Below are 230,686 nucleotides of genomic sequence, written 5' to 3'. Positions count from 1 at the left end.
CGTGGGCCTGGAACATGCTCTGGCTGGTCAGGGTCAGCAGCACCTGATTGCGGCGCAGGGCCAGGGCACGGAACAGCGGCTGGCTGGGGGTGCTGTTGCGAATCCAGGTGCCACCCTCTTCCGGCGCCCGGCTGGAGCCCACGAACACCGGGATCTGACAGCGAACCGCCGGCTGCAGGGTGGCCGGGTGCAGTACCTTGGCGCCAAAGGTGGCCATTTCCGAGGCTTCGCTGAAGCTGATTTCGGGAATGGCGCGGGCCTCGCTCACCAGCCGCGGATCCGTGGTGTAAATGCCGGGCACGTCGGTCCAGATTTCCACGGCGGCGGCGTTCAGTGCTTCCCCCAGCAGGGCGGCGGAATAGTCACTGCCACCCCGGCCCAGGGTGGTGGTGCGGCCGTCGGGAGCTGCACCGATAAACCCTTGAGTCACCACCAGCTGTCTGTCGCACAGGGGCTTGAGTTCCTTTTCCACTTCCGCCTTCAGGCTGGCCAGATCCGGCGTGGCGCGGCCAAAGCGATCGTCGGTGCGCATCACCTTGCGCACGTCAAACCACACCGCGTCGGTGCCGCGGCGGCGCAGCAGCTCCACAAACAGCCGGGTCGACATCAGCTCGCCCTGGGCCACAATTTCATCGGCAAGGGCCCGGGTCGGGCTGATGGCAGCGCTGTCGGCCAGCTCCTTGATGTGGGTGAGAATGTCTTCGATGTGCCGGGTGAGCATCTCCGGGCGTTCCAGCCGGTCGAGAATGGCGTGCTGAATCGCGGCGAGCTGCCGCAGCAGTTGTTCCCGCTCTGCCGGCCCCTGAGCGCCCGAGGCCAGCGCCACCAGCAGGTTGGTCACGCCGGAACTTGCGCTCAGCACCGCCAGCCGGGTGCCGGCATTTTGTTCAAGAATGGCGGCGCAACGGCCCATGGCATCGGCGTCGGCAACACTGGTTCCACCGAATTTGGCTACAACGGGTTGGTTCAAGGCAAGCTCCTTGCTTTACTGGGTAAGTTCAAACTACGGGGGGAACGACTGCGAAGACATGGAAAGGTCATCAGGAAGCACTCCACCCAACAGGTGACAGCCCGAAGGATTCAGCCTTCGCAGCCGACAACGACCGTTATGCCACCGTTCGCCGTCTCGGCATTGCTCCCCTGACCGGCGATCTTCGGAGTGGCTGCTCCTTCTGCCGGCTGCCTGAACAACGCGCCTCTTCTTGTTGCTTCGGCATTCTTTGCCGAAGCGGCCCTATAACTACTGACTTAAGCCGCGGCTGTCAATGGCCAGCCGGGTAAATCGTTCAGTTGAGCTCTTTAATCATGATTTTGGAGCGGCGCTGAAAATTGTACAGCTTCTGCTTGCCCATGGGCAGGGCGCTGACATCCACGGTTTTAAATCCCCGCTCCTGAAACCAGTGAATGGAGCGGGTGGTGAGAATGAACAGCCGGCTCATGCCGCGCTTGCGCGCCTGCTCTTCAATTTTGTGCAGCAGCATGTCGCCGCGGCTGCCCTTGCGGTAGTCGGGGTGAATGGCGACACAGGCCATTTCCGCCATGCCTTCTTCCGGAAACGGATAGAGGGCGGCGCAGCCGATGATGGCGCCGTCCTTTTCGATAATGGTGAACTGGTCGATTTCCATCTCCAGCTGTTCCCGGGAGCGGCGCACCAGTATGCCTTCCTCTTCCAGCGGCCGGATCAGGTCGAGAATGCCGCCAATGTCGTCGATGCGGGCCTGGCGGGCCTGCTCGGCGCTCAGGCTGACAATCTGGGTGCCCAGGCCGTCGCGGGTGAACAGCTCCTGAATAAGGGCGCCGTCTTCCTTGTAGCTCACCAGGTGGCTGCGGGGCACGCCGCCCCGGCAGCTGGAAATGGCCGCGCGCAGGTAGCGGGCGGTGCCCGACAGGCTTTCCCCTTCCTCCAGCAGTTTTTGCAGGTGCTCTTCCGCCTGTTCGGGAAACAGCTCGGCAATGGCCACGCCGTCTTCGTTGAGTACGCCGCGCTGGGAACAAAAGCCGATCAGCTTGTCGGCCTTGAGCTCAATGGCCAGCCGGCGGGCCAGCTCTTCCGACGACAGGTTGAAGCTTTCACCGGTTACGGAAAAGCCGATGGGGGAGATCAGCACGGTGGCGCCGTTGGCGAGCTGGTGATGAATGGTATCGGTATGAATGCGGCGCACCCGGCCCGAATGCATGTAGTCGACGCCGTCGTCCACCCCCAGCGGCTGGGCAATGACAAAGTTGCCGGTGACCACGTTGATGCGGGCGTTCTGCATGGGGGTATTGATAAGCCCCATCGACAGCCGGGCGGTAATGTCCATCTGCAGGCCGCCGCACACGTCCTTGATCACGCGAAAGCTGGGCTCGTCGGTGACCCGGGTGTGCTTGTGGAACACGCCGGTCAGGCCGGCCTCGGCCAGGCCCCGGTCGATCTGGGGGCGGGCGCCGAACACGATCACCAGCCGAATGCCGAGGCTGGTGAGCAGCGCGATGTCGCTGATGATGTTGGGAAAGTTTTCCTGATCGATGGCTTCGCCACCCAGCATGATGACAAAGGTGGAGCCACGATGCAGGTTCACATAGGGGCTGGATTGACGAAACGCCTTGACCAGGGCGGCATCATTTTCGCGCACGGACTTGTCCTTGGTAGCCTGGGAAACACGAGGGTATCATCGTGAAAATTAATGCAAAAAACAAGATTAAATATTTACTTTCTTGTGTCGGCATGGCGGGAAGTCCGGGCCGGGCATTTGTCAAAACTGAGAGCCCCGTCGGGAAACCGGCCTGCGTCCGCCCCCGGCTTTATGATAGCCTTTTTCAGGGCTTTGCCCGTGCGCGGGCAAAGCCGGTAACTATAGCCAAAACAAAAAAGCGAGAATAACAATGACAAGGAAATTGTGCCTGTTCCTGGGAGGGGTGGCGGCGCTGTCGAGCACGCCGGCCCTGGCTGCCGCCACCGGACAACTGGATCTCACCAGCACCGGGGTCGGGGTGTTTGCGGTGGCCATTTTTGTGGTGGCCTACCTGCTGGTGATGGGTGAGGAATACCTGCACCTGCGCAAGTCCAAACCCGTGCTGATCGCCGCCGGTATTATCTGGACCGCCATCGGCTGGACCTATATGAATAACGGCATTCCCGGCGTCACCGAAGAGGCATTCCGCCATAATTTGCTTGAATATGCAGAATTGCTGCTGTTCCTGCTGGTGGCCATGACCTACATCAACGCCATGGAAGAGCGGCGGCTGTTTGACGCCCTGCGCGCCTGGATGATTCGCCGAGGATTCAGCTACAAGTCGCTGTTCTGGCTCACCGGCTTTCTCGCCTTTTTCATTTCGCCCATTGCCGACAACCTGACCACCGCCCTGCTGATGTGCGCCGTGGTCACCAAGGTGGCGGAAGGCGACAAGCGTTTTATCAACCTCTGTTGCGTGAATATCGTGATTGCCGCCAACGCCGGCGGTGCCTTCAGCCCCTTTGGCGATATTACCACCCTGATGGTGTGGCAGGCGGGCATCGTCAAGTTCAACGAATTCTTTATTCTGTTTATTCCGGCCATGGTCAATTACCTGGTGCCGGCGCTGGCGATGAACTTCTTTATCGAGAACCGCAAGCCGGAAGCTCAGTACGAAGAGGTGGAGCTCAAACGCGGCGCCATTCGCATTGTGCTGCTGTTTTTGCTGACCATCGCCTCGGCGGTGGCCTGCCACAGCCTGCTGCACCTGCCGCCGGTGCTGGGCATGATGACCGGGCTGGGTTACCTGCAGTTTTTTGGCTACTACCTGCGCCAGACCTTGCCCGGATCGCTGGCCCGCAAGCGGGCGCTGGCGCGCAAGCGCGGTGACGATGAGGCCCTCAAGCGGCTGGGCAGCGTGGTGCCCTTTGACGTGTTCAGCCGGGTGGCGCGGGCCGAGTGGGATACCCTGCTGTTCTTCTACGGGGTGGTGATGTGCGTGGGCGGCCTGGGCTACATGGGCTATCTGGCGCTGGTGTCGGATCTGCTCTACAGCAGCTGGGATGCGGTTTACGCCAACATTACCCTGGGGGTGCTGTCGGCCATTGTGGACAACATTCCGGTGATGTTTGCGGTGCTGACCATGCAGCCGGAAATGTCGCACGGCAACTGGTTGCTGATCACCCTGACCGCCGGCGTGGGCGGCAGCCTGCTGTCCATCGGCTCCGCCGCCGGGGTGGCGCTGATGGGGCAGGCGCGGGGCATGTATACCTTTGCCGGCCACCTGAAATGGGCACCGGTGATTGCCCTTGGCTATGTGGCCAGCATACTGGTGCACCTGTGGCTGAATGCCGAGAGCTTTAACCTGTACGGCTGACGGCACAGGGCCCCGCGCTGCGGGGCCCTTTTGATTAAGCGGCTCTGCCTGCCGGTTACCACGGCCACCACAGGGTGGTGATGCCCAATGCCACAAAGATGGCGGCGCTGACGCCGTGTACCCAGTGCATGGGAATGCGGCCGGCACCCTTGTGCCCCACCAGCACCGCCGGCAGGTTGGCCACCATCATGCCCAGGGTGGTGCCGGCCACCACCAGCCAGAACTGATCCACAAAGCGCGCCGCCAGCAGGGTGGTGGCAATCTGGGTCTTGTCGCCGATCTCCGCCAGGAAAAACAGCACAAAGGTCGCCAGCAACGGGCCAAACCGGTAGAAGCGGCTGTCTTCGTCATCGGGCTTGTCGGGGATCATCATCCAGGCCGCCATGGCAAAGAAGGACGCCGCCAGCAGCCAGCGCAGCCAGAGCGGATCCAGCCAGCCCTGGATCCAGACCCCCACCGAGCCGGCCAGGGCATGATTGAGCAGGGTGGCAAGAAAAATACCGATCACGATGGGCACCGGCTTTCTGAACCGGCAGGCCAGTACCAGGGCCAACAGCTGGGTCTTGTCGCCGATCTCGGCGATGGAGACGGCCAGGGTGGAGGTGGTGAGTGCTTCCAAGAGTCATACCAAAGGGGACGGGGTTATTGTTACCAATGAGCAGACGCCATGCCGCCCGTCCCCGGTATCGGCATTCGTCTGTCAAAGGTCTCGTCAAACCCGCTAAGGTCACGGCCACCATGGTGATTTTGCACCAACTATGTTGACGACCGTCTTCGGGATGGCTCCCGACAGCGACTACTCCCCCTTGATCAGGGAACAGGTATTTTAGTCATTTGGCCTGCCGGTTCAAGGCCCTTGTGCTTAACCGCCCACCTGCTTCACGGTAAAACCGGCCTTTTCCAGCCACTGCCTGATCTGCGCCAGGCGATCGCCCTGAATTTCGATTACGCCTTTTTTCACCGCGCCGCCGGTGCCCAGCTGTTTCTTGAGCTTTTTGGCCACTTCGCCCACCTGACCGGGGCCGATGCCATACACGCAAATTACGCCGGCGCCCTTGCGGCCCTTGGTTTCCCGGCGCAGACGTATGATGCCGTCGTCGGGAAACGGGCCCTGATCCGGCTTGCCGCCGTTCTGCTCCGGTTGCCAGCCGGGATCGGTACTGAAAACGATGTTGCTCATGGTTTGGGCTCCATAATGCGTTGCAGCAGCTCGCCTTCCAGCAGGGCGCGCTTGACCAGGGCCAGGCCGCCGATGGTCTGATCGTCCTGAAAGCGGGCGCGAATGATGGGCAGCCCCTGATGAAAGCCGGGCAGGGACTGATGGATAATGGCCTGATTGATAATGGGAAAGACGATGTCTTCGGCCTCGCACAGGGCACCGCTCAGCAGCACCCGCTGGGGGTTGAACAGGTTGACCACGATGGCCAGGGCCTGGCCCAGGCGCTCGGCAGCCCGGCGCACGATGGTGAGGGCCAGCCGGTCTTCGGCCAGCGCTGCCCGGCACAGGGCCTGCATCGACAATGTTTGCCCGGCCAGGCAACTGCGATAGCCCTGGGCCAGCATATGGCTGGCCTGGCGCAGCAGGGCGGCGTCGGCCACCATGGTTTCCAGACAGCCGACGTTGCCGCAATCGCAGCGATCGCCGAGCGGGTCCATGTGGATATGGCCGATCTCGGCCACGTCCCGGCCCTGGCTCTTGAAGATGCGGCCCTCGGTGATGATGCCGGCGCCCACGCCGTGATGCACGCTCACCAGCACCGAGTCCAGGCTGTCTTTTGAGGCGCCGTAATAATGCTCGGCCAGGGCCTGGGCGCGAATGTCGTTGCCAATGAACACCGGCAGGCTCAGGGCCTGGCCCAGGGCGTGGGCCAGGGGCACCCCGGCCAGGGGGTAGCTGGGGTGATGGATCACCCGGCCGGCCTGGGCATCGGTCAGACCGGGCATGATCACGGCCACCGCCACCAGCCGGCGTCCGCTGCCATGGCGCTGAATAAAGTCGGCAAGGTGCCGGTGCAGGGCGGCCAGCAGAATGTCCTGTTCCCGGCGGGGAAAGGGCAGCCGCTGCCGGCCGTGGGCTTTCCCCGACAGATCATAGAGGGTGAGCAGCAGCTCCTCCCGGCCCAGCTTGGCCGATACCAGGTAAAAGTCCTGCGTGACCGTGGTCAGGGAGATGGCGCGCCGGCCGCCGGTGGAGGCCTGGTGCTCCAGCTCGCGAATCAGCCCCTGCTCCAGCAGGGTGCGGGTGATCTTGGTCACGCTGGCCGGCGCCAGGTGGCTGAGTTCGGCAATGCGCACTCGGGAAATGGGGCCCCGGCTGTCGATAAGCCGGTATACGGCCGAGCAGTTGACCTGCTTGACCAGGTCGACGTTGGCGATTTGTCCGCGGGTCATGATGAAAGCTGTCCGTTGACGACGGTGGTAACCAGGTTGAAGTGTGCGTCAAATGCTACCAGATTGGCGACCCGGCCGGGAGTGGCGGTGCCGATGTGCTGCTCCAGGCCCAGTATTCGTGCCGGGTTGCGGCTGGCCATGGCCAGTGCCGCCTCAAGGGGCAGGCCTGCCTGCTGCACCAGGTTTTTCACTCCCTCGAGCATGGTCAGGGCCGATCCGCCAAGGGTGCCGTGCTCGTCCACGCATTTGCCGTTTTGCAGATACACGGTGGCACCGCAAAAGTCGAACTGTTCAAAGCCCGGCGGCGCGCCGGCGGCGGCGGTGGCGTCGGTCACCAGGCACAGACGATCCCCCAGTACCCGGTGGGCCAGCCGGATATTGGCGTAATGCACATGATGGCCGTCGGCGATGATGCCGGCGCCCACATTTGACGCGTCATACACCGCGCCCACGGCACCGGGCTGGCGGCCGTTGGCCGTGGGGGTCATGGCGTTGTAGAGGTGGGTGGCAAAGCCGATGCCGGCGTCAAAGCCGGCCATGGCCTGATCGTAGTCGGCGCCGGTGTGGCCCATGGCCAGGCGAATGCCGGCGGCCCGAAGCCGTTGCAGGTGGGCCGGCTGGTTCACCTCGGGGGCCAGGGTCAGCATGGCGATGCTGGCGGCGTTGTCACACAAAAATGTCAGCATGGCGTCGTTCAGGGCCCTGATCTGGTGTGCCGGATGAATACCCCGGCGCACCACATTGGTGTAGGGGCCTTCCAGATGCAGGCCGGGCACCCGCCAGGGGTGGCGGGCCATGTAGTCGCGCACCACGGTCACCGCCCGGTGCATGTGCTCGTCGGGGCAGGTGATGAGGGTGGGCAAAAAGCTGGTGGTGCCCGCCTTCAGGTTGGTGGCGTGCATGGTGTCCAGGGTGTCGGCACTGATGGCATGATTAAACATGACACCGCCGCAGCCGTTGAGCTGCAAATCGATAAAGCCGGCGCTGAGCACGGCGCCATGCAATGAAATGCGCGGGAGCCCGGCGTCGAGGGCCGGCTCGGGCAGCAGGGCGGCAATGCGCGCGCCGTCGATCACCAGGGCGGTGTCGGTGTGCAGGCGTTCGCCGTCGAACAGGGTGCAATGGGTGAAGGCGTACATGGGCTTACTCCGGACAGCCAGGCGGGTTGAGCTGGTGTTGCCGACAAGGGTGCAGGGTGCTGGGGGCCAGCGCCCTGGTGGCGGCGTGATCACAGAAAATCAGGGTGTTGGGGTGTCGTTGCAGTGCCGACACCGGCCACTGCGGGCTGACCGGGCCTTCTACCGCCGCCTGCAGCGCCCGGGCCTTGTGGGCACCGGTGACCAGCAGCACGATTTCCTCGGCTTCCAGCAGGGTGGCCAGGCCCACGGTCAGGGCGCGTTCCGGCACCCGTTCCGGGGTGTCGTGAAAAAAGCGGGCGTTGGCCCGGCGGGTGGCCTCGCTCAGGGACACCACCCGGGTACGGGAGTCGAGGGGAGCTCCCGGTTCGTTAAAGGCCAGATGACCATTGCGGCCCACCCCGGCCAGAAACAGCTGCACCGGGCCGTGTTGCGCCAGCAGCGCTTCGTAGCGGCGGCATTCGGCGTGCAGATCCCCGGCCATGCCATCGGGCAGGTGATGCCGGTGCCGGGGGAGGTCGAGATGGCGGAACAGCTGCGCCTGCATTACCGCATGGTAGCTTTGCGGGTGGGCCTGGGGCAGGCCCACATATTCATCCATATTAAAGGTCAGCACATGGCGAAAGCTCACCGCGCCCGCCCGGTGCAGGCGGATCAGTGCCCGGTAGGTGGGTAACGGCGTGCTGCCGGTAGGCAGGCCGAGCACGAAGGGGCGCTGCTCGTCGGGCGCAAACTCGCGAATGCGGGTGGCAATGTGGCGGGCGGCCCGGTGGCCGACCTGTTCGGCGTCGGCCAGGGGAAGCAGGCGCATGTCTGAAACCTTAATCTGCAATGTGGTTTTTATAATAAAAAAGCGTCGTTTTCTTACCATGGGCCAGCGGGCTGGCCTGTTTGCACCGGGAGGGCACCGTGAACCTGTTGGGATATCTGCAAACACTGGGCAAGGCCCTGATGCTGCCCATTGCCACCCTGCCGGTGGCGGCCTTGCTGCTGCGTCTGGGGCAGCCGGATCTGCTCAGTATACCCTTTATGGCGGCGGCGGGGAGCGCCATTTTCGACCAGTTGCCGCTGCTGTTCGCCCTGGGCATTGCCGTGGGGCTGGCCAGGGACGGCGGGGGAGCGGCGGCCCTGGCCGGCGCCGTGGGCTATTTTGTGCTGACCGGGGCCGTTGTGGCCCTGAATGCTGACATCAAGCTGTCGTTTTTCGGCGGCATTATCGCCGGCATCATTGCCGGCCACTGCTATAACCGCTTTCACGGGGTACGCCTGCCCGACTCTCTGGGCTTTTTTGGCGGCAAACGGCTGGTGCCTATTGTGACCGGCCTGGTTTGCCTGCTGGCGGCCCTGATGGTGGGACTGATCTGGCCGCCCGTTCAACAGGCCATCGACGCCTTTGCCCGGGCGGTGGCCGGCTCCGGCGCGCCGGGGCAATTTGTCTATGGCGCGCTCAACCGGGCGTTGATCCCGCTGGGTCTGCATCATGTGCTCAATTCCCTGTTCTGGTTTGGCCTGGGCGAGTGCATCAAGGTGAGCTACGAGGCGGCGGGGCAGTTGCAGAACATCTGCCTGCCGCCGGCACTGGCAGGCACCCTCAGCCTGGGCGGAGCCGTGCCGGGCGTGGACGGCGCCAGCATTACTCACCTTGCCGAGCAGGCTACCCGGGGCGATCTCAACCGTTTTTTTGCCGGCGATCCCACCGCCGGGGTGTTTATGGCCGGGTTTTATCCGGTGATGATGTTCGGCCTGCCGGCAGCGGCCCTGGCCATGGTGCTGGCGGCGCCAAAGGGCCGGCGCGCCAGGGCCGGCGGTTTGCTGCTGTCGGTGGCGCTGACCTCGCTGCTCACCGGCATTACCGAACCGCTGGAATTCACCTTTATGTTTTCGGCGCCGCTGCTCTATGTGCTGCATGCCCTGCTCACCGGGCTGGCGCTGGTGGCGGCCAATGGCCTGGGAGTGCTGCACGGTTTTGGCTTTTCCGCCGGCCTGTTTGATCTGGTGCTGAACTGGGGGCTGGCTACCCACCCCTGGCGGCTGGTAGGGCTGGGGCTGGTGGTGGGACTGGTGTATTTTATCCTGTTCTACGGGGTGATCCGCGTGTTTCACCTGGCCACGCCCGGCCGAGATACCGGGGCCGCGGGGGACAGCGCAACCGGTGGCGAAAGGGAAGAGGCCGATGAATGGATGGTCGCCCTGGGGGGCGCCGGCAATCTGGAGCAGATTGACGCTTGTATTACCCGGTTGCGGCTGAGCCTGAAAAATACCGCCCTGGTCGATGATGCCCGGCTCAGGGCGCTGGGGGCCAGGGGAGTGGTGCGCCTGGGCGAGCGGCATCTGCAGGTGGTGCTCGGTGCCCGTGCCGAGGCGGTGGCCGAGGCCATGCGGGCGCGTCGGGCACCATCATAATGACACTTTCTTTCCTTTGGCGCGGCATTCGGTACCAAAGGGAATAAAAACCACATCAGACCTTCGTTCCCGGGCCTGTTGCCGCTGTCCTGTCTGTAAAAATACCATCGGTTTTGAGCCGGTGCAGATGCCGGCTCGCGGAACAATTTTTTGTGTTTCGTTCGGCACTGAAATAACGACGGGTTATGCACAGCCGCCGAAAGCCTTGTGCCGGCGGGGGTGGCGCAGGTTATCCACCATTTCTGTGGATAAGGGTGTGGATTGCGTGAGCGGAACCGGTGAGAAGCCAGGCAGGGCGCGGCTTTCGTTTAAGGAGGCAAAAAAACAGGCAAAAAATAAAGCCAGTAAAATCAATAATTTAAAAAATGCAACGAAAAAAATCCCGCTCGGTTTATGAACACCGGCAAGGACTGGAGCAAAGGCACTGTGATGTGGGTTTTTGTTGGAGAAGGTTGTTGACGAAGTGGATAAGTCAAGTGCCGAAAGGCAAAAAAGTGGCTCCCCCTGCTGGACTTGAACCAGCGACATACGGATTAACAGTCCGCCGTTCTACCGACTGAACTAAGGGGGAATCTCGTGAAGAGGCCGCGAATAATACGTGTCATCAGAGCGCGGGTCAAGCCCCTGACGGCTTTTTGTGCCTGGCCGCCGCCGGCGTGGTTTTTGCCTAAAAACACCGGTCGGGGGTACACTGGCTCCGTACAGCGAGGAGACAGGGTTCATGAGCAAAACGTTTCAACTGGTCAGTGACTATCAGCCCGGGGGCGATCAGCCCGCCGCCATCGCACAACTGCTGGACGGCATTGAGTCGGGGCTGGCGCACCAGACCCTGCTGGGGGTCACCGGCTCCGGCAAGACCTTTACCATGGCCAACGTCATTGCCACCCTCAACCGGCCCACCATGGTGCTGGCTCCCAACAAGACCCTGGCGGCCCAGTTGTATGGCGAAATGAAGGAGTTCTTTCCCCACAACGCGGTGGAGTACTTCGTTTCCTACTACGACTACTACCAGCCCGAGGCCTATGTGCCCACCACCGACACCTTTATTGAAAAGGATGCCTCCATCAACGATCACATCGAGCAGATGCGGCTGTCGGCTACCAAAGCGCTGATGGAGCGGCGGGATGTGATTATTGTGGCGTCGGTGTCGGCCATTTACGGCCTGGGGGATCCCCAGTCCTACCTCAGCATGATGCTGCACCTGCGTACCGGCGACACCCTCAACCAGAGGGACATGCTGCGCCGGCTGGCGGAACTGCAATACAGTCGCAACGACGCCGCCTTTCAGCGCGGCACCTTTCGCGTACGCGGCGAGGTGGTGGACATTTTTCCCGCCGAGTCGGACGATCAGGCGGTGCGGGTGGAGCTGTTCGACGATGAAATCGAGCGCATCAGCCTGTTCGATCCGCTCACCGGCGCCGTGCTGCAAACCCTGGCCCGTTTTACCATCTATCCCAAAACCCACTATGTGACGCCGCGGGAAACCCTGCTGGAAGCCATTGAGCACATCAAGGCGGAGCTGAAGGAGCGCAAGGCCCAGTTGCTGGCCGCCAACAAGCTGCTGGAAGAGCAGCGTATCAGCCAGCGCACCCAGTTTGACATCGAGATGATTCAGGAGCTGGGCTACTGCTCCGGCATTGAAAACTACTCCCGTTACCTCTCGGGCCGGGCCGAGGGCGAGCCGCCCCCCACCCTGTTTGACTACCTGCCCGGTGACGGCCTGCTGATCATCGACGAGTCCCACGTCACCGTGCCGCAGATCGGCGGCATGTACAAGGGCGACCGTTCGCGCAAGGAAACCCTGGTGGAATACGGCTTTCGCCTGCCCTCGGCGCTGGACAACAGACCCCTGCGCTTTGAGGAGTTTGAGGCGCTGATGCCGCAGACGGTGTTCGTGTCGGCTACTCCCGGCCCCTATGAGCTCGACAAGTCCGGCGACGACATTGCCGAGCAGGTGGTGCGCCCCACCGGCCTGCTCGACCCCGAGCTGGAGGTGCGGCCGGTGGCCACTCAGGTGGACGATCTGCTCTCCGAAGCGAAACTGCGAGTAGCGAAAGGCGAACGGGTGCTGGTGACCACCCTCACCAAGCGTATGGCGGAAGATCTCACCGAATACCTGAACGAGCACGGGGTCAAGGTGCGCTACCTGCACTCCGACATCGACACGGTGGAGCGCATGGAGATCATTCGCGATCTGCGTCTGGGCGAGTTTGATGTGCTGGTGGGCATCAACCTGCTGCGGGAAGGTCTGGACATGCCGGAAGTGTCTTTGGTGGCCATTCTCGATGCGGACAAGGAAGGCTTTTTACGCTCCGAGCGCTCGCTTATTCAGACCATAGGCCGGGCCGCCCGCAACCTCAACGGCAAGGCCATTCTCTATGCCGACACCATTACCCGCTCCATGGCCGCTGCCATCGGGGAAACCGAACGGCGCCGGGCCAAACAGCAGGCCTTTAACGAGGAGCACGGCATAGTGCCGCGCGGCCTCAACAAGCGCATCACCGATGTGATGGATCTGGACGGCACCAGGCGGGTGGGCTCAAAAAGGGCGAAAGAGAAAACCCCGCTGCCCGAGCACCTGCCCAGCGCCAGGGAGCTCAGCCATCAAATCGACGAGCTGGAAAAACAGATGCTGGCCCATGCCCAGAATCTGGAGTTTGAGCAGGCCGCGGCGGTGCGCGACCGTATTCATGCCCTGCGCGAACAGTTAATCCGCAGCTGAGGCTGCCGGCCTTAACTCAGGGCGCGGCCGGCGCCCGATAGGCCGCCGTTCCCCACAGCGGCACCGTCGACATGGAGTGCTTGTAGCTGCCGCTGGTTTCCTTGGTGCTGTAGGCGATATAGAGCAGGCTCTGGCTGGTTTCGTCGTAGATGCGACGGATCTTCAGGCTCTTGAGAAAGATGCTCTTGGATTTCTTGAACACGATCTCGCCGCTTTTGGAGCGGTCGATGCCGGCGATCATGGCCGGGGTGATCTCACCGGTCTGCCGGCAGCTGATGGACATGTCGGACGGATCGGCCAGATCCAGATCTGCCACTATGTTGGACATGTGGCAGGTGACGCCGGGCACCTCCGGATCGGTCAGCACCTCGATTTTGATGTCCTTGGTGGTAAACAGCCCCAGAGACACATCACCCACTTCATTGTTATCACAGCCGGCCAGCCCCAGGGCCGCCAGCAGTACTGCCATGCACTTGTTTTTCATGCTGTTCCTCATTGTCAGGCACTTCGCCTGTGATAACACAAAGCGGGCACCGAGGCCAATGGCGGCGGCCGATGCGCAGAGCTGATCCAGATCAGTGAAAGCGCGGATCCTTAAAACCGCGAGTTACAATATATTGTGTTTCGATCTAGCGTATTTGCACAACATATAGTGATTCTTGGTCTTTTTATGCTGAATGCCTTTGAGCCGCGGGTGGTGCTGCAGGAAGTGCCGGGCGAAGTGAGCCTGGCCTGGCTGGTGACCGGCTGTCCGCTGGCCTGCCCGGGTTGCCACAGCCAGGACAGCTGGGATCCGCATGCGGGCACGCCACTGACCGAGGCGCGCTTGAACCGGTGGCTGGACCGCTATGACGGACTGGTGAGCTGTGTGTTGTTTTTTGGCGGAGAATGGGATCGCCACAGCCTGCTGGCACTGTTGCGCCATTGCCGCAGGCTCGGTCTGAAAACCTGTCTTTATACCGGCCGCGAACGGATATCCGGCCTGCTGATGGCGGAGCTGGATTACCTCAAGACCGGGCCCTGGCGCGCGGAGCTGGGCGGACTCGATTCTCCTTATACCAATCAGCAACTGCGGTGTCTGACCACCGGCGAGTTGCTTAACCATCATTTTCGGAGAGCACCATGATCCGTCTGCACCCGGAGCAGCTGACTGCCAAGCTGGACAGTTTTTATCGCTACATGAGGGCGGCCAATGCCGCCGATGGCTCCAGCATGGACCCCAATGCCAACGTCACCCACAAGAACATCGCCACCGCCGAAGCCGAGCTGATGAAGGACTTTTTTGTGCAGGTGAACCGGGGCCTGGTAAAAAACAAGATTGCCGAGCAGTTCGGTGATGAGCTGGCGGCGGAATATGCACGCCAGATTGAGGCCCACGAAATCTATGTGCACGACGAAACCAGCCTCAAGCCCTACTGCGTGTCCATGACCATGTATCCCTTTCTGCTGGACGGTCTGACCAGACTCGGGGGCGAAAGCCGGGCGCCCCGGCATCTGGAGTCGTTCTGCGGGGCTTTTGTGAATCTGGTGTTTGCGGTCAGCTCCCAGTTTGCCGGGGCCGTGGCCACGGTGGAGTTTCTGACCTACTTCGATTATTTCGCCCGCAAGGACTATGGTGACGATTATCTCGGTACCCATGCTCATGCCATCGACAATCACCTGCAGCATGTGGTGTATGCCATCAACCAGCCGGCGGCGGCCCGGGGCTACCAGAGCGTGTTCTGGAACATTTCCCTGTTTGACCGGGACTATTTCGCCAGCCTGTTTGAGCACTTTGTGTTTCCCGATGGCAGCGTACCGGCGGCCGGGTCGGTACGCCGGCTGCAGGCGTATTTTCTGAACTGGTTCAACGAGGAGCGGCGCAAGGCGGTACTCACCTTTCCGGTGGTGACCGCCGCCATGCTCACTCGAAACGGGGCTCCTGCCGATGACGACTTTGCCGCCCTGTGCGCCGGTGAGATGAGCCGGGGCAACAGCTTTTTTGTGTATATGTCGGACAGCGCCGACTCGCTGGCATCCTGCTGCCGGTTGCGCAACGAGATGACCGACAACACCTTTTCATACACCCTCGGGGCCGGGGGCGTGGCCACCGGCTCCATCAACGTGATCACCCTCAACATGAACCGGCTGGAGCAGGATGGCCGGGATCTGCGCACCGAGGTGCAGAAAATTCAGCGCTATCAGGTGGCCTATCGCCGGCTGATGGAGGTGTTTCAGCAGCAGGGCCTGCTCACCGTGTATGACGCCGGCTTTATCAGCCTCGACAAGCAGTTTCTGACCATAGGGGTGAACGGCATGGTGGAAGCGGCGGAGTCCCGGGGCATTCGGGTGGGCAACAATGCCGGCTACCGGCGCTTTGTGCGGGAGCGGCTGAAAGTGATTTATGACGCCAACCGGGCAGCGCGGCGGGAATACGGCTATCTGTTCAATACCGAGTTTGTGCCCGCCGAAAACCTGGGGGTGAAAAACGCCAAGTGGGACCGGGCCGACGGCTATGCCGTGCCCCGGGACTGCTACAACTCCTACTTCTATGCGGTGGAAGACGAGGAGACGCAGGTGCTGGACAAGTTTGTGCTCCACGGCCACGAGCTGGTGCAATATCTGGACGGCGGCTCGGCTTTGCACCTGAACCTGGACGAGCACCTGTCGGCGGAGGGCTACTTACAGCTTTACCGCATTGCCGCGCAGACCGGCTGCCATTACTTTACCGTGAACGTGCGCAGCACCCTGTGCAACGACTGTGGCCATATCAGCAAGCATACCGACTGGCAGTGCGGTGAGTGCGGCAGCGAGCACATTGACCATGCCACCCGGGTGATTGGCTATCTCAAGCGGGTGTCGGCCTTCAGCGCCGGCCGCCGGGCCGAGCACGGCCGGCGTTTCTACCACGTTTAACAACAGGGAGTTGGGAATGGGGAATATGGATTCGAGGAGCCGTTTTAAGCTCTTTCCCTAATCCCTAATCCCTAATCCCTAATCCCTAATCCCTAATCCCTAATCCCTCAAGCTTACAGCCAGCCCTTGCGCTTGAAGAAGTAATAGGTGCCGCAGGCGGACATCAGCATCAGCACCAGCGACAGCGGATAACCGTATTTCAGCGCCAGCTCGGGCATGAACGCAAAGTTCATGCCGTAGATGCTGGCAATCAGCGTCGGCGGCAGGAACACCACGGCGGCCACCGAGAAGATCTTGATCACCTTGCTCTGCTCCAGGCTGGTAAAGCCCATGGCCGCCTCCAGCTGAAAGTTGATCTTGTCGAACAGAAACTGGGTGTGGGGCAGCAGCGATTCGATGTCATACAGCAGCTCGTCAATCCATTTGCGCTGCTCGTCGCTGGCCTGTTTACGCAGGGTCCGGCGCATAAAGCGCAGGGCGCGGCGCGTGTCGTACAGCGCCAGCCGCACATGGCCGTTGCCGTCTTCCTGCAGCATCAGGTTTGACATGGTTTCGCGCAGGTCTTCCACATGCAGCACTTCCTTGGCGGTGTCTTCCAGGGTCTTGTAGCCGTCCTCAATCAGATCCGAGATGTACTCGATTTTGAGCTGAAAGATTTCCAGCAGCAGATCGGTGGCGTCTTCCACTTCCAGCCGGTCCTGGCGCATATAGTGGCGCAGCAGCCGCATCAGGCCGAGATCGTCCTCCCGAAAACTGATGAGCATGTTGTTGCGCAGGGTAAACAGCACGTTGATGCCGTCAATCTCCTTGCCCAGGCGCTGGGGAAACAGCGAATGAATGTGCAGGCCGTCCTTGTCCCGGTAAAAGCGGGCCGACGCCTCGATGTCGTCCAGCTCGTCCAGCTCCGGCACTTCCTCCACGAACAGTTGCTTCATCCAGCGCTGCTCCTGCTCGTCGGGTTTGTGAATATCCAGCCACAGGGTGTTGGCGGGCGGCTTGTCGCTCAGGCTCAGGGGCTGAATTTCGAGGGATTTTCCGTTGAGGATATAGGCGGTGATCATGCAGCGCTCCAACCAGTCATGCTTGACTGCACTATATAGAGCGGAGCCTGGCTTGTCAGGCCGGGGATGGGCTGGCGGCCACCAACTGCGGGCTTTTCGACCATAGACTCAAATGACTTGAGACAACGGCGGGTTTATACTCAGCGAATAGCGCCAGGCGCCGTTACCGGGAGATGAGTTGTGAAAGTGGTTTCTTGTGCGTTGCTGACATTGCTGGCCATGCCGGCCTTTGGCGCCATGGAGCTGAAGGCCCGGCAAACGGTGGAGGTGTACGGCTCTTCGTCACTGCAGCCCAGCCTGGCGGATGTGGATTACCGGCTGTCGTGGCAACTCAGCGGCGAGCGCCATGAAGAAGGCTGTGTGCCAGCTCAGGTGCTGGTGTCGCTCACCGCCACCGTGACTGAGCCGCTGACCTGGCCGCAAACCCCCGAGTGGCAGAATTACCGGCTGGCACTCACCGCCTACGAGCGGCTGGTGCGCGAACGTGCCTTGCTGGCCGCCGAATGGCTGGAGCGTTCGCTGTTTGACATTGCCCCCCAGCCGGACTGCCTGCAACTGCACCGGGTGGCCGACAACGTGGGTTACCATCAGCTCGGCATCGCCCGGACCCTGCTGGAAGACTTTCAGCGCCGGCACGATTTTGGCCGGCAGCTTGGTCTTATTCGTCCCGCAGAATAAGCCCCCTGCGGGGCGCCGGAAGCTATCGGCTTCTGGCGTCCAGCTTACAGCTTTAAGTTACCGGTTTGCCTTTCAGCAGCTTGCGCAGCCAGTGCCGGTTGGGGTTGAGCGCATCCAGCAGCTCCCGGCCGAGGGGCAGGGGCTCATTCAGTATCTGGGATGCCAGCAGCTCCGCCAGCAAGGGCGCCGAGCACATGCCCCGGGAGCCCAGCCCCGAGAGCACATACAGGCCGGCATGATCGGCGGCCAGAGGCAGGGCCTGACCGGCCCGCCTGGGCATGTCAGCGTAATCGGCCAGCTGGGCGGGTCTGTCGGGGGCGGCCCCGGCCAGGGGTAGGTGATCCCGGCAGGCGGCGCGAATGCCCACCCGGCCCTCACCGGGGCTGGCCTTCAGCTCTCCCAGCGCGGGCAGGGTGGTCTGCAGTTTGATCAGATTATCGGCTTCATCGGTATTCCGGTAATCGAGCCCGGCATCGCGCCGGTCGTAGCTGGCGCCCACGCAGTGCAGCCCCTGCCAGGCGGGGGTGAGGTAACCCTCGTAACAGACCACGGTGCTGAGCTTGGTCAGCGCCGGTGTGCTGGGCTGGTGGTTGACCTGGCCACGCACCGGGTACAGCGCCAGGTCTTCGGTTTGTGCCAGGGCGGTCAGGGCATGGCCATTGGCCAGCACCACATTATCGGCGCTGAAGCTCTGCCCGCTCTCCGTCTGCACTTGCCAGCCTTCATGGTTGCGTGCAAGGCTGATCACGCGGGTATTGAAATGGCAGTCAATCTCACCGGCGTCCGCCAGCAGGGCGGCGGTCAGTTCATAAGGGCACACCCAGCCCCCCAGCGGATAGGCTACGCCGGGCAGGTTGGCCTCAATGCCGGTGGTGTTGTTCACTTCCTCCGCAGACAAGGGCTGCACCAGCTCGAACGGAAAGGCACCGGCCATCAGCTTGTCGATCTTGTTGCCACTTTTGTCATCGTGGGCCAGTTGCACCACACCGCACCAGTCGTGAGTAAACGGCTGGCGCCGGGCCAGCCGCTCCAGCGCGCGCCGGCCATAGAGAAAGGCCGGCAGATAAAACTGACTGAGGGTATCGTGATCGCCGTTCAGCAGCGGATAGATGGCACCCTGGCGGTTGCCGGACGCGCCCTGAGCCGGCGCACCGGCCTGCTCCAGCAGGGTCACGCGCTGACCCCGGCGGCCAAGGCTGCGGGCCAGCGCCGCGCCGGCCACGCCGGCGCCCACGATCAGGGTGTGTTCACCCAGGCCCGGACGGCGCCAGTACCAGGGCGCCGGGCAGGGCGCCCGGACATCGCTGCGGCGGTGCCCGGCCAGCATTTCCCGCTTGCGGCCAAAACCCTTGACCCGCTTCACATCAAAACCGGCTTCAATCAGCCCGCGGCGTACAAAGCCGGCGGCGGTAAAGGTGGCCAGGGTGGCGCCGCTGCGGGCCAGCCGGGCCAGTTGCGCAAACAGCTCAGGGGTCCACATCTCCGGGTTTTTGCCCGGGGCAAAGCCGTCCAGGTACCAGGCGTCCACCCGGCCGGCCAGGCCGGCATCCATCTGCGGCAGCACCTCGGCCACGTCGCCCAGCCACAGATCCAGGCACACATCCTCCGCAAGCTGCAATCTGTGACAGCCATCAACCAGCACCGGATATTCAGCTAACAAATGTTCGCTTAAAATGGTAAGCTCTGGCCATTGGCGCAGGGCCAGTTGCAGGTCATCGCGGGAGAGGGGAAACTTCTCTACGCTGATAAAGTGCAGCCGGCGCGTGTTGCCCTGGGGGTGCTGCCGCTTGTAGTCGGCAAAAGCCTGCCAGGTCGCCAGAAAATTCAGGCCGGTCCCGAAGCCGGTTTCGGCCACCACGAACAGCTCGCGATCGTGGTCGGCAAAGCGTTGGGGCAAGCCGTTGTTACCAAGAAACACGTAACGGGTTTCGGCCAGGCCGTTGTCGTTGGAAAAATACACATCGTCAAAGGCGGTGGCGACCGGGGTTCCCTGGTCATTCCAGTCGAGACGGGCGGTGGTAATAAAACGGTGTGACACTGACGCTCCGGGGCCGCAAAAAACGGTCATTTTATGTGAAAGCTGACCAGTTTGACCATGCTTTGTGGTTAGAATTGGCACCAAATCGAAACAGTAGGAACGATAGATGAGAAGAGCAGTCATTACCGGTATCGGTGTGGTCTCCAGCATAGGCAACAACAAGGAAGAGGTGCTTGATTCCCTCAAGGCCGGCCGCTCCGGCATTTCCTTTTCCCAACAGTTTGCCGACTACAAGCTGCGCAGCCAGGTATGGGGCAACCTCAAGCTGAACCCGGCCGAACACATCGATCGTAAAGTGATGCGCTTTATGGGCGACGCGGCCGCGTATGCCTATCTGTCCATGGAGCAGGCCATTGCCGACGCCGGCCTGGACGAAACCCAGGTGTCCAACGAGCGTACCGGTCTGGTGGTGGGCTCCGGCGGCGCGTCTTCCAAGAACCAGATTGAAGCCTGCGACACCCTGCGTGAAAAGGGTGTGCGCCGTGTGGGTCCTTACATGGTGCCCCGTACCATGTCCTCCACCACCTCCGCCTGTCTGGCCACGCCCTTCAAGATCAAGGGCATCAACTACTCCATCAGCTCCGCCTGTGCTACCTCGGCGCACTGCATCGGCCACGCCCTGGAGCAAATCCAGATGGGCAAGCAGGACATCGTCTTTGCCGGCGGCGGTGAAGAAGTGGACTGGACCCTGGCACTGCAGTTTGACGCCATGGGCGCCCTGTCCAGCAAGTACAACGACACCCCCGAGCTGGCCTCCCGCACCTACGACGCCGGCCGTGACGGCTTCGTGATTTCCGGTGGCGGCGGCATCGTGGTGGTGGAAGAACTGGAGCACGCCCTGGCCCGCGGTGCCAAAATCTACGCCGAAATCACCGGCTATGGTGCCACTTCCGACGGCTACGACATGGTGGCCCCGTCCGGCGAGGGCGCGGTGCGCTGCATGCAGCAGGCCATGGCCACGGCGCCCAATCCGGTGCAGTACGTCAACACCCACGGCACCTCCACCCCGGTGGGCGATGTCAAGGAGCTGGAAGCCATTCACAGCCTGTTTGGCGACAAGGCTCCCTACATTTCCGCCACCAAGGCCATGACCGGCCACGCCCTGGGCGCCGCCGGTGTGCACGAGGCGGTGTACTCCCTGCTGATGCTGGAGCACGGCTTTATCGCGCCGAGCATCAACATCACCGAGCTGGACGAAAAGGCTCAGGGCCTGCCTATCGTCACCGAATACCAGGAGGCCGAGCTGGACACCGTCATGTCCAACAGCTTTGGTTTCGGCGGCACCAACGCCAGCCTGGTGTTCAGCAAATACAAGGCCTGAACCGCCCGGTAATCAAAAAAAAGCGCCTGAGGGCGCTTTTTTATATCTGCTGCTGTTTGAGAGGGCGAAGCAGCAGCGCGGTTACGCTCCGCCGATACGCTTCAAGCCCATATATGGGACGCACGGCAATTTCCATTCCTGGAATTTGACGGTCGGCTCCGGCAATCCCCACTGCTGCTTCGGGTGACATCGGCGTTGCCTGCGTGAACGGTAGGTCGGGACGGGTCCAACATGCCGGCGATCAGATGTACTTTTTTGTTTTACTTACAGCTTAAAGCTGACAGCTCAGCTAGCTGCTTTCAGGCGCTGCCAGCCGTTTGTCCAGCACCACAAATCCCCAGGCGCCGGCGCCGCCAAACAGCAGCCCGAGCACGCTGCTGGCAAGAATGTCCGCCGGCCAGTGCAGACCGAGCAGCAGGCGCGAGTAACACACTGCCACCGCCCAGCTACCCAGGGCCATCATGCGCCATACCGGCTGGCGGCGGTAGCCCAGCAGCAGGCAGAAAAAGCCGGCAATGGTCATGGCCGCAATGGCATGACCGGAGGGAAAGGAATAGTTCACCTCTTCCTGCCAGTGGTGTTTGAGCCAGCCGGGGATCTGGGTTTCGCTCACCTGCACCAGGCTTCGCGCCAGCCGGGTTTCGCGCTCGGTCTCGGAACCGGCGTAAAAGCTGCGGCTGTCCGCCAGCTGGCCTTGTTGCACCAGCCACAGCACATAGGGCCTGGGCTCCTTGAAATGGTTCTTGGCCACGGTTTTGGTGACAAAGGCACCGCCCAGGGCGGCGAACAGGCAGAAAAAGAACACCAGCAGCTGGCCCGGGCGCCGGCGCCAGCGGTGCAGGGTCAGCGCACTGAGCGCCAGCAGGGTCAGGCCAATGCCCGGCTTGCCCACGGTCAGGGTCAGGCCGTAGGCCAGCAGGGCCGGCGGCTCATCCAGATCCAGCAACGGAAACCAGTGCCAGTGCCAGGCCAGGCCCGCCAGGGCCACGGGCAGGATCAGCAGCAAGGATACAAACAACAGCAAACGCAGGGTCATGATGGCTCTCGATAACGGCAAGGGCGGCAGTCTAGCAGAAAGCCGGTCAGCGCGGCAGTGAACCTCGGTTCAAGTCGGAGTACAATAGTGGCCGTTATAACAAGGAGATAGCGATGAAAGTGCTGGCCGATGAAAACATGCCCTTTGTGCGCGAGCTGTTTGCCGGCCGGGCCGAGGTGATCACCCGCCCGGGACGGGCGCTGCAGCCCGAACATCTGCGCGACATCGACGCCCTGCTGGTGCGCTCCATCACCCGGGTGGACGAGGCACTGCTGAGCGAGGCCGGCCGGCTGCGCTTTGTGGGCACCGCCACCATTGGCTGTGACCATGTCGACACCGGCCTGCTGGCCCGGCGCGGCATTGCCTTTGCCAGCGCCCCGGGCTGCAACAAGGTGGCGGTGGGGGACTATGTGCTGGCGGCGCTGTTGCGGGTGGCGGCTCACAAGAACTGGACCCTGGCGGACAAAACCCTGGCGGTGATCGGCGCCGGCAATACCGGCAGCGAGGTGGCCAGACGGGCCGAAGGCCTGGGCATGCGGGTGCTGCGCTGCGATCCGCCCCTGGCCAACGCCGGAATGCCGGGGCTGGTCGGCTATGACCAGGCGCTCGCCGCCGATATTGTCAGTTTTCATGTGCCCATTACTCATCAGGGCCCTTATGCCACCCATCATCTGCTGAATGAGGAACGCATTGACCGGCTCGGTGGCCATCAGGTACTGATCAATGCCTGCCGCGGGGATGTCTGGAATAACCGGGCCCTGCTGGCGCGTCAGCAGGGGGGGCGCCCGCTGACCCTGGTCATGGATGTATGGGAGCATGAGCCCGCGGTGCTGGCCGAGCTGGTGCCCCATGTGCTGATCGCCACGCCCCACATTGCCGGCTACAGCCTGGAAGGCAAGGCCCGGGGCACCTTTGCCCTGTACCGGGCACTGTGCAACCATGGCGGGCAGCCGGAGCGGCATAGCCTGGCGGCGCTGTTGCCCGCCCCGGCGGTGAGGTCGGTCCATCTGAACAGGGCGCCGGATCAGGCCCAGCTGGAACGATTGGTGCGGCTGGTTTACGACATTGAGCGGGACGACCGGAATTTCCGTCGCGGCCTGGCCTCGGGCGAGCCGGGCTTTTTTGACCGGCTGCGCAAGGAATACCCCGAGCGCCGTGAGCTGGGCTCGTTGCAGTGGTGCGGCGCCAGCGCCGGCGCGCAAGCGCTGGGCTTTAAAGCCTGAGTGCCCGCGGCCGATAACCATTGACTCGATGTGCCAATAGATAAGTTCCTATTGGGACTGTTTTTTTCTACACTTGTGCCATGGTCAGCCGGGCGGCCGTGCAGGCCGCCCCGGGTCAGAACAAGGGATACCAACGACATAATGAGAACACGCCGACCACCGCTTTATTCCGTGCTGGCCCTGTGGCTGTCCTGTACCCTGTCGGCCACGGCACAGGAGTTCTATATCGAGCTGAGAGGCCCGGAGACTGCCGCCGCGCAAGACCGGCCGGCGCCGGCCCCCGAAACGCCCCCGGCGCCGGCCCGGGCCAGCCGTTATGGCCCCATTACGCCCACCGACACCCTCTGGTCCATTGCCGCCCGCCATACCCGGGCGCCGGCAACGGTGCAGCAGACCATGGTGGCGCTCTATTACCTCAATCTCGGGGCCTTTGTACGGGGCAATATCAACTATTTGCAGCGGGGCGCCGTGCTGCGGCTGCCAACGCTGAGCCAGGCTCAGCAACGCTCCCCCCGGGAAGCCGAAAACGAGTTTCGCCGTCTGAGCCGTCAGGGCAACCGGCGGGTGACGCAGGCGCCGGCCACCCCCGCGCCGGCCCGTGCTGTTGCCAGGGTAGAGACGCCCCGGCCGGCGGAAACCGCGGCGCCGGCGGTGGCCACTCCTCCCGTGGTGGAGGCCGCTCCCAGGCAGACTCAGAGCACGGCCCCGGCCGCATCACCTCAACCGGCTCCGGCCACCGGCCTGAGTGAACCGCGGGCCGCCGCGCCGGCAGCGGTGACACCGCCGGCACCCGCCGAACCTCGCGCGGCGCCGGTAGCACCGACCACCCCCGAGCAGGCCGAGCAGGCAGCCCTGGAGCGGTTGCAGGCCCGGCTGCTGGACGAGCTGCGTGAGCAGGTGGCCATGTCCAATGAACAACTGGCGCAGCTGGCCGACAACAATCAGGCCCTGCGTCATCGCCTCAGCCAGCTTACCGCCGAAGTCAACGAGCTGAAAATGGTGCGGGCGCAACAGGCCACGCCCGAGGCCAATGCCGCCGTGGAGCAGGGCGGCTGGTTCAGCGAGCTGCTCAGGCAGCCGCTGAACCTGGCCCTGTTGCTGACCTTGCCGGCCCTGCTGCTGCTGGCGCTGTTCACCCTGTGGTGGCGCAAGCGGGTAAGGGAAGACATGGCCGAGCAGGAGGCGGACTCGTCCCAGCTGATGATGGAAGACGAAGACAACGAGTTTGATGATCTCTTTGCCACCGAGCTGAGTGCGGTGGAAGAGGAGCCACCGGCCACCGGCACCGGCGAGCAGGTGGAAATTGACGAAGACGCCTTTGCCCGGTTTCTGGAGGAACAGGAGCGGCAGGAGCAGGAAGAGGCCGAAACCAGGGGGCGCGAGAACCCTGATGAGGCACTGCTGGACGATGACGCCGCCCGGCCCGGGACTTCCGAGGACATGCTGTTTGAGGATGACATGGCCGATCCTGCGAGCGATGCCGAGCGCGCCGTGGACCCCGACGATATTCTGTTTGAGGATGAGATGGCCGGTCCTGCGCTGAAGGCCGGGCCCGACGTGGACCCCGACGACATTTTGTTTGAGGATGAAATGGCCGAGGACAAGCGCCGGGAAGGCAGTGCCGAAGATTCCCGGCTTGACAGGGCCGCGGATCATTCCGGGCCGGATGCCATGGTTGAGGATGCGCGTGAACCGTCGCTGTTTGGCAATAACGCCGACGACGAGGGGGCGTTTGACGAGCACCTGTTTGATCTGGACGAGCCGGAGCAAAAAACCGTGGCGCAGCAGGCCAGTGCGGGCGGGCCTGAATCCCGCCCGGGCTCACTGGCGGAGCAGGGCGCCTTTGAGGAGGAGGCCGGCAGCCGGTTTGATGACCTGCTGGCCGAGTCCATGGCGAACCAGGCCGGCGGCGCGGCCGACGATGGCAAGCCGGCCGGCCCGGACCAGGTTGCATCACCGTTTGAAGACCGTGAACCCCTGCTTCGCCACGAGCTGGACGATTACGCCGGGCTGCTGGGCAACGGCCAGGATGTGGACATCGATCTGGACGAAGGCGGCATGGGGGCCAAGCTGGATCTGGCCCGGGCCTACATCGAAATTGACGATCTTGACAGCGCCCGCGAGCTGCTTAACGAGGCCATGGAAAAGGGCAACGAGCAGCAGCGCAATGATGCCCGCAAGCTGCTGCAACGGCTTGACCGGCGCTGACCGGCACGCCGTCGCGGTAACGGGTTCGTACACCGGCCGCTCGCGGCCGGTTCTTCATTTTGCCGTGGCAACGGGTATAATTGCCCTCCTTTTTTTTCTTGGAACTGAATATGCGCATCGCCCTTGGCATAGAGTATGACGGCAGCCGCTATTACGGCTGGCAACGGCAGCGGGAAGTCCCCAGTGTCCAGGAAGAGGTAGAAAAAGCCCTTTCAAAAATTGCCGATCACCCGGTGGAGGTGCAGTGCGCCGGCCGTACCGACGCCGGCGTGCACGGCACCGGCCAGGTGGTGCATTTCGACACTCACTCCAGCCGCCCGGACGGCGCCTGGACCCTGGGCATGAACGCCAACCTGCCGCCGGACATCGCGGTGCGCTGGGTGAAGGCGGTACCCGACGACTTTCATGCCCGCTTCAGCGCCACCGCCCGTCGCTATCGCTACATTATCTTCAATCACAATATGCGCCCGGCCATTCACGGTGCCGGGGTCAGTCATTATGCCGGTCATATCGACGCCGAGCGCATGCACGAGGCCGGCCAGTGCCTGCTGGGTGAGCGCGACTTCAGCGCCTTTCGTGCCGTGCAGTGCCAGTCCAAAAGTCCGTTTCGCAATGTGATGCACCTTAACGTGCAGCGTTTTGGCCACTATATTGTGCTCGACATCAAGGCCAACGCCTTTCTGCACCACATGGTGCGCAACATCACCGGCACCCTGCTGCGTGTTGGCATGGGCGAGGCTGACGGCGCCTGGGTGAAGGAAGTGCTGGAAGGCCGGGATCGCAATCTGGCCGGAGTCACTGCCAAGGCTGGCGGCCTCTATCTGGTGGGGGTGGATTACCCCGAAGAGTTTGCGCTGCCGGTTACCATTCCCGGCCCGCTGTGGCTGCCGGACCCACTGTAATTTTTATCAACCCGCGGCCGAATATATGATTTAATGACCGCCGCGTGACAACCACGAAAATGATTAAGGATTTCCATGAGCTGGCTTGAGAAAATTCTCCCCAAGAACAAGAACATCGGCGTTCGTCGTCACAATATTCCGGAAGGAGTCTGGACCAAGTGCACCAACTGCGAGCAGGTGCTGTACCGTGCCGAGCTTGAGCGCAACCTGGAAGTCTGCCCCAAGTGCGACCACCACATGCGCATCAGCGCCCGCAACCGCCTCGACAAGTTCCTGGATCAGGACGGTCGCGAGGAGCTGGGCGCCGAGCTGGAGCCCCAGGACATTCTCAAGTTCAAGGACTCCAAGCGCTACAAGGACCGTATCAGCGCGGCCCAGAAAAGCAGCAACGAAAAAGACGCCATGGTGGTGATGAAGGGCACCCTGCGCGGCCTGCCGGTGGTGGCCTGCTCCTTTGAATTTTCCTTTATGGGCGGCTCCATGGCCTCGGTGGTGGGTGCCCGCTTCGTCAAGGCGGTGGAAGCCTGCCTGGCCGAAAACCGTGCCCTGGTGTGTTTCTCCGCCTCCGGTGGCGCCCGCATGCAGGAAGCCCTGTTCTCCCTGATGCAGATGGCCAAGACCAGTGCGGCGCTGAATCGCCTGTCCGAGGCCGGCCTGCCCTATATCTCCGTACTCACCGATCCCACCATGGGTGGTGTGTCTGCCAGCCTGGCCATGCTGGGCGACGTGAACGTGGGCGAGCCCAAGGCGCTGATCGGCTTTGCCGGTCCGCGGGTGATCGAGCAGACCGTGCGCGAAAAGCTGCCCGAGGGCTTTCAGCGCAGCGAGTTCCTGCTGGAGCACGGCGCCATCGACATGATCATCGACCGCCGCGAAATGCGTGATCGCCTGGCCGGCCTGATCGGCAAGCTGATGAACCAGGAGCCGCTGGACATCTGATGCACACCCCCGCAGCCCCCGCACCGGGCCGCTCCCTGGCCGACTGGCTGGCGGTGCTTGAAGGCCTGAACATGGCCCACATCGAGCTGGGCCTGGAGCGCATGCAGCGAGTGGCCGGCCGGCTTGGCCTGCTGACCCTGCCGTCCCATGTCATTACCGTGGGCGGCACCAACGGCAAGGGCACCACCTGTGCCCTGCTTGAAAGCATGCTGCGCGCCGGCGGCCACAGCGTGGGCGTGTATTCCTCGCCCCATCTGCTCGACTACCGGGAGCGGGTGCGCATCAACGGCGACTTTCCCGCCGAGCCGGCCTTTTGTGATGCCTTCGCCGCGGTGGAAGCCGCCCGGGGCGACACGGCCCTTACCTATTTCGAGTTCGGTACCCTGGCGGCCCTGTGGCTGTTCCGGGCTGCGCGGCCTGATGTGGTGCTGCTGGAGGTGGGCCTGGGCGGCCGGCTTGATGCTACCAATGTGGTGGACTCGGATCAGGCAGTGATCACCACCATCGCGCTGGATCATACCGACTGGCTGGGTGATAACCGCGAGGTCATCGGCGTTGAAAAGGCGGGCATACTGCGCCCGGGCAAGCCGGCGGTATGCGGTGATCTCGACCCGCCCGCCAGCATTGCCGAGCAGGCAAACAAGCTGGGCACGCCGGTGGCCTTCAGTGGCCGGGATTTTCACTGGCAGCAACAGGGCGACAGCTGGTGTTTTGCCGGGCTGGGGCTGGATCTTTCCGGCTTGCCGGTGCCCGGCCTGCCGCTGATGAACGCGGCCACGGCCCTGGCCACCCTGGCGGCTTCGCCCTTTAGGCTTTCTTTCGAGGCCATCGCCACCGGGTTGCGCGAGGCCCGCCTGGCCGGCCGGCTGCAACGGCTGGCACCCAACCTGTGGGTGGATGTGGCTCACAATCCCGAGTCGGCGGCCTATCTGGCATCCCGCCTGCAGGCGGATGAAGGGGGGGCCATTCACGCCGTGGTGGGCATGCTCAAGGACAAGGACATTGTCGCCACCCTGGCGCCCATGCAGCCGCTGGTCCGCCACTGGTATCCGGCAACCCTGAGTGGCCCCCGGGGTGCGGAGGCCGGTGCACTGGCCCGGGTGCTGGGGTGTGAGCAGGGCTATGGCTCGGTCACTGAGGCGCTGCTGGCGGCACAGGCCGCCTGCGCCGAGCATGAGCGGGTGATCGTGTTTGGCTCCTTCTTTACTGTGGCCGAGGCGCTGGCCTGGCACGGCGCGCAACAAGAGGAACACTGAGATGGCAACCCAGTTTCAGCACCGGCTGGTGGGCACCGTATTGCTGGTGGCGCTGGGCGTGATTTTTCTGCCCGATCTGCTGGACGGCAAGCAGGCGCCTGCCCCGGAGGAAGCGGTAAGCATTCCGTTGCGGCCCGAGCTGGAGCCACCCAGGCCGGCCCGGGTTGTGTCCGAGGCGACGCCGGCGCCTGCCGCCACGGCAGACAACTGGACTCTGGAAGAAGTGAAGGAAGCACCGCCCGAGCCACCGAAACCCCAGTCACAGGTGGCTGCTGCGCCCGCGCCGAAACCTGAGCCTGCCGCCGAGCCGGTGCGTCCGGCTCCCGAGGCTAAGCCGGTCGTGGCCAGGCCGCAACCGGCACCGGTGGTCAAGCCCGTAGCACCGCCGGCGCCGCAGGCGGGGGTCATTAAGCCGGTGGCGCCCGCTCCGCAGGCTTCCCGGACCACTTCGGCGACTCCCGCCGGCGGTGAGTTTGTGGTGCAGCTGGGCGCATTCCGCAGTGCCGATAACGTCAATGCACTGGTGAGAAAGCTGCAGGCGGCGGGTTATCGTGTGCAGACCACTCCCTCGGTGCCGCGACAGGGTGAATTGAACCGGGTGTGGGTCGGGCCGGATGCCCGGGCCCGGCTGGAGCAGCAATTGCCGGCGCTGGAGCGCCTGACCGGGCTGAAGGGCCGGGTGATGGCCAAATAAAAAATTCCGGCCTCGCGCCGGAATTTTTTTAAATGCACTTCACCGGTTTGGGCAGGCCCGCCAGTTTGGTGGCCTGCTTGGCCGGCCCCTTGGGAAACAGCCGGTACAGGTAGCGGCTGTTGCCCTTGTCTTCCCCCAGCTCCCTGGCCATGGCCTTCACCAGTGCCCGAATGGCCGGCGAGGTGTTGTATTTGAGATAAAAGTTGCGCACAAAGTGGATCACTTCCCAGTGCTCGGCGGTCAGCGCAATGCCTTCTTCCTTTGCCAGCAGCTCGGCCATGGCCGGCTGCCAGTCCTGGTGATGTTTCAAATAGCCCTGGGCATCGGTCTCGATGGGGCGGCCTTCAAATTCAAACATGGGGTCTCCTCGGTTGGCCGGCTATCTTACCCAAGCGCGGCGGCTTGTGCATCCTGGCGCACGCCGCCGGCGAGCTGATGCAGATCGTTGACCAGCAGCGCCATGTTGTTGAGCAGCTGACGTACCAGAATATGCCAGTCATCTTCGTGTGCACCGGTCATGGCCGGCAACGGCGGCTGGTCGGGCAGGGGGCTGCCCCGGCGCAGGGCATCGGCGGCGAGGCGCAGCCGCTCATTCAGGCCGTCAACAAACGGTTGCGGCAGCGCCTGATCCGCCCGGCAGTGTGCGCCCAGGGCCGACAGGTAAGAGAGCAGGGTATGGTTGCGATAGGCAATTTCAAAACACAGGTTAAGCCAGTGTTTTGACACCGGCTCAACCCGAATATTTTGCCAGGCCTGGGCCAGCTGGTTGTCGGCCAGGTGGGCCTGCTTGCGGGCAATGCGGTAGGGCAGGTTTTCATGCTCCAGTCCGGCGCTTTGCCGGCCGATGGCGGTGAGATAGGCAGCGTTGGCTTCCATGGCCTCGGCCAGCAGCCGGGGCAGGTGGCGGCGCTGCCAGTCGGGCCAGATCACCCTTACCGCCACAAAGGCCAGCACGCAACCGGCCAGGGTGTCGAACAGGCGGGGCAGCAGGATGGGGCCTTGGGCTGTGCCGTGCAGGTTAAAGGCCAGCAGCACAAACAGGGTGATAAAGCATACCGCCCAGCTGTAATGTACCCGCACCTGGGTAAAGAACACAAAGGCACAGATCAGCAGGATCACCAGCTGGCTTTCCACCGACGGAAACAGCCACAGCAGTGGCCCGCCGGCGGCGATGCCGGCCAGGGTACCGATGGTTCGTTCGGTCAGGCGCTGGCGGGTGGCGCTGAAACTGGGCTGGCACACAAACAGTATGGTCAGCAGGATCCAGTAGCCCCGCTCCAGCTCCAGCGCCGTGATCAGCCCGTAGCCCAGGGCAAAGCAGGCGCTCAGCCGCACCCCGTGGCGAAACAGAATGGCGTTGGGGGTGAACAGGGCGCGCAACCGCTCGCCAAAGGTCTGGGGCGCCGGGCGGGCCAGCTCGGCCCGGGATGCCGGCCGCTCCTGGCCCCGGTGTGCGGTGAGTTGTTCGGCCTGCAGCAGCGCCTGGTGCACATGCTCCATATTGCGGGTAAGGAATTTCAGCGGGCTCATCAGTTCGGGCGAATAATGGCGGCGCAGGTGGCTGTAGTCGAGCTGATCCTTGAGCGCCGACAGTTCCCAGGCAATGCGCTTGCCGGGCTGAAAGGGGCGGTGTGTCAGAATGGCCAGCCCCAGCCGGTAACAGGCCTCACCCAGCTCCGCCAGCAGTACCTGATAGCCGGCCAGCACCTCGGCCTGATCCAGTGCCCGGTTGAGTTGCTGATAGGAATAGTGGCTGGAGGCGGCCCGTTCATGCATGTGCTGTATCAGCAAATGCAGCTCCAGCAACCGGGCCAGCTCGCCATCCCGGGAGTGGCCCCGCAGGCGGCGGTTGAGCATCTGCTTGCTCAGCTCCAGGCTGTTGACCAGCTGAATATTGAGCTGAGCCAACTGGTGGCGCAAGCCCCGGTGCAGTTCGCCGGGGCTGTCGAAAAAGCGCGACTTGGCCAGCAGGTAGCGGGACAGGGCGAAATAACACTGGGCCAGTTGTTCGTGCACCGGCTTGTAGGGCCAGGCCAGCAATATCAGCCACGACAACAGGCCGTACCAGGCAGCGCCGGCGGTGAGCAGCAGCGGCTGATACCAGAACCCCGGGCTGTCCACATGGCCCTGCATGGCGTAGATGGACACCAGCAGGGTGCCAAAGCCGAGCTTGCCCGCGGCCTGACCCCAGGCCCCGGCCAGGATCAGCCCAAAGGTGACCAGCACCAGCAGGGGGCCGAACAGCCAGGGGATGTCGATCAGCGCGGTGACACCGGTGATGGCCACAAAAAAGCACACCAGCCCCAGCAGCAGCTGGCCCAGCCGGCGGGCCGGCGGCTGATCGGTCTCGCTCAGGGCGCCGGCCATGGCGCCGAGGGACAGGGTCACCGCCGCCGGCACCTGATCCAGCCACCAGCCGGCCAGCAGCAGGCTGGCCATGGCCAGCAACACCTTGAGGGCGAAGAAGAAATGACTGTCGGTAAAAATGCGTCTCAGCCACTGGCTGGCAGGGGGCATGGGGTATCTCGTAACAGGGGGCGTGTTGTCATCATACCGAAACCCGGGGGGGAACGCAGCGGGCATAAAAAAGGGCGGCATCATGGCCGCCCTGGTTGTTTATTTGCCGGCTTAGTCGCGGCTCATGCCCAGCAGTTGCAGCAGGCTCAGGAAGATGTTGAAGATGGACACGTACAGGGTCACGGTGGCGGAGATGTAATTCTGCTCGCCGCCGTGAATGATGGCGCTGGTCTGCATCAGAATGGCGCCGGACGAGAACAGAATGAACAGGGCGCTCAGGGCCAGGCTCAGGGCCGGCAGGGCCAGGAAGATGTTGGCCACAAAGCCCACCAGGATCACCACAAAGCCGGCCATCATCATGCCGCCGAGGAACGACATGTCCTTTTTGGTGGTCAGCACATAGGCCGACAGCGCCAAAAAGGTGAGGGCGGTTCCCCCCAGGGCCAGCATCACGGTTTCGGTGCCGGAGCTGGTGCTCAGGTAGTAGTTGAGAATGGGGCCTATGGTGTAGCCGGTAAAGGCGGTAAAGGCGAAGATGAACAGCAGGCCCAGGCCGCTATTGCGGTTGCGCTCGGTCAGGAACATCAGACCGTAAAAGCCCACCAGGGTGATGATCAGGCCCGGATGGGGCAGGTTCAGCATGGCGCTCACCCCGGCGGACAGGGCGGCCACCACCAGGGTCATGCCCAGCAGCATATAGGTATTGCGCAGGACCTTGTTGGTTTCCAGCGCACCGCCGTGAGTGCGTGAAAGGGTATTGTTGTAACGCATGATCCAGACTCCTTGGGTATCTGACTCAAAATGACTCGAATGAATTTACTCTATTCTGGACATAATATGACCCGGTTGTCGAGCATTGTGTTGCGCGGCCGTGAACCGGGCTGGCGCTTTCTTGTTCATTTGAATCATAAACGCCATTTAACGGTTTACAAGGTGCGGCGGGCTCAGTAGTATTGGCGCCCGTCAGGAGGGGTGGCAGAGTGGTTGAATGCACCGGTCTTGAAAACCGGCGTAGGTTAATAGCCTACCGTGGGTTCAAATCCCACCTCCTCCGCCAGACAAAAAAGCCCGCTGCGTTTGCAGCGGGCTTTTTGCATTGGGCGCTGTGCCCAGGCTCACGCCGGAGTTAGTCATGAACATAGTGCTCGACCACCCCGACTTTTTAATCATCAACAAGCCCGCCGGCATCGGCATGCACCAGCAGGGGCAGGAGCCCGGTCTGGTGCGCCTGCTCAGTGAGCAACTGGAGCAGCCGCTTTATCCGGTGCACCGGCTCGACAAAATGACCACGGGCGCCCTGCTGCTGGCACGCCATTCCGAGGCCAACCGGATCCTCAGCGGCCAGTTTGCCGAGCGCACCACCACCAAGTGCTATCTGGCGCTCAGCGATCGCAAACCGGCCAAAAAGCAGGGCTGGGTCAAGGGTGGCATGGAAAAGGCTCGCAATGGCAGTTGGAAGCTGACCCGCAATGACAATAATCTGGCCATAACCCGGTTTTTCAGCACCTCGCTGGCGCCGGCAGTGCGGGGCTTTGTGCTGCAGCCCTACACCGGGCGCACCCACCAGCTGCGGGTGGCGCTGAAAAGCATCGGTTGCCCCATTCTCGGCGATACCCGTTATGGTGGCACGCCGGCCGACCGGGGCTACCTGCATGCCTGGCAGCTGGCCTTTGACTGGCGGGGCGAGCGCATCGAGGTCACGGCTCCCGCCATCGAGGGCGAGCGGTTTACTCAGTGGTATGCGGTTTTGGCCGAGTGGGCGGCCGCCCGGGCGAACTGACTGCAAGCAAACGCAATCCCGTTCGGTCTCCATGGCGACAGTTATTAACCGGAGACTTTCTGATGCGTTACTGGATCATGGGCGGCGGTGGCATCGGCCGGGCGCTGGCGGCGGCCTGTGCCGAACGAGGCGACGAGATCAGGCTGTTCAGCCGAACTTCTCCCGAGCTGGCGGGCGTGCACTGGCATGCGCTCGACGTCACCGACGAAGCCGCCATGAACACCGTTTGCGCCCAACTGCCGTTGCCGGAGCGGGTGATCAATACCGTGGGCATGCTGCACAGCGAGCGGTGGCAGCCGGAAAAGCGCATCGAGCAGCTGACCGACGCCGCCCTGCTCGATCATCTGCGGGTCAACACCTGGCCCACCCTGGCACTGGCAAAATTGTTGTCGGCGCGCATGGAGCGGCGTCAGCCCCTGCGACTGGCGGCGCTTTCAGCCCGGGTGGGCAGTATCAGCGACAACCGTGGCGGCGGCTGGTACAGCTACCGTATCAGCAAGGCGGCGCTGAACATGGCCATTAAAAACCTGGGGGTGGAATGGGCCCGGCGCTTTCCCGCCGCTTGTGTGGTGGGCCTGCATCCGGGCACGGTGGCCACCAATCTCTCGGCGCCCTTTTGTGCCGGCCTGCCTGCGGGGCAGTTGCAGACGCCGCAGCAAGCGGCCCGGCACCTGCTGGCGGTACTCGACGGCCTTACACCCGCGCAGTCGGGCCGGCTGTTCGCCTGGAACGGTCAGGAAATCCATCCCTGAGGCGGCCCCCTCGTCATGCCTTGCTCCTGTGTGGCCGGGGATACAGGTCATTCTGCCGCGCCGCCATTCTTGCTCCCGTGATGAAAAGGAGACAGCATACCGGGCAGGCAAATTCCGTTGTTTCCCCTAGGCTGACAGTATTCCGGCTTTCAAACAGGAGATGTGATGCTTTCTCTTACCCCCCAGGATGTGCGGATGGGCCAGGTCCTGGCCAGCAAGGAGGCGGTGATCTCGGCCCTGGCCGACTGGCTGGAGCAGGACGGCAATGTGGCCCCCGGTTATGGCGCCGGCATGCTGGCGCGGGAAGCCCAGACCTCCACCTACCTGGGCCAGGGCATCGCCATTCCCCACGGCATTCAGGCCTGCCGTCATCTGGTGAAAAAGACCGGCATCAAGGCATTGCACCTGCCCGAGGGGGTGGACTGGGGCGAGGGGGAAAAGGCCTATCTGGTGCTGGGCATTGCCGCCGGCTCCGACGAGCATTTGGAGCTACTGCGCCGGCTGGCCAGGGCCCTGGGCCGGGACGATCTGGCCGAACGGGTGCGCCAAGCCCGGCACAGCGACGACATTCTGCGCCTGTTACGCGTCGATGAAGGGGAAGAGGCGCCGTTGCTGGAATGGCGCGCCGAGACCATACGCACTGGGCTGAAGGCCACCGCCCTGGACGAGCTGCAACGCGCCGCCGCCGATCTGCTGCGCACTAATGAGCAGGAGCTGGCGGCCTTGCAGTCCCCCTTGCATCTGGGGCAGGGCTGGTGGCTGAGCCAGACGGTCACCGAGGGTAAGCCTCGCATGGCACTGGTGACCACCATGGCGGAAGGTGAGCACCACGGCCAGCCGGTGCGCGCCCTGCTGGCGCTGGCGGTGAGCGGCAACGGCCATAAACGCCTGCTGGTGCAACTGGCCGACTGGCTGGTGGCCGGCAAGGGAGCAGAGCTGGCTGCGCTGGCCGGCGAAGCGCTGCAGCGGGCGCTGACTCGGGGGCCGGTTGCGCCGGGCGAACAGGCCCTGACCGCCAACCAGCGGGTGGTGACGGTGCGCAACCACCAGGGCCTGCACGCCCGGCCCGGCGCCATGCTGGTGCAGCTTGCTCGGCAGTTCGAGGCCGAGATTCGTGTACGCAACCTGGACGGCGATGGCCATGAGGTGAACGCCAAGAGCCTGATGAAACTCATTGGCCTGGGGGTACGGCCCGGCCACCAGTTGCTGTTTACCGCCAATGGTGCCGATGCCGATGAGGCCCTCACTCAATTACAGGCCGCCATTCACGAGGGCCTGGGGGAAGAGCTGGTGCCGGTGACCGCCGAAACCGGCACAGTGCATCGCGTGCAGGACATTGCCGCCAACACGCAAGTGCATGGCGTGGGCGCTTCCCCGGGCATCGCCATCGGCCCGGTGTATGTGGAAACACCGGTGACGTTTGACTATGCCGACATGGCCTGCAACGCCGAGGCCGAGCGTGAACGGCTGAACAGCGCGCTGGAGCAGGCAGACAGAGAGCTGGCCGAGGCCGCAGCAGAGGCAGCCGCGCCCCAGGCGCGGGACATTCTTGCCATGCACCGGGAGCTGCTGAGTGATCCGGCATTGCTGGAAGGGGCCGGAGCACGGCTGCGCCGGGGCGCCTCGGCGCCCGCCGCCTGGTGGGCAGAAATCGACGCCGCCGCCACCGAGCAGGCGGCCAGCGCCAATGCCCTGCTGGCGGAGCGGGCGGCCGACATTCGCGATATCGGCCGCCGGGTCATGGCCATTCTGTGCAATACACCGCTGCCGAGCCCTCCCGATACCCCTTATGTGTGGGTGGCGGAAGACACGGGGCCGTCGGAGGTGGTGAACATGAATGCCGAGCGGGTACTGGGGCTGGTGACCGCCGGCGGCGGACCTTCGTCTCACAGCGCCATTCTGGCCCGCACCCTGGGTATTCCCGCCCTGGTGGCCATGGGCGGCGCCGTGATGGGGCTTAAAACCGGCACCCCGGTGATCCTCGACGGCGAGGCCGGCACCCTGCATGTGGCCCCCGCGCCCGAGGTGCTGGCGCGGGCTCGGGCGCAACAGGCGCGGGAGCGGCAACTGGCCGAACAGGCCTGGGCGCAGCGCCACCAGCCTGCCGTCACCCGCGACGGCCACCGGCTGGAAGTGGGGGCCAACCTGGGCGATACCGCCGCCACTGCCGCCGCCGTGGAAGCGGGAGCGGAAGGCGTGGGGCTGCTGCGCACCGAGTGTGTGTTCATGGGCCGCAGCCGGGCGCCCGATGTGTCACAGCAGCTGGCCGAGTACCAGGCGGCGTTTGCGGCCCTTAAGGGCCGGCCCCTGGTGGCCCGTACCCTGGACGTGGGCGGCGACAAACCGTTGTCTTGGTGGCCGGCGCCCAGGGAAGACAACCCCTTTCTCGGGGTGCGCGGCATTCGCCTGTGCCGGCAACAACCCGAACTGCTGGAAACCCAATTGCGGGCCCTGCTCACCGCCGCCGGCGACCAGCCTGTGCGCATCATGTTTCCCATGGTGGCGGACTGGGCCGAGTGGCGCTTTGCCCGGGAGTTGTTTGAACGGGTGCAGGCCGACATCCATGCTCCCAATGTGCAGGTGGGCATGATGGTGGAAGTGCCTTCCGCCGCCCTGCATGCCCCCCAGTTTGCCAAAGAGGCGGACTTTTTCAGCATCGGTACCAATGATCTGACCCAGTACACCCTGGCCGCCGACCGGGGCAACGGCGCGCTGGCGGCGCTCTCGGACGGACTGCATCCGGCGGTGCTGAAGCTGATTGCCATGACGGTTGATGCCGCTCACGCCGAGGGCAAGTGGGTGGGGATCTGTGGCGAGCTGGGCTCGGACCTTCAGGCCCTGCCGCTGTTGCTGGGGCTGGGGGTGGACGAAGTGTCGGTCAGCCCCGGGCGAATCCCCATGGTCAAGGCGCGGGTGCGGGAATGCAACCTGGCCCGGTGCCGGGCGCTGGCCGGGCGCGCCCTGGCCGCGCGGGACGCCAGGGCCGTGCGGGCCCTGGTAGAGACATCGTCATGAATGTGCTGACCCTGACCCTGAATCCGGCGCTGGATCTGACGGTGTCGCTGGCCACCCTCAGCCCCGGCCGGGTCAACCTGGCCAGCGCCGGTCACCTGGGTGCCGCCGGCAAGGGCATCAACGTGGCCCGGGTACTGGCGGAGCTGGGTCATCACCCCCGCGCCTGCGGCTTTCTTGGCGCCAACAACGCGGCGCCGTACCGCACCCTGTTTGAGCGCCACGGCATCCATGATGATTTTCTGTACCTGCCCGGTGATACCCGGGTCAATGTCAAGGTGGCTGAGGCCGATGGCCGGGTGACCGACATCAACCTGCCCGGCCTGCGGGTGAGTGAGGACGACTGGCGCCGGCTGCTGGTCCGGCTGGACGCCCTGGCCGATGATTTCGGCTGCCTGGTAGTGGCGGGCAGCCTGCCTCCCGGAGTCAGCCCGACCCGGCTGAAAGGGCTGATAGAGTACTGGCGCAGGCGGGGCAAGACGGTGTGGCTGGATGCCAGCGGGGCGGCGCTCAAGGCTGGCATTCGCGGCTTGCCCCAGCTTATCAAGCCCAACCTGCAGGAGCTGGAAGATCTGGCGGGCCGGCCCGTTCACGACGATCACGCCCTGGCCGAGTGCGCCCGCCGGCTGATGGCCGGCGGGGTGGGGCAGGTGGTGGTGTCGGCCGGTGCCGATGGCGTGGTCTGGTTTGGGGCAAAGGGGCACTGGCGGGCCCGTGTGCCCCGGGTGCAGTTGGTGAGCACGGTGGGCGCCGGCGACTCCCTGGTGGCGGGCCTGTGCGCCGGCCTGCTGGACGGGCTGAACGAGCCCGATACCCTGCGCCGGGCAGTGGCCCTGTCATTGATGGCGGTCACGCAGATCGGCGTGGGCATTTACGATCAGGCCACCTTTGCCGCCTTTCAGCGCGAGATACAGGTGGAACCCTTTGACGAGCGGGGAGTGAACCCATGAATATACTGATCATCACCGCCTGCCCCAGCGGCATGGCCGGCAGTTTCCTGGCCGCCCGCCTGCTGGAGCGGGCCGCGCAACAACGGGGCTGGCAGGTGGCGGTGGAATGTCACAGCCGGCTTGAGCCGGTCATTCCCTTCACTCCGGCACAGATCGCCGGTGCCGGACTGGTGCTGGTGGCGGCCAGCGGGCCGGCCCTGGAGCTGTCCCGTTTTGCCGGCAAGCCGGCGTTTGTGGACGACATTCAGCCGGCGCTGAACGACCCCGCCGGCTGGCTGCAACGGGCGGCGGAGCAGGCCAGGCCGCTGCCGGCGGTCCAAACGGCACCGAAAACACCGCGGCTGGTGGCGGTCACCGCCTGTCCCACCGGAGTGGCCCACACCTTTATGTCGGCCGAGGCCCTGACCGATACCGCCAAATCGCTGGGCTACGAGATCAAGGTGGAAACCCAGGGCTCGGTGGGCGCCCAGAATGCCCTGAGCGCCGACGACATTCGTGAGGCCGACTGCGTGATCGTGGCCGCCGACATTGAGGTTAACCTGAGCCGTTTCAATGGCAAGCGGCTGTTCCGCACCGGCACCGGCCCGGCGCTGAAACAACCGCGGCAAACCATTGAAACGGCCCTGCGCGAGGCTAAAATTTGGCATCCGCAAAACGGCGCGGGTGCCAAGGGTGCCGACGCCGGTAACGACGCCGGCAAAAAGGCGCCCGGCTCTTACCAGCATCTGCTCACCGGAGTGTCCTTCATGCTGCCCATGGTGGTGGCCGGGGGGCTTATTATCGCGTTGTCGTTTGTCTTTGGCATTGAGGCGTTCAAGCAGGAGGGCACCCTGGCGGCGGCGCTGATGCAGATTGGCGGCGGCTCCGCCTTTGCCCTGATGATCCCGGTGCTGTCGGGGTATATCGCCTATTCCATTGCCGACCGGCCGGGCATTGCCCCGGGCATGATTGGCGGTATGCTGGCAAGCTCCCTGGGCGCCGGTTTTATCGGCGGTATCATCTCTGGCTTTCTCGCCGGTTACAGCGCCCGCCTGCTGGCCCGGCGGGTACCCATGCCCAGGAGCCTGGAGTCGCTCAAGCCGATATTGATCATTCCGTTGTGTGCCAGCCTGTTCACCGGGCTGGTAATGATCTACGTGGTGGGCGCTCCGGTGGCCGCCGTGATGGCGGTGATGACCGACTTTCTCAACAACATGGGCTCGGCCAACGCCGTGCTGCTGGGCATCATTATCGGGGCCATGATGTGCTTTGACATGGGCGGGCCGGTCAACAAGGCCGCCTATGCCTTTTCCGTCGGGCTGCTGGCTTCGCAAACCTACGGCCCCATGGCGGCGGCCATGGCGGCAGGCATGGTACCGGCGCTGGGCATGGGCATTGCCACCTTTCTGGCGCGGCGCAAGTTCAACCCCAATGAGCAGGAAGCGGGCAAGGCGTCTTTTGTGCTGGGGCTGTGCTTTATTTCCGAGGGGGCCATTCCCTTTGCGGCGCGGGATCCGCTCAGGGTGATCCCCTGTTGCATGGCCGGCGGCGCGCTGACCGGTGTCCTGTCGATGTTGTTTGGCGCCAAGTTGCTGGCGCCTCACGGCGGCGTGTTTGTGCTGTTTATTCCCAATGCCATTGAGCAACTGGGCTGGTACGTGCTGGCGATTGCCGCCGGCGCCTTACTCACCGGCGTGGTTTACTCGGTACTCAAACGCAGCGATGCCCAAATGCTGGCGGCCGGCACGGACATGGCGGCTCGATGAATTAAAATGTGATAAAAATCACTAAAATTAGTTTTAATGTTCAATTTTAGTCTATTTGGTAGTCAGATATTTTGTTTTTTTAAGGTTTTCATGAGGCGTTTTTCGCCCCGGGCTGTTACTCTTGCGCCCCTTCATTGCAACCCCGCAAGGGATTTCGAATAAGGAGTATTCAGCCATGAATGCGAGCGAGAAAAAGTGGTCACTCACCACCCGTGTTCTGCTGGGCATGGGCTTGGGTGTGCTGGCCGGTTTTGTTATCCGCACTCTGTTTGCCGATGTGGCCGCGGTGCAGGAGTATCTGGTCAACGGCCTGTTTCTGGTTGGTGGCAAAATCTTTATCGCCAGCCTCAACATGCTGGTGGTGCCGCTGATTTTTGTGTCGCTGGTGTGCGGCACCAGCTCCCTGAAAGACATTTCCACCCTGGGGCGGCTGGGGGGCAAGACCCTGGCCCTGTACCTGTGCACCACTGCCGTGGCCATCAGCCTGGCACTGCTGATGGGCGAGCTGTTCCGCCCCGGCGAAGGGGCCGATCTGGTCTCGTCGAGCACCTTTGCCGCCCGCGAGGCGCCGTCGCTGGCCGAGGTGATCATCAACATGTTCCCCACCAACCCCATTAACGCCATGGCCCAGGGCAACACCCTGCAGATCATCGTGTTTGCGGTGCTGTTCGGCATTGCCATCAGCCTGGCGGGCAAGCCCGGAGAGCGGATTGCGGCGCTGTTTGTGGATCTGAACGAAGTGATCATGAAGCTGGTGGCGCTGCTGATGAACCTGGCCCCCTACGGCGTGTTCTGCCTGATGGCCCAGCTGTTCACCAGTCTGGGGCTGGACGCCATCGTCAACCTGATTGAGTACTTCCTGGTGCTGGCGGGTACCCTGCTGCTGCATGCCCTGGTGACTTACGCCAGCCTGTTCCGGGTACTGACCGGGCTCAATCCGCTGGTGTTTTTCAAAAAGATGGAAGATGCGGTGATGTTTGCCTTTTCCACCGCTTCTTCCAATGCCACCATTCCGGTGACCCTGGAGACCACCACCCGCCGCATGGGGGTGGAAAACCGGGTGGCTTCCTTTACCGTACCCTTGGGCGCCACCATCAATATGGACGGCACCGCCATCATGCAGGGGGTGGCCACCGCCTTTATCGCCCAGGCGTTCAATATCGATCTGTCGTTCAGCGACTACCTGATGGTGATCCTGACCGCGACCCTGGCCTCCATTGGTACCGCCGGCGTGCCCGGGGTGGGCATGGTGATGCTGGCCATGGTGCTGAACCAGGTGGGGCTGCCGGTGGAAGGCATTGCGCTGATCATCGGTGTGGATCGCCTGCTCGACATGATCCGTACCGCCGTCAACATTACCGGCGACGCCGTGGTCACCTGCGTTGTGGGCAAGAGCGAAGGCGCCATGAACCTGAGCCGCTTTCACGACCCCCATGCCGGCGAAAAGGAAGAAGACGTGCACTTTGGCAAGGCCTGACGCCTGCTGCACCGGCACAAAAATACCGGCTCCTGGCCGGTATTTTTTTATTGTTTATTGAGGGCGGGAAGTCAGTCCTGCTCTTTCAGCATATGGCCCAGCTTGCCGGCCTTGGTGTCGAGGTAATGCTCGTTGAAGGGGTTGCGCCCTTCCTGCAGCGGCAGGCGTTCGCTCACCCTGATGCCAAAGTTTTCCATCGCCTTGACCTTGCGCGGATTGTTGGTCATCAGCCTGAGCGCGCTTACGCCCAGGCTGTGCAGCATGTCGGCACAGATGGTGTAGTCGCGCATGTCGGCGGCAAAGCCCAGCTCGACGTTGGCTTCTACCGTGTCCTTGCCCTGATCCTGCAGGTGATAGGCGTGGATCTTGTTCAGCAGACCGATGCCGCGGCCTTCCTGACGCACATACAGCAGCACGCCCCGGCCTTCCCTGGCGATGCGCTCCAGCGCCGCCTGTAACTGAAAGCCACAATCGCAGCGCAGGCTGAACAGGGCATCACCGGTCAGGCACTCGGAATGAATGCGCGCCAGCACCGGTTCGCCGCTGTCGACATTCCCCATCACCAGGGCGGCATGATCCTTGCCGGTGCCCTTTTCTTCAAACCCGACCAGGGTAAAGGTGCCCCAGGGAGTGGGCAGTTTGGAGTTTGCCATTCGGGTAACACTGCTCATGGCGTTCCTCTTAGAGTCAATTCATCGATAAAAAATGGCGGTTATTGTAAAGCGGATGGGCCGGCAGGTATAGGCTCAATCGCCCTGTGGCGATTGTTAATTGTTTGTAATGCCTGTCTTTGTCAAGCAACTTGGTTATAATGCCGCCCGCGCGGCACCCGCTCTCGGGCGGTGCCCGAACTCATGACCAACTGGAGGATGTATGTCTGAACAAGCTCCCGTCATTACCGTGGATGGCCCGGGCGGTGCCGGCAAGGGCACCCTCTGCCAGCTGCTGGCAGAGCAACTGGAGTGGCACCTGCTCGACTCCGGCGCCATCTACCGGGTGCTGGCGCTGGCCGCCCTGCACCACAACGTGGATCTCAATGACGAAGCGGGGCTGATGCCTCTGGCAGCGCACCTGGACGTGCAGTTTCCGACAGCAAGCGGAGAAATCCGTGTGATCCTGGAAGGCGAAGACGTCTCCCGCGACATTCGTACTCAGCAAGTGGCCGATGCCGCCAGCAAGGTTGCGGCGTTTCCCCGTGTGCGTGAGGCACTGCTGCGCCGCCAGCGCGCCTTTCGGGCCAGGCCGGGGCTGATTGCCGACGGCCGCGACATGGGCACAGTGGTATTCCCCGACGCCGAGGTCAAAATCTTTCTCGACGCCAGTGCCGAGGAGCGGGCCCGCCGGCGCCTCAAGCAGTTGCAAGACAAGGGCTTTGATGTTAGCTTTGACCGCCTTTTAAGCGAAATACAGGAACGCGACGACCGCGACCGTAACCGGGCCGTGGCGCCGCTCAAGGCAGCCGACGACGCTCTGGTGATCGACTCCACCGAACTGACCATCACCCAGGTGCTGGACAGGGTGCTGAGTCATACTAAGGTTAAACTTGGCCGTTAAGCCATTTGGCAATGCCGCCCTCAGGGAAGAAGGGCGGAATGTGTTAGTCACCCCACGCGCGCCGGAATGCCCCGTGGATGTTCAACTTTAACAGTGTATTCATTAAACATGACTGAATCTTTTGCTCAACTCTTTGAAGAGTCTCTGAAAGAACTCGAAACCCGTCCGGGCTCCATCGTCAAGGGCACCGTTGTTGCCATTGAAAACGGCATCGTGCTGGTTGACGCCGGCCTGAAGTCCGAGTCTGCCATTCCCGCCGAGCAGTTCAAGAACGCCCAGGGCGAGCTGGAAATCAGCGTTGGCGACGAAGTAGACGTAGCGCTGGATGCCGTGGAAGACGGTTTCGGCGAGACTCAGCTGTCCCGTGAGAAAGCCAAGCGCCACGAAGCCTGGCTGCAGCTGGAAAAAGCCTACGAAGATCAAGAAACCGTGACCGGCGTGATCAACGGCAAGGTCAAGGGTGGCTTCACCGTGGAAGTGAACAGCATCCGCGCCTTCCTGCCGGGCTCCCTGGTAGACGTGCGTCCGGTTCGCGACACCACTCACCTGGAAGGCAAAGAGCTTGAGTTCAAGGTCATCAAGCTGGACCAGAAGCGCAACAACGTTGTGGTTTCCCGTCGTGCCGTGATCGAAACCGAAAACAGCGCCGAGCGCGAGCAGCTGCTGGAAAACCTGCAGGAAGGCCAGGAAGTCAAGGGTATCGTCAAGAACCTGACCGACTACGGTGCCTTCGTGGATCTGGGTGGCGTAGACGGCCTGCTGCACATCACCGACATGGCCTGGAAGCGCGTCAAGCATCCGTCCGAGATCGTGAACGTTGGCGACGAAATCAACGTGAAAGTGCTGAAGTTCGACCGCGAGCGCACCCGTGTGTCTCTGGGTCTGAAGCAGCTGGGCGAAGATCCGTGGGTAGATATCGCCAACCGTTACCCGGAAGGCACCCGTCTGGCCGGCCGTGTAACCAACCTGACCGACTACGGCTGCTTCGTTGAAATCGAAGAAGGCGTTGAAGGCCTGGTACACGTGTCCGAAATGGACTGGACCAACAAGAACATTCACCCGTCCAAGGTTGTTTCCGTGGGCGACAACGTGGATGTGATGGTGCTGGACATCGACGAAGAGCGTCGTCGTATCTCCCTGGGTCTGAAGCAGTGCAAATCCAACCCGTGGCAGCTGTTCGCCGAAACCCACAACAAGGGTGACCGCGTATCCGGCAAGATCAAGTCCATCACCGACTTCGGTATCTTCATCGGTCTGGAAGGCGGCATCGACGGTCTGGTACACCTGTCCGACATCTCCTGGAACGCCAACGGTGACGAAGCCGTTCGTGATTTCAAGAAGGGCGACGAAATCGAAGCCGTGGTGCTGCAGGTCGATCCGGAGCGCGAGCGCATCAGCCTGGGCGTGAAGCAGATCGATGAAGATCCTTTCAATAAGTACCTGTCTGACAACAAGAAAGGTGCTATCGTTAAGGGTACCATCACCGCTGTTGACGCCAAGGGTGCCGTGGTTGAGCTGGAAGAAGGCGTGGAAGGTTACATCCGCGTTGCCGACATCTCCCGCGACCGCATCGAAGACGCCTCCACCGTGCTGAGCGCCGGTGAAGAAGTGGAAGCTCGCTTCATGGGCATCGATCGCAAGAACCGCACCGTCAGCCTGTCCATCCGTGCGAAGGACGAAGCTGAAGAGAAGGCCGCCATCGACACCCTGAACCAGCAGCAAGATGAAGTTGGTCTGAGTGCCATGGCAGAAGCATTCAAGGCGGCGAAAGGCGAATAAGCCTGACCGTATTGAAACAAGGGGCCTTCATGGCCCCTTTTTGTTTTGTGTTCCGGAGACTGAATCATGACAAAATCCGACCTGATTGAACGACTGGCCGAGCAGTATGCTCACCTTTCCGCCAAGGAAGTGGAAAACGCCATCAAGGAAATTCTGGAGCAAATGGCATCCACCCTGCAATCGGGGGATCGCATTGAAATTCGCGGTTTTGGCAGTTTCTCGCTGCATTACCGCGCTCCCCGCCTGGGTCGCAATCCCAAGACCGGCGAAAAGGTGGAGCTTAACGGCAAATACGTGCCCCACTTCAAACCGGGCAAGGAATTGCGCGAGCGGGTAAACCCGGCTTGAGCTCACTTTTCCCGGTGGCTGCGCTGGCGCCGCCCGGGCTTTTTCGGGATAATGCCAATCACTCTAAAATCAGGATGTTGAGAGGGTAAGGTGAAAATAATTTTTGGCCTGATAATTCTGGCGATCCTTTTTGCGGTGGGCCTGACGCTGGGCTCCCAGAACGACCAGCTGGTGCACGTTAACTATTTGCTGGCCCAGGGCGACTATCGCCTTTCTTCCCTGCTGGCGGTGGTATTTGTGGCCGGTTTTCTGATTGGCTGGCTGGTGTTCGGCCTGGTGATGCTGCGCCTTAAAATGACCAACAAGGGACTGAATAAAAAGGTGGAGCGTCAGCAAAAAGAACTGGAAGAGCTCAGGGCGCTGCCGGTTAAGGACTGACGAACTTCATGCTGGAATTGCTGTTTCTGCTGCTTCCGGTGGCGGCGGCCTATGGCTGGTATATGGGTCGCAGGGGAGTTCGTCAGGACGCGCAGAAACAATCCAGTCAATTCTCCCGGCAATATGTTGCCGGGTTGAATTTTTTGCTTTCCGATGAGCCCGACAAGGCGGTCGACCTGTTTATTGAGTTATTGCAGGTCGACAGCGAAACCATAGAAACCCACCTGGCCCTGGGCAACCTGTTCCGCACCCGTGGCGAGGTAGACAGGGCCATTCGCATTCACCAGAACCTCATCGCCCGGCCCAGCCTCTCGCTGGAGCAACGTCATCTGGCCATGCTGGAGCTGGCCCGGGACTTTTTTGCCGCCGGCCTGTTGGATCGGGCCGAGCAGATCCTGAATGAGCTGAAAGACGATCCCGATTACGAGCAGGATGCCCTGGAACTGCTGATGACCCTTTATCAGCAACTGCGTGACTGGGAGCAGGCCATTGCCGTGGCCGCGCGGCTGAAGAAGCGCCTGGGCAGCAAGGCGCTGGTGCCCATGGGCCACTTCTACTGTGAGCTGGCCGAGCAGAAATGGCAGCGTCAGGACAGCAGGGGCGCCATCAGTGATCTGAAAAAGGCACTCAGGGCCGATCCCGGCTGCGTGCGCGCCAATATGCGGCTGGGAGCCATTTACATGGCGGCGGGGCAGTGGAGCCAGGCCGCAGCCTGCCTGCAGCAGGTCATGGAGCAGGACGCGGGCTTTGCCAGTGAGGTGCTGGCCAGTCTGCAGCACTGTTATCATCAGTTGGGTCAGGACGAGGCTTTTACCGTCCTGCTGGAGCAGTGGGTAGCGGCAGACTGCGGCGCCAGCGCCGTGCTGATGCTGGCAGACCGGGTGGCCGAGCGGGAAGGTCAGGTCAGTGCCGAGCAACTGGTGCTGGCGCAGTTGCAGCGCTACCCCACCATGAAGGGCTTTTACCGGCTGATGTCCTACCATGCCGCCAATGCCGAGCAGGGCAGGGCCCGGGCCAGCCTGGAGATGCTGAAAGCCCTGGTGGCCGAGCAGATCAAGGCCAAGCCCAGTCATCGCTGTGGTCAGTGCGGGTTTTCGGCCCGCAGCCTGTTCTGGCAGTGTCCGTCCTGCAAGCAGTGGGGCACCATCAAGCCGGTGCGCGGCCTCGACGGCGAATAAATTACGACAGGGGTGAAGCGTGAGGAGTGAGGGGAGAGAAACACCGGTTTTTTCTCCTCACCACTGACTCCTCACCCCTCACAAAAAAGAAAAGGTAACTCATGCAAACATCACACCACAGCGATCCCAAGGTACTGATCGCCCTTGACTTTGCCGATGAGCAGCAGGCCAAGGCCCTGGTAGCCCGGCTGGATCCGGCCCAGTGCCGGCTCAAGGTAGGCAAGGAAATGTTTACCCTGTTTGGCCCCGACTTTGTACGGGACTTGGTAGCTCGCGGCTTTGATGTCTTTCTGGATCTCAAGTTTCACGACATTCCCAACACGGTTGCCAAGGCCGTGGCCGCCGCCGCCGAGCTGGGGGTATGGATGGTGAACGTGCATGCCTCCGGTGGCAGCCGCATGATGGAAGCGGCCAAAGCCGCGCTGGCGCCCTATGGCGACAAGGCGCCGCTGCTGATTGCGGTGACCGTGCTGACCAGCATGACCGCCGACGAACTGAACCAGACCGGCGTGCTGCGCTCCCCGGCCGAGCAGGTGCTGGCGCTGGCCCGGCTCACTCAAGCTGCCGGCCTCGACGGCGTGGTATGTTCCGCCCAGGAAGCCAGCCTGCTGAAAAGCGAGCTGGGCCCGGACTTTAAACTGGTCACCCCGGGCATTCGGCCGGCGGGCAGCGATGCCGGTGATCAGCGTCGTATCATGACGCCCGAGCTGGCTCTCAAGGCCGGCAGCGACTACCTGGTTATTGGCCGTCCCATCACTCAGGCCGCCGATCCCGCCGCCGCGCTGGCGGCCATCAATGCCGGCCTGCATGGCTGAGCCTCTGCCGCCCGGCCTGGACAGGGCCGGGCTGCTGCGCATTATTCGCAGACCCATGCCTTACGGCAAATACCGGGGCCAGCCGCTGTTGCGGCTGCCCCTGGCCTATCTGTGCTGGATGGAGCGCCGGGGCTGGCCCGAGGGCGCGCTGGGCGCCGAGCTGGCGCTGGTGTATGAGCTGAAGCACAATGGCCTGGATCTGGCGCTTTACGGGCTGTTGACCTCCTGAGAAGCGCAGGGACCGATGGGCACGGAAACCAGGGTTGACCGGCATGGTATGGTAAATGCCTGTACGTCATCTATTGCCGCAATAGAAGTACAAGGCGTTAAAAGCAATAAAAAAACGGGGCCTCAGGGGCCCCGTTTTGATAACCGCTGACGGTTACTTGTTGATCAGGAATTGCTCGAGTGAGCCGCCATTTTCAATGGCTTTTTTGATCACTGCAGGCTGACGGCCCTGGCCGGTCCAGGTTTTATATTCGCCGTTTTCGTCGGTGTAGGCGTATTTGGGCGGGCGCTTGCTGCGCGGTGCCGAGGCTTTCTTGCTGGGCTCAACCACTTCGGCCAGTTCGCTGATATCAATGCCATCGGCGGCCAGCATATTGGCGTATTCTTTCAGCTTGCGTTCTTTTTCTTCCGCCTTGGCGCGCTCTTCGGCTTCGGATTCGCGGCGTTCTTCTACCACCATGGTCAGTTTGCTCAGGGCTTCTTCCAGTTGTTCCATGGTCAGTTCGCGGGCAGCGGCGCGCAGGCTGCGAATATTGAGCAGGGTTTTCAGAAAATCGGTCATCTTGTTCACCTTGGTATCTTTGTAATCGTTTTAATGGTTTAAATTTACAGTCAGAGTTGCATGGTTGCAAGTAAATTGATTTCTTCATTCCCCTTTAAACCAAAGTGGACTTTGATTATGTCAAAATGAGTTTTATATTCATTGCAAAATGCAAGGATATTCCCTGGCTGAGAATCATATTAAATATATTACCGTTGATGACTGGCGTAAGCCCTGTCAGCAGATAATGTTGGCGCCATGTCGGACTGAAACGCTGGTTTCTCACAAAATGAGAAATTTTCGCCATCTGTGCTAACAATATGCTAACAAAGTAGTTTGTTATGTTGATCTTTCCTGCTAAGGCAGTAAAATCCGCCAACTTACCTGCGTAGAGGTGCAGCGCTTATCAGTAGGCCGGAACAGGGTGATGCCGTTTACCCCGGTTGAAAGGATGCGTTGCCGAAGTGGTGGCTTTTATCAACAAGCCCCTGCTGGGATCAGTGCCGAAAGGGCTGATACTGTCATGACGAGTGGTCGTGATGCGCTACTGCTGGGAAAGATAGGACGAGACGGCTCGGTTTCCTGCTCCTGGTGGTTTTTTTGTAACTCAACATTCAGGTGCCGCTGTGGAAGCTCATCCGTTTATTCAAAGTGTCTGGTCCTTGTTACCTCCCTTGCTGGCGATTCTGCTGGCCATTGTTACCCGCCGGGTGCTCTTCTCCCTGGGGCTGGGTATTGTGCTGGCGGCGTTGCTGTTGCAGCAATTCAATCCGCTGGCCGCCTTTTCCCATGTGGCGAGCAAGGTCTTCTCGTTGTTCTGGAATGATGGCGCACTCAATGAGTGGAACGTCAATATATTGCTGTTTTTGTTGTTGCTGGGCTGCATTATCAGCATGCTGAGCCGGGCCGGTGCCACCCATGCCTTTGCTGAATGGGCCCAGGCACACATCAAGAGCCGGCGCCAGGCCAAGGCCATGACCGGATTGCTGGTGTTTGTATTTTTTATCGATGATTATTTTCACAGTCTGTCGGTAGGCACCATTTGTCGCCCGGTTACCGATCGTTTTGGCATTTCCCGCGCCAAGCTGGCCTATTTGCTGGACTCCACCGCCGCGCCCATCTGCGTATTAATGCCGGTGTCTTCCTGGGGAGCCTATATTATAGCGCTTATCGGCGGCATTCTGGCCGGTTATGGCCTGACCGGTCAGAGTCCGCTGGCGGCCTTTATGACCATGGGCGCCATGAACTTTTACGCCATTTTCACCCTGCTGATGGTGATCCTGGTGATTCGCGGAAAGTGGGATCTGGGGCCCATGCAAATCCATGAAAGCCGGGCGTTGAACGGCGAGCTGTTTGATCAAGCCAAGGGCACACCGCCCGGTGTGCACGATCATCAGGTATCCGGCGGACGGGTATCGGATCTGCTGCTGGCCATTGGCGGCCTGACGCTGGTGACCGTGGCCGGTCTGCTGTGGACCGGTGCGCTGGTGCTGCGCGAGGCGGGGCAGGCGTTCAGCCTGCTGGGGGCGCTGGAAAATACCAATGTGGGCCGTTCCCTGGTGGCCGGTGGCCTGGCCGGTCTGGTGATCTGCGCCATGGCCCTGGTGCGCGAGCGGACCACGGGACGTGACTGGTGGCACACCCTGATGGTGGGGCTCAAGGGCATGCTGCCGGCCATTTACATTCTGCTGTTTGCCTGGGCTATTGCCGGGCTTATCGGGGAGCTGGAAACCGGTAAATACCTGGCGTCACTGGTGCAGCAAAATCTGCCGCTCTATGTGCTGCCGGCCATTCTGTTCGTGCTGGCGGGCATCATGGCCTTTGCCACCGGCACCAGCTGGGGCACTTTTGGCGTGATGTTGCCCATTGCCGCCGACATGACCATGGCCATCGACGCCCAGATGTTGCTGCCCGGCATGGCGGCGGTCATGGCCGGTGCCGTGTTTGGCGATCATTGCTCGCCCATTTCCGATACCACCATTCTCTCGTCCACCGGCGCTTCCTGCCATCACATTGACCATGTGATGACCCAGCTGCCCTATGCCCTGTCGATGGCGCTGGTCAGCATTGCCGGTTTTCTTGCCCTGGGCGCGACCGGCAGCCTGCTGGCGGGCTTTGCGGCTTCGGCCCTGGTCTTTGCACTGGTATTGGGGTTCTGGGGCCTGCGACGGCGCTGAGGGCCTCGGTGCCGGCCCACGGTCACCGCGGAGTGGCCGTGGGCCATCGGGAGCCGCCAGCCTGAAAACAGACAGAAAGGGGGGAGGCTACTCCTGGTGAGCGGCAATGCGGTTGCTCCAGCGCACGGCCTCTTCGTAGCACTGGGCGTTGATGTCGGGTTTCATGCCCATGAAATCGAGCCGCTGCTGCAGCCTGGTCCAGTCCGCACGCTCATGCTCGCGTATGGTGGCGAGCAAAAAGCCCAGCTGTCCCTTGCCGCTTTCAAGGGCCTGGCGCACGGCATCGGACACCGGCAACTGGGGCAGAATGTCCGCCAGCGGGCGTTCCAGCAGCACATCCAGCAGTGAAAACAGGCCGCACATAAAGGCATCGTCGGCCATGTCCCTGTTCAGGTGCCCGGCCAGCAGCTCGCACCAGCGCGCGCGGACAATGGACAGGCGATACAGCTCGCGGTTTTTCTTCTTGCTGATGTAGGCAGTCATCACCATGGCGGTAAAGCGCTTGAGTTGCTCTTGACCCAGGTAGACGATGGCATTGCGCAGATTTTCAATGCTGCGGCGTTTGTAGCCCAGGTGCAGGCTGTTGACATAACGCAGCAGGTTGTAGGTGAGGGGCAGATCCCGGCTGAACAGCGCGGTCAGGCGATCGTAGTCGATGTGCTGCTCGCTGACCGCGGCCAGCAGTTCAAAGGCGGTGGCTTCATCCGTGGTCAGCAGGCGGCGTTTAATGACCTGGGGTTGCTGAAAGTAATACCCCTGAAAATAATGAAATCCCGCTTGCCGTGCCGCATCGAATTCTTCCCGGGTTTCCACCTTTTCCGCGATAAAGCGCAACGAGCCGAAACAGGAATATTGTTCAATAAGGTGACGGCACTGCTCCAGTGACAACTGGCGCAGATCCAGTTTGATAAAGTCGAGGTAGGGCAGAAATTCGTGCCAGCCTTCGCCCGGCACGTGGTCGTCCAGCGCCACCTTCATGCCCATGGCGCTCAGCTGTTTTACCCGCTTCAGCAGGCGGGCGGTGGGTTTGGCGCTTTCAAGGATTTCAACCACCATGTTGTGCTGTTTCAGTCCGTCCACCAGCCCTTCTTCCAGCAAGGTTTCGGGAAAGTTGACAAAGCACATGGCGGAGCCGACCAGATCGTCGATTTTTTCACTGAGAAATTGCTCGGCAATCAGTCGGCGGGTGGCCTGCTCGGCACAAATGTCGGGAAAACGATTTTCAAGGCCAAGCCGAAACAGCAGTTCATAACCCAGCGGGTTGCCATTCACATCGAGGATGGCCTGGCGCGCGACGAAACTGTAATTGTCCATGAAAACACCACAATAAAACCGAACGCCGTAATATACAGGAAGCAATTGGGTCAGACCAAGTTGGCTAGAGAAAAAATAAAAACGCCGGTTGGCGTTTTTATGGACAAGGGCGTTTGCGAGGGGGCTCAGAACCGATAATTCAGCTGCAGGCCCATCAGCCAGGCATCACCACCGGAGGTAAACCGGTAAGGCATTTCATTTACCTCTACCTGGCCGCCTTTCAGAAAAGCCAGGGCGGCATCCAGACTCAGGCGTGCATTGAGTGCATAGCCGGCGCCCAGGGTATACCAGGTGCGGTCCACATCCGGAATGGAAATGCTGCGGGTGGCTGCCGGCACCGGCGATTGATCGTAGGCCAGGCCGCCGCGCAGGGTCCATTGATCGTTCATGAAATGGGTGACCCCGGCGCTGACGCGCCAGCTGTTTCTGAATTTTTCATCCTTCTGAAACAAGGTATTGCCGTCGCTGCCCAGTGCGCGCAGCTCTTCAAAACTGCTCCATTCGGTCCACATCAGGCCGTAATGCAGGGCCCATTGGGAATTAACCTGATGGAAACCCGATAATTCCGCAATGGCGGGCAGGGTTAAATCCAGCTTGCCGGGAATGGCATTCCCCCCGGTACCGGCCGGATTATTTGGGCCCCAGGGTACCCCGTTGGGCAGAGCACTGCTGTATTGGCCTTCCAGCGTTAAGTCAATTTCCGAGCGGTAGCTCAGTGCCCAGCGGTTATCGCTATCCGCTTCCAGCAGCAAACCGATATTCCAGCCATAGCCCCAGTCGTCGCCGGCAAGTCGAACCAGCTCATCGGTGGCATTACCACCAAAGCCAGCGGGCAGTGGTTGCAGGCTGGCAATCCCTTTATGTCTTATCAGCTCCGCATCCGCATAAACCGCATTAAAACCGGCGCCCAGCGACAGATGATCATTCACCCGATAAGCCAGGCTGGGATTCAGGTTAAGGGTGGTCAGGGCGGTTTTGCCCGCCACCGGGCCGGCATAGTGATTGTCCTGATAGCTGGTGGACAGGCCGTAGTTGGTAAAGGCACCAATGCCGGCGGCCCATTGCCCATTAATGGGCTGCACATAATAGAAAAAGGGCACGAGCGCATCGTCGGCAATATCGCTGGACTGGGTAGGCAGGCCTGCCTGACTGGCACCCGCGGCCTGTTGCTGTGTGGGTTTGCCTTCCACATCAATTTCCGGATTCACATACACGGCGCCTGCCGACAGCGCCGGACGGTCAAACAGGGTCATGGCGGCCGGGTTGCGGCCCAGCACGGCGGCGTTGTCGGCGGCGGCCCCCTCGCCGGCATAGGCCCGGCCCAGGCCGCTGGTGCTCTGCTCCGCCAGCTGAAATGCCGCCGACTGAACCTGGCCGGTGGCCAGGGCGATCGAGGCGGTCAGCACCGACAGTGTCAACGTCTTTTTGCTCATAATGCACTCTCGCTGTGTGGGGGGGGAACAAAGGGCGCGACAGCTTAAACGCGGCCGGCAGAAGCAAACAGTTCCTGCCAGAGGCCAGATTAGAAAGAAGTTACAGGAAAGTAAAACAGGTGTTTATAAAAAAGAGGCCTGGAGGCCTCTTTTGTGAGAAAAATCAACCCTTAAAGGTCGGATTCCATGCGCCGGAAACTCAGCACAACGGCTTTGGAGGGCTCCTTGTCGGCGCGGCTGACCAGAATGCAGGCCAGGGCACAGACCACAAAGCCGGGCACGATTTCGTAGAGGTCGAACAGGCCGCCTTCCAGCTGCTTCCAGCCGATCACCGTCAGCGCTCCCAGAATAATGCCGGCCAGGGCGCCGTTGCGGGTGAGGCGCGGCCAGAATACCGACAGAATGATCACCGGGCCAAAGGCGGCGCCGAAACCGGCCCAGGCATAACTGACCAGGCCCAGTACTGTGGTTTGCGGATCCATGGCGATCACCAGCGCCAGAATGGCCACTGCCAGCACCGCCAGGCGGCCGACCCATACCAGCTCGTAATCACTCGCCTGGGGGCGCAGCCAGCGTTTGTAAAAGTCTTCGGTCAGGGCGGAAGAGCACACCAGCAGCTGGGAGTCGATGGTACTCATGATGGCCGACATGATGGCGGCAATCAGGAAGCCGGCCACCCAGGGGTTGAACACGGCGTTGGCCAGGGCCAGGAACACGGTTTCCGGGTTCTCCAGCGGCGCACCGCTGAAATACACGGCACCGGCCAGGCCCACACCCAGGGCACCAAGCAGCGACAGAATCATCCAGCTCATGGCAATGCGGCGCGACAGCGGTACCGAGCGGGGCGAGTCAATGGCCATGAAGCGCGCCAGAATATGAGGCTGGCCAAAATAACCCAGGCCCCAGGCCATCAGGCTGAGGCCGCTCAGCAGCGAAAATTCATGGAACAGGTCAAGCTTGTGCTCACCCATGCCATCCAGGGTGGCCATGGTCTGTTCCATGCCGCCCAGCTCGTTCATGACCGCCCAGGGCATGATCACCAGCGCCAGCAGCATCAGAATGCCCTGGAAAAAGTCGGTCCAGGACACCGCCAGAAAACCGCCCATAAAGGTGTAACTCACGATCACCGCGCCGCCCACAAACAGGGCGGTGAGGTAAGACAGGCCAAACACCTTTTCAAACAGAATGGCGCCGCCCACCAGACCGGAGGAGGTGTAAAACACGAAAAACACCAGTATGGTCAGGGCCGAGATCACGCGGATCAGGCCGCTTTTATCGTCCAGCCGGTTTTCCAGAAAGTCGGGCAGGGTCAGGGAGTCGTTGGCCTGCTCGGTATACACCCGCAGCCGCTTGGCCACGAAGAGCCAGTTGAGCCAGGCCCCGATCACCAGGCCAATGCCAATCCAGGCCTGATTGATGCCGTGCAGATACACGGCACCGGGCAGGCCCAGCAGCAGCCAGCCGCTCATGTCCGAGGCGCCCACGCTGAGGGCGGCCACGCCCGGCCCCAGGCGGCGACCGCCCAGAATATAATCGCTCAGCGAGCTGGTGGCCTTGTAGGCGACCACGCCAATCAGCATGGTCAGCACCAGGTAGCCGACAAAGGTAATGAGAATAGGGAGTTCAATGGTCATAGCGCGTTCCTGTTGTTGCAAACAGCATTAATGGCGTCCGTGTGAGCGAGGGCCCGAATGTTACACCAAAAGCGGGTGCAACTCTTATAGTAGTATGGCGCCGAACGGAACGAGCATGGAAAAGTGTGAAGGGGAGCGACAGCTCCCCGGGAGCCGGGATTAAATGGCCTTTTCCAGCGATGCCTTGACCTTCTGGGCCATGCGGTGAACATCCTCGCGGCGATCGCTCACCACCACCAGCCGGTTGTAACTCATGGGCATCACTTCGCCGTGCAGGTTGTTTTCGCTGAAGCGCGGCTCAAGTTGCATCACGCGCTCCATGGGGACCAGAAACACATGCACCCTGTCGTGCTCGCCCTGAATCACCAGGTGAGCCGCCGGGCCGCCGGCAAACATGCAATGGTTGGCATAATACACCTTGCCGATTTCCGCCATGTCGTGCAGCTGAGTGCCATAGGGGCGCAGCTTGGCGTTGACCGTGGTGAGGGTCACTTCCTCGTCGATGTAATGGGTGAAGGGCATTTCCCGCAATACGTGCTGCATGGCCACCTGCGACACCGAGGGCGGCTCGGCCGCCGCCTGGGGGGAAAAGGTCACAAAGCGGGTGGTAAAGCCAAGGGCAAAGGCCACCGAGGCGGCCACGGCCAGGTGGCGCCAGCCGGGAACATGACGATCGGGCTGGCGCAGCAGGTGCGACAACATGAGCTTGTCGGGCAGGGCCGCCGGCACCGGCTCTGCCAGCGCGTGGGACAGCTTGCGGTTGAACGCCTTCATCTCGTCCAGAAACTGGCGGTTGCCGGCATTGGCGGCACAGGCGGATAAAAATTCGGGGCTTTTGTCATCGGGATCCGCATAGGCCCGGCGGCGGAATTCCAGATCATCCATTGCTGAGACCTCTTGCTTGTTTGTCTTGCTCCAGGGCCTCTCTCAACTGGTTGCGGGCGCGAAAGAGGCGGGTCATTACGGTGTTCTTGTTCAAATCCAGTATTCCGGCAATTTCTTCTCCACTAAAACCGCCGATCACCTGCAGCAACAGCGGTTCACGATATTCGGGGGCCAGCCCGGCAATATGCCGGCGCAGCCATTCGTTTTCCATGTCCTGCTCCAGCCCCGGCGATTTGCGATCGGGCACCGCCGTGGTCTCGATGTCGACCAGATCGAACTGTTTGCGCTCAAAGCGGCGGGCATTTTCCCGGCGCAATATGGTGATCAGCCAGGCCTTGGCGGCTTTTTCTTCCTTCAGGCTGTCGAGCGCCTTCCAGGCCCGCAAAAAGGTCTCCTGCACCAGGTCTTCAGCCACCTGCCGGTCGTGGCACAGCCAGAAGGCATAGCGGAACAGATCGCCATGCAGGGCATACACCAGAGCCTCGTAACGCTTTTGTTTTATCATCATGCTTTTGGAGACCGCGTTTTGCCCCTGTTGCTTTCGTTTGAATATGGAAATCATCACTTACCCCGTGTGGGAGCCTGATGTTCAGTCTAACCACTGTTCCCGCCTGGTGCGACCGCCGTGTGCCGGTCTGCCGGAATGGCCGGGTGTCAGACACCTGTTTGAAACCGCTTTTACCGTTGCTACTATGCAGTGAGGTCGAACTTCCAGCTACCCCAAGGACAAGGAGCGCCCATGTCGTCGACTTTTCCCCTTACCACCCGCCACGGGGATCGCATTGCCATCGTCACCGGACTGCGCACGCCCTTTGCCCGTCAGGCCACCGTGTTCAACGGCATGGCGGCGCTCGATCTGGGCTGCATGCTGGTGGCCGAGCTGCTGGCCCGGGCCCCGGTGCCGGCCAGCGAGATTGAGCAACTGGTGTTCGGCCAGGTTATTCAGATGCCCAGTGCCCCCAACATCGCCCGGGAAATTGTGCTCGGTACCGAGCTGCCGGTGAGCACCGACGCCTACAGCGTTACCCGCGCCTGCGCCACCAGCTTTCAGGCGATGTCCAGCCTGGCCGAGTCGATGCTGGCGGGACGGGTGGAGGTGGGCATTGCCGGGGGCGCCGACTCGTCGTCGGTGCTGCCCATTGGCGTGTCGCGCCGGCTTGCCGATGCGCTGCTGGCGCTCAGCAAGGCCAGGACCCTGAAGCAGAAGTGGGCCATAGTGCGCCGGCTGAGACTCAAGGATCTGGCGCCGGTGCCGCCGGCCATTGCCGAGTATTCCACCGGCCTGACCATGGGGCAGACCGCCGAGCAGATGGCCAAGAGCCACGGCATTTCCCGCCAGGCGCAGGATGAGTTCGCTCGTCGCTCCCACCGGCTTGCCGCCGAAGCCTGGCAGCAGGGCTGGCTGCATGACGAGGTGATGGTCGCCCATGTGCCGCCCTTTGAAGCGGCGGTGGAGCAGGACAACACCCTGCGCCCCGACGCCGGCCCGGACGACTACGCCCGGCTCAGGCCCGCCTTTGACAAACGCCACGGCACCGTCACCGCCGGCAACAGCACGGCCCTGACCGACGGTGCCGCCGCCATGCTGATGATGACCGAAAGCCGGGCCAGGGCCCTGGGGCTCAGGCCGCTGGGCTATTTGCGCAGCCACGCCTACGCCGCCATTGGCGTGCGCCACAACATGCTGCTGGGGCCGAGTTATGCCACCCCCGCCGCCCTGGCCCGGGCCGGTTGCTCGCTGTCCGACCTGGATCTCATTGACATGCACGAGGCCTTTGCCGCCCAGACCCTGGCCAACCTGCAGTGCTTTGACAGCCGCCACTTTGCCGAACACGAGCTGGGCCTAAGCGCGCCCATTGGCAGCGTGGACATGAGCAAATTCAACGTGCTGGGCGGCTCGCTGGCCTATGGGCACCCCTTTGCCGCCACCGGCGCGCGCATGATCACCCAAGCCCTGAACGAGCTGAACCGCCGGGGCGGCGGTCTGGCCCTGGTCACCGCCTGCGCCGCCGGCGGCCTGGGCGTGGCCATGGTACTGGAGGCAGCCGAATGAGCGAACACATCTTTAGCCTGCGCCTGGACGACGGCATTGGCATTATCACCCTGGACGTGCCCGGCGAGCGCATGAATACCCTGCGTGAATCCTTTGCCGGTGAGTTGCGCGCATTGCTGGCCGAGATCCGCCAGGATCCCGCCATCACCGGGCTGGTGCTGCGCTCCGGCAAGCCCGGCTCCTTTATTGCCGGCGCCGACGTGCGCATGCTGGATGACTGCCAAACCATCGAGCAGGCCATGGCGCTGTCCCGGGCCGGGCAGGCATTGTGCAACGAACTGGAAGCGCTGGACATTCCCCTGATCGCCGCCATTCACGGCCCCTGCCTGGGCGGCGGGCTGGAGCTGGCGCTGGCCTGCCATGGCCGGGTATGCAGCGACGACGACATTACCCGCCTGGGCCTGCCCGAGGTGCAACTGGGGCTGATTCCCGGCTCCGGCGGCACTCAGCGTCTGCCTCATCAGGTGGGGCTGGTGCGGGCGCTGGACATGATGCTCACCGGCAAACAACTGCGCCCCAAACAGGCGCTGAAGGCCGGGCTGGTGAATGACTGTGTGCCCGAGAGCATTCTGCTGAACACCGCCATGACCATGGCGAAGCAGGGCAAACCGGCCCGCTCCGGCGCGAGGAATTTTAAATCCCTTATGCTGGAGGGCAACCCGCTGGGGCGCAAGCTGGTGTTTGACCGGGCGCTCAGTACCCTTCGCCGCAAGAGCCGGGGCAATTACCCGGCACCGGAAAAACTGCTGGAGGTGGTGCGCACCGGTTGCGAGCAGGGGAAACAGGCCGGGCTGGAAGCCGAGGCCGCCGCCTTTGGCGAGCTGGTGATGACCCCCGAGTCGGCGGCCCTGCGCCATCTGTTTTTTGCCACCACCGCCCTGAAAAAGGAAACCCGCTATCAGGGCGCCGAACCTGACCCGTTAAACCGGGTGGGTGTGCTGGGCGGCGGCCTGATGGGTGGTGGCATAGCCTGTGTGACCGCCACCAGGGCCGGGCTGCCGGTGCGCATCAAGGACATTAACCACAAGGGCATTAACCAGGCCATGGCCACGGCCCACCGCCTGCTCAGCGACAAGGTGAAGAAAGGGCAGCTGAGCCGGGCCGAGATGCACCAGCAGCTGGCCCGGCTTACCGGCACCCTGGACTATCGCGGCTTTGAGCGGGCCGATGTGGTGGTGGAGGCGGTGTTTGAGGATCTGGAAGTAAAGCGCCGAATGGTAAAAGAGGTGCAAACCCATTGCCCCGCGCACACGGTGTTTGCCAGCAATACCTCGTCGCTGCCCATTCATCACATTGCCGAAGGCGCCAAGCGTCCGGAGCGGGTGCTGGGGCTGCACTATTTCAGCCCGGTGGAGAAAATGCCCCTGGCCGAGATCATTCCCCACGCCGGTACCAGCCCGGAAGCCGTGGCCACGGCGCTGAAGCTGGCCCGGGCCCAGGGGAAAACGCCGATAGTGGTCAAGGACAGCGCCGGCTTTTATGTGAACCGCATTTTGGCGCCCTATATCAACGAGGCGGTCCGGCTGCTGCTGGAAGGCGAACCCATTGAGGCCATCGACCGGGCGCTGGTGGACTACGGCTTTCCGGTGGGGCCCATTACCCTGCTGGATGAAGTGGGCATCGACGTGGCCGCTAAAATCGCGCCCGTGCTTGAACGCGAGCTGGGCGATCGCTTCAGGGCGCCGGCGGCGTTCGGCAGGCTGCTGGACGACAACCGCCTGGGCAAGAAAAACGGCCGGGGCTTTTACGCCTTCAACAAAAAGGGCAAGCCCGCCGATCCCGACCTGTACCGGCTGCTGGGCGTGGTGCCCAGGGCCCGGTTGCCGGCGCAGGACATGGCCGAACGCTGCGTGCTGTTGATGCTGAACGAGGCGGCGCTGGCGCTGGAGGAGGGCGTGGTGGCATCCAGCCGGGACGGCGACATCGGCGCCGTGTTCGGCATTGGCTTTCCGCCCTTTGCCGGCGGCCCGTTTCATTACATGCACCAGCAGGGACTCGAAACCGTTATCGCCAAAATGGAGGAATACAGCCGTAAATACGGCGAACGCTTTACGCCCTGTGAGTCGCTGCGGCAAATGGCCGAACGGGGGGAGAGTTATTACTGAACCCCATTGCCGCTTTGCGTCAAACTGCGGGCGAGCCGCCCGCGCTCCAAACTTCCGGCGTATTGTTCTTATGGTGCGCAGGCGGCCTGCCTGCATTAGCGCTCGCAAGAGCGCTTAAAACCTGCCGCACGGACTCCGTCGGCTGAATCCTCTTCCTTCTCCCGTGCTAACGTTTTTCTCTTTTCCACCCTTGAAAACCGTCGCACCACCCCCATCTTTTCGACTGTAGGTTAAACCAAGCAAGGAACATCAAGATGACCGAAGCCGTGCATACCGAAACCCATGGTTTTCAAACCGAAGTCAAACAGCTGCTCAGCCTGATGGCGCACAGCCTCTATTCCAATAAAGAGGTCTTTTTGCGTGAGCTGGTGTCGAACGCTGCCGATGCTGCCGACAAGCTGCGCTTCAAGGCCCTGTCCAACAGCGACCTGTTCGAGAACGATGGCAACCTGCGGGTGCGCCTGGTCATCGACAAGGACAACAAGACCCTGACCATTTCCGACAACGGCATCGGCATGACCCGGGACGAGGTGATCGAACACCTGGGCACCATCGCCAAGTCGGGCACCAAGGCCTTCTTCAGCCAGTTGTCCGGCGATCAGGCCAAGGACTCCCAGCTCATCGGCCAGTTCGGCGTGGGCTTCTACTCCGCCTTTATCGTGGCTGACAAGGTTACCGTGCTGAGCCGGGCCGCCGGTGAAAGTGCCGATCGGGGCGTGCGTTGGGAGTCGGACGGTGACGGCAGCTTCACCGTGGCCGACATTGAAAAAACCGGCCGCGGCACCGACGTGATCCTGCACCTGCGTGACAGTGAGCTGGAGTTCCTCGACGACTGGCGCCTGCGCAGCATCATCGGCAAGTACTCCGATCACATCAGCATTGCCGTGGAAATGTGGAAGGACGGCAGCCCCGAGCAGACCGACGAAGACGGCAAGGTCACCTCACCGGCCACCGAGGGCGAGTGGGAGCAGGTAAACAAGGCCACCGCGCTGTGGACCCGCGCCAAGGGCGAGGTAACCGACGAGGAATACCAGGAGTTCTACAAGCACATCTCTCACGACTGGCAGGACGCTCTGGCCTGGAGCCACAACAAGGTGGAAGGCAACCAGGAATACACCAGCCTGTTGTATGTGCCTGCCAAGGCGCCCTTTGACCTGTACAACCGTGAGCAGAAGCACGGCCTCAAGCTGTACGTGCAGCGGGTGTTCATCATGGACGACGCCGAGCAGTTCATGCCCACTTACCTGCGCTTTGTAAAGGGAGTGCTCGACTCCAACGATCTGCCGCTGAACGTGTCCCGCGAGATCCTGCAGGACAACAAGATCACCGCTCAGCTGCGCAAGGCCTGCACCAAGCGGGTACTGTCCATGCTGGAGCAGATGGCCAAAAACGAGTCTGAAAAATATCAGGGCTTCTGGAAAGAATTCGGCAACGTGCTGAAGGAAGGCCCGGCGGAAGACTACGCCAACCGCGAACAGATTGCCGGCCTGCTGCGCTTTGCCAGCACCCACACCGACTCCGATGCCCAGACCGTGTCGCTGGATGACTACATCGAGCGCATGAAGGAAGGTCAGGACAAGATCTACTACATCACCGCCGACAGCTACGCCGCCGCCAGCCACAGCCCGCACCTGGAAATCTTCCGCAAGAAGGGTATTGAAGTGCTGCTGATGTGGGAGCGCGTGGACGAGTGGCTGATGAGTCACCTGAGCGACTATAAAGACAAGCAGTTTGTGTCGGTGACCAAGGGCGAGCTGGATCTGGGCGAGCTGGACGACGAGGAAACCAAAAAGGCCCAGGAAGAAGCCAGGGAAGCCCTGGCCCCGCTGCTGGAGCGGGTGAAAACCGCCCTGGGTGACGAGGTGAAGGAAGTGCGCCTGACCCACCGCCTGACCAGCACCCCATCCTGTGTGGTGGCCGGTGAGCACGACATGAGCACCCAGATGATCAAGCTGATGCGCGCCGCCGGCCAGCCGGTGCCGGAGCAGAAATACATTCTCGAGCTGAACCCTGAGCACAGTCTGGTGAAAAAGCTGGAAAGCCTGGAAGAAGGCGAGCAGTTCAACGAATGGTCCCACCTGCTGCTGGAGCAGGCCCAGCTGGCCGAGCAGGGCGGCCTGAAAGATCCCGCCGCCTTCGTGGCCCGGGTCAACCGTCTGCTGCTGGGCTGATAACCCTTTAGCAAATAAACAAAAAACCCGGCCATGCGCCGGGTTTTTTGTTTCGAGGTGTTTGTAGCCGGCGCTTCAGCCGCCGGAGCAGACAACGCCGATGCTGCAGATATGACGACGCTTGTAAAAAATGACTCCGACCTCTTTTTTCTTTCAGCTTAGCGCCTTGATCCCCAAACGAGCAAAGTCGATAAGCGCTTGATGATAACAAAATCACGTCATGCACAATGGTCGGGTCAACTTCGAGATAGTCATGCACCAGTGCATTTCGAAGCCCGATAACCTTGCGCCAGGGCGTGCTTTTGTCGATCACCCCCTTTTCAGCCAGCCGGTTGAACGCAGTAAGCGCCTCGTTACTGGCCATACCGGTTTCTTTTTTTGCCCAGTGTTTGGCCAGACCAATACAGGACGCTATAAGCACCTGAAGCGTTCGCTCCACAGCTCTTTGCTCAAAGCGGCTCCAGGGCTCTTTTTGTAGCCGCAGCTTCAGCTCAGCCAGATCCAATTCGCACTAGTCGACATGTTCTTTTTGCGCATTCAGGTAGGAATTTTGACCGGTGTTAATCATGTTGTTCTCCGGCGTTGTGGGCATGAACGTAATCCAGCTCCCACATGGAATAAATGCGCTGCTCTGCCTGCATGCGGTGAGAAGGGGACAGATCCAGTAACAGCTTGCCCTGGCTCAGCACACTCCAGCCAAGGGGAACGGGAGCTATGGCCAAGTCCACCACACTGATGGTGCCTTCCGGCATGGCAAGCTTGTGTTGCCAGTCCAGTGCTATTTCTTTCGGCCTGAGCCGGCGAGATAAAGCATCCGGCTCCCAGTGGGTAAATACCACTGCCAGATCGTAGTCGCTACCGGCGTGATGGTCTCCTCTGGCCCGGGAGCCATACAGCCAAAGCGCAGCAATATCAGAGCGCTGGCGCGCCAGCTTCACAGTGTTTGCCAGTTGCTCCATGTTCACTTCTGTGCTTCTTAAAAAGGGGTCGGAGTCAATTTTTAAAAATGACTCCGACCCCTTTTTCTTAGCTGACAGTTTACCGCTTAAAGCTCCCCAAAGGGGCCAATGCTTCCCACAAAAACCGCGCCTTGCGCAGCCGGCGGTGCACCAGCCGCAGCACCCGGTTGTCCGGCTCTTTGAACTGCTCCCGCTCCCGGGCCAGCTGGCGCGCGAAGCGTTGCGGCGTGCTGCACAGGCCGGTTTGATAATCCACATAGGTGGGATACCAGGCATAGGTGGCATACACCAGCGCCGGCAGGGGCAGGGCGCGGCCCCGGCGCGCTACAGGGTGCACATCGGTAGTCAGTCCCCAGCCGGCATAAAACGGCTGGCTCCACACCGTGACCGGCTTGCCCCGGATCAGCGCCTCCAGCCCGGTAAGGGAGGTAAGCACATGCACCGTATCGCAGGCGTCCAGACAGTCCACAATGCCGGCGTCCGTTTCCACCAGATCCACACAAGTCTTCAGTACCTTTTCCGGCACCTGCCCCTTGCGGTTGCCGCTCACCACATCCGGGTGCGGTTTGAATATGATAAAGGCATTCGGATGAGCGGCCCGCACCGCCTGCAGCAGGGCGGCATTGCCGGCCACGAACGGGCTGCCCAGCTGCACCGAGGCATCGTCGTCCACCTGGCCGGGCACCAGCAGCACCGGTCGGCCATTGGCCTGTTTCCGCCAGTCAAGCCGGCTGCGCGTGCCCACATTGTATTTGGTGAGCGCCTGCTCGCGAAAATGGGTTAACAACTGCTCGCCCAGGCTCAGCTCAAGGGAAGAGAAGTCGTGGTGACCCAGATAATGTTCAATGGCGCTGGGTGTGCGCGGATCGTAATAGATGCCAACAGGGTCTATTACCAGTGAGCCCGGCCGACGCAGATCCGAGCCCAGCCCCACCGAGCGCAAAAAGCCGTCTTCCATGCGCCATACCGGCAGCGGGCAATTCGCCAGCTGCGATTCAAACCGGCGGCCCCATACCAGCACGGCTTTATTGTCATTCCCGCGAAAGCGGGAATCCATGGCGTCGGGAATACGGTTAACAAAGGTCACTTTCCTGGCGTAACGGCTTAAAAAACGGGGCGCGAAGCGCCGTCGCCACAGCGAAAACCCTACTGCATACAACTCATCCACCGGCGGCACCGGTGAACGCTGCGCCAAAATCAAATCCAGCACATCTTCCAGCTCACAACGCTCACCGGTGATCGGATCCAGATAACGGCAATAACGCAGATAGGCCGCCGCCAGCAGCTGCGGCACGGTGCGCGGCTCGCCCCGGCGCGGCACTGCAATGCGGTCGTCGGTCACGCCCCAGCCGGCATAAAAGGGGGCGCCAAAGCACACCACCGGCTTGCCGGCCAGCAGCGCTTCAAAGCCCAGCTGAGAGGTAACGGTATACACCTTGTCTACCTGCGCCATCAGTGCAAAGGGATTCACACTGTCGGCCAGCAACAGCACATCGTCACCCACATCGTTTAAATAGCCCAGCTTTTTGCCCAGCAGCACATCCGGGTGGGTACGCACAATAATCTGGGCACCCGGATTTTCGGCCTTGGCGGCGGTCAGCATATTGGCAAATGACTGCTCGCTGGCCAGCCCCAGCCGCACCGACTGATCCCCTCTGGTCTGGTCAATCACCAGCACCCTGGGGCGAGCATTATCCAGCCTGGTCGCCACTGCCGCCGGCAATGTGTTGCCGGCATAGCAGTTGTATTTGGTAATGCCATGCTCAACCAGAGCCTGGCGCAGCGCCCCGGCCCGCTGTTGCCAGTCGTCATTCCACCAGTCGAGGCTCTGCAGCATGTGCTCAAGGGCGCTTGGGCGGGTGGCGTCGTAATACACGCCAACCTTATCAACAATCAGCGACAGCCGGTGGCCGCCACCGGCCGGGTGGCCGATATAGCCGATAAAGCCGTCTTCCAGCTGCCAGAAGGGCAGGGCGCGCCGCTCTGCCAGCCGGCGGGCGCGTTCGGTGTTGGGCTTCATGCCCCAGCCCACCACCGCGGCGGGGCTGTTGTCAGGCATCAGCCCAAGGGAGTGGGGCGCCAGCAGAACGTTAAGCACCCGGCGCTGGCGCCAGATGCCGAAAGAGGTGGTTAGAAGCATAAAAGGCTCAATCATTAAAAAAGGGGTCGGAGTCATTTTTAAAATGACTCCGACCCCTTTTTCTTGTTTAGGCAAACAGTGCCGGCCAGTTCACGTCATTCTCGCCCAGCACCAGAAAGTAGGGGTTGAGCACTTCCCTGGTGTTTGCGTAGCTCAGGGGTTCGCCGTTTAGTTGCAGTACCTGGCCGCCGGCCTGCTCAACCACACACTGGGCAGCGCCGGTGTCCCACAGCGAGGTAGGGCCAAGACGCGGATACACATCGGCGGCGCCTTCGGCCACCAGGCACAGCTTGAGCGAGCTGCCCATGGCCACCAGCTCGTGCTCACCCAGTTTTTCCAGCAACTGCAGCAAGGAGTCTCCGGCGTGAGAGCGGCTGCCCACCACGCGCCAGGGCTGATCAGCTTTATGTTCAGTCACACGAATTGCCACCGGCGCGGCATTGCCCTCGGCTTTAAAGGCCCCCAGGCCTTCGGCGGCGGTATAACCCACATTCAGCGCCGGTGCATAGACCACACCCAGCACGGGCCTGCCGTTTTCCACCAGAGCAATATTGACGGTAAATTCGCCGTTGCGCTTGATGAACTCCTTGGTGCCATCCAGTGGATCCACCAGCCAGTAGCGGCCATGTTCATCGGCCCCGGCAAAGCCGGCGGTGTCTTCTTCCGACAGCACCGGTGCCTTCAGAGAAAGCTCGGCCAGACCGTTCACAATAATGTTGTGGGCGGCGGCGTCTGCTTCGGTAAGCGGTGACTTGTCTTCCTTTTGCTCAACGGTAAAGTCGCGGCCATAAATTTCCATAATGGCGGCACCGGCCTTGCGGGCCAATGCATCCACCTGATTAAGCAATTCCTGAGTAATTGACATTCTATTTCCTTTTAACGTCACTCCGGCGAAGGCCGGAGTCCATTCGGCTGGCGACATAAATGTTGGGATTCACTTCGTTCATCGCCAACCTACGCTTTAACTGACTGCTGTTTTTTATCCTGTAATAATTCCCCGTTCTTTCAGCACGGCAATCACCGCATCCGCCGCTTCGTCGGCACTCATGGCCGTGGTGTCGAGACGGATTTCCGGGTTCTCCGGCTGCTCGTAGGCGGAGTCGATGCCGGTGAAGTTCTTCAGCTCACCGCGGCGGGCCTTCTTGTACAGTCCCTTCACGTCGCGCTCTTCCGCCACGTTGAGCGGGGTGTCCACGTGCACTTCGATGAATTCACCGTCTTCCAGCAGCTCCCGGGCCAGGCGGCGCTCGGCGCGGAACGGCGAGATAAAGGCGGTGAGCACGATCAGGCCCGCATCCACCATCAGCTTCGACACTTCCGCCACCCGGCGAATGTTCTCCACCCGGTCGGCGTCGGTAAAGCCCAGATCCTTGTTCAGGCCGTGGCGCACGTTGTCACCGTCCAGCAGGTAGGTGTGGTTGCCCTGCGCGTGCAGCTTTTTCTCCACCAGGTTGGCGATGGTGGACTTGCCGGCACCGGACAGGCCGGTAAACCACAGCACCGCCGGTTTCTGGCCCTTGGAGAGCGCCCGCGCTTCCTTGTTCACGTCCACGTGCTGCATGTGAATGTTCTGGCTGCGGCGCAGGGAGAAGTGCAGCATGCCGGCGGCCACCGTGTTGTTGGACAGCCGGTCGATCAGAATAAAGCCGCCGGTGTCCTTGTTGCTCTGGTAGTCGTCAAAGGCAATGGCCCGGTCCAGGCTGAGGTTACACACCGCAATGCCGTTCAGATCCAGCTTCTTGGCGGCCACGTGCTCCAGGGTGTTGACGTTCACCTGATACTTGATGTCGGTCACCGAGGCGGTCACCGTCTTGGTGCCGATCTTCAGCAGGTAGGGGCGGCCCGGCAGCAGTGGATCTTCGTGCATCCACACCAGGGTGGACTCGAACTGATCGGCGGTTTCCACCGGCGCCTCGGCGGTGGAGATCACATCCCCCCGGGAGATGTCGATTTCATCTTTCAGGGTCAGGGTCACCGACTGACCGGCTACCGCCTCGGGCAGATCGCCGCCGTGCACCACAATGCGATCCACGGTGCTTTCCTTGCCCGACGGCAGCACGCGAATGCGATCGCCGGGTTTGACCACGCCGCTGGCGATGGTGCCGGCAAAGCCGCGGAAGTCCAGGTTGGGGCGGTTGACCCACTGCACCGGCAGGCGGAAGGGCGCGCGCTGCATGCGGGTGTCGTCCACTTCCACGGTTTCCAGGTAGCCCATCAGGGTGGTGCCGTGATACCAGGGCATGTTGGCGCTGGGCTCAACGATGTTGTCGCCCTTGAACGCCGACATGGGAATATAGGTGATGTTGTCGAGGTTGAGTTGCTCGGCAAATTGCGCGTAGTCTTCCTTGATCTTGCGGAAGGTGTCTTCCGAGTAGTTCACCAGATCCATCTTGTTGATGGCCACCACCACCTGGCGAATGCCCAGCAGCGACATCAGGTAGCTGTGGCGGCGGGTCTGGGTGAGAATGCCCTTGCGCGCATCCACCATCAGAATGGCGGCGTCGGCGGTGGAGGCGCCGGTCACCATGTTGCGGGTGTACTGCTCGTGTCCGGGAGTGTCGGCCACAATGAACTTGCGCTTGTCGGTGGAGAAGAAGCGGTAGGCCACGTCGATGGTAATGCCCTGCTCGCGCTCGGCGGCCAGGCCGTCCGCCAGCAGCGCAAAGTCGATGTCCTCACCCTGAGTGCCGTACTTTTTCGAGTCGGCCTCCATGGCGGCGAGCTGATCTTCAAACAGCATCTTGGACTCGAACAACAAGCGCCCGATCAGGGTACTCTTGCCGTCGTCCACGCTGCCGCAGGTGATAAAGCGCAGCAGACTCTTGCTTTCGTGCTGCTTGAGGTATTCGTTGATATTGCTTTCTATCAGAGATGACTGGTGCATCTTGCGTATCCTTCAGAGCTATATGCCGTAAGCTGTATGCTGTATGTCAAAGCGTCAGCTTGCGGCGTTTTGTTCGTCATTCAGGGTGGTAATAAGCCCGTGCAGCATGGCTGAAATATCACGGGTTTCCTGCAACCAATGCCGACCCTGTTGCTCGTTGATATAGCCAATTTCGATGCCGATATAGACCTGAGTGCGCAGCTCGGCACATGAGCCCCTGGCGATCACCAAAAAGTGGCGTTTGTCCTTGTTGGAGAAGCGTGACATGCCTTCGGCAATATTGCTGGGTATGGACAGGCCCGAACGGGTAATTTGATCGCGAAAACCAAAATCCCGTAGTTCTCTCAGCGCCTTATACAAGTCAGCCGATAACCTCGCCGACTTCTTCCACACCTGCAATTTCTCAAAATTCATCACGCCCTCTCTGGAAGCCATAAACCATCAGCTGCGCTGTGACTTTATTTGTCTTACAGCATAAAGCTTATAGCTTACAGCTGGTTATTTCCGAGGCGCTGCGCGCCTCAGAAATAACCTTCCTGTTTTTTCTTTTCCATGGATGCAGCGGAGTCGTGGTCGATCATGCGGCCCTGGCGCTCCGAGGTCTTGGTCAGCAGCATTTCCTGAATAATGGCGGGCAGGGTGTCGGCCTCGGACTCCACCGCGCCGGTGAGCGGGTAGCAGCCGAGGGTACGGAAACGCACGCTCTTCATCATCGGCACTTCGCCCTCTTTCAGCGGCATGCGCTCGTCGTCCACCATGATCAGGGTGCCGTCGCGCTCCACCACCGGGCGCTGGGCGGCGTAATACAGCGGCACGATGGGAATATTCTCCAGGTGAATGTACTGCCAGATGTCGAGCTCGGTCCAGTTGGACAGCGGGAACACGCGAATGGACTCGCCCTTGTGCTTGCGGGCGTTGTACAGCTTCCACAGCTCGGGGCGCTGGTTTTTCGGATCCCAGCGGTGCTGGGCGGTACGGAAGGAGAAAATGCGCTCCTTGGCCCGGGACTTTTCCTCATCGCGGCGGGCGCCCCCAAAGGCGGCGTCGAAACCGTACTTGTCCAGTGCCTGCTTGAGCCCTTCGGTCTTGGTGATGTCGGTATGAATGGCGGAGCCGTGAGTGAAGGGGTTGATGTCCTTCTCGATGGCTTCCGGGTTGATGTGCACCAGCAGCTCCATGCCCAGCTCCTTGGCCATACGATCGCGGAACTCGTACATTTCGCGGAACTTCCAGCGGGTGTCCACGTGCAGCAACGGAAAGGGCGGCACCGAGGGGTAGAATGCCTTCATGGCCAGGTGCAGCATCACGGCGCTGTCCTTGCCGATGGAGTAGAGCATGACGGGGTTGTCGGCCTCGGCCACCACTTCCCGCATGATGTGGATACTTTCGGCTTCCAGCCGTTGCAGGTGGGTCAGATTCATGGAGTTCCTCTTGGTTACTAAGGTTGCCTGGGCTGAAATGGCAGAAGGTAGCGGGTGCCGATCAGGCTCCCGTGGCACTGTGGTAACAGCCGGCGAAGATGAATATGGGGCAGGGTGAAAAACACCGATGTTTGTGTGTTCGTTCAGCCAGCGCTGAATGTTGGTTACGCGCGATATATCGCAGCCGGCAAGCACCAGGCAAAGCGGCTGCTCTTCAAAAAGAAGGCGCTCAGAAAACGCAATAAAATGCTCTGCCGTGGCCGGGTAGGGCACCGCAAGCCAAAGCTGTCGCCCTCTGGGCGTGTGTGCATAGAGCAGTGAATGCGTGCCTGTTGTTTTAAGGCCGCCCCACAGCACCCGGCCACCGCTGTATCTGGCCCGCTGTTCAATAAGGGGAAGGGCATGCTTGAGCCATTGCTGAGCGGCAGGGTGAGCCGAGCGTGAAAAGACATGCTGCTCAGGCTCGGCCTGCAGCTGCCAGCGCTCCATAAAACGATGCAGCGAGCGTTCGGTTAACGGCACGCCCAGTTCACTGGCAACCCATTGCAGTATGGGCTGGGCATGCCACAGGCCATTGCCCGGCGGGGGGGATTGCAGGCGCTGCAGCAACACCTGCTCCTGCTCGGCAGAAAGGGCTCGCCCTTCTCCCTTTTTTCTGCCTCTGGGCTTTACCTTGACGGCCTCCCAGCCGCCGGCGGCAAAGGCCTTGCAGGCCGCAATGATAGTGGGGTTGCTGAGCCCGGTGGCGGCAGATACCTGAGCCAGGGTGGCGCCGGCAAGGCGCAGCTCCACCGCCTTTCTGCGACGGTGGCTAATGTTATCCGGCGATAAATCTTTAATAGCCTTTGCTTTGCTCAAGTTAAGCCACCACAAGGTTTTTTTAATTATTGTCAGTTGCCCGACCGTGTTTTGCATGACAGTGTATTAAACATCAACGTAGAATAAAAGCATGCTTGAAAAGGAACAAAAACAATGACCGCCTGGTGGGTGTTAACGTCGGTGGGCGTGTTGCTGGGGCTGCTGGTGCAGGGGCGTTTTTCTCCGGCCGTGCTGTTTGGTGGCTGGGCCACCGGTTATCTGGTGCTGGGGGTGGTCAGCGAGCAGCAATGGCTGAGCAGTTTTACCAATCCGGCGCTGATCACCCTGCTGGTATTAATGCTGGTGTCGCTGGCACTGGAGCGCTCCCCCTTGCTGGAGCGGTTTTCCGGCGCTCTGCTAAAGGGCAATGAAAGCCTGGCCAGCCTGCGGCTGATGGGAGTAACGGCCGGTCTTTCCGCCTTTCTTAACAACACCGCCGTGGTGGGATCACTGCTGGGGGTGATTTCGCGTCAGCGCCATATTCCGGCGTCGCGCCTGCTCATTCCGCTTTCTTTCGCCTCCGTGCTGGGGGGCGTGACTACCCTGATAGGCACTTCTACCAACCTGGTGGTCAACTCCTTTGTGGTGAACGCTGGCCTGCCGGCGCTGGGCATGTTTGAGTTTGCCGCCGTGGGTGTGCCGGTTGCCTTGTTGTGCCTGATGGTGCTGATGTTCAGTGCCCGGCTGTTGCCGCAAAATGGCATGAAAGACGAGGAAAGTGCCCAGCCCTATTTTCTGGAAGCCAGGGTGCAGCCCGGGGCGGCGCTGGTTGGCCGCAGCATAGAGCAAAACCGGCTGCGCAGCCTGGATGGGTTGTTCTTGCTGGAAATTGTGCGCAACGACCGGCTCATCAGCCCGGTGGCTCCCGATGAAATACTGGAAGCCAACGACGTACTGGTGTTTACCGGAGAGGTGAAAAAGGTGCAGGCATTGCAGCCCTTCAGCGGGCTGGAGCTGTTTGGCAATGGCGTGGATCGGTTGCTGGCCTCCAACCTGGTGGAAGTGGTGGTGTCCAACGAGTCGGAGCTGGCCAAGCGCACCCTGCAGGAAGTGGACTTTCGCACCATGTTCAACGCCGGTGTGGTGGGCATCAGGCGGGGCAACAAACGACTGACCGGCCAGCTGGGTAAAATTCCGCTCAGGGTGGGCGACAGCCTGCTGCTGGCGGTAGGCGCCGACTTTACCCAGCACCGCAACCTGGATCGCAACTTTCATCTGCTGGGCAAAATGCAGCGGCCCAAACTCAGCAATCGCCAGAGCGTGCTGGCCTTTGCCGGCTTTGGCGCTGTTATTGCCATGGCGGCCCTGAACCTGCTGCCGCTGCTTAATGGCCTGCTGCTGTTGCTGGCCGGCCTGTTGCTAAGCCGCATGTTAACGCTTTCCGAACTGCGCCGGCGCTTTCCCTTTGAGCTGGTGGTGATTATCGGCTCGGCGCTGACCGTGGCCAAGGCCATGGACAGCTCGGGAGCGGCACAACTGGTAGCCGACGGCATGCGGGCGCTATTTAACGGGCACGGCGTGTTCGGCGCCTTTGCAGGAGTGTATTTAATGACCCTGCTGCTGACCGAAACCGTGACCAATAACGCCGCCGCCGCCCTGGCGTTCCCCATCGGGCTGAGCACAGCGCAGGCCTTTGGCGTTGACCCCATGCCCTTTATCATGGCGGTGGCCTTTGGCGCCAGCGCCTGTTTCATGGTGCCTTTCGGCTACCAGACCCACCTGATGGTGTATTCCCCCGGGCGTTACCGCATGGTGGATTACATCAAAACCGGCCTGCCCGTCAGCCTGGCTTACTCCGCCGGGGTCATTGCACTGGTGCCGGTGGTGTTTCCGTTTTGAGGCAGTTCCGCATCAGCAAACAGCGGCGCATGTTTGTCTTTTTCCGAAAGCAGGGGCGGGCAGGGCAAGGGCCAGTCTATGGCCAGGGTGGGATCGTCCCAGCGAATGGCACGCTCATGCTTGGGGGCGTAATAATCGGTGGTCTTGTACAAAAATTCAGCCACTTCTGATAACACCACAAAGCCATGGGCAAAGCCTTCCGGAATCCACACCTGCCGTTTGTTTTCCGCCGAGAGCACTATGCCCTCCCATTGTCCGAAGGTATTCGAGCCCGGGCGCAGGTCAACCGCCACATCAAATACCTCTCCCAGGGTGCAGCGCACCAGTTTGCCCTGTTGCTGGGCCACCTGATAATGCAGGCCACGCAGTACGCCCCGGGCAGAACGGGAGTGGTTATCCTGCACAAACGGCACACTGCGGCCAATGGCTTGCTCAAACCGCTGTTGGTTAAAGCTTTCAAAAAAAAAGCCTCGCTCGTCGCCAAACACGGTGGGCTCAATAATATAAAGGTCGGGAATTGAGGTATTAATCATATGCATCAGGCTTTAAATCCGGGTTGGATCAGGCGCAGCAAATACTGGCCATAGGCGGTTTTGGCCAGTGGCTCGGCCAAGCGGGCAACCTGCTTGGCATCAATAAAGCCCTTGCGGTAGGCAATTTCTTCCGGGCAGGCCACTTTCAGGCCCTGGCGGTGCTCAATGGTCTGAATAAAACTACCGGCTTCCATCAGGCTGTCGTGGGTGCCTGTGTCCAGCCAAGCATAACCTCTGCCCATTACAGATACCGACAATGCGCCCAGCGCCAGGTACTGCCGGTTTACATCGGTAATCTCCAGTTCTCCCCGTGCAGAGGGCTGCAAACTACGGGCAATATCAATGACCTGGTTATCGTAAAAATACAGGCCAGTAACTGCATAGTTACTTTTGGGATGAGCGGGCTTTTCTTCCAATGAGAGAGCATGGCCGTGCTCATTAAACTCCACCACGCCATAGCGCTCCGGATCTTGCACATGATAGGCGAACACGGTGGCACCCTGAGCCTGGTTGTTGGTTTGCACCAGCTCCTGCTGCAGGTTATGGCCAAAAAAGATATTGTCGCCCAACACAAGGGCACAGGGGTCTTCGCCAATAAAATCTGCACCAATAAGAAAGGCCTGAGCCAGCCCGTCGGGGCTGTGCTGCACCGCATAACTCAAGTTAATCCCCCATTGGCTGCCATCGCCCAGCAACTGCTCAAAACGAGGGGTATCCTGCGGCGTGCTGATCACCAGAATGTCTTTAATGCCCGCCAGCATCAGGGTGCACAGCGGATAATAGATCATCGGCTTGTCATAGACCGGCAGCAGCTGTTTGCTCACCGCCATGGTGACCGGATAAAGCCGGGTGCCTGAGCCCCCGGCCAGAATAATGCCTTTACGCCTGTTCAATGAGAGACTCCAGAATTTCGCTCAGCGTGTGTGTCAGCCCCTGTTGCCAGGGGGGAAGCATGATATCAAAGCTGGCCTCCAGTTTGCGGCAATCCAGCCGGGAGTTAAGTGGCCGAATGGCGGGCGTGAGCCAGGCTTGAGTGGCAATAGGGTGCAACGCTTGCAGCGCCAGAGGCAGGCCGGCATTGCGCGCCAGCTCAAACACAAAGGCGGCATAATCATGCCAGCTGGTTTCTCCCGCTGCTGCCAGATGATACAAACCGGCCAGTGCCGGCTGCACCATAGCCAGGCGCAGTGCATGGGCGGTGACATCTGCGATCAGGGCAGCGCTGGTAGGCGCACCAATCTGGTCACTCACCACGTTCAGCGTTTGTCGCTCCTGGCCCAATCGCAACATGGTGCGGGCAAAGTTGTTGCCGCGCGTGGCATACACCCAGCTGGTACGAAAAACCAAATGCCGTGAGCAATTGCGAATAATGGCCAGCTCTCCGGCCCGTTTGCTGGCGCCATAGGTATTGATAGGGGCGGTGGCGTCGGCTTCGCTCCAGGGGGAGAAGCCCTCACCACTGAACACATAATCGGTGGAATAATGCACCAGCCAGGCCCCCAGAGCTTCCGCCTCCCGGGCCAGTGTCTCCACCGCAGTGGCGTTAACCAACATGGCTTGCTCCTGCTCGGTTTCGGCCCGGTCCACTGCTGTGTAGGCGGCGGCATTCACAATCACATTCGGCCTGAGTGTCCGTACCGTTTGCACCAACTGCTCTGGTCTTGCCAGATCGCCGCAATAATCGGAACTGTGGCGATCCAGCGCGGTAAGCCGCCCAAGCGGAGCCAGAGCCCGTTGCAACTCCCAGCCCAGCTGGCCGTTTCTACCCAACAGCAAAATATGCATCAGCCCTGCCCACCATAGTGTTGCGCAAGCCACTGCCGGTACTCGCCGCTTTTTACATGGCTCACCCACCTTGGGTTGGCCAGATACCATTGCACTGTTTTGCGCAGGCCGCTTTCAAACGTTTCCTGCGGTGTCCAGCCCAGCTCTCGTTCTATTTTGCCGGCATCTATGGCGTAGCGCCTGTCATGGCCCGGACGATCTATTACATGAGTGATCAGTGAACGGTAAGGGGCAAGGGGTGAGGGGACGAGTTCATCCAGAATGCTGCAAATGCTGTTAACCACTTCCAGATTGGTTTTTTCGTTATGGCCGCCAATGTTCCAGGTGTCACCAATCTGGCCTTGAGTGAGCACGGTATACAGGGCCTTGGCATGATCTTCCACATAGAGCCAGTCGCGAACTTGATCACCCTTGCCATACACGGGCAGTGGCTTGCCTTCCAGCGCGTTTAATATCACCAGTGGAATGAGCTTTTCCGGAAACTGGCAGGGGCCGTAGTTGTTGGAGCAATTGGTGATCAGCACCGGCAGGCCATAAGTACGGTGCCAGGCCCGCACCAGGTGATCCGAACCGGCCTTGCTGGCGGAATAGGGGCTACTGGGAGCATAGGGCGTGGTTTCGGTAAAGAGATCGTCCGTGCCGTGCAGGTCGCCATAGACCTCGTCGGTAGACACATGATGAAAGCGAAAGGCCGTTTTGCGCTCGTCATCCAGCCCGCTCCAGTAGTGGCGGGCCGCTTCCAGCAGGGTGCAGGTGCCGACCACATTGGTAGTAATGAACTCGGCCGGGCCGGAAATGGATCTGTCCACATGGCTCTCTGCTGCCAGGTGCAGCACCGCATCGGGCTGATGCTCGGCAAACAGCGTTTCCAGTCCGGCGCCATCACAAATGTCGAGATGAGCAAAGTGATAGCGGGGCGAGTCGGCTACCCCGACCAACGACTCAAGATTGCCCGCATAGGTGAGCTTGTCTACGTTTATCACCGCATCGGGCGTGTGCTGAATAATATGGCGGATCACCGCCGAGCCAATAAAGCCGGCTCCGCCGGTAACCAGAATTTTGCGCATGGAATTAATGTCTCATTTTTTTGTAATGGCCGCTTTGGCCTTTTCCATCATTATCTGTCTTGCCTTATCATCCGCGCTTAACCGCAAAATGGCATTTACCCAGGCTTGCTGAACCATGGGCAGCAGCAGGCCATTATGCTCATGGCGCACCAGAGCGCGGTATACCGGGTGGTCCGCATAAAGGCCCACGGCGCCGGCCTGGGTAATGTCAAAAAATTTAGTGGGAGCCCGGGCGGCGTTAAAGCGGCTGTTCAGCAGCGGCGCTAGGCCAATAGTGCGGCCCGGGCGGGCCAGCAAGGCCTGGTAAGCCGGCCAGCTCATGGGGTGCAACACATGCACTTTGGGGAGTCCGGCAAACTGTTTGCGAACCGCCTGGCTGCCAATTAACTCCACACTCAGGCTGGCATCCTGCGCCAGCACTTGCTCAAACACAGGGTAAAGCCACTCAAACTCGGGCCCGTGAGACGCCGAGCCATGATAAAACAGCGTTTTTTGTGGCCTTGAGTGCGTATAGGGTGACTGCGGTTGCAGCACCTGTGGCGACCAGCGGGCATATTTTTCCGCCAGCCAAGGGGTGGATACCCACAGTTCCACCCCCATGCGTTGCAGCCAGTTTTTATGCCGACAGGCCAGCAGCCAGAGCTTGTAGCGATAGCGCAACGGCAAACCGGCATGGGCACCAAGGTCGAACAGATCGTCGTCCATAAAAAACGCCAGCCGGCCAAGTTGGGCCCGGTTATTTTCAACCCACTTTCGCCAGGCAGGGGTAAGGTAGCGAACAAATATCACGCTGCTGTTAGTTTGTGCCATAACTGGCGGTGGAGCGTTCAGCCTACATACGCTAACCTCATGGCCGCTCGCCTGTAACCAGGGCCATAGAAAAAAGCCGGAACTGGGGTTGGTTTGCTCTTCCACCAAATAGCAATGGCGTGGCATGGCGTTAGTTCCAGGGCCAGAAACGACTGGCCGGGGTAAAATCGGCCAGGCGCTTGTTCATGTGTGGGTGATAAAAGGGGTCTTGTTTAAGCTGGTGTTGCCAGCGCTGGTGCATGTAGTTCAGCTCCTGCTTCATTCGTTGCTTTTTTTCCGGTGTTTTAGCTCCACCACGCGATACCGACTCGTAATGATAAAGCCTGGCATGGGGCACCATCATTACCTTGTATTGCGCTTCACGTACCCGCAGGCAATAGTCCACGTCGTTAAAGGCCACCGCCAGATGCTTGGCATTCAGCCCGCCCAGTTGCCGATAAAGTGCCGTATGCGTTAGCAGGCAAGCGCCGGTAACGGCCGACACATCCTGAGTGAGAATGGCCCGGCCCATATAGCCTGGTGCATCCGCCTCCAGTCCTACATGCATGTGGGCGGCACAACCGGCCACACCAACTGCGTCACCTGCGTGCTGCACGGTATGGTTGGCGTAGAGTAGTTTGGCACCCACTACACCCACTCCGGGTTGCAGCAACTGGGCCACCAGCCGTTCCAGCCAGTCCGTTGTAATAACGGCCGTATCGTTGTTAAGCAGGCACAATATTTTGCCTGTGGCATGTTCAGCAGCAAAATTGTTAATGGCGGAATAATTGAAAGGGTGGGGGTAGCGAAGCACTTTCACATAGCTGTTGCAGGCAATTTTATCCAGATAACGCAGGGTGGCCGGATCATCACTTTGATTGTCTACCACTATTATCTCAACGTCCGGATAAGTGGCGTTGGCTAAAATGCTGTCAATGCAGGGCTCAAGGTAATGCAGCATGTTACGGGTAGGAATAATAATACTTACCCGAGGCGGGCTTGCCGGCAGTGTTGGGTGAACGTGCAGATAATGGTGGTCATCACAGCTTAGCTGCGCCTCAACCCTCATGTGGCGCAAATGCTGCTCAAGAATGTGCGGATTCAGCTCCCGCTGCCTAAACTCCCGGCACGAAGTGCTGGTGTGCCACAGCACTTGGGGAATGTGCACAAATTGTTCATTCCGGTAACGGGTGGCCAAATACAGCATCAGTTCGTAAATGCCGGACGCAGGCTGGCCATGTAAAGCATGGGCAAGGGCGTCGGCACGAATGGCCAGTACTTCGCCGGGATAGCCACTGGCACGCACCAAATCCAGGCTCCAGGCGGGCTTTAGCAGGGTATGGCTGTGCCCGGGCACACTGACCTTATGGTCTGAATAGAGCAGCACTGCATTGGCATGCCGGCGAATATAGCGGTTAAAGGTAGCCATACCCAATGGGGTTAACCGGGTGCGCTTGCCTTGTAGCAACACCCAGTCGTTGCTGCTATGGCGCAGGTGCACGGCAGTTAAATCAGAGCCGAGTACCTGACGAATGCCAGGCGAGAATGGCCATAAACGGCTGAATGAAAAAGGCCGCATGGTTATGAAGGCTTTGCTGCACTGGCAAGCTTGTCATCCCACTTGCTGATAAATGCAGCCCAGGATGGTGCCGTTAGGGCCTCGTTGACCAGCGCTTTTATCTGCTCAGGTAAATCAAGAGTACTGAAATCGGGATAAACCGCCGCAGCGGCGCGCTCCTTGCCTTGGGGAACCGGCCTTAAGCTGGCAATGCACTGTGGGCGGTTGGGTACCCGCCCGCCCCAAATATCGAACAGCGTCCATAGCAGCATGCCGTAAGGATCGTTTTGCGGTAGCTCGTGAGCCTGTTCAAAATCGAACACAAACAGTGCATTGTGCTGGTCAATAAACAGGTTGTGTGGCTGAAGATCGTTATGAAAACCAATGCATTCCTGTAACTGTCGATTGATTGCCACATATTGTGCGCTAATGTGAAAGCGTTCGGTTTGGGTGAGCTGATTCTTGCCATAAACCCGGCCGGTAAGTGGCTGGCCCGGCAGGCGGCTCATCATGATCGCACCATAGCCATGCCCCATGGCCCAGTTATGCAGCCGCGGAGTGGCGGCAAGGTGCTGAGTGGCCAGCAACGCCTTCAGCTCCCGCTCGTAGCATTCGCTGCTCTGGCCATAAGTAAACCGGAACAGTTTAAGAAACTGATGCTGGCCACCATAATACTTGCGGCTGATCAGCGGGTTTTTTGAGCGGCTGAAGTCCAGCTTGTTGTATTGAATGTGCAGCTTGCCCAAGGTGCACTGGTTGCGTTTAATCAGATAAAAGGGTCTGGGGGTGTCGGCCAGTTTTTTTATGGTAAAGCCAAGTTCTTCCAGTCCATCCAGCAAATATTCCGGGCGACTGGGCAGCAAATGAGCCTTACCATGCCGAATGTAGTCTTTCTGGTGGGCCAGCTCCACGAACACGTAATCCACTTGGGCGAGAATTTTAAACAGCATCGCTTTGGCCTGATCCAGGCCATAGTGAAAAATAATCTGGTGCATTACGTTAAGCAGCAGTAACACATCGATGTTTTCAAAATCACACCTGTCTTCAAGCAACAAAGCGAAAATATCAACATCGTAAAAGCGGGCACCGGAGTTGGCACACACCGCCAGCCGGTTTGCCAGCTCGGTTAGATCCTGCTGAATTTCCAGCCCCACTACATTAGGAAAGATTTCCGCCAGTTTCATGGCGGTATAGCCACAGTTGCAGCCCACATCCAGAATTCTGATTTGCTGCTCAGCGCCTTTTAACTGCACCTCCTGAGTGATCAGCTCACAGTTTCTTTCCAGCAGCTCCTGCCGCGTAGATGGATATTCTTCCAGCAGGCCATAGGCAGGTTGATAGTCGTTTTGCAGGGCCTGCACCTTTTGCAGGAGTTGTTTGATGCTGGCAAGATTTTCCTGCTTATTGAGTGAACCCAGCGGGTTGGCCGACGACATAAACAAACGGCCAAACAGAGGAAAATCCTCAGTTTGTGGCAGGGTATGGTTACGTTTAAGGTGAATAACGCTTTTTAACTTGTTCAGCATGAGGTGTGCTCATCTTCTGCACCGAGGCGGAAGACGCCATTAATGGTGAATAATAACCCGGGTAATCAGCCGGGCAGGCCAGCCAGCCGGGCAAGACTGTGGGCAACCAGATTGTCTGCCAGTGCTGTGCTGCTTGCCTCAACATAACAGCGCAGCTCGGGGGCGTTGCCGGAAGGGCGCAGGTGCACAATGCTGCCGTTTTCCAGAGTGGCGCGCAGGCCGTCTGTGGTATTGATGTTAGCAATAGGGGCGGGCAAGTTCAGTGCGGCTTCAAGCTCGGCGGTGTTTTGCTGCCAGGTGGCAAGCAAAGCCCGACTTTGCTCGGTAGGAAAGTTTTTAATGCGATCACTGGCAGTAAAGCGCGACGGCAAATTGGCCAGCAAGGCCGAAATGGGCTGGTTCACTTCCCGGGCGGCGGCAAACAGCGCCAGGGCCGGCAACAGGGCATCTCGCGTGGGCAGATCGTGCATTAAAAAGCCACCATTGGCCTCGAAACCGGCTACCTGCCGATGCTGACCGGCCAGTTGCTGCATGCCTTCAATCACATAGGGTGAGCCAATGCGGGTACGCAGCACGTTGGCAAAGTGGCCACAGGCCTCAATGGCGGTGTTGCAGCTTACCGGCACGGCCAGTGCCTCAATGCCGAGAAAGCGTGCGCACAGCAAGCCGAGTATATCGCCGCGCAGCCATTCGCCGTTTTCATCCGCCACCAGCGGGCGATCACCGTCGCCATCGGTTGAGAAAATGGCATTCAGCTTGTGCTCGCGCGACCAGGCTCTGCCACGGGCCTTGTCTTCTTCCGTTACGGCTTCCGTGTCGATGGGCACAAAAGTGTCGGTGCGGCCCAAAGACACCACCTCGGCACCCAGGTGAGAGAGCACCTCAATATTAATATCGCGGCCAGCGGCAGAGTGCTCATATACCCCAATGCGCCAGCCTGAAAGCAAGCCGGCCGAAAACAGCGACAGATTGCGGGCAATATAGCTTTCGCGGGCACGGGAGGTTTCGGGCGGCAACGCCGGTTCAAAGGCGGGCAGCTTCGCCGCCGATTGCACTATGGCCTGCTCGTCGGCCTTGGTAATTTCGCCGTCCGGCCGGTAGAACTTGATGCCATTGCGATCAAAGGGAATATGGCTGCCGGTGATCATAATGGCCGGCACACCATCCTTCATGGCCTGCCAGGCCAGGGCCGGGGTGGGCAGAATGCCGTAATAGTCTACCTGCAGCCCCATGGCCCTGGCGGCACCGGCGCAGGCAGCGGCCATGGCCGGGCTGGACGGGCGCCGGTCCAGGCCAATGGCCACCCGTTTAACAGTGGCAGAATGCTGCAACTGCGATAAAAACGCCACCGCAAAGGCGGCGCAGACTTCATCGGTAAATTGCTCAACCAGGCCACGGGCACCACTGGTGCCGAAGGCGATATTACTTTGTGCAATTATTGTACGAGCTCTTACTGCTGTAATCATAAAAGTACCTGAGGAGTTCGCCTAATATGAAAGTTTTTATTGAGTACCTATATTTCTTGCTTTGGCAGACTTAAAGGTATCAAGTAAAGTTTGCTCCAAAGTATAATTGGGCTGCCAGCCGGTGAGATTTTTTAGGCGGTCATTAACACCACAGAGTCGGGGTATTTCGTTAGCACGAACAAAGGCTGGGTTCACCTTTACTTCAATGTTATAACCAGCAAGGTGGTTCATCCGCTCGATAATTGTTCTGAGTGCGGTATCTTTACCCGAGCATACATTCACTGTGGTACCACTCACATCTGACTCAAGCAAGGAAAGATAGGCAGAGATTAGATCCCGTACATCAGAAAAGTCGCGGCTGACATCAATATTACCGAGTTCAATAGTGCGATCGCCGCGGGCAAAATGCTCCACAATCTTGGGAATAAGAAAGCGGCTATCTTGGCCCGGACCGGTGTAGTTAAAGGGGCGAGTTATCACAATAGGCAGACATTCAAAAAAGTTGGCTACCATGTGCTCCATGGCCAGTTTGCTGCAGGCATAATGATTGACGGGTGTCGGGCATTCCTTTTCTGTAATGCGACTAATGTCAGGTATGCCATATACATTGGCGCTGCTGGCTATAAGTACTCGAGATGGTGGCTTTTCCAGCTCGGAGAGGGCCTGTAACAGGTTAAGAGTACCGAATACGTTAACCTGATAAAATGCCTGCTGGTCGGCATGCTCGACAAAAGACAAAGCGGCAAGGTGGATAACCCAGTCGGGGGCAGCTTGTGAAACGGCCGCCTTTACGGCGGCCGGATCCGTCAAATCACACGGAATCATCACATCTGCTGGAGAGGGTTTACTACCTAAGCCGATCACTTTGAAGCTGCGTTGTTGCAGTGCGGCTACCATATAGCGCCCGGTAAAACCGGAAGCCCCTGTAACCAAGGCTGTTGGCATGTTTTACTCCACAGTATTGTTGATGAGTGTATTAATATAACGGATTAAAAAGAAAAGCCTTGCTCGTTGCGGCGTAAGTCAGCCTCAACCATCATCCGGCACAGCTCTTCCAGACTGGTTTTGGGCTCCCAGTCCAGCTCATCCTTGGCTTTTTTCGGGTTACCGATCAGCAGCTCCACCTCGGCAGGACGATAGAACTTGGGGTTAACCCGTACAACTACCTTACCGGTAACCGCATTTATGGCATGCTCTTGCTCGCCTTCACCTTGCCAGCGCAGTTCGATGTCTACTGCTTTAAAGGCCAGGGTTACAAAATCGCGCACAGTTTCTGTACGATTGGTGGCCAACACATACGTATCGGGTTTATCGGCTTGTAGCATGCGCCACATACCTTCTACGTACTCCTTGGCAAAACCCCAATCCCGCTTGGCATCCATGTTGCCTAGTTCCAGTACATCCAGTTTACCCAGTTTGATTTTGGCTACGGAGTCAGTAATTTTTCGAGTGACAAATTCACGGCCACGCAGTGGTGATTCATGGTTGAACAGAATACCGCTGGTGGCAAAAATGTTGTAAGACTCGCGGTAGTTAATGGTCATCCAGTGAGCATAGAGTTTGGCTACACCATAGGGGCTGCGCGGATAGAATGGCGTTGCTTCAGTTTGTGGGATCTGTTGAACCTGACCAAACATCTCGGAGGTGGAAGCCTGATAGTAACGCACCTTGGGGTTAACAATGCGGATGGCTTCAAGCAGGTTTACGGCACCTGCGCCGGTAATATCCAACGTAGTTAATGGTTGATCAAACGACACACCGACAAAGCTTTGTGCCGCTAGGTTGTATACCTCGGTAGCACCGGTAGTTTGTAGCAGTCGAATACTGGAAGACAGATCGGTCAGATCGTACTCTACCAAGTGCAGGTTGGGATGTTTTTCTATGCCCAGCTCTTCAATTCTCCAGAAGTTAACTGAGCTGGTTCTTCGATAAGTACCGTAAACTGTGTAGCCTTTTTTTAGCAGTAGTTCGGCCAGATAAGCGCCGTCTTGTCCAGTAATGCCAGTTATAATTGCTTTCATTTTTTAGCCTGCTCTAAGTTAAGTTGGTAAATTAATATTCAACTTCAAGTGTTGAGTGTTTTTTTTGCGTAATTATATATTACCTGATCGAACTGAGTAAGTTTTTCTAACTCTTCACTGATATCATCGGTGATTTTTTCCTTTTCTATGGGTTCTAGGTTTGGATCTTTTCGCTCACTGCTGTTTCGTGAGTGAGGTATGATTTCAGGGGCTTTAAACCCAAGATCTTCAATTACTTTTCGGTAAGATTTGTTATAGTTATCCATTACTCCAAAAGTCGCTAAACTATTAATAGTGGCTTTTGCTCTATCTATTAGCTCATCCTCGGGGTATAAAAATTCACCGTTAGGGCCGTAGTGCATCTTCCCTATCAGGACTCGTGTTGTGTAGTTATTGATGTTTGCGGGTATTCCTTCTTTGTTATACCGTAAGAACTCTAAAAGACTTAACTTTTTCGCTATGCGAGGTCCATTGAGATTATGCTTTTCAATAAAACTAATTTTATGAGAGCGCCAAAAATAGTAAAGTGATAGTATAGTTTCCTTTGGCTCCCGAAAAAATGTGAAAACTTTCTTGTTACCAGGGATTCTGTTAATGCCATCTATATCATAATGACCTGAAAAGTAACGAAACTGGTTTAAGTGTTCAGGGCTATGATTTCTGAGTGTGTTAAATCTATCAGGGATAATTTCATTGCCTGAGAATTTTGTAATTAAATAGTCATGTACAGATGTTCCACCAGTTTTTGGTATATGTAAAAAAACTATCTTTTCCACTTTGAATCACCGTAGTTAAGTTTTATTTAAGGTTGTAGTTGCGAAGTAATTCATTTGCACTTTGCTTCCATGTTAGCCAAGGCATGTTTTCTGGCTTCGGATGTGTATCTTTTTTAAACTTTTCTAACCATGTTTTTATCGTGCTGGTAAGAGCTGTTGATTTTTCTTGACTGTTAAAATAGTAGGCGTGATTGCCTGCCACTTCGCGGAATACAGGTATATCTCGAGCAATAATGGGGAGGTGATGTTGTGCAGCTTCAATCAAGGGTAGCCCAAATCCCTCTCCATAAGAAGCTGCAATTAGACAGGTAGAAACATTATAAATTTTTTCCAGGTGCTCATCACTAACGCCTTCAAGCCAAAAGAGCTTTTTGTTTAGCTGAGGGTGGTTTTTTAATTTTGTTACTAGATCATCAACCAGCCAGCCTTTTTTACCTACGAACACCAGATTTATTTTTTCATTTTGATGCCATAGTGTCTCAAATGCTGCCAGTACTTCCTGGTGACCTTTACGTGGCTCTAAAGTACCAACCATCAAAAAGCTGTGCTGTGTTTGTAGTTGATGTAATGCTTTTTCGGCATCATGTGGTATTCCTTTGGTTGGGTTTGAGTTTTCTACATCCGCTCCTAAGTGGAACCAGCCAATATGTAATGGTTGTTTACGAGGTTCGCCATATTTTTTAAGCCAGTCGTGTAATTCATCAGCAACTGCTTTTGAAATGCAAATAGCACTATCATAACTTGTGACAGTTTTAAGCCAGTTGTTATGAAGCATTTTAATGTTATGCTGCTCTTCCCAAAATTCTGGAAACTGTATAGGTAATAGGTCATAAATCACATAACTAACATGAACGCCTGTTCGTTGCATATCAGATATGTAATCTTTCTGTGCCTCTGCAACAAAGAAGTTCAAGTCTAAACCCACAAATATATCACCATTGCGGTAGCGGACTGGCTCATCATCGAGGATATGTTCCGGACAGCCCAAAAAGCCTAATGTGAATCTTCTGGCGTAATAGTAACCAAGGCGATCCGGTGTTGCATAAACTGCTTCTACACGATAGCCGTCAGGAGGATTGATTAACCATTCTTTTAATATACTTTTTACTACTCGTTGAATGCCACTCCGTGAGTCACGCTGAATTAATTCGGAGATGTCAACCAGTAATTGCGGCTTTTCTATTGAAAGGGGAATAGCATAATCGATAGAGCTAGCCAAAGATTTTAAAGCGCTATTAACGTCAAGTTGATCTTCTGGAGGTGTTATCGACTTTATAATATCTACATGATTGACAGGTCCATTTTTATAAAAATCCTCAATGGCTTCAGCATACATATTTCCACAGTGGCTGGGGGAATGATAACGTTTAATTATATTTAAGGCGGTGTCACCTAACCTCTCTCGTGTTAGGTGATTTTCCCATAGGTGTTCTAAGGCTTCTGTTAACTCTACATCATCGAATACATCCTGCAGCTTAAGTACAGCATTATCGGGTAAGTCTGCCATGCTGCCATTTGCGTTAACAATAGTAGGAAGGCCATAGTTCATACAATCGAGTACAGCCGCAGATGTTTCACCACGAGTCAGCCCACGTAATTGAACGCCAATGTCGGCTACCGATAAATATTGTTTGAATAGCTTTTCACTTGCCCACCCCGTTATTTTTATTCTATTTCCTAATCCACAGTCTTCTATTTCACTTAAAAGATTTTTACCATATTCACCTGGATCATTTTCCCCAACGAAGACTAAATAGCTTCTTTTATTTTTAGATAAACTTGATGCTAGCCAGGCTTTCAATAAACGGTGGTTAAATTTGGATTTTCCAATCATGCCGAAACTACAAACCAAAAATGCTTCTTCGTCTATACCTAAAGCCTTTCTAATCATCCGCCTTTCTGTAACATTAATGTTGGCTGGAGTTCGCAACAGAGGGATTACTTTAATTCTTTCAGAGGGTGTTTTACCATGCCAGTCATTATTTAGTTTTTTAGAAAATGGTGAGTGGACGATTAAACCTTTTGAAGTCGATAGAGGTTTTATATTACAAGGGTAAATCCACGCAGTGTCATCATTGTTGAAGTAGCGGTGCACTGCCTGATAACCATGGCTATTGTACAGGCTATGGATGTAATATAAAGGTTCTTCTGCATAACCACTATAGTAACCCATTAAACCGGAAAGAAAAAAATCGTGCAGAACGATAACGCCAGGTGCATGTTCTATTAGTTTCAGCATGTAAGCGTGAAATTCAGAATTACCGAAGTGGTATATGATTCTGTCATAATTGTGGTGATTTTCAAGGAACTCACTTGGTGTGAGTGCATTTAGATTGTTCGCCACCCATTTGTCGGAAATATCTTTCTGCTCAACTACTACGTCAATGTTATAGTATTTCTTTAGTTCAGGGAGAAGCTCTGCACTGTAGTCGCTAATACCACTTCGCTCCGGTGGTAAAGGTGATATATAGGCCATTCTGGGTTTTTTTTCTATGGATAACAAGCGGCTGCAATATGAACTTCCCTTATCTACCATGAAGTGCTTTTCCAAAGCCATCAGTGTAATTTTTGCTGTGCGCTCCCATGAAAAACTCTTTGCCTGTTTAACGGCATGCTGCTTTAAATGATTTCTCAGTTCATTGTCGCTTAGAACCTGGTTAAGTTTGCTAGTAATGCTATCAATATTGTGTGGATCAAAAAGTGCTTCCTGCGAACCAATTACTTCTGGCAAACTGGATGTATTAGCACCTATTACTGCTGCGCCACAACGCATAGCTTCTAAAACCGGTAAGCCAAAGCCTTCATGCCACGAGGGGAAGACAAAAACTTTGCATAAGTTGTATAGAGAAATTAAGTCATCTTCGGGAACAAAACCGGTCAGGAGTAACTCATTTGAATCCAGTCCTTGTTTTTTTGCCAAATTTTCTAATCGTACTTTTTCTGCTTCACTGATTGAGCAAACAATAGCTAGCTGATGTTTCGACCGTATGTTTTTTGAGAGGAGGCTATAAGCAGAAATTAACCCTTCAATATTTTTTCTATGGTCGATACCGCCAGTATAAAGAACCAAGTCCTTTTTGATGCCGTAGGTGTCTTTTATTTTTTTTCTTTCTTCAGTGTTAAGTTTTTTGATGGAGAACTGTGGGTCAGCATCAGTTGAAATGTTGATTACTTTGTCGCTTGAGAAGTTGAGATATGATAGTGCTTCATTGCGAGAGGAGTCTGAAATAGATAGTAACAGGTTCGCCTTACGAATAAAGCCTATCTTTTCTTCATACCACTTCTTAACGGCTGGGTTATCTAAATAAGGTGTTTTATTTATCAGAGGAATGAGATCATATAATACTACTGCAATAGGTAGATCAGAGTATTGACCAATACTGGTTACAGCATTTGTTGTCAGTCCTTCAAATAGACTGGTAATGATAATTGCATCAGGCTGTAAAGATTTTAGAAAGGCTTCATATAGTTTTTCAGAGGTCTTGCGATGCCAGTTATTTTTGGGTTCTATATGCGTGGCAGGTGTAACCGGACGCCATACCCGAATTGCTGTTTGTGGTAATTCTTGCTGAAAGGTAGCGCGAATAGGAATAATACTATCTTCAAAGTCACCATTAAGTGCTAGTATAACTTCATGTTTATTGGCATGGCGAATGATTCCTTTGACCAATGCCAAGCTATAACGTCCAATTCCACGGTTTTTGTTTTCTGCCTGAGCACCCTGCATATCGATTACAATGCGCATGTAGTTACCTCGCGATTGTTTTGAGTTGTGAGGTGAACTTTAAGTTTGTTGTAAATTTGTTGCGCTTGTTTTGTCATGCCAGGACCATTTACTTCGGTTACATCAATCATATATGTTTGTACATCGAGGCCGCAGTTTTCCAGCCATGCTTGGCCCTCTAGTACCAAGGTGGGCATTAAAGAAAATCTACCGGGTTCTGTCGGTGCTGTTACATCGATAGCTAATTTATGCTCAGAGCCTGGGCTAATAACCTGTGGTAGTGCTGTGCGAATACCATCGTACTCATATACTTCACCATTAATATCATACCAATGGTAAGCAGCATACAGTGGGTTTTCTGTTGTTGTTTGGAAAGGTTCCGCGGAGTGGTTAACTATATTAATTGTTAACTTTCGTTTTAAGCCGCTATGAAAATCAAGGTCTGTATCTTGTATATGTATACTTCCTATAGTGCCTTTGGATATTATTGTTATAGGTGTGTCTATTTTGTCTGTTACTTGTTGACCCGATTTTAACTTGTGGAGAAAGTCTTCCACATCGTGTCCCTCGAGAAGACGTTGGAGCCACTGCTCCTTGTTTTTTTTTACTTGTGGTAAATCATCTGAGATATGAAAAACCGAAAAGGCATATTCTACTAAGCGCTGTCTGTTTTTGACTTTTAATTCCTGAAGGTTCACTTTAATTTTCTCTTGGTTATTCATAGCTTAAGTATTATATCTTGTATGTCAAAGCCGTACTCTCTGCCCCAGTGTTGTTCCTCTAAGGTGTCCTTTGATAATGGAATTTTTTTTTGCGCTAAAACAGTATAGTCAGGGCTGATGCCGCCAAGATAGTCTTTTATTTCGTAGTTTTGCTTGTTATGCAGTGCGGGCTCTTCCTGTAGCCTGAGTATTTTGCTTCGCTCGAAACCGTAATACTCGGTAACAAAGGCCAATAATGGTGGTGGCAGCGGATTACGGTGCGTAGGATCCATATAAAAATTGCAGCTGCCCACCAGTATATTTTCCGGGTTTGGCGTTTCCATAATCAAGATGCCTTCCGGCACCAGCACCCGTTTGGCTTCCTTGACCACCATTCTCAGGGTGTCGAAGGGCAGGTGCTCTACTACATGGATCAGACTGATGCACACGCGGCTTTGGTCGGGCAGTTGCTGTAAAAAGGTGACCAGGTCACCTTGCTGAACACTTAACCCAAGCTCCTTGCAGGCCTGCAGCATGCCACTGTTTTGGTCTACTCCCTCTGCCGTGATTCCTGCCTGTTGCAATACCTCCAGCCATTCGCCCCGTCCGCAACCCAGATCCAGCGCAGACAAATGCGGATAACGTTCGGCCACGGGCTGCACAAAGGGCACATAGACCGCCACCCGCTCTTTGATCGACTCCCGGGAGCCACGGAACTTGTCTTCAAAGGCACGGTAAAAACCGTCCTCTTCATTAAGAGATGAGGGTTGGCTTGGCGGTTTTCCCTGCAGGGTGCGGGTTTCGTGGGCAATGCGGGCCTTTACCAGAGTCCGGGTGTGAGTGTCCTGCATTTGCATCACTTGCACCGCTTCGCCAAAGTGGCGTGTGGTTTCTTCACCGTTATTTTGCAACAGCGCAACCCGGCCCAGGGCACTATGCACGCCCGACACCAGCACCCGGGTCACGGCCTCACGGCTGGCCCCCCAGGCCAGAGCCTGGCAGGCCCAGGTTTTCGCTTCGGCTAGCTTGTGTTGTTGCTGGTAAGCACTGGCAATCAGCAGCGCCAGCTGGTCTCGTTGTGGCTGGTGTTCCACATCCTTCAGCTGCATTTGGGTAAGTTGTGCCCATTCGTTAAACAACCAGTGGGTACGAGCCTGGGTTAACCGGGTGGCTTCTTTTTGAGAGGACGAAAGCGTTTGTACCGGCCGGGTAATGGCTGTGTTCGGCTCGCACTTTTTTGCTCTTTTTTTCTTGCGCCTGGGTGATGGGGGGGAACTTTTATTCTGTGACTGTGCCATCTCAGAATTCCTGATTTCGGATCAGCACATCCTTGATTAATTCAAGCTGTGCCTCTGCCTTGAGCATTTCATGCTCAATCAGTTGCTGACGTGAGTATTGTTCCTGTACCAGCGGCAGGCTGGTATTATGCGTCTGCGGTTGGGCTTGCTCCAGTTGTTTTTGAGTATCCTCCAGTTTTTTCTGCAGTTCGGCATTCTTGGTGCTGGCCGAGTTCAAGTTCTGTTGCAAAGATTTTATTTGTTTTTGTAGCTGCTGAGTGTTCTTTTTGTTGTTTTTTAATGCTTTTTCTGTCTGGGCCTTTTCTGAACTTTGTTTTTTCAGCTGTTGTTGTAACTGGATGATTTGACTCTGTTGAGCATGTAGCTGTTGCTGCCAGGGGTGCACAATATATACATCGGGCTGGTTCAGTGCCTGGGTGAGCCTGGCGTCAAGCTGATCTGCTGCAGGATGAAGCTGCAGCGGCAGCTTTGCCAGTCTGATGGCTTGCCGGTGATAAGGCAGAACAATGGCAGCAAAACAGGAAAGCAATTCAGTCTGTGCCAGTTGCTGCAACATGGCTTCGGCTTCTTCCTGCAAGTCCAGGATCAGCAGGTGACTGGCATTGTCCTCAAGATCCAGCGTTTCCAGCAGCTCTGGCAGGCTGATGGCGGTATCCTCTTTTTGGCATAACAGCGTAAGCCCCGGATAAAGCCGTTTCAGCTGCTCTGAGGCAGGAGTAAACCCATTTGCCCAGGAAACGTTATATTCATGGAAGCAAACGGGCCTTGTTGATGCGGCGACACTCTTCTGCAGCACGGTCACTGTTTTGGATGTCTTCTTTTCCAGTTTTTTAAGTACGCTTGCTACTGAGCCGGCTGCATCCACCAGGATGATGCTTTCCGCCAGTTGTGTGTAAAGCTCTATATCAGGCTGCGAACCACAGCCTATGTGAATGAGAGTATGATATTGCACCGCCATGACTTATTTTCCCTTTTGGGTTTTAAGGGTATAAATTCGATTTATATCTTGCGCCAGGTTATGCCAGTCTTGCCATTTACGGGTGAGGGCAGGGCGACGCTGCTGTGCCTGTTGCAATATGGCTGGAAGCTGAAGAATCAGTGCCTGGATCAGCCGCTGATCTTCTTTACCCAGCTTTTTCCACAGCCCCTTGTCCATGGCATCCGGCAGAGCGAAACGCAGCTCCAGTTTTTCACCAAAGTCATCCTGGCTTTCTGCAAACCAGTTGCCTAGCAGCTGTTGTGACTGTTTGGGAAACTCGAGCTTGGGCTGGCTGCCAAACTGCCCGGGCCGAATGGCAGCACATGACAAACGGAATTGCCAGTGCGGCAACTGGCGCTTGCCAAACTGGGGGTTCTTCAGGCTGAACCAGAGATGTTCATAATCCGGATTTACCTGAACATGGCGCAGCTCCAGCTCGCTGAAACCCAGCTTGGGTAAGGTGGTTTTTTTACCATTCCACAGTTTGGGCAAGCCGGTACGAGGGGTAAGCTGTTCGACTTGAGGCTGAGGTTGCAGCTGTTTTTCCAGCTCAATTTGCCGTCCCAGTGCCTGCTCCAGCTCTTGCTGGGTGTTATACAGCTCTACCAGCAGCTTTTCGGCTTCGCTTTCTACATGGCTGACACGGTCGTGAAGTTGTGTTTCGGACCGAGCCAGCTGGTGACAATGAATTTCAAGCTGAGACACTTTATCTTGCAAGGCTTGCTGTTGCTGAGCCTGCTGCTGGTTGCGCTGTTCAAGCCTGGCAATTTGCTGTTCGGCAGAAGCGTTAAGAGATAGTGCCTGCTCCAGCTCTTGCTGGGTGTTATGCAGCGCTACCAGCAGCTTTTCGGCTTCGCTTTCTACATGCCTGACACGGTCGTGAAGCTCTGCTTCAGACCGCGCCAGCTGGTTACGATGAGCTTCCAGCTCAGACATCTGGTTTTGCAATGTCTGCTGTTGTTGCGCCTGTTGCTGGCTGTGCTGTTTAAATCTGGAAACTTGCTGTTCGGCTTCTGTTCTCTGCTGCTGAACAGAGGCGTAGTCAGTTAATGCCTGTTCAAGCTCAACCTGGGTGTTATGCAATTCCAGTAGCAATGCTTCCGCTTCATTCTCAACATGGGCCAAGCGGGCATTTGCCTGTTCAGTGGCCTGTTGTTGGGCGTTATTGCGGCCGTTGAGCTGAACTATTTCAGTCTGCAATTCATCAATATGTTTGGCAAGCAGCTCCTGCTGTTCCTTGCTATTCTCCAGCATTGAGAGATTTTGCTGATATAACGCTTTATTTTCTTCAATGAGTTTCTGTTGCTGCTCGCGCTGATATTGGTAGCCAGAAATCACGTCTTCAATGGCTATTGTCTTGTCTGAACTGGTTTTGCCAGATTTGATCAATAGCGGGTGTTGTGCTGCATTCAGTTCCGCGGCGAAATCTGGCTGTGGGAAATATTCCTGTTGCAGTTGGTGGACGATATAGCCGGCAATGGCATCCTGGCTGTCATTATGTTCGCATAGATCTGGTAGAACAGTATCACCAAGCTGCCACTGCCAGCGTTCACCCATCACATTCAAAAGTTCGGCCGGATGCAGCAAAGCATTGCTGGCATCCACAAGCAGGCAGCGCTCAGGGTGCTTCAGGTAGAATGCCAGCAATGCCTGATGGTAGTTACACCAGTTTTCATAACAGGTTGCGAGTTCCTGCCTTTGGGCTCCTTTATTCACTTCTTCAAGCAGGCAATCCTGAAGTGAGTTGCATATCAGCAAAAAGTGAATGTCATGATCCAGCTCTGCCCAAAAATCCAGCAGCACGGTGCTAGTATTGTTGCTTACCCATGCCCAGATGCTGCTGTCTATATTGTTGAGCAACAGATCCGAGGCAAGCTGTCGCCACAGGCTGGAGACTTTAAGAGCAGAGGGTGAAGACTGTTTGGCGAGTATGGTGCTTTCCCAGTCCTGAATAGTGACGGAGGTACCACGCTTAACTGGCTTTGCTTCAGCTATATCACCCTGAATAACAAAAGAGCCAATCTGCTCCAGATTGGCTGAGTTCATGCCGGTAATACAAAGTGCCTTCATTATTGTGTGCGTCCGTATCCGTCTTCCAGTCTTACAATGTCGTCTTCACCCAAATAGCCGCCAGACTGTACTTCAATCAGCTCCAGTTCTACCTTGCCGGGGTTTTTCAGACGGTGTACTTCACCCATGGGAATATAGGTAGACTCATTTTCTCGCACCAGAAACTCTTTCTCACCGCAGGTAACCAGAGCGGTGCCTTTGACCACAATCCAGTGCTCAGCTCTGTGGTAGTGCTTTTGCAGCGAGAGTTGTTCGCCAGGTTTTACGCTGATGCGCTTTACCTGATAACGCTCACCCAGATCTATACCACGGTAGTTGCCCCAGGGGCGGTGCACAGTGGTGTGCAGGGTGTGCTCGTAACGGCCCTGCTCTTTGAGTGTGTCGACTATTTTTTTCACGTCCTGGGCGTTATCACGGTTGGCTACCAGCACGGCGTCGTCGGTCGCCACCACTATTACATCGTCCAGTCCGGTTACCGCCACCAGGGCGTGATCGGCATGTACATAGCTGTTGCGGGTGTTGTGCAGCAGCACATCACCATGGCTGGCGTTGCCATCGCTGTCTTTTTCAGTAATGTCCCACAGTGCTGACCAGGCACCCAGATCGCTCCAGTTCATGTCTACCGGTACCACGGCGGCATGAGTGGTTTTTTCCATTACCGCATAGTCAATGGAGTCGGAAGGTGAGTTGGCAAAAGCTTCCTTGTTCAGACGGCAAAAAGTGAGGTCATTTTCAGCCAGCTCAAGAGCTGCCTGACAGGCTTTGACCATTTTGGGGTGATGGGCTTTCAGCTCATCAAGGTATTGCTTGGCACTGAACAGGAAGATGCCACTGTTCCACAGAAACTCGCCACTGGCCACATAGGTGGCGGCGGTATCAAAATCCGGTTTTTCTACAAAACGGGCGACCTTGTGCACACCACTTACGCTTAATTCCTCAGCTTGCTGAATATAGCCATAGCCGGTTTCAGGCTTGTTGGGAGTAATGCCAAAAGTGACCAAATGGCCCTGGCGTGCTGCTTTTTCCGCCTGGGCAATGGCGGCGTGAAAGGCCGGCTCATTCTGAATGACATGATCCGAGGGCAACACCAGCATCAATGCGTCTTCCTGCTGTTCTAAAAGGGTCAATGCCGCCACGGCCACGGCTGGTGCGGTGTTGCGGCCAATGGGCTCCAGAATAATACGGTTGGCGGTAATTCCAGCAGTGCGTAGCTGCTCGGCCACCACATAACGGTGCTCATCATTGCAAATCATCAGCGGAGCAGCAAACTGGGAGCCTGCCACTCGCTGCATGGTGCCCTGCAACATGCTGTTTTCGCCAGCCAGAGGCAAAAACTGTTTGGGGTAGCCTGCGCGGGAGAGGGGCCAAAGACGACTGCCGGAGCCACCAGAAAGTACCACTGGGTGAATGCGCTCGGTGCTCATGTTGTATTTCCCTTTATTGTTAATGGTTAAAGCGGGTGAGTATTTCTTTAAATACCTGGCCGCAGTGGGCCGGGGTAAAACGAGTATGGTCGTATTTTAACTTTTTTATATTTCGTTCATGTTTCACACATTGCTGCATGAGTTTTGCGGCATGGAATATGTCAGGCTCGGCCCAGTGTTGGCCGTCTCCGTAAAAATATTCACCCGGTTGTAAGGGGGTGAGTCGGCTATCTACCAGCAGGGTTGGGGGAGTGCAATAATCCATATTTCCGGAGTAACCGGTGGCAATGAGTTGCAACCCTAACAGTTGTGCCTCGGCCAGCCCTCGGCCAAAGCCCTCTGCACGGTGCAGGCTAACGTAGCAGTTACAACAGCCATACAGGGCCAACACATCGGGCCGACGCAACTCTTCATAAACAAGGTGGATCCGGGCGTCTTGCTTAATGAGTGCTGCCAGTTTTTGCCACTCAGGATCCTCTTGCTTAAGGTGGCTTATTTTGAGCACCAGCCCTACTTCGCTGGCCGTTTTATCAGGGAAGGCCTGTAAAAACGCATTAATTAAGCCAGCCGGATTTTTTCGGGCAAGGGTAGAGTTCATGTCAAAGGAAAACATAAACAAATAAGCCTGCTCGGGCAGTTGCCAGTGCTGGCGTTGTTTGTTGCTTACTTCACCCAGCGTCACTGGCAACGGCATGGTGTGCACCGGAACCGGCGCTTGGTGGTAGGCATTGGAGGTGTATTGGCTGATTCCCCAGATTTCATCCACCAGATGAAAGCTGTGCTCCCAGGGTTCGGGCCACTGGGGCAGCTCCCAGGGCCACAGGCCTATGTTGTAGTGGTTTTGCAGAAGCGCCAAGCCCTGCTCGCACACCAGCCGGCAATGTTCTATGCCGGTCATGCAAAATATGTTGATGTGGTATTTGGGCTCTTGGCTAATCCAGTGTTCAGCGGAGCTGTCTTGCTGGCTTACATCGTTGCCCGGCTCAATATTGATAATGCAAAAGGGAATGTCGGCGGCTTTCAGCGACAGTGCCATCATGCGTACGTCTTCACCTATACCAAGCTCACCACGAGCATAGCCATAGAGATTTACACCAAATGGCAAGGTTGAGTAGGAGGCTGTTCGTTCCCACTTTAAGTGATTCACCGCTTCCATTGTTGTCGCCAGGGTTTGCACACTTGCTCTGGGGTGCTTTTTATATTTTGTGCTCAGCAAACGGGTGGTAATGGGCCAGCACAGGCTGGCCAGCCAGGCTTCCGGTTGGCTAATGGCATTTGCGCAACTCGGCTCTGGCATAGCATCAACATTCGGCGTAACGGTGAGAGAGAGAATGTCTTTGTTCATCTCTTTCAGGCGCGCTATGCCGTGCTCACTTTGGTGATCTTTGGGCAGGGTTATGGCATGAAGAAAGTGTTCAGTGCTGCCAAAGTTTGTGAGAACCTGCTGTTGTTGCCATTGGGGGAGTTTGCTGAAGCCAAGCAGCTCCCGGCCATCCCGGAAAAACCAGCGTGTGGCACGGTGGCGTATTTTCTTGTTATGCAGATAAAAGGCAGGCCAGAAACCCGCGCGATAAATTCCTGCCAGATATACTGCTTTGGTGTAGCACCCCTGCCACTGGTCACCGCGCAGGGAGGGCAGTGTTATGGGTTGATCCAGTTCACGGTTCCAGGCCTGGTTTTCTCTTAACAGGGCGTATTGCCTTCTGCCTATGCCCACGCACCAGGCCAGAAATTTGAGGTAGTCTTTCCGGCGCCGTTTGTGTAACGGAAAGCGCTGCTGCAACGCTGGGCGTAGCAGCCAGATGACATACATGCCTGCATAAAACCGGGTTGGCAGATCAAAGGGCAAAGGTACCGGCTGGTTATATGGATGATTTGCCAGATCGGAGGAGGCTGCCAGTGATACCGGGCACTGTGGTTTGGCTCTGTTCATACGGTTTAATCGCGATGGTCGCGAATGATCAGCAGCATCATGTTGGCAATAAAGGCCAGAAACAGGGTGATGATGGCAAATACGGTGGTGTTGTAGAGCCGTTCGGGCTGAGTGGCATATTCAGGCTGCAATGGGCTTTGCAGCACGCTTACCTGCTTGAGTTTGCGGGCGGCTTCTATGCGGGTGTTTTCCAGCGCGGCCAGAGCGCTGGAGTAGGTTTGCTGGGCAAACTGGGCTTTCAGCTCCAGTGCCTGATAGCCGGCGGAGATTTGGTTAAGGGCGGTGCCGGTTTCCTTGGCGAGACGATTTTGCTCTTTGCCAATTTGCTGTTGCAGGGCGTTGATTTCGGCTTTTATTTGCACCAGCTCGGCAGAGCGGGTGCTCTGGTAGCTTTGTGCGGCGGTATAGCGGGCCTGCAGCCGGGCCAGCTCGCCCTCTAGTGTACCCACCACCTGGTTGAGGCTTTCTACGGTATGAATGGGAGAAATCAGCCCGTGCTCGTTCTGGAATGCCAGCAGGTTGGCACGGGCTTCGTCCAGCCTGCTTCCCAGGCGGTCCACCTGCTTTTCCAGAAACTTCACCTGTTCTTCCGCCAGGCGCTGGCCCATGGCGTTCATATGAGCTTCGCCGGCGTTGAGCAGCAGCTGGGCCAGCTCATGGGCAAATTCGGGGGTAAAGGCCTGTACTTCTATGTTCAGTACGCCGGCGTAGTCATCCAGCTCTACGCTGACACGCTTTTTATAGTATTTATGCAGCTCTTCAATGGGAGCATTCGCATTCCACAGGCTGGCAAACAGATCACCATTCTGGCTGTAGTGCTCACGAAAGGGCAGTTCGGCCTCTACTTTTTTGAGCATGTCGGTAGAGAGCAGGTGTTCGCGTAGCAGCAGTAAATCGCTGTGGCCACCGGCCCCCTTGATAAGGCTGGAAAAGCTGAATTCAGGCGCGGCAATTTGCGGACTTTCCAGCACCACGGTGGCGCGGGATACATATCTGTCTGCCGCCCAGGCGAACCAGTAAAAACTGACGGCTAGAATGGCCACCAGGGCGAGCGCCCAATGGGGCTGTTTTTTAATAAAGTGCTGCATGAGAACTCTGTGTTGGTTTTGAGCTTTGTGAAAGTCTTCGGGCGCAGCTGTAAGCTATAAGCTGTCAGCTTTAAGCCGCTCGGCGTTGTTTGTTGCTTCTGTGTTGTACTTGTGGGTTTTTTCTCTGCTTCGCAGAGACTGCCGGCTAAAGCGGCAGCTACAATGGTGCAATTATTCTGCAGACGCGATTGTTTAACTTACAGCTGATGGCTTACCGCTTACAGCTCCCCGAAGGGGTGACTTACAGCTGACAGCTTAAAGCTTATGGCTGCCCGGAGGGCTTGGTTTCTTGGTGGTAAGCCGCTATGGCGTCGTTGATATCGTCATACCAGGTGGCCTGGCCTTCTTTAAGATAAATGCCGGCCTGGCACAGTTCTTTGAGTATGCCCTCGGCATGGGAAACGATGATCAAGCTGGACTGACCTACCCTGTCTTTAAAGGCCTTGGAGGCTTTCTCTTTGAAGGCGCGGTCGCCCACGGCGGTGGCTTCGTCAGAAAGGTACACATCAAAGTCAAAGGCGAGTGACAAACCAAAGTTAAGCCGGGCGCGCATGCCGGACGAGTAGGTTTTTATCGGCCTGTCAAAGGCGCTGCCCAGCTCGGCGAAGTCTTCCACATAGTCGATAATGCGTTGTACATTCATGCCTCCACCATGCACCCGGGCCACAAATTTTACGTTTTGCCGACCGGTCATGGAGCCCTGAAAGCCACCGGAAAGGCCAATGGGCCAGGACACCCGGCAATGGCGTTCTACGCTGCCGCGTTCGGGGTTGTCCATGCCTGCAATCAGACGCAGCAGGGTGCTTTTTCCGGCGCCGTTGCGGCCCAGCAGGCCCACGCTCACATTTTGGGGAATGGCGAGGTTAATATCTTGCAGCACCCAGGGAGCTTCGCGACCGTCGCGGCTGTTGTAGCGTTTGTAGAGGTTGCTGATTTTAATCATTGGGCTTTCAGCCTCTCTTTATAACGAATGTGCAGCAAGAGCCCGAGGGCGTTCAGTGCCAGCACCCATAGCCATAAATAGGTCTCGCTGGTGCCATGCACTACCCGGTAGTTATGAAAGAAACCGGCACGGATAAACTCCAGCCCGTGCACTATGGGGTTGAGCATTAAGTATTCCAGCAGGTAATGGGGCAACACGTTCAGGGGAAGAATAACGCCGGAAATGATCAGCAGGGGTAATGAAACCATGTTTATGATTTTGGTGGTTTCCGGGATCAGGGTGCCGGTTACCGACACCACCAACCCCAGCCCCAATCCCAGTGCCCAGAGGGAAATCCAGCCAAACAGGGCCTTAATGGCGTTGTCGGGGAACAACTCCAGCCCCAGCAAGAGCCCGCCCAGTACAAACAGCAGAAAAATAAAGGTTCTCAGTAACCCTTCCAGATACACCCTGATCAGCACCGGATCCACTGGCTGAACCTGGCGGTAGGCAAACAGCGCCTTGTTGGCGTTGACTGCGCCCTGGCTGCGGGTCATGCCTTCTCGCACCAGAAAAAAGCCCATCATGCCCACTATCATCCAGGGAATGAACTCAGCTCCGGTAATGAACTGATGGCCTCCGCTTACAAAGCTGCGGATAAACGTCATGATGGCAATGATGGCCACCGGCTCGGCAATCATCCAGAACCAGCCCATGCGGTCGGCCATGGTGCGGCTTACCGCCTCACGCATAAACATGGCAAACCATACGCTGCGGGTTACCTGCCAGGGCGTGCGGCCTTGCAGGGTGCTCATTACAGATCCACCGCCACTTTGGCGGCAATGGCAATCTGGTAAAGAATTTGGGTAATGGTGCCGGCCAGTTGCAGGTTTTTGGTGGGGGCCTTGGGCAGCACCAGAATTTCATCGCCGGGGCGCAGGGTTACGTCCGCAGCTTCGCGCACTTCGCCGTTCTGGCGCACCACCAGAATGCGGCTTTCATCGGCGTGCTCGGTAAAGCCGCCGGCGCCGGCGATATAGTCCTTGGCGCTGCGCCCGGCGTTAAACACCACGGACTGGGGCACCAGCACTTCGCCGCTGATCAGCACGGAATCGGAAATTTCGGGAATGGTGATGACGTCGCCGTCCTGCAGGCGAATGTCACTGATTCGGCCGTTGTTGGCCAGCACCAGCCGGCCGTTGGGCTCTACCTGGCGGGCGCGTTCAATAAACTGGCTGATAAGCTCCGCCTCGCGCACCCGAATTTGCGCTTCTTCGGCGGTGGAGGAGGTGGCGCCCAGATAGGTGGTTTCCAGCCGGGCCAGGCTTTCATCCAGGGCCTGTTTCTGCCGTTCCGCCACGCTCACGCGCTTGAGTGAAATGCTGCCGGTGTCGGTCATGGTCTGCGGCACGGCAATGGCGTTCAGCAGCTCGTGCAGGCGGGCATCCCGGGGCAGGGCAAAGTGGGAAGGGCCGTAATAGCTGCCCTCCAGCTGCACCACTATGGTGTTGTCGCGCATGTCGCGGCTGAACACCAGCTGATCGCCGCTGTTAAGGGGCTGCTGGCCGAATTCGTTCAGCTTTATATAGCTGGATACCGGCCCCTGGGCGCGGGCGCCGCGCAGCAGCACATGGGTCACGTTCGACTTGAGCCGGGCCAGCCGGAGCAGCTCGTTGCCGGTCATGCCGGTGTTGAGCAGCTCGTAGCGGTAGGGGCGGGCCACGTCGCCTTCCACGGTCACGGTGGGGCCGCGCTCTTCCACTACTATGGTGTCGCCGTCCTTGAACTGCAGGCGGGGCAGGGTGCCGTTCAGCAGAAAGTCATAAAGATCGGCGCTGGCAATGGTTTTGCCGTAGCGCTGCACCCGCACCTTGCGGTAGCTGCCGGTGGCGTCGTCTATGCCGCCGGCCTGATCGAGAAAATACAGCAGCGAGTCGCTGGGGGTGCCGGCAAAGCGGCCGGGGTTTTGCACATAGCCGGTAACAAACACGGACACCGGCTGCACGCCCTGCAGGTTGGTGTATACCTGCACGTTGTTGGAATAAATGGAGTTCACGGCGGCGCGCACCCGGGCGTCCAGCTGGCTGTGTTTAACACCCTGAACTCGAATGGGGCCCACACCGGGAATAAAGATGTTGCCCTGCGCATCCACCGGCAGCACCTTGTCGATGTCTACTGCGCCCCATACCCGCAGGGTGATCTGGTCGCCGGGGGTGATCATGTAGTCGGGGTTAAGGCCGTCGGCGCGCACGCCGCTGAAGCCGCCGCTGAACAAATGGCTGCCAAAGCTGGGGTAGTCGGCCTCGGGGCGGCTGGCACTGGGGGTGCCGTAACGGGGGTTTTGCCATTGGGTGTTGCTGTTCTGGGCCGCGCGGTCGGCCTCTGAGGTGGCGGCAAAGCGGCTGTTTTGCTCGGCGGGCAGTTCGCCGGCTGTGGCGCCAATGAGCTGGGCGTGGGCGGGGCCCTGGCCCGCTAACATTGCGAGTAAGCCCAAAGGCAGGGCGAGTTTCTTTAAGGACATGACTTGTTCTCGGAATCTGCGAAATATGTCGCGGGCAGCTGTAAGCGGAAAACATAGCTGTAAGCTATAAGCTGTCAGCTTTAAGCTCAAAAAACAGCTGTAAGCTATAAGCTGTCAGCTTTAAGTTGCTCGGCGTTGTGTGCGGCTGCGGTGTTGTGTTTGTTGCTTCGGTTTTGTTTTTTGTTTGCCGTGTTGCACATAGCCTGCCGGCTAAAGCGGCAGCTACGGCCACGTTGTTTTACTTACAGCTGACAGCTTAAAGCTTACGGCTCCCCGAAGGGGCGACTTACAGCTGACAGCTTATAGCTTACAGCTCCCGAAGGGATCGGGTGAGTTGCCATTCGCCGTTTTGGGTTTGGCAGGCAATGTGTTGTTCACTGGTGCCGGTGGCCTGGGTTACCTGCAATGGCCGGCAGGTTTTGCCGCTGGCGGCAAAATAGGGGGCGCCGGCGGTCACCTGGGCATTGGCGCCCCAGGGGCTGGTGGGCAGAGTGGTGGTGGCGTTGGCGACGGCGGATGTCAGAAACTGGTTAAGCGGTGTGCTGGCAGAGTTAGTGTTGTTTTCCTGCTGGCTGGCGCAGCCGGCCAGAGTGAGGCACAGGGCAACCAGGGTGCCGGCCAGGGGCTTGCGAACAAAATGCATGGTTTAACTCGTTTTAATTGAAGAGATATTCGTTAGCGGCAGCTACAAATAAAAAAGGCACGCTACCGCCCTTGGGGTGCGGCTCCCAATGTGCCGATGCCACTTCCTTGTGCGCCGTCTCGCAAATTGCAAGGCGGCGTTTGTCTGGCGAGAGATATTATCACCGGATTTGTGTTATTTCGATGACGGCTCGCTCAAGTGTTTGATTTATGGCCAGTTCGATTAAAGTCCGGCTCAGGCCACTTCTTTTTTACCTTTTTTACCATTTGCCGCGGTGGGCAGATTAATGACGCGCGGGTGTTTTATGGGCGGCTCGGCCTGTTGTTGCAGCCGCTGCCAGATTTGCCGGCAGGTGTTGTCCGGCTCGGCATAAAAGCTGCCGTTCAGCTGGGTGCGCTCCAGCAAAAAGGCTCTAAGGCGTTTGAACAAGTCCACGTTTACCGGTTGTGGCGTACGCCAGAAAGTTGCCAGAGGCCCCTGGCTGGTGAGGTCGGGAATGTCGTACAGTGCCTTGCCCAGGGTAATGGTGGGCACATGGTGAAACAGCGCCGACAGGCCTACTGTGCTGTTTACCGTTACCACGCCCTTGCAGTGGTGGTAGAGGTCCGGCAGGTGCAGTTCAAAGCCGTAAAACACTCTGTCTTTAATGCCCAGTTCGGCGGCCAGTGAATGAATAAGTTGGGTGTAATTGGTGTAGCCCCGATCCATGGGATGGTGCTTGAACAGCAGCACATCCTGCCGGGGAGCACAGGCAGCGAACGAGGCTATAATGTGCCGAATGGATTCGGCCACGTCGTTAAAAGGGGAGTGGGCTCTTATCTGAAAGTCGTCGGCTACCTGCAGCGGCACCAGAAAAATATGCTTCGAGTGCCGGTCAATCAGCTGCTGTTGCAGGCCCTGGTCGTGGGCGCTGTGGGTATATTTGGTGTACCAGCCCTTGAGCCAGGCAATGCCTTCTTTCCAGTAGGGGCGGTGGCGGTGGTGCACATAGTGCCGGAAGCGCCAGCGGCAGCAGTGCATGCTGAAGTAATAGCGCATGGCATAGTAAATGCGGCGTTTGAAACTGGCGCGAATGTCGAACTGGTGCTTAACGTGGGTGGGATCTTGTTTGGGCAGCTCGTCGGCTAGTTTGCCAAACCAGGGGCTGTGGGCGTTTACGCCATTTTGCTCCAGGGTAATGTAATGCGGGCGCAGGTACCCTTCTTCAAATACAAAAAAGCGAATGTTATGGCTCAGGCAGTAATGACGGGCTACGGCGTGGTATTCACGGCAGTCGCTGTAGCAGAACAGGGTGTCAATTTCATTTTCGCTAATGTAGTTGTGCAGAAAATGGCGCCATTCGGGCAGGGTGCCGGTGTAGTGCACATTGGTGCCCCTGCAGGGCCAGCAGCCGTCGCCGCCGTTGAAGTGAATTTTATGAACACAAATGCCCTGCCCGGTTAAAAAGCGGGAAAAGTGCTGAAAAAAAGGCCCCAGCGGCCCCTGCAGTAGCAAGGCTGATTTCATCAAGAGTCCCGTATGAGTTTTTATTGTTATGTCCGTGCTTTTGCGCGGGCGTATCCTACCACAGGGCGGTGCCGGGATTAATATCAAATATTTATTACGGCCTCCTTTGGGGGCTGTCAGCTTTAAGTCGAACCCTACCCTATACCTCCCCTTACCAAGGGGGAGGCCGGGAGGGGGTTTCTTGTAACTCACGGCTGTTATTTGATGGTTTGTTTGTGCAGCCCTTTTTGCAGCATCAAATCCACCAGGGGCTGTTCGCGCTTGTTGGCCCGCTGGCAGTGATCCTGCTGAAAATGGTTGGTCAGCCAGATCACGAAGCGGGCCCAGCGCTTGTTGTTGCGCTCCCGCCAGGCGTGGGACGACACCGACTCCCAGGCGTAGCCGTTGAACACGGAGGCGTTTACAAAGTGGTCCAGCGCGCGTACTCCGGCGCGGCCGCGCTCCACCCGGCCCATAAAACCCACATAGCAGATGATGAGGTAGCCCACTATGGCCAGGGGCACCACGGCGCACATTAATATAAAGCCGGCAATGCGTTCTTTCATGCTTGGTTCTTGCTCCTTGGAGTGAGGTTGAGCTGCAGGCCATTCTCGGAGCGAATGGTGAGCCTGCCCACAGGCTGAGGCACAAATCCTTCGGGCAGCGAAATGTGATAGTGCTGCAGAATGCTGGCCAGTATAAGGCTGGATTCCTGCTGGGCAAAGGCGGCACCTATGCACACCCGCGGCCCGGCGCCAAAGGGCAGGTAAGACTTGCTGAGCGGAGTTTTCAGCTGCTTGGAAGTGAAGCGATAGGGATCAAACTGGTGCGGCTTGTGCCAGTAGTCCTTGTGGCGGTGAATAAGCCAGGGGGACACCATGACCGAGCTGCCGGCTTTCATTTTTTTGTCGCGCATTTCGCCGGCATGGGCGCATTCACGGGCCAAAAAGCCCACTGGCGGGTAAAGACGCAGGGCTTCGCGAAACACATCTCGTACCAGCACCATTTTGCGCAGAGCTTCCACGCTCATGGCTTGTTCGGCCAGCACCCGGGTGACTTCTGCATGGGCGTCTTGTTGTATGTGCGGATGGGTAGCCAGCAAATAGAGCGACCAGGTCAGCGAGCTGGCGGTGGTTTCGTGCCCGGCCAGAAACAGCATGGAGATTTGATCCACGACTTCATCAAAGCCAAAGGGCTGGCCGGTGGCGGTGTCTGTGGTCAGCAGCAGGGAAGACAAAATGTCCTGCTGTTGCTCCAGCTTGGCTCTGGCCTGCGGACAACCGGCGCGGGCGGCTTCGGCCTGCTGGTAGCGGGGGCGAATAATGTCTTCTATGGTGCCGCGAATTTCTTTCGCCGCTGCCATGCGCCGGCGTTCGCTGCTGCCCCGCTGCAAGAAAGCGGGCAGACGGAACATTTTCATCAGTGCCAGTTTGGGCGACTCGGCCTGAAAGCGTGCAAAGGCATCGAGAATGCGGTTGGCCTGTTCGGCATCGAGCCTGGCCGACATGATGGTGCGAAAAATGATGTCGGCGGTCACAAAGGTCATTTCCGGGTCTATGTCCTGCCCGGGCCGGTGGCTTTTCAGGCGTTCAAGCATGTCGTTGGCGGCCTGTTGCATCAGCCCAAACACCTGTTGCACCCGGGCGTGCTTAAAGGCGGGATCGAGCATGTTGCGCTGTTTTTGCCATTGTTCGCCGTTGGTGGTGAATATGCTCTCTCCCAGCAGTGGCTCGAGAATGTCGCCCAGCATGGCGTGTTTGGGGAAGTCGGCCATGTTCTGCACCATGACCTTTCGCACCAGCTCGGGCTGGTTCACCATATACAGGGTCAGGCCGGGCAGTTTGTATTCGCCCATTTTCATGCCGTAGCTGCGTTCATACAGGGCATCCAGCCAGGAGTGGCGTTTGGTGAAAAACACTTTCCACAGCGAGGCCTTGCTTTTGGCGGGCCTGGGAAACACCGGGCAGGTCATAACTGTTCCTTTAGTTGGCTGCTAATGGCTTCGGGCCCGGCGGTAAAGGCAAAAAAGTCGTAAGGGCCGGGCTTGTCGGTGGCCATCAAATATAAAAAGTGCATGGTATACCAGGCCCGGCGCAGTTTTTTATAGCGCGCTGGCCGGTAGAGGGTGAAAAAACGGGGCGAGAGCAGGTGTGGCCCGGCATTGGGCGCGCAGCGTTGGCCGCAGGAGGTAACCGGGTTAAGCAGCGGAAAGCAGGCTCCGTCGGTGGGGGCGGTGTAGTCCAGCCACAGTAGCTGCTCATTTTGCCCCAAGCATTGCAGGCTGGCGCGAAAGTCAGCGGCGGCAGCGTGAAAGCTGAGCAGTGGAATGCAGTGCCCTAGGGTGATCAGCACTACCCGCTGGTTGGCCAGTTTTTCCGGGCTGTGTATTTTCTGCAGAGCCTGGGCCAGGGCTGGAACCACCACCATGGTGCCCACGCTATGGGCAATGACCACTACTTCGTCGTTGGTGTCGTCGTTAATGGCATTGGCCATTTGCTCGGCAAAACGGTCAATGCGGGGGCCCAGTTCGGATATTTGCCCTTTGGCCCAGCGTGCCGAGAAAGCGTAGATGCGCAGCAGCCAGAATACTGCCAGTTTGTTGCCCAGGTGTTTGCTGGCGTGCATCAGCAGCAAAAACAACACCAGGCCTGCCGGCAGTTGTGCGTAGGCCCAGGGCAACTGGCCGGCGGAATGAGTCGCCAGCCAGCCGGAAAGAAGCAGACACAGCAGTAAATAAACGGCCGGGTAAAGTCCGGCCATCAGTTGTTTGGGCGATGCCTTGGCAAAGCGCACGACCTTGCCCGAAAAAACATAGGCCTGCAGAAAACAAACCAGATCGCCCAGAATTGCCAGCCAGCCCCTGGCCCAGTGGCGGCGCACTATGTCGTCCCAGCCCAGGTAGCTGTAGCGGCTTTGGGTGTGTTCTGTATTCAGTTGCCAGTAATGGGTGTGTGCGCTATCGCGGCTGCGATTTGACACATGAATGTGCAGGCCGTTTACGTTTGCCTGCAATGCCGATTGTTCGCGGTAAAGGCGGTGATAATGTCTGGCTCCGCGAGGATCGAAGCCGTGAAGATAAAATACCTGCCGTTGTTTAATGCGGGCCAATTCGTTGTTCCTGGCTGATTAAAACGGCGAACAGAGTACCTGAATTTGGCTGGTGCGCACACCCCTCCCAGCCTTCACCCTTGGCAAGGGGGAGGAGCGAACCCCCTCCCGGTCTTTCCCTTGAATAAGGGGAAAATGCAGAATGTCTTCCTCCCTTGCCAAGGGGAGGGGTTGCAAACCTGCCGCTTATATCATCAATAGGTCTAACGGACCGGGCTGTTACTTGTTCCCATGGCGGTGTCGTGACACAATCAGGCCCAATTTGTGAATGACTAATCAAAAAGAGGACGCTGTTATGCGCATCGTTTTGCTGGGTGCTCCGGGCGCGGGTAAGGGAACGCAGGCTCAGTTCATCATGGAGAAGTTCGGTATTCCGCAAATTTCGACTGGCGACATGCTGCGTGCCGCTATCAAGGCCGGCACTCCGCTGGGCCTGAAGGCCAAGGAAGTGATGGACAACGGCCAGCTGGTGTCCGACGACATCATCATCGGTCTGGTTAAGGAACGTATCAGCCAGGACGACTGCGCCAAGGGCTTTCTGCTCGACGGCTTCCCCCGCACCATTCCCCAGGCCGATGCCATGAAGGAAGCCGGTGTGAATGTGGACTTCGTGCTCGAATTCGCCGTGCCCGACGAAGAAATCGTCAAGCGCATGAGTGGCCGCCGGGTGCACCCGGGCTCCGGCCGGGTATATCACCTGGTGTATAACCCGCCCAAAGTGGAAGGCAAGGACGACGTGACCGGTGAAGAGCTGGTGATCCGCGCCGACGATGAAGAAAGCACCGTGCGCAAGCGTCTGGCCGTGTATCACGAGCAGACCGCTCCGCTTATCGACTACTACAAGCAGGAAGCCGACGCCGGTCGCACCAAGCACTACAAGGTGGATGGCACTCAGTCGGTTGAAGCTGTCAGCCGTGAGCTGACCGACATTCTGGCTTAAGCCGGCATGGTTCAAGCCGGGCCCACAAGGGTCCGGCTTTTTGTTGTTTGTATCAAGGCAGGTAACAAGGTGAAAACAGGCGTTTTACTGGTCAACCTGGGTACGCCTTCCGCTCCCACCTCGGCGGCGGTAAAGGCCTTTCTCAGTCAGTTTCTGCACGACCACCGGGTGGTGGACTTACCCCGCTCGCTGTGGTGCCCGCTGCTGCACGGCATTATTTTACCATTTCGTTCTCCCAAGGTCGCCAGGCTCTACCAGTCCATCTGGTGGCCGGAAGGCTCGCCGCTGATGGTGATCAGCCGTCGCCAGCAGGCGGCATTGCAACAGGCGTTGCAGGACGAAGGCATAGACGTGCCGGTGGCCCTGGGCATGAGCTATGGCGAGCCGTCCATCGGCTCGGCCTGGCAGCAGCTTAAGGATCAGGGCGTGGATCGGGTGATTGTGTTGCCGCTGTATCCGCAGTATTCGGTGAGCACCACCGCCTCGGTGTTTGATGCCTGGGCCAAACTGATGAAACAGGAGCGGCTGGTGCCGGCGCTGCGCTTTGTGCACGATTATCACGACTTCAGCGGTTACATCGGCGCTCTGGCGGATTCGGTGCGGACTCATTGGCAGGAGCACGGCCGGGGCGACATGCTGTTGCTGTCCTACCATGGTATTCCCAAGCGCTTTGAAAACGAGGGCGACCCTTACGGCCGGCAGTGCCATCGCACTTCCGAGCTGCTGGCACAAGAGCTGGGGCTGGAGCCGCACCAGTGGCGCACCACCTTTCAGTCGCGCTTTGGCCGGGAAGAATGGCTTCAGCCTTATACCGACGAAACCATGGCAAGGCTTCCCAAAGAAGGCATCGGGAAGCTGGATGTGATCTGCCCCGCCTTTGCCGCCGACTGCCTGGAAACCCTGGAAGAGATAGCCGAGCAGAATAAGGACATCTTTCTCAAGGCCGGGGGGGAGCAGTATCATTACATTCCCGCCCTGAACGACAACTCCGCCCACATTCGCATGCTGGTGGATCTGGTGTGCCGCGAGCTGGTGTGATTTAACTCCAACCCTCCCCTTCACAAGGGGAGGGCGTATACATCAGTACGGCAGTTCTTCACACACCGCCAGCATGGCGGCGGTCAGCCGGCTCAGCTCCTCGGGCTGCATAATGTAGGGCGGCATGATGTAGAACAGCCTGCCAAAGGGCCGAATCCATACCCCCAGCTCTACCAGCCGTTTTTGCACCTCGGCCACGTTCAGCGGCTGATGCAATTCAATTACGCCAATGCCGCCCAGCACCCGCACATCGGCCACCGAATCAAGCTCAAGCGCCGGGGCCAGCTCCCGCTTCATTTGCGCTTCAAGGGACGCAATGCGCTGCTGCCAGGGCGTGCTCAGCAGCAGCCTGAGGCTGGCCAGCGCCACGGCGCAGGCCAGCGGGTTGGCCATAAAGGTGGGGCCGTGCATCAGCACCCCGGCGGGGCCGTTGCAGATGGTCTCGGCCACCTGCTGGGTGGTAATGGTGGCGGCCATGGTCATGTAGCCACCGGTAAGCGCCTTGCCGATGCACATAATGTCCGGCGCAATGCCGGCCCATTCGCAGGCAAACAGTTTGCCGGTGCGGCCAAACCCGGTGGCGATTTCGTCGGCAATCAGCAGCACTTCGTAGCGATCACAGAGCTCGCGGGCACCTTTGAGGTAGTCCGGGTGATAAAAGCGCATGCCGCCGGCCCCCTGTACCACCGGCTCCAGGATCAGCGCCGCCAGCTCGTGATGATGCCGTTCAAACACCGCCTCAAGGGCCTGCAAGTCACGTGCATCAAAGTCGCCGTCAAACCGGCTTTGGGGTGTGGGCACAAAGATGTGTTCGGGCAAAAAGCCCTTGTACAGACTGTGCATGCCGCCGTTGGGATCGCACACGCTCATGGCGCCAAAGGTATCGCCGTGGTAGCCCCGGCTTAAGGAGGCAAAACGGGTTTTGGGCGTGCCCTTGCCGTGCCAGTACTGAATGGCCATTTTCAGCGCCACTTCCACCGACACCGAGCCAGAATCCGCCAGAAAGAAGCGATCCAGCCCCGGTGGCAGCACGTCTGTCAGTGTCCGGCACAGCGCAATGGCCGGATCGTGGGTCAGGCCGCCAAACATCACATGGGCCATTTTGCCCAGCTGGGCGGTGGCGGCGGCGTTCAGCTCGGGCACATTGTAACCGTGCAGGCAGGCCCACCAGGACGACATGCCATCCACCAGCCGGCGGCCGTCCTTCAGCTGCAGGTGCACGCCGCTGGCGCTGTCTACTTCGTAGCAGGGCAGGGGGCGGGTGAGGGAGGTGTAGGGGTGCCACAGATGGTGCAGATCGAATTCCGGATTGGTCATAAATAAATCAAACGTAAACTTGCTTGTTGGTTTGTGATTGACAGGCTAACACCGGCCCTTACACTAGCCAAGCGAAACACCTTTATAACCAATCAAGCAAAAGGCCTCAGCATGAGCCGTACACTCTGGACCCGCGAGCAAGTGCTCGAACTGTTTGACCGCCCGTTTTTCGATCTGCTGTTTGAAGCCCAGCAGGTGCACAGGGCCAACTTCGACCCCAACGAAGTGCAGGTAAGCACCCTGCTTTCCATCAAGACCGGCGCCTGTCCGGAAGACTGCAAATACTGCCCCCAGAGCGCCCGCTACAACACCGGGCTGGAAACCGAACGGCTGATGGAAGTGGAAAAGGTGCTGGAGCGGGCCCGCGAAGCCAAGAGCAACGGCTCCAGCCGGTTCTGCATGGGCGCGGCCTGGCGCAATCCCAAGGAGCGCGACATGCCCTATCTGGTGAAGATGGTGCAGGAAGTGAAGGCCATGGGGCTGGAAACCTGCATGACCCTGGGCATGCTCAACGCCGACCAGGCCGGCCGGCTGGCAGAAGCCGGACTGGATTATTACAACCACAACCTCGACACCAGCCCCGAGTTCTACGGCGACATCATTACCACCCGCACCTATGCCGACCGGCTTAACACCCTGGAAAACGTGCGCGAGGCCGGCATGAAGGTGTGCTCCGGCGGCATTGTGGGCCTGGGAGAAACCCCGGAAGACCGCGCCGGCCTGCTGCTGGCCCTGGCCAACCTGCCGCGCCAGCCCGAAAGCGTGCCCATCAACATGCTGGTAAAGGTAAAAGGGACTCCGCTGGAAAATCAGGACGATCTCGACGACTTCGACTTTATCCGCACCATTGCCGTGGCCCGCATTCTGATGCCCAAGAGCCACGTGCGCCTCTCGGCCGGCCGCGAGAAGATGAACGACCAGATGCAGGCCCTGTGCTTTATGGCCGGTGCCAACTCCATCTTTTATGGCTGCAAGCTGCTCACCACCCCCAACCCGGACGAAAACAGCGACATGCAGCTGTTCAAGCGGCTGGGCCTGCGCCCCAGCGGCGTGAGTCAGAAGCCCGACGAAATGGCGGAGATTGAACTGCACGAGCAGATTGCCGAGCAAAACGCGCCCAAACCACTGTATTACGAAGCCTGAATCATGCCCTTTAACCTGAGCCTGGCCGGGCGCGCCGCCGCCGGGCTGAAACGCAGTGTGCCAGCCATTGACCGGGTAAACGGCCGCTGGCTGCACGCCGGTGGCGAGCAATATCTCAACTTTGCCGGCAACGACTACCTGGGCCTGAGCCGGGCTCCCGAGCTGCAGGCGGCCAGTGAACAGGCGGCGCGGGACTACGGCGTGGGTGCCGTGGCTTCGCCGCTGGTGGTGGGCCATCAGGCCATCCACCGGGAGCTGGAAGCCGAGCTGTGTGACTGGCTGGGGCTGGAGGCGGTGATGCTGTTCAGCTCCGGGTTTTCCGCCAATCAGGCGGTTGTCAAGGCGCTGCTTGGCAAGGAGCACACCCTGTGGCAGGACAGGCTCAACCACGCCTCGCTGCAGGAGGCCGGCCTGCTCAGCCCGGCGCGCCTGGTGCGCTTTGCCCATAACGACATGGCCGCGCTGGAGGGCAGGCTCAGGCCATCGGCGGGGCTGATTGTGTCGGAAGGGGTGTTCAGCATGGACGGCGACACCGCGCCCTGGCCCGAGCTGGTGAAGCTGGCCCGGCAAAGCGGCAACTGGCTGATGATCGACGACGCCCACGGCCTGGGTGTGCTGGGCAACGAAGGCAGGGGCACGCTGGATGAACAGGGGCTCGCCCCGACCAGCGTGAACATCTTTATGGGCACCTTCGGCAAGGCGCTGGGGGTAAGCGGCGCCTTTGTCGGCGGCAGCCGGGCGCTGGTGGAGTATCTGCACAATTTCGGCCGCAGCTACATCTACAGTACGCACTTGCCTCCGCCCCAGGCCGCCGCCGTGCTGGCCGCGGTGCGGCTGGTGCGCCGGGCCGACGACAAGCGGGCGCACCTGCGCAATCTGGTTTCGCAGTTTCGCGCCGGGGTGGCCGCATTACCGCTGCAACTGCTGCCTTCCGCCACAGCCATACAGCCCCTGGTGGTGGGCGAAGAAGCCGCTACCCTGGCGCTTGCCGCCGCGCTCAAACAACAGGGGCTGTGGACCGGCGCCATTCGTCCGCCCACCGTGCCCAAGGGCTCGGCCCGGTTGCGCATTACCCTGAGCGCCGCTCACACCGAGGCCGATGTGCAACGGCTGATTGATGCCCTGCACAGTGCTTTGTAGGCTCGGCTTTAGCTGGGCAATCCGGCCAACAGGCGATGCCGTTGTCCCAATAAATTGGGGCCTACAAAACAACGTCACTCACGCGAAGGCGGGAGTCCAGGGCATGGTGCACCATATGAGCTTGAGTACACAGCCGCCTGCAGAATAGATCCCGGCTCGAAGGCCGGAATGACCTTACTTAAAGCTGACAGCTTATGGCTTACAGCTGATTTCCGGAGAACTCCATGCAACAGGTGGATAAACACCGGGTGGCCGCCGCCTTCAGCCGGGCGGCCACCAGCTATGACCGCCACAACGCCCTGCAGCGGCGCAGCGGAGAGGCGCTGCTGGCGCATCTGCCGGCGCGGGCGCACACCGGGCTGGATCTGGGCTGTGGCAGCGGCTGGTTTGCCCCCATGCTGAAACAGCGGGCACAGCGCCTGCTGGCGCTGGACTTGTCCCCCGCCATGCTGCAACAGGCGGCCACCCGGGCCGAGATTACTCCCCTGTGTGCCGACATGGATGCCCCGCCTGTGGCCGAGGCCAGCCTCGATTTCATCTTCGCCAACCTGTGCATGCAGTGGAGCAGCGACACCGCCGCCTGGCTTGACAACTGGAGTAAACGGCTCAAGCCCGGTGGTGTGATGGTGTTTTCCACCCTGCTGGAGGGCAGCCTGGCGGAGCTGGCCGCAAGCTGGCAAGCTCTGGATGATCACGCCCATATCAACCGTTTTATTGCCGAGCCGCTGTTGCGTGCGCAACTCGCTGCCACCGGCCGCGACTGGCAGTTGCATACCGCCACCGAGCAGTTGTTTTATCCCGAGCTCAAGGGCCTGTTGCTCGATCTCAAGGGCATTGGCGCCAACCAGGTGAACGGCCAGCGCCGGCGCGGCCTGCTGGGCAAGGCCGCCTGGCAGCGGCTCAATCTCATCTATCCTAAAAACCAACAGGGCCACTGCGTGGCCACCTACCGGCTGGCATATGGAGTGATTTATGGTTAAGACTTTTTTTGTGACCGGCACCGACACCGAAGTGGGCAAAACCTTTGTTACCCGCGCCCTGATGCGCGCCGCCAAAGAGGCGGGCAAACAGGTGCTGGGCTACAAGCCGGTGGCCTCGGGCTGTGAGCTGACAGACGGCAGCCTCAGGAATGAAGACGCGCTCACCTTGCAGGCCGAGTCCAGCATTCGGCTGCCCTATGCCATGCATAATCCTTACGCCTTCGCCCCGGCCATTGCCCCGCACATTGCCGCCGAGCAGGCGGGGGAAGTGATTGCACTGCCCCGCATTGCCGAGGGGCTGGCCCGGCTCAGGGAGACCGCCGCCGACTGGATTTTTGCCGAAGGCGCCGGCGGCTGGCGACTGCCCCTGGGGCAGGGCCATTTTCTTTCCGACTGGGTAAAGAAGGAGCACCTGCCGGTGATCCTGGTGGTGGGGGCGCGCCTTGGCTGCATTAACCACGCCCTGCTCAGCCTTGAAGCCATTCGTCACGACGGTCTGGTAGTGGCCGGCTGGGTGCTGAACCGGGTGGATGCTCACATGAGTCACTATGAGGAAAACGCGGCCACCCTCAAGCAGCTGATTTCCGCTCCCTTTCTGGGCGAAGTGCCGAGGCTCACCGAGCAGGAGGCCGAGACCGCCCAAAGCTTTATTGATCTTGCACCGCTGCTGAAATAATTCATCATGGCCATCTTGAAATTCCCATAAGCGGACATATTATGTCTGCAGTTACCTGAATGTAAGGAAGGGTTATGAAACGCATACTGTTGTTTATTGCCACCAACCTCGCCGTGGTCCTGGTGCTGGGCGTGGTGCTGAACATAGTGTTTTCGGTGCTGGGCATTGACAGCCGCAGCATTGGCGGCCTGCTGGTGTTCTGTGCCGTGTTTGGCTTTGGCGGTGCCACCATTTCGCTGTTTATGTCCAAGTGGATGGCCAAGCGCGCCTACGGCGTGCAGGTGATTGAACAACCTCGCAACGAAATGGAGCACTGGCTGTTCACCACAGTGCAGCGCCAGGCCCAGCAGGCTGGCATTGGCATGCCGGAAGTGGGCATTTACGACTCTCCCGACATGAACGCCTTTGCCACCGGCGCCAGCCGCAACAGCTCGCTGGTGGCGGTGTCCACCGGCCTGATGTACGGCATGAACCGGGATGAAGCCGAAGCCGTGCTGGCCCATGAGGTGAGCCACGTGGCCAACGGCGACATGGTTACCCTCACCCTGATCCAAGGGGTAGTGAACACCTTTGTGATGTTCTTTGCCCGCATCGTGGCCAACGTGATCAGCGGCGTTCTCAGCAACAACAGCGAGGAAGAAGAAGGCGGCGGCATGGGCGGCATTGCCTACTTCGCTACCGTCATGGTGCTGGAGCTGGTGTTCGGCATTCTGGCCTCCATCATCGTGATGTGGTTCAGCCGTCAGCGGGAATACCGTGCCGACGAAGGCGGCGCCCGCCTGGCCGGCCGCGAAAAAATGATCGCCGCCCTCGAGCGCCTGCGCCACGGCCCGGAATCGCAGCTGGAAGGTTCTCTCGCCGCCTTTGGTATTAACGGCAAGCGCCACAGCGAGCTGTTTATGAGCCACCCGCCGCTGGAAAAACGCATTCAGGCGCTGCGCGGCCACCGTTAATTTTTGCAAAAACCCTGTAGTTTGGTCTCTTGTTTAACCCCGGCTTGCCGGGGTTTTTTTATTGGCACAAAACGGCAACCCAGAATCACACTTCAGCAGGGCAACCTGAACTTCTATCGTTGTGTCATCTCCGCGAAGGCGGAGATCCAGGGCATATTGCACCAGGTGCTCGCCCCGCAGGTGGCCAAAAAAGTGATGGGCTGATCAGTCTCCCCGATTCGGCTCGCTTATTGAACAGTTATATGATGCAAGCGGCAAAGTCACTGCATTTTGCGTGTCGTGATTTTCATTCCTGAACAATACCCCTTGTTATTCTCCGGCCAAATGCCTTTAATGGTGAAAAACAAAAAGCACGGACGCCATGATAAAACCCGAACTCCATCGCCGTTACTGGCTGATTGAGCTTGTCAGCCATTGGGAAGGCCGGCTTACCACTGGACACCTGCGGCAGTTTTTTGGCCTGAGCCGTCAGCAGGCCAGCAAAGCCATCAATCAATATCAGCAGGAACATACCGGTAATCTGGAATATTGCGCGTCGCGCAAGGGCTATTTACCTGCCCAAGGTTTTCAGCCCTTTCATATTTCAGGCGACGTAGCCGAGTATCTCAACTGGATGACCGGCCAGAGCGCTCACGCCATGCCCACCGAGCCCGGCTATGGGCTGGCCCATCATATTTTGCGGTTGCCGGCCAGGCAGGTGTCTGCGCAGGTGGTCCGGCGATTGGTAAACGCACTGCGCCACCATGAGCGGCTGGAAGTGGACTATGGCGCGGTAAGCAGTGCCGACCGCCAGGGCCGCATTATTGTGCCGGTGCGCTTTGTAAACACCGGCAGCCGCTGGCACCTGCGTGCCTGGTGCGAAAAAGCACAAAACTACCGTGACTTTGTGCTCAGCCGCTTTCACGGCACGCCCGAGCCGGAAGGCACACTGCTGGCACCACTGCCGCCCGACACCGGCTGGAATACGCATATCACCCTCAATATCAGCCCCGATCCCCGTTTAAGCCCCGAACAACAACAGGCTCTGATCCACGACTACGCCATGGAAAACGGCCAGCTCAAAATAAACACCCGCGCCGCCCTGGCCGGTTACCTGCTAAAGGAAATGCAGATAAACACCAAAATGCTCGACGGTAACCCCGCCGCCCAGCAACTGATCCTCGCCAATTACGATGAGGTGAAGGAGTGGTTGTTTTGAAGACCTGTAAAGTGAGGCGACATGTTTTTTGTACAGGGTTGGCCCTTTGGCAACAGAAAGGGCAGAGTAGAAAAATAGCTATTTAAGGAAGGGCAATCTCATGGATGATTTATCACCGTCAGATCTGAAAACCATACTGCACTCCAAGCGGGCAAATATTTATTATCTGGAATATTGCCGGGTGCTTGTTAAGGGCGGCCGGGTGGAATATGTCACCGATGAAGGGCGCCGTTCCCACTACTGGAACATTCCCATTGCCAACACCACCACGGTTTTACTGGGAACAGGCACTTCCGTGACCCAGGCTGCCATGCGGGAGCTGGCCAAGGCGGGGGTGCTGGTCGGTTTTTGTGGTGGGGGCGGAACCCCTTTGTTCAGCGCCAATGAAGTAGATATTGATGTGGCCTGGTTTTCTCCACAAAGCGAATACCGGCCCACCGAATATCTGCAGAGCTGGGTACGATTCTGGTTTGATGATGAACAGCGGCTGGAAGCGGCGCGAAAAATTCAACAGGCCAGACTGGATCAGTTGAAAAAGCACTGGCTGGATAACCGCCAGCTAAAAGAACAAGGGTTTGATATTGCTGCGGACCATCTGGTACCGCTGCTGGAGCAGCACCGGAAAAATATTCAGCAGGCAGTCAATGTCACCGGTTTATTGACCGAAGAAGCGCGCCTGACCAAGCATCTGTTCAAGCTGGCGGCCAGAGCCGTGTCTTATGGCGATTTTGTGCGTGCCAAGCGGGGTAGCGGCACCGATCCGGCCAACCGTTTTCTGGATCATGGTAACTATCTGGCTTATGGCCTGGGAGCCACGGCCACCTGGGTGCTGGGCTTGCCTCATGGCCTGGCTGTGCTGCACGGCAAAACCCGCCGGGGCGGCCTGGTGTTTGACGTGGCCGATCTGGTGAAAGATGCATTGGTTTTGCCTCAGGCGTTTTTGTCTGCTGTAAAAGGTGAAGAAGAGCAGGAATTTCGCCATCGCTGTATTGAGTCGCTGACCCGCGCCGAAGCCCTGGACTTTATGGTCGATACCTTAAAGGACATAGCAACAGAACTTGGGGGAGCGGCATCATGAATGTGTTGCTGATTTCCCGTTGCAGTAAAAATGCACTCACCGAAACCCGGCGCATTCTGGACCAGTTTGCCGGGCGGAAAGGGGACAGAGCCTGGCAAACGCCCATTACCTGGGACGGTCTGACTACCTTGCGCAAGTTATTGCGCAAGACCGCCCGTAAAAATACGGCGGTGGCCTGTCACTGGATCAGAGGCAAGGATCATAGTGAATTGATGTGGATCGTAGGCGATAACAGCCGCTTTAATGCGGAGGGCACAGTGCCGACCAACACCACCGGGCGAAACATTCTGCGCCAGCAGGATGAAAATGACTGGCATACCGCAGAAGACATCAAGTTACTGGCAGCGCTGGCGGCATTACTCCATGATTTGGGCAAGGCCTGCAAGGCATTTCAGTCAAGGCTGGTGGGTAAAGGTCCGCAAGGTGCCAACCTTTACCGGCATGAGTGGATATCGCTGCGTTTGTTTCAGGCATTTGTGGGTAATGATGACGATGCTGGCTGGCTCTCTCGCCTGGAGAATGCAGATAAATTCAGTCATGACTGGCTGGATAACCTGGTAAAGGACGGGCTGGATAATACGGATCCTTATCCTTTTCGCTCGCTACCACCGCTGGCTCAGGCCATAGGCTGGCTGATTATCACCCATCATCGTCTGCCCGGCCGGCCCAGCCTGGAAGGGCTCAGGGCGGAAGAGCTTGATATGCCGCTGGCGGATATAGATTCACAGTGGAATCAGCGTACAGACAATCCTGACCCCAAAGAGATAGCGCCTTACTGGACCTTTGAAGCGCCGTTGCCGGTGGTCACGCAGCGCTGGCGTACCCAGGCGGCAAAATATGCTCAGCGTTTACAGCAGCGCCGGGAGCGAGCACCTGATGGCTGGCTGACGAATGCTTATGTTATGCACCTGGCCCGTTTATCGCTGATGCTTTCTGACCATCACTATTCCAGCCTGTCTGAACCCAACCTGCGCGTTAAGGGCGAAGATAACTATCCACTTTATGCTAATACCAACCGAAAAACCGGCGAGCTTTGTCAGCGGCTGGACGAGCATCTGCTGGGCGTGGCCAAAGTCAGCCGCAGTGTCAGTCATCATTTGCCGACCCTGAGTGAAAACCTGCCTCGCCTGGCACGCCATAAAGGATTCAGAAAACGTAGCCAGCATGCGCGTTTTCGCTGGCAGGATCATGCTTTTGACCTGGCCGAAGGCTTAAAAACGCGTGCCGCCCGGCAGGGTTTTTTCGGCATCAATATGGCCTCCACCGGCTGCGGTAAAACATTGGCCAATGGCCGTATTTTGTATGCGCTGGCCAATCCTCAGCAGGGGGCGCGATTTTCCGTGGCACTGGGGCTAAGAACCCTCACGTTGCAAACCGGTCAGGCCTATCGTGATCGCCTGCATCTTGGGGATGATGAGCTGGCCGTCAGGGTAGGCGGCAGTGCCAGCCGCCAGCTGTATGAATTTCATGAAGCTCAGGCCGAGGCCAGTGGCTCGGCATCGTCCCAGTCTCTGGTGCCGGAAGACAGCCATGTGGTGTTTGAAGGCAATTTTGCCGATCACCCGGTGCTCAAAACAGCCGGCCATGACGACAGGATCAAGGCCCTTATTTCGGCACCCGTGCTGGTATGCACAGTCGATCACCTGATCCCGGCAACGGAAAGCGAGCGGGGCGGCCATCAGATTGCGCCCATGTTGCGCTTGCTCAGCAGCGATCTGGTGCTGGATGAAATTGATGACTTCGATATCAACGATCTGCCGGCACTCACACGCCTGGTCTATTGGGCGGGTCTGCTTGGCAGCCGGGTATTGTTGTCTTCAGCCACCATTCCCCCGTCCTTGTCGGAAGGGTTGTTTCGTGCCTACAAGGCAGGGCGGGAACAATTTCAGTGCAACAGGGGAGAGCCGGGCACGGCGGTAAACATCTGTTGTGCCTGGTTTGATGAGCATGACCGCATGCATGAAGACTGCCCGGATGAAGCAAGTTACGTCCGGGCACACCTGCGTTTTGTAGAAAAGCGGTCTCAGAAGCTTGCCCGGGACGGCATACGCCGGCGGGCAGAGCTGTCACGCCTGACCACATTAACCGGACAGTCTCAGTTGTTACGCCAGGGGTTTGCACAGGATCTGATGCAGCAGGCCATGGTTTTGCATCAGGCGCACTACACGGTGGATCCGCATTCGCAAAAACGGGTGAGTTTTGGCTTGGCACGCATGGCCAACATTGAGCCTATGGTGGAAGTGGCCAAAGCCATTTATGCCATGGGGGCCGAAAGCGGCATCCTTATTCACCTTTGTGTTTACCACTCTCAATATCCGTTACTGCTCCGTTCAGCCATTGAGCAGCAGCTGGATAGCGCACTGAACCGAAAAGACAGCAATGCCGTGTTTGAGCTGCCGGAGATTCGCCGGCGAATTGATACTTATGCGCAGCAGGATCAGCTGTTTATTGTGCTCGCCAGCCCGGTTGCAGAAGTGGGCAGGGACCACGACTACGACTGGGCCATTGTAGAGCCTTCCTCCATGCGCTCGCTGATTCAGCTTGCCGGCCGTGTTCGCCGTCACCGGCCAGACGTGTACGAAGTGCCCAATATTGCGCTGTTACATACCAATCTGAGAGCGCTGGAGCACAAGGGCAAGCCCGCCTTCTGCCGGCCCGGTTTTGAAAGCGCCGACTTTTTACTGAGCAGCCATGATCTGGAACAGCTGCTGTTGCCCGAAGAGCGGAATGTGATTGATGCCAGGCCCCGAATTTTGCCCCGCAGCGAGCTGAACCCCAGAGCCAGTCTGGTGGACCTGGAGCATGCCCGGCTGCAGGCACAAATGCTGGGTGAGCGAGCGCCCCAGGCGGCAGCGGCTGGTAATAATCGCCGGCGGCGCAGAACTGAGCCGGTACAACCACTGTCTGCCGCCAGTTGTTATCAGCGTTCAGGTGCCATGCTCACATCCATTCTGCAGCGCCGGCAGCCGTTTCGGGAAAGTCATACCGTGCAGGATGACCTGGTGCTGTTGCCCGATGAAGACGGCGTGAACGCACAACTGCACAAGATCGAGTTCAGCCGGGAGCAACGCAAGGATGTTTATATTCCGGTGGATCACCTGTTGCACCGGGTGCAGCTTGCTTGTGCCGAAGGGGTAGTGACCTGGGGCGCGGAAGATTACCTGACTGCGCTGGAGACGCTGGCCGAAAAAATGGAGCTGCCTCTTGATGTTTGCGCGCGGCGTTTTGGCACCCTGTCACTCGATCAAAAAGATAATGGCTGGGAGTTTCACCCGGCCCTTGGGTTTACCGTGCGCCGTTAAAGTAGGGCGCTTGCGGCTTGACGTTATGGATTTAACTTAAGGAGGCAACATGGCACAGGAGCCCGGCGCACGAAGCGCAGAGCTGCGCCAGTTGATGCAGTCATTTATTGATGAGCGACTGGCAGCCAAGCTTGAAAAACTGGAGCCTGATGATCCCAAATATCAGGAATTACAGCTTCAGTATCAATATGAAAACTGGATAGAGGATGCAGCGCGGCGTGTTGGTCAGCTACAGGTTGTTTCTCACACGCTCAAAGCCACACACCCGGATGCCAAAGGCACCAGCCTGTTCGTTTCTCCCGACACCTTGACCGCTCAACCCTGTGGTGTTGGCAGCCATTTGCTTGAAAAAGACTATGCCACCGATGTTGTTGGCAATGCGGCAGCATTGGATGTCTATAAATTCCTCAAACTGGAATATCAAGGCAAGACACTACTGGCCAGAGCTCTGGAGCAGGATGCAGCCTTGCTGGCAGCATTGAATGACGATGTTTTAAAGGCCAGGGAATGGCTTGATGCCTTTTCATCAATCACAGATAACAAAGGCGACGTACGTTCCAGCTCGCGCGCCAAGCAAATTTACTGGCTTACCGGCGATGATCCAACCCAAAATGATCATTTTCATCTGTTATCGCCGCTCTATCCCTCATCACTGGTACACAGGGTATACCAGCATATTCAGCATGACAGGTTCAGTGAAGAGGCCAAGGCTGCCCGTCAGGCAAGGCGTGATAATAAAGCATCGGAAACGGGATATGCCGATTATCCAAACCTGGCTGTTCAGAAACTGGGAGGCACCAAGCCCCAGAACATTTCCCAGCTCAACAGTGAGCGCGGCGGCAATAATTATCTGCTGTGCTCGCTGCCGCCGGTCTGGCGGAGCCGGGAACAGCGCCCGCCACTGAAGACAGACTCCGTGTTTCCACGCTTTGTGCGCAGTCAGCAGCCCCGCTGGCTATTGGTTAAACTGCGTGAGTTTTTGCTGAGCAACCCACCGGCCAATGTGCGCACCCGCACACGGGTAGATGCTTATATTGATGCCCTGATAGATGAAATGATCCTGTTCAGTGCTTATTTTCAGCAACTGGAGCCAGGCTGGTCTGCCGATCCCGATTGCCAGCTGGTGGAGGCGGAGCAGCTCTGGCTGGACCCCATGCGTGCTGCACAGGATGAAGACTTTGCCGCTCGCCGAATGGCGGGTGAGTGGGTAAAAGAGGTACAGCATCGTTTTGCCAACCAGATAAATAAGGCACTGGGCAAACTGCCGGTGGGGGATGGCGAGCACAGCGAATGGATGAGCCGTGTTCATAAAAAACTGAATGCACTGCGGGAGGTGCTTGATGACTGAACCGAACACCCTGCTTATTTTGCCGCGACTGCGCATTCAGAATGCCAATGCTATCTCCGGCAACCTGACCTGGGGCTTTCCAGCCATGACGGCGTTTGTGGGCATGAGCCATGCCCTTGAGCGCAAATGTGCCGCCGCCGGCCTCAAGGTGTCCTTTCCCGCCATTGGTGTGGTGTGCCATCACCATGAAGCGCAAGTTACTCAGGGCGGATATCAGCGATCGTTTCATCTTACGCGCAACCCCGTGGATAAAACCGGCAAAACCGCCGCCATTGTTGAAGAAGGTCGTATTCACCTGGAGCTTAGCTTGATTCTGGAAGTGGATCTGCAGGACGAACGGCTGAGTGGCAAAGCAGAGCAGGCAGCGTTTGCCCAGCAAGTGGCGGACCTGATTGCTACCCTGCGGGTGGCCGGTGGCACTGTGCAGCCAGCCATGCCCGGCCAAAGAGAGCATCATCCCTGGCTGATTAACGTGGATGAAGACGTAGATATTCGTAAAAAGCAACTTCGTCGTTTAACGCGGCAGTTGTTGCCCGGCTTTGCCCTGGTGCTGCGGAGTGATCTGTTGCAGCAGCACCTTGAAGTGAAGCAACAGCAGGATCCCGATGCCGACTTGCTCGATGCCTGGCTGGATTTGTCTCGCCTGAACCATGAATGCCGGCAAGTGGAGGACAGTGTTGAGTGGATTATCAGGCGGGATCATCCGGGTTGGCTGGTGCCCATTCCTGTGGGATTTGCTGCACTGTCGGAACTGTATGATGCCGGGCAAGTGGAAGCCGCCCGGGATCAGACCACCCCTTTCCGGTTTGTGGAAGGATTGTACTCCATCGGGCAATGGCTCAGCCCCCATCGTTTCGAACGCTTTAACGACTTTCTCTGGTATGTGGACAACCGTCTCGATACCGGTACTTACCGTTTGAATAATGACTATTCCCTGAACCAGCAAGACAAGGAGTTTTGAACATGGCCAAGCAAGATACTTTGAAAACTGCATCCGTACTGGCGTTTGAGCGCAAGCTGGATGTATCCGATGCGCTGATGTTTGCGGGTAACTGGGAAGAGCGAGAGCAGACGAGCAACTGGCTGCCGGTTGAAGTCCGTGAAAAGTCCGTTCGCGGTACCATCTCCAACCGGCTGAAGGCCAAGGATCAGGATCCGGCCAAGCTGGATGCGGCCATTGAAAACCCCAACCTTCAAACCGTGGATGTGGCGACTTTGCCCGGAAGCGCCGACACCCTGATGGTAAAATTCACGCTGCGGGTATTGGCGGGGGCCGGTATTCCTTCTGCCTGTAACAATGCGGATTATCAGCACAAGCTGACCGAAGTGATCAAGGGGTATGTGCAGCAGCATGGTTTTTCGCCACTGGCCCAGCGTTATGCCTGTAACCTCGCCAATGCCCGGTTTCTGTGGCGTAACCGGGTAGGGGCGGAGCAGGTGGAAGTGCAGGTTGCCAGGCTTAAACAGGGTAAGCATGAGCAGGTATGGAATTTTGATGCTCACAGCTATTCTCTGCGCAACTTTGAGGAAGCTGGCAATAACCCCGCTGGTTTGCAGGAGCTGGCACAGCAGATTGAGTTTGGTCTGGCCAATGAACAGCATGTGTTGCTGGAAGTGACCGCTTTTGCCCGCCTTGGCGCCGGCCAGGAAGTGTTTCCGTCCCAGGAGCTTATTCTCGACAAGGGCAAGAATGACAAAAGCCGCACGCTTTACCAGGTGCAGGGCATTGCCGGTATGCACTCTCAGAAAATCGGCAATGCATTGCGTACCATCGACACCTGGTATCCGCAGGATGAGAATGTGCCGCTGGGGCCCATCGCCGTTGAACCCTATGGCTCGGTCACTACGCAAGGCAAGGCCTATCGTCAGCCCAAGGCCAAAGCCGACTTTTATAACCTGCTGGATAACTGGGTACTGAAGGACAAGGTGCCGGCAGAAGGGGATCAGCATTTTGTCATGGCCACCCTGATCCGTGGCGGGGTGTTCGGGGAGGCGGGTTAACATGGATATCTATCTTGAAATCAGGTTGCTGCCGGAACCTGAGTTTCCGCAGCATTTTTTGATGGGTGCCCTGTTTGGAAAGTTGCACCGTGCGTTGGTTGAACTGAAAGCCGATAACATCGGCCTCAGTTTTCCGGACTATAGCCTTGCTCCTCGTGGCCTGGGAGAGCGACTTCGGTTGCATGGTACAGAGCAGGCGCTGTCAGCTCTGATGGCTCAACACTGGCTGAAAGGCATGAGCGATCATGTGCAGTGCTCGGAAATGTTACCTGTGCCGGATAATGCCCGGTTCCGAACCGTGTCACGGCGGCAGTTTAAAACCAGCAGTGAGCGTTTGCGCCGCCGCCGAATGAAACGCAAAGGGGAGACCTATGAGCAAGCGGCCGAAGCCATTCCCCGTCATGTAGAGCGTTCGCCGGAACTGCCTTATGTGCAATTGCGAAGCCAGAGCACCGGGCAGAATTTTCACTTGTTTATTGAGCAGGGAGAGCTGCTGGCTCAGCCTCGAAAAGCAGCGTTCAGCAGCTATGGGCTGAGCACCAGGGCAACTGTGCCCTGGTTTTGACCCTTTTCTTTGGCTGAAAAACCAAGCCATTTAAATCAATCACTTACTTTGCCCCTGAAGAAAAGGGGCAAAGGGTGATTTATAGAACTTGTTCTTTAACAATCAGGACGTTACAGTTTTTAGTGTCTAGTTCGCTGCCGCACAGGCAGCTCAGAAATTATAGGTCAAGGGGAGCATGAGAAAGCGGCTGTTCGCTGCCGCACAGGCAGCTCAGAAACGCTGGAACCATCTGGTGGATGAATGGCTGGTGTTCGCTGCCGCACAGGCAGCTCAGAAAAATAGCAAAGCGCCCCATTCTGGGTGAGCGTCGTTCGCTGCCGCACAGGCAGCTCAGAAAGTGGATAACGCCTATGCCGGCGCTCGCCTGGGCGTTCGCTGCCGCACAGGCAGCTCAGAAATGGACACAATACGGGTGTGGGAATCAACCGGGGTTCGCTGCCGCACAGGCAGCTCAGAAATAACCACCGGAGCGACCTTCACGTTCGAGGGCGTTCGCTGCCGCACAGGCAGCTCAGAAAAACCACAGCGGAGACACGCACGGCGACGAGTGGTTCGCTGCCGCACAGGCAGCTCAGAAATTGAACCCTGGTTTGTGGGTTGAATGGCACTTGTTCGCTGCCGCACAGGCAGCTCAGAAAGGCCGCCCAGGCGAGCGCCGGCATAGGCGTTAGTTCGCTGCCGCACAGGCAGCTCAGAAATCATCGCCGTAGACGCTGGGGTACGTTATCTCGTTCGCTGCCGCACAGGCAGCTCAGAAACGCTCAATGCGCAGCCCGTCGTTAAAGGTGATGTTCGCTGCCGCACAGGCAGCTCAGAAATTGCCAATCGGCAAGCCGGTGATTAACCGGATGTTCGCTGCCGCACAGGCAGCTCAGAAAATTAATAACCTCTGCTCAGTTGCCCGCCGGGTGTTCGCTGCCGCACAGGCAGCTCAGAAACTGTGGATGGGTGGGTAATCACACGAATGGTGGTTCGCTGCCGCACAGGCAGCTCAGAAAGTCACCGAGCAGGAATTGCATAATGCACTAGCGTTCGCTGCCGCACAGGCAGCTCAGAAAACAGCTTTCACATATTGCTGTGATTGTTTCGCGTTCGCTGCCGCACAGGCAGCTCAGAAATGACAGTACAGTCCACGCATTCAGCGCCCGAGGTTCGCTGCCGCACAGGCAGCTCAGAAAATATACGGGTCAAGTTTCCGCTTACCCGTGAAGTTCGCTGCCGCACAGGCAGCTCAGAAACGACCGGTGTCACGCTCACCGACGAAAGCGGGGTTCGCTGCCGCACAGGCAGCTCAGAAATAACCCTCATTAACTTTCTATCTAAAGAGATAGTTCGCTGCCGCACAGGCAGCTCAGAAATTCCAATGAATGCTGTTGGGATAACTTTTTTTGTTCGCTGCCGCACAGGCAGCTCAGAAATTGAGGGGGTAATCGGCCTGCTCATGTCGGCAGTTCGCTGCCGCACAGGCAGCTCAGAAAAGCCGAACGAACGGGTCAGACAGGCCGAACGCGTTCGCTGCCGCACAGGCAGCTCAGAAACAACATTAGCGCAAGACCTAGTGAGCCTAAACGTTCGCTGCCGCACAGGCAGCTCAGAAAACCGCCGGCAGCAGCAGGTCATTGACCAGGCTGTTCGCTGCCGCACAGGCAGCTCAGAAAAGACTGTTGGCGGCCTGCAAGGTCGAGCGGCAGTTCGCTGCCGCACAGGCAGCTCAGAAAATAACGAAATCAATTCTTCCGGCACCCTGGACGTTCGCTGCCGCACAGGCAGCTCAGAAAAGGGGCCGCGATCAAAGTCCAGTACATCGCTGGTTCGCTGCCGCACAGGCAGCTCAGAAATCAACCCCTTGAGAAACGAAACTGCCGGGGTCGTTCGCTGCCGCACAGGCAGCTCAGAAAACGGTGCGGCGGGCCTTGAAGATTTCGTTCTGGTTCGCTGCCGCACAGGCAGCTCAGAAAACAGGTAATCACGGCGCCACAGCCCAACCAGCGTTCGCTGCCGCACAGGCAGCTCAGAAAGACGCCGAGCTGCCGCTTGTCCATGGTGGCTTGTTCGCTGCCGCACAGGCAGCTCAGAAAGTCATGGTGCTGCGGCCCACGGGGTTCACCGCGTTCGCTGCCGCACAGGCAGCTCAGAAAGCTGGCTCACCGCCCACAAGGCCAACCGTTCGGTTCGCTGCCGCACAGGCAGCTCAGAAAACCTACTGGTATGGGGTGGTGGCGGTGAACGCGTTCGCTGCCGCACAGGCAGCTCAGAAAAGTACCACCAGGCCGTCCATCACCAGCCAGTAGTTCGCTGCCGCACAGGCAGCTCAGAAACGCTGCAGATCGTGCTGATAGAGATACTTGCCGTTCGCTGCCGCACAGGCAGCTCAGAAATGGAATTCGACCAGTGCATGAACAAGCTGGAAGTTCGCTGCCGCACAGGCAGCTCAGAAAGTCGATAAACAGCGCCGGCGACACCCAGATCGGTTCGCTGCCGCACAGGCAGCTCAGAAAATCGGCAACACCTGGGCCAGGGCCTGGTTCAGGTTCGCTGCCGCACAGGCAGCTCAGAAATGGTCATCCCCGGTCACCAGCTCGTCCATGGCGTTCGCTGCCGCACAGGCAGCTCAGAAAAAGGGCCGCCGACCAGCAATAGTCAAATTCAAGTTCGCTGCCGCACAGGCAGCTCAGAAACGCATTGCGCGCTCGACCGTGAGCATGGCAGAGTTCGCTGCCGCACAGGCAGCTCAGAAATCTTCGGAGTCGAAGGTGAACACCTCACGGAAGTTCGCTGCCGCACAGGCAGCTCAGAAATGGCTGCCGTATACGGGGCCCGGGTGGTGGGCGTTCGCTGCCGCACAGGCAGCTCAGAAATGAATGCGGCAAGGCTCGGCCTCGCCGGGCACGTTCGCTGCCGCACAGGCAGCTCAGAAATGGTTCAGGTGGTCCAGGTAATGCAGCCAGTTGTTCGCTGCCGCACAGGCAGCTCAGAAAGTCATATTTAGGCCCATTGTCGTTCGGTGCGGGTTCGCTGCCGCACAGGCAGCTCAGAAAACCGCCAATACTCTCAACGAGTTGCTGCTGGCGTTCGCTGCCGCACAGGCAGCTCAGAAAATGGGCAGGTCATAATTGTTGCTGTTGAAACCGTTCGCTGCCGCACAGGCAGCTCAGAAATTTATCAGGCTCAGCGGGCCTTTGAGCAGATTGTTCGCTGCCGCACAGGCAGCTCAGAAAGACACGTTCAGCTCTCCGGCCTTCTCCATCTGGTTCGCTGCCGCACAGGCAGCTCAGAAAAGGTGAATGACGGTGTCGCCGCCAATGGGCTGGTTCGCTGCCGCACAGGCAGTTCAGAAACGGCGTGGTGGTCGGGTACCGATGAGCAGCCAGTTCGCTGCCGTACAGGCAGCCCAGAAAGGCAAGGGATGACGCAGGAGGAGTGGCTTTTAATCATTCATCGTCTTTATATAATCTGTTATGGCGGATGACCGCTGGAAATCAGACAGCGAGCCAGCGACCAAAACCATATGGTGGGGATGTGATGGAGGGCAGCCGGCCTCCCATCCGCCATTTTTTCTGACGCCTGACCAACCAGCCTGGTCAGTTTGCAGTTGTGAGGACAGGCGGCACAGGCATACTTATAACAGGCCGGTCGTCGTAATCGCTACGAGCCCATTGCCTGCGGGTAATGATGAGGTCAAGCGGGGAGAGCGTGCCCCGTGGCCGGCCTTCTTTATCACTGAATTATCCGTTACGCTCCGCATCTGCACTACCCTTAAGTCGTGAATCAAAGCGAGGGAGGTGGTTATGCGTTCATTGGTTTCTGCGTTGCTGGGCGGTGTGCTGTTGCTTGCAAGCGGGCTTGCGCTGGCCAATGGCTGCCCGAGCCACATGGCGGATATCGACGCCAGGCTGGCGGAGAAGCCGGTCTTGTCAACAGAGGAAGCGGCCAGGGTGGCCGAGCTCAGGGCCGAGGGGGAAGCCAGGCACAAGGCCGGTGACCATCGGGAGTCGATGCGGCTGTTGGGTGAAGCCAGGAAAATACTGGGCATCTGAGCCCGGTGCTTGCAGTATGGCCTCGCCGGTTCTCCGGCGAGGCTTTTTATTTTTTGTGAGCAAGTGCCATGAATGCAGATAAGCAGAGCGCAAGTGTGCTGGCGTGCCGCTGGCCGGCCGTGGTGGAGAGCGCTAATACTCATGATTTTATTCATGTTTCCGGCGAGGCAGCACTGGGCGAACACCACTGGTGCGAGGGTGACCGGCTGATTGACAGTGCCGGCCGGGTGCATGTTTTGTCGCAGGGCGGGAGGGAAGGGCTGTACTGGCGGCCGTCACCAAAGCTAGTATGCCTGCCGGAACTCAACGCCAGCCTGCGCCGTTTTGCCGCCGGGCTGGGTATTTGCTGCATTTCCAAACTGACGGTGCGCTCTGCCGAAGAGGCGGTGGCGCTGGTCGCCTGGTTGGAAATGCAATAGTGGAAGTTGCGGAGTGCTTATGCGTTCATTACTGCGCTATTGCTGTTTTTTTGTATTGCTTGGAATAACGGCCTGTGGCTCGCGCCCCGATGTGCCCGAGACCAGCGACGAGCCGGTGAAACAGGGCGTGTTTCTGAACGAGGGCATGGCTTCCTATTACGGGGCTCGTCATCATGGTCGCAAAACCGCCAGCGGCGAGCCCTTTAACAAGAATGCGCTTACCGCCGCGCACAAAACCCTGCCGTTCGGCTCCCGGGTACGGGTGACCAACATGCGCAACCAGCGCTCTGTGGTGGTCACCATCAACGATCGCGGCCCCTACGCCAAACGCCGGGTGATCGACCTGTCCGAAGGGGCCGCCCGGGAGCTTGGCATGCTCAGAGCCGGGGTGGCGCCGGTCAAACTGGAGCTGTTGCAATAACCAGCCGTTGCCGGTAGGCCACGGGGCGTGGCCAGTCGGCAGCCTGCTCAGGTACCCCTGTGCCCTGCGCCAGCAGGTGAGCGGCATTCATCCAGCCGGCGTGGCCCACCGCCAGCACCGGCTGCGCCGGCAGGGTACTCAGCCAGCCGTTCACCCGGGTAAACAGCCGGTGCAGATTTTCGCCGCCGCCGGGAGCAAAACCGGCAAAGTCGGCGCACCAGGCGTCGATCTCCGCAATATCAATGTCTCTCCAGGGGCGACCGTCCCAGTCACCAAAATCCACTTCTTGCAGTTCCGGTACCAGGTGCCATTGCCAGCCCCGTTGCGCCAGCAGTTTGCCCACCCCGGCGGACCGTTGCAGCGGACTGGTGTGGATCACCCTGGGCAGGCAGTGACGGCGGGCAAACCCTTGAATCTGGTTGGCCAGCCGGCGCAGCCGGCGGGAATGTACGGGAGCGTCGGTGCGGCCCAGGCACAGGCCTTCTGCCCGCTCGGGCCTGGGGTGGCGCCAGATATACAGGGTCATAGCCGGGCCGCCAGGGCGGCATAAATGGCAATTTCCGCCAGTTGCTGGGTGGCGCCCAGACCGTCGCCGGTGTAGCCGCCCAGCCGGCGCTTGAGCAACCGGTACATATACAGGGTGGTGAGCCCCGCCAGCACTCCGGCCAGCAACCAGGTGCCGGGCGTAAAGCGGTGCCACAACAGCCACACCGCTGGCAGCAGCCACAGGCTGGCCAGCCACCACTGGGCGTGGGTTAGTCGCTGCGCCATGGGCTTGGCCTTGGCGTGGTCGGGGTCGCCGCCGTAAGGCAACAGGGCAATCAGGCTGATGCAGGCCAGCCGTGATGCGCCATGAGCCAGCACCAGCGCCGCCATGGCTGCCGTTGGCGTCAGACTCGCCAGCAGGGCAATTTTCAGCAACAGCGCCAGCACCAGCCCCAGAGTGCCAAAGGTGCCCAGGCGCGAGTCTTTCATGATGGCCAGCGCCCGCTCTTTGGTAAGGCCACCGCCCAGGCCGTCGCAGGTGTCGGCCAGGCCGTCTTCATGAAAGGCGCCGGTAATGTAAATGCCCAGGGCGGTGGCCAGCACCGCCGCCGCTAGCGGGCCAAAGAGGTGCTCACCCAGGCCGTAGGCGAGGGCGCACAGGCCGCCCACCAGCAGGCCCACGGCGGGAAAGTGGCGGCTGCTCTGGTGCAGCCAGTCGGGGTCGAAATGGCGCAGTGCCGGCAGTGGCAGCCGGGTTAAAAACTGGGTGGCCACCAGCAGCAGGGTGAGCTCGTGTTTCATGATGAGGCTCCGCTGATGCCCGCATCGGCAAAACTGGCCATCTCGTTCATAAAGGCGCAGGCCGACTGTAACAGTGGAAACGCCAGCGCCGCACCACTGCCTTCGCCCAGGCGCAGGTTGAGACTGAGCAGGGGCGTGGCGTTGAGCAGGCGCAGCAGATGACCATGGCCGGGCTCGGCAGAGGCATGGCCAAACACCGCGTAGTCGCGGGTGCCCGGCGCCAGCCGTTCCGCCACCAGCAGGGCCACGCCGGCGATAAAGCCGTCCATCAGCAGAATGCGGCGCTCGCAGGCTCCCTGAATGAGAGCCCCGGCCATCATGGCGATTTCCAGCCCGCCCAGGGCGGCCAGGGCGGCCTGCGGCGTTTGCGCCTCGGCGTGGCGGGCCAGCACCGCCTGCAGCACCCGGGTTTTGTGGCACAGGCCCTGCTCGTCCAGCCCGGTGCCGGGCCCGGTGCACTCGGCCACCGGCAGCCCGCCCAACCGGGCCAGCAGCAGGCTGGCGGCGGAGGTGTTGCCAATACCCATTTCGCCCACCAGCAGCAGGTTGCCGGGCAGTTCACGCACCAACTCCATGCCGGCGGTGAGGGCGCGGTGGCATTCGTCGGCGGTCATGGCCGGCTGGTGCAGGGCATTGGCGGTGCCCTTGCGGATTTTACGGTCAATCAGTTGCGGGTGCGGCGCAAAGTCGGCGTTCACCCCGGCATCCACCACCTGCAGCGCCAGTCGATGCTGGCGGGCGAACACATTGATGGCGGCGCCGCCGTGCAGAAAGTTGTGCACCATCTGGGGGGTCACCTCGGCGGGAAAGGCCGAGACCCCTTCCGCCACCAGGCCGTGATCGGCGGCAAACACCAGCACCTGGGGCTGCTCAATGCGCGGGCTGTCGCTTTGCTGCATCAGCCCCAGCCGAATGGCGAGGGTTTCCAGCTCCCCCAGCGAGCCGGGCGGTTTGGTTTTGGTATTGACCCTTTGGCGCAGCCGGTGTTCAAGTTCGGGGTTGGCCAGGGGCGTAATGGCGGGCACTATGAGAGCATTCATGGGTTGCATGGCGGTGGGTGCTTAAATATCAAGGGCTCGCATGCTAGCAGACCTGACGATAATGCTGAACGGGTTGAGTGGGGTGTAATGGATTCAGTTTCTCAAATGGCACTGGGTGCCGCCGTGAGTGTGGCGGTCATGGGCAGGCAGGTCGGCATCGGCAAGGCGGCGCTGGCGGGTGCCTTGTTCGGCACCCTGCCGGATCTGGATGTGATCATCGACTATGGCGATCCGGTCAGCAACATGACCAAACACAGGGGGGCCAGCCACGGGCTGTTTTACCTCACCCTGTGCGCTCCGCTGTTTGGCTGGTTGCTGGGCCGGCGGGCGCTCGCGTGGCGCTGGACCCTGGCCCTCTGGCTGATCTTCATGACCCACGTGGGCATTGATGTCATGACGGTATACGGCACCCAGCTGGCCCAGCCCTTTACCGATTATCCCTTTGGTGTGGGCAGCGTGTTTATTATCGATCCGCTGTATACCCTGCCATTGCTGGCGGGGCTGTGGCTGGCTCTGCGCCGGAAAAGCCTGAAGGCCAACCGCCTGGGATTGTGGCTGAGTACCCTGTATCTGGGCTGGAGTCTGGTGGCCCAGTGGCAGGTGGGCATTCGGGCGGAACAACTGCTGGCCCGTCAGGGCATAGCGGCGAGCCAGGTGCTGGTCACCCCGGCGCCGTTCAATACCCTGTTGTGGCGGGTGCTGGCCATGACCCCTACCGGCTATGCCGAAGGTCATATCTCGTTGCTGGACCGTGAGCCCACGCCCTTTGTGATGCACGACGGCGGGCATGCGCTTTACCGGCAATGGCGCGATCTGCCTCCGGTGGCACGCATGGCCTGGTTTACCAAGGGCTTTTTCAGCATGAGTGAGCGGGACCAGGCCCTGGTGATCACGGATTTGCGTATGGGCCAGGAGCCCGGGTATGTGTTCAATTTTGTGGTGGCACAGCGAAACGGCCAGGGAGAATGGCACCCCTTGCCGGTGCCGCGCCAGTTCAGTGAACGGCCCGGCACCGAAACCGGGGCCTGGTTGTGGCGCCGGGCCCTGGGACAACCGCTGATGCCACCGGGGTGATGCCTTCGTGGAGGAGGAAATGGTCACTCCGGGCTGACCCCGGAGTCCAGGGCGGGCTGCACGGCGTCCGGATTAAAGATACCGGGTCGGGCCCGGTATAACGGCATTTGCGGTTGTTATCCCTCATTGCGGGGCGAGCCTTCGCTGGCGGCAAATTGCCGCTGGCACTGGGTCTGGGCGCCCGGTTGCAGGTAGGGCCGCAAAATCGGCTCCATGCCCTTCAGCACCTGCACCGGCAGGGCGGAGGTAAAGCGGAAGTTGTCGGCCTGTTCGCCGGGCACATAGGCGGTAAGCGTGCCGAAATGGCGCTCGCCCAGATAAAACACGAAGGTGGCGGTGCGGTTGCGGGCCTGGGACCTGATCACCTGGCCGTAGCGGGTCACGGTTTCTATGCGGTTGTCGCCGGTACCGGTTTTGCCACCCAGCACCAGCGGGGTGCCGTCGTTCAGGCTGAAGCTGCCCTGCAACCGGCGGGCGGTACCGCCTTCCACCACCTGCGACAGGGCGTGGCGCAGGGCGGCGGCCACTTCTTTTTGCATCACCCGCTGGCCCCGGCTCGGGTTGGGGGCCAGATGCACCTCATAGGGGGTGCGATCGGCAAAGTGCAGCGAGTTGATGCGCACCACCGGCAGGCGCACCCCCTCGTTGAGAATAATGCCCACCAGCTCCGCCAGGGCGGCGGGCCGGTCGCCCGAGCTGCCAATGGCGGTGGCCAGGGACGGCACCAGCTGTTCGAACGGAAAGCCCAGCTGCTGCCAGCGCTCGTGGATCTCGCTGAACACTTCAATCTCCAGCATGGTGCGCATGCGGCTGTCGCGGGCGCTGCGATGGCGGGTTTTAAACAGCCAGCCATACACTTCCTGCCGCTGCTCGGCACTGGCCGCCACGGCGTCGGCAAAGCTCGCGCCGGGCTGCTGGCGCAGATAGCCCAGCAGCCACAGCTCCAGCGGATGCACCCGGGCGATGTAGCCCTGATCGGGCAGGCTCCAGGCGCCGGGGCCGTGCTGGTGATAGAGCTTTTCTAGCTGGTGGTCGCTGAGTTTGTGATCCCAGGGCAGGCGTGCACGCATAAAGGCGGTGAATTCATGCAGCTCTGCGTGGGGCAGCAGGTAGCGGTGTGCTGCCGCCAGCCGGCTGCGCAGTGGCCGCAGTCCGTCAAAAAACACCTGCAACTGCTCCTCGCCGGTTTTGCCCTGATACTTGTTCCAGAAGCGGCGCAGGAACACGGTGCCTTCCTTGTCGGCAAACCGGCTTAAATAGGTGAGTCGCTGGGGATCCCTGTCGTCGGTCAGCAGCCGGGCTCGCTGTTCGTCCTGATACAGGGTGTGGCGCACCAGTTCGCGCATCAGCCGAATAAAGGGCAGGTTAATGGACTCGCGCAGCGCCTCGGTCAGGGTGGGGCGGCGACCGTTGTCTTCCTTGCGGAAGTTGGCAAAGGTGTGCAGACCGCCACCGGTAAAAAAGCGCTCATGGGGACTGGCGGAAAAACGCCGCTCCAGGGCCGCGGTCAGCATGGCGTCCAGGCTGCGATCGGGGTGGTTCACCAGATAGTCAATGGCCCAGCGGCCAAGCGTGTCGTTAGGGTGGGGAGCCAGCTCGCGCAGTGCCGGCAGGGTTTTACCGGCATGCAGCCGGTGCAGCTCCGCCACCAGCTGCAGGTAGGTGGTCAGCACCCGCAACTTGGCGGTGGAGCCCAGCTCCAGCTTGCTGCTTTCGTTAATGTCAAAGGGCTGGCCGGTGTTGTCGGTCTGCACCCGCACCTTGAAGCTGTTGTTATCCCGTTCAAACAGGGTGAAGCTGTAGCGCACCTCGGCGGTTTTTTCCGGCGACAGCAGGCGCTCGCCATACAGGCCGATGTCGCGGGCGAAATCGGGGTTGGCCAGTTGCGCCAGATAATGGCTCACCTCCTGTTGCAAGCGGGCATTGAGCGTGGTTTCGGCCTGCAGGTCGAGCCGGTCCAGCTCGTAGTAGCTCAGGCCCAGCAGACCGGCCAGCCGGCCCCGGGAGGCGTGCAGCAGTTTGCTGCCTTCCACCCGCTGCAGCACCGGCTCGGCGCCGAAGTCGCGAAAGTTGAGCCGCTCGGCCAGGGCAGCGTCACGCAGCGCCGGGGCAATCAGGCCGGCTTCCGCCTGCAGCCGCAGATAACTGTCGGTCATGGTTTCCAGCTCGTGGCGGCCGGCAAACAGGTAATAGGAGGGCCGGCGCTGAGCAATCATCAGCGCCATCACCCGGCGCAGGGCCAGGCCCTGTTCGGCCAGGGGCAGGCCGGCATTCTGGGTGGGATCGAGCAGGGTGTTGACCCGCTCCAGCTCGGCGCCAAACCAGATCCACAGGCCGTCTCCCAGGCCGTGTACCTCGCCATGGCCGGGGGCGGCGGCCAGGGGCACCGAATTAAGGTAAGACAGCGCCACCTGCCGGCGGGCCGCCAAGGTGTGTGGGCCAAGCTGGTAGGCACGCACACTGGCGGAGATCATCTGGCGGATTTTCTCTCCCGCCGAGTGGGTCATGCCGCCGGGAGAGTGACGGAATTTTTCAATTTGCGTGGCCAGGGTGCTGCCGCCGGCAGAGTCATCCTGCAGCTCCAGCGCCCGGCCCACCTGCGACAGCGCCGCCTTGGCAAAGCGTGGCCAGTCTACCGCCGGGTTGGCCAGGGGCTGGTCGGTGTCGAGCAGGGTGCGGTTTTCGATAAACAGCAGGGTGTTGAGAATTTGCGGCGCTATGTCGTCAAAGCGGGCGAAATGGCGCTGGGGATAGAAATGCTCGTAAATGGGCTCGGCCCGGCAGTCGTGCAGGCTGAGGCCGGCGCGGGTTTTTTCGGTGTAGGGCACAAAAAAGCCGTGCTGGCTGTAATTGAGCAGGGCGCTGGAAAACTGGGTTTGCTGCTCCACCACAAAATGCTGTTGCTGCAGCCTGGCCAGCAATGCAGGCAACCGGGTATAACCCAGCCGTTGATCAAAGGGGCCGGCTTCGGGAAAACGCACCGCCTGGCTCGGGCCGGCTTCAAGCTGGTAGGTGAGGGTGGCGGCATAGCGGGAAAGCTCCCGGCTCTGCAGGCGGGAAGTGCGCAGCTCGTAAATCACCGCCGCGGTGGTGGCGCAAAACAGGACGAGCAACAACAGCCACAGCAACCAGCGCCAGCGGCGTTTTGCCAGCGGCCGGACCTCGGGCTGCTGATCCTTCAGTCTGGCCGGAGTATGTTCCGAGTGCGGTATCACGTCCATAATCTGCCTCTGCCCCCTTATTCGGGGTTCTTATGTAAACAGTCTAGCTGCACCGCAATGGTTTTTTGTAACTGCGTTGTGATTATTGTGGCCGCGCCTATTACTATCACACCCCTTGGGGTTTTCAAATGGTTTCAATCGGTTAGCATAGGGGCCTTGAACATGGCCGAACAGATGACGATGAGGGCAGGGTGATCCGACTATTGATGCTGACGGCACTGCTGCTGCCCGGGGGCCCGGTCATGGCCGGCCAGGCGGTATTTGCCGGCGGCAGTTTCTGGGTGATGGAGGCGCTGTTTGCCGAACGGCCCGGCATTGAACGGGTGGAGCCGGGCTGGATGCAGGGCGAGAACCGGCACGCGCGCCGGCAGGTGGTGCGGGTGCATTATCAGGACGACACCCTCACTTACGGCGACTTGCTCAGGCTCTACTGGCAGGCAGTGGATGCCTTTGATGCCGGTGGCCAGTATTGTGACCGCGGCACCGAATTCAGCCCGGCGCTGTTTGTGGATGGCCCGCTGCAACTGAAATGGGCACGGCAAAGCCGCTCCACCCTCGGGCTGGAACGGGGCCGGCGGCCCGCGGTGCGCATTTTTTTCGCTGGCCGTTTTGTGCCGGCGCCGCCGCGCCACCAGCGCTATTATCGCCGGCACCCCTGGCTCTATTTCGCCTATCGCAGCGTGTGCGGCTATCCGGATGGCAGCGGCCTGAGCCTGCATCCCCTGTTAACGGATGCGGGTTAGCCGGTTCGACGCCAGCCAGTGGCTGATGGCATCGGCAACGGCGGCGGGCCGGTTGAGGTCCAGCAGCGGCACCGGTGCCTTCAGGTCGGGCTGGTCGGTGGCCACGGCCAGAATGTGCGGATCGGTGGCACCGAGCAGGGGCCTGCCGTGGGCGGGGCGGTGCACTTCCAGCTTGGTGAAGGGCTGGTCGCGAAAGCCTTCCACCAGCACCAGGTCCAGGGCCCGGGTGTCGAGCAGGGCCAGTGAGGCACTCAGCGAAGGCTCGTGCGGCGCGTCATACTCAAGGGTAAGAATGCTGCGTCTGGGGCCGGCCAGCACCGTCTGGCTGCTGCCCGCGTGGCGCAGCTCGTAGCTGTCTTTGCCGGGGGTATCCTGCTCCACGTCGTGGTGGGTATGCTTGACCACCCCCAGGCGCAGGCCCCGGGCGCGCAGCAGGGGCAGCAGGGCGGTCAGCAGGGTGGTTTTGCCGCTGCCGCTGTAGCCGGCAATGCCCAGCAGGCGGCTTTCTTGGTGAGATGGCGTCATGGCTGCTCCGGTCAGTAATTACGGTGCACAGTGTGCCACGGCGGCCCGCCGTTGCCGATGCACAGGATCAATAAATGCCCCGTTCCTGCAGGAAAACAGGGCAGTACACAATGAAGCGGGTGGCGCTATGAAGGTAACACAATGGGTAATGATGGCGCTGATGCTGATCGGCCCGTGGGCATGGGCGGAAGAGGTGGAACTGCGCCTGCGCGGGCTGGACGGTGAGCTGAAAGACAACACCCAGGTTTATCTGGATCAGCTGCCGGCCATCGAGGTGGAGCAGTTTCCCCGGTTTCAACGGCAGATCACCACGGCGGTGTCCGACAGCCTGCAGGCGCTGGGCTATTACAATCCCGAGATTGAACTGAAACAGAGCGAAAAGAACCCTGCCCGGGTCACGGTGCGGGTGAATGCCGGGGAGCCGGTGCGCATTCGCACCCTCAATGTGCAGCTGCAGGGAGAGGCCGGCGCCGACAGCGCCTTTGCCGAGCTGCTGGGCAAGCTCGCCATCAAGGAAGGCGAGGTGCTGCACCATGACAAGTATGAAACCGCCAAGGCCAGCCTGCTCAGCCTGGCGCTGCGCCGGGGCTATTTCGACGCCGGCTACCGCCAAAGCCGGGTGCAGGTGGTGCCCTGGGAAAAGGCCGCCGACGTCAACCTCGTTTTCGATTCCGGCCCGCGCTATCGTTTTGGCGAGCTGAAGGTGGACACCGACCGCCCGGTGGACCGCCTGCTCCGGCCCCTGGTGCAGATCAAACCCGGTGAGCCCTACCATGCCAGCCGGCTGGCGGAGTTCAGCCGTTCGCTGTCGTCCACCCGCTACTTCAAACAGGTGGAAGTGCTGCCCATGGTGGCCGAAGCCGATGCGCAGTACCGGGTACCGCTGTCGGTGGTGCTGCGGGCCCGGGCCGACAACGAGGTGGAGGTGGGCGTGGGGGTGTCTACCGACGAAGGCCCGCGCACCTCGGTAAACTGGGAAAAACCCTGGATCAACAGCCTGGGTCACAGCCTCACCACCAGCCTCAAGGTGTCGGCGCCGTCCCAGGACGTGACCCTGGTGTACAAAATTCCCCGCGGCCACCCCCTTGAGGATTACTACACCCTTCAGGGCGGCTACCAGCGCCTGGATCAGGACGATACCGAGAGTGACCGGCTGGTGGCGGGGATACACCGCTGGAACATACAGCCAAACGGCTGGACCCGGGATGTGTTTATTCGCAGCGAATACGAATCCTATACCCAGGGGGTGCAGGAAGACGAAAGCTTCTTGCTGATCCCCGGCGCCAGCCTCAGCCGCACCCGCATTCGCGGCGGGCTCGATCCTTACTGGGGCGACGCCCAGACCGCCACCCTGGAGCTCTCGGAACCCTGGTGGGGCTCGGATACCCGCTTTGTGCGCTTCTGGGGCCGCAGCAAATGGCTGCGTACCCTGGCCGAGGATCACCGCCTGCTGGCCCGGGCCGAGCAGGGCGCGGTATGGGTGGAGGACGTGGACGATCTGCCGCCGTCGCTGCGTTTTTTCACCGGTGGCGACACCACGGTGCGTGGTTACAGCTACCAGTCGATCACCCCGCTGGATGAAAACGGCGATCGCCTGGGCGCCAAATACGCCAGCGCCGTGAGCCTGGAATATGACTACCGCTTTGCCCCCAAGTGGCGGGTGGCCACCTTTGTGGACAGCGGTACCGCCACCAACGACTATCAGGACGACTGGAAAGTGGGCACCGGCCTTGGCCTGCGCTGGCTCACGCCGGTGGGCCCGGTGCGCCTTGACCTGGCCTTTGCGGTGAGCGAAGAAGACACCCCCTGGCGCCTGCACTTCACCCTGGGGCCGGAATTATGATGGGACTGAAACGCCTGCTGCTGGGGGCCCTGGTTACCCTGTGCCTGCTGCTGATGCTGGTGGCCAGCCTGTTGCTTACCCACACCGGCAACCAGTGGCTGTGGGGCCTGGCCAAGCAACAGGTGCCGGGGCTGCAAGGCACCCTGGTGTCGGGCCAGTTGCTGAGCGGCTGGGAATTTTCCGAGCTGGCCTACGAGCAGGACTCGCTGGCCTTTCGCGCCCGGCAGGTGACCCTGGACTGGCAGCTGGGCAAGGTGCTGGACGGCCGGCTCTGGCTGCGCCGGCTCGAGGCCGCCGACATTGAGGTGGACATTCGTGCCCTGCCGGCAAGCCCGGCCGAGCCGGAGCAGGAAAGCGCGCCACTCACCGGCCTCACGCCGCCGCTGAATATTGAGCTGGATGACGTCCGCGCCGACCGGGTGAACATCTCCCTGCCGGGACAGCGCATCGGCTGGCAAAGCCTGCAGGTGGCGGCCCGCTGGAGCACCGACGGCATGGTGATCACCGGGCCGCAAATGAGCGGGCTGCGCATTGAGCTGGAGCCCACCGGCGAGGCCACCCCGGCGGAGGTTGCGGAAAAGGCAGCCAACAGCGAGGCCATAGCCCTGTCGGAGATAGTGCTGCCGTTCCCGCTGAAAATTGAGCAGCTGGCGCTGACCGACAGCACCCTGGTGCAGCACGGCCAGACCCAGGCGCTCAGCCGGCTGGCGGTGGCGCTGGAGGGCGAGGGCAGCCGGGTGCACATCGCGCAGTTCGCCCTGGCTCATGAGCTGGCCGACGCCAGCCTGACCGGCGAGGTCACGCTTGCCGGCGACTACCCGCTCAGCGCCAGCCTCAACGCCACCCTGCATGAGCCGCTGCTCGACGGTCAGCTCAAGGGCCAGCAACTGGCGCTAACCCTGAGCGACAGCCTGGCGAGTCTGGCCGCCGATCTCCGCCTGAAGGGGCCGGTGGCGGCCAGGGCCCGGCTCAGGGCGCAGCCGCTCAAGCCCGAGCTGCCGCTCGATCTGGCGCTCAGCTGGAAGCGGCTGGGCTGGCCACTGAACAAGCCGGAGTGGACCCTGACCCAGGGGGAGCTCACGCTCACCGGTGCGCTGAAAGACTACCGGCTGACGCTGAACACCGAGGCCGGTGGCCCGGAGCTGCCGCCGCTGGGCATTGAGCTTGCCGCCCGGGGCAATTTGCAGCAGGCGCGTATTGAGCCCCTGAGCCTGGTGCTGCCTCAGGGGGAAACCCGCGTGACCGGCGACCTTGGCTGGACCGATGGTGTGCGCTGGCAGGGTGAGCTGACCCTGAGCGAGGTGGATCCCGGCGCCTTTGCCGAGGGCTTTGAGGGCCGCCTCAACGGCCGCATTGGCAACCGCTTTGAGCTGAACGGCGAGCGCTGGCAACTGGACGCTAGCCCCGGGGTGACCGGCCTGTTGCGCAATCACCCGCTGTCGCTGACCGGCGAACTCAGCCTCAATCAGGATCTGGAGGGGGAGCTCAGGGATCTGGTGCTGGCCAACGGCAACAACCGGCTGGCGGTGGCCGGACGCATTGAACAGGGCTGGGCGCTCAAGGGCAGCCTGAATGCGCCCAGGCTGGCGGTGTATGCCCCCGGCCTGTTTGGCGACATGCAGGGCGAGTTTGATGTGACCGGGCCGCGCAGTGCCCCCCGGCTGCGTGCCCGTCTTGCCGGCAACAGGGCCGGCTTTAACGACAACGAAGCCCGCGGGCTGGCGCTGAACGCCGATGTCACCCTGGGCGAGGCCCCCGCCGGCGAGCTGCGGCTGACCGTTAACCGGCTGAAGGCCGGCGGCCTGCGCTTTGATGATCTGGCACTGGTCGCGGACGGCGACCGGCAGGCCCACCGCCTGACCCTGAGCGCCGCCGGCGAGCCGCTGGCGCTGGAGCTGGCGCTGGCCGGCAGCCTGAACGAGCAGGGCTGGCGCGGTCAGATGCAGCGGGCCGAGCTGAACACGCCGCTGGATGCCTGGCGGGTGGCGGAGCCGGTGGCCCTGAGCTGGCGGCAGTCCGACGGCCAGTTCAGTGCCGCCGCGCACTGCTGGCGCTCACAGCAGGCCGCTCTGTGCCTGGATGTGCTAGATGCCGGCGCGACAGGCGGTCGTGCCGGCCTGAATATCCGTGAGTTCGATCTGGCCCGGCTCAAGCCGTTTCTGCCCGACGACTTCGCCTGGGAGGCGGTGCTGGAAGGACGGGTGGACGCCAGCTGGCAGCAGGGGGAGGCGCCCCGGGTCAACGCCCGGCTCGGCACCACGCCGGGCACTTTTGTCAGCGGTGATACCCGCCTGGGGTATGAGCGGCTGCAACTGCAGAGCGAGGTAGTGAACAACCGCCTGGTGAGCGGGCTGACCTTTGACTCCGAGCCCCTGGGCCGGCTGCGCCTGAACGCCCGGGTCAACCGGCTGGACGGCCCCCGCAACCTGGACGGTGAGCTTACCATCAACGAGTTGCGCCTCGACTGGCTGACGCCCCTGTTGCCGGAGGTGGCGCGGCTGCAGGGCACCCTGGCCGGCGATGTGCGGCTGGCCGGCACCCTGGCGGCGCCGCTGATGTATGGCGACATTACCCTCAGCGGCGGCGAGGTGGACACCTACGCCGACATGGTGAGGGTGCGGGATCTCACCAGCCGGCTGACGGTGCAGGGCAACCGGGCGCTGCTAAACGGCCAGCTGCGGGTGGGCAAGGGGCCGCTCAATATCGATGGCGAGCTCGACTGGAGCCGCCTGCCGGTGAGCGGTGAAATTCGTCTCAAGGGCAGCGAGCTGGAAGCGGGCTATCCGGGCATGGGCCGGGTGAGGGTGAGCCCGGATCTGCAGATTAGCCTGGGCGAGCAGGCCAGGGTGCGGGGCGAGATCTTTATTCCCTGGGCGCGCATCAAGGTGAAGGAGCTGCCCGAAAGTGCGGTGCGCAAGTCGTCGGACGTGGTCATAGTGCAGCCCTCGGGCGTGGTGCCCGACATCGGGCCGGCGCTGCCGCTGGATATTCGCGTGCGGGTGCGGCTGGGCGAGGATGTACGCTTGCAGGCCTTTGGCCTCAACACCAACCTGGCCGGCCAGTTGCGCATTGTACAGCCGCCGGGGCGGATCATGCGCGCCAACGGTGAAATCCGGCTGGAAGAAGGCCGCTTCAAGGCCTATGGCCAGAACCTGCTGATCCGCGATGGCAGCATACTGTTCAGCGGGCCGCTGGATCAGCCCAACCTGCGGGTGGAAGCCATTCGCAATCCGTCGAGCATGGCCGACAGCAGCATAGTGGTGGGGGTGCGGGTAACCGGCAGTGCCGCCCAGCCGGAGCTGGAGGTCTTTTCCGAGCCCGGCATGCCTCAGGCCGAGCAGCTTTCCTGGCTGCTGCGTGGCCGGGGGCTGGAAGGCGGCGACGATACCGACGGCAACGCCCTGGTGCAGTCCATGCTGCTGGGGGCCGGCGTGGGCCGGGTGGGCGGCCTAGTCACCGGGGTGGGCGAAGCGCTGGGTTTTCAGGACGTGGCGGTGGACACCAGCGGCTCGGGCGAAAACACGGCGGTGAACATCAGCGCCTATGTGCTGCCCGGGCTGCAAATCGGCTACGGCGTGGGAGTGTTCTCCTCCATCGGTGAACTCAGGCTGCGCTACGAGCTGCTGCCCCGGTTGTACCTGCAGGCCACCAGCGGACTGAGCCAGGCCATTGACCTGTTTTACAAGTTCGAGTTCTGATGACCGGGGGCCGGAGACATTCAGCTAAAAGTGACTCCGGCCTTGTTATTGCGTGCGCGCCGGAATTTGCCCGCCGGCTGCCGTTGCCCTCATGCTTTTTGGCGCGGCCTTGGGTAAAGTAGGCAGTCTGTCACCGCCAACCGGCCCGCGAGTATCTGCCTACCATGAAGTCCGTGCAATTGCTGAAACAGGAGCGCCTGGCCCGCGTTATGCTGATGTGTGTGGCGGCCTATACCCTGTTTGGCATGCACCTGTATCTGCCGCACCTGTTTGGCACCGGCTTGCAGTTGCCCTTTAACATTGCCGGCTGGTTTTGCGTGGGCGCCATGACCAGCCTGGGGCTGTGGCACTGGCACCGGCGCCGGTTGCTCACCAGCCGTTTCTGGCTCGGGCTGATGGCGGCCAGCCTGCTGTTATGGCTGCCGTTTTTTTACTGGCACAATAATTCGGTGGCCGGCCAGGCGCTGCCGCGCATGCTGGGGCTGACCGGTGGCCTGCTGTTTTTTCTTGCCATGCAACAATGCCGTTTCAACGCCCGTGGCCGTCGCTATTTGCTGTATGGCCTGCTGCTGGCGGTGAGCATGGAAATGCTGCTGGGGCTGTTGCAGTTTTTTGTGCTGGAGCCGGGCAATGTGTTTGGTTACAACACCGAAGTGCGCTCTCCCTACGGCATTTTCCAGCACCGCAATGTGATGGCCAGCTTTGTGGCCACCGGCATGGTGCTGGCGGTGTATCTGTGGCTGAACGAGGCCAAATCCCCCTGGCGGCCGTTCCTGTTCAAGTCGTGCTGGTTTGCCGCCGTGCTCGGCGCCGGTGCCATGCTGGTGGTGCTGCTGCAGTCCCGGGCCGGCCAGCTGGGCCTGTTGCTGGGGGTGCTGCTGTTGTTGCCGCTGCTCTGGCAGACCCTGGTGCAAACCCGCTCCAAGCGGCTGCTGGTGAGCCTGGTGCTGATTCCGCTGGGGGCCCTGGTGGGGCTGTTCGGGCTCGATGTATTCGACATGAGCAAGCGCAGCCTGGATATTTACACCCAGGCGGACGGTCGCTTCGATATTTACGCCCACGGCCTGCGCATGTGGCTGGACCGGCCCTGGGCCGGCTATGGTTATGGCAGTTTCGAGTCGGCCTTTTACCGCACCTATGCCCTGTGGCGGGAGCAGACCCCCGGCGCCCAGCCGCTGTTCACCGAAATGGGCCATCCGCACAACGAGTTTCTGCTCTGGGCCATAGAAGGCGGGCTGGCGCCTGTGTTGGGGCTGTTGCTGATGATCGGGCTGGTGCTGCGGTTGTTGAGCCGGGTGCCGCTGGCCCGGGCGCTGGCCTGGGTGGGCATTCTGATGCCGATTTTTGTGCACAGCCAGACCGAGTTTCCCGTGTACCATTCATTGCCCCACTGGTTTGTGGTGCTGGTGCTGCTGTACGTGATTGACGCCGAACACGGCCAGCGCATGTTGCTGCCGGCGCCGCCGGCCTGGAGCCGCTGGCCGGTGCGGGCCTGGGGGCTGGGGGTGATGCTGTTCATGGCCACCGGACTGGTGGCCAGCCAGCAGATCACCGCCTATGCCCATCAGCCAAAGCGGGATCCGCACCGGCTGGAGCGCGTGCTGAACCCGCTGGTATGGCACGACCGCACCGCTTTTTACCGCCATCATGCTCAGTTGGAGCGCGGGCTGCTGAGCGGCCAGCGCGCACCATTGCTTGATTATGTCAGCTGGGCACAGCGTTTTTTGCGCCATACTCCCCGGGCCGGTATTTATTACAACGCCTATCTGGCCCTGATCCGTGCCGGTGAGCCCGAGCGGGCCGAAGCGCTGCTGGCCGAGGCCCGGCGGCTCTATCCCAACGTGGTGCTGCTGCGCAAGGCCAGCATCGGCCGTGCGCTGGCACGGCTGGCGCAGCTGGATCAGGGCATGACCACCGGTCGTATCAGCAGTTACCTGCCGCTGTATGATAATTTGCGCCCCGCCATTGGCGGGGCCTATTAGAAGGGCTCGAAGCGGGAACCGAGTGGTTAACGGGGCTTATCCCTGGGCGGGCCGCAGTGCGAAACCGGTGAGGGAGTCGTCGCCGTGCAGCGAGGTGACGGTAATGTTCTGCTGTGTCCAGTCCACTTCCTGACCGGTGGCGGCGTAGAGGGTACGGTTAATGCCCTCGGGGGTCAGCTCGGGCGGGTGCTCGGCGCGGCCGCCGGGCAGATAGATGGTGCCGTTGGAAAAGTCCACCGCAAAGGCAATCACGCCCGGCACCAGGAAAAACAGCAGGCCCACCCCGTTGGCGATGGCCACCACGGGATCGATGCGGCCGCTGCGCTGGCCCTTGCGCTCCGGGTAAAAAATGGTGCCGCAGGCGGCCAGCTGGGTGGTGATGATGCCGGCCAGCGCCAGCGCCAGGGTCTTTTGCTTGAACCTTGCCATAGCATACCTCTCGAAAAGAAAAACAACCTGTTGAGTGTATAGGATAATGGCGCAGTCTGAATCCTTGATGGCGGTACAACGGACAGAGGCTGGCGTAGTTTTATGCCCCGGCCATCAGGGTCATCAGCTCGGCGTCGTTCACCTGGGGAAAGTCGAGATACCACTGGCCAACGGAAAAAAACGGCAGGGGCGTGGCCAGGCAGCATACCCTGTCTACCAGCGGCGCCAGCTCGGCAATGGTATCGGCCGAGCCGACCGGCACCGCCACCAGCACCCGGTCGGGCTGGTGGGCCAGGGTGGCTTCAATGGCCACCCGCATGGTGGCGCCGGTGGCCAGGCCGTCATCCACCAGGATCACGGTTTTGTTCGCCAGCGCCAGGGGCGGGCGCCGATGGCGGTATTTGTTTTCCCGCCGGGCCAGCTCTCTTTGCTCCTGCTGCAGTGCCAGCTCTATCTGGTACTGACTGATGCCGAGCTCCCGGATCAGCGGATGATTGAGAAAATGCACGCCACCACTGGCCACGGCGCCCATGGCCAGCTCCGGATTGCCGGGGCAGCCGAGCTTGCGCACCATCATCAGATCGAGCGGCGCCGACAGTGCCCCGGCCACGGGAGCGGCCACGGGCACGCCGCCCCGGGGCAGCGCCAGCACAATCAGCGGTGCCGGCCATTTGCACTTGTGGCGCAGGCGGGCCAGCTCCCGGCCCAGAATAACCCCGGCCTGGTGGCGATCGGGAAAGGGTTGTTGCATTGCGCCCCCGCATGTAACCAAGGGAATACTTAAAGTTTAGAAGGGTTGCGTCAATGGGGAACCGGCCCGTCGCCTGGCCATGAACGGGTTTTATCGTAAACGCAAAAAGCCCACCGCGAGGGTGGGCTTTCTGAGGATGATTTGGTCGGCGTGAGAGGATTTGAACCTCCGACCCCTGACACCCCATGACAGTGCGCTACCAGGCTGCGCTACACGCCGAGAAGGTCATTCGTGATGACGGGGCGCATAATAGAAAAGGCGGCCGGTGCTGTCAACAGGCAATCCTGCAGTCCGTGCGCGACTGCCGACAAATTGCACACCCGCCGGCAGCGAAGCCCGTTGTCGCTCAAGGGCTTACCCATTCACTTGCCGGCCCGGCAGGCTATAATAGCCATCCTGCTCAAGCCGGCAGGCGATTCATTCAAGGAGACAGGCCATGGCAGAAGAGACCATTTTCAGCAAAATCATTCGCAAGGAAATTCCCGCCGACATCCTGTATCAGGATGAGCTGGTCACCGCCTTTCGTGATATTTCCCCCAAGGCACCCACCCATATTCTGATCATTCCCAATGTGGTGATCCCCACGGTGAACGAGGTGGAAGCCGAGCACGAGCTGGCTCTGGGGCGCCTGTTTACCGTGGCCCGCAAACTGGCCGCCGATGCCGGCATTGCCGAAGACGGCTACCGCCTGATGGTAAACTGCAACCGCCACGGCGGCCAGGAGGTGTATCACATTCACATGCACCTGCTGGGGGGCCGCCCGCTGGGCCCCATGCTGGCGGTATAAAGGAGCGCTCATGACCCCTTTTCGCATTGCTACCCTGGCCTCGGCGGTTCTGGCCCTGAGTGCCTGTACCCTGCCCAATCCCTATTCGAGCCAGCCGGCGCCGGTAACGCCGGCTACGCCCGAGCCGGTGCGGCCGCCGGTGCTGCCCCGGCCGGTTCCCCAGCCGCCGGTGATTGAGCTGCCCGAGGCACCGCCGGCGCCGCTGCCGGAAGCCAACAACGCCAGCATGGAGCGCCTGGCCGACAGCCTGGCGGCCAGGCTGCGGGCCAGCGCCGCCATTAACGAGGTAACGGGCCCGGTGCTGCTTGACGACATTCGCAATCAGGCCGGCAGTCCGGTGGACACCCGCGGGCTGACCGAGCGGCTGCAGGCACAGCTGAGCGGTTCGCTCAACTTTGTCTCCGGCCCCGAGGTGAACAGCCTGCGCCAGCAGCTGGCCTATCAGAGCGGCCGCGCCGACATGGCCTCACTGGTGCGCCTGGGCAAGCAAAGCGGTGCCGATTACCTGCTGTCCGGCAGTCTGCACCGGGCCGGCAGTGGTTTCAGCCTGCGCGCCCAGCTAATGGAGCTGGCCAGCGGTGAGGTGCTCTGGTCCGACAGCGTCAGTGGACGCTGAGCCATGGCTCTCCGGCCTGCCGGCGGCACTGCGGGGCAGGCTGACGCCCCTGGCCGGCGGCCATACCAACCGCTGTTACCGGCTGGACACCGAACAGGCCAGCTACTGGCTGCGGCTGGGGCGGGCGCGGCCTCAGGAGCTGGGCATTCACCGAGAGCATGAGCTGCTGGCTCACCGGGTGGCGGCCGGGGCCGGGCTGGCCCCGGCCATTCGTTATGCCCACCCCGAAACCGGCCTGCTGGTGCTGGACTGGCTGGACGAACCGGACTGGCGCCGTGCACCGGGGGAGCTGGCGGCACTGATGGCCAAAGTGGCGCGGTTGCACGGGCTTGACGGCACCGGCCTGGCAACGCTGAACCTGGCGCAAAGAGCCGGGCATTACCTTGCCCGGCTGGAGACGCCACCGTCCTGGCTGCGCGCATTGCTGGCGGAGTTTGACCGCCCCGAGCTGAATCCGGCCTTTGTGCCTGCCCTTTGTCACTGTGATCTGACCGCCGGCAACCTGCTGGGCCCGCGGCCCTGGCTGGTGGACTGGGAATATGCGGCACTTGCAGATCCCGCCTTTGAGCTGGCGGTGATCGCCGATGACCAGGGCCTGGATGATGCGGGCTGCCGTGAGCTGCTGGCCCTCTATCTTCGGGCCGGCGGCAGCATGAGCCTGGCCCGCCTGCGTGCCCGCCTGCCCTGGGTGCACCTGCTTACCCTGCTGTGGGCCCTGGTGCAGCACCGGCACAGCGGCGGGGCGGATTATGCCGTCTGGGCCGATGGCGCCCGGACGCGGTTAATCCTTAGTCTTGAATAACACTGTCATTTCAACACGGCCGCAACGCGGCCCCGGAGCAAACATGGGTCCCTTTATTCTCGATATCACCGGCTGCGAGCTGGATGCGGAAGAGCGTGAGCTGCTGGCGCACCCGGCGGTGGGCGGGGTGATATTTTTCGCCAGAAATTATCATGACCGGGCGCAGCTTACCGCCCTGGTACGGGCCATTCGAGCGGTCAAACCCGGTCTGCTGCTGACCGTGGATCACGAAGGCGGCCGGGTGCAGCGCTTTCGCGACGGCTTTTTTCCGCTGCCGGCGCCGGGCAAACTGGCCGGCCTCGACCATCCCGAGCGGCAAGCGCTGCTGGCCGATGCCGGCTGGCTGATGGCCGCCGAGCTGCTGGCTCACGACATTGATCTGAGCTTTGCCCCCGTGCTCGATCTGGAGCGGGGCAGCGAGGTGATAGGCGATCGCAGCTTTGGTGCCGATCCGCGGCCGGTGATAGACCACGCCGGCGCCTTTATTGCCGGCATGAAGGACGCCGGCATGGCGGCGGTGGCCAAGCACTTTCCCGGCCATGGCAGTGTGCGCGCCGATTCCCACACCGAAAGCCCGGTGGACGAACGTGTACTTTCCGAGATTGAGCAGGCCGACATGGTGCCCTTTCAAACCCTGATTGCTCAAGGGGTGATCCAGGGGGTGATGCCGGCCCATGTGATTTACCGCAAGGTGGATGAACGGCCCGCCGGCTTCTCGGAATTCTGGCTGAAAGAGGTGCTGCGCCGTCGTCTGGGCTTTGACGGCCTCATTTTCAGTGACGATCTCACCATGGAGGGGGCGGCGGTGGCCGGGGGGTATGCCGAGCGGGCGCGCCAGGCCCTGGCGGCGGGCTGCGACCTGCTGCTGGCTTGCAACCACCGGCCTGGTGCCGTGGCCATTATCGACAGCCTGCCTCACGATCTGCAGCGGGATCTGTCCGTTCTGCGCAAGAAAGACAATGCCGGCCCGGCGCACCTGTATGGCAGCCGGCGTTGGCGGGAGGCCAGCGCGCGGTTGCGGCGCATTGGTGCCGAGCAGGGCTGGAGCCATTGAGCCGGTAGTTATTTTTATGTAAAAATAAAGTTGTGGAATCGGTTGCAACTTTTACAATGGTGTCCGCCTCTGCGGAGGCGGCATCGCAAGAATCTGCCGCTATGGATATGCCATAGCCGCAGGTTTTTTTATCTTACGAGGTTTGAATAATGACACGCATCATAGTGGTCGGCGGGGGGGCCGGCGGGCTGGAGCTGGTAACCAAACTGGGTCGTCAGCTGGGGCGCAAGGGCAAAGCGGAAGTGATCCTGGTGGATCGCAACCGTACCCACCTGTGGAAGCCGCTGCTGCACGAAGTGGCCACCGGCGCCATGGACACCGGCATTGACGGGCTGAGCTACCGCTCCCAGGCCCATAACCATGGCTTTAGTTTTCACCTGGGTACCCTGACCGACATCGACCGTGACCACAAGCGTATCAAGCTGGCCCCGCTGGCCGACGACAACGGCAAGCCGGTGGTGGGTGAGCGCACCCTCAGCTACGACATTCTGGTAATGGCCATTGGCTCGGTGTCCAACGATTTTGGCACGCCGGGCGTGCGGGATCACTGCATTTTCCTCGACAGCCCGCAACAGGCCGAACGTTTTCACAATGAGCTGATGAACCGCTTTCTGCAATACGCCGAGAGCGACACCGTGGATGAAAAGGTGGACATCGCCATTGTGGGAGGCGGTGCCACCGGTGTGGAGCTTTCCGCCGAGCTGTATAACGCGGTGGAGCATCTGCATGCCTACGGCTTCAAGAAGCTGACCCGCGACTGCCTGCGTCTGACCCTGGTGGAAGCCGGTCCGCGTATTCTGCCGGCGCTGCCCGAGCGCATTTCCGCCATGGCCCACAAGGAGCTGCGCGAGCTGGGCGTGGACGTACGGGTGGGCACCATGGTGGTGGAAGCCACCGCCGAGGGCCTGAAAACCAGGGACGGCGAGCTGATCCCCGCCAACCTCATGGTGTGGGCCGCCGGCATCAAGGCGCCCGACTTTATCAAGGACATTGCCGGTCTTGAGACCAACCGCATCAACCAGCTGGCGGTGAAGGACACCCTGCAAACCACCCGCGACGACAGTATTTTCGTGATTGGCGACTGCGCCTTCTGCCTGCAGGCCGACGGCAAGCCGGTGCCGCCCCGGGCCCAGTCGGCCCACCAGATGGCCAGCCTGGCCTACGACAACATTCTCGCCAGCCTTCATGGCCGTGCGCTCAAGCCCTATGTGTACAAGGATCATGGCTCTCTGGTGAACCTGAGCCGCTACAGTACCGTGGGATCCTTGATGGGCAACCTGATGCGTGGCTCCATGATGGTGGAAGGGCGTATCGCCCGCACCGTGTATGTGTCGCTGTACCGCATGCACCAGGTAGCGCTGCACGGCTATACCCGCACCGGCCTGATGATGCTGGTGGGACGCATCAACCGTTTTCTGCGCCCGCGGCTGAAGCTGCACTGAGTTTATGCTGTCACTCCCGCGAAGGCGGGAGTTCAGCGTATACTGCACCGTGGCTTGCAGAATGGATTCCGGCTTACAGGCCGGAATGACTATGGTCAAGGGGGCAGCTCTTAAGCCCCACACCCATTCGTGCTAAGGTGCGCATCAGTTTCAAGCCAGCCTGATTCCAGCCATGACCAGCTCTTCTCACCCGGCCCTCGCCCTGATGGTGCAGGGCACCGCTTCCGACGCCGGCAAAACCACCCTGGTGGCCGGGCTGTGCCGGGTGTTTGCCCGCCGTGGCCTGCGTGTGGCGCCGTTCAAGCCCCAGAACATGGCGCTGAACAGCGCCGTGACCAGCGAGGGTGGTGAAATCGGCCGGGCCCAGGCGTTGCAGGCGGTGGCCTGCGGCGTGCCGGCCCATACCGACTTTAACCCCATACTGCTCAAGCCCCAGAGCGACACCAGCGCCCAGGTGATCGTGCAGGGCCGGGCGTTGTCGGTGGTGGAAGCGCAAGACTTTTTCGGCCCCGGCGCCCGCCAGTACAAGCAACGGGTGATGACGGCGGTGCTCGACTCCTTTGAGCGCCTGCGCCACAGCTATCAGCTGGTGCTGGTGGAAGGGGCGGGCAGCCCGGCGGAGATCAACCTGCGCGACAACGACATTGCCAACATGGGCTTTGCCGAGGCCGCCGACTGCCCGGTGATCCTGGTGGCCGACATCGACAAGGGCGGCGTGTTTGCCCAGCTTTACGGCACCCTGATGCTGCTGAGCGAGGCGGAGCGGGCGCGGGTAAAGGGACTGGTGATCAACCGGTTTCGCGGCGACATTCGCCTGCTGGAAAATGGCCTGACCATGCTTGAAGATCTCACCGGCAAGCCGGTGCTGGGAGTGGTGCCCTACCTGGACAACCTGGTGCTGGATGCGGAAGATGCCATCGTTCACCACGGTGCCGCCCACAGTGACGAGCGCCCGCTCCGGGTGGTGGTGCTGGTGACACCGCGCATCAGCAATCACACCGACGTCGACGCCCTGCGCCTGCATCCGCGGGTGGCGCTCACTTTGGTGCACGCGGGTTCAAACCCGGCCCTGTGCCCTCCGGCGGATCTGGTGATTTTGCCCGGCAGCAAGGCGGTGCGGGACGATCTGGCGGTGCTCAAGGCTCACGGCTGGCAGGCCTGGCTGGATCGCCACCTGCGCTACGGCGGCAAGCTGATGGGCATTTGCGGCGGTTACCAGATGCTGGGCCTGCGCATCGACGATCCCCAGGGCATTGAAAGTGCCGCCGGCAGCAGTGACGGACTGGGCTATTTGCCCATGACCACCCGGCTTGAAGCCGGCAAGCAGCTACGCAACGTCACCGGCACCCTGAGCCTTGACGGCGCCTCCTGCGTCGTGCACGGCTATGAAATTCATTGTGGCCAAAGCACGGCGCTGGATGAACATGCGCCGCTGATGCGGCTGGTGGCCGACGGCGAGTCGCAGCCCGACGGCATGGTATCAAACGACAACCAGGTGCTGGGTACCTACCTGCATGGCCTGTTCGACAGCACCGCCGCCTGTAATGCGCTGCTGTCCTGGGCCGGCCTGAGCGACAGCCGGCAGGCGGTGGCACTGGATGCGTTGCGCGAGGCCAGCATCAACCGGCTGGCCGACACCCTTGAGCAGCACCTTAACCTGGAATTACTCGAACAACTGATGCAACCGAACACGCAACAAGGACACCCCCATGAGCAATGATCAGAATCGCGAGCAGGTAAAAGCCGAGCGCCACCAGCAGCGCCAGCAAAAGGTAAAGGAAGCGGTAGACGCCAAGGTGGCCGCCGCCACCGAGGAGCGTGGTGTACTCATGGTGATCACCGGCAACGGCAAGGGCAAGAGCACCGCCGGCTTTGGCACCGTGGCGCGGGCCGTGGGCCACGGCAAAAAGGCCGCCGTGGTACAGTTTATCAAGGGCGGCTGGGACTGCGGTGAGCGCAACCTGCTGCAACAGGTGGGTGTGCCCTTTGTGGTGATGAACACCGGTTTTACCTGGGAAACCCAGAACCGTGAAAAAGACATGGAAGCCTGCGAGCAAACCTGGTTGCCGGCGGAAAAAATGCTGGCCGACCCCAGCATCGATCTGGTGCTGCTCGACGAGCTCACCTACATGGTGGCCTATCACTATCTGGATCTGGACCGGGTGCTGACCGCCCTGAAAAATCGTCCGGCCCACCAGCATGTGGTGATCACCGGCCGCGGCTGTCACCGGGCCATTATCGAGCTGGCCGATACCGTGAGCGAAGTGCAGTCGGTGAAGCACGCCTTTGAAGCCGGCGTGAAGGCCCAGCAAGGATTTGATTACTGAGGGCGGTTGTTCTCCCGCTTCATCAGCACAAAGGTAAGATACATTTTGGTGGGCAGGGAGAGGATCATACCCACGGCCACACAGCCGGCGCTGATCAGAATGCCGGTTACGCCAAGTGCTTCCATATGATGGCTGTTGTGCAGATAAACCCCTAACAGGATCAGGCAAATGCCAATGATCATGGCGGTTTTCAGCACCCGGATCAGCATGGTGTCGGACATAACGCTTCCTGCCTTTATTTGCCGTTAGCTACAGGCTAGTACAGTGCAGGCTGCTCCGGCTTGATGCAGATCAGAACGGACAGGTGCAACAGGCGTATGCTGACGGGGTTTGATGTTGCATTGCCGTCTGTCTGACGGAAGGAGAACTCTATGTCGCGCAAACCCGACCGGCTCACCGCCATGCGGGAGCTGATTGAGCAGGCCAAGCAAACCTTTCCCCTTTATGAATCCGATACTTTTGTGTGCGGCACCGGCAACAACTGCATTGGCTGCCCGAAAAAACTGATGGAGTTGCTCGACTCCGAACTCAGCTACTGGGAACACCAGGTAAAGCGGGGCATTGTGCCCCACTTTGATGAAATACGCCGTTTTGGCAAGCTGTGCAAAAGTGTGAAACGTGGCCTGGTGCGCAACCAGATTCTTTAGCCCTGCTCTGCCACGCCGCGAATGTGGGCGGCGAGCGCAGCCAGCTCGGCGTCGTCGGCGCGGTGGCTGTCGTGGGACGACAAATAGCCCTCGTAGCGCTCGAAATACTTTTCCCGTACCGATTCAATGGCCTGAAACTTGGAGTCCTGTCCGGTGCCGTGCATGGGGAACAGCTTGCTGTGCAGGTGATCCACGCCGTAACCCTCAAAAAACAGGCCGGTGCGGGCCACGTCGTCAAAGGACTGATCCAGCAGCTTCGCCACCCGTTTGGTGGCGATAATCAGCTTGCTCAGTACCTCGTCGGGGGCGTCAAAGGCATAGCTGGGGTGGTGGGTCTTGGGGATCACCACGGTAAAGCCCCTGGTGTTGGGAAAGATGGACAGAAACGCCAGGTGCTCGTGGTCTTCCCACACCTTGTGGCAGGGCGCCTTGCCCGCCACGATGTCGCAGAAAATGCAGCTCATGATTCGTCCTTTGGTTGGGTTAAGGAGGTTTTGGCCACCCTCAGCACTGTGTTGACCCGGCTGGGCACCGGCTTGTGGCGGTGAGTGGCGGCATAAATGGTTTCGCTTGCGGGATGAGGCAGGGCATGGGCGCGGATCAACGCCGGCTGTGCAAAGGCTGCCACAGCATGAGCCGGCAGCACGGTAAAACCCAGCCCGAGACTGACCGGCGCCAGGATAAGCCCAATCTGGTTGGAAAAGCCGGTTTTTTGAAACTGGCTCACGTGTTCAAACTCGGTAAAGTTGGCCCCCAGCAGCAGGCCGGCATGATGGTTGCCGTCCGGGTGGTCAATAAAGCCCAGCTTCAGCAAGGTAGCCCAGTCCGGCTCAATGATGCTGGCGGGGGTGACCAGCAGCAGCGCCTCTTCGGCCATGGCCCGGCACTGAACGGCCTCATGGGCGGAGGGCTGGGTCATCAGCCCCAGATCCACGCTATTGCCGGCCACCGCCTGCTCCACGCTGGCGTTGGGGGCAAAGCGGTAGTCGATTATCAGCCCGGTATGCTGGCGCTGTAATTCCAGTAATTGCGGATAGAGCTTGAGGCCCACGCTGCCCGGCGACATTACCCGTACCTGCCCCGTAAACGGGTCGTCCTGTCCTACCCGTTGCTCCAGGCCCGACAACGACTGCAAAATATCCCTGGCTTCGGCAAACAGCCGTTCGCCGGCATCGGTCAGGGTAAAGCCCTTGCCTTGGCGCACCAGCAGCGCCACCCCCAGATGTTCTTCCAGCTTGCGTACATGCTGGCTGACCCCCGACTGGGTCATGTGCAGCCGCTCGGCGGTGCGGGTGAAGTGGCCCACCTCCACCAGGGTGCAGAAGCTGCGCAGCCAGACTGGGCTAACCATTAAGAATGATACTCATAAAAATAAAAAACGATAATTTTTAATGATTAAACCATGGGGTTAAGCTTGCTTCAACAACGAGCAACCCAAGAGGTCATTATCATGAGCAAGGTCTATCCGAGAAACTTTTCCCACATTGGCATCTCCGTGCCGGATCTCGACAAGGCGGTGGCGTTCTACACCCAGGTCATGGGCTGGTATCTGATCATGAAGCCCACCGACATCGTGGAAGACGACAGCGCCATCGGCGAAATGTGCACCGACGTGTTCGGCCCGGGCTGGGGCCGCTTTCGTATCGCCCACCTGTCTACCGGTGATCGTATCGGCGTGGAGCTGTTCCAGTTTCAGGGCCAACAAAACCCTGAGAACAACTTTGAATACTGGAAAACCGGCGTGTTTCACTTCTGCGTGCAGGATCCGGATGTGGAAGGCCTGGCTGAGCGCATTGTGGCCGCCGGCGGCAAGGCGCGCATGGAAAAACCGCGCTACTACTACCCGGGCAAAAAGCCCTACCGCATGATCTATATGGAAGACCCGTTCGGCAACATCGTGGAGATCTACAGCCACAGCTATGAGCTGATCTACAGCGAAGGGGCTTACTGACCATTCAGGCCGGCGCACTCGCGCCGGCCTGCACGCCGTTTTCGGCGATGATCGAGCAGCCAGCGCCAGGGAATGCAGAGCAGCAGGCCCGGCATCATCAACAAAGACAGCAGCCACGGCGGCAGCTGGAACAGCGCCCGTGCGAGCAGGCGGAACACCTCGCCCTTGTAGGCCATTTTGGCACTGCGGCTGGCAATTTTGGTGAACTTGACGGCACCAACCTGGTTCAGTAGCCTGAGTCCGCCCTTGCCAAAGGTGGCCGCCAGCTTGACGGTTTCCTTGCTCACTGTGCCGGCAAGATCCACCGCCAGACGACCACCCAGCCGGTAGAGGGGCCGGCTGTGATCACCAAAGGTGCGGGCGAAGCGGGCCATGGCGGCCAGCTCGTCGGCGTTGCGGGTTTTCGCCATCAGCCGAAAGCCGCCCCGGGTGCGTGCCAGGGTGGTGACGCTGGCAAACGCCTCATTCAGCTTGCTTAAGCCTTTGGACTGGCGGGCCGTTTTCGCCGTCCGCACCAGGGTTTTGCCCAGCCAGGGCGGCAGGTGGCCCAGTCGGCGCGCGGTTTTCAGCGCCACTATGCCGCTTTTGGCGGCGGTTGCGCCTGCCGCTGCCGGCGCGGTCGCACCGGCGGTGGCCAGGGTGCCGGCGCCACTGGCCAGTTGGGCCGTGCTGGCCACCAGCCCCAGGGTGGACAGCGCTACCAGCACCTCGTCTACCTCCTCGTCTCTGGCAAGGTGAAGGCCCTGGCGAGTGAGATCCCGAATATCGCCGATCACCAGAAAATCGGTGACCACCGCCGCCGCTATGCCAAGGGGCTCGTCACTGCTGCCCAGCACCAGTCCTTCGCTCAGTTTTTCAAACCGGTAACGCCAGCTTTCCCGCTGGCGGACAATGTCGTGATGGAGTGCCTGAGCCTCTGGATTCGAGCTCACATAGTCGTAGTCCATAAAAAAGCCAAGGTAATCCGCCGCCTCGGCATAGCGTGCTGCGCTGACCAGCTCGCGAGTATGGGGCAGGGGATCGACGCGGCTCAGTGCCAGCGCCGACAGCGTGGTCTGCTGCACCAGCACACCGGCGCACACGCAGGCCAGCAGCAACAACGCCAGTTTGGTAAGCAACTTGAGCATGACCACACCGGAGTGAGAAAAGGAACAATGAACATGTTACCCGAACCGGCGTGCCCCGGCGGTGATTTTTTGCGGTCAGTAGCGCCCCATCATGCCCATGCCGTGAAAAATGCCGCCAAACACCATGGCCAGCAGGCTGAAGATGATCGACAGAATGATAAAGGCGGGAATGGAGGCGATGGCGAACTTCACCATAAACACCACCATGGACATAAACGGCATTTTGATATCGACCACGGTGACTTTCTGGTTTTCGTTTTCGGCAGACATGATGTGCTCCTTTGGTCTGACGGTTAGGGATAGTGTTTATGAGTATGCATTATTGTTGTGCCGGCTTGATGACGTCCCGGCATTTGGGAAACTGGGAGCAGCCCCAGAACTTTTCGCCAGCCGTGGTGCCCCGTTTGCTTTCATGCAGCTGTCAGGCTGCCAAGGCATGCTGCGGCCAGCAGGAGCCGGCCGCCTTTTGTTATCTTCCTTTTTTTGCCAGGTGTCTGCATTTTTCTTTCAAGCGAAACCTCCTTTTACCGCCAGAAATCAAACGTCTGATTATCTATTTCAACTGGTTTTTGTAAATCACACCGTCTTTCATGATTAAGTCGAAATTCTTTTGGGGGTTAGCAACAAGATCAATGTCTTCCAGCGGGTTGCCGTTCACCAGGATCAGATCCGCGTAGGCGCCCTCAACAATTTTTCCGAGTGGGCCTTGCTGGTAGGGATGACGAGGTCCCGACAGCTCAAGCAGCTCGGCGTTGGTGGAGGTGGCCATTTTCATCACCTCGTAGGGAGTAAACCAGCGCTTGAGCTTGGCGAGAAAAGCGCCCTGTTTTTCTGCAAGGGCGGGGTCGAACAATATATCAGTGCCAAAGGCGATTTTTACGCCCATTTTTTTGGCTTGCTTGTAGATGATGTCGGTGCCGTCAGTAACCTGGAGCCACTTCTGGGTGCTGACAGGATCGTTGAAAGTAAAGGCATCTTCGTCGTTCAGTAACGGTTGAATACTGAGCCAGACGTCGTTATCAACCATCATCTGAAGCGTATTCGTGTTCATCAGGAAACCGTGCTCGATGGTTTTTATACCCGCCTTGATGGCCAGCTGAGCTGCTTCGTCGGTAAAGATGTGTGAGGCCACATAGGTGTTGTAAGTGTCGGCAACCTCTACAAATGCCTTGAGTTCGTCAAAAGTGTATTGACGTACATCGAGCGGATCGTAGACAGATGATACTCCCCCACCGCCTGAAATTTTGAGTTGACTGGCGCCCATGCGCATGACTTCGCGGGCGCGCTTGGTGACTTCATCCACGCCGTCAGCCATTGCCATCAGGCCAGTGCTGTACCAATACCATTGGGAGTCTCCCGGGTTCGTGGGCACGGCCTGGTACGGGCGATAATCAAAGTGTCCGCCGGTCTGACCAATGGGTGGACCCGAGGGAAGAATGCGGGGGCCGACAAGCTCACCGGCGTCGATCATTTTTTTGGTGGCGAAAGGATTACCACCCACATCGCGAACGGTGGTAAAGCCGCGCATCAGGGTGTTTTCCGAGCCCTGGGCTCCACGGATAGCGACTTCCAGAATGTCGCCGGTGACAACGGTGCTTTGTGCGGCACAGCAGTATGAGGTGTGCCAGTGAACATCTATCAGGCCGGGGATCATGGTGCGTCCGCCACCGTCGATAACCCGACCGCCGGCCACGGCCAGGGGTTCGGTTGAAATTTGAGAAATCAGGTTATCTGTCACGACCACGTTGGCATTTTTAATCAGCGACTCATTAACGCCGTCAAACACATTGACATTGGTAAACAGCGTTACCGCAGGGGAAGGGGGCTCTTCCGACCATGCCTGGCCTGCCGTGAGCAGCAAGAGCGTTGTGGCGGCGGCCATGGAGTGTTTAAGTGTTGAGAGCATCAGTACCTCCTGTAGAGTTTTATCCTTCTGAAATTTCATATTTCAATAAAATAAGATGTTAATCTTATTTTGGTGAGTTTATATGCTGAACATACATTCATGATGTCGAGGTGTTATTCTCTATCGCCCTGGCACTTTAAGGCGTTTATGTAACAGCGGAATGACATACTTTCTGGTTGATTTGGTGAGGTGATTAAGTTTCATATGAGCACATAGTTCGTTCTGTATCAACGTAATTGTTGTTTTATGGGTCAGCGCCTACTGGGTTAGCATCAAATCCGGCATTCATAGATGAACGGGTAACGCTCGTCTGATTCCTCCGTCATTACATGCCATTATGACCCACAACCTCCAGTGCAAGAGCCAAATGCAGCACCATTCGTTCCTAGGGTTTAAAGGTACACCGGATTGTGTGTAACTGTTGATCTGCCTTATGAAACAACAGGGTAAGAGGGGTATGATTGGAGCTGTACGGTGAAAGTGAGCAACTTTGGTCTATTTGAGCTGGTGGGGGGGAGAACGGGCTTAATTGAGTTAGGTAATTGACGCGGCCAACCAAAACAGACAAGGAACGTAGTATGCTCCGAAAAATAAACATAGCTCCCCGATCTGCCATCGCTTTTGGAATGCTGAGTGTCATCACCCTGTTGATCGGACTGATGGCCATTATTCAGTTTAATGGTATTGATAAAGTCGTTACCGGCCTCACGGACAAGCGTATTCCTGCAACCAACAATGTAGGGAAAGTGCGTGAGGGATTCCTGCTGATACGTTTCTATACCCTTGATGCGCTCTATGCCAGTGACTCTCAAAGCCGGCGGCAGTCCCTTGCCCATCTGCAAACCATTAACAATGAGTTCGCCCGAGACTTGCAGGACATGCAGGACTACCTCACGACCCCGGAAGGGAAAGATTTACATGGCAGACTGGAGCAGGCCAAGGTTCAGTATGACACACGGCATGAACAGTTACTGGCAATGATTGCGAATGGCCGACTGGAGCAGGCGGATCGCTTTCGTCACCAAGGGTTTGCCACATTGGGCATGGCGGTGAGTGATACTCTGAGAGCGATAGCCGAGTATCATCAGCGCAGAGCGAATGATGCTTCTGCTCATGTCCACGACTCTATTGCGTTTTCCAAAACGGCAATGACGCTCGCCATGGTGATTGCCATGATGCTGGTGGTAACCCTGGCTTTGCTGTTCAGTCGTAGTGTGTTGTTACCCATACGCAAGGCGGTGGAAGTTTGCCACATCATGGCATCGGGCAACCTTACCACTCAGTTTACTGATACAGCTCAGGACGAAGCGGGTGACATGATCCGGGCACTTTCCAACATGCAACAGCGGCTGAAACAGATCATCCACGAAATAAATGAGTCCTCAACACTACTGGCGTCTACCGCGAAGGAGTTGAATGTGGTCACCGAGCAGTCCTCGCGCACGCTGAACCAACAAAGCGATGAGCTGGAGCAGGCCGCTACCGCGGTGAATGAAATGACCTCTGCGGTGGAAGAAGTTGCCCGCAATGCTGCCGCCACTTCTCAAAACTCCGACACCGCCGATGAGAAGGCCCGCATCGGGCGCGACAAAGTGTCTCATACCATCAGCACCGTCAATGAGCTGGAACAGGAAATCTCCCATACTCAAAGGGGAGTGGAAAGTCTGGCAAGCCGGGTACGCGACATTGGTACGGTTCTGGATGTGATCAGGAGCATTGCCGAACAGACGAATCTGTTGGCGCTGAACGCTGCCATTGAGGCGGCGCGGGCGGGTGAATCGGGACGAGGTTTTGCGGTGGTAGCAGATGAGGTGAGGGCGCTGGCTCGTCGCACTCAGGAGTCGACCACGGAAATTGAAGCCATGATGAATGCCATACAGAACGAAACCAATGATACCGTTAATGCCATTCAGATCAGCACGGAGCGGAGTGCCATGACCCGCAAGGTTGCCCAGGAAGCCGGTGAGGCACTGCACCTGATCACTGACGCCATCATGCAAATCAACCACCAGAACCAGACCATTGCCAGCGCGGCCGAAGAGCAGGCTTCGGTATCCCGTGAGGTAGACCGCAATCTGGTGAATATTCGGGATTTGTCGGTACAAACCTCTGCCGGTGCCAGTCAGACCAATATGTCCAGTAGCGAGCTGGCACGGCTTGCGGAGCGGCTGAGTCGGCTGGTGGGTAAGTTCACGGTCTGATCAGCCCCTGTCGGCCTGCTCCGGGAGCTGATATACAAATTATTTATGTGCACCGGGCCCTGATGGCCGGGATTACGTTGTGTGGCTGAGGGAGTTTGAGGTTCGCCCCGGGGTATTTGAGCTGGTCGACGACGAAGCCATCATGGCGAGGCTATTAAGCGGGCTGGAGCTATAGCCGGCGGGTATCAACCATAACAGGCCGGGACGGTTTTCACTCCGGCCTGCGATTCCCAATTTTCCCTATCACTCTGTCTCGTGTTTGAGTGCACGATCTGCGATTGACGCAATGCAATGTCTGCAACCGGAGCGTTGCCTGTGTCTGCCTCCATGGCAACAGGCCGGTAATCCCTCCATTACTGTTCTTAAATGTGTCTATTGTCAGTCTTCGCCCACGCCGCGCAGCAGCCGGCGAATATAGAGCCAGAGTCCCAGCGCGATAAAGGGCACCGACATGCTCAGGCCCGCTTCCATCAGGTGGCGGTATTCCTCGTTTGAAACCAGATTGCGCAGGGTGCGATCGATCAGGTCAAAGGCGTAGTAGGTCATCACGATAATGGTGAAGCTTTCCAGTTTGGCCTGCAGGCGCAGCTGTTCACCCGCCCGCTTGCTCAGGCTGGAGAGCATGTCGCGGTTTTGCTGCTCAATGGACAGATCCACCTGAGAGCGTACCAGCTGGGTGGTGCGGGCCAGCCGGCGGGACAGCTGTTCAATGCGCAGGCCGGCGGTGCGGCAGGTGCGGGTGGCCGGGTCCAGCCGCCTGTCCATAAACTGCTCCACAGTCTGGCGGCCTTCAATGCGGGTTTCGCGCAGCTCGCCAATGCGTTTGTTCACCAGCGCAAAGTAGGCGTCCGATGCCGAGAAGCGGTTGGAGGTTTGGGCCGAGAGGGCTTCCAGCCGTTCCGCCAGATCCATCAGCTGGTGCAGCAGTACCGACGGCTCTTCCGAGGCCACCCGGGTGGACAGTTCCACCAGCTCGGTTTCCAGCTGGTTGATCACCGGCACCACCTCGTTGGCCAGCGGCAGTGCCAGCAGGGCCACATGGCGATAGGTTTCTATTTCGCAGATGCGCTGCAGCAGCCGGCCGGCCTGGCGCAGTTGCAGGCCGCGGTCTTCCACCAGCACCCGCACCAGGCCACTGTCTTCCCGGGGAAAAAAGTCGGTCCAGATCTGGCCTACCTCCGACATCACCAGCGAGCTGTTGACCTGGTTTTCACCAAAGTGCTGCTCCAGCCAGGGATTTACATCGGCGCCGGGCCGATGGTCACGAAACAGAATTTCGGCGCCGCAGAGAAAACTGCCCGGGGCGGTGTCCAGCCAGGCTTGCGGCAGCTCGGGCAGTTCAAGGGTGTTGAGCGCGGTCAGCGTGAGGGTATAAAACTCGTGATGGGCTTCAAAACGCAGGGTCAGCTGGTCGTTCTCGCCCTGCCAGAAGCGCGATTTGCCGGTGGTTTCCCGCAGCTGCAGCAGGTCGCTCAGCCGGGACAGGCTTTCCTGCACCTCGTTCAGCGGGGTGCCGTCGTAGGTCACGGCAATATGGCGCATGCCCAGCGGAGCCTGCAGCATCTGAAAGGGCCGGGCGTGCACCTCGGCAATAATTTGCTCCCGCAAGGGGTGACTGCGCATTGATACTCCTTTACTTGCTGTCAGCCGGGGCGGGTAATTTAGCAGATTTTGTGAGGTGGCTCTTGTTTTTTGGGCGTTGGTGCTTCCCTTGGAAATGGAAAGGAGCAGATGCCGGCTCGGGGGCCGGCATGACGATCGTTTTGAGTCCCTAATCCCGAACTCCCATTCCCTTTAATATTCACCAGCCGTTTTCGGCCAGCTCTCTGGGGTAGCCACGGGCCTCGGCCAGGGCGATGGCGGTGGCTTCCACTTCGGCGGCGCTCTGCCCGCTGACCAGTGCCAGATCCGGCGACAGCGGACCATGGCCGGTGATCCAGCCCAGCTCGGTGAGTCTGGCCACAATACGGTCGGCGGCGGTGAGCGCAGAGCTGGCCTTTACAATTTCCACCCGGGCGTAGTGATGCCCTTCAAAAGACACATCGGCGGCGCGCAGTTTGGGATCGCTGCCCGGAATTTGCTGGGCGCCAAACAGCGGCTTGCCGGCGGGAGTGGCACGGGCAAAGTCCGGCAGCAGCCGGGCCAGGTGGTCAATGGCGCGTTGCGTGCGGGCCTCGGCGTCGTCCTGGCTCCAGCCGTTATCCAGCTGGTGGCGATAGGCGTCGGGCAGGCGCGGCTGGGCGCTGTGTTCACAACTGGCCACCAGGCCATTCTTGAACAGGGTGATGGCATCGGTCATGCCATGCAGCTGAAACAGGCCGCCGGGGTAGGGGGTAAGCTGGGCCATGCCCCGGGGGGTGCCGCGCTCGCCGTGAAAAATCACCTCGGGCCAGTGGGCGGCACCGGGCCAGCGGGCCAGATAGGCGGCCTTGTATTCCACCAGCCGCTCACGGCGGTAGCCGGCCATGTCATCCACCAGGCCGGTGCGAAAGCCGCAGGCGTTGACCAGAAAGTCCACTTCATCCACCCGTTCGCCAGCAGGCCCCACGCTTTGCACCAGCCAGCTGCATTCGCGCTGCTCCAGCCGAGTGGCGCGGGTGTTCAGGCGCAGGTCGCACAGGGGCGAATGGCTTAATGCCAGGGTGGCGGTGGCGGCCATGCGAAACAGGCTCCAGCCGTATTCCTGCACCAGAATGAGCGGAAACTTGAGCTTGCCGGCGTCCAGCTGGCGGGCCAGGGGGATCAGCCAGTCGTCGTGGTGTTGTGCCCGGGCCGGCAGCGGCCGGCTGGCCAGGGCTTCGAACTCTTCGCGCTCATAGCAGCGGTAATAGTCATCGGGCTCACCCAGCACCCGGTTGGCCGGATCTTCGTCCACCAGCAGCCGGTATTCCCGTGCCACCTGGCGCAGCCGGGGTAATAGCGCCTCGGGATCGCCGGGGTCGGTCACCGGCACCGCAATCACGGTGGGGCGGCGGTTAATGCTGTGGGGGTAGGCCCGCACCGAGGCAATGGACTGGCGCAGCAGGGTCAGGCACTGGTCGTCGCTGATCTCCCGGTAAAGGTTGCCGCCCGCGTGCAAATGGCAGATGGGCGGGCCGTTGACCAGACCGGTGCTGCTTTCCAGCAGCAGGGTGTGAATGCCCAGGTCGGTGAGGCGCAGCGCCACGGTGGCACCGGCAATACCGCCTCCCAGAATGCCCACCCGCAGCGGGCGCCGGGCAAAAGCAGCGCAGGATTCTGTGTTCATTACGTCTCGGTCAGGATGAAATTCAAAACAGATTGGCCATTTGTTAAGCCAGTCATCCTGACGCAAGTCAGCGCGACTCGGTCAGGATCTTCCTGCAGAAAGATACCGGGCCTGGCCCGGTATGACGGATATCAATGGGTGTCACTTCATCTGTTACTTCGGTCCCGTCCGTGGGAGTGCGCATCAGGCCTGATGCGCGGCAAATTCATTGAGCATGTCGCCCACCAGGGCCAGCCGGGCCTTGGCATCGGCACTGGGAATGGCAAAGCGCAGCTTGCTCGGGCCCTCCATTTTGTAGATGCGCGGCTGACTTTGCAACAGCCCCACCAGATAACCGGGATCCACTCTGGCGTCCTGGCCAAAGCTGATGGTGCCCCCCTGCGGGCCGGCGTCGATCTTCTCAATGCCCAGGGCACTGGCTTTTGCCTTGAGGGCGGAAAGCGCAATCAGGTTTTTGCCCGGCTCCGGCAGCAGGCCAAAGCGGTCGATCAGCTCCACCTGCAGCTCGCGCAGGGCGGCATCGCTGTCGGCGGCGGCAATGCGCTTGTACATGGACAGGCGCATGTTGACGTCGGGAATGTAGTCGTCCGGCAGCAGCGCGGGCAGGCGCAGTTCAATCTCGGTCTGGCTGCCCAGCAGTTTGTCCAGCGCCGGCTCCTTGCCCGACTGCAGCGCCTTCACCGCCTGCTCCAGCATTTCCATATAAAGGCTGAAGCCAATGGCGGTAATCTGGCCGCTCTGCTCGTCGCCGAGCAGTTCGCCGGCGCCACGAATTTCCAGATCGTGGGTGGCCAGGGCAAAGCCGGCGCCCAGATCTTCCAGCGCGGCAATGGCCTCCAGCCGCTTTTTGGCGTCCGTGGTCATGCGCTTGGGGTGGGGGGTCAGCAAATAGGCATAGGCCTGATGATGGGAACGACCCACCCGGCCGCGCAGCTGGTGCAGCTGCGCCAGGCCCAGCTTGTCGGCCCGGTCCATGATAATGGTGTTGGCGCTGGGCACGTCGATGCCGGTTTCAATGATGGTGGAGCACAGCAGCACGTTAAAGCGCTGGTGGTAGAAGTCCGACATCACCTTTTCCAGCTCCCGCTCGCGCATCTGGCCGTGGGCGATGCCAATGCGGGCCTCGGGCACCAGGGTGCGCAGGGCGTCCAGGCTGTTTTCGATGGTCTGCACCTCGTTGTGCAGGTAATAGACCTGACCGCCGCGCTTGAGCTCCCGCAGAATGGCCTCGCGCACCACGGTCGGATCCGACTCGCGCACAAAGGTCTTCACCGCCAGCCGCTTGGCCGGCGGCGTGGCGATAATGGAGAGATCCCGCATGCCGCCCATGGCCATGTTCAGGGTGCGGGGAATGGGGGTGGCGGTGAGGGTGAGAATGTCCACGTCGGCGCGCAGGGCCTTGATCTTGTCCTTCTGGCGCACGCCGAAGCGGTGCTCCTCGTCCACGATCAGCAGGCCCAGATCCTTGAAGCGCACATCCTGGCTCAGCAGCTTGTGAGTGCCGATCACAATATCGATGCTGCCGTCCGCCAGCCCTTCCAGCGCCTTGTCCTGCTCCTTGCCGGTTTTAAAGCGGCTGATCAGCTCCACCTTCACCGGCCAGTTGGCGAAGCGGTCGCGAAAGTTGTCGTAGTGCTGCTGGGCCAGCAAGGTGGTGGGCACCAGCACCGCCACCTGCTTGCCGCCGTGCACCGCCACAAAGGCGGCGCGCATGGCCACTTCGGTCTTGCCAAAGCCCACGTCGCCGCACACCAGCCGGTCCATGGCCCTGGGTTGGGTCATGTCGGTAAGCACGGCGTTGATGGCCTTGAGCTGATCGTCGGTTTCCTCAAAGGGAAAGGCGTCGCAGAACTGGCGGTAGGCGTTCTTGTCGTGGGCAATGGCCTGGCCCGGCTGGGCGGCCCGGCGGGCGTATACGTCCAGCAGCTCGGCGGCCACGTCGCGCACCTTTTCGGCGGCCTTGCGTTTGGCCCTGGCCCAGGCGTCGTTGCCAAGGCGGTTTAAGGTAGGCTCGTCGGCGCCGCTGTAGCGGCCCACCAGATGCAGGGCGGTGACCGGCACATAGAGCCTGTCGCCGCCGGCGTATTCCAGGGTGAGGTATTCCGACTTCATGCCGCCGGCGTCCAGGCTTTGCAGGCCCATGTAGCGGCCCACGCCGTGATCCAGGTGCACTACCGGCTGGCCGATGGACAGCTCCGCCAGGTTGCGGATCAGGGTGTCGGGGCTTAAGCTGGCGGACTTTTCCCGCCGCCGGCGCTGAATGACCCGGCCGCCGAGCAGGTCGCCTTCGCAGATCAGGGCAAATTCCTCGCCCAGCACAAAGCCTTGCGCCAGCGGCCCCACCAGCAAACCGATCTTGTCTTTACTGTTGGCAAAGTCATTCAGGCTGTCCACCGGCGTGAGCCTGAGCGGTGAGCCCGCCAGCAGCTCGGTCAGGGCCTCGCGCCGGCCGGCGCTTTCCACCGAAAACAGCACGCGCCCGGCAAACTGCTGGCAAAAGCCAAGCAGCCGCGCCAGCGGCTCGGTTTTCTGGTGCTCTACTTCCAGCTCGGGCAGGGCCCGCACCGGGGCGTTAACGCGATCGCCCTTTTCCGGCACCGGGCTCTGGCTCAGCTGCAGCCGGGGCCAGCGGTTCAGCTGGTGCATCAGGGCATCAGGCTTTAAATACAGCTCGTCGGGGGCCAGCAGCGGCCGCAGCAGGTCGTGGCGGCGGTCTTCATAGCGCTCGTTCACATCCCGCCAGAAGGCCTGGGCCGCCGGCTCAATATCGCCCACCGCCAGCACCTGCATGTTCTCGGGCAGGGCGTCGAACAGGGTCTGGGTCTGTTCAAAGAACAGTGGGAAATAATATTCAATGCCCGGTGGCAGCTGGCCCTGGCTGACGCGATGGTAGAGCGACTCCGGCTCGTTGCGAAGCTGAAAGCGCTCCCGGTACTGGCCGCGAAAGCGCTCGATGGCGGCGCTGTCGGTGGGAAATTCCCGGGCCGGCAGCAGCCGCACTTCCTTGACCTTGTCCTTTGAGCGCTGGCTGTCCGGGTCAAAGGGGCGCAGGGTGTCGATTTCATCATCGAAAAAGTCGATGCGCACCGGCTCCTCGGCGCCCATGGGGAACAGATCCAGCAATGCGCCCCGGGCGGCGAATTCGCCGTGCTCCAGCACCTGCTCCACCGCGCGGTAGCCGGCCTGCTCCAGGCGCTGGCGCAGATGGTGCAAGTCGAGCCGGTCGCCCACCTTAAGCAACAGGCTGTTCTGCTCCAGCCATGCCCGCGGCGGGGTGCGCAGCATCAGGGTGGTGACCGGCACAATCAGCAGGCCCCGGCTGAGTGCGGGCAGGCCATAGAGGGTTTCCAGCCGCTGGGAGATAATGTCCTGATGGGGCGAGAACTGATCAAAGGGCAGGGTTTCCCAGTCGGGCAGCAGCCGCACCGGCAGGGCGTCGTCGGCCAGCAGGTGGCGCACTTCCTGCTCCAGGCGCAGGGCGGTGGGGGTATCGGGTACCACCAGCAGCACGCGCTGGGATTGTCGTTTAACCTGGCTGGCAATGGCCAGGGCCAGGCTGCTGCCAATCAGGCCGCCCAGGCTGGCCCTGGGCTTGGGAACGGGGCTGGAAATCTCAATCATGAAGCGGGCTTGTCGTTCTGTTGGGCGCGCTGCTCGGCGCGGGCTTTGAGTTGTCTGGCCTGTTGTTGCAGGCTGGCGCGGATCAGGGCGTCCCTGTCCTGCTCGCGAATGGCGGTAAAGTCGCACCGATAGTGGCCAGCTTGTGCCTCGGCATGCACCTCGCCGTAGGCATACACCGCCACCGAGTGCTCGGGCAGAAACAGTTTCACGCGCACCGGCTGGCCATCGGTCATGGGGTGTCGCGATGCAAAGCGAAAGCCACCACCGCCGAGGCTGAGGGTGCGATAGCGGCAGTCCGGGTCGTCCTGGCCGGCCAGCACAAAGCTCAGCACCAGGTCGATTTTGCGGGACTGCTGGTTGATGATCTCCACCAGTTCGGTGGCGTGCTCGTCCAGGTTGCGCAGCAGCCGGGCCTGGTGGGTGTCGATGCGGGTGACTTCGCTGATCAGCCGGAATGGCGCGGGAATATCGGCCTCGAGCGCGGCCACCTCGGGCACGGTTTCATGCTCACCCAGGGGGATCAGGTTCACCTGGGCACTGTATTCCACGCTGAAATAGGGGTCTGCCATGCTGTGCTGCTCTTGTTGCGCCTGTCACAAGCCTTTATTATTCCGCAACTTGCGGGTGACGTAAAACCCTTTGAAAAACGGATGATTATGCCATGTTTCAACCCCTGACGCTGATGCTGGGCCTGCGCTATGCCGGAGCCCGGGGGCGGCGCAGTTTTGCCTCCTTTGTTTCCGGCTTTTCCACCATCGGCATTTTGCTGGGGGTGGCGGCGCTGATGCTGGTGTCATCGGTGATGAACGGCTTTGAACAGCAGCTGAAAAGCCATCTGCTGGGGGTGATCCCTCACGCTCTGGTCACCAATGACGCCCGCCGTCTGAACACCCCCGAGGCAGAGGCGGCGCGCTTTGCCACCGTGCCCGAGGTGGTGGCGAGCAGTCCCTTTATCAGCGCCGAGGCCATGGTGCAGGGGCCGGGGGCATTGACCGGTGCCGAGCTCTACGGCGTTGACCCCGAAAACACGGCCGACCGGTTGCTGGGGGCGCTGGATGTGCAGACCCGGGGCTATTTTCGTGATCTGCCCTACAGCCTGGTGCTGGGCGCCGGGCTGGCCCGGGAGCTGGGGGTGGGCCCCGGCGACAAGGTGAGGGTTACGGTGACCGAGGGCAGCCGCTTTACGCCGCTGGGGCGCGTGCCGAGCCAGCGGCTGTTTACCGTGGTGGGCACCTTTGCCACCGGACAGGACGTGGACCGCCAGGTGGCGCTGGCGCGCCTCGAAGATGCCCGCCGGTTGCTGCGTTACCGGCCCGAGCAGGCCTCGGGACTGCGGCTGTGGCTGAACGACCCTTTTGAACTGGATCGCTTGCCGGCCCTCAATGACGGCCTGACATACGAAACCTGGCAGCACAGCCGGGGCGAGCTGTTTCAGGCGGTGGCCATGGAGAAACGGCTGATGAGCCTGATGCTGGCGCTGATCATTCTGGTGGCGGCCTTTAATATTCTCTCCGCCATGGTGATGGTGGTGACCGACAAGGAAGCCGAAATCGCCATGCTGCAAACCCTGGGCCTGAGCCGCCAGCGTGTGATGACGGTGTTCATGATCCAGGGCGGCTTCAGCGGCGTGCTGGGCAGCCTGCTGGGCTTTGGCCTGGGGCTGCTGCTCACCCTCAATCTGGATGGGGTGCTCAATGCCCTTGGCATCAATTTTTATTCCAGTGCCGGTGGCAGTCAGCTGCCTGTGCTGCTGATCCCCGCCCAGCTTGTGACCATTTTGTTTTCCACCCTTGCCCTGTGTGTGCTGGCCAGCCTGTATCCGGCCTGGCGCGCGTCCCGGGTGCAACCTGCCGAGGCCCTGCGCTATGAGTAACCCGTTGTTGACGGTTGAGAACCTAACCAAAACCCACCGCGACGGCGAACGCTCGGTGAGCATATTGCACGGGGTGAGCCTGACGCTGAACGCCGGCGAGAGCCTGGCGGTGGTGGGCAGCTCGGGCTCGGGCAAGAGCACCCTGCTGCATTTGCTGGGCAGCCTGGACACGCCTACCTCCGGCCGGGTGCTGGTGGAAGGGGAAGATCTGCACCGGCTGCCGGGGCGGGCCCAGGCCCGTTTTCGCAACCAGAAACTGGGTTTCGTGTATCAGTTTCACCATTTGCTGGGAGAGTTCAGCGCCCTGGAAAACGCCGCCATGCCGTTGCTGATCGCCGGTTGTCCGGTGGCCGAAGCCAGGGAGCGGGCAGAAGCGCTGCTGGGCCGAGTGGGGCTGGCGCACCGGCTCGATCATCGTCCGGCCCAGCTGTCCGGCGGTGAGCGTCAGCGGGTGGCCATTGCCCGGGCGCTGGTGAACAACCCCCGGCTGGTGCTGGCGGACGAGCCCACCGGCAACCTGGACGCCCACAGCGCGGCGGACGTGTTTGAGCTGCTGGCGGAATTGCAGCGCGAGCTCGGCACCGGCCTGGTGGTGGTGACCCACGATCTGGCGCTGGCCGCGCGGCTCAATCGTCAGGCCCGGCTGGTGGACGGCCACCTGGAGGAGCAGTAAATGTTTCGGCCGTTACCGGTTTACCTGGGCTGGCGTTTCAGCCGGGCCAGGCGGCGCAACCGCTTTATCTCCTTTATTTCGGTGGCCTCCATTCTTGGTATTGCCATTGGCGTGAGTGCGCTGATCCTGGGGCTGTCCGCCATGAACGGCTTTCAGCGGGAGCTGGAAAACCGCATTTTGTCGGTGTTGCCCCATGGCCAGCTCTATGCCGCCGACGGTCCGGTGGCCAACTGGCAGGGCATGCAATCCAGCCTGGAAGCCGCTCCCGGTGTGCAGGCGGTGGCGCCTTTTGTGCCGCTGGAAGGCCTGTTGAGCCGGGGTTCTACCCTGAAGGGAGTGCAGTTGCAGGGGGTGGACCCCGAACGGGAGATGCGTATTTCGGCGCTGGGGCCTTATCTGGACGGGGGGAGCCTGGACGTGCTCAAACCCGGCGAGCGGGGCATTATTCTGGGGCAGGCCATTGCCGACAAGCTCGGTCTGCGGGCAGGCGATACGGTGTCGCTGCTGTTGCCGTCCCCGGATGAGCAGGGCTTTGGCTCGCCCCGCCGCTACGCCTTTACCCTGGTGGGCGTGTTGCGCCTGGGCGGACAGCTCGATACCCTGCTGGGTTACACCCATATTCGGGACGCCCAGGAGCTGCGCGGCATTGATGACAGCGTAATGGGCTTTCATTTGAAGGTGAATGACGTGTTGCGCGCCGACCGCATCAGCTTTGATGCGGCCATGCCGTTGCCGGCGGGCTTTTACGTGACCAGCTGGATGAACAGTCAGGGCAATATCTACCGGGACATTCAGCTGGTGCGCACCCTGATGATAGTGGTGCTGCTGCTGGTTATGGCGGTGGCCAGCTTCAACATCGTGTCCACCCTGGTGATGGCGGTGAACGAGAAGAAGGGTGACATCGCCATTCTCAAGACCATGGGCGCTGGTCCCTGGCACATTCGTGGCGCCTTTGTGGTGCAGGGCATGCTCAACGGCGTGGTGGGCGTGCTGGCGGGCGGCTTGCTCGGCGCGCTGCTGGCCAGCCGCTTGTCGGCGCTGGTGGCGGGGGTTGAGCGCCTCACCGGCCACCGGGTGCTCAACCCCGAGGTGTATTTTATCGACTTTATTCCCACTGAGTTCCACTGGGGCGATCTCTGGCTGGTGACCGGCTCGGCCCTGGTGCTGATCTTTATCGCCACCCTTTACCCTGCCTGGCGGGCAGGGCGCCTGTTGCCGCGGCAGCTGCTGGGTGAAGCATAAAACATGGCTGGAAGCTATGGCTCTCGCCGTGCGCGCCGGCGCAGCAATGCCAGCTGCACCTTCCAGCGCCAGCCCAGGCGGGTGAGCAGCCAGCCCAGGGCGGCGGATGCCAGCGCCAGCAGCAGGCAGCCGGTGAGCAGGGGCAGGGCCACGGCCAGGGCGTTGTGCTCCAGCGAGAAGGTGGCGGTAAATTCCACCTCCGGGTGCCCCAGCAGCCACAGGCCCAGCCGGTAGGCGAAATAAAACATGGGAGCAATGGTCAGCGGGTTGTTGACCCACACCATGGCGATGGCCAGGGGCAGGTAGCCGCGCATCAGCAGGGCCAGGGCAATGGCCACCAGGGTGTGCATGGGCAGGGGCAGCCAGGCCGCAAACAGGCCGGCGGCCACCGCCACGGCGGCGGAGTGGCGATTGCAAAACCAGTAGTCCGGGTCGAGCAGGCGATCCCCGAACAGGCGCAGGGCCTTGTTATGGCGCAGGGTTTCCTGGCTGGGCAGCCGGCTGCGCACCCACTGGCGTAACATCAGCGGCTCCGGCGTCGGCGCTTCCACTGACGCGACACTGACCAGCGCCACAGGCCGTGAATAAACATGTAACCGGTGGCGGCACTCACCAGGCCCAGCACCAGGCAGCCCAGCAGAAAGGGCGGGCCGGCGGTGCTCATGGCGCCCGCCAGCCAGCTCAGACTGACCTCAAAATGCTTGTAATGGTGGGGCCGGTTCAGCAGAAACGAGCCCAGCCGGTAGGCGAAATAAAACATGGGCGGCATGGTCAGCGGGTTGGTAAACCACACCAGCACCGCCGACAGGGGCAGGTTGACGCGAAACAGCATGGCGCCACAGGCCGCCGCTACCATCTGAAAGGGAATGGGCAGCCAGGCACAGAACAGCCCCACCGCAAAGGCGCCGGCGGCCGAATGGCGGTTCAGGTGCCAGAGGTTGGTGTCGTGCAGCCGGCTGCCAAACAGGCTCAGGTATTTGTGGTTTCTGATGGTGCCGTGTTCGGGCATCAGACGTTTCAGGATCTTTCTTGGCATCTGCTCCAGGTCCGCAATACTTACCGGATGGACAAGCGGCTGTTTTTCTTTTGTGCCGGGGTAACCAGTACCCTGATCTGGCCCTGGTTGCCGGCCCGGGACCCATGGCTGCTGCCGGTGATCATCGGCGTTGTGTGCTGGCGTTCCCGGCCTGCGCTGGCCGGATTCCTGCTGGGGTTTGTCTGGGTATTGTGTTTCAGCCACTGGCATCTGGCCTGGCTTAAAACGCCTGGAATGGGGGAGCGCAGCCAGCTCATCACTGCCAGTGTCGTCGAGGTTCAGCCCCGTCTCGACGGCGCCAGCCGGCTGATTGTCGGTCTGTCGCACCTTGATGGTCAAGCACTTTTGCCCCGGCCCCGTGTTCTGCTGAGCTGGTACGGACCTGAACCGGGGCTGCAAAAGGGAGATTCTTTCAGCGCCATTACTCGCCTTTATCCGCCCCATGCCCTGGTTAATCCCGGCAGTTTCAACAGCGCCCGCTGGCTGCTGGGGCAGGGCATTACCGCCCGGGGCTACATTACCGGCACCCTGACTCATCGGCAGGTGGCTCCCGCCGGCAGGGCGACATTGCTGGCCCGGTTTGACGAAGCCACCCGGGGGCTGGGGGCCCGGCCCTGGCTGCGGGCGCTGGGCTTCGGCGAGCGGGGTGGCCTGAGCCAGCAAGACTGGACCATGTTGCGGGCACTGGGGGTGAGCCATTTGTTTGCCATTTCCGGGTTGCACATCGGCCTGGTGGCGGGCCTGGGGTGGCTGGCGGGAAGGTTCAGCGGCCATCACTGGGCCGGGGTGCTGGCCGCGCTGATACTGGCCTCCGGCTATGCCTGGCTGGCCGGCTTCGGCGTGGCCACCCAGCGCGCCTTGCTGATGCTGGTGTTGTGGCTGGGAGGGCTGTGGTGGGGGCGGTTCTGGAGCGGCCGGCGCATTCTGCTGCTGACCATGACGCTGCTGCTGTTGTTCAATCCCTGGCTGGTGCTGAACCAGGGCTTCTGGCTGTCGGTGCTGGCGGTGGCGGCCCTGCTGTGGCTGGCCGGTGGCCGGGTACGCCCGGGTTTGCTGCGGCTGCAGCTGGGGTTGGGTATGCTGTTGTTGCCCCCCGTGCTGCTGTGGTTTGGAGGGCTCAGCTGGCTGTCGGTGCCGGTGAATCTGGTGCTGATCCCGCTGTTCTCCCTGCTGCTGATCCCTCTGTTGCTGCTGGCCTGCGCCCTGCTGCTGATGGGGCCCGCGGCCGCGGCGCCGGTGTTCTGGCTGCTGAATGCCCTGTTTATGCCGCTGATGACCGCGCTGCACGGACTGGCAGAGCAGTTTTCACCCTGGACCGAGTTGTCGGCCGTGGCTCAGGGGGTGATAGTGCTCGGTCTGCTGCTGCCCCTGTTCATGGCACTGCCTGCGGCCCGTTGGCTGGGGCTGGCCCTGGGCTGGCTGGCGGTCCTGACGCTCTGGCCAGGGCCGGCCTGGCAGGTGCGGGTGCTGGATGTGGGCCAGGGGCTGTCGGTGCTGGTGACCCAGGGCAGCCGGGCGTTGTTGTATGACACCGGCAACCGTTTTCCGTCCGGGTTCAATATGGCGGACGGGGTAATTTTGCCGCTGCTGGCGCGCCTTGGCATCGATGAGCTCGATTATCTGGTGGTGAGTCACGAAGACAGCGATCACAGCGCCAACCGGGATTACCTCGCCACCCGGGTGCCGGTGCGCCACCGCTGGGGGGCCTGGCCCAGGGGTATGCCCTGCCGGGCCGGCCAGCAGCGGCAATGGGGCCGGCTGCGGCTGGAAATGCTGTGGCCGGAGGCCCTCACCGGTCACCGCAATAACGACTCCTGCGTGCTGCGCATTAGCGATGGCCGGCTCTCCGTGCTGCTCACCGGCGATATTGAAGCGAAGGCCGAACAGGCACTGCTGGTGCGCAATGCAGCGCTTGAAGCCGGGTTGCTGCTGAGCCCTCACCATGGCAGCCGCAGCTCGTCGAGTGCGGGCCTGATTGCAGCGGTGGCGCCTCAGTGGGTGGTGCATACCGCCGGCTTTGCCAACCGCTGGGGCTTTCCCGCCCCGGCGGTGGTGGCCCGTTACCGGCGGGCCGGAGCGGAGCAGTTGATCACCGGCGAACAGGGCATGATCCAGCTGGCGGCAAACGGCACCCGCTGGCGCCGGGTGGGCCATGGCCGGCCCGGGCCATGGTATCAGCGGCTGGTGGCCTGGCGTGAAACTGGCGGGACTCCGGCTAAGCCGTTAGAATAGCGCCTCGTTTTTTACGCCAGAGTCTTTATGTCCACAGATGCACACTCCTCATCCTGGCCGGTGCTCAAGCGCCTGCTGGCCTATGTAAAGGAGCGCAAGCTCGGTCTGGTGGCCGCCATTATCGGCATGGCCGGTTACGCCGCCGTTGACACCACCTTTGTGTATTCCATCAAGCCGCTGATCGACGAGGGCCTGACCGGCGACAACCCGGCGGTACTTAAATGGATGCCGTTTTTCGTGGTGGGCATCGTTTTTCTGCGTGGCCTCTGTACCTTTTTGTCGGGTTACTGTATGGCCTGGGTGGGCAACCATGTGGTGATGTCGCTGCAGCAGCAGGTGTTCGACAAGCTGATGGCCATGCCGGTGGCGTTCTTTGACCGGCACAACACCGGTAATCTGTTGTCCAAGGTGACCTACGATGCCTCCCAGGTGTCGTCGGCGGCCAGCTCCACCCTGGTCACCCTGGTGCGGGAAGGCGCCACCGTCATCGGCCTGCTGGGGCTGATGTTCTACCACTCCTGGCAACTGTCGCTGATCTTTTTTGTCATCGGCCCCGTGGTGGGTGTCATGATCGCCGTGATCAGCCGGCGCTTTCGCCGCATCAGCAAGGGCATGCAGGCGGCCATGGGCAACATCACCAGCAGCACAGAGCAGATGCTCAAGGGGCATAAAGAGGTGCTGATGTTCAACGGCCAGCAGGTGGAAAGTGGCCGTTTCTTCAAGGTGAGCAACAAGGTTCGCCAGCAAAACATGAAAATGGTGGCCGCCGACTCCATCGGCACCCCCCTGGTGCAGGTGATCGCTTCCACCGCCCTGGCCATTCTGCTCTATGTGGCCAGCTTCGACGGCATTCAGGAGGCCCTGACCCCGGGCACCTTTACCGTGATCGTCACCTCCATGATGATGTTGATGCGCCCGCTCAAGAGCCTGACCCAGATCAACGGCCCCTACCAGCGCGGCATTGCCGCCTGCCAGAGCCTGTTTGAACTGCTCGACAGCGACGCCGAGCCCGATAACGGCACCCGCCCCCTGGAGCGGGCCAAGGGCCATATCGAGTTCGATCAGGTGACCTTCCGCTACCCCACCAAGGAAACGCCGGCGCTGAAGGACGTAAGCTTCAGTCTGGAGCCGGGCAAGACCATCGCCCTGGTGGGCCGTTCCGGCTCGGGCAAGAGCACCATTGCCAGCCTGCTGACCCGTTTCTACGACATTAACGAGGGCGAAATCCGCCTCGACGGCGTGAATATTCAGGATTACAGGCTGAGCGATCTGCGTCGTCAGTTCGCCCTGGTGTCCCAGCATGTGCACCTGTTCAACGACACCATTGCCAACAACATCGCCTACGCCGCCCAAGGGCAATACAGCCGCAAGCAGATCGAGGCGGCGGCCAGGGTGGCCTATGCCGATGAGTTCATCAGCAAGCTGGAGCAGGGCTACGACACCGTGATCGGCGAAAACGGCGCCAGCCTGTCCGGCGGCCAGCGTCAGCGCATCGCCATTGCCCGGGCGCTGCTGCGTAACGCCCCGCTGCTGATCCTGGACGAAGCCACTTCGGCGCTGGATACCGAGTCGGAGCGGCATATTCAGGCGGCGCTGGACGAGCTGCGCAAGGACAGAACCGCTCTGGTGATCGCCCACCGGCTGTCCACCATCGAAAACGCCGACGAAATCCTGGTGATTGACGAAGGCCGCATTGTGGAGCGGGGTAACCATGCCGAGCTGATGGCTCGTCAGGGTGCCTATGCCCAGCTTCGCTCCATTCAGTTCGGCGAGCACTGATGCAGGCCTGGTACCGGGGCGCGAGCTGGCTGTGGCTGCTGTGGCCACTCAGCCTGCTGTTCGGGCTGGCAAGCGCTCTGCGCCGCCGGCTGTTTGCTCTTGGGCTCAGGCGTGCCTGGCGGGCGCCGGTGCCGGTGATGGTAGTGGGCAATCTCACCGTGGGCGGCAACGGTAAAACGCCCCTGGTGATCTGGCTGGTGGAGTGGCTGCGGAAACAGGGTTATAACCCGGGCGTGATCAGCCGGGGTTATGGCGGCAACAGCGAGCACTATCCGCTGGTGCTCAATGAGGCCACCTCCGCCAAGCAGGCCGGCGACGAGCCGGTACTGATTTACAAGCGCACCGGCTGCCCGGTGGTGGTGGGGCCGAAGCGGGCCGAGGCCGCCGCCAAGCTGGCCGGCCTGGGGGTGAATGTCATCGTCAGCGATGACGGCCTGCAGCATTATGCGCTGGCGCGCGATATCGAGCTGGTGGTGGTGGACGGCAAGCGCCGCTTTGGCAATGGCCGGTTGCTGCCCATGGGACCGCTGCGCGAAGGAAAATGGCGCCTCGCCACCGTGGATGCGGTGATCAACAACGGCGGCCCCGGTGAAGCCGGTGAATTTGCCATGACCCTGGCACCCGGCGCGCTGCGCCCGGTGAGCAGCGAGGGTGAGGCGCCCGTGCCGGGAACCAGAGTGCATGCCCTGGCCGGCATTGGCCATCCGCCCCGTTTCTTTACCACCCTGGCCGAGCAGGGCTTTATACTGGACCGGCAGCTGGCGCTGGCCGACCACCAGGCGGTGGCTCCGGCGCAGCTGGCGGGGCTGGCCGATGCGCCCCTGCTGATCACCGAAAAGGACGCGGTCAAGTGGCCCGGTGGCCACCCCGATTGCTGGTATTTGCCGGTGAATGCGTGCCTGCCAACCGAATTTGAACATCTGTTGCTTAACCGACTGAAGGAGCTGAATCATGGCGATTGACGCCAAGCTGGTGGAAATCATTGCCTGCCCGGTGTGCAAGGGCAAGCTGCAACTGGACCGGGAGCACAACGAGCTTGTCTGTCGCTTTGACCGTCTGGCCTATCCCATCACCGAAAACATTCCGGTGCTGCTGGAAAACCGGGCGCGCAAGCTGGATCTGGACGAGCTGCAGGGATGAGCTTTATCGTCGTGATCCCCGCCCGTATGCAGTCCACCCGGCTGCCGGGCAAGCCCCTGGCCGACATTCACGGCAAGCCCATGATCCAGCACGTGGCCGAGCAGGCGCTGAAAAGCGGAGCACACAGAGTGGTGGTGGCCACCGATGACGAACGCATCAGGGCGGCCCTGGCCGGCTGTGATGTAGAGGTCTGCCTCACCGGCAGTCACCACGAGTCGGGCACCGAGCGGCTGGCGGAGGTGGTGGAGCAGCTGCAACTGGCGCCCGACGACATCGTAGTGAATGTGCAGGGCGACGAGCCCCTGCTGCCGCCGGCGCTGGTGGATCAGGTGGCCGGCCTGCTGGCCGCCAGCGATGCGCCCATGGCCACGCTGGCCACGCCACTGCTGCATGCCGAAGAGCTGACCGATCCCAATGTGGTCAAGGTGGTGCACAGCCTGCATGGCAAGGCGCTGTATTTCAGCCGCGCCCCCATTCCCTTTGACCGGGATGGCACCGCCGAGGGTACGCCCGGTCTGGATCACTGCCTGCGCCACATTGGCATCTATGCTTACCGGGCGGGCTTTATTTGCCGCTACGTGGCGCTGCCCGCCGGTCCGCTGGAGCGGCTGGAGAAACTGGAGCAGTTGCGGGTGCTGTGGCACGGCGAAAGCATTGCCCTTGGCGTGGCCCGGCAAGTGCCGCCGGCGGGGGTGGATACCCCGGCGGATCTGGAGGCGGTGCGCAGATATCTGGCGAAAGACTGAGCCGGCGAGCTTGCTTCGCTGACAAAATTAACTGCAAAAAAAAAGTTTAGCGGGTACATTGCCCGGTAAATGGGTGGTGCGGCCACCCACAACGGAAACGTTTGAGGAAAAGTATGATTACCCTGGGTGAATACATCGTAAAGACACAGTCCGAATACCCCAGCGCCACCGGTGAGCTGACCTCGCTGCTGTCGTCCATTCGTCGCGCGGCCAAGATCGTGAACCGGGAAATCAACCGGGCCGGTCTGGTCACCGACATTATCGGTGGCAGCAACGGCAGCGAAAATGTGCAGGGGGAAGTGCAGCAAAAGCTGGATGTGTTCGCCAACGACAAGTTCAAGGCGGCCCTGGAAGCCCGGGGCGAAGTGTGCGGCATTGCCTCGGAAGAGGAAGACTACTTCGTCTGTTTCGACAGCGCCAAGCGCAGCGATGCCAAATATGTGGTGCTGATGGATCCGCTCGACGGCTCCTCCAATATCGACGTGAACGTGTCTGTGGGCACCATTTTCTCCATTTACCGCCGTGTCAGCGAGCCGGGCACGCCCGTGGTGATGGAAGACTTCCTGCAGCCGGGGGTGAACCAGGTGGCCGCCGGCTACGTGGTGTACGGCTCCTCCACCATGCTGGTGTACACCACCGGCAACGGTGTGCACGGCTTTACCTATGATCCGTCGCTGGGCTCCTTCTGCCTGTCCCACGAGAACATTCGCATTCCCGAAGAGGGCAAAATCTACTCCATCAACGAGGGCAACTACATCAAGTTCCCCGAGGGGGTGAAGAAGTACCTCAAGTACTGCCAGGAGCAGGACGAAAACACCAGGCGTCCCTATACCTCCCGCTATATCGGCTCGCTGGTGTCGGACTTCCACCGTAACATGCTCAAGGGCGGCATCTATATCTATCCGTCCGGCACCAATGCTCCCAACGGCAAGCTGCGCCTGCTGTACGAGTGCAACCCGCTGGCGTTCCTGGCCGAGCAGGCCGGCGGCAAGGCCAGTGACGGCTTTCGGCGCATTATGGAAATCAAGCCCACCGAGCTGCACCAGCGTACGCCCTATTTTGTGGGCTCCACCGCCATGGTGGAGAAGGCCGAACGCTTTATGGCCGAGTATTCCAAACCGGCCGGCGAGTGATCGCACCGGCAACAAAAAGGCGCTTCGGCGCCTTTTTTGTTTGCGCGCCCCCATGTGGCTGATGGATGGGGGGGGGCGTATATGGGCAGCAGCCACAAAAAAGGCCGGCATATGCCGGCCTTGGTGCAGGGTAATACGGTGTTACTTGTCGGCAACCTGAGTTTTGAACTCGCGCTCGGCGGCGCCGGTGTACAGTTGGCGCGGACGGCCGATCTTCTGCTTGGGATCGGACATCATTTCGTTCCAGTGCGACATCCAGCCCACGGTACGGGCCAGGGCGAAGATCACGGTGAACATGCTGGTGGGAATGCCGATGGCCTTCAGAATGATACCGGAGTAGAAGTCCACGTTCGGATACAGCTTGCGCTCCACGAAGTATTCGTCGGACAGCGCAATGCGTTCCAGCTCCATGGCCACGTCCAGCAGCGGATCCTCGATCTTGAGATCGTCCAGCACTTCGTGACAGGTTTCGCGCATCACCTTGGCGCGCGGATCGAAGTTCTTGTAAACCCGGTGACCGAAGCCCATCAGGCGGAAGGGATCGTCCTTGTCCTTGGCGCGTTCGATAAATTCGGGAATGCGGTCCACCGAGCCGATTTCTTCCAGCATCAGCAGGCAGGCCTCGTTGGCGCCGCCGTGGGCCGGTCCCCACAGGGAAGCGATGCCGGCCGCGATGCAGGCAAACGGGTTGGCGCCGCTGGAGCCGGCCAGACGCACGGTAGAGGTGGAGGCGTTCTGCTCATGATCCGCATGCAGGGTAAAGATGCGGTCCATGGCTTTTTCCACCACCGGGTTGACCTTGTAGTCTTCGCAGGGCACGGCAAACATCATTTGCAGGAAGTTGCCGGCGTAGCTCAGGTCGTTGCGCGGATACACGAACGGCTGACCCACGGAATATTTATAGGCCATGGCGGCGATGGTCGGCATTTTGGCGATCAGGCGCTGGGCGGCCAGTTCGCGGTGCACCGGATCATTGATGTCCATGGGGTCGTGATAGAAGGCCGACAGGCCGGCGATCACACCACACACAATGGCCATGGGGTGAGCGTCGCGGCGGTAGCCCTTAAAGAAGGAAGACAGCTGCTCGTGCACCATGGTATGGCGCATGATATCGCGTCTGAACTGCTCATATTGCTTGGCAGTGGGAGCCTCGCCGTACAGCAGCAGGTAGCATACTTCCAGGTAGCTGGCATCCTGGGCCAGTTGCTCGATGGGGTAGCCGCGGTGCAGCAGGATCCCCTTGTCACCGTCGATGTAGGTGATCTCGGACTGACAGGAAGCCGTCGCCAGGAAACCGGGGTCGTAGGTGAAGTAGCCGTGTGAGCCGAGAGAACTGATATCGATCACATCGTAGCCAGCGGTGCCGGAGGCGATAGGAAGTTCAACGGGTTCCTTGCCGGGCAGATGCAGAGTGGCCTTTTGGTCAGCCATAGCACGTCTCCTTTGCTTTTATAATTAGGTCCACGAGTAAGCGCATTTTTACACAGAAAAACTGAATATCTCAGCATTTTCTCTTCTCATGGTGCCGGCATATTGAAAACAAAGCAGGGGGTAATGTCAATTTTACTCGCAGCCAGCAACAGGCCGTTAACGCCGTTGTGCGATCGGCTTTACAGAATTCGCAATTGATTCAGGTGCTTCGTTGTATTTGTTGATTCCCTCCTTATACTGGCTTTCCGAGGGTATAGGACGCAGTTGTGGCCATGCCGCGGTCGTACTGCCGGTGCTGACTCTGACCTTGCAGGCAGAAACAGCCCACGCAGCTTGTTCTCGGTCATGCTCACAGTCCAAATATCCGGGTAAAGTCTGTCAAAACAATAACTAACGTGCTCCATGGAGCTAGTGGGCAAGACCGTGACTAAAAAACAGAGACCTGTAAACCTCGACCTACGGACTATTCGCCAGCCCGTCGCCGCCATCTCATCCATCCTGCACCGGGTTTCCGGCGTGATCACCCTGTTCGCGCTGGCCATCCTGCTGTGGCTGCTCAGTGAATCCCTGTCTTCCGAGCAGGGCTTCAATGCCGTGGTGGAGATTCTGGATGGCTTCTTTGTCGGCTTCATCCTCTGGGGTGTGCTGACCGCTCTGGCCTATCACATTGTAGGCGGCATTCGCCACCTCATCATGGATCTGGGCTATTGCGAAGAGATTGAATCGGGCGCCCTGAGTGCCAAGGTGGCATTCGGTGTGACCATTGTTCTGTCACTGCTGGCGGGGGTACTGGTATGGTAAGTAATTCTGCAACTTTCGGCCGCAGCGGCGTGCACGATTTCCTGCTGCTGCGCGCAACGGCTGTCATTCTGACCCTGTACACCCTGTATCTGGTCGGCTTTATCGCCTTTAACGACATCACCTTCGAGGTGTGGACCGGCTTTTTTGACCGCACCTTTACCAAGGTGTTTACGCTGCTGGCCTTGTTCAGCGTGCTGATGCACGGCTGGATCGGCGCCTGGCAGGTGCTGTCCGATTACGTCAAGCCGGCACTGTGGCGCGGCCTGGCCCAGTTTGGTGTGGTGGTATTGCTGTTGTCCTATCTGCTGACCGGTATCGTTGTTTTGTGGGGTGTATAAGGTGACTATTGCTATTCGAGAATTCGACGCCGTGGTGATCGGCGCCGGCGGTGCCGGTATGCGCGCCGCCCTTCAGATTGCTGAATCGGGCAAGAGCTGTGCGCTGCTGTCCAAGGTATTTCCGACCCGTTCCCATACCGTGTCTGCCCAGGGCGGCATCACGGTGGCGCTGGGCAATGCCCACGACGATAACTGGGAATGGCACATGTACGACACCGTCAAGGGCTCCGACTACATCGGTGACCAGGATGCCATTGAATTTATGTGTCAGACCGGCCCCGAGGCCATCCTCGAGCTGGAAAAAATGGGCCTGCCGTTCTCCCGCTTCGACAACGGCAAGGTGTATCAGCGCCCCTTCGGCGGCCAGTCCAAGGCCTTCGGCGGCGAGCAGGCGGCCCGTACTGCGGCGGCGTCCGACCGCACCGGCCATGCCCTGCTGCACACCCTGTATCAGCAGAACGTCAAGCACAAAACCACCGTGTTTTCCGAGTGGTACGCGCTGGATCTGGTGAAGAACCAGGATGGTGACGTGGTGGGCTGTACCGCCATCGACATCGAAACCGGCGAAGTGGTTTACTTCAAGGCCAAGGCCACCATTCTGGCCACCGGCGGTGCCGGTCGTATCTTCCAGTCCACCACCAACGCCCACATCAACACCGGCGACGGTGTCGGCATGGCGCTGCGCGCCGGCGTGCCGGTGCAGGACATGGAAATGTGGCAGTTCCACCCCACCGGCATCGCCGGCGCCGGCGTGCTGGTGACCGAAGGCTGCCGGGGCGAGGGCGGTTACCTGCTGAACAAGGACGGCGAGCGCTTTATGGAGCGTTACGCGCCCAACGCCAAGGATCTGGCCGGCCGTGACGTGGTGGCCCGTTCCATGATGATCGAAATCCGCGAAGGCCGCGGCTGCGATGGTCCCTGGGGCCCGCACATCAAGCTGAAGCTGGATCACCTGGGCAAGGAAGTGCTGGAAAGCCGTCTGCCCGGTATCTGCGAGCTGTCCCGCACCTTTGCCCACGTGGATCCGGTAAAAGAGCCGATTCCGGTGATTCCGACCTGTCACTACATGATGGGCGGCATTCCCACCAACGTACACGGTCAGGCCCTGAAGCAGGACGCCAACGGTAACGACGTGCCGGTGAAAGGTCTGTTCGCCGTGGGCGAAATCGCCTGTGTGTCGGTACACGGCGCCAACCGCCTGGGCGGCAACTCGCTGCTCGACCTGGTGGTGTTCGGCCGTGCCGTGGGTCGTCATCTGACCGAAGCTCTCAACGAGCTGGGTGACAGCCGCGCCGCATCCGAGTCCGATCTGGACGAGTCCCTGTCCCGCTACAACCGCTGGGAAAGTACCCGTTCCGGCGAAGACCCGGTGCAGATCAAGAAAGACCTGCAGCGCTGCATGCAGAACAACTTCTCGGTATTCCGGGAAGGGGATGCCATGGCGGCCGGTCTGGCTGAACTCAAGGAAATCCGCGAGCGCCTGAAGTCGGCCCGTCTGGATGATACCAGCCGCGACTTCAATACTCAGCGCATCGAGTGCCTGGAACTCGACAACCTGATGGAAACCGCCTACGCCACCGCCGTGGCCGCGAACTTCCGCACCGAAAGCCGTGGTGCCCACACCCGTTTCGACTTCCCCGACCGGGATGACGAAAACTGGCTGTGCCACTCGTTGTACAACCCCGAGACCGAGTCCATGAGCCGCCGTGAGGTGAACATGGCGCCCAAGACTCGTGATGCCTTCCCGCCGAAAGTGCGGACCTACTAAGGGGAGGGAGTGAAGATGCAAGTAACCATTTCCGTATATCGCTACAATCCGGAAACCGACGCCAAGCCCTACATGAAGGACTACCGGCTCGAGATTGCCGAAGGCTCCGACATGATGGTGCTCGACGCCCTGCTGCAGCTGAAAGAGCAGGAGCCGAGCCTGGCGTTCCGTCGCTCCTGCCGCGAAGGCGTGTGCGGCTCCGACGGCCTGAACATGAACGGCAAGAACGGCCTGGCCTGTATCACCCCGCTGTCCGATCTGCTGGGCAAGGACAACAAGGTTGTCATTCGCCCGTTGCCGGGCCTGCCGGTGGTGCGCGACCTGGTGGTCGACATGACCCAGTTCTACACCCAGTGGGAGAAGGTCAAGCCCTTCCTCATTGCCGACGACAAACAGCCGCCGGCGCGTGAGCGCCTGCAGTCTCCGGAAGAGCGGGCCAAACTGGATGGACTGTATGAGTGCATTCTGTGTGCCTGCTGCTCCACCTCCTGCCCGTCCTTCTGGTGGAATCCGGACAAGTTCATCGGCCCGGCCGGCCTGCTGGCCGCCTACCGCTGGCTGATCGACAGCCGCGATACCGCCACCGATGAGCGCTTGTCCAACCTGGATGACGCTTTCAGCGTATTCCGCTGTCACGGCATCATGAACTGCGTGAACGTGTGTCCCAAGGGCCTGAACCCCACCAAGGCCATTGGCAACATCAAGTCCATGCTGCTGAAACGGGCAGTATAAACGTCCCAAATAACAAGCTGCCGCCCGCAAGGGCGGCATTGACTCGACGACCAGAACGACAGTAGCCCTGTCGCGAAGTGACAAAGGGATAAAGATGCACAATGGCGTAATGCAAGCCTGGCTGGAATCTTCTCACCTTGCCGGTGCCAATGCGACCTATGTAGAAGACTTGTACGAGGCCTATCTGGCCGATCCCGACTCCGTGTCCGAAGAGTGGCGCGCCGTGTTCGACGGCCTGCCATCCGCCGAAGCCCCGGTGCAGGATCAGCCTCACTCTCAGGTGAGAGACTATTTTCGTCGCCTCGCCAAAGATACCTCCCGCTATGCCACCCCGGTCAGTGATCCCCACACCGACGCCAAGCAAGTCAAGGTTCTGCAACTGATCAACGCCTACCGTTTCCGGGGCCATCAGAATGCCAACCTGGATCCGCTGAACCTGTGGAACCGCGAGCCGGTGGCCGAGCTGGATCCGGCCTTTCACAACCTGACCGGCGCCGATCTCGACGCCACCTTCAATGTGGGCTCCTATGCCATCGGCAGCGAGACCATGAAGCTGAAGGACCTGGTGGCCGCGCTGAAAAAAACCTATTGCGGCTCCGTGGGCGCGGAATACATGCACATCACCAGCACCCGGGAAAAACGCTGGATTCAGAGCCGCCTCGAGCCGGTGGTGGGCGCGCCCAAATACACCGACGAAGACAAGGTGCGCTTCCTCGACAGCCTCACCGCCGCCGAAGGCCTGGAAAAATACCTGGGCGCCAAATTCCCGGGCGCCAAGCGTTTCTCCCTGGAAGGGGGCGATGCGCTGATCCCCATGACCAAGGAGCTCATTCGTCGCTTTGGTGAAAAGGGCGGCCGTGAAGTGGTGATCGGCATGGCCCACCGGGGACGTCTGAACATGCTGGTCAACGTGCTGGGCAAGCGTCCGCAAGACCTGTTCGACGCCTTTGCCGGCAAGTACGACACCCAGAGCTCCGGCGACGTGAAATACCACATGGGCTTCAGCTCCGATTTCGACACTCCGGGCGGCCCCGTTCACCTGGCGCTGGCGTTCAACCCGTCGCACCTGGAAATCGTCAACCCGGTGGTCATCGGCTCGGTGCGTGCCCGTATGGATCGCCTCGACAACCCGGATGGCCGTCAGGTGCTGCCGGTGACCATTCATGGCGACTCGGCCTTTGCCGGTCAGGGCGTGGTGGCGGAAACCTTCAACATGTCGCTGACCCGGGGCTACGGGGTGGGCGGCACCGTGCGTATCGTGATCAACAACCAGGTGGGCTTTACCACCTCCAATCCGCGCGATACCCGCTCCACCGAATACTGCACCGACATCGCCAAAATGGTGCAGGCGCCGATCTTCCATGTGAATGCCGACGATCCGGAAGCCGTGGTGCAGGTGACTCAGCTGGCGCTGGATTTCCGCAACGAATTCGGTCGCGACGTGGTGATCGATCTGGTGTGCTACCGCCGCCACGGTCACAACGAGGCCGACGAGCCGAGTGCCACCCAGCCGTTGATGTACCAGAAGATCAAGAAGCACCCCACACCGCGCAAGATCTATGCCGACAAGCTGATTGAAAACGGCACCGTATCGGCAGAGCAGGTCACCACCATGATCAACGAATACCGGGATGCGCTGGATCACGGTGAGTGTGTGGTCAAGGAATGGCGGCCGATGCAGAAGCATTCGGTAGACTGGTCTCCCTATCTGGGACACGAGTGGGACATGCCCTACGACTCCACCTACGATCTTGAGAAACTCAAGGATCTTGGTCAGCGACTGGTGCGCTATCCGGAAACCCATACTCTGCAGCGTCAGGTGGCCAAGATTTACGAAGACCGCAAGCTGATGGCCCGGGGCGAGAAGCTGGTGGACTGGGGCTTTGCCGAAACCCTGGCCTACGCCACCCTGTGTGACAACGGTTATGAAGTGCGCCTCACCGGCCAGGACTCCGGCCGGGGCACCTTCTTCCACCGTCATGCGGTGCTGCACAACCAGAACGATGCCAGCGTGTATACCCCGCTGTGCTATCTGTCGGAGAACCAGGGCCAGTTTCAGGTGTACGACTCGGTGCTGAGCGAAGAGGCGGTCATGGCCTTTGAATACGGCTATGCCACCGCCGAGCCGGTGGGTCTCACCATCTGGGAAGCCCAGTTCGGTGACTTCGCCAACGGTGCCCAGGTGGTGATTGACCAGTTCCTCAGCTCCGGTGAGCAGAAGTGGGGCCGTATGTGCGGCCTGACCCTGCTGCTGCCCCATGGCTACGAAGGGCAGGGCCCCGAGCATTCCAGCGCCCGTCTGGAGCGTTACCTGCAGCTGTGCGCCGAGCACAACATGCAGGTGTGCGTGCCCACCACCCCGGCCCAGGTGTTCCACATGCTGCGTCGCCAGGTGCTGCGCCCCATGCGTCGTCCGCTGGTGGTGATGACGCCCAAGTCGCTGCTGCGCCATCCGCTGGCGGTGTCCGAGCTGGAAACCCTGGCCAACGGCACATTCCAGAACGCCATCGGCGAAATAGATGATCTGGATCCCAAAGGCGTCAAGCGCGTGATTCTTTGTGCCGGCAAGGTGTATTACGATTTGCTCGAAGCGCGTCGCAAGAATGAACAGACCGATGTGGCCATCATTCGAATCGAACAACTGTACCCCTTCCCGCAGGAGGAAGTGGCCGCGATTCTGGCCGATTACCAGCACGTGACCGACTTTGTCTGGTGCCAGGAAGAGCCGCAGAACCAGGGCGCCTGGTATTGCAGCCAGCACCATTTCCGGGCCGCCATTCCGGAAGGCGCCAAACTGAGCTATGCCGGTCGCGAGGCCTCGGCGTCTCCGGCGGTGGGTTACACCTCGGTTCACTTACAACAACAAAAGGCGTTGGTGGAAGATGCACTGACGCTGACCAAAGCATAATGCACTAAGGACATATTGATGAGCATCGAAATCAAGGTTCCCGACCTCCCCGAATCCGTTGCCGACGCCACCATCGCCACCTGGCACAAACAGCCCGGCGACAGCGTAGAGCGCGACGAAGTGATCGTCGATATTGAAACCGACAAGGTGGTACTGGAAGTGCCGGCCCCCGAGGCCGGTATTCTGGAAGCCATCATGGAAGACGCCGGTGCCACCGTGCTGGGTCAGCAGGTGATCGGCAAGCTTAAGCAGGGTGCCAAGGCCGGCGAGGAAACCAAGGACAAGCCCGCCAGCAATGGTGAAGCCAAGGCCGACGCCGCTGCCGACAGCGACGATCTGAGCCCGGCGGTACGTCGCCTGGTGGCCGAGCACAACATCGACGTGAGCAAGCTGTCCGGCTCCGGCAAGGGCGGCCGCATCACCAAGGAAGACGTGGAAGCCTTCATCAAGGGCGCCGGTCAGGCCAAGACCGCCGACAAGCCGGCCGCCGCCAAGACCGAGCTGCCGCTGGTAGCGCCGGGCGAGCGTGACCAGAAGCGCGTGCCCATGACCCGCCTGCGCAAGCGTGTGGCCGAGCGTCTGCTGGAAGCCAAGAACACCACCGCCATGCTGACCACCTTCAACGAGGTCAACATGAAGCCGATCATGGATCTGCGCAAGCAGTACCAGGACATCTTCGAGAAGCGCCACGGCATTCGTCTGGGCTTCATGTCCTTCTATGTGAAGGCGGTAGTGGAGTCGCTCAAGCGCTTCCCGGAAGTGAATGCCTCCATTGACGGTGACGATATCGTTTACCACAACTATTTCGACGTCAGCATCGCCGTGTCCACCCCCCGTGGCCTGGTGACCCCGGTACTGCGCGACTGTGATCGCCTGAGCCTGGCCGACATCGAGAAGGGCATCAAGGAGCTGGCCATCAAGGGCCGTGACGGCAAGCTGACCGTGGACGAGCTGTCCGGCGGCAACTTCACCATCACCAACGGCGGTGTGTTCGGATCCTTGATGTCCACGCCCATCATCAACCCGCCGCAGAGTGCCATTCTGGGTATGCACAAGATCCAGGACCGCCCCATGGCGGTGGATGGCAAGGTGGAAATTCTGCCGATGATGTACCTGGCGCTGTCTTACGATCACCGTCTGATCGACGGCCGCGAGTCGGTGAGCTTCCTGGTCTCCATCAAGGAACTGCTGGAAGATCCGACCCGTCTGCTGCTGGACGTGTAAGTCAACAATAACAAGAGGGCGGACCGGTTCCGCCCCATGCCCTGAACCCAACAACAACGGAAACACAACATGAATTTGCATGAATATCAGGCAAAACAGCTGTTCGCCGAATACGGTCTGCCCGTGTCCGAAGGCTACGCATGTGACAACCCGCAGGAAGCGGTAGAAGCGGCCAGCAAAATCGGCGGCGACATGTGGGTGGTAAAATGTCAGGTCCACGCCGGTGGCCGTGGCAAGGCAGGCGGCGTAAAGCTGGCCAAGAGCAAGGAAGAAATCCGCGAGTTTGCGGAAAACTGGCTGGGCAAGAACCTGGTGACCTACCAGACCGATGCCAAGGGACAGCCGGTGGCCAAAATCCTGGTGGAGTCGTGCACCGACATCGCCAAGGAACTTTACCTGGGTGCGGTCGTGGACCGTGGTACCCGTCGTGTGGTGTTCATGGCATCAACCGAAGGCGGTGTGGAAATAGAAAAGGTGGCCGAAGAGACCCCCGAACTGATCCACAAGGCTGCCATCGATCCTCTGGTGGGCCCGCAGCCCTACCAGGGGCGTGAACTGGCCTTCAAACTGGGCCTGAAAGGCGACCAGATCAAGCAGTTCACCAAAATTTTCCTCGGTCTGGGACAGATGTTCCTGGACTACGATTTCGCCCTGCTCGAAATCAACCCCCTGGTGATCACCGAGGCCGGCAACCTGCACTGCCTGGACGGCAAGATCAACATCGACTCCAACGCCCTCTACCGTCAGCCCAAGCTGCGCGAGATGCACGATCCGTCCCAGGACGACGCCCGTGAAGCCCACGCCGCCAAGTGGGAACTGAACTACGTGGCGCTGGACGGCAACATCGGCTGCATGGTCAACGGTGCCGGTCTGGCCATGGGTACCATGGACATCGTCAACCTGCACGGCGGCTCTCCCGCCAACTTCCTGGACGTGGGCGGCGGCGCCACCAAGGAACGGGTCACCGAAGCGTTCAAGATCATTCTCTCCGACAGCAATGTGAAAGCGGTGCTGGTGAACATCTTCGGCGGCATCGTGCGTTGCGACATGATCGCCGAAGGTATTATCGGTGCGGTGAAGGAAGTAGGCGTGAAAGTCCCGGTGGTGGTGCGCCTGGAAGGCAACAATGCCGAAGCCGGCACCGCCAAGCTGGCCGAGTCCGGCCTTAACATCATCGCCGCCACCAGCCTGACCGACGCCGCCGTTCAGGTCGTTAACGCCGCACAGGGGAAATAACAGCATGAGCATTCTGATCAACAAAGACACCAAGGTCATCTGCCAGGGCTTCACCGGCGGCCAGGGTACCTTCCACTCCGAACAGGCCATTGAGTACGGTACGCAAATGGTGGGCGGCGTGTCCCCGGGCAAGGGCGGCACCACTCATCTGGGTCTGCCGGTATTCAACACCGTGCGCGAAGCGGTGGAAGCCACCGGTGCCACCGCCACCGTGATCTATGTGCCGGCGGCCTTCTGTAAAGACGCCATTCTGGAAGCCATCGACGCGGGCATTGAGCTGATCGTGACCATCACCGAGGGCATTCCCACCCTCGACATGCTGGACGTGAAAGTGAAGCTGGACGAAGCCGGTGTGCGCATGATCGGCCCCAACTGCCCGGGCGTGATTACCCCGGACGAGTGCAAGATCGGCATCATGCCCGGCCACATTCACAAGAAGGGCAAGGTGGGCATCGTGTCCCGTTCCGGCACCCTGACCTACGAAGCGGTCAAGCAGACCACAGACGAAGGCTTTGGCCAGTCCAGCTGCGTGGGCATCGGCGGCGACCCCATTCCCGGCTCCAACTTTATCGACATTCTGAAGCTGTTCCAGGACGATCCGGAAACCGAAGCCATCGTGATGATCGGTGAAATCGGCGGCACCGCCGAAGAAGAAGCCGCCGCCTTCATCAAGGAAAACGTCACCAAGCCGGTGGTGTCCTACATCGCCGGTGTGACCGCGCCTCCGGGCAAGCGCATGGGCCATGCCGGCGCCATCATCTCCGGCGGCAAGGGCACCGCGGACGAGAAGTTTGCCGCCCTGCAGGACGCCGGTGTGAAAACCGTACGCTCCCTGGCCGACATCGGCTCCGCGCTGCGCGAAGTGACCGGCTGGTAAAAGAAAGCCTGAAGCGCGAAGCTGGAAGTAGAAAGGAGCCGAAAGGCTCCTTTTTGTTATGTTCCGAACAGGTTTACATTCGTTCAACCCGGCTCCAGGGATCCGGCTTGCGGCTGAACTGACCGTGTTTCCAGTGGCTTGCCAGCCGGCGGTAATCCTCGCCGCTGAGATGCACCAGGTCCCGGTGATCGCCGCTTTCCAGATAGATGTCGGCCATGCCCAGCAACTCGTCGTCCACCAGGGTGTCCACCGCATAGGCATCCCCCAAGGCGGGAATGGCGCCGGGATCGCAATCATCAAACCAGTTGTCCAGGTGGTGCTCCGGTGCCAGTTGCATTTCATCGTGCACCAGATAACTCAGCCGGCGCATGTCAATGCGATCCGCCGCGGGAATGATGGCCATCATGGCCCTGCCATTGGCATCTTCCAGCATCACGGCCTTGGCCATTTGCGCCAGGGGCACATGGCTGGCAATGGCACTCTGGGCCGCCCCCTCGGCGTAAGGATGATGCACCATGGCGTAAGGGACGTGGCGCTGATCGAGAAATTGTTTCAGTCTGAGTGACATACCCATGTTTACCTCCCGAAAGCAGGCATACGAACGCCTGCTTTCTGTTACAGCCCTATAAGTATAGTTCCCGCCCGTGTGCCCGCCCAAAAGGGTAGCCGAGCGGGCTGGTTGATCCAGATCAAGGAGGTTACCGAATGTCATTTTCATGTTATGTAATTGCTTTAGAATGATTTTTTTGGACTCATTCAGAGGCCTTCACGGAATGCGTAACCTTTCTTTAAACTGGAAAATATTTTTGCCGCTGCTGGTGATTTTTGTGCTGGTATTTGCACTCTGCTACGGCGTGTCGACCCAGCTTCAGCGCGCCCTGGCACTGCATCTGGCCGAGGAAAAAATCGAGACCACCGCCAACCTCTATATGGATCAGCTCAACGTGCTGATGGTGAACGGTGCCATACACCAGCGCGGCCTGGTGCAGACCAAGATCCAGGAAGAAAAGGGCATTGAGCAGGCACGGGTGATCCGGGGACCGGCGGTCACCAGCCTGTTTGGTCCGGGCGCGCCCGATCAGGGCATTGAAGACGAACTGGACCGGCGCGCCATTGAACAGGGCGAAACCGTGCTCGAGCTGCACCTCGAGGACGACATTCCCAACCTGACCCTGGTCAAGCCGTTCAAGGCGTTCAAGGAATATCGCGGTACCGCCTGCCTGCAGTGTCACCAGGTGCCCGAGGGCACGGTAATGGGGGCGGTGCGCATCAGTTATGATCTGAGCGACACCTTTGGTCAGATACGGGACAACAACCTGCGCCTGGCTGCCGTGCTGATCGGCGTGTTCCTGGTGGCCTTTGCCGTGCTCTGGTTGGTGCAGAATCACTACCTCAAGCGTCCCATTCTCAACATCAGCCAACGGTTGCAGCGGGTGGCGGCGGAGCGGGATCTGTCCACCCGGCTGGCTCCCCTGGGCAAGGACGAGCTGGGTGGCCTGGTGGGTGCCATCAACGGGCTGCTGGGCAGCTTTCAGCACAGCCTGAGTGAGGTTCGCCGGGTGACCGACCGCATTTACACCGCGGCGGACAAGATTCAGCATTCCTCTGCACAGACCGATTCTTTCGCCAAGGCGCAGGATACGGAAACCGCTCTCATCGCCACGGCGGTGAACGAAATGGAAGCCTCCGCCCGGGAAGTACGGGAAAACGCCCGGCTGACCGCCGAAACCTCGGAGCAGAGCCATGCCTTTGCCCTGACCGCCAGCGACCAGGCCCGGGTAGCGGTGGAAGGCATTCAGACCCTGAGTGGCGAGATTGGCCGCATCGATCGGGTGATCCGCGAGCTGGACGGCCGTTGTGATCAGGTCGACAAGGTGCTTGACATGATCAAGGGCATTGCCGAGCAAACCAACCTGCTGGCGCTGAACGCCGCCATTGAGGCGGCGCGGGCCGGTGAGTCGGGACGGGGCTTTGCGGTGGTGGCAGACGAAGTGCGTACCCTGGCGCTGCGTACCCAGCAGTCGGCCGAGGAGATCACCGGCATGATCCGGTTGCTGCAAAACGAAGCCAAGGACGCGGTACACGCCATTGAAAAGGCCGAAGGCCAGGCCACCGACAGCGTGGCCCGCACTCAGGATGCCATGAGCTCGCTGCAGGCCATTATCGAGCAGGTGGCGCGCATTAACGAGCTGAACGCCCAGGTATCGGCCTCGGCGGATGAGCAAAGCTCGGTGTGCGCGGAGGTGAGCCGCAACATTACCCGGGTGCGCGATTCCTCGGGCGAGACCCTGTCTCAGGCCGAAGCCGCCGCCAGCGCCAGCCTGCAACTGGTGGAGGAATGCCGGGTGCTGGAGCAGATGATCGCCCATTACCGGTTACAGGGAGCCCATACACTTGATGATGCTCCGCCGGTGGGGGAGCTGGTACCGGCTCGTTAACATAACAAGGGCTGCTGTGGCAGCCCTTGTTCATGCTGAACGGGAAACGTACATCAACCCTGTTTGGTTGTGGCCACTGGTCAATAACCGAGTTGTGCCATGCCGGACTTTATCCGGTGTCTCCCGGCAACGGGAGCGTGGTTCGGCGCAGGCATAACATCGGCTTATGACCTGGCGTTAAACCGGTATTGGACAGGGATCAGCCGTCTGTAAATACTGAGGTTCGTCTCAACAATGAGGGAACCATGATGAGAAAAACCACCGTACTGTTTGCCGCCGGCCTGTCGCTGCTGGCCATGTCGTCCGCCAGCGCCAGGGACTGGAGCCAGATCCGCGTTGCCGTGGAAGGGGCCTATCCGCCGTTTTCCTCCACCACCGAAAGCGGTGAAGTTACCGGTTTTGACATTGATATCGCCAACGCCCTGTGTGAACAGATGCAGGCCAAATGCGAGCTGATCAGCCAGGACTGGGACGGCATGATCCCGGGATTGCTGGCACGCAAGTTTGACGCCATTATCGCCTCCATGTCGATCACCGAAGAGCGCAAGCGCAAGGTGGACTTCACCCACAAGTATTACCAGATCCCGGCCATTTTCGTGGGCGCCAGCGGCACGGACCTTACCCTGAGTCCGGAAGGCCTGAGCGGCAAAACCGTAGGCGTGCAGCGGGCCACCACTCACGACAAGTACATCAGCGACAACTTCGGCGGTGACGTCGACATCAAGCGCTACGGCTCTCAGGACGAAGCCTATCTGGACCTGTCTGCCGGCCGGCTCGATCTGTTGCTGGTCAACGAGCTGGCGGTGCGCCAGGGCTTTCTCGACCTGGACGCCGGCAAGGGCTTTTCCCAGGTGGGGGAGCCGGTGACGGATCCGCGCTGGTACGGCGAAGGGGTCGGCATTGCCGTGCGCAAGCAGGACCAGACACTGAAGCAGAAACTGAATGACGCCATCAAGGCCATTCGCGCCAATGGCCGCTACCGGGAAATCAACGACCGTTACTTCCCGGTGGATATCTTTGGTCCCGAGCTGCCCTGACCGGCCATCACAATGCCCCGCTCGCGGATCCAGGCCAGGGTCTCATCGAGAAAGGCGCTGGCCAGCCGGCTGCGGGGCTGAAAGGCCGGAAACAGCACGTCTACCCGAAAGGGCACGGCGGGCGCAAAGGGCCGGCTCACCAGCCCCAGTGGCCGGGCCGCCTCGGCGGTAAAGGGGTCTACCAGGGCCAGTCCGGCGCCGGCCGCCACCAGCCCCGCCTGGCTGGCCACCAGAGAAGTATGAATGCGGGTGAGTGGCCGGGCGCCGGCCTCGGCCAGCAGGTGCTGCACCCGGCCGCTGGGATCAAGGTGCGGCTCCAGCTGGATCAGTGGCTGACCGTGCAGATCTCCGGGTGCGATGGTGTTTCGGCTTGCCAGCGGGTGATTCTCGGGCAGCAGGCAGACACAGTCAAACACCCAGGGAATGTGGTCCAGCCCCTGTTCGGAGGGCATGGCGTCGGCAAAACCAATGTCGCTCTGAGTGGCCCGGGTCCGGGCCTGCACATCGGCGGAGCGGTGGGTCACCAGGCCGATACTGACCCCCTCAAAACGCCGGCAGAAGCGGGCGATTACCTGCGGCAGCAGCGACAGCGAAAACGCCGGCAGCGCCGAGATCACCAGCTGCTCGCCCCTGTGTTCGCGAATGCCGGCGGCGGCCTGCTCCAGCCGGTCGAGGCCGATGAAGGCCTTGTCCACTTCCGCCATAAAGGCCCTGGCCTCGCGGGTGGCGAGCAGCCGGCTCTTGTGCCGCTCAAACAGACTGAAGCCCAGGCTGGCTTCCAGCTGGGCCAGCAGCCGGCTCACCGCCGGCTGGCTGATATGAAGCTGGCGTGCGGCCTCGGTGACGGTGCCGCTCAGCATAATGGCGCGAAAGGCGTTGAGCTGCTGAAAAGTTAACATACATAACGTTCCCTGATGATGTTAACGGCATTATGCGCTGAATGTTATGGATTGCCAGCGATATCATCGGAAGAGAGGAAGGTTCAGCATGTGGGATTGGCTTATTGTGGGCGGCGGCGCCTGTGGCCTGGCCCTGGGCTATGGCGCCAGCCGGCGTGGCCAGCGGGTGCTGGTGCTTGACGACAAGGACGCCCTGGCCCGGCCGTCCCGGGGCAACTTCGGGCTGATCTGGGTGCAGGGCAAGGGCGCAGACTTTACCGACTATGCCCGCATTACCCAGGCCTCGGCCCGGCTCTGGCCGGGCTTTGCTCAGGAGCTGCAGCAGCTGACCGGGGTGGATCTGGAATACCGCCCCAGCGGCGGCCTGGATTTTTGCCTGAGTGCCCGGGAGCTGGCCGAGCGCGCGGCCGAACTGGCCGCACTGCATGCTGCCACCGGCCTGCAAACGCAGATGCTGACCAGGGCGGAAGTCGCGCGCCGGCTGCCCGGCGTGGGCGAGGTGACGGGGGCATCCTGGTGCGACGCCGACGCTCATGTTAACCCGCTGATGCTGCTGCTGGCGCTGGCTCAGGGCATTGAACGGCAGGGTGGCCGGGTGCGGCGGGGCTCTGCGGTGCAGACGGCAGAGGCGGGCAGCGACGGCATTCGCCTGCAACTGGCCGACGGCACCCAAGTACAGGGCCGGCGGCTGTTGCTGTGCACCGGCCTGGGGGGCGAGCCGCTGCGCAACGAACTGGGCGCCAGCCTGCCGGTGCGGGGCGTGAAGGGGCAAATTCTGGTGACTGCCCGTCAGCCGCCGCTGCTGCCCTTTGCCACCGCCCATCTGCGTCAGACCGCCGACGGCACCGTGCTGTGTGGCGACTCCTGGGAAGAAGGCGACACCGGCAACCAGACCCGGGTGTCGGTGCTGAGCGCCATCGCCCGCACCGCCACCCAACTGCTGCCGGCCCTGGGCCGGGCGCGCATGTTGCGGGCCTGGGCCGCCACCCGGGTGATCACCCCGGACGGCGCGCCCCTGTATCAGCCTTCGACCCTTTATGCCAACGTGCATTCGGTGGCCTGCCACAGCGGCATTACCCTGGCCGCCTGGCATGCCCTTGAGCTGGCCGAGCTGCTGGAGCAACAAAGCGGGGCTCCCCTGATATCCATGACCACGGAGAGATTTGATGTGGAAACCAACCCAAGCCGGCGCCACCGTATCGGTTCACATTGACGGCGCCCCCTGCCGGGTGCCGGCGGACAGCTCGGTGGCCTCGGTGTTACTGCAGCAGCGTAAAGTCATCTGGCGTGAAGGCCGGGCGCGCACACCCCTGTGCCTGATGGGGGTGTGCTACGAGTGTCTGGTCTGGATAGATGGCAAGCAGCAGCAGGGCTGTCAGGTGCCGGTGGCCGAGGGCATGGAGATTGAGACCGGAGGTGAGCATGCAGGTTGATCTGCTGGTGGTGGGCGCCGGCCCGGCGGGCCTGGCCCTGGCCACCGATGCCGCCCGGCTGGACCTGAGCGTGCTGGTGGTGGACGAACAACCGGCCCCCGGCGGCCAGATCTACCGGCGCTGGGAGCAGCAGGGCGATGACGCCCTGGCCCTGCTGGGCCCGGACTACCACCGGGGCGGTGAACTGGTGCATGCCTTTCGCCGGCAGGGGCTGCACTACTGGCCGGGCACCCGGGTCTGGGCCATTGAGCCCGGCTTTGAGGTGGCGCTGCTGCGGAAAGGCGAGGCCAGCCGGGTGCAGGCCGCCCGGGTGGCGGTGTGTGCCGGCGCCATGGAGCGGGCCTGGCCCTTTGCCGGCTGGACCCTGCCCGGGGTGGTGAACGCCGGCGGCGGCCAGATTTTGCTGAAGGAGCAGGGGCTGGCCGCCGAGGGCGCGGTGCTGGCAGGCTGTGGCCCGCTGTTGTATCTGCTGGCCTGGCAATATTTGCGGCATGGCCGGGCGCCCAGAGCGGTCATCGATCTGACCCCGTTGCGCCACTATCGCCGTGCCCTTGGCGCGCTGCCCAAGGCGCTGCGGGCCGGTCACTACCTGTGGCAGGGACTGCGCTATCAGTGGGCGCTGAAACGGGCCGGCGTGCCCCTTTATCTGGGGGCTCACGGGCTGGCGGCGGAAGGTGACGACTGGCTGCAGTCGGTGCGCTTTGGGCACAGAGGGCGGCAATACCACATTGAGACCGACACCCTGCTCACGCACTTTGGTGTTATTCCCCATACCGCCCTGCTTGCCGGGGCCGGCTGCCCGCTCGACTGGAGCCCGCAACGGCTGTGCTGGGAGCCGTGCCAGCAGGCGGGCCGCACCCCGGTACCCGGCCTCTATGTGGCCGGCGACGGCGCCGCCATTCTGGGCGCGCGGCAGGCCGCCTGGCACGGCCGCCTGCTGGCCCGGGAGCTGGCGCAGGAGCTGAAGCTGACGCCGGTGCTGAATAGCGAAGAAGCGGCGCAATTACAGGCTCAGGCAGCGCGGGATGCGGCCATTCGGCCCTTTCTTGAAGCCCTGTACCGGCCCGATGAACGGGCCCTGGCCGAAGAAAGTGATACCACCCTGCTGTGCCGCTGCGAGAACGTTACCCTGGGGCGGGTGCGGGCGCTGGCCGGTGAACACCGGCTGGATCTGAACGGCCTCAAGGCCTTCAGCCGCTGTGGCATGGGGCCCTGTCAGGGCCGCCAGTGCGGCCCGCAGGCGGCCATGGTGCTGGCAGCGGTGCAGGGCAGGGCGGTGAACGAGCTGGGTGTATTCACTCCGCGCTGGCCCGCCGCCCCCCTGACCTTGGCGCAGCTGGCCAGCCTGCCGGAGCAGCAAGACTGACTCAAGTACGCTTGATGGTTTCGATCCGGCTTGTCACTTCGCCCTCGGCCAGCCGGGTGGTGATCATGTCATCCTCTTTCAGCCGGCCGGTATCGGTGATCACCCGGTTGTTATGCAGAGTAATGCTGTAGCCCCGGGAAAGGGTGGCCAGCGGGCTCATGGCGTGCAGCCGGGAGCCGGCCAGGGCCAGACGGTGCTCAAGGCGGTTCAGTCGGGCCTTCAGCGCGCCGTGCAGCCGCTGCTCCAGGGTGCCGAGCCGCTCTGTGCTGTACACCAGGCGCTGGCCCGGGTGCTGGTGGGCCAGTCGCAGTGCGGCCTGCTCGGCCCGCTGCCGGGCCTGCTCCAGCCGACGGGCCATGGCCCGCTCCAGCCGTAGCTGCAGCTGGTCGAGTTGCTGGCTTTGCTGCTGCAGGCGCTGGCGCGGATGCTGGCGCTCCAGTCGCTGCTGCCACTGGCCCAGCCGGTTGTGCCGGTCGGCAAGCACACGCAGCATGGCCTGCTCCAGACGCTGGCCGGCCTGTTGCCACTGGCGGCGCTGCACGCCACTGTCTTCACTGATGAGCTCGGCGGCGGCAGAGGGGGTCGGGGCGCGCAGATCCGCCACCAGATCGCTCAGGCTGACGTCCACCTCGTGACCCACGGCGCTCACCACCGGCAGGCGGGAGGCGGCAATGGCGCGTACCAGCCGCTCGTCGTTAAAGCACCACAAGTCCTCCAGCGAGCCGCCACCCCGGGCCAGCAGCAGCAGATCGGTCTCGTTGCGCCGGTTGGCTTCGTTCAGGGCCTTAATGAGCTGGGGCACGGCGCCTTCACCCTGTACCTGGCTGGGGTAGAGGATCACCTCCAGCTGCGGCGCCCGGCGGGCCAGCACGGTGAGAATGTCGTGCACCGCCGCCCCGGTGGGGGAGCTGATAATGCCGATGCGGTTCGGATGGGCCGGCAGCGGCCGCTTGCGCTCGGCGGCAAACAGGCCCTCGGCGGCCAGCGCAGTTTTCAGCGCCTCAAACTGTTGCTTGAGCAGGCCCTCACCGGCGGGGGCCAGGGTCTGGGCCACCAGCTGAAAGTCGCCCCTTGGCTCATAGAGCGTGACTTTGCCGAAGATAAGCACCTGATCGCCGTTTTTCGGCCGAAAGCCCACGCTGCGGTTATTGCCCCGGAACATGGCGCAGCGCAGCTGCGACTGGTTGTCTTTTAACGAGAAGTACCAGTGGCCGGAGGCCGGCATGGCCAGGTTGGAGATTTCACCGGTGAGCCAGACCGCGCCCAGGTCGCCTTCCAGCAGCAGCCGGGCATGGCGATTAAGGCGGCTGACGGTGTAGATGTTGGTTAACTTTTCCTGCTGCAAAATCACCTCTGGTGAGTATTTTTATTTGAAAATAAACTGCTTTGGGGAGAGTTTTTCGTCTTGCCGACCAAAATAACAAAAAATCGCTTTACCCGAAGGGGGGGAATGCCTAAAATTCTTTGGCAATATTTTTACCCCCCAAACTATGGTGAATATTGCGATGCTTAGGATTGCCCAAGACGCCCTGACCTTTGATGATGTACTGCTGGTCCCAGCCCATTCCACCGTATTGCCCAACACGGCGGATCTCCGCACCCGTCTGACCCGGGAAATCAATCTTAACATCCCCATCGTCTCCGCCGCCATGGACACTGTGACCGAAGCCGATCTGGCCATTGCCCTGGCCCAGGAAGGCGGTATCGGATTTATTCACAAGAACATGTCCGTTGAGGCCCAGGCCGCCCAGGTGCGCAAGGTCAAGAAATTCGAGAGCGGTATGGTGTCCGATCCGGTGACCGTTTCCCCCGACATGACCATTGCCGATGTGCGCGAACTCACGCAACAGAACGGCTTTGCCGGCTACCCGGTGATCGCCGCCGACGGCGAACTGGTGGGTATCATCACCGGCCGTGATGTGCGCTTTGTGCAGGACATGAGCAAGGCCGTGCATGAAGTCATGACCGACAAGAGCCGCCTGGTCACCGTGCCCGTGGGCGCCGGCCGTGATCAGGTGGAAGCCCTGATGCAGCAGCACCGTATTGAGAAGGTACTGGTGGTGGAAAGTAACGGTCGTCTGGCCGGCATGATCAGTGCCAAGGACTTCCAGAAAGCGGAAAGCAAGCCCAACGCCTGTAAGGATGCCCAGGGCCGCCTGCGGGTGGGTGCCGCCGTGGGGGCTGCCCCCGGCAATGAAGAGCGCATTGCCGCCCTGGTGGCTGCCGGCCTCGACGTGCTGCTGATCGACTCTTCCCACGGTCACTCCGAAGGTGTGCTGCAGCGCATTCGGGAAACCCGTGCCGCCTATCCGGATCTGCCTATTATCGGTGGCAACGTGGCCACTGCCGCCGGCGCCCTGGCCCTGGCCGAGGCGGGCGTGAGCGCGGTGAAGGTGGGCATTGGCCCCGGCTCCATCTGTACCACCCGTATCGTTACCGGTTGCGGGGTGCCGCAAATTACCGCCGTGGCCAACGCCGTGGCGGCGCTCAAGGATCTGGGCATTCCGGTGATTGCCGACGGCGGCATTCGTTTCTCCGGTGACATCGCCAAGGCCCTGGCGGCCGGCGCCCACTGCGTGATGATGGGCTCCATGTTTGCCGGCACCGAAGAATCCCCCGGTGAAATCGAGCTGTTCCAGGGCCGGGCGTTCAAGTCTTACCGTGGCATGGGCTCCCTAGGTGCCATGAGCAAGGGCTCCAGCGATCGCTACTTCCAGAGTGACAACGCCGCCGATAAAATGGTGCCGGAAGGCATTGAAGGCCGGGTGCCCTACAAGGGCAAACTGAAGGAAATTATCCATCAGCAGATGGGCGGTCTGCGCAGTGCCATGGGCCTCACCGGCAGTGCCACCATAGATGACCTGCGCACCAAGGCAGAATTTGTTAAGATATCCGGCGCGGGCATTCAGGAGTCGCACGTGCACGATGTGACCATTACCAAGGAAGCGCCCAACTACCGGTTGGGTTAATCCCGGAACGCGACGAACGGGGGGCTGGTCCCCCCGTTTTTCTATTGCCGTCTGCTCCCCCCACAGACGGTGTTTGTAACGAGTAGGAAGACGATGACCAAGAACATTCACGACAACCGGATCCTGATCCTGGACTTCGGCTCACAATACACTCAGCTGATTGCGCGCCGTGTGCGTGAACTGGGCGTGTATTGCGAGCTGTGGGCCTGGGACGTCACCGAGGAGCAGATCCGCGACTTCAATCCGAACGGTATCATTCTGTCCGGGGGGCCGGAGTCGGTCACCGAGGAAAACAGCCCGCGTGCGCCGGAATATGTGTTTAACGCCGGCGTGCCGGTGTTTGGCATCTGCTACGGCATGCAGACCATGGCCGAGCAGCTGGGCGGCGCCGTGGCCGGCTCCAGCGAGCGTGAGTTTGGTTACGCCCAGGTGCAGCGGGTGGCCGACTGCGCCCTGTTCGCCAATATTGAAGACGCCATCGACGACAACGGTAACGCCCTGCTCGACGTGTGGATGAGCCACGGCGACAAGGTGGTGGCCCTGCCCGAGGGTTTCCACAAGGTGGCCCAGACCGGCAGCTGCCCCTTTGCCGCCATGGCCGACGAAACCCGCCGTTTCTACGGCGTGCAGTTCCACCCGGAAGTAACCCACACCCGTCAGGGCGCACGCATGCTGGAGCACTTTGTGCGTGGCATCTGCGGCTGTGAAGCGCTGTGGACCCCGGCCTCCATCATTGAAGACGCCGTGGCCCGCATTCGCGAGCAGGTGGGCGACGACAAGGTGCTGCTGGGCCTGTCCGGTGGTGTGGATTCTTCCGTGACCGCCATGCTGCTGCACCGCGCCATTGGCGACAAGCTTACCTGTGTGTTCGTGGACAACGGCCTGCTGCGCCTGAACGAAGGCGAGCAGGTGATGGAAATGTTCGGTGACCACTTCGGCCTGAACATTGTGCATGTGAACGCCGAGCAGCGTTTCCTTGATGCCCTGGCCGGCGAAAACGATCCGGAAGCCAAGCGCAAGATCATCGGTCGCGTCTTTATCGAAGTTTTCGACGAAGAAGCCGGCAAGATCAGAGACGTGAAATGGCTGGCCCAGGGCACCATTTATCCCGATGTGATCGAGTCTGCCGGCTCCGCCACCGGCAAGGCCCATGTGATCAAGTCCCACCACAACGTGGGTGGCCTGCCTGAAGACATGGAGCTCAAGCTGGTTGAGCCGCTGAAAGAGCTGTTCAAGGACGAAGTGCGCAAGGTGGGTCTGGAGCTGGGGCTGCCTTACGACATGCTCTACCGTCACCCCTTCCCGGGCCCGGGCCTGGGTGTGCGGGTGCTGGGTGAAGTGAAGAAGGAATACTGCGACCTGCTGCGCCGGGCCGACGCCATCTTCATTGACGAGCTGCGCAAGCATGACCTGTACAACAAGGTCAGCCAGGCCTTTACCGTGTTCCTGCCGGTGCGTTCCGTGGGCGTGATGGGCGATGCTCGTAAATACGACTGGGTTGTATCCCTGCGCGCCGTGGAAACCATCGACTTCATGACCGCTCACTGGGCGCATCTGCCGTACGATTTCCTGGGCCATGTGTCCAACCGCATCATCAACGAAATCGACGGCATCAGCCGCGTGGTATACGACATCTCCGGCAAGCCACCCGCCACCATCGAGTGGGAGTGACAGGTACCGACAAGTAACACTTGGCAATATCTAGCAATAACAAAATAAATCTCAGAGCCCAGCGTTTTCGCTGGGCTTTCTGTTTGTGTGGGAGAGCAAGTCCGGTCATTGAGCTTGCTTAGGATGACCTTTGTGAGTGCTGGTAGGCAATTTTTGCTTTAGTTGTAGTGGTCAAGTTGTTGCTGAGAGCCGTCTGTTGGGCCTATCCTGGTAAGCTGTTGTATTTGGCTGATTACCAGAGGAAGATGATAGATGTGCAGTCGGAGCATGCTCTCTCTGCGATCTCTTAGAGGTGGCGCTCCAGCCTATTCATCCATTATGGCAGGCCGAACTGGCGGAAGAGTGGCTGTCGCTGGGTGTTTCCAAAATTCCTGAGCTAGATTGATGTAGAGCACACCGAGTCGTTTTCTCCACATATTTAACACGTCGTAGGCGTTCAGCGAGAGCATGGCGTCAATGTAAAATGAGTCAGACATTTTATAGACACTGTATCGCCATCCCTGGGAATAACTGCTGGGTAGCCATAATGTGGCTTTATTAGATAAAGCTCTTTGCTTTAATTTATCTTGCTCCTAGAAAAGAAATAATTAAACTTGTAAGAGTGTCGTTTGCTTTCTGGTAGCTTATCTCACCATGATTCATAGCTTTTCCAATTTCTTCAAGAGCTCCGAATATCGCGATTAGCTTTATTCTGAGTTCATCGTTTGGAATGGATACAAAAGGACGAAATAACTTGTGATATGACTTAACAAAATAATCTCTTATCTGAACTCGTATATTGTTATATTCAGGGTACGCCAATAAAGCTGAAATTACAGCCTCGTATAAACTCCCACAGATCTTCACACAATCCATATAGGAAGAAGCAGCGATACTGGCTGCATCTTTGAGGCTGGAGGTTTTTACCTGAATAGACACAGTCATTGCAGAGACTAATTTTTCATCGCAACGTTTATACAATTCCGAAAGCAAACCTTCGCGATTAGAAAAGTGTTCATATGTTAATGGTTTGGTTACGCCTGCCTTTTCGGCAAGCGTAATAAGTGTTAATGCATCTGCTCCTTCATTTCTAACGATCTCTTCGGCAATAGACAAGAGCTGCTCTCGACGAGCATCCTTTGACATGCGCTTTCCCATTAAATCGGCCTCTTATTACAATTTGTTGTAAGTAGTAAAGTCGTGAAAACCTGCGCGACTATAACAAACATGGCTCCTCCTGATAACAACATTTCATCGAAGAACCAAGGGCCACCATTTCCAAACTTATAGACCCCTTCATAGATGTCGTCCCAGCCCATGAAGTGTTGCATAGCTGCAACTACGAAACCGTAGCCACCTAAAACAGTAACTATATATTTAGTAAGTAGTGGATGCAATCGTGAGGTCATTAATAGTATAAGCCCCAAAATACCAATGATGGTTCTCTGGGTTCGGCAATAAGGGCAGGGGTAAGTCAGACCAGTCAGGTCAATGGCCCATGTGATTAGGAATATGGCGATGGAAACAATGCCAAAAAACCGAATAAGACGACTGTATGATGGTTGGTAATTACGCTGGCTGTTCATGTTTTCTCCTGTTGTAGTATGTTGGTTTTTATGTTTTAAGATTAAATGTTTGTAGTGCGGCCAGTTCACTTGGGGCAAAAGCGTTATACATTCACCATTACTTAAGTAACTGACCGCTTATTGATTCAATATAATGTTAAATTTTTTTGGTGTGGCTCTTATTGAGCTGATAGAGGCAGTCCAAATATTCGGTCGAACGTCCAATTATAAAAGAAAGTGAAAAACATAAAAAACAAAGTTAACCCAATATCAAGCATGAATGCGTCCCATAGTGATAGATCAAGCCACCATGAAAATAAAGGTAGAGTAATAGCTACAAAACCAACTTCAAATCCTACAGCGTGGATCACTCGTCGTATTACATCTCGCCCACGTTTAGCCAGCTTGGATTCCCACCATTCAAAAACTGTGTTATATGCAGTGTTCCAAATGATAGCCAGAACTACCGTCACAACACCTAGCATACTGGAATGTGAGGCATCTTTATCTGAGAATAAATAGAATGCGGTGCTAATAATAGCAAGAGTTATTGCTTCATAAAATAATACGTAGGTAACTCTGCGTTTAATTCCTTGCATTTCCGACCTCTTCGATAATAAACATTGAATTCCCCTGTGCTAGGGGTATAAAGCCACGTATTACGAATAGTAGGTGGACAGTGAGTACAGACTCCTGCACGCATACAGAAAAGGTCGCAATTCATATTGTTATCCATTCATATTACCCCAGCTGATTGAGCCGCCTCTGAAACTATCGGGCTCTGTCACACTTGGTTATGTTACCATTAGTAAGTTACCATTGGTAAGTTTATTGTCAAGTGCATATCCAGTATGAGGATCCTTTTGCCTAGTTTTTAGTCCTGTCTACGGTGAGCTGTGTCTGCTGTTTTGGAAGGACTTACGGTGCCGCCTTATTAGTAGAGTTAGGGCAGGGCGATACCATCAAGGTTGCGTCGCTGGCCGGGCTGACTCTGTTAAAACTGATTGCCTGGCAGGAGCGGGGAAACGAGAGCAGCAAAGACGTGGCTGACTTCTTAACCATTCTGCTTGAGTATCAGCATGTTCAGGAGGATCGTCTGTGGGAGCCTTATGTCCCGGCAGAACGCCTGGAGTATGATACCGAGCGGCAAGGGGCTTTCCTGCTCGGGTACGATTTGAAGATGCTCTTGTCTGAGCCAGCCACTAACCCGGATACCGTCAGCCGGATAACCGCATTGGCGGCTGATATTGATGGACTGGTTGGGGCTCAGTTCAGAAGTCAGAACCTCTGTAGTTACGAGAGGGTAGAGCAGCTCCAACGTGACTTTTGGTCGGGACTGGAGTTGTAAGAACAGTCTCCACTTAGTTAAAAAACTAAAAAATTCTGAACATGGTATTTTTCTTGGTATCGAAGAGCTACGGCTTGTTAAGTGACTGATACTTAAGGTTTTAAAGTCATTTTTAATAATAGAGTGGGAGTGAGGCCGGTTATCGGTGAATGACAAAAGCCCCTGCAGTGCAGGGGCTTTTTGTTATTGGGTGTATATAACTTATGATGCCGGCACACCCGACATTTTCACACTCGTGACACAGAAGTTCATCCTTTGAGCAGGAATTATCAAAACCTTTGGCGCTCGGACAGGTTCAGCTAAGAAGACACCAGCGGGGAGAACCAGTCTCTTGCAGACTCTGGTGTTCACGTTTATGATTTGTTCATGATTCATGAACAGTGGTGATGTGTGAACACTAACGCGACTCTGCTGATGCTGGCCATAGATAATCTGCCCTCGCACATTCAAGGGGAGTGCACCTTTGACCCACAGTCGGATGGCAAGCCTTACACCGATGCTCAGGTTACCCTGACGGTTCGCGGCGAACGCTACCAGTTTAGCGCTGAAATAAAGCATATCCACCGTAAAGAAAGCCTCACAGCGCTGCTGGACGCTGCTCGTCCCGACACTCTGCTGGTGTGTAACAGACTGACCGCTCATCTCGCCGACTTTTGCTCCAGTAACGCTATCAATTTCATTGATGAGGCCGGCAACGCCAGGGTGAGCTGTAACGGACTGAATCTGTGGATTGAGGGGAAAAACAGTTCTGAAAGTCACCCTGTAACTCAGCAGCAGGCAAAGCCGGGGTTGGGCTTTATGAAGCTGTTGTTTGCCTTGTTGGCTCAAGAGGATGTGTTACGTCTACCGTTTCGAGCCATTGCCGAGATGGCAAATATTTCATTGGGCATGGTCAGCAAGGGGTTTAAATACCTGGAGTCTGAAAAGCTTGTCAGTCTGGGCAGTACCCGGCGCATTCTGGATAAGGAAGCCCTTTACCATATCTGGATTGAACACTATCGCACGGTACTAAGACCAAAACTCGGTGGGCTAAAGCTGGTTGCGCCTGATGACTGGCGAGAGATTCCCTTAACACCCAATGATTACTGGGGGGGGGAAGTGGCCGCCGATGAACTGACGCACTATCTACAGCCTTGTGAGTTACAGCTTTTTACCTTTGAGCCACTGCAGAAAAAGCTGGCTTTGCTCAAGGCAAAACCTGACCCTGCCGGCAGACTCTGGTTGGTTCCTGCATTCTGGGGAAAGGAGCTGGACATCAATATCAACGCCAAGGCATTGCTGGCTGTTGCCGAGCTGCTTGCAAGCAGCGATAGCCGAAATAAAGAGGTTGCCGAACTCATCAATGAGCAATATCTACACCTTAAAACGCTCCCTGAAACCCGGGTTTGAGCCTGTACTGACACTGATCACCCGCACAACCAGGCAAACCGGAGTGCCATTTTTTGTTGCTGGGGCAACGGCGAGAGATCTCGTTCTGTACCATGTATTCGGGCGGGATCCCGGTCGTCAGACCCGGGATATTGATACCGGTATCCTGGTGCCGGATTGGGAAGCTTTTTCCAGAGTAAGGCAGGCTTTGCTGGATGCTGGTTTAACCGTAACCAAGAGGATTCATCGACTACAGGACCCTGACAGTGGCTTGCCAATAGATATTATTCCATTTGGTGCCATAGCCGATGACGCAGGTGAAATACAGTGGCCGCCAGAGCATTCTGTCACCATGACGGTGGCTGGATTTCAGGAAGCTTACGGTGCCGCCTTATCAGTAGAGTTAGGGCAGGGCGATACCATCAAGGTTGCGTCGCTGGCCGGGCTGACTCTGTTAAAACTGATTGCCTGGCAGGAGCGGGGAAACGAGAGCAGCAAAGACGTGGCTGACTTCTTAACCATTCTGCTTGAGTATCAGCATGTTCAGGAGGATCGTCTGTGGGAGCCTTATGTCCCGGCAGAACGCCTGGAGTATGATACCGAGCGGCAAGGGGCTTTCCTGCTCGGGTACGATTTGAAGATGCTCTTGTCTGAGCCAGCCACTAACCCGGATACCGTCAGCCGGATAACCGCATTGGCGGCTGATATTGATGGACTGGTTGGGGCTCAGTTCAGAAGTCAGAACCTCTGTAGTTACGAGAGGGTAGAGCAGCTCCAACGTGACTTTTGGTCGGGACTGGAGTTGTAAGAACAGTCTCCACTCAGTTAAAAAACTAAAAAATTCTGAACATGGTATTTTTCTTGGTATCGAAGAGCTACGGCTTCTTAAGCTACTGATACTGAAGGTTTTAAAGTCATTTTTAATAATAGAGTGGGAGTGAAGCCGGTTATCGGTGAATGACAAAAGCCCCTGCAGTGCAGGGGTTTTTTTGTATTGAAACAGCCCGCCGGCGGCTTGCGATTTAGTGTTTCATTTTTGTTATGATTGATCTTCTGTTTTTCCACTTATATATCAGTGACTTGGTAGAGTACAGGGAAATAGGTGTTTCGTCTGACTTACAACCTGGTGTGAGGATGTGCCTCTGAAACATCAACAAAAGTGTATATATTCATAGCATTAGCGCGTTGGCGCACTTTATGCGTTTGTTGTTTGTGACAAGGGTCTTTCAGGCACTTGTCCGGCTCGAAAAAATAATCGTGTTTTTCCGTCCTCGGCGATGCCTCGTTACGTCCTTGTCTGTATAAACGGTAAGGGAGGACGCCATGATGAGAAGCCTATTTGGTACATCGGCCCTGGCTGCTGTGGTTGCAGTCGGGGTGGGCCTTGCCCAGCCTGCCCAGGCTGTACAAGTGGTCAAGAATCTGGATCTGCCTGCCACCATGAAAATGGACATAGAAGGAGACTGTGATAACAGGGGATCTCGTGTTGTTTTAGGACCGACCCTGGAACTGAACAGCATACCGGTCACTGTGTTTTTTGATGGTGGTGGTCAACACGACTATGAAACAGACGAATATAAAGTGGATTTGATACTCGATCTGAACGGTGTAATTGATCTGCCCAAGCAAGGCGCAGATGAAAATGGGGTAACCGGGAACCCGAAAATCTCGGTATGGATGAATGGCAATCTGTTGTTTGGCCCTGTTCGCTGCAACAAGCTGTAGTGGTTCATTAAGTGTCTGTATGCGCCCCGTTTTTTCGGGGCGCTTGTTTTAACACTCAATAAGACTGGCTGTGCACGCCTTTCACCGCGCGGCCTGAAGGGTCGGCCATGTTCTTCCATTGTTCGTCCCACTCCAGGGCGGTGGGGGTGGAGCAGGCCACCGAGGGACCGCAGGGCACACACTGGGCAGCGGAGTCCTGGGGGAAGTGGCCTTCAAAGATGGCGCGGTAGTAGTAGGCCTCTTTACTGGTGGGGGTGTTGAGCGGAAAGCGGAACGCTGCCGTGGCCATCATCTGATCCGTCACCTGCTCTTCCACCAGCGCCTTCAGGCTGTCTATCCAGGAATAGCCCACGCCGTCGGAGAACTGCTCCTTCTGCCGCCAGGCCACCTCGGCAGGCAGCAGGTCTGCAAAGGCTTCCCGCAGAATGTGCTTTTCCATCTTGCCGTTCACGCACATCTTGTCGGCGGGGTTGAGGCGCATGGCCACGTCCATGAATTCCTTGTCGAGAAAGGGCACCCGGGCTTCCACGCCCCAGGCGGCCATGGACTTGTTGGCGCGCAGGCAGTCGAACTGGTGCAGGGCCTGAAGCTTGCGCACGGTTTCTTCGTGAAAGGCCCGAGCGCTGGGCGCCTTGTGAAAATACAGGTAGCCGCCGAACAGCTCGTCGGAGCCCTCGCCGGAGAGCACCATTTTAATGCCCATGGCCTTGATGCGCCGGGCCATCAGATACATGGGGGTGGAGGCGCGCACCGTGGTGACGTCGTAGGTTTCCAGGTGGTAGATCACCTCGCGCAGGGCATCCAGGCCTTCCTGCACCGTGTAATGCAGCTCGTGATGCACGGTGCCCAGCTCGTCAGCCACCTTGCGGGCGGCAATCAGATCCGGAGCCCCTTCCAGGCCAACGGCAAAGGAATGCAGCCGGGGCCACCAGGCCTCGCTGTTGTCGTTGTCTTCAATACGCTTGTCGGCGTACAGCTTGGCCACGGCGGAGACGATGGAAGAGTCCAGTCCGCCTGAGAGCAGCACGCCATAGGGGACGTCGCACATCAGCTGGCGCTTCACCGCCGCCATCAGCGCCTCGCGCAGCTCGCTCACACTGGAGGTGTTGTCCTGCACCGCCTCATAGTTTTCCCAGTCGCGGGAGTAGTAGCGGCGGGGCTGGCCTTCCTTGCTGTAGAGCAGGTGCCCGGGCGGAAACTCGCTGATGGTCTTGCACACCGGGGTCAGCGCCTTCATCTCCGACGCCACGTAGAAGTTGCCGGCTTCGTCATGGCCGGTGTAAAGGGGAATAATGCCCATGTGGTCCCGGCCAATCAGGTAGGCGTCGTTTTCCTCGTCATAGAGCACAAAGGCGAAAATACCGTTGAGATCGTCAAGAAACTCCGGACCCTTTTCCTGGTAAAGGCCGAGGATCACTTCGCAGTCGGAGTGGGTCTGAAACTCAAAGCCACAGGTCAGACCGGCTTCCAGCTCCTTGTGGTTGTAAATTTCACCGTTCACCGCCAGGGCGTGGGTGCCGGCGGGGTTGAGCAGGGGCTGGGCACCGCTGTCGAGGCCGACAATGGCCAGGCGTTCATGCACCAGAATGGCTTTGTCGTTGCTGTAAATACCCGACCAGTCGGGGCCGCGGTGGCGCAGCAGCCGCGACAGCTCCAGCGCCCTGGCACGCAGGACGGCGGGATCAGATTTGAGTTCAAGAATACCGAAAATGGAGCACATGGGTTTTCCTTAACAAGGTGAGCCGAATGCCTTCAGAGTGACAGAGGATGCCGGCGCTGAAAAGAGGCAATAACGAAATCTCACTATAAAACCGATCCGAGCTTAATTTCGTTAATTAAAGGCGCTTAATTTGGTAAAAATTTAAAATAAAGCCTGAAAAAACGAATATTCGTCAAGGTGGCTTCCGTCACAGTCGCAGCGCGCTGGAAACGGGATCGTCCACGCGAAACCAGCCGGCAATGCTCAGCCGTGGCCGACGCGCGGGCAACACCTCGTGGGGAAACTGTTCCGACAGGAAGCACACCAGGGTACCGCCCTCGGGCTGCACCCGGTGCAGCGGCTGCCGATTCTTGTGGCCATAGATCAGCAGTTCGCCGCCATGAGCCGGTTGCCAGTCGTCGTTCAGGTAAAATACCGTGGTTACCCGGCGGTTGCTGCGGCCGCGAAAGGCATCCAGGTGTTTTTTGTAAAAGTCGCCTTCGTCATAGCGGGCATAGTGGCACTCGTAATCCTTGAGTCCCATAAACAGCTGGCGGTTGAGCTGTTGCTGCAGCCCGGCCATGTGGGCCAGAAAGGCCTGCTGAGGGGGAGTGCTGCCGTCCAGCCAGCGGGTTTTGTCGGTACGAATGCGTTCATTGTTGTGGTGGGCCTGATCCCGGCCAATGCCCGCCGGGGTCAGTTGCCAGTCGGGCAGGCTGGAAAAGTCCCGGCGCAGGGCGGCGGTGTCGGCGGCGTTGAGAAAACCGGGAAAGATACCCAGGCCCGGGCCGGCAATGGCTTCGGTGATCTCGTCAAAAATGCAAGTGGCAAGCGGCGCAGTATTCAATGGCAAAACCCTCCTGTGGAGCGCTTATGTACACCTTCAACAACGCGGGGAACAGCGAGAAATTTTTCCCGTCAGAAAGAGTGGATTAAAGGATAGTGCCAAATGCACAAACCGGCGGCAATGCAGAAACAAGAAAACCCCGCGCATTGCTGCGCGGGGTTCAAAATGCTGGCGGTGAAGGAGGGATTCGAACCCTCGATACGTTGCCGTATACACACTTTCCAGGCGTGCTCCTTCAGCCACTCGGACACCTCACCACATTTTTTGCGTTTTTATTTTGAGAGTGTTCGCTTCACTCGGTGCGTCCCTTGGGAACGGGGCGTAATGTACTGGCTGTGGCGGGCAGGTTCAAGCATTTTTAACCGGTTACGTTTCAACTGCCTTATTCCTGCGCAACCTGCCGGCTTAATGCACAGCCGCCGGCATTTTCTGTGGCTCATCCTGCATCAGGTAGCCGAGCTCGGCCAGCTCCTGCACCAGCTGGTGAGTGGCCATCATGGTCTGCTGCACAATCCACTGAAATTGATGTTGCTCCATGCCCGCCTGAGTGTGCAGGTAGTCGGCGGCGATCAGCCGGGGCAGGTTGTCGTCCACGATGTCGACAAAGATCTTGAGGCTGGGATAATTCATGTTCAGCCGGCCCAGATCCGCCATCAGGGTCAGCAGGCCGGTGGGGCGAATTTCCACCTCGGTGGTGAGAATGGCGTCTTCATGCTCCACGAACAGCCGGCTTTCCAGCACGCCATCCAGCGCCTGCAGCTCGGCAAGGTGAATGCCGTGGCAGTTCTCGCAAATGTAATGGTCGATGTGGCCGGCAACCAGCCAGCGCATGGCTACTTCTGCTGTTAACACGTGATGTCCCGATAAAAGAAAGCTTGAAGGAGCCGCATTGTAAACCAAAGCCGAAGGCCAGGAAAATTCAAAAGCCGGGGTGACCCGGTTGCTTTTTCCGCCAAAAGGGGGAAAGCTGCCGGTAAGACTCAGTAATGCCTCATGTCGGGTAGGAAGGATGAGCCAATGAAGATATTGCTGGCGGCGGTGGATTTGCAGGCGGGATCAGAGCGGGTAGTGGAGCGCGCGGCACAGTTGGCGGCGCGGCTGCATGCCCGGCTGCATCTGGTGCACGTGATTGACGAGGCCATGGTGCTTTATGAGCCCATGGTCGAGATCTCGGTGCGGCGCCGGTTGCAACAGGGCGCCACCCAGGCCCTGCAACAGCTGGTGAACGGGCTTCCCGTTGCGTTTAGGGCCAACATAGAGCGTCATGTGTTGCTGGGCAAGCCGTCCCAGACCCTGGCCCGCAAGGCCACCGAATTGCAGGCCGATCTGGTGCTGGCGGGCAGACAGCATCAGGAGCCGGTGCAGGAGCTGTTTCTCGGCACCACGGTCGAGCGGTTGTTGCGTCACTGCACCATGCCGGTGCTGGTGGTCACTCAGAGCGGTGGCGGACCCTACCGGCAACTGGTGGCGGCCACGGACTTTTCCCGCAGCTCCCATCATGCCCTGCGGGCGGGACTGACGCTGGCGCCCGATGCCGCCATCAGCCTGGTGCACGTGTTTGAACCGCCCCTGCTGCTGGGGTTGCTGCGCCATGATGCCCTGCATACCGACAGCCTGATGAGCCACCAGAAGGTGCGCATTGAGCGGGAGGTGAGGGAGGAGATGGCTCACTTTCTTGCCGCCGAAGATCAGGATCGCATCGACACCCGCATTCTGTCGGGAGCGGTAAAGCAGTCCATCGCCTCGGTGGTGGAGGAAACCGGCGCTCAGTTGCTGGTGCTGGGGTACCACGGTCGCCAGGGCATCAGCCGGTTGCTGGTGGGCAACCTGGCCATGAGCTTTCTCAGCGCGCCTCCCTGCGACGTGCTGGTGGCCCGGTAATCCGAAAACTGATTGATTCCTGAACAACCCTTTGAACTTTGTGCCGGCCGCCGGTATCCTTGGCGGCCTTCAGGGTTCGCCTTCTGCGTTTTCCTTCTTTAACCACAGCGAGTTTGTTTCTTGATTTCCACCAACAACATCACCATGCAGTTCGGCGCCAGGCCGTTGTTTGAAAACATTTCCGTCAAGTTTGGCGACGGTAACCGTTATGGCCTTATCGGTGCCAACGGTTGCGGCAAGTCCACCTTTATGAAAATTCTCGGTGGCGATCTGGAGCCCAGTGCCGGCAACGTCAGCCTGGACGTGAACGAGCGCATCGGCAAGCTGCGTCAGGATCAGTTCGCCTACGAGCACGAGCGGGTACTCGACGTGGTGATGATGGGGCATGCCGAACTGTGGGCCGCCATGCACGAACGCGACAGCATTTACGCCAACCTGGAGGCTACCGACGAAGACTACATGCGCGCCGCCGAGCTGGAAGGGCTGGTGGCCGAGTACGACGGTTACACCGCCGAGGCCCGGGCCGGCGAACTGCTGCTGGGAGTGGGCATTCCCCTGGAGCAGCATCAGGGCCCCATGAGCGAGGTGGCCCCGGGCTGGAAGCTGCGGGTGCTGCTGGCCCAGGCGCTGTTTTCCGATCCCGATGTACTGCTGCTCGACGAGCCCACCAACAACCTGGACATCGACACCATTCGCTGGCTGGAAGGGGCGCTGAACGAGCGCAACAGCACCATGATCATCATTTCCCACGACCGCCATTTTCTGAACAGTGTGTGCACTCACATGGCGGATCTGGACTACGGCGAGCTGCGCGTGTATCCGGGCAACTACGACGACTACATGCTGGCCGCCACCCAGGCGCGGGAGCGGCTGCTGGCGGACAACGCCAAGAAAAAGGCGCAGATTGCCGAGTTGCAGAGCTTCGTGGCCCGTTTCAGTGCCAATGCCTCCAAGGCACGTCAGGCCACTTCCCGCGCCAGGCAAATCGACAAGATCAAGCTGGAAGAGGTCAAGGCCTCCAGCCGCCAGAACCCCTTTATTCGCTTTGAGCAGGACAAGAAGCTGTATCGCAACATTCTGGAAGTGGAAGGGCTGACCAAAGGCTATGGCGAGGCGCCGTTGTTCAGAAACCTGGGGTTAATGGTAGAGGTGGGCGAGCGTATCGCCATTCTGGGCACCAACGGCATCGGCAAGTCCACCTTGGTGAAAACCCTGGTGGGCGAGCTGGCGCCCGACAGCGGCACCATCAAGTGGTCGGAAAACGCCCGCATCGGTTATTACGCCCAGGATCATGCCGCCGACTTCGATACCGATCTCACCGTGTTCGAATGGATGAGCCAGTGGCAGCAGGAAGGGGACGACGAGCAGACCGTGCGCTCGGTGCTGGGCCGGCTGCTGTTCAGCCAGGACGACATCAAGAAAAAGGTGGGCGTACTGTCGGGCGGCGAGCAGGGTCGCATGCTGTTTGGCAAGCTGATGATGCAAAAGCCCAATATTCTGGTGATGGACGAACCCACCAACCACCTGGACATGGAATCCATCGAATCGCTGAACATGGCGCTGGAGCTGTATCAGGGCACACTGATCTTCGTGTCCCACGACCGGGAGTTTGTATCGTCGCTGGCCACCCGCATTCTGGAGCTGAGTGAGCACGGCATTCGCGACTTCAGCGGCAGCTACGACGACTACCTGCGTGAGCAGGGCGTGCTTTGATCACGGTTTAGTCACCGTTTCAACTCTCGTCATTTCCGCGAAGGCGGAGACCCGTGACATATTGCACCATGGGCCTCATGTGCATGGCACAGAGGGGGTTCCAGTAAACAAAAAAACGCCGGGCAATGCCCGGCGTTTTTATTCATGGGGCGTGCAATGGCCTCAGCGCAAAATCAGCATGGGCTTGCTGGACTCCTGCAGCATCAGATCGGTGATGCTGCCCAGCAGCCACAGGCGAATGCGGGAGTGGCCGTAAGCGCCCATGACCATCAGATCCATGTTCTGCCTGTCCTGGTAGGCCAGCAGGTTTTTCTTCACTTCGCCCTGCAGCAGGGCGGCGGTGGCCTGGTGACCGTAGTCTTCCAGTTGCTGACGCGCGGCCTCGAGTTGGGCTTTTTTCTCCTCACTGGGGCCGGCCACCATCACCACATGACACTCCAGCCCCTTGAACAGGGGAGACTTGGCGATGTACTCCACGCACTTGCGGGTGGTGTCGCTGCCGTCAAAGGCAATCATGATACGCTGAGGCTGAGTGTAGTCGCCGTCGGTCAGCAGCAGTGGCTTGTCGGTGGTGCGGATCACCTGCTCCACATGGCCACCCAGGCGCTCCGGGCTGTCGTCCTCGTTGTTGCCCCGGCGGCCCAGCACCACCAGATCGGCATAGTCGTCATACTGCTCCAGCACGTTCACCAGCCGGCCTTCGCGGGAGATGGTGCGTGGCTCGGGATAGCCGGCCTGCTGTACATGCTTGCTGGCCTGCTCCAGGATCAGCTTGCTCTGCTCCCGGGCCAGCTCGGCCCGTTTCTTGTCGAGGTCGGCCAGTTCGGCCTGAACACTGTCCTGGGCGCTGAGGGTGGAAGCTGCCCCCATGTTCAGCAGCATGGTGGGTTCGGGCTTGTGCATGACGTGCAGCAGCACCAGGGAGGCGGACAGCTGTTGGGCAGCCCAGGCCGCATAATCGCAAACGCAGGCGGTGTGTTTGGAACCGTCGATACCGGCCAGTACATTGGTGCTCATCTTTTTTATCCTGATAGGTAATTGATGCGAAAAAGAATTGCGGGGGCTTTATGGTCTGCACTCTAACACAGTTTGCAGGCGGGAGAAGTACCGCCGGTGCCTTTTGAAAGGGGCTTTGTGGCGCGGAACGACTCGTTTGGCATAGGTCAACGAAAAAAGCAAAAAAAACGTGAAAAAAATTGTAATAATCTTGATGCCGGTCAACCCTTATGGAGTAGACGCCGGATTTTCCGGCGTTCAGGATGTGCCAGAAGGCCACTCGTGCCGCCCGGTTTTGGTTCCCGGGCAAGGCGCGGGTCTTGAGCAGGAGATGTACCATGAAGACCGTCATGTCAGTCATGCTTGCCGCCGTGTTTGCGCTGAGCATGTTGCCGCTTCATACCCAGGCCGCCACGGCCAGCCAGCCGTTTGCCGATACGTTTTCATCCCGTGGGGACGGTGTGGATAACCGTCAGTGCAGAATGATGAAAAAACAGGGCAAGAAACTGCCCGGTTTCTGTCAGCCCTGATCTTCGTCACGTCACTCACTCGAACATAACCAAAGGGGCCAGGGGCTCCTTTTTTGTGTTCATATGCCGGTGCGGCGAAAGGGCTGGGTGAGCAGGCGCAGCAGGCCCCGCTCTTCGGGAGCGCGAAATTCCTTGAGCCCCAGCCGCATGTGCCGGTGGCCATCCCGAGGCCGGGCCCGGTAGCTGCCCAGCCAGCGATCCCAGCAGCTGAGGTTGAAGCCAAAGTTGCTGTCGGTTTCCTGCGGGTAAACCGAATGATGCACCCGGTGCATGTCCGGGGTAACCAGCAGCCGCCGCAGTACCGCGTCCACCTTGGCGGGCAGATGGATATTGGCATGGTTGAACAGAGAGGTGGCATTGAGCAGCACTTCAAACACCAGCACCGCCAGCGGGGAAGCTCCCAGCAGCAATACCCCTGCCAGCTTGATTGCCATGGACAGCAGGATTTCCAGCGGATGAAAGCGCACCCCTGTGGTGGCATCCAGCTCGGTATCGGTATGGTGCATCCGGTGCAGCCGCCACAGCAGCGGCACCCGGTGAAACAGCCGGTGCTGCCAGTAAATGAGCAAGTCCAGCAACAGCACCGTTAGTGGCAGGGCCAGCCAGTCGGGCAGGGCGAGCCAGGCCAGTACTCCCCAGTTCCGCTCCGCCGCCAGCAGTGCCGCTCCCACCGCAGCCAGGGGAAACAGGGCACGCACCAGCAGGGTGTTGAGGCCGGCCAGGGCCAGGTGCCGCAGCCAGCGCGGTCCGCGCCGTTGCCGCTGTGGCCGGCGGGGCGCGTAGTGCTCCCACAGCAGAAACAACAGCAACAGGCCGGCAAAGCTGCCCAGCCGCAGCCAGGGTTCAAATTCGTTCAGCATGGAGTTACCCAGCTTCCCGGCAACTGAAACAGATCCCCCGGCTCGTCAATATCCAGCAGGGTTTCCCCTTCACGCCAGCACCAGCCCAGGGCCGTGAGCCGCCGGCGGGTCAGCTCGGCCACCCGGTCGGTGCTCCAGGGCATGTGCTCGAACAGGGTGGCAGAAAACCGGCGCAGGCCCAGCAGGGCGTAGCCGCCGTCCCGGGTGGGGTACAGCAGCGCGTCGCAATCCGTCAGCCGTGTCGCCGCCTGGTGCAGCAGGGCCGGGCTCAGTTGCGGGCAGTCGGTGCCCACCAGCAGCACGGCCCCGTTGCGTGCCAGGCCGCGTCGGGCGGCCCGGGCCATGCGTGCCCCCAAATCGCCTTCACCCTGGTCACGTTGCACTACGCCCGCCGGCAGGCGACAGGCTCGCCAGTCGGGGTGTGCCGGGGCCGGGCTCATGCACAATTCCACCGGGCCAAGTCCGGCGGCCAGGGCGTGGGCCAGGGTGGTATTGAGCATGGCATGGGCCAGGCGGGCGGCGCCCTTGGCGCCCAGGGTCGGAACCAGCCGGGTTTTGGCCTGGCCGGGCAGGGGCGCCTTGGCGAACACCAGCATGCGGGTGTTCACCGGTACCGCTCCGCCAGCCGCTGCGGCTCGGCGCCGCGCCAGTAGGCAAACCGCAGCCGCCACATCAGCCAGATGGTGCGCCACACGCCGTGGTTCTCCCAGCGCCGGCCCGACGTGATCACCCGCTGTCGCAAACAGGCCGGCGGCCCCAACTCCTTGAGCCGTTTGCTGAGCGCTATGTCTTCCATCAGCGGTTGTTCGGGAAAGCCGCCTACCGCCATAAAGGCACTTCGGCGCATAAACAGGCCCTGATCGCCGGTGGCAATGCCGGTCAGCCGGGAGCGCAGGTTCATCATGGCGCCGATCACTGCCAGCATGGGATGGCGGCCCTGCAGGCTCACATCGAAGCGGCCCCAGTGGTGATGTTGCAGGGCGGTGGTGACAAGTCGTGCCGTCTGGCCGGGCAGCAGGGTGTCGGCGTGCAGAAACAGCAGATATTCGCCCCGTGCCGCGGCGGCGCCGGCGTTCATTTGTCGCGCCCGTCCCGGTGGCGTGGTGATCTGAGTGGCCCCCCACCGCCTGGCCAGGCGAGCCGTGTCGTCGCTGCTGTTGCCATCCACGACGATGACCTCGGCCTGCTTCGGCAGGGTCGCCAGGGTGGCGGGCAAGGCCCTAGCCTCGTTCAGGGCAGGAATAACAATGCTGAGGCTCATTACTGCTCCTCCAGGGCACCACCGCAACTGCTGCCCTGACCGGCGGTGCAGCCATGGCAGTGACCGGCCACGCGAACGGGGCAGCCGGCGTAATCCCGTTGCAACAGCTCCCGCAGGTGTGGCCGGCCCCGGCCGGACAGGGGCAGGCCAAGCTGCTGGTTAAAGTCACAGTCATACAGGTAGCCCTGCCAGTCCACGCTGACAAGGTTCCGGCACATGACGCTGGTCAGGTTGGCGGCACTGAAGTTGTTCGTCAGCAGGCGCATGTAGTCGTGAAACTGACCGGTGCTCACAAGGGAATCGCCAAAGCGTTTGATGGGCATGTTGGCCAGGGCAAACAGCTGGTTGAACTCGATGTCGAAGTGGCGTTTCAGCTCGTGCCGGTAGGCGGCTTCCAGTTCGGCCTGAGGGGGCGGCAGGCGGGGCCCCTGCGGGTTGTATACCAGGTTCAGCACCAGTTCCGAGCCGGGCTTGCCATAGCCCAGTCGGTTGAGCTGCTGCAGGGCGACAATGCTTTTGTCGAAGCTGCCCTTGCCGCGCTGCCGGTCGACGTTTTCCATGGCGTAACAGGGCAGGGACGCCACCACCTCCACCCGGTTTTCCGCCAGAAAGGCGGCCAGGTTTTCCTGCCCCGGCTCCAGCAGTACGGTGAGGTTGCAGCGGTCGATCACCCTGACTCCCAGCCGGCACGCCTGCCGCACCAGGTCGCGAAAGCCGCCGTGCAGCTCGGGGGCGCCACCGGTGAGATCCAACGTGTGAATGCCGCGGGCCTGCAGCACCTGCGGGATCAGCGCCAGGGTCTGCTCATCCATCATTTCGGTGCGGTGGGGGCCGGCGGCCACATGGCAGTGTGCACACTTCATGTTGCAGCGGTAACCCAGGTTCACCTGCAGGGTGTCGGTCCGGTCGCGGACAAGGGGCGGAAAGGCGGTCTGCTCGAGCAGGGGCAGGATGTTTCGCATCACAGGACTCCGTGGCAATGGCTGGTATTGATGAGTGGTGTGTGCCGGGCGCTTTCTTACAAAAAGGTAGCAGGAATGGTGAAAATGGTTCGTTTGACCCATGCTCAATGCCGGCATCTATAGTGGAGACAGCCACAAGGAAAGTACCATCAGCGGAGGAACGGCATGACGGCCTATCACGAGTTTACCCTGAATGACGCCATCGACTTTGCCCGCCGTCACTACCGGGGCTTTGCCGCCGGGGCGGCGCTGAGCGCCGAGGAGGTGGGGGACGGCAATCTCAACCGGGTGTTCAGGGTGAGCGACCCGCAGGGGCAGGGAGTGATCGTCAAGCAGGCCCTGCCCTACATTCGCTGTATTGGCGAAGGCTGGCCGCTGACCCGCCAGCGGGCGGCGCGGGAAGCGCGGGTGCTGCTGCGTCATGGCGAGCTGAGTCCACACGGCACCCTGGCGTTGTTGCATCATGACGATACGCTGTCGGCCCTGCTGCTGGAGGATTTGAGCCACTGGCAGCTATGGCGCCGGGCCCTGCTGGAGACGGATGAGCCTGAAAGCGTGGCAACCGCCCTGGGGCAGCACCTGGCAAGGGTACTGTATGGCACTTCCGACTTTCAGGTGCCGTCGGCCATCAAGCGGGCCGAGGTGGTGCGGCTGGCCAACCCGGAGCTGTGTGCAACCACCGACACGGTGTTTTTTCACGATCCTTACCGGCCCGGTGAGCGCAACCGGGTGCCGCCCGGGCTTGAAAGCGACGCCGCCGCGCTGTGGCGTGACAGGGAGCTGAAACACAGGGTGGCTCACCTGCGGCTGCGTTTTCAGTGTAACGCCGAGGCCCTGCTGCACGGCGATCTGCATACCGGCTCGGTGTTTGTGCGGGAGGGCGAATGCCGGGTGTTTGACGCCGAGTTCGGCTTTTACGGCCCCATGGGCTTTGACATGGGTCTGGTGATGGCCAACCTGTTGCTGAACTTTTGCGCCCAGTCCGGCTGGCGGGACGCCGGCGCCGCCGAGGCGGCCCGCTTTGCCCGGGTGGAGGAGCTGCGCCGGCTGTGGAAGGCGTTCAGCGAGGACTTTCTGGCCCGCGCCAGGACCACCTCGGCGCCCCTGCTGGGCGAGCCCGGAGTGGCCGGCGAGTGGGTGCAGCAGGTATGGCGGGACAGCCTGGGGTTTGCCGGCACCGAGATGATTCGGCGCACCATTGGCATTGCCCATGTGGCGGATCTCGACGACATTGCCGATCCGGCGCAGCGGCAGGACTGTCAGCGTCAGGCGCTGTGGCTGGGCCGGCGCTTGATCCTGGAGGCGGCTACACTGAGCCCGGTCAGCCTGTGTGGTGAGCTCAGGCGCCTGGCGGCGGGGGAGCCGGTGAGCGGGAATGGGGATCAGGGAATGGACTCGCTCCCACGCGGAGCGTGGAAGCGAGTAAGGCGTTAGCGCAAGATCAGCAGCGGTACTCTGGCGTCCCGGATCATGGCGGTGGTGGTGCTGCCCACCAGCCACTGGCGAATGCGGGAGTGGCCGTAGGCGCCCATGATCATCAGATCCATGCCCTGTTGCTGCTGGTAACCGGTCAGCGCCTTGTCCGCCTCGCCGGGCACAATGGCGGTCACGGCGGTGAGGCCGGCCTGGGCCAGCAGCTGGCGGGCCCACTCCAGCTGGGCCCTGTGGTCGTCGGTGTCGGCGCCGGCCAGCACCAGATGCAGCTCCAGCCCCCTGAACAGCGGGCTGGCGGCCAGCATTTCCACGCCCTTGCGGGTGGTGGCACTGCCGTCAAAGGCCAGCATCACTTTTTGCGGGGCGTGATACTCACCCAGGGTGACCAGAATGGGCCGGTGCAGGGCGCGGATCACCTGCTCCACATGGCTGCCCAGGTGGGCATGGGCCGAGGCAGACGCCTCGCCGTGGCGACCCAGCACCAGCAGCCGGGTGGTGGGCTCAAGTTCCACCAGGGTATCCACCAGGGCACCGTGGCGTTGCAGGGTATGCGTGTGTTCAAGGCCGCTGGTCCGGGCGCGCTCCTGCGCCGCGGCCAGCATCAGCCGGCCCTGCTCCTTGGCCAGCTTGCCGCGGCGGGCATCCAGCTCGGCCAGCTCGGCCAGCAACTGTTCCTGGCTGCCCAGGCCGATGCTGCCGCTCAAATCGCCCTGCACCGGTGTGGCTTCCTTGTCGAGCACATGCACAAAGGTCAGCGGCGCATGCAGGCGCTGGCTGGCCCAGCCGGCCCAGTCGCATACCGTGGCCGCGTGGCCGGAGCCGTCGATACAGGCCAGAACGTGTTCGGTCATTTGCTTTCCCTCTCTGTTAGTGGCCCATCAGCTTTTCGACCGCCTGGGGATCATTATGCACGGCAAAGCGATCCACCAGGGTGGCACTGGCCTCATTCAGACCAATAATCTCCACCTCTGTGCCTTCCCGCTTGAAGGTGATCACCACCTTGTCGAGGGCGCTGATGGCGGTAATGTCCCAGAAGTGGGCGCGGCTCAGATCGATGCGTACCTTGTCCACCACTTCCTTGAAGTCAAAGGCGGCCACAAACTGCTCGGCCGAGGTAAAGAACACCTGGCCCACCACCCGGTATTCCCGGGTGCCGTCGGCGGTTTTTTCCGCGCCGACATACAGCAGCTGGCCCACCTTGTGGGCGAAGAACAGGGCACTGAGCAGCACGCCCACCAGCACGCCCCAGGCCAGGTTGTGGCTGTACACCACCACCGCCACGGTGGCGATCATCACCAGGCTGCTGCTTTTGGGCAGGGTGCCGAGATCACGAATGGAGGCCCAGCTGAAGGTACCGATCGACACCATGATCATCACCGCCACCAGGGCGGCCATGGGAATTTGCGACACCCAGGGGCCAAGGAACACCACCAGAATGAGCAGCACCACCCCGGCCACCAGGGTGGACAGCCGGCCGCGGCCGCCGGACTTCACGTTGATCACCGACTGGCCGATCATGGCGCAGCCGGCCATGCCGCCGAGCAGGCCGGTGGCGATGTTGGCGAGGCCCTGGCCCTTGCATTCGCGGTTCTTGTCGCTCTTGGTGTCGGTGAGATCGTCGACGATGGTGGCGGTCATCATCGACTCCAGCAGGCCCACCACCGCCAGCGACAGTGAATAGGGGAAGATAATGGCCAGGGTGTCCAGGTTCAGCGGTACATCGGGCCACAGGAACACCGGCAGGGTATCGGGCAGCTCGCCCATGTCGCCCACGGTGCGCACGTCAATGCCAAAGGCGACGGCAACGATGGTGAGGCTGACAATGCACACCAGCGGTGAGGGCAGCAACTTGCCCACCCCGGGCACCAGTGGCAGCAGGTAGATGATGCCCAGGCCGGCGGCGGTCATGGCATACACGTGCCAGCTGACGTTGGTCAGCTCCGGCAGCTGGGCCATGAAAATGAGAATGGCCAGGGCGTTGACGAAGCCGGTTACCACCGAGCGGGACACAAAACGCATCAGCTCGCCCAGGCGCAGGTAGCCGATAACTATCTGGAGCAGGCCGCACAGCAGGGTGGCGGCGAGCAGGTACTGCAGGCCGTGCTCCTTCACCAGGGTCACCATCAGCAGCGCCATGGCACCGGTGGCGGCGGAGATCATGCCCGGGCGACCGCCGGCAAAGGCGATCACCACCGCCATGCTGAAGGACGCATAAAGGCCGATCTTGGGATCGACGCCGGCGATGATGGAGAAGGCGATGGCTTCCGGGATCAGCGCGAGCGCCACCACCAGACCGGCCAGCACGTCGCCCTTGACGTTAAAGAGCCAGGTTTGTTTGAGCTTGGAGATCATTGCGGTTTCCGAATTGTGGGTCGATGGCCTTTCGGGAAGCATGAAAATGCGGGTGCGAAAGCCGAATTGGGTCGCGGGCTGACGTTATGCAGTTTTTTCATCAAAACGTCATTTATTAGAAGCGTCGCGATTTTGAGAACGGGTATTATAGGGATCCGGTCCGGGTCGAACAAGGCCGATACCGATGGCAATCAACAGGAGAACCTAAATGAGTGACAAGCGAATGCTGGGCAGCCGCGCGCTGGATGTGATGCAGCATATTGGCCTGATTATCGTGGCCATGGCCACCGTGGTGGCGGTGGCGCTGGAGGTGAACACCATGTGGCAGGCGCGCAACGTGGCGCTGGCGGATCTGCTGCTGATGTTCATCTATCTGGAAGTGCTGGCCATGGTGGCCATTTACCTGCGCTCGGGCAAGCTGCCCATTCGCATTCCGCTCTATATCGCCATTGTGGCCCTGGCCCGCTACCTGATCCTCGACATGAAGGGCATGGACAACTGGCGGCTGATCACTGTGGCCGGCGCCGCCCTGGTGCTGGCCCTGGCCATTCTCGCCATTCGCTTTGGTCACACCAAATACCCCTACGACAAGGACGAGGGCGGGCACTGATTGTAGTGAGGGGGGGAGGAGAGAAGAGTGAGGAGTGTCACTTTCGTCTCACCTCTCACCTTTCACCACTCACCTCTCACGAAGTTACCCCGTGTGCTCAATCACATGGCGGGCAAAGCCGCTGCCCGCTTCTTCGTAGATATTGAACACCTCGTCGGCGCCCAGCTCGCGCAGCTGGGCGCCTTCTTCCGGATAACGGATAATGGCCGCCACCCGGCCCTGAAAGTTGGCATGGCGGATCTGCTCCAGGGCGTAAAGGTTACCGGCGTGGTTGGGCATGGCCAGAAAAATGTACTCCAGCTGGCTGCCGATGTTGGCCTTGTCCCAGAAGTCCGAGTCCGAGGCGTCCCCCTTGATCACATTGATGTTGAGCTCCTTCAGCAGCGGAATCTTTTTCTCGTCCGAGTCGATGCCCACCAGCTTCTTGTGCGGGTTCACATTCTCCAGCTCCATGTAGGCACCCTGGCCGATGCGGCCCATGCCCACGATCAGAATATTGGCATCACCCAGCTGAATGGGCATGTCGTCCGGGTGCAGCAGGGCCGGATCCTGGGGCGTGAGCCGGTGCATAAAGCGGCGGTAGATGTTCTCGTTGTTGGCGTTGAGGGGCGCCGAGGCCACAAAGGAAATGGCCAGGGCAATGGACGCGACGATCACCCAGTCGTTGCTCAGCATGCCCTGCTGGGCCGCCAGCGCCGCCACAATCAGGCCAAACTCGGAAAAGTTGCTCAGGCTCAGGGTGGCCAGCAGTGAGGTGCGCGGGCGCAGGTGGCTGCGCTTGTACAGCTTGTAGTAGATGACGCTTTTCAGCGGCAGCACCAGCAGCAGGATCAGCGAAATCCACAGGGTATCCAGGGTGGGCATGCCGTTCAGGCCAATGTTCAGAAAAAAGGCCACCAGAAACAGCTCTTTCATGTTGAAGAACGACTTGGCCAGCTCCGCCGCGCTGTAATGGGAAGCCAGCATCATGCCGATAACCAGCGCGCCCAGATCCCCCTTGAGCCCCACCAGCTGAAAGCCGTAGTAGCCCACTACCAGCGCCAGAAACACCGCGAACAGGGTTTGCAGCTCACCGTGGCCGGCCCGCTCCAGAATGCGGCAGAACAGCGGGCGCAGCAGCGGCAGCAGCACCAACAGCGACAGCGCCCAGGGGCTCGGCACCTTGCCGGCGGAAATGCTGAGAAAGGCCACCGCAAACAGATCCTGCATCACCAGCACCCCGATGGCGACCACACCGTAGAAGGTGTTCATGTCGCTGCGCTCTTCCAGCACCTTGACCGCGAACACCGTGCTGGAAAAACTCAGGGCAAAGGCCATCAGCATGGCCTGCTGCCAGTGCAGCTCCTGGGCCAGGGCAAAGCCCAGGGTCTTGATGCCGAGCAGCACCAGGGTAAACAGTGCGGTGGACGAGACGATGTGCCCGCAGGCGGTGCCCCACACCTCCCGGCGCAGCAGGGTCTTGATATCGAGTTTGAGCCCGATGCTGAACAGCAGCAGGGTCACACCCAGGTTGGCGAGGGTATCGAGGGTGGCGTTGGGCTCATAGCCCATGGCGTTGAGCACGAAGCCGGCGGCCAGAAAACCGATGAGCGGCGGCAGGCCAATCAAATAAACGATGAGGCCGCAGCCAAAGGCGACAGCGATAAAAACGGGATCCATGATGGGCGTGTTATGGGTTGCAGCTCCTGAGGTGGGGCTATAGTCGGTGTTCAGGCCGCACCTTGTCAACAAAGGCGGCCAGTTTGAAGCCGGTTTTGCCGTTCAGAACAGATCGATATCGGCGGCGGAGGCGTAGATGTGCTGGGGCCGGAATGGCATTTTGTCGATGTCGGCCACCTGACTCACCCCGGTCAGCACCAGCACGGTTTCCAGCCCCGCCTGAAAGCCGGCAAGAATGTCGGTGCGCAGGTTGTCTCCCACGATCAGGGTGTTTTCCGAATGGGCGTCCATGTGGTTGAGGGCGGCGCGCACTATCCAGGCGCTGGGTTTGCCCACGTAAAACGGTTTTTTGCCGGTCATGCGCTCAATGGGGGCGCACAGGGCGCCGCAGGCCGGGTGCATCTGGGGGCCGTGGGTGTCCGGATTGGTGGCGATAAAGCGGGCGCCGTCGGCCACGAAGCGGGCCGCCATCTGGATCATGCTCCAGTTGTAGTTGCGGGTTTCGCCCACCACCACAAAGTCGGGATCGATGTCGGTAATGGTAAAACCGGCCTTGTACAGCTCGTGAATGAGCGCGCCTTCACCGATGACGTAGGCCTTTTCACCGCTCTGGCGCTTGAGAAAGTCGGCGGTGGCCATGGCCGAGGTGTAAAAGCAGCTTTCCGGCACCTCGATGCCCGCCGAGTAAAAACGGTTTTGCAGATCCCGTGGCGTCTGTGCCGGGTAATTGGTGAGGAACAGCAGGTTCATGTCCCGCTCCAGTACGCGTCGCACAAAGGCATCGGCACCGGGAATGAGATCGTTGTTGTGCAGGATAACGCCGTCGATATCGCAGATAAGGTTGTTCTTTTGCATTGGTGCTCCTTGTGCCGGATTCTTGGGCCGGTCTGGTTCCCACTGTGTTGCCAGAATATGACAGTTTCATGACCACGGGAACGGCTTTTGTCATTTGCCGGTGCACTCGAGCCAGCCGCCCAGGCCGTTGATGCGCCGGGAAATGGCGGCGGCCCTTTGCTGCACATGGGCCGAGGGGCGGCCGGCGGAAAAGCGCCGCGGGTTGGGCAGCACCGCCGCCAGCAGGCTGGCCTGGTGACGATTGAGGCGGGCAGCGGAGGTATTAAAATACGCCCGTGCCGCCGCTTCGGCGCCGTAGATGCCCGGGCCGAACTCGGCGATGTTGAGGTAAAGGGTGAGAATGCGCTCCTTGGGCAGCAGCCATTCCAGCATGGGGGTATAGAGCGCCTCCAGCGCCTTGCGGGTGTAACTGCGCCCCGGCCACAGATACAGGTTTTTGGCGGTCTGCATGCTGATGGTGCTGCCACCGCGCAGCCGGCCACCGTCGGCGGCTTCGCTCAGCACATCGCCGAGGGCGTCCCAGTCAAAGCCGCGGTGGCGGCAGAACTTGTTGTCTTCGGCGGCGATCACCGCCATTTTCAGCTGGCTGGAAATGCGCGCGCCGGGCTGCCAGTCCTTGTGCAGGCTTTCGCCTTCAAACAGCCGGATCACCATCAGCGGGGTGATCGGCACCGGCACAAACCGGTACACCAGGGTCAGCGCCAGCGGCACCAGCAACAGCAGCACGGCCAGCCAGCCGAGCAGGCGTTTAATCAGGGTGGTCATTCAGGGTTCATCTCCATGTCACGGGCGGATCACGGTTTTCAAATTTGAGTCAACTGGAACCTCGGTCGGCGGCGATTCTTTGTTATCTTTAGTAACATGCCGGCAGAATAAGGAGAGGTGCCATGTCTGCATTTATCGAGCAACTGCCCAAGGTGGAGCTGCATCTTCACATTGAAGGCTCCCTGGAGCCGGAGCTGGTGTTTGCCCTGGCCCGGCGCAATGGTATCACCCTGAATTACGCCGATGAAAGCGCCCTGAGGGCGGCCTACGACTTTGACGATCTTCAGTCGTTTCTGGATATCTATTACGCGGGCATGAGCGTGCTGCAGACCGAGCAGGACTTTTTCGACATGACCCATGCCTATCTGCAACGGGCCCACCGTGAAAACGTGCGCCACACCGAGATTTTTTTCGATCCCCAGGCCCATACCGACAGGGGGGTGCCGTTTTCCGTGGTGATCACCGGCATTCACCGGGCGCTGGAGCAGGCCCGGCATGACTGGGGCATGAGCAGCCGGTTGATCATGTCGTTTCTGCGCCATCTGCCGGAAGCGTCGGCCATCGACACCCTGCGTCAGGCCGAGCCGTTTCATGCCTGGCTCACCGGCGTGGGGCTCGACTCCGCCGAGCGGGGCAACCCGCCGGAGAAATTTCGCCGGGCCTATGCCCTGGCCCGGGAGCAGGGTTACCGGCTGGTGGCCCACGCCGGCGAGGAAGGGCCGCCGCAATACATTCGCGATGCCCTGGAGCTGCTGGGGGTGGAGCGCATCGATCACGGTGTGGCGGCCATTGCGGATGATGCCCTGATGGCGGAGCTGGCCGAGCGCCGGGTGCCGCTGACCGTGTGCCCCTTGTCGAACCTCAGACTCAGGGTGGTGAATGCCATGGCCGAGCATCCGATGCAGAAGCTGCTGCAGGCCGGCCTGTGCGTGACCGTGAACTCGGACGATCCGGCCTATTTCGGCGGCTACATGAATGCCAACTACCAGGCCCTGCAGGACGGCCTTGGCATGAGCGACGGCGAACTGCTCAGGCTTGCCATGAACGGGGTGGAGGCCTGCTGGCTGTCGCCGGAAGAAAAGACCCTGTTGCTGCACGACATTCAGGCTCATGGAGAAAAATTCGGCGTTCGGGCCTTTGATGGCTAAAGCTGGCGCCCCCGGCGCCGATAAACCGGTCAGGGTGTAACAAGAGGCAGCGGGTGTGCGCAAACTCATGGCAGTAACGGGACTGGTGCTCAGCAGCGTAAGCTGGGCCCAGCCGCGTACCTATGTGGCGAGTCTGGATCATTCCCGCTGGCGGCTGGCCGCCGACTCGGCGGTGGAGTGCCGGCTGGAGCATACCATTCCCGGTTTTGGCACCGGGGCCTTTGTCAGCCGGGCCGGCAAGAACGTCAACCTGGTCTTTGAGCTGAGTCCGCTCAGGGCCATGCCCCGCACCCGGCAGGCGGCACTGAGAAGCGAGTCGCCCTACTGGCAGCCCGGCCGCGCGGCCCGGCCCATCAGCCAGGTCACCTTTTACCAGCAGTTCGACGCCATGGTGGAGCAGCAAAACGCCTGGATCATGCTCGACGAGCTCAGCCAGGGGCGCTGGCCCACCTTTTATTTCGACGACTGGTACGCCGGAGACCGTACCACCGGGGTGGGGTTGTCATCGGTGAACTTTCGCGCCCGTTACGCCGCCTTTCTTGACTGCCAGCACAACCTGCTGCCGTACGGCTTTGAAGACATCGCCTTCAGCGTGCTCAACTACGTCAACAACGCCGACGAGCTGACGCCCCATTCGCGCCAGCGGCTGGCGATGATCGCCGATTATGTGCGTGCCGACCCCAATATTGGCGAGGTGGTGATCAACACCTACACCGACAGCTTTGGCACCGAGTTTCACAACAAGCAGCTGTCGTTGCTGCGGGCCAAGGCCGTCAAGGACCGCTTCCTGGAGCTGGGCCTGCCCGACACCAGCATTCGGGTGGAAGGCCACGGCGAGCGCCGGCCCATTGCCGATAACGGCACTCCCGAGGGCCGCCAGAGCAACCGGCGGGTGGTGATCAGCCTGGGGCGGGCCCCCATTTAAAGCGCGTTATTTCCGTGATTCCGCTCCTTCATGAAAGGACAGAGGGGCAAGGATAAACTGCGCCTGCCATGTGGTTCCTTCGCGTCGTGCAGGAATACGGGTTCAGCATTGAACATGCGTTTTATCTGTTAAAAAGCCGTTTCCCCCTTTCCCTTTGCACCCGGCTTGGGTAGCTTATGAGCCTTTTAACATTTCAGGGAGAGAGCATGACCTGGTTGATGTACATGGTGCTGGGCGCCTTTGCCGGCACCCTGGCGGGGTTGTTTGGGGTGGGCGGCGGCCTGATTATCGTGCCGGTGCTGATTTTCAGTTTCAATTTGCAGGGCATTGGCGGCGAGCTGGTGGCGCATATGGCGGTGGGCACCTCGCTGGCCACCATCATGTTTACCTCGCTCAGCGCCATTCACACCCATCATCAGCGACGGGCCATCGACTGGAAGCTGGCGGCCATGCTGTCGGCGGGCATAGTGGTTGGCGCCTGGCTGGGGGGGTACACCGCCGATAAGATGTCCGGGCTGCAGTTGCAGCGGGTGATCGGTCTGTTTGCCTGGCTGATGGCGGCGCAGATGCTGTTCAACCTGATGCCGAGCGGCAGCGGCAAGCTGCCGGGCAAGCCGGTGCAGGTGGCCATGGGCGGCTTTATTGGCTGGGCGTCGGGCATTTTCGGCATTGGCGGCGGCTCGCTGACGGTGCCGTTTTTAAGCTGGTGCTCGGTGCCCATGCAGCGGGCGGTGGCGGTGTCGTCGGCCTGCGGTTTTCCCATCGCCCTGGTGGGGGCCCTGAGCTATGTGGTGCACGGCCTGGATCATGGCAGCCTGCCGGATGAGGCCTGGGGCTATGTCTATCTGCCGGCGCTGATCGGCATCAGCGTGGCCAGCATGCCCTTTGCCCGGGTGGGCGCCATTCTGGCGCACAAGCTGTCGGCGGTGGTACTGAAGCGCGCCTTTGCGGTGTTTCTGTTGCTGGTGGGCGCCAAGTTTTTGTTCTTCCCGGCGTAAAAAACGGGGGGTGAGGGCCCGGGGACCGGGAATTTGAATCATGCCAGTCCCCAGTCCCTCCCTAGTCCCGCTTTTCCCGTTTCGCCAGCCAGTCATCGGCTTTAGCCACCAGCCACAGAATAAGCAGGCCCAGGGCCACCGGGCCGGCATAATTCCAGACAGCGTTCCAGGCATGGTTCAGCCACTCCATCAGCGCCCCCGGATCTTGCGGATGCCAGCCTCGTAGCGGCCCTCGCGACTATCGACCTGGGTCTGAAAGTATTTCAGAAACCACATGTACTGCTCGGGCCAGTCGCTCAGCAGGGCTTCAATTTCGGCGTTCATGGCCCGGGTATCGGCGGTGAGATCCGCCGTGGGATAGGGCGCCATGGGCGGGCGAATCACCAGCTCATAGCGGTGGGCGTCGGTGTTGTAAATACTCAGCACCGGCAGCACGCGGGCACCGGTCAGTTTCACCAGCTTGGGCAGGGCCGGCAGAGTGGCCTTCATTTCGGCGAAAAACGGCACAAAAATACTGGCCTCGCGGCCATGGTCCTGGTCCGGCAGGTAAAAGAAATGCTTGCCGTCGCGAATGGTCTTGATCACCGCCTTGATGCCGGCATCGCGCTCGTAAACAATGCCGTTGAAACGGGCCCGCTGGCGGTTGATGAACCAGTCGAACACTTCGTTCTTGGCGCTGTGCATCATGGTGCACATGGGCAGGCCCAGGGAGGTCAGGTACAGGCCACCGGCATCAATGGCCCAGGTGTGGGGGATCATGAAAATGATCTGCCTGTTCTCGGCCAGGCAGGCGTCGATATGCTCCCGGCCCTGCAGATGAAAGCGGCCCTGCAGGTAGGCCGGCGAGCGCGCGGTCCACTCGCCATAGGCGAAAAAGGTCATCAGTCCGGCCCGAATGGAATGCAGCAACCTTTGCTCAACCTCGGCCTCGGTGAGCGTGGGAAAGCACAGCCGAATGTTGGTGCGGGCGATATAGCACTGCTTTTTGGCGAACTTCACCAGCAGCGGGGCAAAGGCGCCGGCCAGGGCGTCGCGCATGCGCACCGGCAGCCAGGCCAGCAGCCACAAAGAGGCAATGGCCAGCCAGGTCGGCCAGTAGCGCGGGTGCAGGTAACGGGATTTGAACTGTGCATCATAAACGGGATCGTGCCCGGACATAACGTCTTCCTCTTGATTGCAAGGGCGCCAAGTGTATGAAAAAACGCGGGGCAAATCACCTTTGCCGGCGGGGCCGGAAGTAATCGGTATTATCGTAAAAGGCCGGCTGCTCGCTGGCCGGCCACCAGCCCGGAATGCCCAGCAGTGGCAAGGGCTGCAGCGGCCTGGGGCGGTCGAACAGGGCTTGATCCTGCAGCCGGGCACACAGTGCCCGGTCCAGCAGGGGGTACTGCTCATGGCGCGGGCGAGTGAAAAAACCGGCGGGCAGGGCCAGTACCACCGCCTTGGCGGTGAGGCCGATAAAGGGTGCGAGCGCCTGTTCGTAGAGGGCGTGGCCAAAGATGAACGGCTGCCAGTCGTTGCCCCAGCGGGCCCGCCGGTCCAGAAACAGCCCGTGCCAGTCATGGGCCTGCAGCAGGGCCAGGGCCTCGGCATCGTCGCCCTCGGGCACCGCCAGCACCAGGCCGCATTCGTCGAAATGGGTGATGCGATCCCGGCGCGGGGTGCGCTGGCGCGCGCCATGGGCGCGAATGTCGTCCATGTGCCGTTGGTTCAGCCATGCCTTGGTGCGGGGAAACAGGTGCCAGATCACGGCGCCGAAAAAGTCGTGCCAGTTGGCGCTGCGGGTGGG

Annotated in this window: 198 protein-coding genes, 4 tRNA genes, 1 CRISPR repeat array and 3 riboswitches (2 of these 206 running past the window's edge); of the genes, 100 read left to right on the top strand and 102 right to left on the bottom strand. The window is 60.0% G+C overall.

Annotated elements, in window-relative coordinates:
* Window positions 1-970 carry the 5' portion of a lysine-sensitive aspartokinase 3 gene (gene lysC / locus PU634_RS09115; RefSeq protein WP_306760493.1) on the bottom strand. 368 nt of this gene lie to the left of the window's left edge, so only the first 970 of its 1,338 coding nucleotides appear in the window; the start codon lies at window positions 968-970; its stop codon lies beyond the left edge, outside the window.
* A gap of 67 nt (window positions 971-1,037) precedes the next feature.
* Window positions 1,038-1,209: riboswitch (Lysine riboswitch) on the bottom strand.
* Between the two features lie 77 nt (window positions 1,210-1,286).
* On the bottom strand, window positions 1,287-2,615 hold the full coding sequence (gene argA, locus PU634_RS09110) for an amino-acid N-acetyltransferase (RefSeq protein WP_306760492.1): 1,329 nt from the start codon (window positions 2,613-2,615) through the stop codon (window positions 1,287-1,289).
* Between the two features lie 250 nt (window positions 2,616-2,865).
* Between argA and nhaD the strand changes: the two genes are divergently transcribed.
* Window positions 2,866-4,311, top strand: a complete 1,446-nt coding sequence (gene nhaD / locus PU634_RS09105) for a sodium:proton antiporter NhaD (RefSeq protein WP_306760491.1) — start codon at window positions 2,866-2,868, stop codon at window positions 4,309-4,311.
* A 55-nt stretch (window positions 4,312-4,366) separates the two neighbouring features.
* On the opposite strand, the gene PU634_RS09100 is transcribed toward nhaD, so the two are convergent.
* The 5 genes from PU634_RS09100 to nagB form a co-directional block, all read right to left on the bottom strand.
* Entirely contained in the window at window positions 4,367-4,930 is a 564-nt protein-coding gene (locus PU634_RS09100; RefSeq protein WP_306760490.1) for a TMEM165/GDT1 family protein, read from the bottom strand.
* A gap of 22 nt (window positions 4,931-4,952) precedes the next feature.
* A riboswitch (yybP-ykoY riboswitch) is annotated at window positions 4,953-5,128 on the bottom strand.
* Window positions 5,129-5,173: 45 nt separating this feature from the next.
* Window positions 5,174-5,491, bottom strand: a complete 318-nt coding sequence (locus PU634_RS09095; RefSeq protein ID WP_306760489.1) for a translation initiation factor — start codon at window positions 5,489-5,491, stop codon at window positions 5,174-5,176.
* A complete protein-coding gene (locus tag PU634_RS09090; RefSeq protein WP_306760488.1) occupies window positions 5,488-6,702 on the bottom strand; it encodes an ROK family transcriptional regulator in 1,215 nt (404 codons plus the stop codon). The genes PU634_RS09095 and PU634_RS09090 overlap by 4 nt, the downstream gene beginning before the upstream one ends.
* Window positions 6,699-7,841: an N-acetylglucosamine-6-phosphate deacetylase gene (gene nagA, locus PU634_RS09085; RefSeq protein ID WP_306760487.1), complete on the bottom strand. Its 1,143-nt coding sequence runs from the start codon at window positions 7,839-7,841 to the stop codon at window positions 6,699-6,701. Before nagA ends, PU634_RS09090 begins: the two co-directional genes overlap by 4 nt.
* Window positions 7,842-7,845: 4 nt before the next feature.
* The gene (gene nagB, locus PU634_RS09080) at window positions 7,846-8,649 is read right to left on the bottom strand and encodes a glucosamine-6-phosphate deaminase (protein WP_306760486.1); all 804 of its coding nucleotides are present in this window, start codon (window positions 8,647-8,649) and stop codon (window positions 7,846-7,848) included.
* Window positions 8,650-8,747: 98 nt separating this feature from the next.
* Between nagB and nagE the strand changes: the two genes are divergently transcribed.
* Window positions 8,748-10,241: an N-acetylglucosamine-specific PTS transporter subunit IIBC gene (nagE, locus tag PU634_RS09075; protein WP_306760485.1), complete on the top strand. Its 1,494-nt coding sequence runs from the start codon at window positions 8,748-8,750 to the stop codon at window positions 10,239-10,241.
* Window positions 10,242-10,424: 183 nt separating this feature from the next.
* Here nagE and PU634_RS09070 read toward each other — a convergent pair whose 3' ends face one another.
* The gene (locus tag PU634_RS09070) at window positions 10,425-10,769 is read right to left on the bottom strand and encodes a hypothetical protein (RefSeq protein WP_306760484.1); all 345 of its coding nucleotides are present in this window, start codon (window positions 10,767-10,769) and stop codon (window positions 10,425-10,427) included.
* Window positions 10,737-10,812 (bottom strand) — tRNA-Asn (locus PU634_RS09065). The genes PU634_RS09070 and PU634_RS09065 overlap by 33 nt, the downstream gene beginning before the upstream one ends.
* Window positions 10,813-10,962: 150 nt before the next feature.
* Here PU634_RS09065 and uvrB point away from each other — a divergent pair.
* On the top strand, window positions 10,963-12,963 hold the full coding sequence (uvrB, locus tag PU634_RS09060) for an excinuclease ABC subunit UvrB (protein WP_306760483.1): 2,001 nt from the start codon (window positions 10,963-10,965) through the stop codon (window positions 12,961-12,963).
* Window positions 12,964-12,979: 16 nt separating this feature from the next.
* Here the strand turns inward: uvrB and PU634_RS09055 are convergent, their stop codons facing one another.
* On the bottom strand, window positions 12,980-13,447 hold the full coding sequence (locus PU634_RS09055) for a CreA family protein (RefSeq protein WP_306760482.1): 468 nt from the start codon (window positions 13,445-13,447) through the stop codon (window positions 12,980-12,982).
* A 186-nt stretch (window positions 13,448-13,633) separates the two neighbouring features.
* Between PU634_RS09055 and nrdG the strand changes: the two genes are divergently transcribed.
* Entirely contained in the window at window positions 13,634-14,089 is a 456-nt protein-coding gene (nrdG, locus tag PU634_RS09050) for an anaerobic ribonucleoside-triphosphate reductase activating protein (protein ID WP_306760481.1), read from the top strand.
* Entirely contained in the window at window positions 14,086-15,858 is a 1,773-nt protein-coding gene (nrdD, locus tag PU634_RS09045; protein ID WP_306760480.1) for an anaerobic ribonucleoside-triphosphate reductase, read from the top strand. The genes nrdG and nrdD overlap by 4 nt, the downstream gene beginning before the upstream one ends.
* A gap of 113 nt (window positions 15,859-15,971) precedes the next feature.
* Here nrdD and corA read toward each other — a convergent pair whose 3' ends face one another.
* Window positions 15,972-16,919 carry a magnesium/cobalt transporter CorA gene (gene corA / locus PU634_RS09040; protein ID WP_306760479.1) on the bottom strand — a complete coding sequence of 316 codons (948 nt, stop codon included), beginning with the start codon at window positions 16,917-16,919 and terminating at the stop codon, window positions 15,972-15,974.
* Between the two features lie 180 nt (window positions 16,920-17,099).
* Here corA and PU634_RS09035 point away from each other — a divergent pair, with 180 nt between their 5' ends.
* Window positions 17,100-17,597 carry a DUF922 domain-containing protein gene (locus PU634_RS09035; RefSeq protein ID WP_306760478.1) on the top strand — a complete coding sequence of 166 codons (498 nt, stop codon included), beginning with the start codon at window positions 17,100-17,102 and terminating at the stop codon, window positions 17,595-17,597.
* Window positions 17,598-17,649: 52 nt separating this feature from the next.
* On the opposite strand, the gene mnmC is transcribed toward PU634_RS09035, so the two are convergent.
* A complete protein-coding gene (gene mnmC, locus PU634_RS09030; protein WP_371319592.1) occupies window positions 17,650-19,635 on the bottom strand; it encodes a bifunctional tRNA (5-methylaminomethyl-2-thiouridine)(34)-methyltransferase MnmC2/FAD-dependent 5-carboxymethylaminomethyl-2-thiouridine(34) oxidoreductase MnmC1 in 1,986 nt (661 codons plus the stop codon).
* 106 nt (window positions 19,636-19,741) lie between these two features.
* On the opposite strand from mnmC, the gene fabB reads away from it, so the two are divergent.
* Entirely contained in the window at window positions 19,742-20,956 is a 1,215-nt protein-coding gene (gene fabB, locus PU634_RS09025; protein ID WP_306760476.1) for a beta-ketoacyl-ACP synthase I, read from the top strand.
* 289 nt (window positions 20,957-21,245) lie between these two features.
* On the opposite strand, the gene PU634_RS09020 is transcribed toward fabB, so the two are convergent.
* A complete protein-coding gene (locus PU634_RS09020; protein ID WP_306760475.1) occupies window positions 21,246-21,992 on the bottom strand; it encodes a phosphatase PAP2 family protein in 747 nt (248 codons plus the stop codon).
* Between the two features lie 113 nt (window positions 21,993-22,105).
* Here PU634_RS09020 and PU634_RS09015 point away from each other — a divergent pair, with 113 nt between their 5' ends.
* The 6 genes from PU634_RS09015 (at window position 22,106) to dedD (ending at window position 29,214) form a co-directional block, all read left to right on the top strand.
* The gene (locus PU634_RS09015; RefSeq protein ID WP_306760474.1) at window positions 22,106-23,215 is read left to right on the top strand and encodes a 4-phosphoerythronate dehydrogenase; all 1,110 of its coding nucleotides are present in this window, start codon (window positions 22,106-22,108) and stop codon (window positions 23,213-23,215) included.
* Between the two features lie 141 nt (window positions 23,216-23,356).
* Window positions 23,357-25,423, top strand: coding sequence for a FimV/HubP family polar landmark protein (locus tag PU634_RS09010; protein WP_306760473.1), 2,067 nt, complete (start codon window positions 23,357-23,359; stop codon window positions 25,421-25,423).
* Between the two features lie 110 nt (window positions 25,424-25,533).
* Complete coding sequence (gene truA, locus PU634_RS09005; protein ID WP_306760472.1) at window positions 25,534-26,325, top strand: tRNA pseudouridine(38-40) synthase TruA; 792 nt, start codon at window positions 25,534-25,536, stop codon at window positions 26,323-26,325.
* 75 nt (window positions 26,326-26,400) lie between these two features.
* Window positions 26,401-27,264, top strand: a complete 864-nt coding sequence (gene accD / locus PU634_RS09000) for an acetyl-CoA carboxylase, carboxyltransferase subunit beta (RefSeq protein WP_306760471.1) — start codon at window positions 26,401-26,403, stop codon at window positions 27,262-27,264.
* On the top strand, window positions 27,264-28,520 hold the full coding sequence (gene folC, locus PU634_RS08995) for a bifunctional tetrahydrofolate synthase/dihydrofolate synthase (protein ID WP_306760470.1): 1,257 nt from the start codon (window positions 27,264-27,266) through the stop codon (window positions 28,518-28,520). The genes accD and folC overlap by 1 nt, the downstream gene beginning before the upstream one ends.
* Before the next feature lies 1 nt (window position 28,521).
* The gene (gene dedD, locus PU634_RS08990; RefSeq protein WP_306760469.1) at window positions 28,522-29,214 is read left to right on the top strand and encodes a cell division protein DedD; all 693 of its coding nucleotides are present in this window, start codon (window positions 28,522-28,524) and stop codon (window positions 29,212-29,214) included.
* A gap of 28 nt (window positions 29,215-29,242) precedes the next feature.
* Here the strand turns inward: dedD and PU634_RS08985 are convergent, their stop codons facing one another.
* From PU634_RS08985 to PU634_RS08975, 3 genes are all read right to left on the bottom strand, one after another.
* On the bottom strand, window positions 29,243-29,572 hold the full coding sequence (locus PU634_RS08985; protein ID WP_306760468.1) for a TusE/DsrC/DsvC family sulfur relay protein: 330 nt from the start codon (window positions 29,570-29,572) through the stop codon (window positions 29,243-29,245).
* A gap of 26 nt (window positions 29,573-29,598) precedes the next feature.
* Complete coding sequence (yccS, locus tag PU634_RS08980) at window positions 29,599-31,731, bottom strand: YccS family putative transporter (RefSeq protein WP_306760467.1); 2,133 nt, start codon at window positions 31,729-31,731, stop codon at window positions 29,599-29,601.
* Between the two features lie 111 nt (window positions 31,732-31,842).
* Window positions 31,843-32,502: a Bax inhibitor-1/YccA family protein gene (locus PU634_RS08975; RefSeq protein WP_306760466.1), complete on the bottom strand. Its 660-nt coding sequence runs from the start codon at window positions 32,500-32,502 to the stop codon at window positions 31,843-31,845.
* A 195-nt stretch (window positions 32,503-32,697) separates the two neighbouring features.
* On the opposite strand from PU634_RS08975, the gene PU634_RS08970 reads away from it, so the two are divergent.
* The 7 genes from PU634_RS08970 (at window position 32,698) to PU634_RS08940 (ending at window position 41,447) form a co-directional block, all read left to right on the top strand.
* Window positions 32,698-32,788 (top strand) — tRNA-Ser (locus PU634_RS08970).
* A gap of 75 nt (window positions 32,789-32,863) precedes the next feature.
* Window positions 32,864-33,511, top strand: coding sequence for a TIGR01621 family pseudouridine synthase (locus PU634_RS08965; RefSeq protein ID WP_306760465.1), 648 nt, complete (start codon window positions 32,864-32,866; stop codon window positions 33,509-33,511).
* 62 nt (window positions 33,512-33,573) lie between these two features.
* Window positions 33,574-34,263: an SDR family NAD(P)-dependent oxidoreductase gene (locus PU634_RS08960; RefSeq protein WP_306760464.1), complete on the top strand. Its 690-nt coding sequence runs from the start codon at window positions 33,574-33,576 to the stop codon at window positions 34,261-34,263.
* Between the two features lie 165 nt (window positions 34,264-34,428).
* Entirely contained in the window at window positions 34,429-37,278 is a 2,850-nt protein-coding gene (ptsP, locus tag PU634_RS08955; RefSeq protein ID WP_306760463.1) for a phosphoenolpyruvate--protein phosphotransferase, read from the top strand.
* On the top strand, window positions 37,275-38,225 hold the full coding sequence (gene pfkB / locus PU634_RS08950; protein WP_306760462.1) for a 1-phosphofructokinase: 951 nt from the start codon (window positions 37,275-37,277) through the stop codon (window positions 38,223-38,225). Before ptsP ends, pfkB begins: the two co-directional genes overlap by 4 nt.
* A complete protein-coding gene (locus PU634_RS08945) occupies window positions 38,222-39,970 on the top strand; it encodes a PTS fructose-like transporter subunit IIB (protein ID WP_306760461.1) in 1,749 nt (582 codons plus the stop codon). Before pfkB ends, PU634_RS08945 begins: the two co-directional genes overlap by 4 nt.
* A 175-nt stretch (window positions 39,971-40,145) precedes the next feature.
* Window positions 40,146-41,447 (top strand): dicarboxylate/amino acid:cation symporter, encoded by a 1,302-nt coding sequence (locus tag PU634_RS08940; protein ID WP_306760460.1) that lies wholly within the window; start codon window positions 40,146-40,148, stop codon window positions 41,445-41,447.
* 71 nt (window positions 41,448-41,518) lie between these two features.
* Here PU634_RS08940 and ribA read toward each other — a convergent pair whose 3' ends face one another.
* Entirely contained in the window at window positions 41,519-42,118 is a 600-nt protein-coding gene (gene ribA / locus PU634_RS08935; protein WP_306760459.1) for a GTP cyclohydrolase II, read from the bottom strand.
* A gap of 202 nt (window positions 42,119-42,320) precedes the next feature.
* Between ribA and cmk the strand changes: the two genes are divergently transcribed.
* The 7 genes from cmk (at window position 42,321) to PU634_RS08900 (ending at window position 47,728) form a co-directional block, all read left to right on the top strand.
* Entirely contained in the window at window positions 42,321-43,001 is a 681-nt protein-coding gene (gene cmk / locus PU634_RS08930) for a (d)CMP kinase (protein WP_306760458.1), read from the top strand.
* Window positions 43,002-43,109: 108 nt separating this feature from the next.
* A complete protein-coding gene (gene rpsA / locus PU634_RS08925; protein ID WP_306760457.1) occupies window positions 43,110-44,780 on the top strand; it encodes a 30S ribosomal protein S1 in 1,671 nt (556 codons plus the stop codon).
* Window positions 44,781-44,846: 66 nt separating this feature from the next.
* A complete protein-coding gene (ihfB, locus tag PU634_RS08920) occupies window positions 44,847-45,128 on the top strand; it encodes an integration host factor subunit beta (RefSeq protein WP_306760456.1) in 282 nt (93 codons plus the stop codon).
* Between the two features lie 90 nt (window positions 45,129-45,218).
* Window positions 45,219-45,506 carry a LapA family protein gene (locus PU634_RS08915; protein ID WP_306760455.1) on the top strand — a complete coding sequence of 96 codons (288 nt, stop codon included), beginning with the start codon at window positions 45,219-45,221 and terminating at the stop codon, window positions 45,504-45,506.
* Window positions 45,507-45,514: 8 nt separating this feature from the next.
* Complete coding sequence (lapB, locus tag PU634_RS08910) at window positions 45,515-46,684, top strand: lipopolysaccharide assembly protein LapB (protein ID WP_306760454.1); 1,170 nt, start codon at window positions 45,515-45,517, stop codon at window positions 46,682-46,684.
* 101 nt (window positions 46,685-46,785) lie between these two features.
* On the top strand, window positions 46,786-47,499 hold the full coding sequence (gene pyrF / locus PU634_RS08905; protein ID WP_306760453.1) for an orotidine-5'-phosphate decarboxylase: 714 nt from the start codon (window positions 46,786-46,788) through the stop codon (window positions 47,497-47,499).
* On the top strand, window positions 47,492-47,728 hold the full coding sequence (locus tag PU634_RS08900; protein ID WP_306760452.1) for a DUF3820 family protein: 237 nt from the start codon (window positions 47,492-47,494) through the stop codon (window positions 47,726-47,728). The genes pyrF and PU634_RS08900 overlap by 8 nt, the downstream gene beginning before the upstream one ends.
* Window positions 47,729-47,881: 153 nt before the next feature.
* Here the strand turns inward: PU634_RS08900 and PU634_RS08895 are convergent, their stop codons facing one another.
* Window positions 47,882-48,289, bottom strand: coding sequence for an H-NS family histone-like protein (locus PU634_RS08895; RefSeq protein WP_306760451.1), 408 nt, complete (start codon window positions 48,287-48,289; stop codon window positions 47,882-47,884).
* A 360-nt stretch (window positions 48,290-48,649) separates the two neighbouring features.
* Window positions 48,650-48,823, top strand: a riboswitch (Lysine riboswitch).
* 71 nt (window positions 48,824-48,894) lie between these two features.
* Between PU634_RS08895 and PU634_RS08890 the strand changes: the two genes are divergently transcribed.
* Window positions 48,895-50,445 carry a Na+/H+ antiporter NhaC family protein gene (locus tag PU634_RS08890; protein WP_306760450.1) on the top strand — a complete coding sequence of 517 codons (1,551 nt, stop codon included), beginning with the start codon at window positions 48,895-48,897 and terminating at the stop codon, window positions 50,443-50,445.
* A gap of 87 nt (window positions 50,446-50,532) precedes the next feature.
* Here PU634_RS08890 and PU634_RS08885 read toward each other — a convergent pair whose 3' ends face one another.
* From PU634_RS08885 to PU634_RS08865, 5 genes are all read right to left on the bottom strand, one after another.
* Window positions 50,533-51,759: an EAL and HDOD domain-containing protein gene (locus PU634_RS08885; RefSeq protein WP_306760449.1), complete on the bottom strand. Its 1,227-nt coding sequence runs from the start codon at window positions 51,757-51,759 to the stop codon at window positions 50,533-50,535.
* Window positions 51,760-51,884: 125 nt separating this feature from the next.
* On the bottom strand, window positions 51,885-53,192 hold the full coding sequence (locus tag PU634_RS08880) for an outer membrane protein transport protein (protein WP_306760448.1): 1,308 nt from the start codon (window positions 53,190-53,192) through the stop codon (window positions 51,885-51,887).
* 170 nt (window positions 53,193-53,362) lie between these two features.
* Entirely contained in the window at window positions 53,363-54,826 is a 1,464-nt protein-coding gene (gene putP, locus PU634_RS08875) for a sodium/proline symporter PutP (protein WP_306760447.1), read from the bottom strand.
* A gap of 159 nt (window positions 54,827-54,985) precedes the next feature.
* The gene (locus tag PU634_RS08870; protein ID WP_306760446.1) at window positions 54,986-55,711 is read right to left on the bottom strand and encodes a DUF3379 domain-containing protein; all 726 of its coding nucleotides are present in this window, start codon (window positions 55,709-55,711) and stop codon (window positions 54,986-54,988) included.
* The gene (locus tag PU634_RS08865) at window positions 55,704-56,219 is read right to left on the bottom strand and encodes a sigma-70 family RNA polymerase sigma factor (RefSeq protein WP_306760445.1); all 516 of its coding nucleotides are present in this window, start codon (window positions 56,217-56,219) and stop codon (window positions 55,704-55,706) included. The genes PU634_RS08870 and PU634_RS08865 overlap by 8 nt, the downstream gene beginning before the upstream one ends.
* Window positions 56,220-56,450: 231 nt before the next feature.
* Here PU634_RS08865 and fadI point away from each other — a divergent pair, with 231 nt between their 5' ends.
* From fadI to htpG, 3 genes are all read left to right on the top strand, one after another.
* On the top strand, window positions 56,451-57,764 hold the full coding sequence (gene fadI / locus PU634_RS08860) for an acetyl-CoA C-acyltransferase FadI (protein ID WP_306760444.1): 1,314 nt from the start codon (window positions 56,451-56,453) through the stop codon (window positions 57,762-57,764).
* Window positions 57,761-59,869, top strand: a complete 2,109-nt coding sequence (gene fadJ / locus PU634_RS08855; RefSeq protein WP_306760443.1) for a fatty acid oxidation complex subunit alpha FadJ — start codon at window positions 57,761-57,763, stop codon at window positions 59,867-59,869. Before fadI ends, fadJ begins: the two co-directional genes overlap by 4 nt.
* Window positions 59,870-60,123: 254 nt before the next feature.
* Window positions 60,124-62,040, top strand: a complete 1,917-nt coding sequence (gene htpG / locus PU634_RS08850; protein WP_306760442.1) for a molecular chaperone HtpG — start codon at window positions 60,124-60,126, stop codon at window positions 62,038-62,040.
* 7 nt (window positions 62,041-62,047) lie between these two features.
* On the opposite strand, the gene hepT is transcribed toward htpG, so the two are convergent.
* The 7 genes from hepT to cysD form a co-directional block, all read right to left on the bottom strand.
* Window positions 62,048-62,545 (bottom strand): type VII toxin-antitoxin system HepT family RNase toxin, encoded by a 498-nt coding sequence (gene hepT, locus PU634_RS08845; protein WP_306760441.1) that lies wholly within the window; start codon window positions 62,543-62,545, stop codon window positions 62,048-62,050.
* A 55-nt stretch (window positions 62,546-62,600) separates the two neighbouring features.
* Window positions 62,601-62,999, bottom strand: a complete 399-nt coding sequence (gene mntA / locus PU634_RS08840; RefSeq protein ID WP_306760440.1) for a type VII toxin-antitoxin system MntA family adenylyltransferase antitoxin — start codon at window positions 62,997-62,999, stop codon at window positions 62,601-62,603.
* 79 nt (window positions 63,000-63,078) lie between these two features.
* Window positions 63,079-65,139, bottom strand: coding sequence for a capsule polysaccharide biogenesis protein (locus tag PU634_RS08835; protein ID WP_306760439.1), 2,061 nt, complete (start codon window positions 65,137-65,139; stop codon window positions 63,079-63,081).
* A gap of 67 nt (window positions 65,140-65,206) precedes the next feature.
* Window positions 65,207-66,004: a 3'(2'),5'-bisphosphate nucleotidase CysQ gene (gene cysQ / locus PU634_RS08830; protein WP_306760438.1), complete on the bottom strand. Its 798-nt coding sequence runs from the start codon at window positions 66,002-66,004 to the stop codon at window positions 65,207-65,209.
* 114 nt (window positions 66,005-66,118) lie between these two features.
* A complete protein-coding gene (gene cysN / locus PU634_RS08825) occupies window positions 66,119-68,023 on the bottom strand; it encodes a sulfate adenylyltransferase subunit CysN (protein ID WP_306760437.1) in 1,905 nt (634 codons plus the stop codon).
* Between the two features lie 54 nt (window positions 68,024-68,077).
* Window positions 68,078-68,437 (bottom strand): four helix bundle protein, encoded by a 360-nt coding sequence (locus PU634_RS08820; RefSeq protein ID WP_041543328.1) that lies wholly within the window; start codon window positions 68,435-68,437, stop codon window positions 68,078-68,080.
* A 107-nt stretch (window positions 68,438-68,544) separates the two neighbouring features.
* A complete protein-coding gene (gene cysD / locus PU634_RS08815) occupies window positions 68,545-69,933 on the bottom strand; it encodes a sulfate adenylyltransferase subunit CysD (RefSeq protein ID WP_371319641.1) in 1,389 nt (462 codons plus the stop codon).
* 483 nt (window positions 69,934-70,416) lie between these two features.
* On the opposite strand from cysD, the gene PU634_RS08810 reads away from it, so the two are divergent.
* Window positions 70,417-72,141, top strand: a complete 1,725-nt coding sequence (locus PU634_RS08810; RefSeq protein ID WP_306760436.1) for an SLC13 family permease — start codon at window positions 70,417-70,419, stop codon at window positions 72,139-72,141.
* Here PU634_RS08810 and rfbC read toward each other — a convergent pair.
* The 27 genes from rfbC to PU634_RS08675 all read right to left on the bottom strand — a co-directional run bounded on the left by rfbC (window position 72,093) and on the right by PU634_RS08675 (window position 105,429).
* Entirely contained in the window at window positions 72,093-72,680 is a 588-nt protein-coding gene (gene rfbC / locus PU634_RS08805; protein ID WP_306760435.1) for a dTDP-4-dehydrorhamnose 3,5-epimerase, read from the bottom strand. The two genes, PU634_RS08810 and rfbC, sit on opposite strands and share 49 nt — an antisense overlap.
* Complete coding sequence (gene rfbA, locus PU634_RS08800) at window positions 72,680-73,567, bottom strand: glucose-1-phosphate thymidylyltransferase RfbA (protein ID WP_306760434.1); 888 nt, start codon at window positions 73,565-73,567, stop codon at window positions 72,680-72,682. The genes rfbC and rfbA overlap by 1 nt, the downstream gene beginning before the upstream one ends.
* Complete coding sequence (gene rfbD / locus PU634_RS08795) at window positions 73,554-74,459, bottom strand: dTDP-4-dehydrorhamnose reductase (RefSeq protein ID WP_306760433.1); 906 nt, start codon at window positions 74,457-74,459, stop codon at window positions 73,554-73,556. Before rfbD ends, rfbA begins: the two co-directional genes overlap by 14 nt.
* Window positions 74,459-75,526 carry a dTDP-glucose 4,6-dehydratase gene (gene rfbB / locus PU634_RS08790; RefSeq protein WP_306760432.1) on the bottom strand — a complete coding sequence of 356 codons (1,068 nt, stop codon included), beginning with the start codon at window positions 75,524-75,526 and terminating at the stop codon, window positions 74,459-74,461. Before rfbB ends, rfbD begins: the two co-directional genes overlap by 1 nt.
* 12 nt (window positions 75,527-75,538) lie before the next feature.
* Window positions 75,539-76,462, bottom strand: coding sequence for a glycosyltransferase family protein (locus PU634_RS08785; RefSeq protein WP_306760431.1), 924 nt, complete (start codon window positions 76,460-76,462; stop codon window positions 75,539-75,541).
* Between the two features lie 4 nt (window positions 76,463-76,466).
* Window positions 76,467-77,816: a glycosyltransferase family 2 protein gene (locus PU634_RS08780; protein WP_306760430.1), complete on the bottom strand. Its 1,350-nt coding sequence runs from the start codon at window positions 77,814-77,816 to the stop codon at window positions 76,467-76,469.
* A gap of 80 nt (window positions 77,817-77,896) precedes the next feature.
* The gene (locus PU634_RS08775; RefSeq protein ID WP_306760429.1) at window positions 77,897-79,399 is read right to left on the bottom strand and encodes a methyltransferase domain-containing protein; all 1,503 of its coding nucleotides are present in this window, start codon (window positions 79,397-79,399) and stop codon (window positions 77,897-77,899) included.
* A 65-nt stretch (window positions 79,400-79,464) separates the two neighbouring features.
* Window positions 79,465-80,865, bottom strand: a complete 1,401-nt coding sequence (locus PU634_RS08770) for a phosphomannomutase (RefSeq protein ID WP_306760428.1) — start codon at window positions 80,863-80,865, stop codon at window positions 79,465-79,467.
* A 36-nt stretch (window positions 80,866-80,901) separates the two neighbouring features.
* Window positions 80,902-81,810, bottom strand: coding sequence for a GDP-mannose 4,6-dehydratase (locus tag PU634_RS08765; protein ID WP_306760427.1), 909 nt, complete (start codon window positions 81,808-81,810; stop codon window positions 80,902-80,904).
* A gap of 44 nt (window positions 81,811-81,854) precedes the next feature.
* A complete protein-coding gene (gmd, locus tag PU634_RS08760; RefSeq protein ID WP_306760426.1) occupies window positions 81,855-82,886 on the bottom strand; it encodes a GDP-mannose 4,6-dehydratase in 1,032 nt (343 codons plus the stop codon).
* Between the two features lie 44 nt (window positions 82,887-82,930).
* Window positions 82,931-83,662, bottom strand: a complete 732-nt coding sequence (locus PU634_RS08755; RefSeq protein WP_306760425.1) for a sulfotransferase family 2 domain-containing protein — start codon at window positions 83,660-83,662, stop codon at window positions 82,931-82,933.
* 22 nt (window positions 83,663-83,684) lie between these two features.
* Window positions 83,685-87,407: a glycosyltransferase gene (locus PU634_RS08750; protein ID WP_306760424.1), complete on the bottom strand. Its 3,723-nt coding sequence runs from the start codon at window positions 87,405-87,407 to the stop codon at window positions 83,685-83,687.
* Entirely contained in the window at window positions 87,395-88,108 is a 714-nt protein-coding gene (locus PU634_RS08745; protein WP_306760423.1) for a hypothetical protein, read from the bottom strand. The genes PU634_RS08750 and PU634_RS08745 overlap by 13 nt, the downstream gene beginning before the upstream one ends.
* Window positions 88,105-89,385 carry a class I SAM-dependent methyltransferase gene (locus tag PU634_RS08740; RefSeq protein ID WP_306760422.1) on the bottom strand — a complete coding sequence of 427 codons (1,281 nt, stop codon included), beginning with the start codon at window positions 89,383-89,385 and terminating at the stop codon, window positions 88,105-88,107. The genes PU634_RS08745 and PU634_RS08740 overlap by 4 nt, the downstream gene beginning before the upstream one ends.
* A gap of 1 nt (window position 89,386) precedes the next feature.
* Window positions 89,387-90,343 carry a hypothetical protein gene (locus PU634_RS08735; protein ID WP_306760421.1) on the bottom strand — a complete coding sequence of 319 codons (957 nt, stop codon included), beginning with the start codon at window positions 90,341-90,343 and terminating at the stop codon, window positions 89,387-89,389.
* Between the two features lie 3 nt (window positions 90,344-90,346).
* Window positions 90,347-92,434 (bottom strand): coiled-coil domain-containing protein, encoded by a 2,088-nt coding sequence (locus tag PU634_RS08730; protein ID WP_306760420.1) that lies wholly within the window; start codon window positions 92,432-92,434, stop codon window positions 90,347-90,349.
* Entirely contained in the window at window positions 92,434-93,858 is a 1,425-nt protein-coding gene (locus tag PU634_RS08725; RefSeq protein ID WP_306760419.1) for a mannose-1-phosphate guanylyltransferase/mannose-6-phosphate isomerase, read from the bottom strand. The genes PU634_RS08730 and PU634_RS08725 overlap by 1 nt, the downstream gene beginning before the upstream one ends.
* Window positions 93,859-93,877: 19 nt before the next feature.
* Window positions 93,878-95,791, bottom strand: a complete 1,914-nt coding sequence (locus PU634_RS08720) for a glycosyltransferase (RefSeq protein WP_306760418.1) — start codon at window positions 95,789-95,791, stop codon at window positions 93,878-93,880.
* Window positions 95,792-95,796: 5 nt separating this feature from the next.
* Window positions 95,797-96,879: a KpsE/RkpR family capsule polysaccharide export protein gene (locus PU634_RS08715; protein WP_306760417.1), complete on the bottom strand. Its 1,083-nt coding sequence runs from the start codon at window positions 96,877-96,879 to the stop codon at window positions 95,797-95,799.
* Between the two features lie 262 nt (window positions 96,880-97,141).
* A complete protein-coding gene (locus PU634_RS08710) occupies window positions 97,142-97,822 on the bottom strand; it encodes an ABC transporter ATP-binding protein (protein WP_306760416.1) in 681 nt (226 codons plus the stop codon).
* Window positions 97,819-98,616: an ABC transporter permease gene (locus tag PU634_RS08705; protein ID WP_306760415.1), complete on the bottom strand. Its 798-nt coding sequence runs from the start codon at window positions 98,614-98,616 to the stop codon at window positions 97,819-97,821. The genes PU634_RS08710 and PU634_RS08705 overlap by 4 nt, the downstream gene beginning before the upstream one ends.
* Window positions 98,616-100,280, bottom strand: coding sequence for a polysaccharide biosynthesis/export family protein (locus PU634_RS08700; protein ID WP_306760414.1), 1,665 nt, complete (start codon window positions 100,278-100,280; stop codon window positions 98,616-98,618). Before PU634_RS08700 ends, PU634_RS08705 begins: the two co-directional genes overlap by 1 nt.
* Window positions 100,281-100,629: 349 nt before the next feature.
* The gene (locus PU634_RS08695; RefSeq protein WP_306760413.1) at window positions 100,630-100,965 is read right to left on the bottom strand and encodes an RT0821/Lpp0805 family surface protein; all 336 of its coding nucleotides are present in this window, start codon (window positions 100,963-100,965) and stop codon (window positions 100,630-100,632) included.
* A gap of 234 nt (window positions 100,966-101,199) precedes the next feature.
* Window positions 101,200-102,471 (bottom strand): capsule polysaccharide biogenesis protein, encoded by a 1,272-nt coding sequence (locus PU634_RS08690; RefSeq protein WP_306760412.1) that lies wholly within the window; start codon window positions 102,469-102,471, stop codon window positions 101,200-101,202.
* Window positions 102,472-102,668: 197 nt separating this feature from the next.
* Complete coding sequence (locus PU634_RS08685) at window positions 102,669-103,016, bottom strand: hypothetical protein (RefSeq protein WP_306760411.1); 348 nt, start codon at window positions 103,014-103,016, stop codon at window positions 102,669-102,671.
* Complete coding sequence (locus PU634_RS08680) at window positions 103,013-104,422, bottom strand: cytochrome P450 (RefSeq protein ID WP_306760410.1); 1,410 nt, start codon at window positions 104,420-104,422, stop codon at window positions 103,013-103,015. Before PU634_RS08680 ends, PU634_RS08685 begins: the two co-directional genes overlap by 4 nt.
* Window positions 104,419-105,429 (bottom strand): hypothetical protein, encoded by a 1,011-nt coding sequence (locus PU634_RS08675; protein ID WP_306760409.1) that lies wholly within the window; start codon window positions 105,427-105,429, stop codon window positions 104,419-104,421. The genes PU634_RS08680 and PU634_RS08675 overlap by 4 nt, the downstream gene beginning before the upstream one ends.
* A gap of 424 nt (window positions 105,430-105,853) precedes the next feature.
* Here PU634_RS08675 and adk point away from each other — a divergent pair, with 424 nt between their 5' ends.
* Window positions 105,854-106,498, top strand: coding sequence for an adenylate kinase (adk, locus tag PU634_RS08670; protein WP_306760408.1), 645 nt, complete (start codon window positions 105,854-105,856; stop codon window positions 106,496-106,498).
* Between the two features lie 69 nt (window positions 106,499-106,567).
* A complete protein-coding gene (hemH, locus tag PU634_RS08665) occupies window positions 106,568-107,536 on the top strand; it encodes a ferrochelatase (RefSeq protein WP_371319591.1) in 969 nt (322 codons plus the stop codon).
* 42 nt (window positions 107,537-107,578) lie between these two features.
* Here the strand turns inward: hemH and bioA are convergent, their stop codons facing one another.
* Window positions 107,579-108,853: an adenosylmethionine--8-amino-7-oxononanoate transaminase gene (gene bioA, locus PU634_RS08660; RefSeq protein ID WP_306760406.1), complete on the bottom strand. Its 1,275-nt coding sequence runs from the start codon at window positions 108,851-108,853 to the stop codon at window positions 107,579-107,581.
* Window positions 108,854-108,964: 111 nt separating this feature from the next.
* Between bioA and bioB the strand changes: the two genes are divergently transcribed.
* The 15 genes from bioB (at window position 108,965) to PU634_RS08585 (ending at window position 128,114) form a co-directional block, all read left to right on the top strand.
* On the top strand, window positions 108,965-109,996 hold the full coding sequence (bioB, locus tag PU634_RS08655; protein ID WP_306760405.1) for a biotin synthase BioB: 1,032 nt from the start codon (window positions 108,965-108,967) through the stop codon (window positions 109,994-109,996).
* Window positions 109,997-109,999: 3 nt separating this feature from the next.
* Window positions 110,000-111,136 (top strand): 8-amino-7-oxononanoate synthase, encoded by a 1,137-nt coding sequence (gene bioF / locus PU634_RS08650; protein ID WP_306760404.1) that lies wholly within the window; start codon window positions 110,000-110,002, stop codon window positions 111,134-111,136.
* A 224-nt stretch (window positions 111,137-111,360) separates the two neighbouring features.
* Complete coding sequence (locus PU634_RS08645) at window positions 111,361-112,116, top strand: methyltransferase domain-containing protein (protein WP_306760403.1); 756 nt, start codon at window positions 111,361-111,363, stop codon at window positions 112,114-112,116.
* Window positions 112,109-112,792 carry a dethiobiotin synthase gene (gene bioD / locus PU634_RS08640; protein ID WP_306760402.1) on the top strand — a complete coding sequence of 228 codons (684 nt, stop codon included), beginning with the start codon at window positions 112,109-112,111 and terminating at the stop codon, window positions 112,790-112,792. Before PU634_RS08645 ends, bioD begins: the two co-directional genes overlap by 8 nt.
* Window positions 112,793-112,866: 74 nt before the next feature.
* Window positions 112,867-113,745 carry a protease HtpX gene (gene htpX / locus PU634_RS08635; RefSeq protein ID WP_306760401.1) on the top strand — a complete coding sequence of 293 codons (879 nt, stop codon included), beginning with the start codon at window positions 112,867-112,869 and terminating at the stop codon, window positions 113,743-113,745.
* A 361-nt stretch (window positions 113,746-114,106) separates the two neighbouring features.
* Window positions 114,107-114,943, top strand: coding sequence for a BrxR family helix-turn-helix transcriptional regulator (locus PU634_RS08630; protein WP_306760400.1), 837 nt, complete (start codon window positions 114,107-114,109; stop codon window positions 114,941-114,943).
* Window positions 114,944-115,043: 100 nt separating this feature from the next.
* Entirely contained in the window at window positions 115,044-116,021 is a 978-nt protein-coding gene (gene cas1f, locus PU634_RS08625; protein WP_306760399.1) for a type I-F CRISPR-associated endonuclease Cas1f, read from the top strand.
* Window positions 116,018-119,323, top strand: a complete 3,306-nt coding sequence (gene cas3f, locus PU634_RS08620) for a type I-F CRISPR-associated helicase Cas3f (protein WP_306760398.1) — start codon at window positions 116,018-116,020, stop codon at window positions 119,321-119,323. The genes cas1f and cas3f overlap by 4 nt, the downstream gene beginning before the upstream one ends.
* 49 nt (window positions 119,324-119,372) lie before the next feature.
* The gene (gene csy1, locus PU634_RS08615) at window positions 119,373-120,671 is read left to right on the top strand and encodes a type I-F CRISPR-associated protein Csy1 (protein WP_306760397.1); all 1,299 of its coding nucleotides are present in this window, start codon (window positions 119,373-119,375) and stop codon (window positions 120,669-120,671) included.
* Window positions 120,664-121,632: a type I-F CRISPR-associated protein Csy2 gene (gene csy2 / locus PU634_RS08610; RefSeq protein WP_306760396.1), complete on the top strand. Its 969-nt coding sequence runs from the start codon at window positions 120,664-120,666 to the stop codon at window positions 121,630-121,632. Before csy1 ends, csy2 begins: the two co-directional genes overlap by 8 nt.
* Before the next feature lie 2 nt (window positions 121,633-121,634).
* Window positions 121,635-122,672, top strand: a complete 1,038-nt coding sequence (gene csy3, locus PU634_RS08605; RefSeq protein WP_306760395.1) for a type I-F CRISPR-associated protein Csy3 — start codon at window positions 121,635-121,637, stop codon at window positions 122,670-122,672.
* A gap of 1 nt (window position 122,673) precedes the next feature.
* Window positions 122,674-123,237 (top strand): type I-F CRISPR-associated endoribonuclease Cas6/Csy4, encoded by a 564-nt coding sequence (gene cas6f, locus PU634_RS08600; RefSeq protein ID WP_306760394.1) that lies wholly within the window; start codon window positions 122,674-122,676, stop codon window positions 123,235-123,237.
* A gap of 129 nt (window positions 123,238-123,366) precedes the next feature.
* Window positions 123,367-126,635: a CRISPR direct-repeat array (repeat unit 28 nt; unit sequence GTTCGCTGCCGCACAGGCAGCTCAGAAA).
* Window positions 126,636-127,025: 390 nt separating this feature from the next.
* Window positions 127,026-127,274 carry a PA2433 domain-containing protein gene (locus PU634_RS08595; protein WP_306760393.1) on the top strand — a complete coding sequence of 83 codons (249 nt, stop codon included), beginning with the start codon at window positions 127,026-127,028 and terminating at the stop codon, window positions 127,272-127,274.
* A 68-nt stretch (window positions 127,275-127,342) separates the two neighbouring features.
* Window positions 127,343-127,693, top strand: a complete 351-nt coding sequence (locus tag PU634_RS08590; RefSeq protein ID WP_306760392.1) for a DUF4144 family protein — start codon at window positions 127,343-127,345, stop codon at window positions 127,691-127,693.
* Between the two features lie 19 nt (window positions 127,694-127,712).
* Window positions 127,713-128,114 (top strand): septal ring lytic transglycosylase RlpA family protein, encoded by a 402-nt coding sequence (locus PU634_RS08585; protein ID WP_306760391.1) that lies wholly within the window; start codon window positions 127,713-127,715, stop codon window positions 128,112-128,114.
* On the opposite strand, the gene PU634_RS08580 is transcribed toward PU634_RS08585, so the two are convergent.
* The 3 genes from PU634_RS08580 to cobT are packed head-to-tail and all read right to left on the bottom strand — an operon-like array spanning window position 128,092 to window position 130,450.
* Window positions 128,092-128,640, bottom strand: a complete 549-nt coding sequence (locus tag PU634_RS08580; RefSeq protein ID WP_306760390.1) for a histidine phosphatase family protein — start codon at window positions 128,638-128,640, stop codon at window positions 128,092-128,094. The genes PU634_RS08585 and PU634_RS08580 overlap by 23 nt on opposite strands.
* Window positions 128,637-129,401 carry an adenosylcobinamide-GDP ribazoletransferase gene (gene cobS, locus PU634_RS08575; RefSeq protein WP_306760389.1) on the bottom strand — a complete coding sequence of 255 codons (765 nt, stop codon included), beginning with the start codon at window positions 129,399-129,401 and terminating at the stop codon, window positions 128,637-128,639. Before cobS ends, PU634_RS08580 begins: the two co-directional genes overlap by 4 nt.
* Window positions 129,398-130,450, bottom strand: coding sequence for a nicotinate-nucleotide--dimethylbenzimidazole phosphoribosyltransferase (cobT, locus tag PU634_RS08570; RefSeq protein WP_306760388.1), 1,053 nt, complete (start codon window positions 130,448-130,450; stop codon window positions 129,398-129,400). Before cobT ends, cobS begins: the two co-directional genes overlap by 4 nt.
* Window positions 130,451-130,528: 78 nt before the next feature.
* Here cobT and PU634_RS08565 point away from each other — a divergent pair, with 78 nt between their 5' ends.
* Window positions 130,529-131,515 carry a metal-dependent hydrolase gene (locus PU634_RS08565; RefSeq protein ID WP_306760387.1) on the top strand — a complete coding sequence of 329 codons (987 nt, stop codon included), beginning with the start codon at window positions 130,529-130,531 and terminating at the stop codon, window positions 131,513-131,515.
* Window positions 131,516-131,631: 116 nt separating this feature from the next.
* On the opposite strand, the gene PU634_RS08560 is transcribed toward PU634_RS08565, so the two are convergent.
* Window positions 131,632-134,736, bottom strand: a complete 3,105-nt coding sequence (locus tag PU634_RS08560; protein ID WP_306760386.1) for a transglycosylase domain-containing protein — start codon at window positions 134,734-134,736, stop codon at window positions 131,632-131,634.
* 191 nt (window positions 134,737-134,927) lie between these two features.
* Here PU634_RS08560 and PU634_RS08555 point away from each other — a divergent pair, with 191 nt between their 5' ends.
* A complete protein-coding gene (locus tag PU634_RS08555) occupies window positions 134,928-135,479 on the top strand; it encodes a peptide-methionine (S)-S-oxide reductase (protein ID WP_306760385.1) in 552 nt (183 codons plus the stop codon).
* Here the strand turns inward: PU634_RS08555 and mobB are convergent.
* Window positions 135,462-136,004, bottom strand: a complete 543-nt coding sequence (gene mobB / locus PU634_RS08550; RefSeq protein ID WP_306760384.1) for a molybdopterin-guanine dinucleotide biosynthesis protein B — start codon at window positions 136,002-136,004, stop codon at window positions 135,462-135,464. The two genes, PU634_RS08555 and mobB, sit on opposite strands and share 18 nt — an antisense overlap.
* A gap of 127 nt (window positions 136,005-136,131) precedes the next feature.
* Between mobB and tamA the strand changes: the two genes are divergently transcribed.
* From tamA to PU634_RS08535, 3 genes are all read left to right on the top strand, one after another.
* Window positions 136,132-137,847 (top strand): autotransporter assembly complex protein TamA, encoded by a 1,716-nt coding sequence (tamA, locus tag PU634_RS08545; RefSeq protein WP_306760383.1) that lies wholly within the window; start codon window positions 136,132-136,134, stop codon window positions 137,845-137,847.
* A complete protein-coding gene (gene tamB / locus PU634_RS08540; protein ID WP_306763629.1) occupies window positions 137,847-141,545 on the top strand; it encodes an autotransporter assembly complex protein TamB in 3,699 nt (1,232 codons plus the stop codon). The genes tamA and tamB overlap by 1 nt, the downstream gene beginning before the upstream one ends.
* 164 nt (window positions 141,546-141,709) lie before the next feature.
* Entirely contained in the window at window positions 141,710-143,527 is a 1,818-nt protein-coding gene (locus PU634_RS08535; protein ID WP_306763628.1) for a PglL family O-oligosaccharyltransferase, read from the top strand.
* 36 nt (window positions 143,528-143,563) lie between these two features.
* On the opposite strand, the gene PU634_RS08530 is transcribed toward PU634_RS08535, so the two are convergent.
* The 3 genes from PU634_RS08530 to PU634_RS08520 form a co-directional block, all read right to left on the bottom strand.
* On the bottom strand, window positions 143,564-143,956 hold the full coding sequence (locus PU634_RS08530) for a hypothetical protein (RefSeq protein ID WP_306763627.1): 393 nt from the start codon (window positions 143,954-143,956) through the stop codon (window positions 143,564-143,566).
* Window positions 143,957-144,056: 100 nt separating this feature from the next.
* Window positions 144,057-144,707: a phosphoribosyltransferase gene (locus tag PU634_RS08525; protein ID WP_306763626.1), complete on the bottom strand. Its 651-nt coding sequence runs from the start codon at window positions 144,705-144,707 to the stop codon at window positions 144,057-144,059.
* 142 nt (window positions 144,708-144,849) lie between these two features.
* Window positions 144,850-144,926: transfer RNA gene (locus tag PU634_RS08520), tRNA-Pro, on the bottom strand.
* Window positions 144,927-145,143: 217 nt separating this feature from the next.
* Here PU634_RS08520 and hinT point away from each other — a divergent pair.
* The 7 genes from hinT to cobO all read left to right on the top strand — a co-directional run bounded on the left by hinT (window position 145,144) and on the right by cobO (window position 151,735).
* Window positions 145,144-145,494 carry a purine nucleoside phosphoramidase gene (hinT, locus tag PU634_RS08515; protein WP_306763625.1) on the top strand — a complete coding sequence of 117 codons (351 nt, stop codon included), beginning with the start codon at window positions 145,144-145,146 and terminating at the stop codon, window positions 145,492-145,494.
* A gap of 10 nt (window positions 145,495-145,504) precedes the next feature.
* Window positions 145,505-146,110: an LpoB-related protein gene (locus PU634_RS08510; protein ID WP_306763624.1), complete on the top strand. Its 606-nt coding sequence runs from the start codon at window positions 145,505-145,507 to the stop codon at window positions 146,108-146,110.
* Window positions 146,100-146,912 (top strand): phosphotransferase, encoded by an 813-nt coding sequence (locus PU634_RS08505; RefSeq protein ID WP_306763623.1) that lies wholly within the window; start codon window positions 146,100-146,102, stop codon window positions 146,910-146,912. Before PU634_RS08510 ends, PU634_RS08505 begins: the two co-directional genes overlap by 11 nt.
* A 43-nt stretch (window positions 146,913-146,955) precedes the next feature.
* Complete coding sequence (gene nagZ / locus PU634_RS08500) at window positions 146,956-147,966, top strand: beta-N-acetylhexosaminidase (RefSeq protein ID WP_306763622.1); 1,011 nt, start codon at window positions 146,956-146,958, stop codon at window positions 147,964-147,966.
* Between the two features lie 149 nt (window positions 147,967-148,115).
* Window positions 148,116-149,408, top strand: a complete 1,293-nt coding sequence (locus PU634_RS08495) for an NAD(P)/FAD-dependent oxidoreductase (protein WP_306763621.1) — start codon at window positions 148,116-148,118, stop codon at window positions 149,406-149,408.
* A 172-nt stretch (window positions 149,409-149,580) separates the two neighbouring features.
* Window positions 149,581-151,128, top strand: coding sequence for a cobyric acid synthase (locus PU634_RS08490; RefSeq protein WP_306763620.1), 1,548 nt, complete (start codon window positions 149,581-149,583; stop codon window positions 151,126-151,128).
* Window positions 151,118-151,735, top strand: a complete 618-nt coding sequence (gene cobO / locus PU634_RS08485) for a cob(I)yrinic acid a,c-diamide adenosyltransferase (protein ID WP_306763619.1) — start codon at window positions 151,118-151,120, stop codon at window positions 151,733-151,735. The genes PU634_RS08490 and cobO overlap by 11 nt, the downstream gene beginning before the upstream one ends.
* Here the strand turns inward: cobO and PU634_RS08480 are convergent.
* A complete protein-coding gene (locus PU634_RS08480; RefSeq protein WP_306763618.1) occupies window positions 151,729-151,956 on the bottom strand; it encodes a hypothetical protein in 228 nt (75 codons plus the stop codon). The genes cobO and PU634_RS08480 overlap by 7 nt on opposite strands.
* 150 nt (window positions 151,957-152,106) lie before the next feature.
* Here PU634_RS08480 and PU634_RS08475 point away from each other — a divergent pair, with 150 nt between their 5' ends.
* Complete coding sequence (locus tag PU634_RS08475) at window positions 152,107-152,382, top strand: hypothetical protein (protein WP_306763617.1); 276 nt, start codon at window positions 152,107-152,109, stop codon at window positions 152,380-152,382.
* Here the strand turns inward: PU634_RS08475 and PU634_RS08470 are convergent.
* Both PU634_RS08470 and PU634_RS08465 read right to left on the bottom strand, forming a co-directional pair.
* On the bottom strand, window positions 152,379-152,846 hold the full coding sequence (locus PU634_RS08470; protein ID WP_306763616.1) for an HIT family protein: 468 nt from the start codon (window positions 152,844-152,846) through the stop codon (window positions 152,379-152,381). The two genes, PU634_RS08475 and PU634_RS08470, sit on opposite strands and share 4 nt — an antisense overlap.
* Complete coding sequence (locus tag PU634_RS08465) at window positions 152,843-153,733, bottom strand: LysR family transcriptional regulator (protein WP_306763615.1); 891 nt, start codon at window positions 153,731-153,733, stop codon at window positions 152,843-152,845. The genes PU634_RS08470 and PU634_RS08465 overlap by 4 nt, the downstream gene beginning before the upstream one ends.
* Before the next feature lie 99 nt (window positions 153,734-153,832).
* On the opposite strand from PU634_RS08465, the gene PU634_RS08460 reads away from it, so the two are divergent.
* Window positions 153,833-154,333 (top strand): lactoylglutathione lyase family protein, encoded by a 501-nt coding sequence (locus PU634_RS08460; RefSeq protein ID WP_306763614.1) that lies wholly within the window; start codon window positions 153,833-153,835, stop codon window positions 154,331-154,333.
* Here the strand turns inward: PU634_RS08460 and PU634_RS08455 are convergent.
* The 3 genes from PU634_RS08455 to PU634_RS08445 form a co-directional block, all read right to left on the bottom strand.
* Window positions 154,327-155,460, bottom strand: coding sequence for a hypothetical protein (locus tag PU634_RS08455; protein WP_306763613.1), 1,134 nt, complete (start codon window positions 155,458-155,460; stop codon window positions 154,327-154,329). The genes PU634_RS08460 and PU634_RS08455 overlap by 7 nt on opposite strands.
* 75 nt (window positions 155,461-155,535) lie before the next feature.
* Window positions 155,536-155,730 (bottom strand): hypothetical protein, encoded by a 195-nt coding sequence (locus PU634_RS08450; protein ID WP_306763612.1) that lies wholly within the window; start codon window positions 155,728-155,730, stop codon window positions 155,536-155,538.
* A 283-nt stretch (window positions 155,731-156,013) separates the two neighbouring features.
* Complete coding sequence (locus PU634_RS08445) at window positions 156,014-157,366, bottom strand: metal-dependent hydrolase family protein (RefSeq protein WP_306763611.1); 1,353 nt, start codon at window positions 157,364-157,366, stop codon at window positions 156,014-156,016.
* A 578-nt stretch (window positions 157,367-157,944) separates the two neighbouring features.
* Here PU634_RS08445 and PU634_RS08440 point away from each other — a divergent pair.
* A complete protein-coding gene (locus tag PU634_RS08440) occupies window positions 157,945-159,567 on the top strand; it encodes a methyl-accepting chemotaxis protein (protein WP_306763610.1) in 1,623 nt (540 codons plus the stop codon).
* A gap of 378 nt (window positions 159,568-159,945) precedes the next feature.
* Here the strand turns inward: PU634_RS08440 and PU634_RS08435 are convergent, their stop codons facing one another.
* The 4 genes from PU634_RS08435 to PU634_RS08420 all read right to left on the bottom strand — a co-directional run bounded on the left by PU634_RS08435 (window position 159,946) and on the right by PU634_RS08420 (window position 167,004).
* Window positions 159,946-161,190 (bottom strand): DUF3422 family protein, encoded by a 1,245-nt coding sequence (locus tag PU634_RS08435; RefSeq protein ID WP_306763609.1) that lies wholly within the window; start codon window positions 161,188-161,190, stop codon window positions 159,946-159,948.
* A 178-nt stretch (window positions 161,191-161,368) separates the two neighbouring features.
* Window positions 161,369-162,814 carry an FAD-dependent oxidoreductase gene (locus PU634_RS08430; RefSeq protein ID WP_306763608.1) on the bottom strand — a complete coding sequence of 482 codons (1,446 nt, stop codon included), beginning with the start codon at window positions 162,812-162,814 and terminating at the stop codon, window positions 161,369-161,371.
* Between the two features lie 183 nt (window positions 162,815-162,997).
* Window positions 162,998-166,435, bottom strand: coding sequence for a transcription-repair coupling factor (gene mfd, locus PU634_RS08425; protein WP_306763607.1), 3,438 nt, complete (start codon window positions 166,433-166,435; stop codon window positions 162,998-163,000).
* Window positions 166,432-167,004 (bottom strand): PilZ domain-containing protein, encoded by a 573-nt coding sequence (locus tag PU634_RS08420; protein WP_306763606.1) that lies wholly within the window; start codon window positions 167,002-167,004, stop codon window positions 166,432-166,434. The genes mfd and PU634_RS08420 overlap by 4 nt, the downstream gene beginning before the upstream one ends.
* A gap of 92 nt (window positions 167,005-167,096) precedes the next feature.
* On the opposite strand from PU634_RS08420, the gene PU634_RS08415 reads away from it, so the two are divergent.
* The 3 genes from PU634_RS08415 to lolE are packed head-to-tail and all read left to right on the top strand — an operon-like array spanning window position 167,097 to window position 170,223.
* Complete coding sequence (locus tag PU634_RS08415; RefSeq protein ID WP_306763605.1) at window positions 167,097-168,308, top strand: lipoprotein-releasing ABC transporter permease subunit; 1,212 nt, start codon at window positions 167,097-167,099, stop codon at window positions 168,306-168,308.
* Window positions 168,301-168,981: a lipoprotein-releasing ABC transporter ATP-binding protein LolD gene (lolD, locus tag PU634_RS08410; RefSeq protein WP_306763604.1), complete on the top strand. Its 681-nt coding sequence runs from the start codon at window positions 168,301-168,303 to the stop codon at window positions 168,979-168,981. The genes PU634_RS08415 and lolD overlap by 8 nt, the downstream gene beginning before the upstream one ends.
* Window positions 168,982-170,223 carry a lipoprotein-releasing ABC transporter permease subunit LolE gene (lolE, locus tag PU634_RS08405; RefSeq protein ID WP_306763603.1) on the top strand — a complete coding sequence of 414 codons (1,242 nt, stop codon included), beginning with the start codon at window positions 168,982-168,984 and terminating at the stop codon, window positions 170,221-170,223.
* A gap of 14 nt (window positions 170,224-170,237) precedes the next feature.
* Here lolE and PU634_RS08400 read toward each other — a convergent pair whose 3' ends face one another.
* Together PU634_RS08400 and PU634_RS08395 are read right to left on the bottom strand one after the other, a co-directional pair.
* Complete coding sequence (locus tag PU634_RS08400) at window positions 170,238-170,747, bottom strand: DUF2062 domain-containing protein (RefSeq protein WP_306763602.1); 510 nt, start codon at window positions 170,745-170,747, stop codon at window positions 170,238-170,240.
* On the bottom strand, window positions 170,747-171,259 hold the full coding sequence (locus PU634_RS08395; RefSeq protein WP_306763601.1) for a DUF2062 domain-containing protein: 513 nt from the start codon (window positions 171,257-171,259) through the stop codon (window positions 170,747-170,749). Before PU634_RS08395 ends, PU634_RS08400 begins: the two co-directional genes overlap by 1 nt.
* A 27-nt stretch (window positions 171,260-171,286) precedes the next feature.
* Here PU634_RS08395 and PU634_RS08390 point away from each other — a divergent pair, with 27 nt between their 5' ends.
* From PU634_RS08390 to fbp, 6 genes are all read left to right on the top strand, one after another.
* Entirely contained in the window at window positions 171,287-173,491 is a 2,205-nt protein-coding gene (locus tag PU634_RS08390; RefSeq protein WP_306763600.1) for a DNA internalization-related competence protein ComEC/Rec2, read from the top strand.
* Window positions 173,492-173,518: 27 nt separating this feature from the next.
* The gene (msbA, locus tag PU634_RS08385) at window positions 173,519-175,270 is read left to right on the top strand and encodes a lipid A ABC transporter ATP-binding protein/permease MsbA (RefSeq protein ID WP_306763599.1); all 1,752 of its coding nucleotides are present in this window, start codon (window positions 173,519-173,521) and stop codon (window positions 175,268-175,270) included.
* Window positions 175,270-176,232: a tetraacyldisaccharide 4'-kinase gene (gene lpxK, locus PU634_RS08380; protein ID WP_306763598.1), complete on the top strand. Its 963-nt coding sequence runs from the start codon at window positions 175,270-175,272 to the stop codon at window positions 176,230-176,232. Before msbA ends, lpxK begins: the two co-directional genes overlap by 1 nt.
* Window positions 176,222-176,410 (top strand): Trm112 family protein, encoded by a 189-nt coding sequence (locus tag PU634_RS08375; RefSeq protein ID WP_306763597.1) that lies wholly within the window; start codon window positions 176,222-176,224, stop codon window positions 176,408-176,410. Before lpxK ends, PU634_RS08375 begins: the two co-directional genes overlap by 11 nt.
* Window positions 176,407-177,156: a 3-deoxy-manno-octulosonate cytidylyltransferase gene (gene kdsB / locus PU634_RS08370; protein WP_306763596.1), complete on the top strand. Its 750-nt coding sequence runs from the start codon at window positions 176,407-176,409 to the stop codon at window positions 177,154-177,156. Before PU634_RS08375 ends, kdsB begins: the two co-directional genes overlap by 4 nt.
* A 113-nt stretch (window positions 177,157-177,269) precedes the next feature.
* Complete coding sequence (gene fbp, locus PU634_RS08365; protein WP_306763595.1) at window positions 177,270-178,289, top strand: class 1 fructose-bisphosphatase; 1,020 nt, start codon at window positions 177,270-177,272, stop codon at window positions 178,287-178,289.
* A 141-nt stretch (window positions 178,290-178,430) separates the two neighbouring features.
* On the opposite strand, the gene PU634_RS08360 is transcribed toward fbp, so the two are convergent.
* Window positions 178,431-179,720, bottom strand: coding sequence for a citrate synthase (locus PU634_RS08360; protein ID WP_306763594.1), 1,290 nt, complete (start codon window positions 179,718-179,720; stop codon window positions 178,431-178,433).
* Window positions 179,721-180,131: 411 nt separating this feature from the next.
* On the opposite strand from PU634_RS08360, the gene sdhC reads away from it, so the two are divergent.
* From sdhC to sucD, 8 genes are all read left to right on the top strand, one after another.
* On the top strand, window positions 180,132-180,521 hold the full coding sequence (sdhC, locus tag PU634_RS08355) for a succinate dehydrogenase cytochrome b556 subunit (RefSeq protein ID WP_371319640.1): 390 nt from the start codon (window positions 180,132-180,134) through the stop codon (window positions 180,519-180,521).
* Window positions 180,515-180,859 (top strand): succinate dehydrogenase, hydrophobic membrane anchor protein, encoded by a 345-nt coding sequence (sdhD, locus tag PU634_RS08350; RefSeq protein ID WP_306763592.1) that lies wholly within the window; start codon window positions 180,515-180,517, stop codon window positions 180,857-180,859. The genes sdhC and sdhD overlap by 7 nt, the downstream gene beginning before the upstream one ends.
* 1 nt (window position 180,860) lies before the next feature.
* Window positions 180,861-182,627 carry a succinate dehydrogenase flavoprotein subunit gene (gene sdhA, locus PU634_RS08345; protein ID WP_306763591.1) on the top strand — a complete coding sequence of 589 codons (1,767 nt, stop codon included), beginning with the start codon at window positions 180,861-180,863 and terminating at the stop codon, window positions 182,625-182,627.
* A 15-nt stretch (window positions 182,628-182,642) separates the two neighbouring features.
* Window positions 182,643-183,359: a succinate dehydrogenase iron-sulfur subunit gene (locus PU634_RS08340; protein ID WP_306763590.1), complete on the top strand. Its 717-nt coding sequence runs from the start codon at window positions 182,643-182,645 to the stop codon at window positions 183,357-183,359.
* A gap of 94 nt (window positions 183,360-183,453) precedes the next feature.
* Window positions 183,454-186,267 carry a 2-oxoglutarate dehydrogenase E1 component gene (gene sucA / locus PU634_RS08335; protein ID WP_306763589.1) on the top strand — a complete coding sequence of 938 codons (2,814 nt, stop codon included), beginning with the start codon at window positions 183,454-183,456 and terminating at the stop codon, window positions 186,265-186,267.
* 18 nt (window positions 186,268-186,285) lie between these two features.
* Window positions 186,286-187,491, top strand: coding sequence for a 2-oxoglutarate dehydrogenase complex dihydrolipoyllysine-residue succinyltransferase (gene odhB / locus PU634_RS08330; protein ID WP_306763588.1), 1,206 nt, complete (start codon window positions 186,286-186,288; stop codon window positions 187,489-187,491).
* A gap of 69 nt (window positions 187,492-187,560) precedes the next feature.
* Complete coding sequence (gene sucC, locus PU634_RS08325; RefSeq protein ID WP_306763587.1) at window positions 187,561-188,727, top strand: ADP-forming succinate--CoA ligase subunit beta; 1,167 nt, start codon at window positions 187,561-187,563, stop codon at window positions 188,725-188,727.
* A gap of 4 nt (window positions 188,728-188,731) precedes the next feature.
* Window positions 188,732-189,604: a succinate--CoA ligase subunit alpha gene (sucD, locus tag PU634_RS08320; RefSeq protein ID WP_306763586.1), complete on the top strand. Its 873-nt coding sequence runs from the start codon at window positions 188,732-188,734 to the stop codon at window positions 189,602-189,604.
* Between the two features lie 73 nt (window positions 189,605-189,677).
* Here the strand turns inward: sucD and PU634_RS08315 are convergent, their stop codons facing one another.
* Window positions 189,678-190,178, bottom strand: a complete 501-nt coding sequence (locus tag PU634_RS08315; RefSeq protein WP_306763585.1) for an aminoacyl-tRNA deacylase — start codon at window positions 190,176-190,178, stop codon at window positions 189,678-189,680.
* Between the two features lie 199 nt (window positions 190,179-190,377).
* On the opposite strand from PU634_RS08315, the gene PU634_RS08310 reads away from it, so the two are divergent.
* Together PU634_RS08310 and aotJ are read left to right on the top strand one after the other, a co-directional pair.
* On the top strand, window positions 190,378-192,042 hold the full coding sequence (locus tag PU634_RS08310) for a methyl-accepting chemotaxis protein (RefSeq protein ID WP_306763584.1): 1,665 nt from the start codon (window positions 190,378-190,380) through the stop codon (window positions 192,040-192,042).
* A gap of 245 nt (window positions 192,043-192,287) precedes the next feature.
* Entirely contained in the window at window positions 192,288-193,079 is a 792-nt protein-coding gene (gene aotJ, locus PU634_RS08305) for an L-arginine-binding protein AotJ (RefSeq protein ID WP_371319630.1), read from the top strand.
* On the opposite strand, the gene PU634_RS08300 is transcribed toward aotJ, so the two are convergent.
* Window positions 193,040-193,978: a LysR substrate-binding domain-containing protein gene (locus PU634_RS08300; protein WP_306763583.1), complete on the bottom strand. Its 939-nt coding sequence runs from the start codon at window positions 193,976-193,978 to the stop codon at window positions 193,040-193,042. The two genes, aotJ and PU634_RS08300, sit on opposite strands and share 40 nt — an antisense overlap.
* A gap of 88 nt (window positions 193,979-194,066) precedes the next feature.
* Here PU634_RS08300 and PU634_RS08295 point away from each other — a divergent pair, with 88 nt between their 5' ends.
* Genes PU634_RS08295 through PU634_RS08285 form a run of 3 tightly spaced genes read left to right on the top strand, consistent with a single transcriptional unit; the run spans window position 194,067 to window position 196,777 of the window.
* A complete protein-coding gene (locus PU634_RS08295; protein WP_306763582.1) occupies window positions 194,067-195,191 on the top strand; it encodes an NAD(P)/FAD-dependent oxidoreductase in 1,125 nt (374 codons plus the stop codon).
* Window positions 195,145-195,411, top strand: a complete 267-nt coding sequence (locus PU634_RS08290) for a (2Fe-2S)-binding protein (protein WP_306763581.1) — start codon at window positions 195,145-195,147, stop codon at window positions 195,409-195,411. The genes PU634_RS08295 and PU634_RS08290 overlap by 47 nt, the downstream gene beginning before the upstream one ends.
* Entirely contained in the window at window positions 195,401-196,777 is a 1,377-nt protein-coding gene (locus PU634_RS08285; protein WP_306763580.1) for an FAD/NAD(P)-dependent oxidoreductase, read from the top strand. The genes PU634_RS08290 and PU634_RS08285 overlap by 11 nt, the downstream gene beginning before the upstream one ends.
* Window position 196,778: 1 nt before the next feature.
* On the opposite strand, the gene xseA is transcribed toward PU634_RS08285, so the two are convergent.
* The gene (xseA, locus tag PU634_RS08280; RefSeq protein WP_306763579.1) at window positions 196,779-198,122 is read right to left on the bottom strand and encodes an exodeoxyribonuclease VII large subunit; all 1,344 of its coding nucleotides are present in this window, start codon (window positions 198,120-198,122) and stop codon (window positions 196,779-196,781) included.
* Between the two features lie 160 nt (window positions 198,123-198,282).
* Between xseA and guaB the strand changes: the two genes are divergently transcribed.
* Entirely contained in the window at window positions 198,283-199,746 is a 1,464-nt protein-coding gene (gene guaB / locus PU634_RS08275; RefSeq protein ID WP_306763578.1) for an IMP dehydrogenase, read from the top strand.
* A 93-nt stretch (window positions 199,747-199,839) separates the two neighbouring features.
* Window positions 199,840-201,417 (top strand): glutamine-hydrolyzing GMP synthase, encoded by a 1,578-nt coding sequence (guaA, locus tag PU634_RS08270; protein ID WP_306763577.1) that lies wholly within the window; start codon window positions 199,840-199,842, stop codon window positions 201,415-201,417.
* Window positions 201,418-201,978: 561 nt separating this feature from the next.
* On the opposite strand, the gene PU634_RS08265 is transcribed toward guaA, so the two are convergent.
* The 3 genes from PU634_RS08265 to PU634_RS08255 form a co-directional block, all read right to left on the bottom strand.
* Window positions 201,979-202,542 carry a TetR/AcrR family transcriptional regulator gene (locus PU634_RS08265; protein WP_306763576.1) on the bottom strand — a complete coding sequence of 188 codons (564 nt, stop codon included), beginning with the start codon at window positions 202,540-202,542 and terminating at the stop codon, window positions 201,979-201,981.
* Window positions 202,543-202,553: 11 nt separating this feature from the next.
* Entirely contained in the window at window positions 202,554-202,982 is a 429-nt protein-coding gene (locus PU634_RS08260; protein ID WP_271910242.1) for a disulfide bond formation protein B, read from the bottom strand.
* A gap of 158 nt (window positions 202,983-203,140) precedes the next feature.
* Complete coding sequence (locus tag PU634_RS08255; RefSeq protein WP_306763575.1) at window positions 203,141-203,560, bottom strand: PACE efflux transporter; 420 nt, start codon at window positions 203,558-203,560, stop codon at window positions 203,141-203,143.
* A 443-nt stretch (window positions 203,561-204,003) separates the two neighbouring features.
* Between PU634_RS08255 and PU634_RS08250 the strand changes: the two genes are divergently transcribed.
* The 4 genes from PU634_RS08250 to PU634_RS08235 all read left to right on the top strand — a co-directional run bounded on the left by PU634_RS08250 (window position 204,004) and on the right by PU634_RS08235 (window position 207,402).
* On the top strand, window positions 204,004-204,309 hold the full coding sequence (locus PU634_RS08250) for a hypothetical protein (protein WP_306763574.1): 306 nt from the start codon (window positions 204,004-204,006) through the stop codon (window positions 204,307-204,309).
* A 414-nt stretch (window positions 204,310-204,723) separates the two neighbouring features.
* Window positions 204,724-205,698 (top strand): type IV toxin-antitoxin system AbiEi family antitoxin, encoded by a 975-nt coding sequence (locus PU634_RS08245; RefSeq protein ID WP_306763573.1) that lies wholly within the window; start codon window positions 204,724-204,726, stop codon window positions 205,696-205,698.
* On the top strand, window positions 205,652-206,485 hold the full coding sequence (locus PU634_RS08240) for a nucleotidyl transferase AbiEii/AbiGii toxin family protein (protein ID WP_306763572.1): 834 nt from the start codon (window positions 205,652-205,654) through the stop codon (window positions 206,483-206,485). Before PU634_RS08245 ends, PU634_RS08240 begins: the two co-directional genes overlap by 47 nt.
* A gap of 515 nt (window positions 206,486-207,000) precedes the next feature.
* Window positions 207,001-207,402: a hypothetical protein gene (locus tag PU634_RS08235; protein WP_306763571.1), complete on the top strand. Its 402-nt coding sequence runs from the start codon at window positions 207,001-207,003 to the stop codon at window positions 207,400-207,402.
* Window positions 207,403-207,457: 55 nt separating this feature from the next.
* Here the strand turns inward: PU634_RS08235 and asnB are convergent, their stop codons facing one another.
* The 4 genes from asnB to PU634_RS08215 form a co-directional block, all read right to left on the bottom strand.
* Window positions 207,458-209,122 carry an asparagine synthase B gene (asnB, locus tag PU634_RS08230; protein WP_306763570.1) on the bottom strand — a complete coding sequence of 555 codons (1,665 nt, stop codon included), beginning with the start codon at window positions 209,120-209,122 and terminating at the stop codon, window positions 207,458-207,460.
* Between the two features lie 187 nt (window positions 209,123-209,309).
* On the bottom strand, window positions 209,310-209,948 hold the full coding sequence (locus tag PU634_RS08225; protein WP_371319639.1) for a 2OG-Fe(II) oxygenase: 639 nt from the start codon (window positions 209,946-209,948) through the stop codon (window positions 209,310-209,312).
* Window positions 209,949-210,117: 169 nt separating this feature from the next.
* Window positions 210,118-210,205 (bottom strand) — tRNA-Ser (locus tag PU634_RS08220).
* A 148-nt stretch (window positions 210,206-210,353) separates the two neighbouring features.
* Window positions 210,354-210,779 carry a YbjN domain-containing protein gene (locus PU634_RS08215; protein ID WP_306763569.1) on the bottom strand — a complete coding sequence of 142 codons (426 nt, stop codon included), beginning with the start codon at window positions 210,777-210,779 and terminating at the stop codon, window positions 210,354-210,356.
* 186 nt (window positions 210,780-210,965) lie between these two features.
* On the opposite strand from PU634_RS08215, the gene PU634_RS08210 reads away from it, so the two are divergent.
* Together PU634_RS08210 and PU634_RS08205 are read left to right on the top strand one after the other, a co-directional pair.
* The gene (locus PU634_RS08210) at window positions 210,966-211,829 is read left to right on the top strand and encodes a universal stress protein (RefSeq protein WP_306763568.1); all 864 of its coding nucleotides are present in this window, start codon (window positions 210,966-210,968) and stop codon (window positions 211,827-211,829) included.
* Window positions 211,830-211,949: 120 nt separating this feature from the next.
* On the top strand, window positions 211,950-213,542 hold the full coding sequence (locus tag PU634_RS08205) for an ABC-F family ATPase (RefSeq protein ID WP_306763567.1): 1,593 nt from the start codon (window positions 211,950-211,952) through the stop codon (window positions 213,540-213,542).
* 162 nt (window positions 213,543-213,704) lie between these two features.
* On the opposite strand, the gene PU634_RS08200 is transcribed toward PU634_RS08205, so the two are convergent.
* Window positions 213,705-214,559 carry a universal stress protein gene (locus PU634_RS08200; protein ID WP_306763566.1) on the bottom strand — a complete coding sequence of 285 codons (855 nt, stop codon included), beginning with the start codon at window positions 214,557-214,559 and terminating at the stop codon, window positions 213,705-213,707.
* Between the two features lie 317 nt (window positions 214,560-214,876).
* Between PU634_RS08200 and PU634_RS08195 the strand changes: the two genes are divergently transcribed.
* On the top strand, window positions 214,877-215,068 hold the full coding sequence (locus PU634_RS08195; protein ID WP_306763565.1) for a hypothetical protein: 192 nt from the start codon (window positions 214,877-214,879) through the stop codon (window positions 215,066-215,068).
* A 59-nt stretch (window positions 215,069-215,127) separates the two neighbouring features.
* On the opposite strand, the gene PU634_RS08190 is transcribed toward PU634_RS08195, so the two are convergent.
* The 4 genes from PU634_RS08190 to arsS are packed head-to-tail and all read right to left on the bottom strand — an operon-like array spanning window position 215,128 to window position 218,151.
* The gene (locus tag PU634_RS08190) at window positions 215,128-215,928 is read right to left on the bottom strand and encodes a sterol desaturase family protein (protein ID WP_306763564.1); all 801 of its coding nucleotides are present in this window, start codon (window positions 215,926-215,928) and stop codon (window positions 215,128-215,130) included.
* Complete coding sequence (locus PU634_RS08185) at window positions 215,922-216,536, bottom strand: TIGR04282 family arsenosugar biosynthesis glycosyltransferase (RefSeq protein WP_306763563.1); 615 nt, start codon at window positions 216,534-216,536, stop codon at window positions 215,922-215,924. The genes PU634_RS08190 and PU634_RS08185 overlap by 7 nt, the downstream gene beginning before the upstream one ends.
* A complete protein-coding gene (locus tag PU634_RS08180; protein ID WP_306763562.1) occupies window positions 216,533-217,189 on the bottom strand; it encodes a TIGR04283 family arsenosugar biosynthesis glycosyltransferase in 657 nt (218 codons plus the stop codon). The genes PU634_RS08185 and PU634_RS08180 overlap by 4 nt, the downstream gene beginning before the upstream one ends.
* Window positions 217,189-218,151, bottom strand: a complete 963-nt coding sequence (gene arsS / locus PU634_RS08175) for an arsenosugar biosynthesis radical SAM (seleno)protein ArsS (protein WP_306763561.1) — start codon at window positions 218,149-218,151, stop codon at window positions 217,189-217,191. The genes PU634_RS08180 and arsS overlap by 1 nt, the downstream gene beginning before the upstream one ends.
* A 165-nt stretch (window positions 218,152-218,316) precedes the next feature.
* Between arsS and mtnK the strand changes: the two genes are divergently transcribed.
* Complete coding sequence (gene mtnK, locus PU634_RS08170; protein WP_306763560.1) at window positions 218,317-219,585, top strand: S-methyl-5-thioribose kinase; 1,269 nt, start codon at window positions 218,317-218,319, stop codon at window positions 219,583-219,585.
* Here mtnK and PU634_RS08165 read toward each other — a convergent pair.
* Window positions 219,582-220,436 (bottom strand): universal stress protein, encoded by an 855-nt coding sequence (locus tag PU634_RS08165; RefSeq protein WP_306763559.1) that lies wholly within the window; start codon window positions 220,434-220,436, stop codon window positions 219,582-219,584. The two genes, mtnK and PU634_RS08165, sit on opposite strands and share 4 nt — an antisense overlap.
* A 16-nt stretch (window positions 220,437-220,452) precedes the next feature.
* Window positions 220,453-221,937: a SulP family inorganic anion transporter gene (locus PU634_RS08160; RefSeq protein WP_306763558.1), complete on the bottom strand. Its 1,485-nt coding sequence runs from the start codon at window positions 221,935-221,937 to the stop codon at window positions 220,453-220,455.
* 208 nt (window positions 221,938-222,145) lie between these two features.
* Between PU634_RS08160 and PU634_RS08155 the strand changes: the two genes are divergently transcribed.
* Window positions 222,146-222,547 carry a phosphate-starvation-inducible protein PsiE gene (locus tag PU634_RS08155; protein ID WP_306763557.1) on the top strand — a complete coding sequence of 134 codons (402 nt, stop codon included), beginning with the start codon at window positions 222,146-222,148 and terminating at the stop codon, window positions 222,545-222,547.
* 84 nt (window positions 222,548-222,631) lie between these two features.
* On the opposite strand, the gene PU634_RS08150 is transcribed toward PU634_RS08155, so the two are convergent.
* The 3 genes from PU634_RS08150 to mtgA form a co-directional block, all read right to left on the bottom strand.
* The gene (locus tag PU634_RS08150) at window positions 222,632-224,206 is read right to left on the bottom strand and encodes a cation:proton antiporter domain-containing protein (protein WP_306763556.1); all 1,575 of its coding nucleotides are present in this window, start codon (window positions 224,204-224,206) and stop codon (window positions 222,632-222,634) included.
* A gap of 102 nt (window positions 224,207-224,308) precedes the next feature.
* Window positions 224,309-225,061 (bottom strand): HAD-IIA family hydrolase, encoded by a 753-nt coding sequence (locus PU634_RS08145; protein WP_306763555.1) that lies wholly within the window; start codon window positions 225,059-225,061, stop codon window positions 224,309-224,311.
* 90 nt (window positions 225,062-225,151) lie between these two features.
* A complete protein-coding gene (gene mtgA, locus PU634_RS08140; protein WP_306763554.1) occupies window positions 225,152-225,826 on the bottom strand; it encodes a monofunctional biosynthetic peptidoglycan transglycosylase in 675 nt (224 codons plus the stop codon).
* Window positions 225,827-225,948: 122 nt separating this feature from the next.
* Between mtgA and PU634_RS08135 the strand changes: the two genes are divergently transcribed.
* The 3 genes from PU634_RS08135 (at window position 225,949) to PU634_RS08125 (ending at window position 228,897) form a co-directional block, all read left to right on the top strand.
* Window positions 225,949-226,974, top strand: coding sequence for an adenosine deaminase (locus PU634_RS08135; protein ID WP_306763553.1), 1,026 nt, complete (start codon window positions 225,949-225,951; stop codon window positions 226,972-226,974).
* A 67-nt stretch (window positions 226,975-227,041) separates the two neighbouring features.
* The gene (locus PU634_RS08130; RefSeq protein WP_306763552.1) at window positions 227,042-227,899 is read left to right on the top strand and encodes a flagellar protein MotY; all 858 of its coding nucleotides are present in this window, start codon (window positions 227,042-227,044) and stop codon (window positions 227,897-227,899) included.
* Between the two features lie 206 nt (window positions 227,900-228,105).
* A complete protein-coding gene (locus PU634_RS08125; protein ID WP_306763551.1) occupies window positions 228,106-228,897 on the top strand; it encodes a sulfite exporter TauE/SafE family protein in 792 nt (263 codons plus the stop codon).
* Between the two features lie 61 nt (window positions 228,898-228,958).
* Here PU634_RS08125 and PU634_RS08120 read toward each other — a convergent pair whose 3' ends face one another.
* The 3 genes in view from PU634_RS08120 to PU634_RS08110 are tightly spaced (at most 55 nt apart) and all read right to left on the bottom strand, a layout consistent with a single transcriptional unit that may run on beyond the window.
* Window positions 228,959-229,087, bottom strand: coding sequence for a hypothetical protein (locus PU634_RS08120; RefSeq protein ID WP_306763550.1), 129 nt, complete (start codon window positions 229,085-229,087; stop codon window positions 228,959-228,961).
* The gene (gene lpxM / locus PU634_RS08115) at window positions 229,087-230,055 is read right to left on the bottom strand and encodes a lauroyl-Kdo(2)-lipid IV(A) myristoyltransferase (RefSeq protein ID WP_306763549.1); all 969 of its coding nucleotides are present in this window, start codon (window positions 230,053-230,055) and stop codon (window positions 229,087-229,089) included. Before lpxM ends, PU634_RS08120 begins: the two co-directional genes overlap by 1 nt.
* 55 nt (window positions 230,056-230,110) lie before the next feature.
* A protein-coding gene (locus PU634_RS08110; RefSeq protein ID WP_306763548.1) for a DUF3025 domain-containing protein crosses the window boundary here: on the bottom strand, window positions 230,111-230,686 show its 3' portion. 204 nt of this gene lie beyond the right edge of the window; only the last 576 of its 780 coding nucleotides appear in the window; the start codon falls outside the window, past its right edge; the stop codon is at window positions 230,111-230,113.

Source organism: Oceanimonas pelagia, from assembly GCF_030849025.1.
GTDB lineage: Bacteria > Pseudomonadota > Gammaproteobacteria > Enterobacterales > Aeromonadaceae > Oceanimonas > Oceanimonas pelagia.
This window is presented reverse-complemented; position numbering and strand designations above follow the sequence as displayed.

Coding starts and splice junctions, on each gene's coding strand:
- nhaD (WP_306760491.1), top strand. CDS start 2,866: ATGACAAGGAAATTGTGCCTGTTCCTGGGAGGGGTGGCGGCGCTGTCG.
- PU634_RS08480 (WP_306763618.1), bottom strand. CDS start 151,956: ATGTCCGACACCATGCTGATCCGGGTGCTGAAAACCGCCATGATCATT.
- PU634_RS08120 (WP_306763550.1), bottom strand. CDS start 229,087: ATGGAGTGGCTGAACCATGCCTGGAACGCTGTCTGGAATTATGCCGGC.
- bioA (WP_306760406.1), bottom strand. CDS start 108,853: ATGACCAATCCGGAATTCGATCTGCACCATCTGTGGCACCCCTACACC.
- PU634_RS08715 (WP_306760417.1), bottom strand. CDS start 96,879: ATGCAGCACTTTATTAAAAAACAGCCCCATTGGGCGCTCGCCCTGGTG.
- bioD (WP_306760402.1), top strand. CDS start 112,109: ATGGTTAAGACTTTTTTTGTGACCGGCACCGACACCGAAGTGGGCAAA.
- rfbD (WP_306760433.1), bottom strand. CDS start 74,459: ATGCATATTTTGCTGTTGGGTAGAAACGGCCAGCTGGGCTGGGAGTTG.
- PU634_RS08125 (WP_306763551.1), top strand. CDS start 228,106: ATGACCTGGTTGATGTACATGGTGCTGGGCGCCTTTGCCGGCACCCTG.
- nrdD (WP_306760480.1), top strand. CDS start 14,086: ATGATCCGTCTGCACCCGGAGCAGCTGACTGCCAAGCTGGACAGTTTT.
- PU634_RS08700 (WP_306760414.1), bottom strand. CDS start 100,280: ATGTTAGCGGGCCAGGGCCCCGCCCACGCCCAGCTCATTGGCGCCACA.
- PU634_RS08580 (WP_306760390.1), bottom strand. CDS start 128,640: ATGACCCTGTATATCTGGCGCCACCCCAGGCCCGAGCGGGCAGAAGGC.
- PU634_RS08525 (WP_306763626.1), bottom strand. CDS start 144,707: ATGCAACAACCCTTTCCCGATCGCCACCAGGCCGGGGTTATTCTGGGC.
- PU634_RS08685 (WP_306760411.1), bottom strand. CDS start 103,016: ATGAAAGAACGCATTGCCGGCTTTATATTAATGTGCGCCGTGGTGCCC.
- rfbB (WP_306760432.1), bottom strand. CDS start 75,526: ATGCGCAAAATTCTGGTTACCGGCGGAGCCGGCTTTATTGGCTCGGCG.
- PU634_RS08180 (WP_306763562.1), bottom strand. CDS start 217,189: ATGAGCCTCAGCATTGTTATTCCTGCCCTGAACGAGGCTAGGGCCTTG.
- PU634_RS08835 (WP_306760439.1), bottom strand. CDS start 65,139: ATGCTTCTAACCACCTCTTTCGGCATCTGGCGCCAGCGCCGGGTGCTT.
- truA (WP_306760472.1), top strand. CDS start 25,534: ATGCGCATCGCCCTTGGCATAGAGTATGACGGCAGCCGCTATTACGGC.
- PU634_RS08470 (WP_306763616.1), bottom strand. CDS start 152,846: ATGAGCTGCATTTTCTGCGACATCGTGGCGGGCAAGGCGCCCTGCCAC.
- ribA (WP_306760459.1), bottom strand. CDS start 42,118: ATGAGCAGTGTTACCCGAATGGCAAACTCCAAACTGCCCACTCCCTGG.
- PU634_RS08820 (WP_041543328.1), bottom strand. CDS start 68,437: ATGAATTTTGAGAAATTGCAGGTGTGGAAGAAGTCGGCGAGGTTATCG.
- PU634_RS08315 (WP_306763585.1), bottom strand. CDS start 190,178: ATGGGTATGTCACTCAGACTGAAACAATTTCTCGATCAGCGCCACGTC.
- PU634_RS08775 (WP_306760429.1), bottom strand. CDS start 79,399: ATGCTGAACAAGTTAAAAAGCGTTATTCACCTTAAACGTAACCATACC.
- mfd (WP_306763607.1), bottom strand. CDS start 166,435: ATGATTGAGATTTCCAGCCCCGTTCCCAAGCCCAGGGCCAGCCTGGGC.
- PU634_RS08415 (WP_306763605.1), top strand. CDS start 167,097: ATGTTTCAACCCCTGACGCTGATGCTGGGCCTGCGCTATGCCGGAGCC.
- nagZ (WP_306763622.1), top strand. CDS start 146,956: ATGGGTCCCTTTATTCTCGATATCACCGGCTGCGAGCTGGATGCGGAA.
- cas3f (WP_306760398.1), top strand. CDS start 116,018: ATGAATGTGTTGCTGATTTCCCGTTGCAGTAAAAATGCACTCACCGAA.
- guaA (WP_306763577.1), top strand. CDS start 199,840: ATGACCAAGAACATTCACGACAACCGGATCCTGATCCTGGACTTCGGC.
- accD (WP_306760471.1), top strand. CDS start 26,401: ATGAGCTGGCTTGAGAAAATTCTCCCCAAGAACAAGAACATCGGCGTT.
- rfbC (WP_306760435.1), bottom strand. CDS start 72,680: ATGCATATGATTAATACCTCAATTCCCGACCTTTATATTATTGAGCCC.
- ihfB (WP_306760456.1), top strand. CDS start 44,847: ATGACAAAATCCGACCTGATTGAACGACTGGCCGAGCAGTATGCTCAC.
- PU634_RS09070 (WP_306760484.1), bottom strand. CDS start 10,769: ATGTCGCTGGTTCAAGTCCAGCAGGGGGAGCCACTTTTTTGCCTTTCG.
- tamA (WP_306760383.1), top strand. CDS start 136,132: ATGAAGGTAACACAATGGGTAATGATGGCGCTGATGCTGATCGGCCCG.
- PU634_RS08740 (WP_306760422.1), bottom strand. CDS start 89,385: ATGGCACAGTCACAGAATAAAAGTTCCCCCCCATCACCCAGGCGCAAG.
- PU634_RS09095 (WP_306760489.1), bottom strand. CDS start 5,491: ATGAGCAACATCGTTTTCAGTACCGATCCCGGCTGGCAACCGGAGCAG.
- PU634_RS08155 (WP_306763557.1), top strand. CDS start 222,146: ATGAGTGACAAGCGAATGCTGGGCAGCCGCGCGCTGGATGTGATGCAG.
- csy1 (WP_306760397.1), top strand. CDS start 119,373: ATGGCACAGGAGCCCGGCGCACGAAGCGCAGAGCTGCGCCAGTTGATG.
- PU634_RS08445 (WP_306763611.1), bottom strand. CDS start 157,366: ATGCTCTCAACACTTAAACACTCCATGGCCGCCGCCACAACGCTCTTG.
- mtnK (WP_306763560.1), top strand. CDS start 218,317: ATGACGGCCTATCACGAGTTTACCCTGAATGACGCCATCGACTTTGCC.
- fadI (WP_306760444.1), top strand. CDS start 56,451: ATGTCGTCGACTTTTCCCCTTACCACCCGCCACGGGGATCGCATTGCC.
- asnB (WP_306763570.1), bottom strand. CDS start 209,122: ATGTGCTCCATTTTCGGTATTCTTGAACTCAAATCTGATCCCGCCGTC.
- PU634_RS09010 (WP_306760473.1), top strand. CDS start 23,357: ATGAGAACACGCCGACCACCGCTTTATTCCGTGCTGGCCCTGTGGCTG.
- pyrF (WP_306760453.1), top strand. CDS start 46,786: ATGCAAACATCACACCACAGCGATCCCAAGGTACTGATCGCCCTTGAC.
- PU634_RS08460 (WP_306763614.1), top strand. CDS start 153,833: ATGAGCAAGGTCTATCCGAGAAACTTTTCCCACATTGGCATCTCCGTG.
- PU634_RS08165 (WP_306763559.1), bottom strand. CDS start 220,436: ATGACCGAACACGTTCTGGCCTGTATCGACGGCTCCGGCCACGCGGCC.
- PU634_RS08200 (WP_306763566.1), bottom strand. CDS start 214,559: ATGAGCACCAATGTACTGGCCGGTATCGACGGTTCCAAACACACCGCC.
- PU634_RS08735 (WP_306760421.1), bottom strand. CDS start 90,343: ATGGCGGTGCAATATCATACTCTCATTCACATAGGCTGTGGTTCGCAG.
- PU634_RS08440 (WP_306763610.1), top strand. CDS start 157,945: ATGCTCCGAAAAATAAACATAGCTCCCCGATCTGCCATCGCTTTTGGA.
- PU634_RS08310 (WP_306763584.1), top strand. CDS start 190,378: ATGCGTAACCTTTCTTTAAACTGGAAAATATTTTTGCCGCTGCTGGTG.
- nagA (WP_306760487.1), bottom strand. CDS start 7,841: ATGTACGCCTTCACCCATTGCACCCTGTTCGACGGCGAACGCCTGCAC.
- tamB (WP_306763629.1), top strand. CDS start 137,847: ATGGGACTGAAACGCCTGCTGCTGGGGGCCCTGGTTACCCTGTGCCTG.
- PU634_RS08290 (WP_306763581.1), top strand. CDS start 195,145: ATGTGGAAACCAACCCAAGCCGGCGCCACCGTATCGGTTCACATTGAC.
- cobS (WP_306760389.1), bottom strand. CDS start 129,401: ATGAAACACGAGCTCACCCTGCTGCTGGTGGCCACCCAGTTTTTAACC.
- PU634_RS08210 (WP_306763568.1), top strand. CDS start 210,966: ATGAAGATATTGCTGGCGGCGGTGGATTTGCAGGCGGGATCAGAGCGG.
- PU634_RS08900 (WP_306760452.1), top strand. CDS start 47,492: ATGGCTGAGCCTCTGCCGCCCGGCCTGGACAGGGCCGGGCTGCTGCGC.
- PU634_RS08455 (WP_306763613.1), bottom strand. CDS start 155,460: ATGCTCAAGTTGCTTACCAAACTGGCGTTGTTGCTGCTGGCCTGCGTG.
- aotJ (WP_371319630.1), top strand. CDS start 192,288: ATGATGAGAAAAACCACCGTACTGTTTGCCGCCGGCCTGTCGCTGCTG.
- sdhD (WP_306763592.1), top strand. CDS start 180,515: ATGGTAAGTAATTCTGCAACTTTCGGCCGCAGCGGCGTGCACGATTTC.
- PU634_RS08560 (WP_306760386.1), bottom strand. CDS start 134,736: ATGGACGTGATACCGCACTCGGAACATACTCCGGCCAGACTGAAGGAT.
- cas1f (WP_306760399.1), top strand. CDS start 115,044: ATGGATGATTTATCACCGTCAGATCTGAAAACCATACTGCACTCCAAG.
- PU634_RS08710 (WP_306760416.1), bottom strand. CDS start 97,822: ATGATTAAAATCAGCAACCTCTACAAACGCTACAACAGCCGCGACGGT.
- PU634_RS08495 (WP_306763621.1), top strand. CDS start 148,116: ATGACACGCATCATAGTGGTCGGCGGGGGGGCCGGCGGGCTGGAGCTG.
- PU634_RS08215 (WP_306763569.1), bottom strand. CDS start 210,779: ATGCGCTGGCTGGTTGCCGGCCACATCGACCATTACATTTGCGAGAAC.
- PU634_RS08465 (WP_306763615.1), bottom strand. CDS start 153,733: ATGGTTAGCCCAGTCTGGCTGCGCAGCTTCTGCACCCTGGTGGAGGTG.
- PU634_RS08260 (WP_271910242.1), bottom strand. CDS start 202,982: ATGAACAGCCAGCGTAATTACCAACCATCATACAGTCGTCTTATTCGG.
- corA (WP_306760479.1), bottom strand. CDS start 16,919: ATGATCACCGCCTATATCCTCAACGGAAAATCCCTCGAAATTCAGCCC.
- PU634_RS08705 (WP_306760415.1), bottom strand. CDS start 98,616: ATGAGCACCCTGCAAGGCCGCACGCCCTGGCAGGTAACCCGCAGCGTA.
- PU634_RS09015 (WP_306760474.1), top strand. CDS start 22,106: ATGAAAGTGCTGGCCGATGAAAACATGCCCTTTGTGCGCGAGCTGTTT.
- pfkB (WP_306760462.1), top strand. CDS start 37,275: ATGAATGTGCTGACCCTGACCCTGAATCCGGCGCTGGATCTGACGGTG.
- htpX (WP_306760401.1), top strand. CDS start 112,867: ATGAAACGCATACTGTTGTTTATTGCCACCAACCTCGCCGTGGTCCTG.
- PU634_RS08530 (WP_306763627.1), bottom strand. CDS start 143,956: ATGGCAAGGTTCAAGCAAAAGACCCTGGCGCTGGCGCTGGCCGGCATC.
- PU634_RS08255 (WP_306763575.1), bottom strand. CDS start 203,560: ATGCAAGGAATTAAACGCAGAGTTACCTACGTATTATTTTATGAAGCA.
- PU634_RS08690 (WP_306760412.1), bottom strand. CDS start 102,471: ATGAAATCAGCCTTGCTACTGCAGGGGCCGCTGGGGCCTTTTTTTCAG.
- ptsP (WP_306760463.1), top strand. CDS start 34,429: ATGCTTTCTCTTACCCCCCAGGATGTGCGGATGGGCCAGGTCCTGGCC.
- lapB (WP_306760454.1), top strand. CDS start 45,515: ATGCTGGAATTGCTGTTTCTGCTGCTTCCGGTGGCGGCGGCCTATGGC.
- PU634_RS08985 (WP_306760468.1), bottom strand. CDS start 29,572: ATGTTTGAATTTGAAGGCCGCCCCATCGAGACCGATGCCCAGGGCTAT.
- folC (WP_306760470.1), top strand. CDS start 27,264: ATGCACACCCCCGCAGCCCCCGCACCGGGCCGCTCCCTGGCCGACTGG.
- PU634_RS08565 (WP_306760387.1), top strand. CDS start 130,529: ATGGATTCAGTTTCTCAAATGGCACTGGGTGCCGCCGTGAGTGTGGCG.
- PU634_RS08870 (WP_306760446.1), bottom strand. CDS start 55,711: ATGGATGATCTGGAATTCCGCCGCCGGGCCTATGCGGATCCCGATGAC.
- PU634_RS08585 (WP_306760391.1), top strand. CDS start 127,713: ATGCGTTCATTACTGCGCTATTGCTGTTTTTTTGTATTGCTTGGAATA.
- PU634_RS08395 (WP_306763601.1), bottom strand. CDS start 171,259: ATGCCAAGAAAGATCCTGAAACGTCTGATGCCCGAACACGGCACCATC.
- arsS (WP_306763561.1), bottom strand. CDS start 218,151: ATGCGAAACATCCTGCCCCTGCTCGAGCAGACCGCCTTTCCGCCCCTT.
- PU634_RS08245 (WP_306763573.1), top strand. CDS start 204,724: ATGCTGGCCATAGATAATCTGCCCTCGCACATTCAAGGGGAGTGCACC.
- PU634_RS08375 (WP_306763597.1), top strand. CDS start 176,222: ATGGCGATTGACGCCAAGCTGGTGGAAATCATTGCCTGCCCGGTGTGC.
- htpG (WP_306760442.1), top strand. CDS start 60,124: ATGACCGAAGCCGTGCATACCGAAACCCATGGTTTTCAAACCGAAGTC.
- PU634_RS08450 (WP_306763612.1), bottom strand. CDS start 155,730: ATGTCTGCCGAAAACGAAAACCAGAAAGTCACCGTGGTCGATATCAAA.
- PU634_RS08880 (WP_306760448.1), bottom strand. CDS start 53,192: ATGAGCAAAAAGACGTTGACACTGTCGGTGCTGACCGCCTCGATCGCC.
- PU634_RS08725 (WP_306760419.1), bottom strand. CDS start 93,858: ATGAGCACCGAGCGCATTCACCCAGTGGTACTTTCTGGTGGCTCCGGC.
- PU634_RS08195 (WP_306763565.1), top strand. CDS start 214,877: ATGAAGACCGTCATGTCAGTCATGCTTGCCGCCGTGTTTGCGCTGAGC.
- cysQ (WP_306760438.1), bottom strand. CDS start 66,004: ATGTCAATTACTCAGGAATTGCTTAATCAGGTGGATGCATTGGCCCGC.
- PU634_RS08595 (WP_306760393.1), top strand. CDS start 127,026: ATGCGTTCATTGGTTTCTGCGTTGCTGGGCGGTGTGCTGTTGCTTGCA.
- cysN (WP_306760437.1), bottom strand. CDS start 68,023: ATGCACCAGTCATCTCTGATAGAAAGCAATATCAACGAATACCTCAAG.
- PU634_RS08975 (WP_306760466.1), bottom strand. CDS start 32,502: ATGCGTTACAACAATACCCTTTCACGCACTCACGGCGGTGCGCTGGAA.
- PU634_RS08135 (WP_306763553.1), top strand. CDS start 225,949: ATGTCTGCATTTATCGAGCAACTGCCCAAGGTGGAGCTGCATCTTCAC.
- PU634_RS09055 (WP_306760482.1), bottom strand. CDS start 13,447: ATGAAAAACAAGTGCATGGCAGTACTGCTGGCGGCCCTGGGGCTGGCC.
- PU634_RS08285 (WP_306763580.1), top strand. CDS start 195,401: ATGCAGGTTGATCTGCTGGTGGTGGGCGCCGGCCCGGCGGGCCTGGCC.
- fbp (WP_306763595.1), top strand. CDS start 177,270: ATGATTACCCTGGGTGAATACATCGTAAAGACACAGTCCGAATACCCC.
- PU634_RS08360 (WP_306763594.1), bottom strand. CDS start 179,720: ATGGCTGACCAAAAGGCCACTCTGCATCTGCCCGGCAAGGAACCCGTT.
- PU634_RS08730 (WP_306760420.1), bottom strand. CDS start 92,434: ATGAAGGCACTTTGTATTACCGGCATGAACTCAGCCAATCTGGAGCAG.
- PU634_RS08150 (WP_306763556.1), bottom strand. CDS start 224,206: ATGGATCCCGTTTTTATCGCTGTCGCCTTTGGCTGCGGCCTCATCGTT.
- rpsA (WP_306760457.1), top strand. CDS start 43,110: ATGACTGAATCTTTTGCTCAACTCTTTGAAGAGTCTCTGAAAGAACTC.
- PU634_RS08235 (WP_306763571.1), top strand. CDS start 207,001: ATGATGAGAAGCCTATTTGGTACATCGGCCCTGGCTGCTGTGGTTGCA.
- PU634_RS08130 (WP_306763552.1), top strand. CDS start 227,042: ATGGCAGTAACGGGACTGGTGCTCAGCAGCGTAAGCTGGGCCCAGCCG.
- yccS (WP_306760467.1), bottom strand. CDS start 31,731: ATGCCCCCTGCCAGCCAGTGGCTGAGACGCATTTTTACCGACAGTCAT.
- PU634_RS08490 (WP_306763620.1), top strand. CDS start 149,581: ATGACCAGCTCTTCTCACCCGGCCCTCGCCCTGATGGTGCAGGGCACC.
- PU634_RS08420 (WP_306763606.1), bottom strand. CDS start 167,004: ATGGCAGACCCCTATTTCAGCGTGGAATACAGTGCCCAGGTGAACCTG.
- cobO (WP_306763619.1), top strand. CDS start 151,118: ATGAGCAATGATCAGAATCGCGAGCAGGTAAAAGCCGAGCGCCACCAG.
- cmk (WP_306760458.1), top strand. CDS start 42,321: ATGTCTGAACAAGCTCCCGTCATTACCGTGGATGGCCCGGGCGGTGCC.
- nrdG (WP_306760481.1), top strand. CDS start 13,634: ATGCTGAATGCCTTTGAGCCGCGGGTGGTGCTGCAGGAAGTGCCGGGC.
- lolE (WP_306763603.1), top strand. CDS start 168,982: ATGTTTCGGCCGTTACCGGTTTACCTGGGCTGGCGTTTCAGCCGGGCC.
- PU634_RS08785 (WP_306760431.1), bottom strand. CDS start 76,462: ATGCCACGCCATTGCTATTTGGTGGAAGAGCAAACCAACCCCAGTTCC.
- PU634_RS08720 (WP_306760418.1), bottom strand. CDS start 95,791: ATGAACAGAGCCAAACCACAGTGCCCGGTATCACTGGCAGCCTCCTCC.
- PU634_RS08390 (WP_306763600.1), top strand. CDS start 171,287: ATGGACAAGCGGCTGTTTTTCTTTTGTGCCGGGGTAACCAGTACCCTG.
- PU634_RS08770 (WP_306760428.1), bottom strand. CDS start 80,865: ATGATTACAGCAGTAAGAGCTCGTACAATAATTGCACAAAGTAATATC.
- mntA (WP_306760440.1), bottom strand. CDS start 62,999: ATGGAGCAACTGGCAAACACTGTGAAGCTGGCGCGCCAGCGCTCTGAT.
- PU634_RS08960 (WP_306760464.1), top strand. CDS start 33,574: ATGCGTTACTGGATCATGGGCGGCGGTGGCATCGGCCGGGCGCTGGCG.
- PU634_RS08810 (WP_306760436.1), top strand. CDS start 70,417: ATGACCGCCTGGTGGGTGTTAACGTCGGTGGGCGTGTTGCTGGGGCTG.
- PU634_RS08510 (WP_306763624.1), top strand. CDS start 145,505: ATGACCCCTTTTCGCATTGCTACCCTGGCCTCGGCGGTTCTGGCCCTG.
- sucD (WP_306763586.1), top strand. CDS start 188,732: ATGAGCATTCTGATCAACAAAGACACCAAGGTCATCTGCCAGGGCTTC.
- lpxM (WP_306763549.1), bottom strand. CDS start 230,055: ATGTCCGGGCACGATCCCGTTTATGATGCACAGTTCAAATCCCGTTAC.
- dedD (WP_306760469.1), top strand. CDS start 28,522: ATGGCAACCCAGTTTCAGCACCGGCTGGTGGGCACCGTATTGCTGGTG.
- PU634_RS08265 (WP_306763576.1), bottom strand. CDS start 202,542: ATGTCAAAGGATGCTCGTCGAGAGCAGCTCTTGTCTATTGCCGAAGAG.
- PU634_RS08145 (WP_306763555.1), bottom strand. CDS start 225,061: ATGCAAAAGAACAACCTTATCTGCGATATCGACGGCGTTATCCTGCAC.
- kdsB (WP_306763596.1), top strand. CDS start 176,407: ATGAGCTTTATCGTCGTGATCCCCGCCCGTATGCAGTCCACCCGGCTG.
- PU634_RS08430 (WP_306763608.1), bottom strand. CDS start 162,814: ATGAACACAGAATCCTGCGCTGCTTTTGCCCGGCGCCCGCTGCGGGTG.
- PU634_RS08190 (WP_306763564.1), bottom strand. CDS start 215,928: ATGCTGAACGAATTTGAACCCTGGCTGCGGCTGGGCAGCTTTGCCGGC.
- guaB (WP_306763578.1), top strand. CDS start 198,283: ATGCTTAGGATTGCCCAAGACGCCCTGACCTTTGATGATGTACTGCTG.
- PU634_RS08895 (WP_306760451.1), bottom strand. CDS start 48,289: ATGACCGATTTTCTGAAAACCCTGCTCAATATTCGCAGCCTGCGCGCC.
- bioF (WP_306760404.1), top strand. CDS start 110,000: ATGCCCTTTAACCTGAGCCTGGCCGGGCGCGCCGCCGCCGGGCTGAAA.
- PU634_RS08160 (WP_306763558.1), bottom strand. CDS start 221,937: ATGATCTCCAAGCTCAAACAAACCTGGCTCTTTAACGTCAAGGGCGAC.
- PU634_RS08590 (WP_306760392.1), top strand. CDS start 127,343: ATGAATGCAGATAAGCAGAGCGCAAGTGTGCTGGCGTGCCGCTGGCCG.
- fadJ (WP_306760443.1), top strand. CDS start 57,761: ATGAGCGAACACATCTTTAGCCTGCGCCTGGACGACGGCATTGGCATT.
- PU634_RS09020 (WP_306760475.1), bottom strand. CDS start 21,992: ATGACCCTGCGTTTGCTGTTGTTTGTATCCTTGCTGCTGATCCTGCCC.
- bioB (WP_306760405.1), top strand. CDS start 108,965: ATGAGCCGTACACTCTGGACCCGCGAGCAAGTGCTCGAACTGTTTGAC.
- sucC (WP_306763587.1), top strand. CDS start 187,561: ATGAATTTGCATGAATATCAGGCAAAACAGCTGTTCGCCGAATACGGT.
- PU634_RS08695 (WP_306760413.1), bottom strand. CDS start 100,965: ATGCATTTTGTTCGCAAGCCCCTGGCCGGCACCCTGGTTGCCCTGTGC.
- cas6f (WP_306760394.1), top strand. CDS start 122,674: ATGGATATCTATCTTGAAATCAGGTTGCTGCCGGAACCTGAGTTTCCG.
- PU634_RS08680 (WP_306760410.1), bottom strand. CDS start 104,422: ATGACCTGCCCGGTGTTTCCCAGGCCCGCCAAAAGCAAGGCCTCGCTG.
- PU634_RS08745 (WP_306760423.1), bottom strand. CDS start 88,108: ATGAATAACCAAGAGAAAATTAAAGTGAACCTTCAGGAATTAAAAGTC.
- PU634_RS08885 (WP_306760449.1), bottom strand. CDS start 51,759: ATGGACAATTACAGTTTCGTCGCGCGCCAGGCCATCCTCGATGTGAAT.
- PU634_RS08400 (WP_306763602.1), bottom strand. CDS start 170,747: ATGTTACGCCAGTGGGTGCGCAGCCGGCTGCCCAGCCAGGAAACCCTG.
- PU634_RS08865 (WP_306760445.1), bottom strand. CDS start 56,219: ATGATGATAAAACAAAAGCGTTACGAGGCTCTGGTGTATGCCCTGCAT.
- PU634_RS08645 (WP_306760403.1), top strand. CDS start 111,361: ATGCAACAGGTGGATAAACACCGGGTGGCCGCCGCCTTCAGCCGGGCG.
- PU634_RS08750 (WP_306760424.1), bottom strand. CDS start 87,407: ATGCGCATTGTAATCGATATGCAGGGTGCTCAGGCAGAAAACAAAAAC.
- odhB (WP_306763588.1), top strand. CDS start 186,286: ATGAGCATCGAAATCAAGGTTCCCGACCTCCCCGAATCCGTTGCCGAC.
- cysD (WP_371319641.1), bottom strand. CDS start 69,933: ATGGAGCGCTGGCAGCTGCAGGCCGAGCCTGAGCAGCATGTCTTTTCA.
- hinT (WP_306763625.1), top strand. CDS start 145,144: ATGGCAGAAGAGACCATTTTCAGCAAAATCATTCGCAAGGAAATTCCC.
- csy3 (WP_306760395.1), top strand. CDS start 121,635: ATGGCCAAGCAAGATACTTTGAAAACTGCATCCGTACTGGCGTTTGAG.
- PU634_RS08630 (WP_306760400.1), top strand. CDS start 114,107: ATGATAAAACCCGAACTCCATCGCCGTTACTGGCTGATTGAGCTTGTC.
- mtgA (WP_306763554.1), bottom strand. CDS start 225,826: ATGACCACCCTGATTAAACGCCTGCTCGGCTGGCTGGCCGTGCTGCTG.
- PU634_RS08300 (WP_306763583.1), bottom strand. CDS start 193,978: ATGTTAACTTTTCAGCAGCTCAACGCCTTTCGCGCCATTATGCTGAGC.
- PU634_RS08945 (WP_306760461.1), top strand. CDS start 38,222: ATGAATATACTGATCATCACCGCCTGCCCCAGCGGCATGGCCGGCAGT.
- cobT (WP_306760388.1), bottom strand. CDS start 130,450: ATGCAACCCATGAATGCTCTCATAGTGCCCGCCATTACGCCCCTGGCC.
- PU634_RS08240 (WP_306763572.1), top strand. CDS start 205,652: ATGAGCAATATCTACACCTTAAAACGCTCCCTGAAACCCGGGTTTGAG.
- PU634_RS08965 (WP_306760465.1), top strand. CDS start 32,864: ATGAACATAGTGCTCGACCACCCCGACTTTTTAATCATCAACAAGCCC.
- PU634_RS08340 (WP_306763590.1), top strand. CDS start 182,643: ATGCAAGTAACCATTTCCGTATATCGCTACAATCCGGAAACCGACGCC.
- mobB (WP_306760384.1), bottom strand. CDS start 136,004: ATGACGCCATCTCACCAAGAAAGCCGCCTGCTGGGCATTGCCGGCTAC.
- uvrB (WP_306760483.1), top strand. CDS start 10,963: ATGAGCAAAACGTTTCAACTGGTCAGTGACTATCAGCCCGGGGGCGAT.
- PU634_RS08435 (WP_306763609.1), bottom strand. CDS start 161,190: ATGCGCAGTCACCCCTTGCGGGAGCAAATTATTGCCGAGGTGCACGCC.
- lolD (WP_306763604.1), top strand. CDS start 168,301: ATGAGTAACCCGTTGTTGACGGTTGAGAACCTAACCAAAACCCACCGC.
- csy2 (WP_306760396.1), top strand. CDS start 120,664: ATGACTGAACCGAACACCCTGCTTATTTTGCCGCGACTGCGCATTCAG.
- msbA (WP_306763599.1), top strand. CDS start 173,519: ATGTCCACAGATGCACACTCCTCATCCTGGCCGGTGCTCAAGCGCCTG.
- PU634_RS08475 (WP_306763617.1), top strand. CDS start 152,107: ATGTCGCGCAAACCCGACCGGCTCACCGCCATGCGGGAGCTGATTGAG.
- PU634_RS08765 (WP_306760427.1), bottom strand. CDS start 81,810: ATGCCAACAGCCTTGGTTACAGGGGCTTCCGGTTTTACCGGGCGCTAT.
- PU634_RS08940 (WP_306760460.1), top strand. CDS start 40,146: ATGAATGCGAGCGAGAAAAAGTGGTCACTCACCACCCGTGTTCTGCTG.
- PU634_RS08295 (WP_306763582.1), top strand. CDS start 194,067: ATGTGGGATTGGCTTATTGTGGGCGGCGGCGCCTGTGGCCTGGCCCTG.
- adk (WP_306760408.1), top strand. CDS start 105,854: ATGCGCATCGTTTTGCTGGGTGCTCCGGGCGCGGGTAAGGGAACGCAG.
- PU634_RS09090 (WP_306760488.1), bottom strand. CDS start 6,702: ATGACCCGCGGACAAATCGCCAACGTCGACCTGGTCAAGCAGGTCAAC.
- putP (WP_306760447.1), bottom strand. CDS start 54,826: ATGACCATTGAACTCCCTATTCTCATTACCTTTGTCGGCTACCTGGTG.
- nagB (WP_306760486.1), bottom strand. CDS start 8,649: ATGCGCCTGCTTCCCCTGGCCGACGCCGAACAGGTCGGCCACCGGGCC.
- PU634_RS08535 (WP_306763628.1), top strand. CDS start 141,710: ATGAAGTCCGTGCAATTGCTGAAACAGGAGCGCCTGGCCCGCGTTATG.
- fabB (WP_306760476.1), top strand. CDS start 19,742: ATGAGAAGAGCAGTCATTACCGGTATCGGTGTGGTCTCCAGCATAGGC.
- sucA (WP_306763589.1), top strand. CDS start 183,454: ATGCACAATGGCGTAATGCAAGCCTGGCTGGAATCTTCTCACCTTGCC.
- lpxK (WP_306763598.1), top strand. CDS start 175,270: ATGCAGGCCTGGTACCGGGGCGCGAGCTGGCTGTGGCTGCTGTGGCCA.
- gmd (WP_306760426.1), bottom strand. CDS start 82,886: ATGAAAGCAATTATAACTGGCATTACTGGACAAGACGGCGCTTATCTG.